The sequence below is a fragment of the Microterricola viridarii genome (assembly GCF_900104895.1).
GTDB classification, from domain to species: domain Bacteria; phylum Actinomycetota; class Actinomycetes; order Actinomycetales; family Microbacteriaceae; genus Microterricola; species Microterricola viridarii.
In genome coordinates, this window is sequence record NZ_LT629742.1 from 3625618 (window position 1) to 3837721 (window position 212104).

180 protein-coding genes, 3 rRNA genes and 5 pseudogenes (1 of these 188 cut by a window edge) are annotated in these 212104 nt (G+C 68.5%); 70 read left to right on the forward strand and 118 right to left on the reverse strand.

Annotation, left to right across the window (positions count from 1 at the left end):
* The 3 genes in view from BLT62_RS16645 to BLT62_RS16655 are tightly spaced (at most 9 nt apart) and all read left to right on the forward strand, a layout consistent with a single transcriptional unit that may run on beyond the window.
* A protein-coding gene (locus BLT62_RS16645) for an MMPL family transporter (protein ID WP_083365069.1) crosses the window boundary here: on the forward strand, positions 1–2028 show its 3' portion. 804 nt of this gene lie to the left of the window's left edge; the window shows 2028 of its 2832 coding nt (coding positions 805–2832); its start codon lies beyond the left edge, outside the window; the stop codon is at positions 2026–2028.
* Position 2029: 1 nt separating this feature from the next.
* The gene (locus BLT62_RS16650; protein WP_083365070.1) at positions 2030–4000 is read left to right on the forward strand and encodes a YhgE/Pip family protein; all 1971 of its coding nucleotides are present in this window, start codon (positions 2030–2032) and stop codon (positions 3998–4000) included.
* A gap of 9 nt (positions 4001–4009) precedes the next feature.
* Positions 4010–4762 (forward strand): EI24 domain-containing protein, encoded by a 753-nt coding sequence (locus BLT62_RS16655; RefSeq protein ID WP_231919273.1) that lies wholly within the window; start codon positions 4010–4012, stop codon positions 4760–4762.
* Here the strand turns inward: BLT62_RS16655 and BLT62_RS16660 are convergent.
* Together BLT62_RS16660 and BLT62_RS17910 are read right to left on the reverse strand one after the other, a co-directional pair.
* Positions 4759–5199 (reverse strand): VOC family protein, encoded by a 441-nt coding sequence (locus BLT62_RS16660; protein WP_083365071.1) that lies wholly within the window; start codon positions 5197–5199, stop codon positions 4759–4761. The two genes, BLT62_RS16655 and BLT62_RS16660, sit on opposite strands and share 4 nt — an antisense overlap.
* Before the next feature lie 50 nt (positions 5200–5249).
* On the reverse strand, positions 5250–5537 hold the full coding sequence (locus tag BLT62_RS17910) for a hypothetical protein (protein ID WP_172829737.1): 288 nt from the start codon (positions 5535–5537) through the stop codon (positions 5250–5252).
* A 162-nt stretch (positions 5538–5699) separates the two neighbouring features.
* Here BLT62_RS17910 and BLT62_RS17915 point away from each other — a divergent pair, with 162 nt between their 5' ends.
* Positions 5700–6344: a class I SAM-dependent methyltransferase gene (locus tag BLT62_RS17915; protein WP_172829738.1), complete on the forward strand. Its 645-nt coding sequence runs from the start codon at positions 5700–5702 to the stop codon at positions 6342–6344.
* A gap of 13 nt (positions 6345–6357) precedes the next feature.
* Complete coding sequence (locus BLT62_RS16670; protein WP_331710503.1) at positions 6358–6927, forward strand: GNAT family N-acetyltransferase; 570 nt, start codon at positions 6358–6360, stop codon at positions 6925–6927.
* 42 nt (positions 6928–6969) lie between these two features.
* Here the strand turns inward: BLT62_RS16670 and BLT62_RS16675 are convergent, their stop codons facing one another.
* Positions 6970–7983: an SDR family NAD(P)-dependent oxidoreductase gene (locus tag BLT62_RS16675; protein WP_083365073.1), complete on the reverse strand. Its 1014-nt coding sequence runs from the start codon at positions 7981–7983 to the stop codon at positions 6970–6972.
* Positions 7984–8123: 140 nt separating this feature from the next.
* On the opposite strand from BLT62_RS16675, the gene BLT62_RS16680 reads away from it, so the two are divergent.
* Entirely contained in the window at positions 8124–8681 is a 558-nt protein-coding gene (locus tag BLT62_RS16680; protein ID WP_083365074.1) for a TetR/AcrR family transcriptional regulator, read from the forward strand.
* Positions 8682–8866: 185 nt separating this feature from the next.
* Entirely contained in the window at positions 8867–10132 is a 1266-nt protein-coding gene (gene ectB, locus BLT62_RS16685; RefSeq protein ID WP_083365075.1) for a diaminobutyrate--2-oxoglutarate transaminase, read from the forward strand.
* Between the two features lie 226 nt (positions 10133–10358).
* Here ectB and BLT62_RS16690 read toward each other — a convergent pair whose 3' ends face one another.
* The 3 genes from BLT62_RS16690 to BLT62_RS16700 form a co-directional block, all read right to left on the reverse strand.
* On the reverse strand, positions 10359–10673 hold the full coding sequence (locus BLT62_RS16690) for a DMT family transporter (RefSeq protein ID WP_083365076.1): 315 nt from the start codon (positions 10671–10673) through the stop codon (positions 10359–10361).
* Positions 10673–11041 (reverse strand): DMT family transporter, encoded by a 369-nt coding sequence (locus tag BLT62_RS16695; protein ID WP_083365077.1) that lies wholly within the window; start codon positions 11039–11041, stop codon positions 10673–10675. Before BLT62_RS16695 ends, BLT62_RS16690 begins: the two co-directional genes overlap by 1 nt.
* Positions 11042–11147: 106 nt before the next feature.
* Complete coding sequence (locus BLT62_RS16700) at positions 11148–11480, reverse strand: hypothetical protein (protein WP_083365078.1); 333 nt, start codon at positions 11478–11480, stop codon at positions 11148–11150.
* 285 nt (positions 11481–11765) lie between these two features.
* Here BLT62_RS16700 and BLT62_RS16705 point away from each other — a divergent pair, with 285 nt between their 5' ends.
* Together BLT62_RS16705 and BLT62_RS17920 are read left to right on the forward strand one after the other, a co-directional pair.
* On the forward strand, positions 11766–11945 hold the full coding sequence (locus BLT62_RS16705) for a CsbD family protein (protein ID WP_083365079.1): 180 nt from the start codon (positions 11766–11768) through the stop codon (positions 11943–11945).
* Positions 11946–11947: 2 nt separating this feature from the next.
* A complete protein-coding gene (locus tag BLT62_RS17920) occupies positions 11948–12115 on the forward strand; it encodes a hypothetical protein (protein WP_172829739.1) in 168 nt (55 codons plus the stop codon).
* 55 nt (positions 12116–12170) lie between these two features.
* Here the strand turns inward: BLT62_RS17920 and BLT62_RS17785 are convergent, their stop codons facing one another.
* From BLT62_RS17785 to BLT62_RS16715, 3 genes are read right to left on the reverse strand one after another with little or no spacing between them, the layout of a single operon-like run.
* The gene (locus BLT62_RS17785; protein ID WP_156786405.1) at positions 12171–12344 is read right to left on the reverse strand and encodes a hypothetical protein; all 174 of its coding nucleotides are present in this window, start codon (positions 12342–12344) and stop codon (positions 12171–12173) included.
* A gap of 16 nt (positions 12345–12360) precedes the next feature.
* Entirely contained in the window at positions 12361–12888 is a 528-nt protein-coding gene (locus BLT62_RS16710; protein WP_083365080.1) for a Dps family protein, read from the reverse strand.
* 53 nt (positions 12889–12941) lie between these two features.
* Positions 12942–13838, reverse strand: a complete 897-nt coding sequence (locus BLT62_RS16715) for an SDR family oxidoreductase (protein WP_083365081.1) — start codon at positions 13836–13838, stop codon at positions 12942–12944.
* A gap of 254 nt (positions 13839–14092) precedes the next feature.
* Here BLT62_RS16715 and BLT62_RS16720 point away from each other — a divergent pair, with 254 nt between their 5' ends.
* From BLT62_RS16720 to BLT62_RS16730, 3 genes are all read left to right on the forward strand, one after another.
* Positions 14093–15151 carry a YihY/virulence factor BrkB family protein gene (locus BLT62_RS16720; protein ID WP_083365082.1) on the forward strand — a complete coding sequence of 353 codons (1059 nt, stop codon included), beginning with the start codon at positions 14093–14095 and terminating at the stop codon, positions 15149–15151.
* A 48-nt stretch (positions 15152–15199) separates the two neighbouring features.
* The gene (locus tag BLT62_RS16725) at positions 15200–15658 is read left to right on the forward strand and encodes an SRPBCC family protein (RefSeq protein ID WP_172829740.1); all 459 of its coding nucleotides are present in this window, start codon (positions 15200–15202) and stop codon (positions 15656–15658) included.
* Positions 15659–15720: 62 nt separating this feature from the next.
* Positions 15721–16050: a DUF7882 family protein gene (locus BLT62_RS16730; RefSeq protein ID WP_083365545.1), complete on the forward strand. Its 330-nt coding sequence runs from the start codon at positions 15721–15723 to the stop codon at positions 16048–16050.
* A gap of 20 nt (positions 16051–16070) precedes the next feature.
* Here BLT62_RS16730 and BLT62_RS16735 read toward each other — a convergent pair whose 3' ends face one another.
* On the reverse strand, positions 16071–16397 hold the full coding sequence (locus BLT62_RS16735; RefSeq protein WP_231919274.1) for a DUF7882 family protein: 327 nt from the start codon (positions 16395–16397) through the stop codon (positions 16071–16073).
* A gap of 177 nt (positions 16398–16574) precedes the next feature.
* Between BLT62_RS16735 and BLT62_RS16740 the strand changes: the two genes are divergently transcribed.
* Positions 16575–16790, forward strand: a complete 216-nt coding sequence (locus BLT62_RS16740) for a hypothetical protein (RefSeq protein ID WP_083365085.1) — start codon at positions 16575–16577, stop codon at positions 16788–16790.
* Between the two features lie 46 nt (positions 16791–16836).
* A complete protein-coding gene (locus BLT62_RS16745) occupies positions 16837–17508 on the forward strand; it encodes a YdeI/OmpD-associated family protein (protein WP_083365086.1) in 672 nt (223 codons plus the stop codon).
* Between the two features lie 3 nt (positions 17509–17511).
* On the opposite strand, the gene BLT62_RS16750 is transcribed toward BLT62_RS16745, so the two are convergent.
* From BLT62_RS16750 to BLT62_RS16775, 6 genes are all read right to left on the reverse strand, one after another.
* Positions 17512–18312, reverse strand: a complete 801-nt coding sequence (locus BLT62_RS16750; RefSeq protein ID WP_083365087.1) for an alpha/beta fold hydrolase — start codon at positions 18310–18312, stop codon at positions 17512–17514.
* A gap of 81 nt (positions 18313–18393) precedes the next feature.
* Positions 18394–19023: a TetR/AcrR family transcriptional regulator gene (locus BLT62_RS16755; RefSeq protein WP_083365088.1), complete on the reverse strand. Its 630-nt coding sequence runs from the start codon at positions 19021–19023 to the stop codon at positions 18394–18396.
* A gap of 115 nt (positions 19024–19138) precedes the next feature.
* Entirely contained in the window at positions 19139–20857 is a 1719-nt protein-coding gene (locus tag BLT62_RS16760; protein WP_083365089.1) for a long-chain-fatty-acid--CoA ligase, read from the reverse strand.
* 56 nt (positions 20858–20913) lie between these two features.
* On the reverse strand, positions 20914–22266 hold the full coding sequence (locus tag BLT62_RS16765) for a class I SAM-dependent methyltransferase (protein ID WP_083365090.1): 1353 nt from the start codon (positions 22264–22266) through the stop codon (positions 20914–20916).
* Complete coding sequence (locus BLT62_RS16770) at positions 22263–23654, reverse strand: FAD-binding oxidoreductase (RefSeq protein WP_083365091.1); 1392 nt, start codon at positions 23652–23654, stop codon at positions 22263–22265. Before BLT62_RS16770 ends, BLT62_RS16765 begins: the two co-directional genes overlap by 4 nt.
* A 110-nt stretch (positions 23655–23764) precedes the next feature.
* Positions 23765–24262 (reverse strand): bifunctional nuclease family protein, encoded by a 498-nt coding sequence (locus BLT62_RS16775; RefSeq protein ID WP_083365092.1) that lies wholly within the window; start codon positions 24260–24262, stop codon positions 23765–23767.
* Positions 24263–24550: 288 nt separating this feature from the next.
* On the opposite strand from BLT62_RS16775, the gene phnD reads away from it, so the two are divergent.
* Genes phnD through BLT62_RS16800 form a run of 5 tightly spaced genes read left to right on the forward strand, consistent with a single transcriptional unit; the run spans position 24551 to position 28586 of the window.
* Entirely contained in the window at positions 24551–25450 is a 900-nt protein-coding gene (gene phnD, locus BLT62_RS16780) for a phosphate/phosphite/phosphonate ABC transporter substrate-binding protein (RefSeq protein WP_083365093.1), read from the forward strand.
* Positions 25451–25503: 53 nt separating this feature from the next.
* The gene (locus BLT62_RS16785; RefSeq protein ID WP_083365094.1) at positions 25504–26313 is read left to right on the forward strand and encodes a phosphonate ABC transporter ATP-binding protein; all 810 of its coding nucleotides are present in this window, start codon (positions 25504–25506) and stop codon (positions 26311–26313) included.
* Positions 26297–27154, forward strand: a complete 858-nt coding sequence (phnE, locus tag BLT62_RS16790) for a phosphonate ABC transporter, permease protein PhnE (RefSeq protein ID WP_083365095.1) — start codon at positions 26297–26299, stop codon at positions 27152–27154. The genes BLT62_RS16785 and phnE overlap by 17 nt, the downstream gene beginning before the upstream one ends.
* Positions 27151–27954 carry a tyrosine-protein phosphatase gene (locus BLT62_RS16795; RefSeq protein WP_083365096.1) on the forward strand — a complete coding sequence of 268 codons (804 nt, stop codon included), beginning with the start codon at positions 27151–27153 and terminating at the stop codon, positions 27952–27954. Before phnE ends, BLT62_RS16795 begins: the two co-directional genes overlap by 4 nt.
* Positions 27951–28586, forward strand: coding sequence for a TetR/AcrR family transcriptional regulator C-terminal ligand-binding domain-containing protein (locus BLT62_RS16800; protein WP_083365097.1), 636 nt, complete (start codon positions 27951–27953; stop codon positions 28584–28586). Before BLT62_RS16795 ends, BLT62_RS16800 begins: the two co-directional genes overlap by 4 nt.
* Positions 28587–28605: 19 nt before the next feature.
* Here the strand turns inward: BLT62_RS16800 and BLT62_RS16805 are convergent, their stop codons facing one another.
* Entirely contained in the window at positions 28606–29637 is a 1032-nt protein-coding gene (locus tag BLT62_RS16805) for an oxygenase MpaB family protein (protein ID WP_083365098.1), read from the reverse strand.
* A 24-nt stretch (positions 29638–29661) separates the two neighbouring features.
* Positions 29662–30123 (reverse strand): hypothetical protein, encoded by a 462-nt coding sequence (locus BLT62_RS16810; protein ID WP_083365099.1) that lies wholly within the window; start codon positions 30121–30123, stop codon positions 29662–29664.
* Positions 30124–30263: 140 nt separating this feature from the next.
* Here BLT62_RS16810 and BLT62_RS16815 point away from each other — a divergent pair, with 140 nt between their 5' ends.
* Together BLT62_RS16815 and BLT62_RS16820 are read left to right on the forward strand one after the other, a co-directional pair.
* A complete protein-coding gene (locus BLT62_RS16815; protein WP_083365100.1) occupies positions 30264–31025 on the forward strand; it encodes an IclR family transcriptional regulator in 762 nt (253 codons plus the stop codon).
* Between the two features lie 85 nt (positions 31026–31110).
* Positions 31111–32298: a 4-hydroxybenzoate 3-monooxygenase gene (locus BLT62_RS16820; RefSeq protein ID WP_083365101.1), complete on the forward strand. Its 1188-nt coding sequence runs from the start codon at positions 31111–31113 to the stop codon at positions 32296–32298.
* A gap of 47 nt (positions 32299–32345) precedes the next feature.
* Here the strand turns inward: BLT62_RS16820 and BLT62_RS16825 are convergent, their stop codons facing one another.
* Positions 32346–32759: a hypothetical protein gene (locus BLT62_RS16825; protein WP_083365102.1), complete on the reverse strand. Its 414-nt coding sequence runs from the start codon at positions 32757–32759 to the stop codon at positions 32346–32348.
* Positions 32760–32995: 236 nt separating this feature from the next.
* On the opposite strand from BLT62_RS16825, the gene BLT62_RS16830 reads away from it, so the two are divergent.
* The 3 genes from BLT62_RS16830 (at position 32996) to BLT62_RS16840 (ending at position 35767) form a co-directional block, all read left to right on the forward strand.
* On the forward strand, positions 32996–33877 hold the full coding sequence (locus BLT62_RS16830) for a leucine-rich repeat domain-containing protein (protein WP_156786406.1): 882 nt from the start codon (positions 32996–32998) through the stop codon (positions 33875–33877).
* A 33-nt stretch (positions 33878–33910) separates the two neighbouring features.
* Positions 33911–34282 carry a nucleoside triphosphate pyrophosphohydrolase family protein gene (locus BLT62_RS16835; protein WP_231919275.1) on the forward strand — a complete coding sequence of 124 codons (372 nt, stop codon included), beginning with the start codon at positions 33911–33913 and terminating at the stop codon, positions 34280–34282.
* Between the two features lie 186 nt (positions 34283–34468).
* Positions 34469–35767: a cytochrome P450 gene (locus BLT62_RS16840; protein WP_083365105.1), complete on the forward strand. Its 1299-nt coding sequence runs from the start codon at positions 34469–34471 to the stop codon at positions 35765–35767.
* Positions 35768–35852: 85 nt separating this feature from the next.
* On the opposite strand, the gene poxB is transcribed toward BLT62_RS16840, so the two are convergent.
* Entirely contained in the window at positions 35853–37577 is a 1725-nt protein-coding gene (poxB, locus tag BLT62_RS16845) for a ubiquinone-dependent pyruvate dehydrogenase (RefSeq protein ID WP_083365106.1), read from the reverse strand.
* A gap of 201 nt (positions 37578–37778) precedes the next feature.
* Between poxB and BLT62_RS16850 the strand changes: the two genes are divergently transcribed.
* From BLT62_RS16850 to BLT62_RS16865, 3 genes are all read left to right on the forward strand, one after another.
* Positions 37779–40586 carry a purple acid phosphatase family protein gene (locus BLT62_RS16850; protein WP_197675150.1) on the forward strand — a complete coding sequence of 936 codons (2808 nt, stop codon included), beginning with the start codon at positions 37779–37781 and terminating at the stop codon, positions 40584–40586.
* 234 nt (positions 40587–40820) lie between these two features.
* On the forward strand, positions 40821–42539 hold the full coding sequence (locus tag BLT62_RS16860; RefSeq protein WP_083365107.1) for an IlvD/Edd family dehydratase: 1719 nt from the start codon (positions 40821–40823) through the stop codon (positions 42537–42539).
* A gap of 24 nt (positions 42540–42563) precedes the next feature.
* Complete coding sequence (locus BLT62_RS16865) at positions 42564–43589, forward strand: zinc-dependent alcohol dehydrogenase (protein WP_083365108.1); 1026 nt, start codon at positions 42564–42566, stop codon at positions 43587–43589.
* A 27-nt stretch (positions 43590–43616) separates the two neighbouring features.
* Here BLT62_RS16865 and BLT62_RS16870 read toward each other — a convergent pair whose 3' ends face one another.
* From BLT62_RS16870 to nrdH, 6 genes are all read right to left on the reverse strand, one after another.
* Entirely contained in the window at positions 43617–44750 is a 1134-nt protein-coding gene (locus BLT62_RS16870) for a serine hydrolase domain-containing protein (RefSeq protein WP_083365109.1), read from the reverse strand.
* Positions 44751–45008: 258 nt separating this feature from the next.
* On the reverse strand, positions 45009–45668 hold the full coding sequence (locus BLT62_RS16875) for a ScbR family autoregulator-binding transcription factor (RefSeq protein WP_083365110.1): 660 nt from the start codon (positions 45666–45668) through the stop codon (positions 45009–45011).
* 127 nt (positions 45669–45795) lie between these two features.
* A complete protein-coding gene (gene nrdF / locus BLT62_RS16880; protein WP_083365111.1) occupies positions 45796–46815 on the reverse strand; it encodes a class 1b ribonucleoside-diphosphate reductase subunit beta in 1020 nt (339 codons plus the stop codon).
* Positions 46816–46866: 51 nt separating this feature from the next.
* Positions 46867–48993, reverse strand: coding sequence for a class 1b ribonucleoside-diphosphate reductase subunit alpha (gene nrdE / locus BLT62_RS16885; RefSeq protein WP_083365112.1), 2127 nt, complete (start codon positions 48991–48993; stop codon positions 46867–46869).
* Positions 48993–49412: a class Ib ribonucleoside-diphosphate reductase assembly flavoprotein NrdI gene (gene nrdI / locus BLT62_RS16890; RefSeq protein WP_083365113.1), complete on the reverse strand. Its 420-nt coding sequence runs from the start codon at positions 49410–49412 to the stop codon at positions 48993–48995. The genes nrdE and nrdI overlap by 1 nt, the downstream gene beginning before the upstream one ends.
* Before the next feature lie 141 nt (positions 49413–49553).
* Positions 49554–49787, reverse strand: coding sequence for a glutaredoxin-like protein NrdH (nrdH, locus tag BLT62_RS16895; RefSeq protein WP_083365114.1), 234 nt, complete (start codon positions 49785–49787; stop codon positions 49554–49556).
* 510 nt (positions 49788–50297) lie between these two features.
* Here nrdH and BLT62_RS17790 point away from each other — a divergent pair.
* Together BLT62_RS17790 and BLT62_RS16900 are read left to right on the forward strand one after the other, a co-directional pair.
* Entirely contained in the window at positions 50298–50558 is a 261-nt protein-coding gene (locus tag BLT62_RS17790; protein ID WP_156786407.1) for a hypothetical protein, read from the forward strand.
* Positions 50555–50905 (forward strand): hypothetical protein, encoded by a 351-nt coding sequence (locus BLT62_RS16900; RefSeq protein WP_083365115.1) that lies wholly within the window; start codon positions 50555–50557, stop codon positions 50903–50905. The genes BLT62_RS17790 and BLT62_RS16900 overlap by 4 nt, the downstream gene beginning before the upstream one ends.
* 284 nt (positions 50906–51189) lie before the next feature.
* Here BLT62_RS16900 and BLT62_RS16905 read toward each other — a convergent pair whose 3' ends face one another.
* From BLT62_RS16905 to BLT62_RS16960, 12 genes are all read right to left on the reverse strand, one after another.
* Positions 51190–52209: a LacI family DNA-binding transcriptional regulator gene (locus BLT62_RS16905; RefSeq protein ID WP_083365116.1), complete on the reverse strand. Its 1020-nt coding sequence runs from the start codon at positions 52207–52209 to the stop codon at positions 51190–51192.
* 141 nt (positions 52210–52350) lie between these two features.
* Positions 52351–53466 carry a galactofuranose ABC transporter, permease protein YjfF gene (gene yjfF / locus BLT62_RS16910; protein ID WP_083365117.1) on the reverse strand — a complete coding sequence of 372 codons (1116 nt, stop codon included), beginning with the start codon at positions 53464–53466 and terminating at the stop codon, positions 52351–52353.
* Complete coding sequence (locus tag BLT62_RS16915; protein ID WP_231919276.1) at positions 53463–54509, reverse strand: ABC transporter permease; 1047 nt, start codon at positions 54507–54509, stop codon at positions 53463–53465. Before BLT62_RS16915 ends, yjfF begins: the two co-directional genes overlap by 4 nt.
* Positions 54506–56173, reverse strand: coding sequence for a sugar ABC transporter ATP-binding protein (locus tag BLT62_RS16920; protein ID WP_083365118.1), 1668 nt, complete (start codon positions 56171–56173; stop codon positions 54506–54508). Before BLT62_RS16920 ends, BLT62_RS16915 begins: the two co-directional genes overlap by 4 nt.
* 254 nt (positions 56174–56427) lie before the next feature.
* On the reverse strand, positions 56428–57420 hold the full coding sequence (locus BLT62_RS16925; protein ID WP_083365119.1) for an ABC transporter substrate-binding protein: 993 nt from the start codon (positions 57418–57420) through the stop codon (positions 56428–56430).
* A gap of 409 nt (positions 57421–57829) precedes the next feature.
* Complete coding sequence (locus tag BLT62_RS16930; protein WP_083365120.1) at positions 57830–58912, reverse strand: type IV toxin-antitoxin system AbiEi family antitoxin domain-containing protein; 1083 nt, start codon at positions 58910–58912, stop codon at positions 57830–57832.
* A 384-nt stretch (positions 58913–59296) separates the two neighbouring features.
* A complete protein-coding gene (gene mmsB, locus BLT62_RS16935; RefSeq protein ID WP_083365121.1) occupies positions 59297–60541 on the reverse strand; it encodes a multiple monosaccharide ABC transporter permease in 1245 nt (414 codons plus the stop codon).
* Between the two features lie 34 nt (positions 60542–60575).
* Positions 60576–62105 (reverse strand): multiple monosaccharide ABC transporter ATP-binding protein, encoded by a 1530-nt coding sequence (gene mmsA, locus BLT62_RS16940; protein ID WP_083365122.1) that lies wholly within the window; start codon positions 62103–62105, stop codon positions 60576–60578.
* Positions 62106–62225: 120 nt separating this feature from the next.
* Positions 62226–63359 (reverse strand): multiple monosaccharide ABC transporter substrate-binding protein, encoded by a 1134-nt coding sequence (chvE, locus tag BLT62_RS16945; protein ID WP_083365123.1) that lies wholly within the window; start codon positions 63357–63359, stop codon positions 62226–62228.
* Between the two features lie 97 nt (positions 63360–63456).
* Positions 63457–64209 carry an L-ribulose-5-phosphate 4-epimerase gene (locus tag BLT62_RS16950; RefSeq protein ID WP_083365124.1) on the reverse strand — a complete coding sequence of 251 codons (753 nt, stop codon included), beginning with the start codon at positions 64207–64209 and terminating at the stop codon, positions 63457–63459.
* A gap of 377 nt (positions 64210–64586) precedes the next feature.
* A complete protein-coding gene (locus BLT62_RS16955) occupies positions 64587–65750 on the reverse strand; it encodes a LacI family DNA-binding transcriptional regulator (protein ID WP_083365125.1) in 1164 nt (387 codons plus the stop codon).
* A 207-nt stretch (positions 65751–65957) separates the two neighbouring features.
* Positions 65958–67427 carry an MFS transporter gene (locus BLT62_RS16960; protein ID WP_231919277.1) on the reverse strand — a complete coding sequence of 490 codons (1470 nt, stop codon included), beginning with the start codon at positions 67425–67427 and terminating at the stop codon, positions 65958–65960.
* A 66-nt stretch (positions 67428–67493) separates the two neighbouring features.
* On the opposite strand from BLT62_RS16960, the gene soxR reads away from it, so the two are divergent.
* On the forward strand, positions 67494–68036 hold the full coding sequence (gene soxR, locus BLT62_RS16965) for a redox-sensitive transcriptional activator SoxR (protein WP_083365126.1): 543 nt from the start codon (positions 67494–67496) through the stop codon (positions 68034–68036).
* A gap of 23 nt (positions 68037–68059) precedes the next feature.
* Here soxR and BLT62_RS16970 read toward each other — a convergent pair whose 3' ends face one another.
* The 6 genes from BLT62_RS16970 to BLT62_RS16995 all read right to left on the reverse strand — a co-directional run bounded on the left by BLT62_RS16970 (position 68060) and on the right by BLT62_RS16995 (position 75169).
* Complete coding sequence (locus tag BLT62_RS16970) at positions 68060–69394, reverse strand: heparan-alpha-glucosaminide N-acetyltransferase domain-containing protein (RefSeq protein WP_083365127.1); 1335 nt, start codon at positions 69392–69394, stop codon at positions 68060–68062.
* Between the two features lie 25 nt (positions 69395–69419).
* On the reverse strand, positions 69420–70424 hold the full coding sequence (locus tag BLT62_RS16975; protein WP_083365128.1) for a cyclase family protein: 1005 nt from the start codon (positions 70422–70424) through the stop codon (positions 69420–69422).
* Entirely contained in the window at positions 70421–71911 is a 1491-nt protein-coding gene (locus tag BLT62_RS16980) for an APC family permease (RefSeq protein WP_231919278.1), read from the reverse strand. Before BLT62_RS16980 ends, BLT62_RS16975 begins: the two co-directional genes overlap by 4 nt.
* Positions 71912–72017: 106 nt before the next feature.
* On the reverse strand, positions 72018–72401 hold the full coding sequence (locus BLT62_RS16985) for a nuclear transport factor 2 family protein (RefSeq protein ID WP_083365130.1): 384 nt from the start codon (positions 72399–72401) through the stop codon (positions 72018–72020).
* A gap of 132 nt (positions 72402–72533) precedes the next feature.
* Positions 72534–73709 (reverse strand): cystathionine gamma-synthase, encoded by a 1176-nt coding sequence (locus BLT62_RS16990; protein WP_083365131.1) that lies wholly within the window; start codon positions 73707–73709, stop codon positions 72534–72536.
* Positions 73710–73774: 65 nt separating this feature from the next.
* Positions 73775–75169 (reverse strand): cystathionine beta-synthase, encoded by a 1395-nt coding sequence (locus BLT62_RS16995; protein WP_083365548.1) that lies wholly within the window; start codon positions 75167–75169, stop codon positions 73775–73777.
* A 424-nt stretch (positions 75170–75593) separates the two neighbouring features.
* Here BLT62_RS16995 and BLT62_RS17000 point away from each other — a divergent pair, with 424 nt between their 5' ends.
* Both BLT62_RS17000 and BLT62_RS17005 read left to right on the forward strand, forming a co-directional pair.
* Positions 75594–76292, forward strand: a complete 699-nt coding sequence (locus BLT62_RS17000) for a DUF3105 domain-containing protein (protein ID WP_083365132.1) — start codon at positions 75594–75596, stop codon at positions 76290–76292.
* A complete protein-coding gene (locus tag BLT62_RS17005) occupies positions 76293–77009 on the forward strand; it encodes a DUF305 domain-containing protein (RefSeq protein ID WP_231919279.1) in 717 nt (238 codons plus the stop codon).
* A gap of 392 nt (positions 77010–77401) precedes the next feature.
* Here BLT62_RS17005 and BLT62_RS17010 read toward each other — a convergent pair whose 3' ends face one another.
* The 6 genes from BLT62_RS17010 to BLT62_RS17035 all read right to left on the reverse strand — a co-directional run bounded on the left by BLT62_RS17010 (position 77402) and on the right by BLT62_RS17035 (position 84942).
* Complete coding sequence (locus BLT62_RS17010; protein WP_231919280.1) at positions 77402–79351, reverse strand: ABC transporter ATP-binding protein; 1950 nt, start codon at positions 79349–79351, stop codon at positions 77402–77404.
* A gap of 120 nt (positions 79352–79471) precedes the next feature.
* A complete protein-coding gene (locus BLT62_RS17015; protein ID WP_083365134.1) occupies positions 79472–80452 on the reverse strand; it encodes a carbohydrate ABC transporter permease in 981 nt (326 codons plus the stop codon).
* Positions 80449–81582 (reverse strand): carbohydrate ABC transporter permease, encoded by a 1134-nt coding sequence (locus tag BLT62_RS17020; protein ID WP_083365135.1) that lies wholly within the window; start codon positions 81580–81582, stop codon positions 80449–80451. Before BLT62_RS17020 ends, BLT62_RS17015 begins: the two co-directional genes overlap by 4 nt.
* A gap of 87 nt (positions 81583–81669) precedes the next feature.
* On the reverse strand, positions 81670–83013 hold the full coding sequence (locus BLT62_RS17025; RefSeq protein WP_083365136.1) for an ABC transporter substrate-binding protein: 1344 nt from the start codon (positions 83011–83013) through the stop codon (positions 81670–81672).
* Positions 83014–83231: 218 nt separating this feature from the next.
* Entirely contained in the window at positions 83232–84485 is a 1254-nt protein-coding gene (locus BLT62_RS17030; RefSeq protein WP_083365137.1) for an MFS transporter, read from the reverse strand.
* Between the two features lies 1 nt (position 84486).
* Complete coding sequence (locus BLT62_RS17035; RefSeq protein ID WP_083365138.1) at positions 84487–84942, reverse strand: MarR family winged helix-turn-helix transcriptional regulator; 456 nt, start codon at positions 84940–84942, stop codon at positions 84487–84489.
* Between the two features lie 115 nt (positions 84943–85057).
* On the opposite strand from BLT62_RS17035, the gene BLT62_RS17040 reads away from it, so the two are divergent.
* Positions 85058–85723, forward strand: coding sequence for a GntR family transcriptional regulator (locus BLT62_RS17040; RefSeq protein ID WP_083365139.1), 666 nt, complete (start codon positions 85058–85060; stop codon positions 85721–85723).
* 58 nt (positions 85724–85781) lie between these two features.
* On the opposite strand, the gene BLT62_RS17045 is transcribed toward BLT62_RS17040, so the two are convergent.
* From BLT62_RS17045 to rplJ, 9 genes are all read right to left on the reverse strand, one after another.
* Complete coding sequence (locus BLT62_RS17045) at positions 85782–86756, reverse strand: ABC transporter ATP-binding protein (protein WP_083365140.1); 975 nt, start codon at positions 86754–86756, stop codon at positions 85782–85784.
* Complete coding sequence (locus tag BLT62_RS17050) at positions 86753–87811, reverse strand: ABC transporter ATP-binding protein (protein WP_083365141.1); 1059 nt, start codon at positions 87809–87811, stop codon at positions 86753–86755. The genes BLT62_RS17045 and BLT62_RS17050 overlap by 4 nt, the downstream gene beginning before the upstream one ends.
* Position 87812: 1 nt before the next feature.
* Complete coding sequence (locus BLT62_RS17055) at positions 87813–88706, reverse strand: ABC transporter permease (RefSeq protein ID WP_083365142.1); 894 nt, start codon at positions 88704–88706, stop codon at positions 87813–87815.
* Positions 88703–89623, reverse strand: coding sequence for an ABC transporter permease (locus tag BLT62_RS17060; protein ID WP_083365143.1), 921 nt, complete (start codon positions 89621–89623; stop codon positions 88703–88705). The genes BLT62_RS17055 and BLT62_RS17060 overlap by 4 nt, the downstream gene beginning before the upstream one ends.
* Before the next feature lie 72 nt (positions 89624–89695).
* On the reverse strand, positions 89696–91225 hold the full coding sequence (locus BLT62_RS17065; protein WP_156786408.1) for an ABC transporter substrate-binding protein: 1530 nt from the start codon (positions 91223–91225) through the stop codon (positions 89696–89698).
* A gap of 125 nt (positions 91226–91350) precedes the next feature.
* Positions 91351–92409 carry a YncE family protein gene (locus tag BLT62_RS17070; protein WP_156786409.1) on the reverse strand — a complete coding sequence of 353 codons (1059 nt, stop codon included), beginning with the start codon at positions 92407–92409 and terminating at the stop codon, positions 91351–91353.
* A gap of 160 nt (positions 92410–92569) precedes the next feature.
* Complete coding sequence (locus tag BLT62_RS17795; protein ID WP_156786410.1) at positions 92570–92725, reverse strand: hypothetical protein; 156 nt, start codon at positions 92723–92725, stop codon at positions 92570–92572.
* Positions 92726–93112: 387 nt separating this feature from the next.
* Positions 93113–93490 (reverse strand): 50S ribosomal protein L7/L12, encoded by a 378-nt coding sequence (gene rplL / locus BLT62_RS17075; RefSeq protein WP_083365146.1) that lies wholly within the window; start codon positions 93488–93490, stop codon positions 93113–93115.
* Between the two features lie 49 nt (positions 93491–93539).
* Positions 93540–94025, reverse strand: a complete 486-nt coding sequence (gene rplJ / locus BLT62_RS17080) for a 50S ribosomal protein L10 (protein WP_083365147.1) — start codon at positions 94023–94025, stop codon at positions 93540–93542.
* 392 nt (positions 94026–94417) lie between these two features.
* Between rplJ and BLT62_RS17085 the strand changes: the two genes are divergently transcribed.
* From BLT62_RS17085 to BLT62_RS17095, 3 genes are all read left to right on the forward strand, one after another.
* Entirely contained in the window at positions 94418–95029 is a 612-nt protein-coding gene (locus BLT62_RS17085; RefSeq protein WP_083365148.1) for a TetR/AcrR family transcriptional regulator, read from the forward strand.
* A 191-nt stretch (positions 95030–95220) separates the two neighbouring features.
* Positions 95221–96930, forward strand: coding sequence for an MDR family MFS transporter (locus BLT62_RS17090; protein WP_083365550.1), 1710 nt, complete (start codon positions 95221–95223; stop codon positions 96928–96930).
* A gap of 11 nt (positions 96931–96941) precedes the next feature.
* Positions 96942–97400 (forward strand): MarR family winged helix-turn-helix transcriptional regulator, encoded by a 459-nt coding sequence (locus BLT62_RS17095; RefSeq protein ID WP_172829743.1) that lies wholly within the window; start codon positions 96942–96944, stop codon positions 97398–97400.
* Between the two features lie 56 nt (positions 97401–97456).
* Here the strand turns inward: BLT62_RS17095 and BLT62_RS18020 are convergent, their stop codons facing one another.
* The 3 genes from BLT62_RS18020 to BLT62_RS17120 form a co-directional block, all read right to left on the reverse strand.
* Positions 97457–98296 carry a hypothetical protein gene (locus tag BLT62_RS18020; RefSeq protein ID WP_156786411.1) on the reverse strand — a complete coding sequence of 280 codons (840 nt, stop codon included), beginning with the start codon at positions 98294–98296 and terminating at the stop codon, positions 97457–97459.
* 178 nt (positions 98297–98474) lie between these two features.
* Entirely contained in the window at positions 98475–100022 is a 1548-nt protein-coding gene (locus BLT62_RS17115) for a sensor histidine kinase (protein WP_083365153.1), read from the reverse strand.
* Positions 100019–100771, reverse strand: a complete 753-nt coding sequence (locus BLT62_RS17120; RefSeq protein ID WP_083365154.1) for a response regulator transcription factor — start codon at positions 100769–100771, stop codon at positions 100019–100021. Before BLT62_RS17120 ends, BLT62_RS17115 begins: the two co-directional genes overlap by 4 nt.
* A 184-nt stretch (positions 100772–100955) precedes the next feature.
* Here BLT62_RS17120 and BLT62_RS17125 point away from each other — a divergent pair, with 184 nt between their 5' ends.
* Together BLT62_RS17125 and BLT62_RS17130 are read left to right on the forward strand one after the other, a co-directional pair.
* Positions 100956–102452 (forward strand): ABC transporter permease, encoded by a 1497-nt coding sequence (locus BLT62_RS17125; RefSeq protein ID WP_083365155.1) that lies wholly within the window; start codon positions 100956–100958, stop codon positions 102450–102452.
* 84 nt (positions 102453–102536) lie between these two features.
* Positions 102537–103205, forward strand: coding sequence for an ABC transporter ATP-binding protein (locus BLT62_RS17130; protein ID WP_083365156.1), 669 nt, complete (start codon positions 102537–102539; stop codon positions 103203–103205).
* 6 nt (positions 103206–103211) lie between these two features.
* Here the strand turns inward: BLT62_RS17130 and BLT62_RS17135 are convergent, their stop codons facing one another.
* Together BLT62_RS17135 and BLT62_RS17140 are read right to left on the reverse strand one after the other, a co-directional pair.
* On the reverse strand, positions 103212–105254 hold the full coding sequence (locus tag BLT62_RS17135) for a DUF7657 domain-containing protein (RefSeq protein WP_156786412.1): 2043 nt from the start codon (positions 105252–105254) through the stop codon (positions 103212–103214).
* 724 nt (positions 105255–105978) lie between these two features.
* Positions 105979–106230 carry a hypothetical protein gene (locus BLT62_RS17140; RefSeq protein ID WP_156786413.1) on the reverse strand — a complete coding sequence of 84 codons (252 nt, stop codon included), beginning with the start codon at positions 106228–106230 and terminating at the stop codon, positions 105979–105981.
* 1123 nt (positions 106231–107353) lie between these two features.
* Between BLT62_RS17140 and BLT62_RS17145 the strand changes: the two genes are divergently transcribed.
* The 5 genes from BLT62_RS17145 (at position 107354) to BLT62_RS17165 (ending at position 113831) form a co-directional block, all read left to right on the forward strand.
* The gene (locus BLT62_RS17145) at positions 107354–109237 is read left to right on the forward strand and encodes a DUF4012 domain-containing protein (RefSeq protein WP_172829744.1); all 1884 of its coding nucleotides are present in this window, start codon (positions 107354–107356) and stop codon (positions 109235–109237) included.
* 149 nt (positions 109238–109386) lie between these two features.
* On the forward strand, positions 109387–110793 hold the full coding sequence (locus BLT62_RS17150) for an O-antigen ligase family protein (RefSeq protein ID WP_083365160.1): 1407 nt from the start codon (positions 109387–109389) through the stop codon (positions 110791–110793).
* A 9-nt stretch (positions 110794–110802) separates the two neighbouring features.
* The gene (locus tag BLT62_RS17155) at positions 110803–111711 is read left to right on the forward strand and encodes a glycosyltransferase family 2 protein (RefSeq protein WP_083365161.1); all 909 of its coding nucleotides are present in this window, start codon (positions 110803–110805) and stop codon (positions 111709–111711) included.
* A complete protein-coding gene (locus tag BLT62_RS17160) occupies positions 111708–112829 on the forward strand; it encodes a glycosyltransferase (protein ID WP_172829745.1) in 1122 nt (373 codons plus the stop codon). The genes BLT62_RS17155 and BLT62_RS17160 overlap by 4 nt, the downstream gene beginning before the upstream one ends.
* A gap of 84 nt (positions 112830–112913) precedes the next feature.
* The gene (locus tag BLT62_RS17165; RefSeq protein WP_172829746.1) at positions 112914–113831 is read left to right on the forward strand and encodes a glycosyltransferase family A protein; all 918 of its coding nucleotides are present in this window, start codon (positions 112914–112916) and stop codon (positions 113829–113831) included.
* 54 nt (positions 113832–113885) lie between these two features.
* On the opposite strand, the gene BLT62_RS17805 is transcribed toward BLT62_RS17165, so the two are convergent.
* Positions 113886–114887: a glycosyltransferase family protein gene (locus BLT62_RS17805; protein WP_156786414.1), complete on the reverse strand. Its 1002-nt coding sequence runs from the start codon at positions 114885–114887 to the stop codon at positions 113886–113888.
* A gap of 70 nt (positions 114888–114957) precedes the next feature.
* The gene (locus tag BLT62_RS17170) at positions 114958–115674 is read right to left on the reverse strand and encodes a polysaccharide pyruvyl transferase family protein (RefSeq protein WP_156786415.1); all 717 of its coding nucleotides are present in this window, start codon (positions 115672–115674) and stop codon (positions 114958–114960) included.
* A gap of 489 nt (positions 115675–116163) precedes the next feature.
* On the opposite strand from BLT62_RS17170, the gene BLT62_RS17175 reads away from it, so the two are divergent.
* Genes BLT62_RS17175 through BLT62_RS17180 form a run of 3 tightly spaced genes read left to right on the forward strand, consistent with a single transcriptional unit; the run spans position 116164 to position 119634 of the window.
* Positions 116164–117216, forward strand: a complete 1053-nt coding sequence (locus BLT62_RS17175; RefSeq protein WP_083365164.1) for a polysaccharide pyruvyl transferase family protein — start codon at positions 116164–116166, stop codon at positions 117214–117216.
* Entirely contained in the window at positions 117216–118094 is an 879-nt protein-coding gene (locus BLT62_RS17810) for a glycosyltransferase family 2 protein (RefSeq protein ID WP_156786416.1), read from the forward strand. Before BLT62_RS17175 ends, BLT62_RS17810 begins: the two co-directional genes overlap by 1 nt.
* 34 nt (positions 118095–118128) lie before the next feature.
* Positions 118129–119634 carry a lipopolysaccharide biosynthesis protein gene (locus tag BLT62_RS17180; RefSeq protein ID WP_083365165.1) on the forward strand — a complete coding sequence of 502 codons (1506 nt, stop codon included), beginning with the start codon at positions 118129–118131 and terminating at the stop codon, positions 119632–119634.
* A 491-nt stretch (positions 119635–120125) separates the two neighbouring features.
* On the opposite strand, the gene BLT62_RS17185 is transcribed toward BLT62_RS17180, so the two are convergent.
* Entirely contained in the window at positions 120126–121097 is a 972-nt protein-coding gene (locus tag BLT62_RS17185; RefSeq protein ID WP_172829747.1) for a glycosyltransferase family 4 protein, read from the reverse strand.
* 219 nt (positions 121098–121316) lie between these two features.
* Here BLT62_RS17185 and BLT62_RS17935 point away from each other — a divergent pair, with 219 nt between their 5' ends.
* Positions 121317–123422, forward strand: coding sequence for a glycoside hydrolase family protein (locus BLT62_RS17935; RefSeq protein ID WP_172829748.1), 2106 nt, complete (start codon positions 121317–121319; stop codon positions 123420–123422).
* 217 nt (positions 123423–123639) lie between these two features.
* The gene (locus BLT62_RS17190; RefSeq protein WP_083365167.1) at positions 123640–125103 is read left to right on the forward strand and encodes a sugar transferase; all 1464 of its coding nucleotides are present in this window, start codon (positions 123640–123642) and stop codon (positions 125101–125103) included.
* On the opposite strand, the pseudogene BLT62_RS18210 reads toward BLT62_RS17190, so the two are convergent.
* The 4 genes and pseudogenes from BLT62_RS18210 to BLT62_RS17215 form a co-directional block, all read right to left on the reverse strand.
* Positions 125100–126084: pseudogene (locus BLT62_RS18210) on the reverse strand (IS481 family transposase). The gene BLT62_RS17190 and the pseudogene BLT62_RS18210 sit on opposite strands and share 4 nt — an antisense overlap.
* Positions 126085–126181: 97 nt before the next feature.
* Positions 126182–127411 carry a glycosyltransferase gene (locus BLT62_RS17205; RefSeq protein ID WP_083365170.1) on the reverse strand — a complete coding sequence of 410 codons (1230 nt, stop codon included), beginning with the start codon at positions 127409–127411 and terminating at the stop codon, positions 126182–126184.
* A 1853-nt stretch (positions 127412–129264) separates the two neighbouring features.
* Positions 129265–130098 carry an oligosaccharide flippase family protein gene (locus BLT62_RS17210; RefSeq protein ID WP_172829749.1) on the reverse strand — a complete coding sequence of 278 codons (834 nt, stop codon included), beginning with the start codon at positions 130096–130098 and terminating at the stop codon, positions 129265–129267.
* Between the two features lie 384 nt (positions 130099–130482).
* Entirely contained in the window at positions 130483–131784 is a 1302-nt protein-coding gene (locus tag BLT62_RS17215; protein ID WP_083365172.1) for a UDP-glucose dehydrogenase family protein, read from the reverse strand.
* Between the two features lie 325 nt (positions 131785–132109).
* Here BLT62_RS17215 and BLT62_RS17220 point away from each other — a divergent pair, with 325 nt between their 5' ends.
* Entirely contained in the window at positions 132110–133504 is a 1395-nt protein-coding gene (locus BLT62_RS17220; protein ID WP_172829750.1) for an HNH endonuclease signature motif containing protein, read from the forward strand.
* A gap of 33 nt (positions 133505–133537) precedes the next feature.
* Here the strand turns inward: BLT62_RS17220 and BLT62_RS17225 are convergent, their stop codons facing one another.
* From BLT62_RS17225 to BLT62_RS17260, 8 genes are all read right to left on the reverse strand, one after another.
* Positions 133538–134047, reverse strand: a complete 510-nt coding sequence (locus tag BLT62_RS17225; RefSeq protein WP_083365174.1) for a VanZ family protein — start codon at positions 134045–134047, stop codon at positions 133538–133540.
* Positions 134048–134186: 139 nt separating this feature from the next.
* Positions 134187–135266, reverse strand: coding sequence for a sugar phosphate isomerase/epimerase family protein (locus tag BLT62_RS17230; protein ID WP_083365175.1), 1080 nt, complete (start codon positions 135264–135266; stop codon positions 134187–134189).
* A complete protein-coding gene (locus BLT62_RS17235) occupies positions 135263–136132 on the reverse strand; it encodes a sugar phosphate isomerase/epimerase family protein (protein WP_083365176.1) in 870 nt (289 codons plus the stop codon). The genes BLT62_RS17230 and BLT62_RS17235 overlap by 4 nt, the downstream gene beginning before the upstream one ends.
* A gap of 103 nt (positions 136133–136235) precedes the next feature.
* Positions 136236–137420, reverse strand: coding sequence for a substrate-binding domain-containing protein (locus BLT62_RS17240; RefSeq protein ID WP_231919281.1), 1185 nt, complete (start codon positions 137418–137420; stop codon positions 136236–136238).
* 26 nt (positions 137421–137446) lie between these two features.
* Positions 137447–138547 (reverse strand): ABC transporter permease, encoded by a 1101-nt coding sequence (locus BLT62_RS17245; protein WP_083365178.1) that lies wholly within the window; start codon positions 138545–138547, stop codon positions 137447–137449.
* Positions 138544–139704, reverse strand: coding sequence for an ABC transporter permease (locus BLT62_RS17250; protein WP_083365179.1), 1161 nt, complete (start codon positions 139702–139704; stop codon positions 138544–138546). The genes BLT62_RS17245 and BLT62_RS17250 overlap by 4 nt, the downstream gene beginning before the upstream one ends.
* Positions 139701–141236 (reverse strand): sugar ABC transporter ATP-binding protein, encoded by a 1536-nt coding sequence (locus BLT62_RS17255; RefSeq protein WP_083365180.1) that lies wholly within the window; start codon positions 141234–141236, stop codon positions 139701–139703. Before BLT62_RS17255 ends, BLT62_RS17250 begins: the two co-directional genes overlap by 4 nt.
* Positions 141233–142411, reverse strand: coding sequence for a Gfo/Idh/MocA family protein (locus tag BLT62_RS17260; RefSeq protein ID WP_083365181.1), 1179 nt, complete (start codon positions 142409–142411; stop codon positions 141233–141235). The genes BLT62_RS17255 and BLT62_RS17260 overlap by 4 nt, the downstream gene beginning before the upstream one ends.
* 115 nt (positions 142412–142526) lie before the next feature.
* Here BLT62_RS17260 and BLT62_RS17265 point away from each other — a divergent pair, with 115 nt between their 5' ends.
* The 3 genes from BLT62_RS17265 (at position 142527) to BLT62_RS17275 (ending at position 145325) form a co-directional block, all read left to right on the forward strand.
* The gene (locus tag BLT62_RS17265) at positions 142527–143717 is read left to right on the forward strand and encodes an ROK family transcriptional regulator (RefSeq protein WP_083365182.1); all 1191 of its coding nucleotides are present in this window, start codon (positions 142527–142529) and stop codon (positions 143715–143717) included.
* Positions 143718–143940: 223 nt separating this feature from the next.
* Entirely contained in the window at positions 143941–144558 is a 618-nt protein-coding gene (locus tag BLT62_RS17270; RefSeq protein WP_156786500.1) for a YqaJ viral recombinase family protein, read from the forward strand.
* Positions 144558–145325 (forward strand): alpha/beta fold hydrolase, encoded by a 768-nt coding sequence (locus tag BLT62_RS17275; protein ID WP_083365183.1) that lies wholly within the window; start codon positions 144558–144560, stop codon positions 145323–145325. The genes BLT62_RS17270 and BLT62_RS17275 overlap by 1 nt, the downstream gene beginning before the upstream one ends.
* Before the next feature lie 115 nt (positions 145326–145440).
* Here BLT62_RS17275 and BLT62_RS17280 read toward each other — a convergent pair whose 3' ends face one another.
* Positions 145441–147117: a M20/M25/M40 family metallo-hydrolase gene (locus tag BLT62_RS17280; protein ID WP_197675151.1), complete on the reverse strand. Its 1677-nt coding sequence runs from the start codon at positions 147115–147117 to the stop codon at positions 145441–145443.
* A gap of 219 nt (positions 147118–147336) precedes the next feature.
* Here BLT62_RS17280 and BLT62_RS17285 point away from each other — a divergent pair, with 219 nt between their 5' ends.
* Both BLT62_RS17285 and BLT62_RS17290 read left to right on the forward strand, forming a co-directional pair.
* A complete protein-coding gene (locus tag BLT62_RS17285; RefSeq protein WP_231919282.1) occupies positions 147337–148317 on the forward strand; it encodes an NADP-dependent oxidoreductase in 981 nt (326 codons plus the stop codon).
* Positions 148318–148319: 2 nt separating this feature from the next.
* The gene (locus tag BLT62_RS17290; protein WP_083365184.1) at positions 148320–149741 is read left to right on the forward strand and encodes a cryptochrome/photolyase family protein; all 1422 of its coding nucleotides are present in this window, start codon (positions 148320–148322) and stop codon (positions 149739–149741) included.
* A gap of 34 nt (positions 149742–149775) precedes the next feature.
* Here the strand turns inward: BLT62_RS17290 and BLT62_RS17295 are convergent, their stop codons facing one another.
* Positions 149776–150732: an ArsR/SmtB family transcription factor gene (locus tag BLT62_RS17295; protein WP_083365185.1), complete on the reverse strand. Its 957-nt coding sequence runs from the start codon at positions 150730–150732 to the stop codon at positions 149776–149778.
* Positions 150733–150788: 56 nt separating this feature from the next.
* Here BLT62_RS17295 and BLT62_RS17300 point away from each other — a divergent pair, with 56 nt between their 5' ends.
* Complete coding sequence (locus BLT62_RS17300; protein ID WP_083365186.1) at positions 150789–152201, forward strand: MFS transporter; 1413 nt, start codon at positions 150789–150791, stop codon at positions 152199–152201.
* Positions 152202–152341: 140 nt separating this feature from the next.
* Here the strand turns inward: BLT62_RS17300 and BLT62_RS17305 are convergent, their stop codons facing one another.
* The 3 genes from BLT62_RS17305 to aceA form a co-directional block, all read right to left on the reverse strand.
* Positions 152342–152875 (reverse strand): GNAT family N-acetyltransferase, encoded by a 534-nt coding sequence (locus BLT62_RS17305; protein ID WP_083365187.1) that lies wholly within the window; start codon positions 152873–152875, stop codon positions 152342–152344.
* Positions 152876–152974: 99 nt separating this feature from the next.
* The gene (gene aceB, locus BLT62_RS17310; RefSeq protein ID WP_083365188.1) at positions 152975–154648 is read right to left on the reverse strand and encodes a malate synthase A; all 1674 of its coding nucleotides are present in this window, start codon (positions 154646–154648) and stop codon (positions 152975–152977) included.
* A 25-nt stretch (positions 154649–154673) separates the two neighbouring features.
* Complete coding sequence (gene aceA, locus BLT62_RS17315) at positions 154674–156044, reverse strand: isocitrate lyase (RefSeq protein WP_083365189.1); 1371 nt, start codon at positions 156042–156044, stop codon at positions 154674–154676.
* A 246-nt stretch (positions 156045–156290) separates the two neighbouring features.
* Here aceA and BLT62_RS17320 point away from each other — a divergent pair, with 246 nt between their 5' ends.
* The 6 genes from BLT62_RS17320 to BLT62_RS17345 all read left to right on the forward strand — a co-directional run bounded on the left by BLT62_RS17320 (position 156291) and on the right by BLT62_RS17345 (position 164096).
* Positions 156291–157619 carry an ABC transporter ATP-binding protein gene (locus BLT62_RS17320; protein WP_231919283.1) on the forward strand — a complete coding sequence of 443 codons (1329 nt, stop codon included), beginning with the start codon at positions 156291–156293 and terminating at the stop codon, positions 157617–157619.
* Positions 157616–158803: an extracellular solute-binding protein gene (locus BLT62_RS17325; protein WP_083365191.1), complete on the forward strand. Its 1188-nt coding sequence runs from the start codon at positions 157616–157618 to the stop codon at positions 158801–158803. Before BLT62_RS17320 ends, BLT62_RS17325 begins: the two co-directional genes overlap by 4 nt.
* Positions 158803–159708 (forward strand): ABC transporter permease, encoded by a 906-nt coding sequence (locus BLT62_RS17330; protein WP_083365192.1) that lies wholly within the window; start codon positions 158803–158805, stop codon positions 159706–159708. Before BLT62_RS17325 ends, BLT62_RS17330 begins: the two co-directional genes overlap by 1 nt.
* Positions 159705–160613 (forward strand): ABC transporter permease, encoded by a 909-nt coding sequence (locus BLT62_RS17335; RefSeq protein ID WP_083365193.1) that lies wholly within the window; start codon positions 159705–159707, stop codon positions 160611–160613. The genes BLT62_RS17330 and BLT62_RS17335 overlap by 4 nt, the downstream gene beginning before the upstream one ends.
* Before the next feature lie 57 nt (positions 160614–160670).
* Positions 160671–162323, forward strand: coding sequence for an amidohydrolase (locus BLT62_RS17340; protein WP_083365194.1), 1653 nt, complete (start codon positions 160671–160673; stop codon positions 162321–162323).
* 243 nt (positions 162324–162566) lie between these two features.
* Positions 162567–164096 carry a helix-turn-helix domain-containing protein gene (locus BLT62_RS17345; RefSeq protein WP_083365195.1) on the forward strand — a complete coding sequence of 510 codons (1530 nt, stop codon included), beginning with the start codon at positions 162567–162569 and terminating at the stop codon, positions 164094–164096.
* A gap of 102 nt (positions 164097–164198) precedes the next feature.
* Here the strand turns inward: BLT62_RS17345 and BLT62_RS17350 are convergent, their stop codons facing one another.
* Entirely contained in the window at positions 164199–166751 is a 2553-nt protein-coding gene (locus BLT62_RS17350; protein WP_407937570.1) for a DEAD/DEAH box helicase, read from the reverse strand.
* A 197-nt stretch (positions 166752–166948) separates the two neighbouring features.
* On the opposite strand from BLT62_RS17350, the gene BLT62_RS17355 reads away from it, so the two are divergent.
* Positions 166949–167686 carry an RNase H family protein gene (locus BLT62_RS17355; protein WP_083365197.1) on the forward strand — a complete coding sequence of 246 codons (738 nt, stop codon included), beginning with the start codon at positions 166949–166951 and terminating at the stop codon, positions 167684–167686.
* A gap of 81 nt (positions 167687–167767) precedes the next feature.
* Here the strand turns inward: BLT62_RS17355 and BLT62_RS17360 are convergent, their stop codons facing one another.
* The 7 genes from BLT62_RS17360 to BLT62_RS17390 form a co-directional block, all read right to left on the reverse strand.
* On the reverse strand, positions 167768–168508 hold the full coding sequence (locus BLT62_RS17360) for a FadR/GntR family transcriptional regulator (RefSeq protein ID WP_083365198.1): 741 nt from the start codon (positions 168506–168508) through the stop codon (positions 167768–167770).
* A gap of 147 nt (positions 168509–168655) precedes the next feature.
* Positions 168656–169438 (reverse strand): HpcH/HpaI aldolase family protein, encoded by a 783-nt coding sequence (locus BLT62_RS17365; RefSeq protein WP_083365199.1) that lies wholly within the window; start codon positions 169436–169438, stop codon positions 168656–168658.
* Positions 169439–169491: 53 nt separating this feature from the next.
* Positions 169492–170616 (reverse strand): 2-keto-3-deoxygluconate permease, encoded by a 1125-nt coding sequence (locus BLT62_RS17370; RefSeq protein WP_083365200.1) that lies wholly within the window; start codon positions 170614–170616, stop codon positions 169492–169494.
* A 47-nt stretch (positions 170617–170663) separates the two neighbouring features.
* On the reverse strand, positions 170664–172007 hold the full coding sequence (locus tag BLT62_RS17375) for an NAD(P)H-dependent oxidoreductase (RefSeq protein WP_083365201.1): 1344 nt from the start codon (positions 172005–172007) through the stop codon (positions 170664–170666).
* Positions 172008–172102: 95 nt separating this feature from the next.
* Positions 172103–172477 carry an NIPSNAP family protein gene (locus tag BLT62_RS17380; RefSeq protein ID WP_083365202.1) on the reverse strand — a complete coding sequence of 125 codons (375 nt, stop codon included), beginning with the start codon at positions 172475–172477 and terminating at the stop codon, positions 172103–172105.
* Positions 172478–172608: 131 nt separating this feature from the next.
* Positions 172609–173292 (reverse strand): nicotinamide riboside transporter PnuC, encoded by a 684-nt coding sequence (gene pnuC, locus BLT62_RS17385; RefSeq protein ID WP_083365203.1) that lies wholly within the window; start codon positions 173290–173292, stop codon positions 172609–172611.
* A 5-nt stretch (positions 173293–173297) separates the two neighbouring features.
* Positions 173298–173795, reverse strand: coding sequence for a DUF3054 domain-containing protein (locus BLT62_RS17390; protein ID WP_083365204.1), 498 nt, complete (start codon positions 173793–173795; stop codon positions 173298–173300).
* Between the two features lie 211 nt (positions 173796–174006).
* Between BLT62_RS17390 and BLT62_RS17395 the strand changes: the two genes are divergently transcribed.
* Complete coding sequence (locus BLT62_RS17395) at positions 174007–174393, forward strand: hypothetical protein (protein ID WP_083365205.1); 387 nt, start codon at positions 174007–174009, stop codon at positions 174391–174393.
* On the opposite strand, the gene BLT62_RS17400 is transcribed toward BLT62_RS17395, so the two are convergent.
* From BLT62_RS17400 to BLT62_RS17425, 6 genes are all read right to left on the reverse strand, one after another.
* On the reverse strand, positions 174390–176354 hold the full coding sequence (locus BLT62_RS17400; protein WP_083365206.1) for a thioredoxin domain-containing protein: 1965 nt from the start codon (positions 176352–176354) through the stop codon (positions 174390–174392). The two genes, BLT62_RS17395 and BLT62_RS17400, sit on opposite strands and share 4 nt — an antisense overlap.
* 31 nt (positions 176355–176385) lie before the next feature.
* Positions 176386–177144: a cysteate racemase gene (gene cuyB / locus BLT62_RS17405; protein WP_231919284.1), complete on the reverse strand. Its 759-nt coding sequence runs from the start codon at positions 177142–177144 to the stop codon at positions 176386–176388.
* 5 nt (positions 177145–177149) lie between these two features.
* Positions 177150–177914 (reverse strand): amino acid ABC transporter ATP-binding protein, encoded by a 765-nt coding sequence (locus BLT62_RS17410; protein ID WP_083365207.1) that lies wholly within the window; start codon positions 177912–177914, stop codon positions 177150–177152.
* A complete protein-coding gene (locus BLT62_RS17415) occupies positions 177911–178888 on the reverse strand; it encodes an amino acid ABC transporter permease (RefSeq protein ID WP_083365208.1) in 978 nt (325 codons plus the stop codon). Before BLT62_RS17415 ends, BLT62_RS17410 begins: the two co-directional genes overlap by 4 nt.
* Before the next feature lie 8 nt (positions 178889–178896).
* Positions 178897–179871 carry an ABC transporter substrate-binding protein gene (locus BLT62_RS17420; protein ID WP_156786417.1) on the reverse strand — a complete coding sequence of 325 codons (975 nt, stop codon included), beginning with the start codon at positions 179869–179871 and terminating at the stop codon, positions 178897–178899.
* A 65-nt stretch (positions 179872–179936) separates the two neighbouring features.
* Complete coding sequence (locus tag BLT62_RS17425) at positions 179937–181520, reverse strand: amidohydrolase (protein ID WP_083365210.1); 1584 nt, start codon at positions 181518–181520, stop codon at positions 179937–179939.
* A 119-nt stretch (positions 181521–181639) separates the two neighbouring features.
* Here BLT62_RS17425 and BLT62_RS17430 point away from each other — a divergent pair, with 119 nt between their 5' ends.
* A complete protein-coding gene (locus BLT62_RS17430; RefSeq protein WP_083365211.1) occupies positions 181640–182566 on the forward strand; it encodes a LysR family transcriptional regulator in 927 nt (308 codons plus the stop codon).
* 27 nt (positions 182567–182593) lie between these two features.
* Here the strand turns inward: BLT62_RS17430 and BLT62_RS17435 are convergent, their stop codons facing one another.
* The 10 genes from BLT62_RS17435 to BLT62_RS17480 all read right to left on the reverse strand — a co-directional run bounded on the left by BLT62_RS17435 (position 182594) and on the right by BLT62_RS17480 (position 194534).
* Complete coding sequence (locus tag BLT62_RS17435) at positions 182594–183844, reverse strand: amidase (protein WP_156786418.1); 1251 nt, start codon at positions 183842–183844, stop codon at positions 182594–182596.
* A gap of 84 nt (positions 183845–183928) precedes the next feature.
* Entirely contained in the window at positions 183929–184729 is an 801-nt protein-coding gene (locus tag BLT62_RS17440; protein WP_156786419.1) for a hypothetical protein, read from the reverse strand.
* A gap of 266 nt (positions 184730–184995) precedes the next feature.
* Positions 184996–185112, reverse strand: a 5S ribosomal RNA gene (gene rrf, locus BLT62_RS17445).
* A 185-nt stretch (positions 185113–185297) separates the two neighbouring features.
* Positions 185298–188415: ribosomal RNA gene (locus BLT62_RS17450) — 23S ribosomal RNA — on the reverse strand.
* 446 nt (positions 188416–188861) lie between these two features.
* Positions 188862–190389 (reverse strand): 16S ribosomal RNA (locus BLT62_RS17455).
* Together the 16S, 23S and 5S rRNA genes form the textbook arrangement of a ribosomal RNA operon.
* A gap of 568 nt (positions 190390–190957) precedes the next feature.
* A complete protein-coding gene (locus tag BLT62_RS17460; RefSeq protein WP_083365214.1) occupies positions 190958–191806 on the reverse strand; it encodes an aldo/keto reductase in 849 nt (282 codons plus the stop codon).
* Positions 191807–191861: 55 nt separating this feature from the next.
* Positions 191862–192614 carry an ABC transporter permease gene (locus BLT62_RS17465; protein WP_083365215.1) on the reverse strand — a complete coding sequence of 251 codons (753 nt, stop codon included), beginning with the start codon at positions 192612–192614 and terminating at the stop codon, positions 191862–191864.
* Positions 192611–193579: an ABC transporter ATP-binding protein gene (locus tag BLT62_RS17470; RefSeq protein ID WP_083365216.1), complete on the reverse strand. Its 969-nt coding sequence runs from the start codon at positions 193577–193579 to the stop codon at positions 192611–192613. Before BLT62_RS17470 ends, BLT62_RS17465 begins: the two co-directional genes overlap by 4 nt.
* A complete protein-coding gene (locus tag BLT62_RS17475; RefSeq protein ID WP_083365555.1) occupies positions 193576–193887 on the reverse strand; it encodes a winged helix-turn-helix domain-containing protein in 312 nt (103 codons plus the stop codon). Before BLT62_RS17475 ends, BLT62_RS17470 begins: the two co-directional genes overlap by 4 nt.
* A 5-nt stretch (positions 193888–193892) precedes the next feature.
* Positions 193893–194534: a hypothetical protein gene (locus BLT62_RS17480; protein WP_083365217.1), complete on the reverse strand. Its 642-nt coding sequence runs from the start codon at positions 194532–194534 to the stop codon at positions 193893–193895.
* 169 nt (positions 194535–194703) lie between these two features.
* Here BLT62_RS17480 and hrpA point away from each other — a divergent pair, with 169 nt between their 5' ends.
* Positions 194704–198831 carry an ATP-dependent RNA helicase HrpA gene (gene hrpA, locus BLT62_RS17485; RefSeq protein WP_083365218.1) on the forward strand — a complete coding sequence of 1376 codons (4128 nt, stop codon included), beginning with the start codon at positions 194704–194706 and terminating at the stop codon, positions 198829–198831.
* Positions 198832–198982: 151 nt separating this feature from the next.
* Here the strand turns inward: hrpA and BLT62_RS17490 are convergent, their stop codons facing one another.
* From BLT62_RS17490 to BLT62_RS17815, 5 genes are read right to left on the reverse strand one after another with little or no spacing between them, the layout of a single operon-like run.
* Entirely contained in the window at positions 198983–199927 is a 945-nt protein-coding gene (locus tag BLT62_RS17490; RefSeq protein WP_083365219.1) for a carbohydrate kinase family protein, read from the reverse strand.
* The gene (locus tag BLT62_RS17495; RefSeq protein WP_083362209.1) at positions 199924–200955 is read right to left on the reverse strand and encodes an NAD(P)-dependent alcohol dehydrogenase; all 1032 of its coding nucleotides are present in this window, start codon (positions 200953–200955) and stop codon (positions 199924–199926) included. The genes BLT62_RS17490 and BLT62_RS17495 overlap by 4 nt, the downstream gene beginning before the upstream one ends.
* 32 nt (positions 200956–200987) lie before the next feature.
* Positions 200988–202430 carry a sulfatase family protein gene (locus BLT62_RS17500; RefSeq protein WP_083362215.1) on the reverse strand — a complete coding sequence of 481 codons (1443 nt, stop codon included), beginning with the start codon at positions 202428–202430 and terminating at the stop codon, positions 200988–200990.
* Between the two features lie 43 nt (positions 202431–202473).
* Positions 202474–203649: an MFS transporter gene (locus tag BLT62_RS17505; protein WP_083365220.1), complete on the reverse strand. Its 1176-nt coding sequence runs from the start codon at positions 203647–203649 to the stop codon at positions 202474–202476.
* Positions 203649–203843, reverse strand: a complete 195-nt coding sequence (locus BLT62_RS17815) for a hypothetical protein (protein ID WP_156786420.1) — start codon at positions 203841–203843, stop codon at positions 203649–203651. The genes BLT62_RS17505 and BLT62_RS17815 overlap by 1 nt, the downstream gene beginning before the upstream one ends.
* 147 nt (positions 203844–203990) lie before the next feature.
* On the opposite strand from BLT62_RS17815, the pseudogene BLT62_RS18215 reads away from it, so the two are divergent.
* Positions 203991–204970: pseudogene (locus BLT62_RS18215) on the forward strand (sugar-binding transcriptional regulator).
* A pseudogene (locus BLT62_RS17520) lies at positions 204970–205924 on the forward strand (formylglycine-generating enzyme family protein); the annotation flags it as partial. The pseudogenes BLT62_RS18215 and BLT62_RS17520, both read left to right, overlap by 1 nt.
* A gap of 396 nt (positions 205925–206320) precedes the next feature.
* Here the strand turns inward: BLT62_RS17520 and BLT62_RS17525 are convergent.
* Positions 206321–206982 (reverse strand): annotated as a pseudogene (locus tag BLT62_RS17525) (amino acid ABC transporter ATP-binding protein); the annotation flags it as partial.
* Entirely contained in the window at positions 206933–207133 is a 201-nt protein-coding gene (locus tag BLT62_RS18220; protein WP_231919285.1) for a hypothetical protein, read from the reverse strand. The pseudogene BLT62_RS17525 and the gene BLT62_RS18220, both read right to left, overlap by 50 nt.
* Positions 207134–207172: 39 nt before the next feature.
* Between BLT62_RS18220 and BLT62_RS18225 the strand changes: the two genes are divergently transcribed.
* A complete protein-coding gene (locus BLT62_RS18225; protein ID WP_231919286.1) occupies positions 207173–207310 on the forward strand; it encodes a hypothetical protein in 138 nt (45 codons plus the stop codon).
* A gap of 24 nt (positions 207311–207334) precedes the next feature.
* On the opposite strand, the gene BLT62_RS18230 is transcribed toward BLT62_RS18225, so the two are convergent.
* The 3 genes from BLT62_RS18230 to BLT62_RS17540 all read right to left on the reverse strand — a co-directional run bounded on the left by BLT62_RS18230 (position 207335) and on the right by BLT62_RS17540 (position 209992).
* Entirely contained in the window at positions 207335–207709 is a 375-nt protein-coding gene (locus BLT62_RS18230; protein ID WP_231919456.1) for an ABC transporter permease subunit, read from the reverse strand.
* Positions 207710–207983: 274 nt separating this feature from the next.
* Positions 207984–208871, reverse strand: coding sequence for an ABC transporter substrate-binding protein (locus BLT62_RS17535; protein ID WP_083362221.1), 888 nt, complete (start codon positions 208869–208871; stop codon positions 207984–207986).
* A 260-nt stretch (positions 208872–209131) separates the two neighbouring features.
* Complete coding sequence (locus BLT62_RS17540; RefSeq protein ID WP_083362222.1) at positions 209132–209992, reverse strand: sulfurtransferase; 861 nt, start codon at positions 209990–209992, stop codon at positions 209132–209134.
* A 131-nt stretch (positions 209993–210123) separates the two neighbouring features.
* Here BLT62_RS17540 and BLT62_RS17545 point away from each other — a divergent pair.
* Together BLT62_RS17545 and BLT62_RS17940 are read left to right on the forward strand one after the other, a co-directional pair.
* Positions 210124–211346 (forward strand): annotated as a pseudogene (locus BLT62_RS17545) (MFS transporter).
* A 149-nt stretch (positions 211347–211495) separates the two neighbouring features.
* A partial coding sequence (locus BLT62_RS17940) for an NAD(P)/FAD-dependent oxidoreductase (protein WP_172829753.1) occupies positions 211496–212104 on the forward strand: 609 nt, incomplete at its 3' end.

A 212104-nucleotide genomic window follows, 5' to 3' on the forward strand; every position in this document is an offset into this window, starting at 1 on the left:
GAGGAGTCGGCGGCGCGCGCCGTCGCCACCTCGGGCTCGGCCGTGGTGTTCGCGGCGATCACCGTGATCATCGCGCTGCTCGGGCTGGCCGTCGCCGGCATCCCGTTCCTCAGCATCATGGGCGTCGCCGCCGCGCTGGCCGTCGCGATCGCGGTGCTGATCTCAGTCACCCTGACGCCGGCGCTGCTCGGCTTCGCGAGGTGGCGCGTCGTCGCCAAACGGTACCGGCCCGCGGTCGCGGCGCCCGAGGCGCCCGGTGAAGCGACTGCCGACGCGCCTGCCGACGTTCCGGCCGAGGTTCCTACAGACGTTCCGGCCGACGCGGCGGAGCGGCCCGGCCGCTTCTTCCCGGCGTGGGCGCGCGCGGTCACCCGCTGGCCCCTCGTCACCGTGGTCGCCGTTGTGGTGCTGCTCGGCCTCGCCGCGGTGCCGGCCCTCTCGCTGCGGCTGGCGCTGCCCGACGCCGGCTCGCTGGACGAGGGCACACCGGGCCGCGTGACCTACGACCTCGTGGCCGAACACTTCGGGCCGGGCTTCAACGGCCCGCTGATCGTCACCGGCTCCGTCATCCAGAGCACCGACCCCGTCGGGCTGATGGACAATCTGGGCGCCGAGATCGCGGCCGTGCCCGGGGTGGCATCCGTGCCGCTGTCGACCCCCAACGAGGCGGGCGACACGGGCATCGTGCAGGTGATCCCGGACGGCGCCCCCGACTCGGAGGCGACGGCCGAGCTGGTCGCCACGCTGCGCTCGATGCACGCGCAGTTCGAGCAGGAGTACGGCGTCTCCCTCTCCGTCACCGGGTACACCGCAGCGGGCATCGACATCTCCGCCCGCCTGGCCGGCGCCCTGCTGCCGTTCGGCCTGCTCGTCGTCGGCCTCTCGCTCGTGCTGCTGGCCATGGTGTTCCGCTCGATCGTCGTCCCCGTCACGGCCGCGCTCGGCTACGCCCTCTCCATCGGCGCCGCGTTCGGGCTCACCGCGCTCGTCTTCATCGACGGCTTCCTCGCCGAGCCGCTGAACGTGGCCGGGCTGGGCTCGGTGATCAGCTTCATGCCGATCATCGTGATGGGCGTCCTGTTCGGCCTCGCCATGGACTACGAGGTTTTCCTGGTGAGCCGGATGCGGGAGGAATACGTGCAGAGCCACGACCCGGGCGGGGCCGTGCACGGTGGCTTCGTCGCCTCGGCCCGGGTCGTCACCGCCGCCGCGATCATCATGTTCGCCGTCTTCGCCGCGTTCGTGCCGGAGGGCGAGGCCAACATCCAACCCATCGCATTCGGCCTCGCGGTCGGCGTCGCGATTGACGCCTTCCTGGTGCGGATGACGCTCATCCCCGCCGTTCTCGTGCTGTTCGGCCACCGCGCCTGGTGGTTCCCGGCCTGGCTGGACCGCGCCCTGCCCAGCTTCGACATTGAGGGCGAGGGGCTGGCGGCCGAGTTCGCGCTCGCCGACTGGCCAGCGCCGGGCGACCGGCTCGCCATCGCCGCGGAGGGCGTGCGCACGGCCGAGACGCCGCCAGCCGGAACGGGCTTCGACGCGCGGCTCGCCGCGGGCGGGGCGCTGCTCGTCGAGGGCGGAACTCCCGCGGAGCGGAGCGCCCTGCTGCTGGCGCTCGGCGGGCGGGCCCCGGTGCTCGCCGGGCGCCTGAAGGTGTGCGGTTTTGTGCAGCCCACCCGGGCCGCCGCCGCGCGCGCCTGCACGGCCTATGTGCGGCTGGATCGCTCTGCCGACGCGGTCGACGTGATCCGCGATGCCCTGCACGGCGACCCCGCACTCGTGATGATCGACGTCGCAGACACCTTGCTCGCGGCCGCCACGCGGGAGCAGATTCGGCAGCTGCTGACCGAACGCCTGTGGGGGGCCGCCCGCCACGGCCGGCCGCTTCCCAGCATCGTGCTGGCGGAGGGCGCCGGCACGCGGGCCGGTCTGATGCTGCCAGAGGGGACCGCACTGCAGGTGGCGCGGCTCGCCGCAGCGCCGCCGGCCGTGCCGTCGCCGCCCACCGCCCCCGAGTTGGTGGGCTGACATGGCCGCGCGCGACTCCCGCCCGCGCACCGGGGCCACCGCGCCATCCCGGCTCGCCGCGACATCCGGCTCTGAGCGCATCGGCCGGCTCACCCTGATCGGCCTGCTCCTCGTGCCGCTGCTCATCGGAGGCGTGTTGAGCTGGGCGCTGGCCGCCCCGACCACGCACCTGGACCGGGTGACCGCGGCGATCGTCAACAACGACGAGCCGGTCACCGTGAACGGCAACACGGTGCCGCTCGGCCGGCAGTTCTCCGCCGGGCTGATCGCCGGCCAGGCCGCGGGCACCGACGGGGGCACCGACACAGTCCCCCAGGCGGGCGCCGCGCCGAACAACTTCAGCTGGGTGCTCACGAACGGCGACGAGGCCGCGGCCGGCCTCCGCTCCGGCCGCTATGCGGCGGTCGTCACCATCCCGTCCTCCTTCTCGGCTACCGCGATGTCGATCGGAGGCCCCGCCTCGGCGGCGACGCAGGCCGCGCTCCAGGTTCAGACGACCCCCGCGACGGCGTTCCTCGACCCGGCGCTGACCCAGGCAATCACCCGGACGGCGGCCGCCTCGCTCAACCAGCAACTCATCGAGCAGTACCTCGACAATGTGTACGCCGGGTTCAACACGTTGAACCAGCAGATCGGGCAGGCCTCGTCCGGCGCGGACAGCCTCGCCTCCGGGGCCAGCTCACTCGACAGCGGGGCGCAGTCGCTCGCGAGCGGCGCCGGGCAGCTGAATGCGGGTGCCAGCTCGCTCGACACGGGCGCGGCCGCCCTCGCAGACGGCCTGTCCGAACTGGACAGCGCGGCGCAGCCGCTGCCCGGGCAGACCGCCCAGCTTGCAGCCGGCGCCGCCCAGGTCGCCGCGGCCGCCGACGCGCTGAGCGCGGCGGTGGTGGATGCCACCAGCCAGTTCACCGCCACCGTCGCCCAACTCTGCCTGACCCCCGGCGTGCTCTGCGACCGGGCAACGGCCGCCCTCACCCGGTTGCAGAGCGCGAACCAGGGTGCGGCGCAGCTCGCCGGCGGCGCCGATCAGGTGGCATCCGGCAACGCCCAGCTGGCCGCCGGCATGGGCCCGCTCGTCGACGGCATCGACTCCTCCGCCAGCGGCGCCGAGCAGCTGGCCGACGGGGCGGCGCAGCTGAGCGACGGCGCCGCCTCGCTCTCCGTCGGCGCGCAGAGCGTAGCGGCCGGGGCGGCGCAGGTGGACTCTGGGGCAGCGCAGCTCTCCAGCGGGCTGCAGCAGGCGGTCGCCCAGATTCCGACGTACTCCGACAGCGACATCAGCACCCTCTCCGCCGTGGTCTCGGCCCCGGTGCTCGTCGAGCAGGCGGCGCTGCCGACCGGGTTCCAGTCCGTGCCCTTGTTCGCGGTGGTCGCCCTCTGGCTGGGCGGCCTCGTGCTGGCCATCGCCCGCCGGGCAGTGCCGACGCGCCTGCTGCTCACCGCGGCACCGACCACCGGGATCGCGCTGCGCTCGCTCGGGCTGACGGCGGCGTTCGGCGCCGCGCAGGGCGTCGTCGTGGGCGTCGTCGTGCTCACCGCCGTCGCCGCCAGCCCGCTGCAGTGGCTCAGCTTCGCCGGCGCCTGTCTGGCCATTGGCGCCGTCTTCGCCGTGCTCAACCAGGGGCTCGCTGCGGCGTTCGGCGCGGTGGGACGGCTGCTGGCCGCCGCGGTGGCGGTGGTGGCGTTGGCGGCCGGGCTGAGCGGCACCGTTCCCCCCGCGATCGCCGGCATCGCCGGGGCACTGCCGACGGCCCCGGCGCTCCAGCTGCTGCTGGCCGCCCTCACCCGGGATGCGGGCTCGGCCCTGGCCGGGCTCCTCGGCCTGCTGCTCTGGGCGCTGCTCGGGGCGGCGCTCGTCTACGCCGGCGTGGCCGTGCGGCGGCGCACTGCCGGCGACGGCGACAGCATCAGCAGCGGGGCCGCGGCGGATTCGGCGCCCGGCGAGGGCGAGGGCGCAGAGCGCTCCGCATAGGCTGGGCCCGTGCTCAGCGACTTCTTCTCCGGCGTCGGCCTGTTGCTGCGCGGATTCGGGTTCTGGCGCCGCCGCCCGGGCGTCATGCTGCTCGGGCTGGTGCCGGCCGCGATCGTGTTCGCGCTGATGCTCGCCGCGCTCATCGCCCTCGGCGCCAACCTGCCGTCACTCGTGGTGTGGCTGACTCCCTTCGACGACGCCTGGCCGGAGCCCTGGCCGACGATCATCGCCTCCGCGCTCGGGGCCGTGCTGCTCGGTGGCGCGATCGTCCTGGCCGCCGTCACCTTCACGGCGCTCACCCTCGCCGTCGGCGACCCGTTCTACGAGCGCATCTGGCGCGCGGCCGAGCAAGAACTGGGCGAGGTGCCCGAGGCCGGCGCCGGATTCTGGCGGGCCGTGCGCAGCTCGCTCGCCCTCCTCGGCATGGGCGTTCTCACCGCCCTGCTCGTGGTGCTCGCCGGCTTCGTCCCGCTGCTCGGTGCTGCGCTCGCGCCGACGCTCGGCATCGTGCTCTCCGGCCGGCTGCTCGCCGTCGAGTTGAGCTCGCGGGCCTTCGAGGCGCGCGGCATCCCGGGTGCCGGGCAACGCGCGCTCCGCCGCGGCATCCGCTGGGAGCTGCTCGGCTTCGGCGTGGCCACCCAGCTGCTGTTCATGGTTCCGCTGGGGGCCGTCTTCACGATGCCGGCGGCCGTTGCCGGCTCCACCTTCTTGGCCGGCAGGGCGCTGGACGCCGCCCGCCCGGCCGGGCGCAACACTCCCTAGCTGGGGCCCATCGGGATGGTGACGTCGGTGCCGTCGGAGAGCACAGGTGAGATCATGCCGAACACGTTGTGGTCGGGGTCGAGCAGGTAGCCAACACGGCCGATTCCCGGCATGTCGTCGAGCGGCAGCGCCTCGATCGCGCCGAGTGCGATCCCCTTCGCGAACAGGGCGTCGATGTCGTCAACACCGACGACGAAGTCGCAGCCGTTCACGGGCGCGCCGACTTCGGGCCCCGCGCCCATCCGCTTGGTCATGCCGCCGTTGATGCCCAGGCCCGGCGACCTGTCCATCCCGATCGACCCCTCGCCGGTCGAGATCGACCAGTACTCCATCTCGCCGAACCTGGTGAATGTCCAGCCGAACAGGCTCGAGTAGAAGTCGATGAGCCGCTGGGGCTCCGATGCGTGGATCTCAAAGTGCACGACGAGGTTCGCCATTGCTCCTCCTTGCTCGTGGGCGTCATGCTACGCCGACGCTCCGGCGCCTGCTAGTAGTGCGTGATGGTGCGCGGGTGTGCGGCCTCGAACTCGTTGAGCAGGGTGCGGGTGATGCCGATCCAGTCCGAGCCGAAGTGCGAGAGATGCTCCTGCCCGGGTTCGTAGCCGTTGTAGACCGGGTCCTCGTCGGCGCCGTGGCGGGCGATCATCTCGATCGAGCCGTAGACGACGCCGGCGTCATCCGTGATCTGCCAATGGCCGGACTCGATCTTCTGGACGGTGTATTCCCGGCCCTTGTGCTCAAGCTTCTGGTGTTTCTGCGGCTTGTCCTTCGACATGGCCCGCCCCTTTCCTGGCTCGGAGTGCGTCGTCGTTCCAGAATCCTCCCGCGCGGGCGCGCGCGCAATCCCCCGCCCCACCTCTCTTGCTCGTGCGGCATCGCCGCGGGTTGCCAGTCGGGCCGGGCGGTGAGACGCTGGGGGCGTGGAGCGAGAGTGGCGATGAGCGGCGGTGCGGGCGCCGCGGGCGGTCCGGCCGGCGACGCGCTGGCCCAGCCGATCAGCGACGACGATCTGGACGATCTCGAGCGCGACTTCGTGGCGCGGCTGCGCGGCCGGGTGCTCGAGGTCGGGGCCGGCTCTGGCGAGAACTTCGGCGCGCTGCACCCGGATGTCGTCTGGGCGGGCCTCGAGCCGGATGCCGCACGACGCGGCGAGCTTGCCACCCGCGCCAAGGAGTGGGGGCACGGCGCTGCGCCGTTGGACGCGCGCTGCGAGGCGATCCCGCTGCCCGACGGCTCCCTCGACGCGGTGTTCGGCAGCTACGTGCTCTGCTCGGTGGACGACCCGGCCGCCGCCCTGGCCGAGGTGCGGCGCGTGCTCGTGCCCGGCGGGCGGGTGGTGTTCATCGACCACGTCGTCGCCCCGCCCGGCACGCTGAAGCGCGCGGTGCAGCGGGTCGCCACCCCGTTCTCCGCCCGGTTCTGCCACGGCTGCCATTGGGACAGGGACACCGCACAGCTGCTCGCCGCCGCCGGATTCGTCGCCGATGACAGCCGCCGGATCCGCGTGCGCTCTGCCCCGTTCGGGCCGGTGCCGGTCGTGCTCTTCGACGGGCATGCGCCGGCGGAGGGCACCCGACCGTGAGCCAGGTGCGGCCGTGATCGAGGTGCGGCCGGCAGCCGTGTTCGACGACGTCGCAGCCGTGCTCGGCCTCCGGCGCGCCGACGCGAACGTCTGCTGGTGTCTGAGCTACCGCATCCCGTCGAAGGAGAACGTGGTTCTGCGGGGGCCGGCCCGCGGCGAGCGGGTGCGCGAGCTCTGCGCGGAGGACGTGCCGCCCGGCGTGCTCGCCTATGACGGCGAGGAGGTGGTCGGCTGGGCGGCCGTGCACCCGCGCGCCGACACCGGCTTCGCCCGTACCCGCACCATTCCGCACGTCGACGAGCTGGCGGTCTGGTCGGTCTGGTGCGTCCGAGTGCGGCCGGGGCACCGCGGCAACGGGATCTCGCATGCGTTGCTCGCCGGAGCCGTCGAGTTCGCACGGGCGAACGGGGCGCCGGCGATCGAGGGGTACCCGGTCGAGAACGGCGGCCGGAAGGTCGACCTGACGATGGCCTACGTCGGCACGCGGGCGCTGTTCGAGCGGGCCGGATTCGTGAAGGCCGCAGACACCGGCTCGGTGCTCAACGGCTTCCCGCGTGTGCTGATGCGGCTGCCGCTGCGCTGAGTCGGGGCGGATGCCGTGGCATCCGCCCCGTCCCGGCGGGTGTTACTGAACCGACCAGCCGCCGTCGGAGGGCAGCGTGGCACCGTTGATGTTCACGCCGTCGTCGCTGAGCAGGAAGGTGATCGAGGCGGCCAGCTGCTCGGCCGTGGCCAGCGACGGGATCATCGACTGGAACGGCTGCAGGCGTGCGCTGCCTGCCTCGGAGACGTTCGCGGGGAACGGGATGCCGGTCGCCACGCCGCCCGGCGCGACGGCGTTCACACGGATGCCGTGCGGGCCGTACTGGAATGCCGCGCTGCGGGTCATGCCGATGACGGCGTGCTTGGAGGTCGTGTAGGCGTTGCCGGAGGCGTTACCGCGGAGGCCGGCCTCGCTGGCCACGTTGACGATTGAGCCGGAGCCGGCCGCGACCATCGCGGGCAGCACGCCGCGCGAGAGCTTGAACGCACCCGTGACGTTGACGCCCATCACGCGATCCCACATGGCGTCGCTGGTCTCGTGCAGCGGCGAGAAGTCGTCGTTGATGCCGGCCACGTTGGCCAGGCCGTCGATCTTCTCCCCGGCGGCGGCGATGATGGCGTCGACCGACTCCTGCTTCGTGATGTCGCCGGCGACGGTGACGATCTCGGTGCCGGGCAGCGCGGCGACGAGCTCGTCCAGCTTCTCGGCGGAGATGTCGACGGCGATCACGCGGCCGCCCTCGCGGGCGATGCGGCTCGCGGTCGCCCGGCCGATGCCGGAGGCGGCACCGGTCACCACGACGGTCTTGCCAGAGAACCGGCCGCCGGTGATCTTCTCCTGCCAGCCACCCGCCTCGCTCTCGGGGATCACTCCCCCGTTGACGGCCTTGACGAGGTCGTCGATGACCGACTGCGGCATCTGGCCCTGGCTCAGGGCCACGAGCTGCTGCAGCGGCAGGCCGAGCACGGGGGCGAGCGACTCCTCTGTCGCGCCGGATGCCGCGAGCAGGCCCTTCACGGCCGGGCCGCCCTCGGGGTGGGCGAGCCATTCGCCGATCGTGCTGTTGCCGGTGAGCGGCGTCGATTCCGTTGCCATGTGCGCTTCCTTTCGTACCGCCCCGACCGGAGTGATCAGAGCTCGGCTCCACATCGGCAGCTTATCCGACTCTTGTCGGATTTCCGACAAATGTCGGCCAAGTAGCCACGAGACCGCCTAAACCCTGCAACACTGGACCGATGGACATCCGAGTCGAGCGCACCCGCACGAGCCTGCAGCAGGCCCTGCTCGCGCTCGCCCAGGAGCGTCCGCTCGACGACATCACGATCGCCTCGATCGTCGAGCGCGCCGGCGTCAACCGCAGCAGCTTCTACCAGCACTACTCCGACAAGGACACCCTGCTGGCCGACGCCCTCGACGCGGCCGAGGCGGATGCCGGGGCCAGCGTGCCGACCCTGGACGGGCCGCTCCCCCTCGAGCCGCCGTCCGACCTCGTCGCCTACCTGCGGCACTTCGAGACGAACGCCGCGCTGTACCGGCTCGTGCTCGGCCAGCGCGGCTCCTCGGTGGCGGCGGCCCGACTCCGCTCGCGCCTGGAGATCGCCGCCCGCGACGGCGTCGTCGCCTCGGGCTCGACCGCCTTCGACGGCCTGCCGCTCGACGTCGTCGGGGCGGGCATCGCCGGCTCCGCCATCGCCGTGATCGAGACCTGGCTGGCCCGCGAGCCGCGCCCCTCGGTGGAGACCGCCGCCGGCTGGGTGTGGCGCGTGCTGATCGGCCCCGGCCTCCGCAGCTGAGCGCGCGACAGGCTGGCCTCCGGCCACACCGGAAGTCCAGCCTGCACTCGGTAGGCTGGACGGGCAGCCCCGCACGCACATCTTGCGGGGCCATCTTCTACCGGATGACGCGGCGCACCGCACCCACAACGTGCTCGCGCCGGCATCCGCCCCAGGCAGTACACCGAACCACAGGAAGTGAAGATATGGGCGACCTCGAGATTTTCGACCGCATCGAGTCGGAGGTGCGCGGATACATCCGCTCCTTCCCCGTGGTCTTCGATTCGGCACGAGGCTCGACACTCACCACGGCCGACGGCCGCGATTACCTCGACTTCTTCGCCGGCGCCGGCGTGCTGAACTACGGGCACAACAACCCGCTGTTCACCCAGGCGCTCATCGAGTACCTGCAGCGCGACGGCATCATCCACGGCCTGGACATGGCCACCAGCGCCAAGCGCGCCTTCCTCGAGGCCTTCGAAGCCCGGATCCTGAAGCCCCGCGGCCTCGACTACAAGGTGCAGTTCGCCGGCCCGACCGGCGCCAACGCCGTCGAGGCCGCCCTCAAGGTGGCCCGCCAGGCGACCGGCCGCAGCAACGTCGTCGCCTTCACCAACGGCTTCCACGGCCTGAGCCTCGGCGCCCTCGCCGCCACCAGCAACAAGAAGTACCGCGACGCCGCCGGCGCCTCGCTCGACAACGTCACCCGGCTGCCGTACGACGGCTACCTCGGCGCGGGCATCGACACGCTCGACCTGTTCGAGAAGATGCTCGACGACACCGGCAGCGGCCTCGACCTGCCCGCCGCCGTGATCGTGGAGACCGTGCAGGGCGAGGGCGGCATCAACGTCGCCAGCGCGCCCTGGCTGCAGCGCCTACGCGCCATCACCGAGGCGCGCGGCATCCTGCTCATCGTCGACGACATCCAGGCCGGCGTCGGCCGCACCGGCGGCTTCTTCAGCTTCGAGGACTCCGGCATCGTGCCGGACATCGTCACGGTGTCCAAGTCGATCTCGGCCTCTGGCCTGCCCATGGCGATTGTGCTCATGCGCCGTGAGGTCGACGTCTGGAAGCCGGGCGCCCACACCGGCACGTTCCGCGGCAACAACCTCGCCTTCATCACGGCGCGCGCCGCCCTGGACGCGTACTGGGCTGACACGACGTTCATGGACGAGGTCGCCCGCAAGTCCGAGCTGCTCCGCGCCGAGCTGGAGAAGATCGCCGCCGAGTACTCCGCGATCGAGTTCACCGTGCGCGGCCGCGGCCTGATGTACGGCATCGCCTCGACGAAGCGCCCAGAGCTGGCCGGCAACGTCTCGGCCGCCGCCTTCGAGCGCGGGCTCGTGATCGAGACCTCCGGCGCCCGCGACGAGGTGCTGAAGTTCCTTCCGGCCCTCACCATCACGGATGACGAGCTGTTGGCCGGCCTCGCCATCGTGCGCGAGAGCCTCGCCGCAGTCCTCGCCGTCTAGGCACGCACACGCGACAACACACGAACCCCCGCAGCCCTCGGCTGCGGGGGTTCTCGCGTGAGTGCGTGTAGCGAGCCCGGCCTAGCGGGTCTGCGCGATCATCGCCTCGGCCACACTCTGCGCGCCGTCGGAGTGCACCGCGTACAGCGCGCTCCCGACCGTGAAGTAGAGCGGCCAGCGCGGCGAACGCCGCCGTGTCCGGCCCGTCGTTCATCGCGGGCCGGACTCAGTGCCCGAACTCGATCAGGATGACGCCGCCGGCGATGAGGGCGACGCCGAGCGCCATCACCCAGCTGAGCGGGTCCTTGAAGAGCAGCCGGCCGAGCACTGCGGTGAGCGCGACACCGCAGGCGGTCCAGATGCCGTAGGCGACGCCGATCGGCATCCCCTCGCCCAGTGCCAGCGCCAGCATGCTGAACGCCGTGGCGTAGCCGGCGACGACCGGGATGAACCAGCGCTTTCTGCCCTCGGAGGCCAGTTTGAGCGACAGCGTCGCGGCGACCTCGGTGAGGATCGCGATCACGAGGAACAGCCAGGCCATCAGGCGCCCGCCGCCGCGTGGGCGTCGGCCCGCGCCTTGCGGGCGTGCGCGCGCTGCGAGCCCATCTCGACGCAGAGCACCCCGGCCACGACCAGGGCGATGCCGCCGATCATCGAGGGAGTCAGCGTCTGGCCGAAGAGCACCGCGGCGAGCGCCGCGGTCAACACCACGCCACAGGCGCCCCAGATGCCGTAGACGACGCCGATGGCGGCGCCACTCCTCAGCAGCACGAACAGCAGCGTGAATGCCGTGACGTAGCCGATGACGACCACGATGTACCAGAGCGGCTGATCAATGGCGGCCTGCAGCGACAGGGATGCCGCCACCTCGCAGACGATCGCACCGGCCAGCAGCAGCCACTTCGTCATCGGCTGGCCCCCGGCGCGGCCGCGCGCCAGAGCTGGTCACGGTATCCGGGCATGGAGTCAAAGATAGTGAGCGGCGGCCGGGCAGGTGCGCTGCGACACCGACATTTCAGCGGCCGTTGGCACCCTGTGCAGCGGCAGCGAGCAGGGCGTCGCGCAGTTGCTCGACCGTCGGGGCACCGGCGAGGCCGGCATCCGTCGGGTACACCCGGCAGGCCAGGTCGCTCGTGCGCTCGGCACCGGGGAAGAGGTCGGCGCCGTCCACGAGGAAGGTTGGCGATCCGGCGAAGTACACGGCGGCTGCGTCGTCGCGGTTGCCGAGCAGGCGGAGGCACACGTCGGCGACGCCGTCGAGCCCGGCGGATGCCACGGCCTCCCGCAGCCGAGAACCGGCGGGCCCAGTGTTCGGGCAGCCCTCGATGTGCAGCAGTTCGATTCTCACCCTCTCATTGTCGCAGCACCGCTGCCCCGGCAGCGCTGTCACACCGCTGCGCGGGCCCGCTGTGGCGGCCTGCTGTGCGCGCACGCGCGGAAAGTAGCGGGTTCGCTCCGCGCCTGTCAAGCCCCTTCTTCGCGGCGCTCCCCGGTGCCATTCTGAATACGAGCACGCAGCTCCGGCAGGGCGCGACAACTCCACAGTCTCGAGAGAGATGGTCGCGGCGACACCTGCGCGAGCCCCGCGTGTAAGCCCAGGAAATCCAAACTTGAGCGAAGAAAAGAGTGTGTCATGAGCGAGAGCAACAAGATCAAGAACGCCGCGGAAGAAGCGGTCGGCAAGGTCAAAGAAAGCGTCGGAAAAGCGACCAACAACGACTCCCTGAAGAACGAGGGACGAATCGACCAGGCCAAGGCGAACGTGAAGCAGGCCGGCGAGAACGTAAAAGACGCTCTGACGGAGGACAAGTAATCATGAATATTCTTCTCATCATCGTCATCGTTGTCGCCGTGGTCCTCGCGATCACCGGTGGCCTCGTCCAGTCACTCAACTTCCTGTTGTGGGTCGGTCTGGTGCTGGCGGCTATCGCCATCATCGCTTGGTTGATTCGCATGATCTCCGGACGCAATTCCAACGTCTAGCGAGACACACAAATACCGCCCCACCATTCGGTGGGGCGGTATTTGCGTGTGCGGCCTACGGTTGGTCGTCGCCGATGGGGTCCAGCCGAATGGACTCCTTATTCTCCTCGTCGGGCTTCGGGTCCTCCGGCTGCTCGACGCTGGGCTTGGTCATGGGATCCGCCGGTGGCTCGGGAACGCCCTCGGCCGGATCGTTGACGCTGGTGTCAGGTGCCTGTGGATCGCTCATCGATTCGTCTCCTTCTCTACTTCTTCGACGCCGAAGCGGACTTCTTCTTGCGCGGGGCCGAGCCCGGTTCGGCCGGGCGCTGCTGCTTGACCGACCCCGGTGTGCGGTTCTCGGCACTGATCATCCACGCGAACTGTTCAAGCTTCTCGATGATCGCGTGCAGAATGTCGGCGGTCGTCGGCTCCTCCTCATCGATCTCGTCATGCACCCCGCGCATCGTCTGCGAGGTGGCCTCCAGTCGCGCGGAGATCAGGTCGATGGCGTCATGCGTCGAGACCTCACCGAGCGGGAACTCCTCCAGGCTCGTCGACGCCGCGACGGTCCTGGACCTGCCATCGGGCTCGGCGTTGAGTGCACGCATCCGTTCGGCCACTTCGTCTGAGAAGTCGCGCGCGCTGAGCACCACCTCGTCGAGTTGGCGGTGGAGATCGCGGAAGTTGGTCCCGACGATGTTCCAGTGCGCCTGCTTGCCCTGCAGATGCAGCTCGATCAAGTCGACGAGCACGGACTGGAGGTTCTGGGTCAGAGTTGCGGAGGCTTTCACGGTGTTCCTTTCGTTGGCCAGGTTGACTGGCAGTGGTTCGGGTGACGGACTTCTTAGGGCGTTGGCATCCCGCCGTTGGCGTTCAGCGTTTCCCCGATGACATAGCTGGACTCCGAGGAGGCCAAGAACACGTACGCCGGGGCCATTTCCGCTGGCTGGCCTGCGCGCCCGAGGGGCGTGTCATGACCAAACGCGGCGATCTTCTCTGGCGGCTGGCCGTCGGTGACTTGAAGCACTGTCCAGACCGGGCCCGGCGCCACTGCGTTCACTCGGATGCCGCGCTCGGCAAGCTGGGCGCCGAGGGCCTTGGTGAAGGCGTTGATCGCCGCTTTCGTCGTCGCGTAGTCGACGAGGATCGGCGAGGGCTTGTATGCCTGAACAGAGGTGGTGTTGATGATGGAGGATCCTGCCGGCAGGTGCTTCAGCGCGGCCTTCGTGATCCAGAACATGGCGTAGACGTTCGTGCGCAGTGTCGCGTCGAATGCGTCGTCGGCCAGATCCTCGAGCTTCTCGCAGTAGACCTGCTTGCCGGCGTTGTTGACGAGGATGTCCAGTCCGCCGAGCGCATTCGCTGCGTCGTCGACCAGACGGGTGCACTCCTCGTTCACGGAGATGTCGCAGGGCAGGAGGACCGCCTCTCTGCCCGCGGAGCGGACGAGCTCCGCGATCCGCGCGGCGTCGCTCTGCTCACTGGGCAGATACGCCAGCGCCACATCGGCACCCTCTCGGGCGAACGCGATTGCGACCGCCGCTCCGATTCCGGAATCCGCTCCCGTGATGAGCGCTCTTCTGCCCGTCAGCCGGCCCGTTCCCCGATAACTCTGTTCACCGAGATCGGGGCGGGGCCTGAGTCGACTATCGAGGCCGGGCTCCGGCTGATGCTGCCCGGGCGGTGAGAGGGCGTCGTAGCGCGTCTTCGGATTGTCGAACGTGTATTGGTCGTTGGTCATCGGTGCTCCCTTCGATCGCGTCTTCAGACCACGCTAGGCAGGCGCCCAATCCGACGCCAACGGGTTGACAACCGACGCCACTCCGCCTAGATGGGCGGCTCTTCGCGACGGTCGAGGCAGCGGTCGGTGGGCGGGAAGATGTTGCCGATTGCGCACTTGTCAACCCCCTGTTCACTCCCGTGCGCCGCTGACAGCCTTGAAGAAGCCCCAGGAGGGCGGACCCTCTCTATTACGGAACGCAGCGCGGAGACAGCATGGCCGACACCAGCATGAGCAGCAGCACCCAGAAGACGCCCCTGCCGGATGACGCGCGCAAGCCGGCCTGGCCGTGGCACCTGGAGCCCCGCTCCTGGCGCTACGCGCTCCGCAAGACAGTGCGCGAGTTCAACAGCGACAATTGCCCGGACTCTGCCGCCGCGCTCACCTACTACGCCGTGCTGGCCGTCATCCCGGCATTGATCGCCCTCGTCTCGATCCTCGGACTGCTCGGCAACGGGCAGAAGTTCTCGGACATGCTCACGTCGATTGCGGAGCAGGTCGCGCCGGAATCCGCGGTCGCGCTCCTCAACACGATCCTGGACCAGGCCAGCTCTCGACAATTCGCGGGCACCGCACTCATCGTGAGCATTGTCGTCGGAATCTGGTCGGCGTCGGCCTACACCGGTGCGTTCAGTCGCGCGATGAACCGCGTCTATGGGGTGGCAGAGGGGCGCACCTTCATCAAGCTGAAGTTCATCCAGCTGGTCGTGACGCTGATCGGCATGCTGCTCGTCGTCGTGATGACGGTGTTGGTGGCCATCGGCGACACGACGGCCGCGGCGATCAGCCAGTACCTCGGGCTGGGTGAGCAGGCTGTGCTGATCTGGTCGATCGTGAAGTGGCCGTTGTTCCTGGTCACCATCATTCTCGCGATCGCACTCCTCTACTACGCCACCCCGAACATCAAGCAACCGAAGTTCCGGTGGATCAGCATGGGCGCCCTGGTGGCAGTGGTCGCGATCGTGGTGATGACCGCCGGATTCTCCTTCTACGTGGCGAACTTCTCCAGTTACGACCGCACCTACGGCGCACTGGCCGGCGCGGTGATCTTCCTCGTCTGGGTGTGGCTCTCGAATCTCGCCCTCCTGTTCGGGGCGGAGTTCGACGCCGAGCTCGAGCGGGCGCGCCAATTGCAGGCCGGGATCCCGGCCGAGGCGGGCATCCAGCTGCCCCTGCGCTCGAGGAAGAAGTTCGTCAAGTCCAATGCGAAAGAGGCCAAGGACATCGCCGAGGGGGCCGGCATCCGCGTCGAGCAGAACGGGGGCAAGAGATGAGGATTCGTTGATGCCGGCCACACACACTCAGGGGTTGGGAGAAGCACGATGAGAAACAGGGTGACAGCAGTCATCGAGGTCGACGCCACCGTCGAAGAGGCCTATGCACATTGGCAGCGCACCAACGGTGCCGCGCCTCAACAAACGGAGACCGGCACCGCGGCGGCGCGGGTGCAGTGGGCGGTGCGGGTGAATGGCGTTCCACCGGACAGCGCGCACGCCCTCGTCGAACCGGACGGCACCGGCCGCTCGATCACGTGGGCGAGCCCGGAGGAACGCGCGCCAGACGGCGAGGTGACTTTCGACCCGATTGACGGTGGGGGCACACGGGTGATGATCGCGCTGGAATGGCAGCGGCCGGACTCCCAGGAGAGCTACATCCCACTGATGTTCCTCGATGGGGTGCAGATCAATGCCGACCTGCGCGGATTCAAGCGCGAACTCGAGAGCGGCACACGCGCGCCCATCGGCTGGGAGCAGACACTCCAGCGGTTCGAAGCCCTCTAACCCGGCGCGCCCAATCGCAAGTCGGACTTGCTTTCGCTAGTCCGCTGCATCATCCTGTGACAATGGGCGAACTTATCTACGGTGCAGAGACTTCTTACGAGATGGAAGACCGCACGCTCGCCCACGTCAAGGTTGCGGTGGGCGCAAAACTCCGACGTCAGGAATCGTTCTACCTGAGCTGGGTCGTGCCGGCGTCGAGCGGATCGGGGCGGATCAGCATTTGGCTGTCTCCAGCCATCCCGCTGCAGTTCCACTTTCGGGGAAACACCGCCCCGAAGCTCAGCCCCATCTGGGTTCAGGCCTTGGAGCTGACGGCCGTCAGCGATCGGGGCATGGTCGTGCTGCCCGAGAAAGAGGCCGAGGCCTACGTGCGGGAGCACCCGCACGTCTAGGCGTCACGGGCGGGGCCGACTCACGCCGCAGTGACCCCTGGTTCCGCATCCGGTTCTGGATCGACCCAGAGGTCGCCGGAGCCATTGGTGCTCACCATCAGGGCGTTGAGCCAAGCCCGGTTGAGTTCAGGTCGATCGGGATCCGTGAACTCGAACTCGAGCGGGATCGATGGGTGAATCCAGAGCGAGCTCCGGTGACTGTCGTCGCCGAGGCCCTCGATGCACGAGAGCGTGAAGGACTCCTGACGCCGGAGTTTGGTGACGACAACCGACTTCACGTGCGCCAGGGTGCGATCGTCCAGTTCGACGCGGCGCTCCCCGCCACCATAGATAATTGCGCCCATCATGCACCCCGTGTTCTGGTTCGAAGCCAGAGGGATCCCTCCGGCAATCTCAGCCCACCCTACCGCCTGACGCCCATTCGGGGGTCATTTCGGCTCCGAGCACGGCCGCTTGTCAAGCCCACGCGGTTCTCAAGCTTCGGAACTATCGTGGGAGCATCCGAGCCTGAGGAGCTGATTCACATGAGCGACCAGAACGACGACCGACTGAACGACAACCGGCTGAACGACCCGCAACAGATGGAGGATGACCTCCTGATGGAGGACGAGATCACGGTGCCGGCCGACGAGGGCGTGTTCGAGAACGAGGACGCCGCGGAACCCGAGCACAAACGAACCGGGGTGTTGGGCGACCCCCTCGACGTCAACATCGGCGAGGACACCGGCCTCCTCGAGTGAGGGCGTCGCGGATGCCGCGGCGCCGGTGTTCTGGCAGACTCGTGCCATGAAAACGTCGATCGGCAACCCGGGCGGCTCGGCGGAGCGGCCAGCGATCTTCTTCGACTCCCCCGAGGAGTTCCGGGCCTGGCTGGTGGCCAACCACGAGACCGAGACCGAGCTCTGGATGGGGCTCTACAAGAAGCACGTGCCAGAGCGCGGCCTCACCTGGGAGCAGGCCGTTCCCGAGGCGCTCTGCTTCGGCTGGATCGACTCCGTGGCCCAACGCATCGACGACGACGCCCGGCGCCAGCGGTGGACCCCGCGCAAGGGCGCGAGCACCTGGTCGAGCGTGAACATCGCCCTGGTCGAGCAGCTCACCGCCGCCGGCAAGATGCACCCGGCCGGCCTCGCCGCCTTCGAGCGCCGCCGCGCCGACCGCTCCGGGGTGTACTCACACGAGAACCCCGAGCAGGAGTTCTCACCCGAGGCGTCGGCCCGGCTGGCTGCGAACCCGGCGGCATCCGCATTCTGGGCGGCCGCAACGCCGACGTACCGCCGCCAGGCCACCCATTGGGTGCTCTCGGCGAAGCAGGAGGCCACCCGGGAGCGCCGGCTGGCCCAGCTCATCGACGACAGCGCCGCCGGGGTCTTGGTGCCGTTCCAGCGCTACGGCGAGGTGCCCAAGTGGGCGGCGCGGGCCGCCGAGGCGGCGCGCGCGGCCTCCTCGAACAGCTGAGCGCTAGCCGCGCTCCTCGAAGAAGGCGAGCGCGGCCTCCCGGAACACGCGGGAGCCGGGGGCGTTGAAGTGGTGCCGCCCGGGCAGCTCGACGAAGGAACCGTGCGGGGTGGCATCCGCCAACTGCTTCGAGCCCTCCAGGATGGCGTCCTCGCTGCCCGTCGCGAAGAGGATCGGCTGCAGCGGCGGGTGCGTGACATCGGGGTCGGCGTCGCCGAAGCGCATGCCCTCGGCGAGCGCGATGAGGGCGCGCAGGTCGTTGCCGGCGACGCGCTCGGCGAGCGTCACGTAGTTGAGGGTGGTCTTGTCCTCGAGCGGGGTGCCCTGCTCGGCGTAGGCGCGCGCCTGCTCGATCTGCAGCCGGGCGAGCGGCACGCCGTCGGGGATGCCGCCGAGCACCGCGCGCCGCACCAACTCCGGGTGCGCCACGGCGAGCTGCCAGCCGACGCGGGCGCCGAGCGAGTAGCCGGCGTAGAGCACCGAGTCGAGCATGTAGGTGTCGAGCACGGTGACCAGGTCGGCCACGAAGGCGTCCATGCTGAAGTCGGCCGCGTCGTGCGGCTTGTCGCTCGCGCCGTGCCCGCGCTGGTCGACGCCGAGCACCCGGAATCCGGCCCGCGTCAGGTCGCGCACCCAGCCGGTGTTGACCCAGTTGTCGCGGCAGCTCGACGCGAAGCCGTGCACGCAGAGCACGGTCGGCGCGTCGTCGTCGCCCCAGAGGTAGGTGGCGATGCGGCGCCCGTCGTCCGACATCACGAATTGCGGATGCGGCATCTCGGTGAGGGCCGGAAAGGCAGGAGTCATGGCAACCATTCTCTCGCGCAGGATGCACGGTCGCGCGACGCGCGCGGCACCGGGCACGAGCAGAGAGAGCGCCTCACAGCGCTAGATCACCGCGCGGAGCTGCGCCATCGCCCGTTCGAAATCGGCTTCACTGGCCTCCACGTCGCCGACCGACGACAGCCACCCTCCCGCCATCACCGTGAGTGCGGCGTACACGGCGTTGGTGGCGAGCGATGCCTCGCGCTCCGGCTCCCCTGGCAGCTTGGCCAGCTCGGGGTGCGCGCGCAGCCAGCTCGCGGCCGCCTCCATCAAACGCTCCCCCGTCTCGACGAGCAGAATGGTTCCCACCCTGCGGGCGGCCGGCTGCTCGGCCGCGAGACGGGCCCGCATCCGCGCGACGTCACTGTTGACGTGGGCGTGGCCGATCGAGGCGAAGATCAGCTTGTACAGGCCGCGCGTCAGATCGTCGGGTGCCTGGTCGAGCACCGCGGCCGCCTCCTCGCCGCCGAGCACCGGGATAGGGCGCCCCACGATGGCGGCGTCGCGCGACGGGAAGTAGTTGAACAGGGTGCTGCGCGAGACATCCGCGCGCTCACAGATCGCCTCGACGGTCACGTGGTCGAAGCCCAGCTCGAGCGCGAGCTCGACGGAGGCCATCTCGATGGCGTTCTCGGTGGCGCGACGCTTGCGGGCGCGCAGCCCCTCGGGGGCGGGGGTCGCAGTGTGAGGCATGATTCTCCGGTCCGTGGCGTGCGCCGCGCGGAATTCGGGGCTTCGAGGTCGTTCGCCCCACTCTACCGTTGGGCATTCGGGATTCAGCTTTGACAGGCGGCGGGGCGGGGTGTCGCTACTCACCCTCTGGCGCGGCGCGCACAGCGTTGCGGTCGGCGACGAGGGTATCGCGCACCCGGCGGCGCAGGATCTTGCCGATCAGCGACTTCGGCAGCTCCTCCCAGACCAGGTACGTCGACGGCCGCTTGTACTCGGCCAGCTGCTCGCGGGCCAGCGCGCGCGCGGCATCCGCGTCGAAGGTGGCGCCGGGCTCGAGGACGACCGCGGCCGTCACGACCTCGACGCCGCCGCCGCGCGGCACGCCGACGACCACGGACTCCACCACGCCGGGCAGCTGGTTCAGCACCGCCTCGACCTCGCTCGGCGAGACGTTGAAGCCGCCGGTGATGATGATCTCCTTCTTGCGGTCGACGACGGTGACGAAGCCGTCTTCGTCCTGCACCACGAGGTCTCCGGTGCGCAGCCAGCCGCCGGGCAACAGGGTCGCGGCGGTGTCCTCCGGCCGGTTCCAGTAGCCCTGGAACACCTGCGGGCCGGCGATCAGCAGCTCGCCCGTCTCACCGAGGGCAACCTCGACGTCTGGGTTGTTCGGGTCGACGACGCGCATGTCGATGGAGGGGAAGGGGATGCCGATGGTGCCCAGCTTGCGGGTGTCGCTGAACGGGTTCGCCAGGGCGACCGGGCTCGACTCGGTCAACCCATAGCCTTCGTTGAGCATGCTGCCGGCGAGATCCTCCCAGCGCTTCACGACGGCCGGGGTCAGCGTCATCGCGCCGGAGATGGCGTAGACGACGCCGCTCAGGTCGAGTTTGCCGTCGCGGGCGACGCGGGCCAGGCGGTCGAACATCGGCGGCACCGCCGGAACGAAGGTGGGCGGGAACCGCTTCGCCGCCTGCGAGACGAGCTCCGGGTCGAACGTCGGGAACAGCACGGCACGCGACCCGGTCTCCACCGAGTAGATCACCGAGAGCAGCAGGCCGAAGGAGTGGAACATGGGCAGCAGGCCGTAGATGCTGCCCTCTCCGCGGGTGAACTCCGGCATCCACGCGGCCCCCTGGCGGGCGTTCGACCACAGGTTGGCGTGCGTGATCATGGCGCCCTTGGGTGCCCCCGTCGTTCCCGAGGTGTACTGCAGGCAGGCGACGTCGGATGCCGCGGGGCGCGGGTGGTTCGCCGGCAGCGGCGCCGAGCGCTCCAGCGCGGCGAACGCCACGGTGCCCGTGGTGGGCCCGGTGAGCTTCGCGCGCGACTCCTTGGCCTTCGCCACCGGCAGGCGCAGCGCGAGGCGCGTCAGGAACGGCATCGCGCGGGTCACGTCGACCGCGATGACGGTGTTGATGCCGAGCTCGGCGGGCAGCGACTGGATGGTGGGCGCGACCTTGTCCCAGCTGACGACGACGGTGGCGCCGTGGTCGCGGAACTGCGTCTCGAGCTCGTCGCGGGTGTACAGCGGGTTGTGCTCGACGACGATCGCGCCGAGGCGCAGCACCGCGTAGAAGGCGATGACGTGCTGCGGCGCGTTCGGCATGATGAGGGCGACCCGGTCGCCGGCCTTCACCCCGAGCGTGGCCAGCCCGTTCGCGACCCGCGCGACCCGGTCGGCGAGCTCACGGTAGGTCACCGTCTCGCCGAAGAAGCTGATGGCGTCCTGCCCGGGCCAGCGGGCCACGCTCCCGTCCAGCAGGTCGACGAGCGACCCGGTGACCGGCTCGATGTCGACGGGGGTTCCGGGCGCGTAGAAGCGGTTCCAGGCGCGGGTCTCGTTCAGATTCACCGCTCCAGCATAGTTTCCCTGATTCCCGCTCACTTTCACCCCCGGTGCCGCGGCGCTCAGGGCGTCCACCACGGGCGCAGCGGCAGGTCGCCAATGCCGCCCTTCGCATCCGGTTTGACGGCGAGCACCTGGTGCAGCTGGATGCCGTTGCTCTCGAAGGCGAGCCGGGAGCCCGCCATGTACAGGCCCCACACCTTGGCGGTCGGCAGCCCCACCTCGGCGACCGCCTCGTCCCAGTGGGCGACGAGGTTGGCGCACCAATCGCGCAGCGTCAACGCGTAGTGCCGGCGCAGGTTCTCCTCGTGCAGCACCTCGAGGCCGACATCCTGCGCTGCGGTGATGATGCGGCCCGAGCCGGTCAGCTCGCCGTCGGGGAAGACGTAGCGGTCGATGAAGCCGCCGGCCGCTGCTTTGTGCGTGTTCTCCGGCCGGGTGATGCAGTGGTTGAGCAGCAGGCCGCCCGGGCGCAGCCGCGACTGCAGGAACGCGAAGTACGCCGCGTAGTTGCGCACGCCGATGTGCTCGAGCAGCCCGATCGACGAGACGGCGTCGAAGCGGGTCTCGCCGATGTCGCGGTAGTCGCCGTAGCGCACCTCCGCCAGCCCGGCGAGGCCCTCGTCGGCGATGGCCTGCTGGGCCCACGCGGTCTGCTCCCTCGACAGGGTCACCCCGGTGGCGCGGATGCCGCGACGGGCGGCGTAGCGCACCATGCCGCCCCAGCCGCAGCCGACGTCCAGCAGCCGGTCGCCGGGCTTCAGCCGCAGCTTCTCGAACACCAGCCGGTACTTGTTCTCCTGTGCCTCGTCGAGCGTGGCGCCCGCGTCCGGGTAGCACGCGCAGGTGTAGGTCATGGAGGGGCCGAGCACCCACTCGTAGAAGGTGTTGGACACGTCGTAGTGGTGGTGGATCGCATCGGCGTCGCGGCCCTTGCTGTGCCGCAGGCCCGAGGCGGCGCGGCGCCAGCGGGCGGGCGCCTCCTCGGGCGGCGGGGCGACCGGCAGCAGGTGCGAGACGCCGATGGAGCGGACGATGTCGGCGATCACGCGCGGCTGCGGCAGCGTGAAGACGAGGTCCCCGGCGAGCGCCTTGAGCAGCTCGTACGGGTCGCCGGGGTGCACCCCGTGGACCTCGAGGTCGCCGGCGATGTAGGCGCGGGCGAGGCCGAGGTCGCCGCGGGCGGTGGCCAGGTAGCTGGTGCCGCGCGGCGATTTCAGCTCGATGCCGAGGGTTGCATCCGGCGGCCCGGCGGAGCTGCCGTCGTAGGCGGTGAAGCGCAGCGGGAGCCGGCCGCCGGCCAGAATCTCCAGGACCTGCGCCAGGGTCAGCTTGGGCGCTGGCGCGCCCGATTCACCGTGTTCTTCCCTGCCGTGTTCTGCGTTGTCCGGCATCCGCTCTTTGAACGTCGTCATCGTCGTTGCACCGCCTTCGCGTAGAGGTCGAGGAGTCGTGAGTCTGGGTCGTACCGCCGCTTCACCGCGCGGTAGGCCTCGCCGCCGTAGAGCGCGTCGAACTCGGCCGGCGTATAGAAGGAGTCGGAGTACAGCGACTTGTGGCCGTCCAGCGCGCTCACCTTGCGCTCGATCATCCGGTTCGTCTGGCCGGTCAGCCGCCCGACGGGCACCGTCGACCAGAAGCCGACGTTGACGTAGCCGCGGTTCGGCTGCAACGGGTAGAGCGGCCAACCGGCAGCCGTCTCGCCCACCTCGCGCAATCGCAGCGGGCACAGCCAGATCGGGGTGATCGGCACCCGGGCCAGGAACCAGTCCAGGAACTCGACGCAGCGCTCGATCGGGATCTCGACGTCTTGCACGACCCGCTCCCGCCGCGGCTTGCCCTTGACCCGTTCGAGGCGGTCACCGATGTGGAAGCGCTGCTCATACTTCATCAGCGTCCCGTAGAAGCTGCTGCGCCGGTAGCGTTTCGGCCAGAGCCGGCGGAGGCGCGGGTTCTGCGCGCCGAACGCCTCAGAGCACCAGAACCAGTCGGTGTCCCAGCGCCACAGGTAGTCGTGGATGGTGAGCCGGTCGGTCTTGACGCCGGCCTCGTGCTGGATGGAGCGGTAGTAGATGGCCTGGTCGGTGTAGTCGCTGACCGGGCCGGGCGCATCGCTCTGCGTGCCCAGGCAGAGATAGCCCTCCTCCTCGCTGAACACGACGCCGTCGAGGTAGTCGACGCGGATGCCGTCCAGCTGCCGGGTCTCGGTGATGCGGCTCATCTCCGCGACCAGCTCGGTGAGGGAGTGGAAGCGCACATGCCGGAGCTCGACGAACGGCTTCACCTCCTCCAGCTCGATGCGGAGGCGCACCGCGTAGCCAAGGGTGCCGTAGGAGTTGGGGAACGCGCGGAACAGGTCGGGGTTCTCCTCCGGCGACGCGGTGAGCAGCTCTCCCGCGCCGGTCAGGATGTCCATCTCGAGCACCGACTCGTGCGGCAGGCCGTTGCGGAATGACGTCGACTCGATGCCGAGGCCGGTGACCGCCCCGCCGAGGGTGATGGTCTTCAGCTGCGGCACCACCAGCGGAGCCAGCCCGTGCGGCAGCGTCGCGGCGACCAGGTCCTCGTAGGTGCACATGCCGGCGACATCCGCGGTGCGCGCCTCGGGGTCGACAGCGATGACGTCGGTCAGCCCGGTGGTGTCCAGGCCCGGCGCGCGCGCCTGGGTGCGCGTGCGGAACAGGTTGGAGGTCGGCTTGGCCAGCCGCACCGGCGCGCCGTCCGGCAGCGCCCGATAGCTCGCCAGTAGGCGCTGCACGCCATCGGCGTGAGCGACCCGTGCATCAACCGGAGCGACGGACACGCTCCCACGCTAGTCCGCAACGCCGCGGGCCGCGACCTCCAATCCGGCGGGAGGTCTCCGCCGTTCCGCAGACGCATTGCGGGGCGTGGCCATCGGCTGGGGCCGCCCGTTCAGCCTTGGAAGTCCTCCGGGTCCACGTCGTCCAGGAACCTTTTGAATTCGTCGAGCGCCTCGTCCTCGTCGGCGACCGTCTCCACCATGGCGGCGGGGATCCCCGCCGCCTCCAACACCGCGTCGGCGACGAAGAGCGGCGTCTGGGTCCGCACCGCGAGGGCGACGGAATCCGAGGGCCGGGCATCCAGCACCAGCCGGCCGGCAGCCGTGGCGAGCGTGATCTCGGAGTAGAAGGTGCCCTCGTCGATGCGGGTCACCTCCACCCGTTCGACGCGGGCGCCGACGCTGTCGACCAGCGTCTTCATCAGGTCGTGGGTCAGCGGCCGCGGGGGCGGGTCGCCGCCCAGGGCGAAGAGCGTCGAGGTCGCCTCCTGCTCGCCGACCCAAATCGGCAGCACCTGCCCGACGCCGGGCGCATCGGAGAGCGACTTCAGCAGGATGACGTGCTGACCCTCGACGTCCAGGGCGACCCCGAGTACGCGAACCTCTACCATGTGTCGACTCCCGTCGAACCGTCGGGCATGACACCGCCATAGTACGTCCGGCGCCCGCGTGACGGCCCTGCGAGTCTTCGCCCAGCAGCCGTTCCGGACCGATGCGCCCGCCCACCGCCGGCTCGGCGCCGCTGGCACCCGGCGGCCGAGGCGGGTCCGGCCCGTGCCCGCACTGTTCACCCTCCGTTTGATTCGCAGTACGGCGTTCTCGTAATTGCCGCTCACCTTCTGCCGTTTGGATACCGGTGTTCTCGCAATTCGCGAGGGACCACACTCCGAAAGGTCGCCATGCGTCGCTACACCCTGCCCGCGATGGGCATGCTCGCCCTCTCCGCCCTCGCACTGACGGGATGCCAGGCATCCGACGTCGGCGCCTCGCCGGCCCAGGACGCCCCCATCACGATCGCGACGATCCCCGTCTCGGACGACCCGACGGTCGAGAACCCCGTCGACGCCCTGGCCCGCCTGCTCGAGGAGGAGACCGGGCGCACCGTCGAGATCACCGACGTGCCCGACTACCTGAGCGTCGTCGAGGCCATCCGCTCCAACCACGTCGACATCGGCATCATGAGCGGCTTCCCCTCCGCGCTCGCCGTCAACACCGGCGAGGTCGACGCACTGCTTGCCTGGAAGGGCAGCGGCGACCCGGTCTCCACCTGCGTCGTACTGGAGGACTCCCCCATCCAGGCCGTCGAGGACTTCGCCGGGAAGACCGTCGCCTTCGCCGACCAGGCCTCCAGCTCTGGCTACTTCATGCCCGTCTACATGTTGCACGAGGCGGGCCTGGAGCAGGGCACCGACTACGAGTCGATCTTCGCCGGCGGGCACGAGGGCAGCTTCGCCGCGCTGGCGCAGGGCCAGGTGGATGCCGCCTGCACCGCGTTCGTGCTGACCGAGATGGGCGCGCCCATGTTCCCGTTCGCCGACGGCGAGTGGCGGGCCGTGGGCGAGAGCCCGGCGATGGACGTGATGGGCACCGTGCTCGCCCGCCAGTCCCTCGACCAGGAGACCCGCGAGCTGCTGCAGACCGCGCTGCCGAAGGTCTTCTCCGAGGCCAACGCCGAGGCTCTCGCCGGCTACAGCTCCTTCATCGGGCTCGACGTCGAGATCGCGCCGAAGCCGAGCGTCTTCTCCTCCTTCGCCGAGATCGCGGCCGTCGCCGGTGTGAAGCTCGAGGACTTGAAGTGAGGACGGCGGTCCGCCCCGTCGCCCCACCGCCAGATGCCCTGACATCCGCCACGATGCCCGCCGTACAGCTGCCCACCACCGCCCAGCTGCGCCAGGCGCTGCCCCTCGTCTCGGTGCGCGGCCTCCGGGTCGCCTACGACGAGCAGCTCGTGCTGAACGGCGTCGACCTCGACCTGCTGCCGGGCGAGATGGTCGCCCTGCTCGGCGCCTCCGGCTCCGGCAAGTCCACCCTGATGAAGAGCCTCACCGGCTTCGCCCCCATCTCGGGCGGCAGCGTGCGGGTCGCCGGGCACGACGTCACCAACCTGGCGCGGGGCGAGCTGCGGACCCTCCGCTCCGAGGTGGGCCAGGTGTTCCAGCAGTTCAACCTGATCCCGCGCCTGAGCGTGCTCTCCAACGTGCTCACCGGCGCGCTGCACGGCGCCGGCCCGATCAACGTGGTCGGTGGATTCTCCAGCGCGCACCGCGCCCGGGCCATGCACCTGCTGGACAGGGTCGGCATCGCCCACAAGGCGAAGGATGCCGCCCGCTCGCTGAGCGGCGGCCAGCAGCAGCGGGTCGCCATCGCCCGGGCGCTCATGCAGCAGCCGCGGGCCATCCTCGCCGACGAGCCGGTCGCCTCCCTCGACCCGAAGCTCGCCGACTCGGTGCTCGAGCTGCTGCGCGAGATCGCGACCGAGGACGGCATCCCCGTCCTGGTCAGCCTGCACGTGCTGCCGCTGGCCCTCGCGCACAGCGACCGCATCGTCGGGCTCCGGCACGGCGAGATGGTGCTCTCCGGGCGCACGGCGCAGCTCGACGCCGCCCAGCTCGCGGTGCTCTACCAGGACGAGGAGGGCGCCGGCGATGAGCGCGACCACTGAGACTCTCCCCGCTCCGGCTGTGCGCCGCGAGACGACGCCCACCCCGCTCAGCGCGGCCGAGCGGGCCCGGCTGGAGCGCGCCTTCTCGGCGCCGCGCACCCGGTTCCTGATCGGTATCCCGGTCGCGATCCTGCTCCTGCTCTGGTCGTTCAACGGCGCGGAGTTCAACTTCGCGAAGCTCGGCCAGGGCACCGTCAACATGGGCGAGTTCCTCTCCCGGTTGTTCCCGCCCGACTTCAGCAAATTCGGCACCATCGCCGCGCTGCTCGTCGAGACCTTCCAGATGGCCATCGTCGGCACCGTTCTGGGCGCCGTGCTGTCGCTGTTCGTCGCGTTCGCGGCGGCCTCGAACATCGCGCCGAAGTGGCTGTACTACCCGGCCCGCTGGGTGATGAACGTCATCCGCTCGGTGCCCGACCTGGTCTTCGCGCTGATGTTCGTCTCCGCGGTGGGCCTCGGCCCGTTCGCCGGAATCCTCGCCATGACGCTCGGCTCCCTCGGCTCGATCGGCAAGATCTTCGCCGAGGCGATGGAGTCGGTCGACCGCGGCCCGATCACCGCCATGCAGGCCGTCGGCGCCTCCAAGCGGCAGGTGATCCAGTACGGCGTGCTCCCCCAGGCCGCGCCGCTGCTCGTCTCGTACACGCTGCTGTTGTTCGAGGGCAATGTGCGCGGGGCGACGATCCTCGGGCTCGTCGGCGCCGGCGGCATCGGCCTCGAGCTCACCACCGCCATGCGCATGTACGACTACGGCCACCTCAGCGCCATCATCATCTGCATCATCGTGCTCGTCACGGCCATCGACCAGGGCAGCGCCCTCATCAGAAAGAGAATCACATGAGCTCCTCCACCCTCCTCCGCCCCGGTATCGACGACGGCATCGACACCGGCATCGACATCGTGCTGAGCGCGCCGGTCAACCTGCGCGACCTCGGCGGCATCCCGGTCGGCGACGGAAGCGTGCGCCCCGGCGTCGCCATCCGGGCCGACGACCTCTCCACCATCACCGCGGATGCCGCGGCCGAGCTGGTCGAGAACGGCCTCGCCGCGGTCATCGACCTCCGCACCCCGCTCGAGGTCTCCCTCACCGGCCGCGGCCCGCTCGCCGGCCACGCCGTCGCCTACCACCACCTTCCGTTGATGGCGAGCGTGGCCGACGGCATGCCGAAGGAGGTGCCGAGCTTCACGCCGGAGGCCATGGGGCAGATGTACCTGGCCATGGTCGAACGGGCCGCCCCGCAGCTCGTCACGGCGCTGGGCATCATCGCATTCGCCCCGGGGTCGACCGCGTTCCACTGCGCGGCCGGCCGCGACCGCACGGGCGTGCTGGCCGCCCTGTTGCTGCTCATCCTGGGTGCAGACGACGAGGACATCGTCGCCGACTACGCCAGCACCGGCCCCAACATGCCCGCGATCCTGGAGCGCACCCGCCCGGTGATGGGGGCAATGATGGCCCGCCTCGGCATCGACTTCAACGGGGCGAGCGCCGCCTCTCTCACCGAGCAGCCGATGCACCCGTCGATGCGGGTGCTGCTGGCCGGGCTCCGCGAGCGGCACGGCGACCCCTTGGCGCCGCTGCGCGCGGCCGGGCTCGGCGACGACACCGTCGCCCGGCTGCGCTCCCGCGCCCTCGGCGCATGACCCTGCCCACCGCTCCGGATGCCGGGGCCGCGGTTCGCCGCGGCCCCGGTCGCCCGCGCGACGAGGAGCTCGACGGGCAGATTCTTGCGGCGGCCCTCGCCCTGATCGACGCCGAGCAGGAGGTCACGGTCGCCCGGGTGGTCGCCGGCAGCGGTGTGAGCCGCGCCGCGCTCTACCGCCGCTGGCCCTCGATGACCACGCTGATCGCCGCGGCGCTCGACGTCGGGCGCAGCGTGCCGGCCGAGATCCCCACAGACGGAGACGGCGCCGGCGCGCTGCGCGAGGCGGTGTTCGCCGCGCTGCTCGGCGACCCGAGCTTCGGCGGCACCTCGCAGTTCACCGAGACCCGCTTCCGCCAGCGCATCCGGCTCGTGATGGCCGACCGGCAGCTGCAGAAGGCGTACTGGTCGTCGCACGTCGCCCGCCGGCGCGGCCCGATGGAGCGGGCGTTCCTGGTCGGCCGTGAGCGCGGCATCCTGCGCCCCGACCTCGACGTGGAGGCCAGCTTCGACGCCATCGCCGGCGCCTGTTACTACCAGCTCATCGTGCGCGGCGACAGCTTCGACGACCCGGCCACCCGCGCCCGCGTGCGCGCCGCGCTGGAGATCGTCTGGCGCGGCATGCTGGCCTGAGCGCCGCGAGGGCGGGGTCTCATCCCTCCAGGGCCGGCTCCGGGCCGCCCGCCTGCCCGCCCGCCGGTTCCCTGCTCGACGGGCTCGCCTCGTCGCGGGCGGGGGCCTCCGCCTCCAGCCGCGCGATCCGGGCCCGCGCGTTCTGCTCGCTGGGCGACATCCGGCCGAGCACCCGCACCCCGAACACGAGGAACGCCCGGGTCAACGTCACCGCCGGCCACCACGGCCGGCGCAGGCCGAGCAGCTCGCGCTGGCGCCGGTCGAGCGAGGCGACCGCCCCGCCGAACAGGATCGGGTACACCCGGCCGGTCATGCCCGGCAGGCCGGGCTTCCGCAGGAACCGCACCGCCTCGGCGACCCGGGCGTCGGGCTTGGCCTCCTGCAGGAAGGCGTCCATCTCGGCGTGCAGCTCGGCGACGCTCCGCGGCGGGTGGGCGACGCCCATCAGCACGCCGGCCTGCGCCCATTCCCGCACGTAGGCGTCCGGCCCGCCGGGGATCGGCCCGCCCCAGGTGGCGTGCGCGCCGAGGAACGCCTCCGTGAAGGCGTCGTGCACCCAGCGCAGCAGCTCCTCGTCGTTCGCCGCGTACGCGCGTTCCTCTCCGCGGGCGTCGACGTAGGTCCCGGTCACGTGCTCGTGCAGCCGGGAGACGTGGGCGGATGCCGCCGTCGCACTGGCCCGGTCGCCGAACGTCGTCGTGGCCACCCAGCGCACGGTGCCGTCCAGCCGCCCGAGCGGGTCCTCGTGGTAGCGCGACCAGTCGTGCACGCCGGCCATCGCGCCGGGGTGCAGGGTCTGCAGAAGCAGCGCGCGGATGCCGGCGACGAGTGTCGGCAGTGCGCCGTTGACCGCCCAGACGGCGCTGCCGGGGCCGAAGAAGCCGGCATCCGTGCCGCCTGCGAGCGCGTGCGTCCAGGGCGGCGGCCGGCGGCGACCCGAGCGGCCGGGCCGCCAGCGCGCGGTGGCGTCGTGCGCGATGCCGTCGTGCGCGCTGCCGTGCGGCGCCCCGTTCGGCGGGGCGCCGGCGTCGGCCGCGCGGCGATCGCTCATGAGACGACGCTAGCCCGGTTCGGCCTAGCTGCGGCTGCGGATCTGCTGCGAAGCGGGTGAATCCGGCCCCGCCGCCTCCGCCGCATCCGCACCGCGCCCGGCGACCACCCACGGGATGAAGCCGAGCAGCACGAAGAACGGGAAGAGCAAGACCTGGTTCGGCATGGCCGGGGCCGCCGTCGCCGCATTCGCGCCGAGGAGGCAGAACCAGACCCAGAGCGCGGCGGATGCCGAGCCGAAGCAAAACAGGTAGGCGATGCGGCGCCCGCGGCCGCCGCCGTCGTAGGCGGTCGCGAGCAGGCCCGTGAGAAAGCTCACGGACGCCGGCAACAACAGGGCGGTCCAGGCCGGTGCCTGCGTGGAGGCGGCCCCGGCCTGCCATTGCGTCGTGATCGTGCCGGTGACGGCCTCCCACGTGGCGGGGAGGGACAGGAGGAGCACCAGCAGCGGGAGCCAGCAGAGGCTCACGGCGATGATCTGCCTCACTCGGTCTTCTCGCGGCGACATGGGCCTACTCTCGCATGCACCCGGCGCACCGCGCCGCCGCCCCGGGCGCTGTTCCCGCAGGTCCGCTCACGGTTGCCCGTTCAACGGCACGGATCGACGCTCTGTGGCACGATCAGTCCATGGCCAACTCCCCCTCCGGCGACTCCCTCACCGGCCGCATCGCCCGGGTGCTGGAATCGTTCACGCCCAGCCGCACCGCGCAGACCGTCTCCGAGATCGGGCGGCGGGCCGGACTGCCACCGTCGACCGCGCATCGGCTGGTGAGCGAGATGATCGCCGAGGGGCTGCTCGAGCGCGGCGACGACAAGCGGGTGCGGGTCGGGCTGCGCCTGTGGGAGCTCTCCACCCGCAGCGCGGGGGCCATGCGGTTGCGCCAGCTGGCCATGCCGTTCATGGAGCGGGTGCAGGCCCGCATCCGCGAGCACACCCAGCTCGCCGTGTTGGAGAACGACGAGGCGCTCTTCCTCGAACGGCTCTCCTCACCGACATCCGGCGCCAATGTCACGCGGATCGCCGGTCGGCTGCCGCTGCACGCCTCCTCGTCGGGGGTGATCCTGGCCGCCTACGCGGGCGAGGAGGTGCAGGGCCGCCTGCTCGCCGGCCCGCTGGCTGCCCTCACGAGCGAGACGCCGGCCGACCCGGCCACGCTCCGCCGGGTGATGGATGACGCGCGCCGCCGCGGCCACGTCGTCGCGCCCGGCTGGATCGAGCTCGTCTCGACCGGGGTCGCCGTGCCCGTGCGCGACGAGGCCGGAGGAATCACGGCGGCGCTCTCGGTCGTGCTGCCGCGCGACTCGGGGCGGGAGGCGGCCGCGCTCGAGGAGCTGCTCGCCGCGGCGGCCGGCATCTCGCGCGCACTGGCGGGTGCACGGCGCACCTGATTGCCGTTCAACGGGCAGGGCCGTTCGCCCGGCGCGGGCGCCGGGGAGACTGGTCGCTCCGCATCCCGCCGTCGAAGGAGACGACTTGACCCAGCCTGTGAGCACCCGCGTCGCGATCATCGGGGCCGGCCCAGCTGGCCTGCTGCTCAGCCACCTGCTGAGCGAGGCCGGCATTGACTCGATCGTCATCGACTCCCGCAGTCGCGCCGAGATCGAGGGCACGGTGCGTGCCGGCATCCTGGAGCAGGGCACCGTCGAGGTGCTGGCCAGCATGGGCGCCGCCTCCCGCGTGCTGACAACGGGCAAACGGCACGACGGCGTCGAGTTCCACTTCGACGGCGAGCGCCACCGCATCGACTTCGCCGCCCTCGTCGGCCGCAGCGTCTGGCTCTACCCGCAACACGAGGCGCTGAAAGACCTGATCGCCGCCCGCCTCGCCGCCGGCCAAGACCTGCGTTTCGGCGTGACCGCCCAGGGCGTCGAGGACGCGTCATCCGACCGGCCCCGCGTTATCGCCACAGACGCCGACGGCCGGCAGCTCGAGATCCAGGCCGAGTTCGTGGTCGGCGCCGACGGCTCCCGCAGCGTCGCCCGCACCGCCGTCACCGGCTCCCCAACCGGCGGCTACTTCCGTGAGTACCCGTTCGCCTGGTTCGGCATCCTCACCGAGGCTCCGCCGAGCGCCGAGGAGCTGATCTACAGCAGCTCACCGGCCGGCTTCGCACTCATCAGCCAGCGCAGCCCCGAGGTGCAGCGCATGTACTTCCAGTGCGATCCAGACGCCGACCCGAACGCACTGACGGATGCCGAGATCTGGGCCACCCTGCAGGAGCGGGTGCCCGGCACAGAACTGGCCGAGGGCCCCATCTTCCAGCGCGACGTGCTGCGCTTCCGCAGCTTCGTCGCCCACGAGCTGCGCCACGGCCGGGTCGCCCTCGTCGGCGACGCCGCGCACACCGTGCCGCCCACCGGAGCCAAGGGCATGAACCTCGCCGTGGCCGACGTGCTCCTCCTCAACCGCGCCCTCCAGGCCCTGCTGCTCGAGCGCGACGAGCGGCCGCTCGACGGCTACGCCGAGACCGCGCTGCGCCGCATCTGGAAGGCCCAGCACTTCTCCTGGTGGATGACGAGCATGCTGCACACGGCACCCGACGCCAGCGACTTCGACCAGCGGCGCCAGCTCGGTGAGCTGCGCGGCGTCGTCGAGTCGGAGGCCGGCAGCGCCTATCTTGCCGAGGCGTACACCGGCTGGCCGCTGGAGGTCGGCGTTTAGGGGCAGGCCAACCAGCCTCGGGTGCCGTGGCGCGGCTCGACTCGCAATCAGGGCGTGGGGTCGGGGCGCGGTCGTTCCGGCGCGGCGTCCCCGCCGCGGCGCACGTCGTCGCGGCGCACGTCGTTGACATCCGGGTCAACGGCATCCGCCTCGCGAAACTGTTCCTCGGATTTCGCTTGGAAGGTGGCGGCCTCCGACTGCCGCAACTCGGCCTCCCGCTGCAAGCGGTCCGCCTCGATGCGGCCCAGTTCGGCTTCGGCCGCGGCACGCTGGGCTTCGGCGTCGTTCTTGCGGGCGTCCTCCGCTCCCTCCTGTGCCTGGGCGCGGATGTCCTCCGCCTTGCGCCGGTCGGCGGCGGCAGTCGCCTCCCGGCGCTGCTTCGAGAAGTAGTACACGACGCCAATCACGACGATCACCACGATGACGCCGACGACGATCCACAGGACAATGCTCGTATCCATGAACTTTCCGCCTCTCTGCGGAGCTGGGTCGCCCCAGTCAACGCCTTTTCCGGCGAGATGGCAACGACTCCCCTGAGCCCGGATGCCGGCCTCGCTCGCCGGGCGCGGCTCCACAATCCCGATCGCGCACGAGCTACGCTTCACACCAACGGTCGCCCCGCCTGCCCCGCACACCCACTGCGCGGCACCACTCCTCCGGCTGCTCCGGCTGCTCCGGGGCGGAGAGCGAGAGGTTGATGCGCAGAGATTTTCGAATCGAAGAGACACCAGAGGGCCGCTCGCTCGTGGTCACCGGAGCGTGGAGCGCGGCGGCCGAACGAGCGATGCACACCAAGGGTGCCGACGGCCTTGTGCTCAACCACGCGCACGGATTCAACGAGCGAGACCTCGGCTTTCTCCGTGGACTCCGCATTCGCAGGCTCGACATTCTGGATCGCTCACTCGAAGATCTGACACCGATACACGCCCTCGGAGCGTCGCTGGAGTTCTTGGCGGTTGAGGCGGGCGCCACGGCCACCCTCGACCTGAACGAGCTGCCGAATCTGACCTCCCTGTGGTCCTCCTGGCGGCACGTGTCGAGCACGATCGACGCTGCGACAGAGCTCACCGAGTTCGGCTCGCTTGGCTACGCCGCCGCCGATCTCCTCCCGCTGTCGAGACTCACCAAGCTGACCACGTTGCGCATGAAGCACTGGCCGAGCATCCAGAGCCTGGACGGGCTGGGCAGCTTTCCGTTGCTCGCCCAACTCGAGATCGTCCTCGCCCGGCGCCTTCGCGACTTCTCGGCACTTCGAACGCAGGCCAACTCCTCCGCGCTGAGGGTGCTGACCCTCGACTCCTGCGGTCGCCTCGACCGGTTGGACGATCTCGTCGGCCTTACAGAGCTGACATCGCTGAACATCGGCAACTGCCAAGACATCGAGTCGTTGCATCCGCTCCTGCGCCTCACGAAGCTGGAGCAGCTGTTTGCGTACGAATCGACGGTCGTCCTCGACGGCGATCTCTCGCCGCTCCTCGCCCTGCCTGCGTTGACCAGAGTGAGGATGGCGAGCCGCAAGAGGTATCAGCCGTCCACGCAGCACGTCGATGCGGCGCTGGCGGCACGGTCGCCGCGGTAGCGCGAGAATGCCGAACCCGAGGGCGGCCGCACATTGACGCCGCGACGATACGTCGCCGCGTCCGGAGGGCACCACCTCTCCGAGAAGATGACGAGCATGCTGCACATGGCCCCGGCCCCCAGCGGCAACGGCCGGGTGTGGGATGCGCAGCAAGTCCTGCTCGGACTGATCGGCGATGTCGGCGACTTGGCGAAGGCTGTGCAAGGCGCGGAGGGCTGGCGTGCCCCGGACGATGTGAGCGGGCGACTCTCCCATGAGCTCTCGGATTGCCTGTGGTCGCTGTTGACGTTGGCCGACAAGCTCGGGGTCGACTTGGAGGCGAGTTTCCTTGCCACCATGGGCGAGCTGGAGCAGCGGCTCAAGGCGTCTCCCGCTGGCGATACTGCGGAGGCGTCCGGGACGTAACCGCTCGGTCCGCGGCCGCCGCTGCCGCGCAGCGCCCTCGGCCGGGCTGGTCGACCTAGCACAGGGACAGCCCGACGGCTATCCCCTAGAACCGCGCCGCTCTCGCTGGAACCATGGAGGGATGTCTCCCACGAACGTCCGCGCCGCCTCTGCGGCCGCCACCCCACCCCGTGAGCAGGTGACCCGATGACTGGCCTGCTCCACGACGACTCCCTGTCATTCCTCACCCGCGGCTACGACTTCGGCGCGCAGATCTGGCGCCGCACCCGCCAGGGCGCCCGGGCCGTGCCGCTGCGCCTGCTCGGGGGCGACGCGCTTCTCGTGCGCGGCAGCGACGGCGTCGCCCTCTTCTATGACGACACCCGCATCGCGCGCCACGGAGCGATGCCCGCATTCGTGCAGGACACGCTCTTCGGGCGCGGCTCGGTGCACAGCCTCGACGGCGCGGCGCACCATCATCGCAAGGCGACGTTCGTGGATGTCGCCTACGAGGACGCGCAGGTCGAACGGCTGCGTCCAGTGCTTCAGACGGAGTGGCAGTCTGAGCTCGACGCCTGGCTCGGCGGCGGCGAGCGCAGCGCCTACGACGCCGCGGTCGGCGCGTTCGGGCGGGCGATCATGCGGTGGGCCGGCCTGCCCGGCACGCGCGAGGCCCAGACCCGCTGGGCGGCTCGGCTGGCACAGATCGTCGACGGATTCGGTGTGCCCTATTCCCCCGAGTATCTGCTCGCCTACGGCAACAGGCTGTGGTCGGATCGTCATGCGCAACGGCTGATCGAGGCCGTGCGCGCCGGAACGCTCGACGCGGAGGCGGGCACCGCCCTCGCCGAGTGGGCGAGCCACCGCGATCCGAGCGGTGACCTTCTTCCTGCGCGGCTGGCCGGAATCGAGCTGCAGAACAGCATCCGCCCGATGATCGCGGTCGCCCGCTTCGTCGCCTTCGCCGCGAAAGAACTGCGCGACCGACCGGAGTGGCGCTCTCGCATCGCGGCCGAGGCGGCCGAGCGTGGGTCCCTCGTCGACGGCCCGCTCGCGACGGCCTTCGCGCAGGAGATCCGACGCACGGCCCCGTTCGTGCCGATGCTGCCGGGGCGGGCGCTCGCCGACATCGAGCTGGACGGCGAACGTCTGCGCGCCGGCGGGCGGGTGGTGCTCGACATCCTGGGCACCGACACGGACCCGCGGTCGTGGCCGCACGCCGAGAGTTTCGACCCCGAGCGCTTCGAGGGTGTCGAGGACTACGAGGCGCTCACGGCCTTCGTTCCGCAGGGTGGGGCCGATGTGGCAAGCGGGCACCGCTGCCCCGGCGAGAAGCTCGCGATCGCGGGGCTGGCGGCCGCCGTCTCAGCGCTCAGCGATCCGGGCGTGACGATCCTCGGCTCCGGTCTCGACGTCAATCGCCGCCGCCTTCCCACCAAGCCCGCCTCGGGCGGCCGCGTGCGCGCCGAGGCAACCACATCGCGCTGCCCGGTGCACCGAGGCTGACCAAGCGCGGCATCGTGGCCTGAGCCCCGCGCTGCATGCCGCCGCCCGGTTTCAGAACGGGCCCGACATCAGAATGAACCCGGCGTCAGAACAGCTGGCGCCAGTTCGCGCGCGCCAGATCGAGCAGCTCGTCGCCGCGCCCGGACATCACGGTGCGCAGCGCGTAGAGGGTGAACCCCTTCACCTGCTCGGCCGTGATCGCCGGCGGCATCGACAGCTCCTGTGGCTCGGTCACCACATCGAGCAGCGCGGGGCCGTCGACGGCGAGAAACTCGGTGACCGCCTGCTCCAGATCCTCCGAGCGCTCGACGCGTCGGCCGTGGATGCCCATCGCCTCGGCGAGGCTCGCGAAGTCGGGGTTGCGCAGCTCGGTGCCGAAGGTGATGAACCCGGCGGCCTTCATTTCGAGCTCGACGAAGTTCAGCGACGAGTTGTTGTACACGACGACCTTCACCGGGAGCCGGTTCTGCGTGAGCGTGATCAGCTCGCCGAGCATCATGCTCAGGCCGCCGTCACCGGCCAGGGCGACGACCTGGCGCTCCGGCTGCGCGGCCTGGGCGCCGATCGCGTGGAGCAGGGCGTTCGCCATCGAGCCGTGGCTGAACGAGCCGACCAGCCGGCGCGCGCCGTTCATGTGCAGGTAGCGCGCCGCCCAGACGACGGGCGAACCCACGTCTGCGGTGAACACGGCATCCGCCCCGGCGTGCGAATCGAGCAGCTTGGTGAGGTACTGCGGGTGGATCGGCCGGCCGGCGGCCGCGGGCACGGCGAGCTCGTCGAGCTTCGCCCGGGTCGCGGCGAAGTGGCTGAGCGCGTCGTCGAGGTGGCGGCGCGACTCCTTGCGCTCGATCAGCGGCAGCAGGCTCCGGGCGGTGTCGCCCACATCGCCGACGAGGCCGAGGTCGACCGGATGCCGGCGGCCCAACTGCGCACCCCGGATGTCGACCTGCACCGTCGTTGCCCGGCTCGGGTAGAACTGTTGATACGGGAAGTCGCTGCCGAGGACCAGCACGAGGTCGGCCGCCTCCATCGCCCGGTAGCCGGACGCGAACCCGAGCAGCCCCGTCATCCCGACGTCGAAGGGGTTGTCGTACTCGATGAACTCCTTGCCGCGCAGCGCGTGCACGATGGGCGCGGCGAGCAGCTCGGCCAACGCGATGACATCGTCGTGCGCGCCCTCCACGCCCGCGCCGGCGAGGATGGTGACCTTCTTCGCGCCGTTCAGCAGCGCGGCCGCCTCGGCGAGCTCGGGTCGGCTCGGCGTGACCACCGGGTTGGCGCGGCGAATCCGCACGGCCCGCTGCTCGGTCGCACGGGCCAACGCCACGTCGCCCGGGATCACGACGACGGCCACTCCGCGCAGCTCGATCGCCGAGCGCATGGCGATCTCGAGCACGCGCGGCATCTGGCTGGGGTCGGCCACGTACTCGACGTAGACGGAGGCCTCCCGGAACAGCTCCTGCGGGTGCGTCTCTTGGAAGTAGCCGCTGCCGATCTCCGCCGTGGGGATGTGCGCCGCGATCGCGAGCACCGGCACCCTCGACCTGTTCGCATCGAACAGGCCGTTGATGAGGTGGAGGTTGCCTGGCCCGCAGGAGCCGGCCACGACGGCCAGCTCGCCGGTGAGCGCGGCATCGGCGGCCGCGGCGAATGCGGCCGTCTCCTCGTGTCGAACATGCACCCACCGGATCGTGCCGTCCTTGCGCAGGGCGTCGGTGAAGCCGTTCAAGGAGTCGCCGGGGAGGCCGTACACCCGCCGCACCTCGTTGACCTTCAACACCTCGACGATGTTCTCTGCGACGGTTCCCATTGCCTTCTCCTCCGAGTAGCCCTGCGGGTGGTGCGCGTGCGGGCCACCCTACGCCGGGTTCCCGGGAAGCGGCACCGCGCGTTCGCCTGTGCGCCACCTGCGCGCCAGCCGGGAGACATCCGGTGCCGCTTCGATGGCGGGGGCTCGCCGCACGCTCGTGCGCCGCCGTGCCCACCCACTCCCATATGAAGGAATGAATTGATGACGACCAAGGACACAGTCCGCTGGCACAGACGGGGCGTGGTCTCGACCGCCCTCCTCGCTGTACTCGGCGGGGTGCTCGCTGCGCCGATGCCGGCGCTGGCCGCCCCCGACGTACCGACGGAACCGGTGGTGACGACCGCGAGCACCTCGTGGAAGTACCTCGACGATGGAACGGACCCGGTGAACGGCTCCGGCGCCCTGCGGGCGTGGACCGCCCCGGGCTTCGATGACTCCACCTGGAAGAGCGCCACGGGCAGCTTCGGCGCCAAGTCCGGAAAGCTCGCCGCGGTGGGTCCGCACACGCCGGCCACCCTGCTCAACCACTACCTCAACGGCACCGCCGCCCCCACGGTGCCCACCTACTTCTTCCGCACGAGCTTCGACCTCCAGCCCGGCGTCGCCGATGCCGTCGGCTCGGTGCTCGGCGACGTCGTCTACGACGACGCCCTCGTCGTCTGGGTCAACGGCACGAAGGTCGCCGGCTTCGTCGACGACCGGGTCACCGGGACCAGCAACCAGGAGTACGCGGGCAACAGCGGCGGCGATCCCGTCGCCAGCAGCTTCACCGTGGACCCCGAGCTGCTCGTCGACGGCACCAACACCGTGGCGATCGCCCTCTACCAGGACCGCGCCACGAGCTCGGACATCTACCTCGATGTGCCGTCGATCCGCCTCCTCCCCGTGCAGGACCCCGGAACGCCCGTCGTGGCTCCGCCGACCCGCGTCATCCTCACCCCGACGACCACCCCGGAGACCTCGCAGTCCTTCTCCTGGCTGGCTGGCGATGCCGGCCACGCGAGCGGGCAGGTGCAGCTCCGGCCCGCGGCCGGAGGCGATGTGCGCACCGTCGACGCCTACCGGGCCGGTTTGGTGAACAACAACCCGAAGCCGCACTACTCCGCCACGGTGACCGGCCTCGCACCCGCGACCGCCTACAGCTACCGCGTCGGCCTGGAGGGCAGCTGGAGCGAGTGGAAGACCTTCTCCACCGCCGACCCCGCCGCCACCGACTTCCAGTTCGTCTACTACGGCGACGCCCAGATCGGCCTGGACAGCACGTGGCCCGAGGTCGTGCGCCAGGCGGAGGCGACCGCGACCCGGTCCGTCGGCTCCGTGCACGCCGGCGACCTCATCGACACCGGCAGCAACGAGACGCAGTGGAACAACTGGTTCACCGGGATGACCAACTCGGCGGCGAGCTCCAACGTCATGGCCGCCCCCGGCAACCACGAGTACTCCGGCGACAAGAAGCTGGCGGCGTGGAAGGCGAACTTCGAGTACCCGCACAACAACCCCTCCACCGCGACCATCGGCGCTCTGGCCGATCTCGCGGTCGGCGACACCGACGTGGCGCGCCAGTACGCCGCCTACTTCGCGCACTGGGAGGAGTTCGCCGCGGAGACGGTCTACTACACCGACTACCAGGGCGTGCGCTTCATCACGCTGAACGCGACGCGCGACAGCGCCTTCCTGACCCCCGCCACCCTGCCATCCTGCACGGGTGCCGAGTGCCCCTCCGGCAAGGTCTCCCGCCTCTGGACCGAGTTCCAGGGCGCCTGGCTCGACCAGGTGCTCACCGAGAGCGACTCGAAGTGGAACGTCGTCACCTTCCACCAGCCGGTCTTCTCGACATCCGCAGGCCGCGACGAGCCGGTGCTGCGCGAGATCTGGGTTCCCATCTTCCAGAAGCACAGCATCGACCTCGTTCTGATGGGCCACGACCACACCTACGCCCGCGGCTACATCAACGACGACCGCACCGAGACCGCCGGCATCACCGACGGCCCCGTCTACGCCGTCTCGAACTCCGGCGCCAAGCACTACAGCCTCGAGACCGAGGCCAAGAACGTGTGGACGAACAACAACGCCACCCAGGTGCTGCGGGGCGAGGGCGTGACCACCTACCAGGTCATCGACGTCTCGCAGGGCCAGCTGGTCTACCGCTCCTACCTCGCCGAGAAGACCGCCAACGCGACGACGGCCCTGCCCATCGGCGCCGTGTACGACGAGTTCACCATCACCAAGACGGATGCCGGAAAGAAGTGGGTCACCGAGGCCGGGATCACCCCGCCCGTTGACCCGGTGGACCCCGTCGACCCCGTCGACCCCGTTGACCCTGTTGACCCCGTTGACCCTGTTGACCCGGTCGACCCGGTCGACCCCGTTGACCCGGTCGACCCCGTCGACCCCGTCGACCCGGTGGACCCCGTCGACCCGGTCGACCCCGGAACCCTGCCGGCTCCGGTCGACCCGGCCACGCTCACCGAGCAGAACCGCGGCGGCATCACCGTGCCGGCGACCGCCAACCCCGGCCAGACCATTCCGGTTGAGCTCGGTGCGGCCAACGCGAACGCCCCGGTGTGGCCGTGGATCTACTCGACGCCGACCTCCCTCGGCAAGGCCACGGCCAACGCCAGCGGGCAGATCAGCGCGGTGGTTCCGGCGGCTACCGCAACGGGCGAGCACCGCATCGTCGTCCAGGCGGCCGACGGCACCCTGCTCGGCTGGGCACCCGTGCAGGTCGTCGCGGTGACCCCCGGCGGCGACGGAACCGACAACGGGAACGGCAACGGGAACGGCGCCGGCAACGGGAACGGCGCCGGATCCGGTGGTTCGACCACGGGCGGCACCACCGGTTCCGCCACGTCGAACACGGGCGCACTCGCCAGCACGGGCGCCGAGATCAGCACCGCGCTGATCGCCGCCCTCGCGCTGCTGCTCATCGGTGGCGCCACGGCGGTCGTGGCTGCGCGCCGCCGCCGTGCTGCCGCCGTCACGGTGAGCGAGCGCGACGCGCTGAGCTAGCGGCATCCGCTCAGAGAGGGGGCTCGGTCACACTGTGGCCGGGCCCCTTTTCGCGTCGCCTCCCGCGCCGGGCCCAGAGGATGCTCGCGACCGACCCGCCGACCGCAACTGCGAGTGCGAGTGCGAGACCACCGATCACGAAGTCGACACGGGCTACGCTGCAGGGAAGCTCTCGTTTCCTGCTGAACCTCACCGCCGCGGTCAGCGCACCGGAGAACGAGCGGAGAGGTCACCGTGGACCATTTGCGCAGTGCCGCCTGGTATCAGGGCGCGGATCGCAACGCCTATATCCACCGCGCCTGGATGCGGCGCGGGCTCCCCGACGACGCACTCGACGCTACGAAGCCGCAGATCGCGATCGCCAACACCGCGTCCGACCTCACCCCGTGCAACATGCACCTCAACGAGGTCGCCGAGAGCGTCAAGCAGGGCGTCTGGGCGGCCGGCGGCGTGCCGTACAACCTCCCCGTCGTCTCGCTCGGCGAGACCCAGGTGAAGCCGACCGCGATGCTGTGGCGCAACATGGCGGCGATGGCGATGGAGGAGATGTTCCGCGCCAACCCCATCGACGGGCTCGTGCTGCTCGGCGGCTGCGACAAGACGATCCCGGCGCTGCTGATGGCGGCGGCATCCGTCAACCTCCCGGCGATCGTCGTGCCGGGCGGGCCGATGCTCACCGGCTACTTCCGCGGCGAGGCCCTCGGCTGCGGCACCGACGTGTGGCGGCTGAGCGAGGAGGTGCGGGCCGGCACCATCACCAACGCCCAGTTCCAGGAGTCGGAGCAGTCCACCATCCGCAGCAAGGGCCACTGCAACACCATGGGCACCGCCTCCACGATGGCCGTCGTCGCCGAGGCGCTCGGCATGACGATCCCCGGCTTCGCGGGCACCCCCGCGGCGGACGCCCGGCTGCTGAAGAAGTCGCACGAGACCGGGCGGCTGATCGTCGACATGGTGGCCGCGGGGCGCCGGCCGAGCGACATCATGACCAGGGAGTCGTTCCTCAACGCCATCATCGCCGTCGCCGCGGTCGGCGGCTCCACGAACGCGGTCGTCCACCTCCTCGCCATCGCGGGCCGGCTCGGCATCGAGCTGAGCCTGGCGGACTTCGACGCGGCCGGGGCCGGCATCCCGGTCATGGCGAACCTGCAGCCGAGCGGCGCGTTCCTGATGGACGACCTGCACCGCGCCGGCGGGCTGCTCGCCCTGCTCGCGCAGATCACCGACCTGCTGCACCCGGAGCCGATCACCGTCACCGGCGCGCCCCTCGTCGACGCCCTCGGCGGCCACCCCGTCTACGACGACACCGTCATCCTGCCGCGCGAGGCGCCGCTCATGGCGGATGCCGGCATCGCCGTGCTGCGCGGCAACCTCGCGCCCCGCGGCGCGATCATCAAGCCCTCGGCGGCCAGCCCCGAACTCCTCCAGCACGTCGGCCCCGCCGTCGTCTTCGACAGCGTCGAGGACATGCGCGCCCGCATCGACGACCCGGAGCTCGACGTCACGGCCGACTCGGTGCTCGTGCTCCGCGGCTGCGGGCCCCGGGGCTACCCGGGCATGCCCGAGGTCGGCAACATGCCGCTGCCGCGGAAGCTCCTGGAGGCCGGCGTGCGCGACATGGTGCGCATCAGCGACGCCCGGATGAGCGGCACCGCGTACGGCACCGTCATCCTGCACGTCGCCCCGGAGGCCGCGGCCGGCGGGCCGCTCGGGCTGGTGCGCACCGGCGACATCATCCGAGTGGACGTCGCCGGGCGCTCGCTCAGCGTGGACGTCAGCGAGGAGGAGCTGCGCTCGCGCGGCCAGAGCCCGGCAAGCGAGGCGGCGTACGCGAAACCCAGCCGCGGCTGGGCGAAGCTCTACGTCGACCACGTCATGCAGGCCGACACCGGGGCCGACCTCGACTTCCTGGTCGGCTCCAGCGGAGATGAGGTCAGCCGTGAATCGCACTGACCGCGAAAACTGGGAGGAACCCTGATGCGCGCACTCGTTGTGACGGCCCCGCGGAAGGCGGAGGTCCGGGATGTCCCGGCGCCGATCGCGGCGCCGGGACATCTGCTCGTCGACGTGGAACGGGTCGGCATCTGCGGAACGGATGTCGAGCTGTACACCGGTCAGATGGCCTACATCCAGCACGGGCGCACCCACTTTCCGCTTCGCCTCGGCCACGAATGGGCCGGCCGGGTCGTCGCGGTCGGCTCCCCCGCCGATGAGAGCTGGCTCGGGCTGCGCGTCACCGGCGACACCATGCTCGGCTGCGGGCACTGCCAGTTCTGCCAGGGCGGCCACCACCACGTCTGCCCCGACCGCTTCGAGGTCGGCATCCTCGACGGCTGGGCCGGTGCCCTCGCCGAGCAGGTGCTCATCCCGACGCGCTACGCACACCCGATCCCGGAGAGTGTCAGCGTCACGGCCGCCGCACTCGTCGAACCCGGCGGCAACTCGCTGCGGGCCGTGCGCGCGGCGGCGATCGAGCCGGGCCACAGCGTGCTCGTGCTCGGCTCCGGAACCATCGGCCTGCTCGCCGCCCAGTTCGCACTGGCCGAGGGCGCCGAGGTGCACGTCGGCGGCGTGCGCGAAGACTCACTGGAACTGGCGCGGTCGCTCGGCGTGCAGCACACCTGGCAGCTGGACGAGCTCGCCGGCGGGCACGGCAACGAGCTCGACGCCGTGATCGAGGCCACCAGCGACGAGCGGATGCCGGCCCTCTCCGTCATGCTGGCGAAGCCGGCGGGCCGCGTCGTCTACATCGGCCTGGCATCCACCCCCAGCCTCGTCGACACGCGGCGCATCGTCTTCAGAGACATCACCGCCGTCGGCATCCTCTCCGCCTCCCCCGGCCTGACCGGGGCGATCGAGGGCTTCGCGAGCGGCGCCGTCGTGCCCGACTCGCTCGTCAGCGAGGTCATCTCGCTCGACGAGGTGCCGAGCCGGCTGGAGGGGGCGCGCGGCGCGTCCGCGGGCCCCGGGCCGAAGGTGCACGTCGACCCGCGCCTGCCCTGACGCAGCCGCAGCCGCAGCCGCGAACGATCAGCGCGGCTCGCCGGCTACGTCCCAGCCGTACGCTTCCGCGATCCGGCGTTGGATCTCGGTTGTGACGGACTGGCCGGCGTCGCCGTTGGTCATGATGACGGCGCCGTGTCCAGCGGAAATGTGCCCAATGAGCTGCGCCTTGAAGCCCCAGTTGTCGCCATCATGCTCGAAGTACCGGCCTCCGCCCTGCTCGGAGACGACGAAGCCGATCGCGAAGGGGCCCACGCCGACGGGTGTGACCATGTTGCGCATCATCGCTTGGTCCAGCACCAGCGAAGACCGTCCGGCGAGCGCCCGCTGAACCTCGACCACGAATCTGGCGAGGTCGCCGGGTGTCGTCCACAGTCCGGCCGCCGCCTGCTCCGGATACACGTGCCAGGGGGCATTCAGCCTGGTGCCCGCCTGGTCGTGGGCCCGCGCGGCTCGAGGTTCGAGCTCGGCCGGCAGCGGCTGCTCGTAGGTGCTCGCGGTCATGCCGATCGGCTGCAGCACCCAGTCGTGCATGATCTGCGCGAAGGCTGCCCCGACGGTGTCGGTGAGCGCGAGCTGCTGGATCTCGACGCCGCCACCCGAGTACTCATATGCCGTCAGCGCCGGGCGCACCAGCCGCACGGCCGGCAGTGGCGACGGCGGCAGGCCATCGAGGATCTGCGGCACGGTCGGCAGCGGTTCGCCCGGTTCGTAGCCGGGGAAGCCGAACCCGTCGCCGAGCCCGGACGTGTGGCTCATGAGCATCCGTGGCGTCACGGCGGGTCCCCCGCCGAACGGAGAGGCCGGAAGCTTCCAGCTTGTGAGAATCGCGTTGATGTCCTGGTCGAGGTCGAACAGCCCGAGCTGGGCGGCCTTCAGCGATGCGACCGCCGCCAGCGGCTTGCTGATCGAGGCTGCTTGGTACAGCGTCTGGTCGGTGGCGCGCTCGCCGGTTTGCGCGTCTGCCAGTCCCCAGGATTTCGTCCACGCGACGTCAAAGCCGTCAATGACAGCGACGCCGACACCGGGCACGCGGTAGTGGTCGAGCAGCTGCGGGATGCTCAGGGAACCGACCCCGTGGCGGTCAACCGACGTCGTTCCCTCGATCTGGGCGATCTTCGCGGCATGAGCCCGCGGCGGCGCCAACTCGCTCCTAGACATTCCACCGAACGTAGCAGAGCGCCCCGTTGTCGCCCGAGCGGCTCGCATCAGGTGTGGGGTAGTCGGCCGTCGCATCCACGATCACTGTGCCGCCGGCGCAACGATGTTCGTTGCCGCGGCACAGAATCGCCCACATTCCCCCGTGGACCCCGTCGAACTCCCCCGAATTCGCGGAGGTTGGATACAGGCCGACCACCCGAGGAAAAGATACCATACGTTTGGTTTCAGCAGAAGGCCCTCGTCAGCGCTCCCACCAGGCTAGCGCTGGACCCCGGCGCCGCCCCTCCTGACGAAGACCTCGGGGAGCAGCGCAGACAACGTGTCCAAGCGGTCGGGTGCGGCGACCGACGGAAGGAGGAATTCCCACATTTCACGCACACGGTCCATCAGGTCGTCCATGCCCGTGAGCACGTCCGAGAGCAGCTGGATACCCGTGAACGACGGGATGATGAAATGCGCAAGCTTCGCAGGGTCGGTTGCCGGCGCGAGCTCGCCGGCCTCGACCGCGCGCCTGACGAGGTGCTCAAAGGTCTGCAGCCAGTCGTCGTAGGGCGCACGCGTGGGCGGGTCGAAGATGGGGCCACCCGTGGTCAGCCGGATCCCGGCACGCACCAGGGGATCGTTGACGAGGCCGTTCGCCAGGTCGGCACACATGAGCATCATGGTCTCAACGGGGCTGTCCGTCGTCTCCAGGATCTGTTGCGCCCCCAGACTGGAGACGCGGTGCCCCTGGTCGATCACGGCACGCGCGAGCTCTTCCTTCGAGCTGAAGTGAAAGTAGAGCGCGCCCTTGGTCGCTCCCGCAGACTCCGCGATGGCGGCGATCGAGGCGGCGTCGTAGCCGACCTTGAAGAAGACGTCGGCGGCACCGGAGATGATCTTGTCCAGCGTCACGATCGCACGCTTCTGCATCGCCATCCGTCTCCCCCACTGTCCCCGTCAGGGAAATTCTACCGAGGGGCCAGAGGGAACCGCCGCGAAATCGCCCCGCGCAAAGCACAAGAGGGCGGATGCCGCAGCATCCGCCCTCTTGAAGAAACAATGACTAGAAGTCCCAGTCCTCGTCTTCCGTGACAACGGCCTTGCCGATGACGTAGCTCGAGCCGGAGCCCGAGAAGAAGTCGTGGTTCTCGTCCGCGTTCGGCGAGAGCGCCGAGAGGATCGCCGGGTTCACGTCGGTGACCGTCTTCGGGAACATCGGCTCGTAGCCCAGATTCATCAGCGCCTTGTTGGCGTTGTAGTGCAGGAACTTCTTGACGTCCTCGGTCAGGCCGACGCCGTCGTAGAGGTCCTGCGTGTACTGCACCTCGTTCTCGTAGAGCTCGTACATGAGGTTGAAGGTGTAGTCCTTCAGCTCCTGGCGGCGCTCCTCGGTCTCGTTCTCGAGGCCCTTCTGGAACTTGTAGCCGATGTAGTAGCCGTGCACGGCCTCGTCACGGATGATGAGGCGGATCATGTCGGCCGTGTTGGTGAGCTTCGCGCGGCTCGACCAGTACATCGGCAGGTAGAAGCCGGAGTAGAACAGGAACGACTCGAGCAGCGTGGAGGCCACCTTGCGCTTCAGGGGGTCATCGCCCTGGTAGTAGTTCATGATGATCTGAGCCTTCTTCTGAAGGTTCTGATTCTCGGTCGACCAGCGGAACGCCTCGTCGATCTCCTTGGTGGAGCAGAGCGTCGAGAAGATCGACGAGTAGCTCTTCGCGTGCACCGACTCCATGAACGCGATGTTCGTGTAGACGGCCTCCTCGTGGGGAGTGATGGCATCCGGAATCAACGACACGGCACCGACGGTGCCCTGGATCGTGTCGAGCAGGGTCAGACCCGTAAACACGCGCATCGTCATCAGCTGCTCTTCGGCGGTGAGCGTCGCCCACGACTGGATGTCGTTGGAGAGCGGCACCTTCTCGGGCAGCCAGAAGTTGTTGACGAGTCGGTTCCAGACCTCGACGTCCTTCTCATCCTGGATCTTGTTCCAGTTGATGGCGTTGACGTGGCTGACCAGCTTGATCTTGCCCTGGTGGGCGGGATCGTTCTGGGCCGAGTTGACCTTGTCGGTGAGAGTCATTGTGATTCCTTTGAGATTCGAGGGATGCCGGTCAGACCGCGTTCGTCGCGCCTAGAGGGCGCAGCTCACGCAGCCCTCCACCTCGGTGCCCTCCAGCGCCATCTGGCGCAGGCGGATGTAGTAGATCGTCTTGATGCCCTTGCGCCAGGCGTAGATCTGGGTCTTGTTGATGTCGCGCGTGGTGGCGGTGTCCTTGAAGAACAGCGTCAGCGACAGGCCCTGGTCGACGTGCTGGGTGGCGGCGGCGTACGTGTCGATGACCTTCTCGGCACCGATCTCGTAGGCGTCCTGGTAGTAGTCCAGGTTGTCATTCGTCATGAACGGCGCCGGGAAGTACACGCGGCCGAGCTTGCCTTCCTTGCGGATCTCGATCTTCGCGGCGATCGGGTGAATGGATGCCGTCGAGTTGTTGATGTAGCTGATCGAGCCCGTCGGCGGCACGGCCTGCAGGTTCTGGTTGTAGATGCCGTGCTCCATGATGGAGGCCTTGAGCTCGCGCCAGTCGTCCTGCGTCGGGATGTGCACGGCCGAGTTGGCGAACAGCTCGGCGACGCGCTCCGTGGCGGGCAGCCACTCGGCATCCGTGTACTTGTCGAAGAACTCACCCGAGGCGTACTTCGAGTCGGCGAACCCGTCGAAGGTCTCGCCGCGCTCGATCGCGATCGCGTTGGAGGACTTCAGCGCGTTGTAGACGACCGTGTAGAAGTAGATGTTCGTGAAGTCGATGCCCTCTTCGCTGCCGTAGTAGATGCGCTCGCGGGCGAGGTAACCGTGCAGGTTCATCTGGCCGAGGCCGATGGCGTGCGACTTGTCGTTGCCGTCCTCGATCGAGCGCACCGAGCTGATGTGGCTCTGGTTCGAGACCGAGGTGAGGCCGCGGATGGCGGTGTCGATGGTCTTGCCGAAGTCGGGCGAGTCCATCGCCAGGGCGATGTTCAGCGAACCGAGGTTGCAGCTGATGTCCTTGCCGATCTTGTCGTACGAGAGGTCCTCGTTGTACGTGGTCGGCGTGTTGACCTGGAGGATCTCGGAGCACAGGTTCGACATGTTGATGCGGCCCTTGATGGGGTTCGCAGCGTTGACGGTGTCCTCGTACATGATGTACGGGTAGCCGGACTCGAACTGGATCTCGGCGAGGGTCTGGAAGAACTCGCGGGCCTTGATCTTGGACTTCTTGATCGCCGGGTTGTCGACCATCTCGCGGTACTTCTCGGTGACCGAGATGTCGGCGAAGGGCACGCCGTAGACGCGCTCGACGTCGTACGGGGAGAACAGGTACATGTCCTCGTCGTTCTTGGCCAGCTCGAAGGTGATGTCGGGCACGACGACGCCGAGGCTCAGCGTCTTGATGCGCACCTTCTCGTCGGCGTTCTCACGCTTGGTGTCGAGGAAGCGCATGATGTCGGGGTGGTGCGCCTGCAGGTAGACGGCACCGGCGCCCTGGCGGGCACCGAGCTGGTTGGCGTAGCTGAAGGAGTCCTCGAGGAGCTTCATCACGGGGATGATGCCGGAGGACTGGTTCTCGATCTGCTTGATCGGGGCGCCGGCCTCGCGGATGTTGGAAAGCAGCAGGGCCACGCCGCCGCCGCGCTTGGAGAGCTGCAGCGAGGAGTTGATGCCGCGCGAGATCGACTCCATGTTGTCCTCGATGCGCAGCAGGAAGCAGGAGACGAGCTCGCCGCGCTGTGCCTTGCCCGAGTTCAGGAAGGTGGGGGTGGCCGGCTGGAAGCGGCCGGCGAGGATCTCCTCGACGAGGTTGGTGGCGAGCTTCTCGTCACCGGCGGCGAGGCCGAGGGCGGTCATCACGACGCGGTCCTCGAAGCGCTCCAGGTAGCGCTTGCCGTCGAAGGTCTTCAGCGTGTAGCTGGTGTAGTACTTGAACGCGCCGAGGAAGGTGTCGAAGCGGAACTTCTTCGAGTAGGCGAGGTCGTTGAGCTGGGTGATGAACTCGAACGAGTACATCTCGAGCACGGCGGGCTCGTAGTACTCCTTCTCGACCAGGTAGTCGAGGCGCTCGCGCAGCGAGTGGAAGAAGACGGTGTTCTGGTTCACGTGCTGCAGGAAGTACTCCCGCGCAGCCTCGCGGTCCTTCTCGAACTGGATCTCTCCGTTCGGGCCGTACAGGTTCAGCATCGCGTTCAGGGAGTGATAGTCCATCCCGGTGCGCGGCGCTTCCATCAGTGAGACGCTGTCGCCAGTTGTTCCGACCAAAACGAGTCCAATCCTTCGTGGACGATATTCACATCGTCCGGTGTTCCGAATACTTCAAATCTGTAGAGCTGCGGCACATTGCATTTGGCCGCGATGATGTCTCCGGCCAGGCCGTAGGCCGAACCGAAATTGGTGTTTCCTGCTGCGATCACTCCGCGCAGCAGCGCCCGGTTGTTCGCATCGTTGAGAAACCGGATCACCTGCTTGGGCACGGCCCCGTTCCCGTCGCCGCCCCCGTAGGTGGGAACGACGAGAACATAGGGTTCCGTTGCGTGCAGCGGTGCGTCTTTGGCATAGAGCGGGATCCGCTCTGCCGGCTGGCCGAGCTTCTGCATGAATCGGTGCGTGTTGCCCGAGACACTCGAGAAATAGACCAAATTGGCCATGGGTTCGACCCCCTCTCGGTACGCCGAATGGGTTGTTGCGTTGGTGTTCGTGTGCTCCGGCGCTTGCGCAGCCGGGTGCGGATGCCGCGTGCGCGGCGTTTCGGGCGGGCTCGCGAGTGCGCGGCATCCGCCCGATTCTCGCTAGGCGAGGCGCGCTGCGAGCTCCGAGATCTTGTCGGGACGGAAGCCGGACCAGTGGTCCTCGTCCGTGATCACAACGGGGGCCTGCAGGTAACCCAATTCCTTGACGGCTTCCAGTGCCTTTTCGTCGACAGAGAGGTCGAGAACTTCGTACTCAATACCCTGGTTATCGAGGGCACGATACGTCGCCGTGCACTGCACGCACGAAGGCTTGGTGTAGACCGTTACAGTCATCGATTTCCCCTTTTTGTGTACGAAGTCTGGGCTTATCCCCCGACTCCTCAATACTACATCTAGTGCCAGCCGATAGGAACAGCCACTAGATGATGTAGTTACATTTATGTAGTTATCCACCGGTTACTCACCGGTTCTCAACAGGCCCGGCGACTGAGTTCGGCCTGTTTCCGCGCCTCTCGCGAGGCTTATCCACAGCCCCCCATTCGGGGAGCAGTTTGCCTGTGGAAAGTCCGTCGGCGTGTCGCCGGCGGATGTCGTTGACCACAAGATCCTGTGCTGCTATAGCCACTCTGCCAGCCCCCTCTGACACCCGTTTTCGGCGCCCAGAATCACCGTTTTCGGCGGCGCCTCACGCCGCCCGCGCCCTCCCGTCACGCTGATTCATGACAGGCCACCCCTTCTCGGGGGATACTTTCGGAGGGGGCAATCGATTTCACCGTGACCTGCCCGACACGGCCGGCCCAGCAGGGCGCGCCCGGTAGCGAGTGACATCGAGAGGACGCTGACATGACGGCATGGTCGGTAGACCTTCCTGCGGCGAAGGCCACCGTCACCTCAGGCTCGGAGCAAGCCGCCGAGTTCGAGACGCACGCGCAGACGAGCATGAGGCGCAGGCGGCGCCTGGGCGGAGCTCTGGCGGGCGCGGCCATCGGCAGTTTTTCCCCTGGCCCCGGAACCCTGATCGGCGGCATCCTCGGTGGCGTCGGCGGGGTGCTTGGGCAGACCACAAGTCAAGCGACAACCGACAAAGTAAGAGGTGACGCGTGATGTTCGGCGTCTACGTGGGCGGCTTTCTGTTCATTCTTGCGGGAACGCTGGCTTACACCGGCCGCTGGAAGGGGTGGGCGTTTGCCCGACCCGTCCTCAGCTACGGGATCGGCTTCGGCTGCCTCTACATGGGTATCGCCGTGGTGCTGGGCTGGACGGCCGCAACCGTGTTGCCCGATTCGATGAACATCCTCTTCATCATCCTGGTCAGCATCTCTGGCGCTCTCGTATTGCTCACACTGATTTCGCAGTGGTGGCTGCCCCGATTCCTGCAGCCCCGGTGGTTTCGCGAACTTCGTGCCGAGCAGCACCGCACCTACGGCCCGGGATGGGGCCGCAAGGCATAAGCGCCGCAGAGGCTCAACCCGCGCAGATCGAGAAACACGAGTCTGCTCCTGAGCGCGGCGGCAGCGGTTCCGGCATCCGCCGCCGCCCGCACAGCCCTCGCGGCCCCCGTTGTGTCTCGCGGCCCCCGACATAACGAGGGCCGCGAGGCACAACGGGGGCCGCGAGCGACACGACACGTGCGACACGAGCGCACCGCGCCAACGCTCCGGGCCGGCTCGCTACGCCAGGGCGCCAGGCCGGTGCGCGAGGCCGCGGCGCCACGCAGGCACGCCGGGCCGGCGCGCTACGCCAGGGCGCGCGGCGGCGCCGTGCTCTCGCGCTCGATCAGCTCGGGCACCCGCTGCAGCTGCGACGGCGACTCGTCGTCGCGCAGCGCGGCGAGCACCGCGGCCATCGTGTCGCGACCGAGGGACTCGAAGTCCTGCCGGATCGTGGTGAGCGGCGGCGCGAAGTACCCGGACTCGGGGATGTCGTCGAAGCCGATCACGCTGACGTCGGCCGGCACGCTGAGGCCCGCGGCCGAAAGCGCGTGGTACAGGCCCAGCGCCATCTGGTCATTGCCGACGAACACGGCCGTGAAGCCGCCCTGCGCCGCCAGCTCGGCGCCGATGCGGTAGCCGCTGGCGGGGCTCCAGTCCCCCGAGGGCAGCTCGTGCACCCTCAACTGGTTCTCGGCCAGCACGTCGCGCCAGGCACGGTGCCGCTCGACGGCATCCAGCGCCGCCATGGGCCCGGCGATGTGCCGGATCTCGCGGTGGCCGAGCGCGATGAGCCGCTCGACGGCGATGCGCGCGCCCCGGTACTGGTCCAGCGAGACGCGGTGGAAGCCGCCGCTGCCCTGCGCGGCGATGGCGATGAGCGGAACCCCGAGCTCGAGCTCGTTCACCGACTCCACGGCGGCCCGGTCGGTGGCGATGAGCACGATCGCCTCGACGTTTTGCCGCAGCAGCATCTCGACGGCGGCGCGCATGGTGGCGGCATCCGTCGTGAGCATGCTCGCCATGCTCACCGCGTAGCGCGCCTCTCTGGCGGCCTCGTTGAAGTGCAGCGCGGTGCTCGACGGGCCGTAGTCGGGCGTGCCGACGGTGATCAGCCCGAGGGTGCGCGAGCGCCGCGTGACCAGGGCGCGCGCCGCCGGCGACGGCACGTAGCGCAGCTGCTTGATCGCCTGCTCGACCCGCAGCCGGGTCGCCGGGCGCACGTTCGGCAGGTCGTTGAGCACGCGCGACACCGTCTGGTGCGAAACACCGGCCAGGCGCGCCACATCGAAGATGTTGGCGGCGCGCGCCTTCTCGTCGTCCATGCTCACCGGCTTGGGTGCTCCTGCTTCACGTGCGTCGTGCACATCATTGTCGCTCTCATTATGTCGTCACCGGCCAGTGCCGCCGCACACAGCGCTCGCCGCACGGTCGCCCGCCCGGGCGGAACGACCGTGCCGCGGGGGCTATCGCCGTTTCGCCGTGAGCACCTTCTGCAGAATGATGAACACCAGCAGCAGCCCGCCGATGAAGATCTTGGTCCACCAGGAGCTCAACGTGCCCTCGAAGGTGATGATCGTCTGGATGATGCCGAGCACCAGCACGCCGAGCACCGAGCCGAGCACGAAGCCGTAGCCGCCGGTCAGCAGCGTGCCGCCGATCACCACCGCGGCGATGGCGTCGAGCTCGGTGCCGACGGCCGTCAGGCTGTAGCCCGAGAGCGTGTAGAAGGTGAACAGCACGCCGGCGATGCCGGAGCAGAGGCCGCTGATCACGTAGACGAGCACCTTGGTGCGCGCCGTCGGCAGGCCCATCAGCATGCCCGATTGCTCGCTGCCGCCGAGGGCGTACACGGTGCGCCCGAAGCGGGTGTACTGCAGCACCCAGACGGCGGCCAGCACGACGACGAGCGCGATGATCACGCTGGGCGTGATGCTCAGCCCGCCGCCGAGCGGGATCCGGGTCTGCGCGAAGCTGACGAAGAAGGGGTCGACGATCGAGATCGAGTCCTTGCTGATCACGTAGCAGAGGCCGCGTGCCAGGAACATGGCGGCCAGCGTCGCGATGAACGGCTGCACCTCGAACACGTGGATCATCAGCCCGACGAGCAGCCCGAGCAGCGAGGTGAGCACCAGGATCAGCGGGATCACGACGCCGGGCGGCCATCCGCCCTGCAGCAGGCTGGCGGCGATCATGGTCGACATCGCCACCACGGCCCCGACCGAGAGGTCGATGCCGCCCGTGATGATCACGAACGTCATCCCCACGGCGAGCACGATCAGATAGGCGTTGTCGACAAACAGGTTGAGCAGCACCTGGCCAGAGAAGAAGCCGTTGTAGCGCAGCCCGCCGGCCACGAAGACCGCGATGAACAGCAGCAGCGTCACCAGCACGGGGCCGTACTTCGGGCTGCTGAAGGTGTGTCGGATGCCGGAGAGCACCCGCGTCAGCGTGCTCGGCGCGTCCACGCCCGAGCCGGCCGGCGACGGCCGGAAGCCGGGCCCGGTCGCCCGCCGCGGCGCACGCCGGTTCGGAGGCTGAACCGCGGGCTCTGCGGTCTTCTCTGGAGCGAGGCCGGTCATGCCGCCATCTCCTTTCCGGCCGTGCGCAGCGCGGCCGTTCGTCGCCAGGAGGCGAATGCCGCCGTGGTGGCCGGCGACTGCAGCAGGCAGACCACGGTGACCACGGCCGCCTTGAACACCATGGTGGCGATCGGCGGGATGCCGACCGTGTAGACGGTGGTGACGAGGGTCTGGATCACGAGCGCCCCGACGAGCGTCCCGGTGAGCGAGTAGCGCCCGCCCATCAGCGACGTGCCGCCGATGACGACGGCGAGGATCGCGTCCAGCTCGATGAAGAGGCCGGTGTTGTTGGCATCCGCCGCCGTCTGGTTGGCGGTGAGGATGATTCCGGCGATCGCCGCGCAGAAGGCGCAGAAGGTGTAGACCGCGAACAGCAGCCCGCGCGCCCGCACGCCCGCCTGGCGGCTGGCCTCCGGGTTGATGCCGACCGACTCGATCATCAGCCCGAGCGCGGTGCGCCGGGTGATCAGGGCGGCCACCGCGAAGACGACGGCGGCGATGACGACCGCGATCGGCACCCCGACCCAGAAGCCCGAGCCGATCGCCTTGAACGGCGGGCTGTTCACCGTGAGGATCTGCCCCTCGGTGATGAGCATCGCCACCCCGCGCCCCGCCGTCATCAGGATGAGGGTCGCGATGATCGGCTGGATGCCGAGCACCGCCACCAGGAAGCCGTTCCACACGCCGAGCAGCAGCGAGATGCCCACGGCGACGGCAATCGCCACGGCCACGGTCGCCGGGTTGGACGGGTCGGAGGAGCCGAGCAGGATGGAGCAGGCCACCGCGCCGGCGATGGCGCAGATCGCGCCGACCGAGAGGTCGATGCCCCGGGTGGCGATGACGAGCGTCATGCCGATGGCGATGATCAGCATGGGGGCGCCGTTGCGCAGGATGTCGATCAGGCTGCCGAAGAGGTGGCCGTCTTTGATCGTGATCGCGAAGAAGCCGGGGAAGGCGACCAGGTTGATCGCGAACAGCGCGAGCAGCATGACGACCGGCCAGAACAGCCGGTTGGCGGCAAGCTTGCCGATGGTGGCGTTCACGGGGTACCTCCGGGGGTGTTCTGGTCTGGTGCAGTCGGGGCGGGGGCGTTCGGGGAAGGGACGCTCTGGGCCGGTGCGCTCTGGGCCGGGCCGGCGTCCACGAGCACCGCCTCGACGGAGGAGTTGGCGGACGCGGAGTCCGAGCCGTCGGCGATGAGCGCGAGCAGCGACTCGACGGTGAGGTCGTCGTTCTCGATGTCGGCGACGAGCTGGCGGTCGCGCATCACGGCGACCCGGTTGCTGAGCCGCAGCACCTCCTCCAGCTCGGCCGAGATGAACACGACGCTCATGCCGTTCTCGGCCAGGGAGTAGACGAGTTTCTGGATCTCGGCCTTGGCCCCGATGTCGATGCCGCGGGTGGGCTCGTCGAGGATCAGCAGCCGGGGCGCGATCGCCAGCCAGCGGGCCAACAGCACCTTCTGCTGGTTTCCGCCGGAGAGGTTGCGCACGAGGGCGTCCGGGTTGGCCGGCCGGATGTTGAGCGCCTTGATGTAGCTCTCGGCGAGCTCGTCCTGGCGCTTGCGCGGGATCGGGCGGAACCAGCCGCGATCCGCCTGCAGCGCCAACACGATGTTGTCGCGCACGGTGAGGTCGGCGACGATGCCCTCCTCGCGGCGATTCTCCGAGGAGTAGGCGATGCCATGGCTGAGCGCCTGGCGGGGTGTGCGCAGTTTGACGGGCTTGCCCGAGATCGTGAGCTCGCCGGCATCCGCCCGGTCAATGCCGCCGAGCAGGCGGGCGATCTCGGTGCGCCCGGAGCCGAGCAGGCCGGCCAGGCCCACGACCTCGCCCTCGCCGATCGGCAGGCTGAGCGGCTCGACCGAGCCGGCGCGGCCCAGCTGCGAGGCGCGCACGAAGACGACCTCGTCGTTGTCGACGCTGCTCGCGGTGCTGGCGGTGTGCGTGCGCTTGTCGAGGTCGTCGAGGGCGGTGAGCTCCTTGCCGATCATCTTCTGCACGAGGTCGATGCGCAGGATCTCCTCGGTGAGGTACTCGCCGACGAGTGCGCCGTTGCGCAGCACCGTGAGGCGGTCGGAGATGCCGTAGACCTGGTCGAGGAAGTGCGAGACGAAGAGGATGGCGACGCCGTCGGCCTTGAGCGAGCGGATGACGCGGAACAGCTCGGCCACCTCGTCGGCGTCGAGGCTCGAGGTCGGCTCGTCGAGGATCAGCACCTTGGCCTGGACGTCGACGGCGCGCGCGATGGCGACGAGCTGCTGCACGGCGAGCGAGTGCTCGTTGAGCAGGGAGTTGGGGTCGATGTCGAGGTGCAGGCCGGCGAGCAGCTCGGTGGAGCGTGCCCGCATCGCCTTCCAGTCGATGCCGCGCCAGGTGCGCGGCTCGCGTCCGAGCATGATGTTCTCGGCGACGGTGAGATTGCCGAGCAGGTTCACCTCTTGGTAGACCGTGCTGATGCCGGCGGCCTGCGCGGCGGCGGGGCCGGAGAACGAGACCTGCTCGCCGGCCAGCGTGATCACGCCGCTGTCGATGCCGTAGACGCCGGTGAGCGCCTTGATCAGCGTGGACTTGCCCGCGCCGTTCTCCCCCATCAGCGAGTGGACCTCGCCGGGGAACATCCGGAAACTCACCTTGTCGAGGGCTTTGACTCCGGGGAATGAGATCGAGATGTCGGTCATGTCGACCACGGGCGCTGCGCCTGTCATGCTCGGTCCTCTCTTCATTGAGGGTGGCCACTCTTCATTGAGGGTGGTGGGTGCGGATGCCGCTGCGGCGGGGTTCGGGTGCGCGGCTGCTTCGCCGCGCACCCGCTCCGCGTGGGTGCTGCCAGTGGTGCTGGTGCTGGTGGTGCTGGCGTGTGCGGTGCTTCAGCTTGGCAGGCGCTGGGCCTGCGGCATCCGCAGCGACATGCCGGTTTGTGCGTGCCGCCACGAATCCCTGGCGGCACGCACCCAGCCGGCTAGTACTGGCGCGTCGGCAGGGCCTCGATGGCCTGCTCCTGGGTGAAGGTCGTCTCCTCGGTGACGATGCGCTTCTCCGGGGTCTCGCCGTTGTTGATCTGCTTCACAACCTCGATGAGCTGCTTGCCGAGCAGCGGCGAGCACTCCACGATGAAGTTGATCTTGCCGTCGGCGAGTGCCTGCATGCCGTCCTTGACCGCGTCGACCGTGACGATCTTGATGTCCTTGCCCGGGACGAGACCGGCGGCCTCAATCGCCTCGATCGCGCCGAGACCCATGTCGTCGTTGTGCGCGTAGATCAGGTTGACGCCGGGGTTGGCCTTGAGCAGCGCCTCGGTCACCTGCTTGCCGCCGGCACGCGTGAAGTCACCGGTCTGCGAGGCGACGACCTCGAACTTGGGGTCGGACTTGATGGCCTCGGCGAAGCCCTCTGCGCGGTCGATGGCGGGCGCGGCGCCCGTCGTGCCCTCGAGCTGGATGATCTTGACCGGCTCGGTCTGGTCCTTGTACTCCTCGAGCACCCACTCGCCGGCCTTCTGGCCCTCGAGCACGAAGTCGGAGCCGAGGAAGGTGACGTAGAGCGAGTCGTCCGAGGAGTCGACCGCGCGGTCGGTCAGCACGACGGGGATGCCGGCATCCTTCGCCTCGTTGAGCACGGCGTCCCAGCCGGTCTCGACGACGGGCGAGAAGGCGATGACGTCGACCTTCTGCTGGATGTACGAGCGGATCGCCTTGATCTGGTTCTCCTGCTTCTGCTGGGCGTCGGAGAACTTGAGCTGGATTCCGGCTTCCTTGAACGAGTCCTGGATGTCCTTGGTGTTGGCGGTGCGCCATCCGCTCTCGGCGCCGACCTGGGCGAAGCCGACCACGAGGTCGCTCTCGGCCTTGGGGCCCGCGGCTGCGGCGTCGCCGCTGCCGGTCGCCGCCGGCGCGCATCCGGCGAGTGCGAGCAGCATGGCTCCTGCTGCGAATGCTCCGATGAGTTTCTTCATCTGACTAAACCTCCTTGTTCAGTGCCGGCGGGAATGTGCTGCGTTCTCGGTGCCGGATCGCCAGTCCGTTCTGGCGATGTCACGATGTTAGCGCTCACATGTGAGCCTTCACAATAGGCAGTTTTCGTTTCGTTACCTCCTAGTTATGCGGATGTCGCGCCGTCAGCCACCGCAGTGCGCTACGAATTGTGAGCGCTCACTGTTTCTCCGCGTGGCGTGCGCAGCATGCGCGGCCTGCGCGTTCGTGGCGCCCGACTCCCGCCGCCCCAGGCGCACGCGTCCGCTCGTGGCCCTCGTTGTGTCTCGCGGCCCTCGGTATACCCAGGGCCGCGAGACACAACGAGGGCCGCGACGCGCATCGCCGCGGCATCACCGCCCGCATCGCCACCGCGCCAGCGCCGGCCTGCGACTACCCGGCAGCGCGCTCCCCCGGCCGCTGCGCGCTCCGCCGGTGGCGCACCGGCTGAGCGAGCGGCACGCCCGCCTCCCGCGTGAATCGCAGGAACGCCAGCGGCGGGAGCACGAGGTCCCAGACCCACCTCGTCATCGAACGCAGTTGCGGCCGCAGCGCGTCCTCGCGCAGTTTCTCTTGGTACACGATCTCGCCCGGGTCCTGCCCGGGCCCGACGACGGCACCGCGGGTGTACTTGAACCTGCCGTCGAACTCGCCGGCCTTGCGCACGCCGCGCCAGTAGAAGTCGACGTCGGCCTCGCCCCCATCGGAGCGCTCGAACGTCACCTGCAGCTCCGGGATCTCGAAGCCGTGCTCCTGGAAGCGCACCCGGGTGAGGCTCTCCCCCACGCTGCCGGCGAGCCCGCTCGCGAACGCGATGGCGAACTCCGCCCGCCGGTACCCCCGCCGTGGCGCCACGCGTTCCAGCTCGGCGTTCACCCGGTCGCGTACCACCACCTCCGCAGCATCCTGAACCGCTCGCAGCTCGGCGCTCCGCCACGGCACGCCGCGGGCGGCTGCCACCTCGCCCGCGTCGAGTCGGGCCGCGCGGAACGCGGCGTCGAGCACGGCGAGCGACCGGTCCAACGGCTCCGTCGCGGCGACATCCGCGAGTGTGCGCTCCAGCGACGTCACGAGGATGCCGCCAATCACAACGATCTCGGCCCACGGTGCGCCGCGGTGCACCGTGACGTGCCGCGAGGACGCCCCACCCAACGCGTCTGCGTCGCTCACGTGCACGGTCGACGGCCACTCGCCGATCGTCGGCAGGCCGTGCATCGCCGCCGCGGAGAGGTGCGAGACCACCCAGTCCCGCTCGGCCAACAGCAGCGTCGCGCGCACAAGCAGGCGGTGCCGCTGCTCGGGCCACAGCGTCGCCCAGACCGCCTCCGTGACGTACACGCTCGGCCTCACCCGGCGCAGCAGCCCCTGGCGCACACACTGGTTGATCCGGTCGGAGTTCAGGCCGGCCTCGCGCAGTGCGCGCCCGGTGATCAGGCCGTCGCCGAGCGCACTGAGCAGCTCCAGGGTTTCCGTCATGCTGCCACGCTTCCGGATTCCGAAGCCGGCGGCATCCGCCCGCTGCCCGCCTGTGCACAACAGCTCCCGAAGCACCCCTGTGCAGAACTCGCGCCCCACCGACTCGATGCGCCGGCCGCGCTGCTCGCGGCCCGCGTTTTGCCTCGCGGCACTCGTTATGTCGCGGGCCGCGAGACAGAACGCGGGCCGCGAGCGCGCAAGACGGGCGGATGCCGCGATGCCGCCGCCGCGGGCGCGGGCGGGTGCCGCGGCGGGCGGACCGATGCCGCGACGCCGCCGCGGGCGCCGGTGAGCGTCCCCGCACGCACGAGGGCCCCGGCATCCGCGAACGGATGCCGGGGCCCTGCCCGCACGCGGCGAGCGAGTGCGCGGGTGCGCGGGCGGCTAGCGCCCGGCGCCGGCGCGGCGCTTGTTGTAGACGTCGAAGGCGACGGCGAGCAGCAGCACGAGGCCCTTGACGGCCTGCTGCCACTCGATGCCAATACCCATGATCGACATACCGTTGTTCAGCACACCGATGATGAGGCCACCGATGATGGCGCCGGCGATGGTGCCGACACCGCCCTGCACGGCCGCGCCACCGATGAAGGCCGCGGAGATGGCCTCGAGCTCGAAGCCGTCACCGGCCTTCGGCCCGGCCAGGTTCAGGCGGGCGGTGAAGATGAGGCCGGCGAGGGCCGCGAGCACGCCCATGTTGACGAACAGCAGGAAGTCGACGCGACGCGCCTTGACACCGGAGAGCTCCGCCGCGTGGCGGTTGCCGCCGATGGCGTAGATGTGGCGGCCGAACACGCTGCGGTTCATGATGATGCCGTAGATCATGACGAGCACGGCGAGGACGATCAGCGTGACGGGGATGCCCTTGTAGGAGGCGAGCGCGTAGGCGAAGGCGCCGATCACGACGGTGATGAGCACCAGCTTGGTGATGAACCAGGCGAGCGGCTCGACCTCCTGGCCGTACTTCTGGCGGCCGGCACGGGTGCGCACCTGCTGGATGATCAGCGCCGCGATGGCGATCACGCCGACGCCGACGGTGAGCGGGTCGATCGGGAACGTGCCGAACAGGTCAGTCAGGAAGCCGTTGCCGAGCGCGCGGTACTCCGCCGGGAAGGAGCCGATGTTGGCGTTGCCGAGCACCACGAGCGCGAGCCCTCGGAAGATCAGCATGCCGGCCAGCGTCACGATGAACGCGGGGATCCCGACATAGGCGATCCAGAAGCCCTGCCAGACGCCGACCAGGGCGCCGATGGCGAGCGACAGCACGATCGCGAGCCACCAGGGCAGGCCCCAGTTCACCGCGAACACGCCGGAGCAGGCCCCGACGAAGGCGGCGACGGAACCGACCGAGAGGTCGATGTGGCCGGCGATGATGACCATCACCATGCCGATCGCGAGAACGAGGATGTAGCCGTTCTGCACGATCAGGTTGGAGATGTTCTGCGGGCGCAGCAGGATGCCGTCGGTCAGCACCGTGAACAGCACGACCACGGCGATTAGCGCCAGGAAGATGCCGTTCTTGCCGAGGTCGGCCAGCACGTGGCTGAGCCAGTTGGTGAACTTGTTCGAAGCCGGGTGAACCTGGCTGGCCGCCGCCGCGTTGTCCGTCGGCCGGTTTTCAAGTTTTGTCATGTCTGTTTCTCCTTGAGATTCCCGAGCGCCGACGCTAGCGGGGCTTTTCCATGGTCATGAGTTTGAGGACGGATTCCGGTGTGGCCTCCGCGATGGGCAGCTCGCCCGTGATGCGGCCCTCGGAGATCGCGTAGACGCGGTCAGAGATGCCGAGCAGCTCCGGCAGCTCGGAGGAGATCACGATGATGCCCTTGCCCTCCGCCGCGAGCTTGTTGATGATCGCGTAGATCTCGTACTTGGCGCCCACGTCGATGCCGCGGGTGGGCTCGTCGAGGATGAGGACGTCGGGGTCGGAGTAGATCCACTTCGACAGCACGACCTTCTGCTGGTTGCCGCCGGAGAGCTTGCCGGTCTTGGCCAGCACCGACGGCGCCTTGATGTTCATGCTCGTGCGGAACTCGTTCGCGACGCGGTACTCCTCGTTGTCGTGAACGAGGCCCCACTTCTCGAGCTTGCCGAGGGAGGCCATCGAGATGTTGCGCTTGATGTCCTCGATCAGGTTGAGCCCGTAGGTCTTGCGGTCCTCGGTGGCGTACGCGATGCCGTTGGCGATCGCCTCCGACACGGTGCGCGTCTTGATCTCCTGCCCGCGCTTGAACACGCGGCCGGAGATCTTGGTGCCGTAGCTGCGTCCGAACAGGCTCATCGCGAACTCGGTGCGGCCGGCGCCCATCAGCCCGGCGATGCCGACGATCTCGCCGGCGTGCACGGTGAGGTTCACGTTGTCGACGACGACGCGGCTCTGGTCCTGCGGGTGGTGCGCGGTCCAGTCCTCGACGCGCAGCAGCTCCTCGCCGATGTTCGGCGTGTGGTCCGGGTAGCGGCTCTCGAGGTCGCGGCCGACCATGTCCTTGATGATGCGCTCTTCTGTGACATCCGTCTTCGCGATCGTCTCGATCGTCTTGCCGTCACGGATGACGGTGACCGAGTCGGCGATCTTCTTGATCTCGTTCAGCTTGTGGCTGATGATGATCGACGTGATGCCCTGGCCCTTGAGGTGCAGGATCAGATTGAGCAGGTGGTTGGAGTCCTCGTCGTTGAGGGCAGCCGTCGGCTCGTCGAGGATGAGCAGCTTGACGCGCTTGGAGAGCGCCTTGGCGATCTCGACCAGCTGCTGCTTGCCGACGCCGATGTCCATGATGCGCGTGGTCGGGTTGTCGCTCAGGCCAACCCGGGCGAGCAGCTTCTGCGCCTCGTGGTTGGTCTTGTTCCAGTCGATCAGCCCGAAGGAGTTCTTCAACTCGTTGTTGAGGAAGATGTTCTCTGCAATAGAGAGGTAGGGGCTGAGCGCCAGCTCCTGGTGGATGATGACGATGCCCTTGGCCTCGCTATCGGTGATGTCCTTGAACTCGACGATCTCGTCTTCGAAGACGATGTCGCCGGTGTAGCTGCCGTGCGGGTAGACGCCACTCAGCACCTTCATGAGGGTGGACTTGCCCGCGCCGTTCTCGCCGCAGATCGCGAGCACCTCGCCGCGCTCGGCAGAGAGCGTGACGTTGGAGAGTGCTTTGACACCGGGGAACGTCTTGGTGATGCCGCGCATCTCCAGAATGTTGGTGGTCACGAACGTGCCTTCCTCATTCGACTTCCAATTTCTTGACTGTGGGGGCGGATGCCGGGAACCGCTGAGCCGGTGGGGATACCGTAGTACCCCCACCGGCCTCTCGCGGGGAGAGCGCGGGTGTTAGCCCTTGATCTCTTCTGCGGTCCAGTAGCCGCTGTCAACGAGGACAGAGGTGATGTTGTCCTTCACGACGACCTGCGAGGAGAGCAGGAACGACGGCACGACGAAGTTGCCGTTGTCGTAGGTCTCGGTGTCGTTGACCTGGACGTCGGTGCCGTTGAGGAGGGCGGATGCCATCTCAACTGCGACCTTGGCCAGCTCGCGGGTGTCCTTGAAGATGGTGGCGAACTGCTCGCCCGAGTTGATGGCCTTGACCGAGTCGAGCTCGGCGTCCTGGCCGGAGATGATCGGCCACTCGGCGCCCACGCTGTAGCCAGCGTCGGTCAGAGCGGAGATGATTCCACGGGAGAGTCCGTCGTAGGGCGAGAGAACGCCGTTGACCTTGGAGCCGTCGGAGTAGGTCGACGTCAGCAGGTTCTCCATGCGCTTCTGGGCAACTTCGCCGTCCCAGCGGAGGATGGCGGCCTGCTCGAAGTTGGTCTGGCCGCTCTTGACGACGACGGTGCCGGCGTCAATGAAGGGCTGGAGCTCGTCGATGGCACCCTGCCAGAAGAAGGTGGCGTTGTTGTCGTCGGGCGAACCGGCGAACAGCTCCACGTTGAAGGGGCCTGCCGGTGCGTCGGCGATGGCGGTGCCGTCGAGCTCGACGAGGCCGAGTCCGTTCAGAACCGACCAGGCCTGCTGCTGGCCGACGATGTAGTTGTTGAACGTGACGTAGTAGTCGATGTTGTCGGTGTCACGGATGAGGCGGTCGTAGGCGATGACCGGGATCTCGTTCTCGGCGGCCTGCTCGAGCACGCTGCTCAGCGTGGTGCCGTCGATGGAGGCGATGATCAGGGCCTCTGCGCCCTTGGTGATCATGTTCTCGATCTGCGAGACCTGGGTGGGGATGTCGTCCTCTGCGTACTGCAGGTCGACCTTGAAGCCCTGGGCCTCGAGCTGCTCCTTGACGGCGTTGCCGTCCTGGATCCAGCGCTCGGAGCTCTTGGTGGGCATTGCCACGCCAATGAGGCCGCCGTTGCCTGCGCCCTCGCCGCTGCCGCCATCGGTGCCCGCCGGCGAGCTGGCGCATGCCGCCAGTGCCAGCATGGCCCCGGCGGTGAACATCGCGAGAAGAACCTTCTTCGTCTTCACTGTGTTTCCTTTCATTGTGACGCGGACGTCGTTGTCTGGTGCTGCATGTCGAGCTCGGCGCAAAGGAGGCGCGCCGGGCCCGGGTTTCTGCGAGGGGCTATGCGCCACTCGCCGTTCGGGCCCGCACACGGGGTGCTGGCTTCTGGCGACGAACCTCCGTCGCCTGTCCGTAGACGTTTTGATAGCGATCGAAGAGTGCGTCGATCGCGGGTTGGGGAATCTCGATGATCTCGCCGGCCTGCCGGGCCAGGTGCACGGTGCGGGCGGCGTCCTCCACCATGACGGCGGCCTTGACGGCTGCCCGCGCGCTGGGGCCGATCGTGAACGGGCCGTGGTTCGCCATCAGCACGGCCTTGGAGCGGTGGCCGGTAAGCGTCTCGACGATGCCGCGGCCGATCGAGTCGTCGCCGATGACGGCGAATGGGCCGACCGGGATCGGGCCGCCGAACTCGTCGGCGATGGCCGTGAGCACGCAGGGGATCTCCTCGCCGCGGGCGGCCCAGGCCGTCGCGTAGGGCGAGTGGGTGTGCACGACGCCGCCGACCTCCGGCATATTCCGGTAGACGTATGCGTGGGCGGCGGTGTCGCTGGACGGTGCCCGGCCGCTGCCGGGGGTGCCGTCGATGACGGCGCCGTCGAGGTCGCAGAGGATCATGTTCTCGGGTGCGAGGTCGTCGTAGGCGACGCCGGACGGCTTGATCACGAAGAGGTCGGCGCCGGGGACCCGGGCGGAGACATTGCCGCCCGTCCACACGACGAGCTCGTTGCGGGTCAGTTCGGAGTGCAGCTGGGCCACGTCGGCACGGACGCGGGCGATGGCCACCTCGATGGTCGGACCGTAGCCGCTCATGCGTGCACCGCCCGGGCTGTGGCGCGGGTGCCGCCGCCACGCGTTGTCTGCGAAACGGATGCCGGGGCGCCGGCGAATGCCGTCCTGCTCCGGTGCATCGACTGCTTTGTCACGTTTCGCTATTCCTTCATCACATCGTCGTGGGCGTTCCAACGCCCGCCGCGATTCGGTGATCGCTCAGCGGGCGAGTTTCCAATGTGAACGGTCACATTGGATGTCCTCATGGTAGCCGCATCGGCGGATGGATTGTCAAGTTTGAGTTGTCTCAGAACGATAACGGCGCTGTGTTCCCAGTAATCAGGACGAAGTTGAGCGTGAAAGAGCGGGCGCAGGCACCGCGCCGCGGCCGTGCGCAGCCCGAAATCCGGCCCGTGTGGTCAGAACGCGGGGGCCCCCGTTGATCGCCGCACGATGAGCTCGGGAACGAGCAGTCGGCTGCTCGTCGAGGGCGCGTCCCCCTCTCCGCTCGCGCCGGCCGGATCGGCCCCGCTCGGGTACCCGGATGCCGGCAGGCCACCGCCCGCTGCGCCGTCCGGCGCCCCGCCGGTGTCGTCACCGTCGCGGTCGCCGTTGCCGTGCTCGCCCGCCGCCTCGCGCCGCCCGATCTCGGCGATCAGCTGTTCGATGCTGCGCCGGCCGAGCTCGGCGAAGTCCTGGCGCACGGTCGTCAGCGGCGGCGCGAAGTGGGCCGCCTCCGGGATGTCGTCGAAGCCGACGATGCTCACATCGCCGGGCACGTCGAGGCCGGCATCCCGCACCGCGTGCATGAGCCCGAGCGCCATCTGGTCGTTGGAGGAGAAGATCGCCGTGAAGTCGCGCACGCTGAGCAGCTCGCGGCCGGCGTAGTAGCCGAAGTCGGCCGTCCAGTCGCCCAGGATCGGCGCGGTGGTGGGCACGTCGCTGTCCGACATCTCGCGGAGGAACCCCGTCATGCGGGCCTCGGCCTCGATCCAGTCCTGTGGGCCGGCGAGGTGGTAGATGTGCCGGTGGCCGAGTTCGATCAGGTGCCGTGTCGCCAGCCGGGCACCCGTGATCTGGTCGACGGCGAGCGTGTTGTCGCCGAACTTGCCGGTGGGCTGGAGTGTCACGAGGGGCACGTCGATCGCCCGCTCGGCGAGGATGTCGAACACCCGCACCTGCGGCGCGATCACGACGAGGCCCTCGACGGCCTGCGCCATCAGGTGCTCGATCGCGCCGGTGATGGCCTCGGGGTCGGAGCCGACGATGTTCGCGGTGTTGATGTAGTAGCCGTGGGCGCGGGCCGCCACCTCGATCGCGGCGATGCTGGAGGCGGGCCCGTACTGCGCGCTGGAGGCGGCGAGCACCCCGATGACGCGGGAGCGGCTGGTGACGAGGGCCCGGGCCGCGCGGTTCGGCCGGTACTGCAGCTCGTCCATGACGGCGAGCACGCGCGCCTTGGTCTCGGGGCGGATGCTCGGGTGGTGGTTGAGCACGCGGGACACGGTCTGGTGCGACACCCCGGCGAGCCGTGCGACGTCGCGGATGCTCGGCGCTCTGCCCCGCCCTGCCTCGTCCGTCACGACTGCCCCATCTGTGCGTACTCCCCCGCTATGTGTACGTTCACATGCGCGTGCAGGTCAATTATGCCGACATTGGACGATGTGACTGACACATTTGTGACAGTCACACGAATCCATGTGACAGGAACATGCCCCCGCGCCCCTGCGTGCGCCTGTCGAGATCCGCTGATCGAGCCTGTCGAGATTCCCTGATCGAGCCTGCCGGGATCAGGGCGCGGGCGGGCTGACCGCCGCCCGCGGCCGCACCAGCACCGCGGCCAGCCAGAACAGCGCGGCGAGGCCGAAGGATCCGACGAACGGCCACACCCCGCCGACCGGGGCCAGCACCGCGAAGGCGATGCCGGCGACGGCGACCGCGACCGCGGCGCCGATCGCGTCAGAGATGGCGATGGCCGAGCTGTTGAAGCCCTGGTCGACCTCGGTGGAGGACTGCAGCGCCATCACCGAGGTGCGCGGGTACATGATGCCCATGCCGGCACCGGCGAACGCCCACGCCACGATCAGCACGAGTGCCGGCAGCGCGAGGGCGGCCGTCGCGATCGTGACTGCGAGGGCGGCGCCGAGCAGCACGAGGCCGATCCGGAGGCAGCGGGCGTGCGTGAGCGTCGCCGAGTAGCGCCCCTGGATCTGCGCGGTCACGGCCCAGGCCAGGCCGCCGAACGTCAGCGCCAGGCCCGCCATCGACGGCGTGAGCGCATAGCGGTCGGTAAGGATCAGCGGCACGTAGACCTGGGCGCCGAAGAAGGCACCGGCGATCAGACCGCGCACGAGCACCGTCGCGGGCAGGCCGCGCGCCGCGCGCAGTGCTCCGGTCGGCAGCAGTGGGCGCAGCGCGAGGGCGAGCACGACGACCGCCGCCACCGGCAGCAGCCAGAGCACCCAGCCGGCCGCCTCTGCGCTGAGGTTCAACACGAGCACCGCCGCGGCGGCGAGCGCCGCCCAGAGGATGCGGGCGACGTCCCAGCGGGGAACGGCCGCGTCGGCATCCGCCTCGTGCACCATTCCCCTCAGGGCGGGCACCACCATGATCAGGGCCGGGATGACGAGGGCGACGACGCCGAGGAACACCCAGTGCCAGCTGGCGGCCTCGGCGATGGCGCCGGCGACGAAGGGGCCGACGAGGGAGGGGATCACCCAGGCCGCCGAGAAGCCGGCGAAGATGCGCGGCTGCAGGAGGTGGGGGTAGACGCGCGCGACGATGACGTAGAGGGCGACGGTGAGACCGCCGCCGCCGAGGCCGTGGATGAGGCGGCCGACGACGAGCATCTCCATGGTGGTGGCTGTTCCGGCCAGCACCAGGCCGACCGCGAACAGCGCGACGGCGGAGTACAGCGGCGCCTTCGGTCCGCGGCGGTCGGCCCAGTTGCCGGCGAGAACCATGCCGACGACGCTGACGGCCAGCGGCCCGGCGAAGGCGACGGCGTAGAGCGAGCGGCCGGCGAGCTCGTCGGCGATGAGCGGCATCACCGTGGTGACGGCGAGCGACTCGAAGGCGGCGAGCAGGATGAGCACGCACATCCCGATGCTGATCCAGCGGTATTTCGGCCCGAGCACGCTCTCTTCTGCGCCGGTCTCCCGCACGCCGACCTCCCGCGGGCCGGCGGATGCCGCGGCGCCCGTCGTCCCGACTCCGGGGGTGTTCTGGGGCTCGCTGGGGTCTGACTCTACGAAGGGCACGACTCTGAGCCTAGGACCTCAACTATGGTTGAGGTCAACCGCTTCGGCGCACCAGGAAGGACCGGCATGCCATCACTCGGCGGCGACCCCGCACGCCAGCTCAGCGTCGGCGAGTTGGCGGCGCGCAGCGGGGTGAGCGTGTCCGCCCTGCACTTCTACGAGCGCGAGGGGCTGCTGCAGAGCGAGCGCAACGATGGCAACCAGCGCCGCTACCGGCGGGACGCCCTGCGCCGGGTGTCGTTCATCAAGGTGTCGCAGCGCGTGGGGGTGTCGCTGGCCGACATCCGCGCGGCCCTGGACTCCCTGCCCGGCGACCGGGCGCCGAGCCCGCGGGACTGGGCGCGGATCTCGGAGCGCTGGCGCGCCCAGTTGGACGCCCGCATCGCCGAGCTGCAGCACCTCCGCACCGACTTGGACGGCTGCATGGGCTGCGGCTGCCTGAGCCTCGGCACCTGCTCGCTGCGAAACCCCGGCGACGAGCTCGGCGCCTCCGGAAGCGGGCCGCGCCGCTGGCTCGAGCCCGGCGTCGGCGAGGCCGGTGCGGACGTCGCGAGCACAGGAGTCGCGAGCGCAGGAGACGCGCACACAGGAGACGCGACCGCGGGGTGACCCCGCCCCGCAGTCGGCGGGTGTCAGCGCGCGCTCTGGGCGTTCCGCGCCGGAGGCGTGCCGCGTCGGGCCGAGCCAGAGCCGAGCCGCGCGGCCGCCGTCGACACGGTGCTGACGAGCGCCTCGAGCGGCCCGCGCCGGCCGAGCACGGCCAGCACGGCGCCGATGACGAGCGCGACGGCGAGGTGGACCCCGAGAATCTGGGCGCTCAGATACCACCACGGAACGCTGTTGAACGCCAGCGGGCCGAGCAGCAGCACCAGGCTCGTCGCGAGGGTGACGCCCAGCACGTGCACGGTGTAGACCGTGAGCGGTGCGGCCCCCGCCGCCGAGACCGGGCGCAGTGCGCTGAGCAGCCAGCGCGGCGCCCACCGTGCGAAGCCGAGCATGAGGGCGATCACGAACAGGGCGACGCCGACGCCGCGCAGCATGTCGAGGAGGGTGCCGGTGTGCGGGGCTGCGCCTAACAGCCACCACCAGTCCGCCGCCGCCGGGGCGCCGTGCCCCTGCAGTCTGGCCAGCTCGTCGATCAGCGCCGCGTCCAGGCCGGGCGCGGCCTGCAGGGCGGCGGCCCGACCCCAGATCTCGAAGATCAGCCGGGAGCTCACGATGCTCAGCACGGCCAGCCCGAGCCCGAGCAGGCCGGCGCCGAAGAGGAAGCGCCGCGAAGCGCGATCGTCGTGCCGCACGGCGAGCAGGAGACGCGCGACCGCCATGCCGACGAGCAGGTAGACCAACCAGGTAATGACGGGGTAGGTGCCGGTCACGAGGGCGCCGCGGAGCGCGCGCAGCGGGTCGGCGAACTCGGTCCAGGCCAGCCCGCCACCCTCGCCGCCCACGTCGAGCGCGGCCCGGAGCGGCGCGTTGACCAGCTGGCCGAGCACGGCGAGCAGCGCCGCGCTGCCGAGCAGCCAGCGCACCGGCATCCGCAGGAACGGGAGCGTTCCGAGCATCGCGACCCCGAAGTAGACGAGCACGATCACGACGCTGATCGGCGCCATCGCGAGGGTGGCGCCGAGCAGGATGACGAGCACGCCGCGCGCCGCCATCGCCCACGCCGCGGCCGCATACGCCCCGACCTCCAGGTAGCGGCGGGTGGCGAGCACGACGCTGATGCCGCCGATCACGGCGAAAAGAGTTGAGGCGTTGCCGTCGACGAGCCCGTCGAGCCAGACCTCGTGGCCGGGCATCCCCGGCCGGGGCATGAGATGCGCGCACATCATGCCCAGGATCGCGAGGAAGCGCGCGAAGTCGATTCCGACGAGACGCGCGATCGGGTCTGCGCTCCCCGCCGCCTGGGCGGCCCGCATCGCCCCGCCCTCCGCGGAGAGCTCGGGAACGGGTGGCGGCGCGGTCATGGGTCTGCGGCGGTCCGGGGCGCGGCTAGGCCGGGAGGGTGGCGAAGGCGCGCACCGGGAACGTGCCGAAGCCCTCGACCTTGGGCGGGGCCGCGGTGAAGCGCGCGCCGCGCGCCGGCAGCTCCTCCAGGCGGGTGAGGTGCTCGACGACGTGGATGCCGGCCTCGAGCAGCAGCGAGTGGGCCGGACGCTCCCCGCCGCTCTCGACGTCGTCGATGTTCAGCGCGTCGATGCCGACCAGCGCCACCCCCTGCTCGACGAGGTGGCGGGCGCCGGCCTCGGTGAGGAACGGCGAGTCGACGGCGTACTCCGGCTGGCCGAACAGGCGGTCGGAGCCGGTGTGCAGCAGCACGGCGGCGCCGGCGAGCTGGCGATCGTAGAACACCTCGGCGCCGATGCCGCGGCTGCCGGCATCCGTCAGGTGGAACACCTCGGCGGGCAGGTCGACGAGGGTCTCCAGGTCGAGACCGGCCAGGTCGCTGCCGCCCTCGTAGCGGTGGTAGGGGCTGTCGAGGTAGGTACCGGTGTTGCCGATCATGGTGATGGTGTCCATGGTGAACTCGGTTCCCGGCGCGTACTTGGCACGCGAGTCTTCCCGGGTGAGGTGCGGGGTGATGACGGGGGCGGGGAGCCCCGGGTAGGTCACCAGGCCCGCCCGGATGACGTGGCTCAGGTCGACGACGCGGCGGGCGGCGAGCGGCGAGCCGGGCTCCGTCTCGGCGCCCGCTTCGGCGCCCGCTGCCTGCTGCTCGGCCAGCTCCGCGCCGAGCGCGCTGCCGTCGAGGGCTTGGCTGAGCATCTCGGCGAACGGGATGCCGCGGCTGCCGCGGTGCTGCTCCCGGACGATCTCGATGTTCGTCAGCGTGACGTCCTCGACGAGGGTGAGCCCGAGGTGGCGCACGAACAGCTCCGCGAGCTTCTGCTTGGACACCTCGGCGGTGGGCAGATCGAGCCGGAAGCCGCGGGTGACGAGGTCGCCGCCGTTGACGAAGGTGACGACGGCGTCGAAGCGGGCGCGGTACTCGGTCATGTGGGCTCCAATTCGGTGGCGGGGCGGGGCGCCGGTGCGGGGAGTTCGACGGGCTCACTCACCGGGACCCCCGGCTGAACGAGCGGGGCCCCGGCCTGAACCAGAGGGGTCCCAGTCTCAACCAGCGGAGCCGCGGGCGCAACGGGCGCAACAGGCGACGCGGCCTGGCGACGGGCGCGAGCCCGCTTGCCCAGGGCGACGACGAGGGCCGCGCCGGCGAGTGCGGCGGGGATCAGCAGGTTCGGCCCGGCCAGCACGAGCATGCCGGCGGTGAGCACGCTGGCGACCACCGCCATCCACCAGCCGATGCTCCAGCGGTCCAGGATCCGCACGGCCGCGACCATGCCGAACGCGTAGATCGCGGCCGTGCAGCTGGTGTGCACGAGGATGAACGCGGTCAGGTTGAAGCCGACCGCGGCCATCACCACGTAGTAGATCGCGGTCAGCACGGCGGTCACGGCGAGCGCCCGGCGCGGCACCGCCCCGTCTTCGACGCCCTTGGCCAGCCAGCGCGGCAGGTCGCCGTCGCGGCCCAGCGAGGCGCCCAGCTTGCCGAATGCCCCGATGTAGACGTTGATGACTCCGAGCACGACGACGCCGGCGACGATCGCGACGGCGATGGGGCCGATGCCGGGGGCCACGGCGGAGACGAGGGTGATCAGCGGCACGGGGCCCTCGCCGGCATCCGCCCCCAGCACCGCGACGGTCACGATCTGCAGCAACAGGTAGGCGACGCCGACCACGACCACGGCGATGCCCGTCGCCCAGGGGATGACGCGGCGCGGATTGGTGAACTCGCCGGCGATGTGGGTGCCGGCCTCCCAGCCGGCGAAGGCCCAGAGGAACAGGCTGATCGCGGTGCCGACGCCGGCGAGTCCGTGCGGCAGGAACGGCTCGAAGTTTGCCGGGTCTGCGGCGGGGAAGGAGACGGCGACCACGCCGATGACGACGGCGAGGAGCAGCACGGTGAGGCCGAGCTGCACGGTGCCGGAGACGCGCAGGCCGAACAGGTTCGCGATGAACGGCGGCACCAGGATGGCCAGGCCGACGATGCCGACGGCGGAGCGGTCGACGCCGAGCACGGCGACGATGTACTCGGCGCCCAGCACGCCGACGACGGGCGCGCCGACGCAGACGCCGAAGTAGAACCAATAGCCGGTGATGCGTGCCGGGGTGTTGCCCAGGGCGCGGCGCACGTAGCTGGCGACGCCGCCCGGGTCGGGGTAGCGTGCGGCGAGCGCCGCGAAGGTGCCGGCCAGCGGAATCGAGAGCAGGAAGACGGCGGCGACGGCGAGGATCGAGCCGGGGCCGGCGACGGATGCCGTGAGCCCGGGCAGCACGAGGATGCCGGTTCCGAGCACGGCGGCGATGTACAGCGCCGTCCCGCGGACGAGGCCGAGCGAGCCCTGGTGCGCCGTGGCTGGCTGCTCCGTCGGAGACCCCGCCACGTCGGTGGGAGTCGCTGCAGTCAGTCTCGTCGGATTCACCTCCCCATCATGCCGCGCCGTGCCGCCTCGGCGCACTGGCAGAGAGGACACTGTTCATCGAGAAACTGCCAATCGCGGCGCGCGGACTACCGCACGGGGTTCCGGGTCACTCGCCGCTGCCCCCGGTCGCCTGCGACTCCTCCATCCACCACTCGGTGAAGGAGGTGGCCCGCCCGTCCGGGCTCAGCTGCACCACCCAGAGGTTGTGGTAGATCTCGTTGTCGCCCGGGTAGCGGGTCACCCCGCGCACCACCGCGGTCTCCGGGCTGGCCAGCACCGGCTGCCACTCGAAGGTGCTGCCACCAGGGCCGTCCGCGTTCTCGATCCAGCGGGTGACGATCTCCTCGTGGCCGCGCCAGGGCTCGCGATGCGGCCGGGTGTAGTACTCGGCATCCTCGGTGAACAGGGCGCGGATGTCGTCGGGGTCGTTGCTCAGCCAGGCCTTGCGGTAGCCGTCGACCCAGCGGGTGATTGCCTCATTCTCACTCATGGCTCAGTTCTACTCCGGGCCACCGACGGCCGCCACCCCGGCGCCCGGGCCGGTGTCGGTGGTGTCGGCTTCGGTCGCAGGCTCCCTCGAGCCGCCGGGAGAGAGGCGCCAGCCACCCCGGGCGCCCGGCGGCTACAGGGCGGCGAGCGCCTGCTCGAGGTCGGCGAGCAGGTCGGCGACGTCTTCGATGCCGACGGAGAGCCGCACGATGTTCGGCGCCACCTCGAGCTCGGTGCCGCGCACGGACGCGTGCGTCATCGCGCTCGGGTAGTTCACCAGCGACTCGACGCCGCCGAGCGACTCCGCCAGTTGGAACAGCCGCATCGACTCGGCGAAGCGGCGGGCCGCCGCCTCTCCCCCGCGGAGCGCCAGCGCGATCATGCCGCCGAAAGCCGACATCTGCCGGGCGGCCAGCTCGTGGCCGGGGTGCGTGGGCAGCCCCGGGTAGTAGACCCGTTCCACGGCGGGGTGGGCGTGCAGCCGCTCGGCGATGGCCTGGGCGTTGGCGCTGTGCCGCTGCATCCGCACGTCGAGGGTCTTGATGCCGCGGGCGGTGAGGAAGGCGTCCATCGGGGCGGAGACCGCGCCGGCCGCGAACTGCAGGAAGCGAACCTTCTCGTGCAGCTCGTCGTCGTTCAGGATCAGGGCGCCGCCGATCACGTCGGAGTGCCCGCCCAGGTATTTGGTGGTCGAGTGCACGACGACGTCCGCCCCCAGCGCCAGCGGCTGCTGCAGCGCCGGCGAGGCGAAGGTGTTGTCGACGACGACGAGCAGGCCGCGCCGGTGGCCGAGCTCGGCGAGCGCCGCGATGTCGCTGACCGCCATCAGCGGGTTGCTCGGCGTCTCGATCCACAGCACCCGGGTGGCGGGCAGGAGCGCCGCCTCGACCGCGGCGAGGTCGCCGAGGTCGACGGGGGTGTTGCGGATGCCCCAGTCCCCGTGCACCCGGTTGATCAGGCGGTAGGTTCCGCCGTACGCGTCGTTGCCGAGCACGACGTGGTCGCCGGGGCTCAGCACGGCGCGCAGCAGGGCGTCCTCGGCGGCGAGGCCGCTCGCGAAGGAGAGCCCGTGGGCGCCGCCCTCGAGCGCGGCGAGCTGGGTCTCCAGCGCGGTGCGCGTCGGGTTGCCGCTGCGGGAGTACTCGTAGCCGCCGCGTAGCCCGCCGATGCCGTCTTGCACGAAGGTCGAGCTCTGGTAGATCGGCGGGATCACGGCGCCCGTCGTCGGGTCGAAGTGCTGACCGGCGTGGATGGCGCGGGTGGCGAAGCCGTCGGCGGGGGCGCCAGCGGGGGTCTCGGAGTTGGTCATCAGTGCTTCTCTCTGTGTGCGTCGTGTGTGGGGTGCGGATGCCGCGGGGCGGGGTTTCGGCGGGCTCAGCCGGCGGGGCTGTCGCCGCCGAGGTGGTGCAACAGGTCGTGCAGCGTGATCACGCCGCGCGGCTTGCCGCCGTCGGTCACCAACAGCGCGGGCGCGCTGCCGAGCGCCGCCTGCGCCGCCGCGATGGGCTCGTTCACGCCGATCAGCGGCAGCCGCGCGCCGGCGAGCGGCCCGACGGGATCGCCCGGCTGCGCCAGCCCGGAGGAGAGCCGCTCGAACAGCTGTTCCTCGTCGACCGTGCCGAGCACCTCGCCCAGCGCGACGGGCGGTTCGGCGCCGAGCACCAGCAGCTGCGACACCCCGAATGCCGTCATCGTCTCGATGGCGGCTCGAACGGTGTCGCTCGGGCGCGCGTGCAGCAGCGCCGGCATCCGCTCGCCCTTGGCGGCCAGCAGCTCCGCGACGGTGGTTCCGGCCCCGGCGCTCCCGGCCGCGGCCTGGCTGAACCCGTGGTGCTGCATCCAGTCGTCGTTGAAGATCTTGCCGAGGTAGCCGCGCCCGCCGTCCGGCAGCAGCACCACCACGACGGCGTCCGGCCCGAGCGTCGCTGCGGCGCGCAGCGCGGCGACGACGGCCATGCCGCTGGAGCCGCCGACCAGGATCCCCTCCTCCCTGGCCAGCCGCCTGGTCATCGCGAAGGCGTCGGCGTCGCTGACGGCGAGCACCTCGTGCGGCACGGTGGGGTCGTAGACGCCCGGCCAGAAGTCCTCGCCGACGCCCTCCACCAGGTAGGGCCGCCCGGTGCCGCCGGAGTAGACCGAGCCCTCCGGGTCGGCGCCGATGATGCGCACCGTGTCGCCGGAGACCTCGCGCAGGTAGCGCCCGGCGCCGGTGATGGTGCCGCCCGTGCCGACCCCGGCGACGAAGTGCGTGACGCGGCCGGCGGTGTCGCGCCAGATCTCGGGCCCGGTCGTCTCGTAGTGGCTGCGCGGGCCGTTCTGGTTCGAGAACTGGTCCGGTTTGTATGCCCCCGGCGTCTCGCGCACCAGCCGGTCGGCGACGCCGTAATAGGACTCCGGGCTGTCCGGCGCGACGGCGGTGGGTGTCACGACGACCTCGGCGCCGTAGGCGGTGAGCACGTCGATCTTGTCCTGGCCGACTTTGTCCGGAACGACGAAGATGCTGCGGTAGCCGCGCTGCAAGGCGACGAGGGCGAGGCCGACGCCGGTGTTGCCGCTGGTCGGCTCGATGATCGTGCCGCCCGGCTCCAGCTGGCCGGAGCGCTCGGCGGCGTCGATGATGCGCTCGGCGATGCGGTCCTTCGCCGAGCCGCCCGGGTTCAGGTACTCGAGCTTGACCAGAACGGTGACGGCGAGCCCGTCGGTCACGTGGTTGAGCCTGACCAGCGGGGTGTCGCCGATCAGCTCGACGACGGAATCCGCGTACGTCATGTCTGCGTGGGTGCGTGTGGGGTGCGTCATGGCTGTGTCCTTCACGAGCTGTCATCGAATGACGGATGTCGCGGCACCACTGCGCGCGGGCCTCACCACGAGGTCTCAGGCTGTGGGAGTGCTGCCGCGCACGAGGGTGAGTCTGGTTGTGGGCGCGTCGATCAGCGACAACGACAACAGGACTTCACAGTGGACACGGCATCACTGTAGGCCAGCGTTCGCCCGCTGTCACGCTTTCGGCGTCACGTGACGTCGCGGATTCGGTGCGGATTCGGCGCGGCCCGGTCGTGCCGTGCTGCGGCATCCGCCCGCCCATTCAGCGCCTGTCCAGCGATTCCCGATACATTCGTATGGTTCGGGGCAGAGGCTGCGCCCCGCTCAGGTCCCATGCACCCACCCGCACTCAGCTTTCGAGAGGCCGAGAATGTCTTCTTCCCCGACCCCGCCCGTTCCCCCTGCCGCCAAGGCGCAGGCGAAAGCGCTCAGCGTCAAGGAACAGCGTGCAGCGGCACGTGCCTTGAAGCTCGAGGAGTACCGCAAGCGCGAGGCCCGCGCCCGCCGCAACCGCATGATCGGCATCTGGTCGGCCGTCGCCGGCGCCGTCGTCGTGGTGGCCCTCGTGGTCTCCGCCGTGGTGTTGACGCCGCAGCGCGCCAGCTACACCGCCGGCAGCGACGGCGTGAAGATCAGCGGCGTCGAGACGTTCAAGAACGGTGCCGGCCACGTCGAGGGAACCGTCGACTACCCGCAGAACCCGCCGGCCGGTGGCGAGCACAACCCGATGTGGCTCAACTGCGGCGTCTACGAGAAGCCCGTCCCCAACGAGAACGCGGTGCACTCGCTCGAGCACGGCGCCGTCTGGGTCACCTACGACCCCTCCCTCTCCGAGGACCAGCTCAAGGAGCTGAAGCTCAAGCTGCCCGGCAGCTACATCGTGCTCTCCCCCAAGGAAGACCTGCCCTCGCAGGTCGTGCTCAGCGCCTGGAACGCCCAGCTGCAGGTCGACTCGGTCGATGACGAGCGCATCGGCGAGTTCCTCGAGGAGTACTGGAAGAGCCAGTTCGTTCCCGAGCCCGGCGCCCTGTGCTCCGGCGCCCTCGACGCTGACGGCAAGGTGTCCTAGTTGACGGATGTCCTGACTGACGTTTCGCTCGAGACCGGCGAGCCCGCGGCATCCGCCCGCCCCCGCCTGGCCGGCCGCGCCGTTGTCGCCATCATCGCGGTGGTGGCGCTGGTCGTCGTCGCTCTCGTGTCGTTCTCGATCGGCCGCCTGAGCACCATCGGGGCGACCCCGGGAGACACCAGCGCGGAGGCCGGCTTCGCCCGTGACATGCAGGCGCACCACGTGCAGGGCGTCGAGATGGCGATGATCATCCGCGACCGCACCGACGACCCCGCGACGCGACTGCTCGGCTACGACATCGCGACGACGCAGGGGCAGCAGTCCGGCCAGCTGTACGGCTGGCTGAGCGAGTGGGGCCTCGGCCAGTTCGGCTCGGAGCCGTCGATGACGTGGATGACGCGCCCCGCGCTGAACGGCACCGCCGGGCACGTGCACGGCGGCACGGAAGCCGCGAGCACCGACCACGTTCCGGGCGGGCCGATGCCCGGCATGGCGACGCCAGAGCAACTCGCCGAGCTGCAGGCGGCCAGCGGCGTCGAGGCCGAGCGCCTGTTCCTCACCCTGATGATCGCGCACCACAAGGGCGCGCTGGAGATGGCGGAGTCGGTGCTGGAGCGCAGCACCAACTCGGTGATCGTGCCGTTCGCGAACTCGGTGCTGGCCAGCCAGCAGTCCGAGATCGAGCTGATGGAGTCGATGCTGGCCCAGCGCCAGTAGCCGGTGCCCGCCTGCCCCGGCATCCGCTCGGGAGGCAAACGGCAGAACGGGAGGCCACTTTCACGCGAAAGTGGCCTCCCGAGCTCGTTTCTGCCTCCCCCACCGGCGCGGCAGCTGGCTTCGGTCGCACGCCGCCGGTCGAGTAGGCCCGCCAGGGCCGTATCGAGACCCCGAATCCAGCGGGCAACTGAGCCCCGTGCGAGGTCTCGATACGCTCGTTCCTCGCTACTCGACCAGCGGGGAGAGGCACGTTGGCTCGAGCGAGGAACGAGCGAAGCCAGCGGGAAGAAGCACGTTGGCTCGAGCGAGGAACGAGCGAAGCCAGCGGGAAGAAGCACGTTGGCTCGAGCGAGGAACGAGCGAAGCCAACGGGTCGGGCGCACGCGCGGCGGCTAGTCCGGCAGCGCCTCCACCGGCAGCTCGATGCCGATCGCCGAGAGGGCGCTCTGCTCGGCGAACAGTCGCGCGTACACGCCGCCGGAGACCAGCAGTTCTGCGTGCGTGCCGCGCTCGACCAGCCGCCCGGCTTCGATCACGAAGATGACGTCGGCGTTGACCACCGTCGAGAGCCGGTGCGCGATCGCGATCGTGGTGCGCCCGCGGGCGGCGTCGTCCAGCGCCGACTGCACGATCCGCTCCGAGATCACGTCGAGCGCGCTCGTCGCCTCGTCCAGCACGAGCACGGCCGGGTCCTTCAGCAGCACCCGCGCGATCGCGATCCGCTGCTTCTCTCCGCCGGAGAGCCGGTAGCCGCGCTCCCCCACCTGGGTGTCGTAGCCGGCCGGGAACGCCGCGATCGTGTCGTGGATGTTCGCGGCGCGGGTGGCCCGCTCCAGCTCCTCGTCGGTGGCGTCCGGTTTCGCGTAGCGCAGGTTCTCAGCGATGCTCGCGTGAAACAGGTAGGTCTCCTGGCTGACGATGCCGATGTTGCCGACCAGCGACTGCTGGGTGAGCTCGCGCACGTCGTGCCCGGCGAAGCGCACCGCCCCCTCCGTGGCCTCGTACAGCCGCGGCACCAGGTAGGACACCGTCGTCTTGCCCGCCCCGCTCGGCCCGACGAAGGCCGCGTACTGCCCGGGCTCGACGACGAAGGAGACCTCGTCGAGGGTGGGCCGCTCGCCCGCGTCCTGGTCTGGGTAGCGGAAGCTGACCCGGTCGAACTCGACGCGGCCGAGCTCTGCGGATGCCGCGGGGCCCGCCGACTCAAGTGAGACGGCATCCGGGGCATCCACGATCGCCGGCGTGAGGTCGAGGTACTCGAAGATGCGCGCGAACAGGGCAGAGGAGGTCTGCAGGTCGAGCGCGACCCGCATCAGCCCCATCAGCGGGAACATGAGCCGGGCCTGCACCGTGGTGAAGGCGACGATGGTGCCGGCCGTCACGTCGGTGGCGCCGCCGGCGACCAGGTAGCCGGCCGCCAGGTAGACGATGGCGGGGATGCTGGAGAGGAATATGTTGACGAGGGCGAAGAACCACTGGCCGCTCATCTGCTGGCGCACCTGCAGCGACACCTGGTTGGCGTTCTCGTCGGCGTAGCGGGAGATCTCGGCGCCCTGCCTGGTGAAGCTCTTGGAGAGCAGGATGCCGCTGACCGAGAGCGTCTCCTGGGTGATGGCCGTCATCTCCGAGAGCGACTCCTGCGTCTTGGCGGCGATGCGCGCGCGCACCTGGCCGACCCGGCGCTGGGCGATCACCATGAACGGCATCAGCACGACCGCGATGAGGGTGAGCTGCCAGTTCAGCAGGAGCATCGCGATGAAGGCCGCGATCACGGTGACGGTGTTGCCGAGCACGCTCGAAATGGTGTTGGTGAGCACGCTGGCGACGCCGCCGACGTCGTTCTGCAGGCGGGATTGGATGACGCCGGTCTTGGTGCGGGTGAAGAAGCTCAGCTCCATCGCCTGCAGGTGGGTGAACAGCCGCACGCGCAGGGCGCCCATCACCGTGTTGCCGACGGTGGCGGTGAGCCAGGTCTGCCAGACGCCGAGCAGCGCGCTGGCGACGAAGACGACGACCATGGCGCCGACCAGCCAGCCGAGCAGGGCGAGGTCGGGCCCGCCGGATGCCGGGAACAGCGCGTGGTCGAAGACGCGCTGCGTGATCAGCGGCGGGATGACGCTGAGCGCCGCCCCGACCAGCACCAGCACGACCGTGACGACGAGGGCGGCCTTGTGCGGGGCGAACAGTGCCGCGATGCGGCTGAGCAGGTGCGGAACTCTGGGGGCCTCCGCGTTGATCGCGCGCTGCGCCCGCTCGTCGGCGGCGCTGACGCGGCCACCGCCCCGGCCGCCTCCGCCGCCTCCCCCGGCGCCGCGGCCCCCGCCGCCCATCGATCCACTCATAGCTTCACCCTAGGACCTCCCCCCGACCGCGGGCCCAGCTGCGCCGCCAGCCGGGGAGGTGGGCCGGGCTGCGAGGCGCGGGGCAGCGCCCACGCCTCGCGCCTAGCCCGCGCCCCGCGCCTAGCCCTTGGTCGAGCCGGCCAGCAGCCCGCGCACGAAGTAGCGCTGCAGCGCGAAGAACACGATCAGCGGCACGATGATCGCCACGAAGGCGCCCGCCGTCAACAGGTTCCAGTCCTGCCCGCGGCTTCCCGAGATCTCGGCCAGCAGCTTGGTGATCGGCGCGACCTTGCCGTCGGCGAAGACGAGGGCGACCAGGAGGTCGTTCCAGACCCAGAGGAACTGGAAGATCGCGAACGACGCGATCGCCGGCATGGTCAGCGGCAGCACGATCCGGAAGAAGATCTGCCCGTGGCCGGCTCCGTCCACCCGTGCGGCCTCGATCACCTCGCCCGGAATCTCGGTGATGAAGTTGTACAACAGGTAGATCGCCAACGGCAGAGCGAAGATCGAGTGCGCGATCCACACCTGGGTGTAGCCGACGCCGGCGTCCAGGTTGCCAAACAGCTCCACGTTGCCGATCTTGATTCCGCGCGAGAACAGGCTGAGCAGCGGCACCAGCGCCATCTGGATGGGCACGATCTGCAGCGCGAACACCCCGATGAACAGGGCGTTGCGCCCCTTGAAGTCGATCCACGCGAAGGCGTAGGCGGCGAGCGTGGCGATGCACAGCGGGATGAGGGTGGCGGGGATCGTGATGGCGATGGAGTTGAGAAAGGAGTCGGCCATCGTCAGCTGGCTGTTGCCCGCCGCGAGGACGTCCCGGTAGTTGTCCAGCGTCACCGCGGGGTTGGCGAACCAGGTCCACCAGCCGGAGCGGGTGATGTCGGCGGCGGGGCGGATCGACGAGATGAACAGGCCGAGGGTCGGCACTGTCCAGAACACGGCGATCAGCAGTGCGGCGAGCGTCGCCCAGCGGTTGGTGAGCCGGTTCTTGACCCGGCCCTGCGCGGTGTCGTTCCCGCTGCGCCCGAACGCCGCACCGCGGCGGGCGCGGCCGGAGCCTGCGGTGGTGACCAGCTCGGTCTCTGTGCGGCTCATCGGATTTCCCTCTGCTTGGCGAGCTGTCTGGCGTTGTACACGATGATCGGCACGACCAACAGGAACAGCACCAGCGCGAGCGCCGCCGAGCGACCGAGCTCGAAGCCCTTCCACTGGCTGTACATCTCATTGGCCAGCACGCTCGTGCCGTTGGCGCCGGCTGTCATGGTGCGCACGATGTCGAAGACCTTCAGCGACACAATGGAGATGGTGGTGAGCACGACGATGAGCGACGGCTTGATCGCCTGCACGGTGACGTTGCGGAAGCGCTGCCAGCCGTTCGCCCCGTCGATCTCGGCGGCCTCCAGCTGCTCGACCGGCACACCCTTGATGGCCGCGGAGAGCACGACCATGGCGAAGCCGGTCTGGATCCAGATCATCACGACGATCAGGAAGAACGTGTTCCAGGGCTGATGCGCCAGCCAGGCGACGGGCTCGCCGCCGAACATGACCACAATCTGGTTGAGCAGGCCGATCTGCGGCTGGTCGGCCGGGCGCGCCGTGTACATGAAGCCCCAGATGATGCTCGCCCCGACGAAGGAGATCGCCATCGGCATGAAGACGAGGGCCTTGAAGTACTTCTCACCGCGCGACTTGTCGATGAACACCGCGTAGGCCAGGCCGATGACCGTCGCGAGGATCGGCACGAAGATGACCCAGATGATCGTGTTGACGACGGTGCGGATGCCGGTCTCCTGGGTGAAGATCCAGACGAAGTTCTCGAAGCCGACGAAGCGGTTGCCGCGGCTGTTCATGAAGGCCTGCCCCGTCGTGATGATCGTGGGGTAGATCAGGCCGATCGCGATCAGCAGGAAGGCGGGGGTGAGGAAGCCGACCAGTTGGAACAGGTAGCCGGCGCCCTGCCTGGAGCGGTAGTCGAGCCAGAAGAAGACTCCGCCGAGCACGGCGGCCACGGCCGCGGCCCAGAGCACGGAGCCGAGGAACAGGAACGCCAGCAGCGGCACCAGCACGCATGCGGCGAGCCGGATCACCGTGTACTTGCGCCCGCTGCGGGGTGCGACCTCGAGCAAGAAGATCAGCAGCGCGATCACGGCGCCGAAGGCAATCACCACGACGACGACTTGCAGCAACGCCGGCAAGCTCGCTATCCAACTGAAGAACGCGGACATGGGCCCTCTCTCGTGTTCGCTGGTACCTGTGTTGAGGTGAGCGGATGCCGGTGGCCAGAGCCACCGGCATCCGCTCCTGTGAGGGTGCTACTCAGACGGCCAGGAGGCGTCGATCGTCTTCAGCACCTCTTCGGTGGACTTGCCGTTGATCCAGTCGACCATCCCCGTCCAGAACGAGCCGGCGCCCACGATGCTGGGCATCAGGTCGGAGGCGTCGAACCGGAACGTGGTGCTCGGGTCCTGCAGGATCGTGATCGCTTCCTGCAGGATCGGGCTGGAGGCGTTGGCCGGGTCGAGGCCCTTGTTGGCGCTCAGCACGCCGCCCAGGGCGACGCGGCTGTTGGCCCAGTCGGCGCTCGAGAGGTACTCCTGCACCTTGATGGTGTCGGCGTCGTTGGAGAATGCGCCAACGATCTCGCCACCACCGGTCACGGCGTTGCCGCCAGCCTCAACAGAGGGGGTGATGAAGGCCCAGATGTCGGCGTCGGGGCCCACCGTGGCGTTGCCGTTCTTCGGGTCTTGCAGGAAGCCGTCGAAGAAGCTGGCCTGGTGGGTCATCGCGCAGGTTCCGTCGCCCATGACACGGGCGACATCGCCGAACGGGGTGGCGTTGATCGTGCGCACGTCGCCGTAGCCGGCGTTGACGTAGTCCGGGTTGAGCAGGATCTCACCGAGCGAGTCGAATGCGTCCGAGATCGCCGGGTCGGTGAACGGGATCTCGTGGCTGACCCACTTGTCGTAGGTCTCCGGTCCGGACTGGCGCAGCACGATGTCTTCGATCCAGTCGGTTCCGGGCCAGCCCGTTGCGGCGTCGGAGCCGAACCCAGCGCACCACGGCGGCTTGCCCGTTGCCGTCTGGATGGTCTTGGTGAGCGTCATCATCTCGTCCCAGGTGGTGGGAACCTCGACGCCCCACTCGGCGAACTGTGCCGGCGAGTACCAGACGAAGCCCTTGAGGCTGGCCATCAGCGGAGCCCCGAAGAGAGTGCCGTCCACGCTGGCGTAACCGGCCCAGTCCTCCGACCAGCCGTCCTTGACGTTCGTGGCGACGCCATCCGGCGCGAGCTGGATGTAGTCACGCGAGACCATGTCCGAGAAGAGCCCTGGCTGCGGGAAGATGGCGAGGTCCGGGGCGTTGCCGCCCTGCGCACGAATGGCGATCTGGGTCTCGAACTCCTTGCTGCCCTCGTACTGGATGTCAATGTTGTTGGCCTTCTCCCAGTCGGCCCACGACTGCTCCAGAAGCTCGGCCTCGGTGTCGACGATCGTGCCGTAGATCGTCACAACGCCATCCGCCTCGCCCGCGTCGCCTGGCCCGGCCGGGGCGCTGCCCCCACCGCCCGAATCAGACGCGCACCCTGAGAGCAGAAGCCCCAGGGCCGCGAGGGCTGCCACCGGCAGAAGTACCCGGCGAGAATTCTTCAACTGCATGATTCCTCCTCATTGAGTGCGTGAGAGCGCTCCCACGTCGGCCAGTCAAGCGAGTGTGCGCAGGATGCGCAAGGCCGACGAGGGGATCGTCACGACAACGTTAAGCAGTGAGTGCCGCTCAACTCAATGATTCCGGAGCGCGGCGGTGCCGCTGACAGTCGAATCGTTATCCGGCTCGGCGGCCCCATCCGGGCGCCAGAGCGCGGTGCGAAGGCGCGCTAGGCGTCGCCGAGGCTGATGGCCTGCGCCTCCTCGAGCGGGGATTCCTGCAGGCCGTCGGCCGCGCGCAGCCAGCGTCGGCCGAGGATCACGATGGCCACGGAGACGAGCACGGCGAGCGCCCCGGCCACGAACGGCGCCGAGGGGGAGAGTGCCTCGGCCAGCAGCGTCGCGACGGGCGGCGCGACCGCGCCGCCGAGGAAGCGCACGCCGGAGTAGGCGCTGGAGGCGACGGAACGGGGCAGGTCGGTGGCCTCCATGACGCACTCGGTGAGCACCGTGTTGAGGATGCCGAGCAGCATTCCGCCGACCACGACGCCGACGATCACGGCCGCGAGCGAGTGCACGAACAGGGCCATGGCGAGCAGGTCGAGGGCCAGGAGCGGCATCACCAGCCAGAGCACCCGGGTGCGCGGCATCCGCCTGGTGAGGATCGGCGCGACCCAGACCGAGGTGATCGCGACCGAGACGCCCCAGCCGAAGAAGACCAGGCCGAGGCTGATGGCGTCACCGACGCCGAGCGGCACGAGCGCGAACGGGGTGTAGGCGAGCAGCACGAAGAAGGCGAAGTTGTAGAACACGGCGGCGGCCGCGAGGATGCCGAGTGCCGGCCGGGCGAGGGCCCGGAACGGCGCGGAGAGGCGCGTCGGGGCCGGCCGGGCGGCGCCGTCGACCGCGCCGGGCTTCAGCAGCACGAGGATCGCGATGAACCCGACGGCCATGAGCGCCGCCGTGCCGAAGAACGGCCCGCGCCAGCTGATGCTGCCGAGCAGGCCGCCGAGCAGCGGGCCGATGGCGAGGCCGAGGCCGAGGGCGGCCTCGTAGAGGATGATCGCCGCGGAGGTGCCGCCGGACGCCGCGCCGACGATGGTCGCCAGCGCGGTCGAGATGAACAGCGCGTTGCCGAGGCCCCAACCGGCGCGGAAGCCGATGATGGTCTCGATGTCGCCGGCGAGGCCGGCCGCCAGCGCGAAGACCACGATGAGGGCGAGACCCGCCAGCAGCGTCTTCTTCGGGCCGATCCTGCTCGAGATCCAGCTCGTGAAGAACATCGCGACCCCGGTGATCACCAGGTAGCTGGTGAAGAGCATGACCGTCTCGGTGGGCGTTGCGCTGAGCTCATCGGCGATGGCCGGCAGGATCGGGTCGACCAGGCCGATGCCCATGAACGCGACGACGCTGGCGAAGGCGACAGCCCACACCGCCTTCGGCTGGTGCAGGATGCTGCTGCGGGCTTCGAGAACGTCTGTCATCTCATGCTTCTTTCGTTGTCGCGATGGGCGCATCGAGGCGCTGCTGCACAATGCCGACGGCACGGGCGATCGCAGCGATCTCGTCGGGGTCGAGCCCCTCGAACTGCGGCAGGATCGCGGCGATGAGCTCGGTCCGCCAGGCCTCCAGCGCGGCCTCGCCGCTCTCGGTCGCGGCCAGCAGCGTGGCCCGGGCATCCGCCGGGTCGGCAACCCGCTGCACCCAGCCGCGCTCCACCAGGGTGTGCACCAGCTTGGTCATGGTGGGCTGCGCCACTCGGCTGAGCGCGGCGAGCCCGCCCAGGCGCACGGGTCCGGCGTGCCGGAGCGCGCTCAGGGTGCGCCACACGGCCGGGGATTCGGTGCCGTCGGTGAGTTGCGCCGCCATGCGCGTGAGCTTGTTGCTCACCACGATGAGTTCGCCGAGAACCGCGGGAAGCTGATCGACCGAGTGTGCCATCCTCCCATTTTACATAGCTTGACTATGCAAAAGACCGCTCCCGCCATTTCTCGGTGGAAGTGGGCACCGCCCGCACCCCCGAAGTGGGCCTGAGCCCCGTCAGTATGATGGCGACATGACAGGCGTGCCACACAGCGAGGGGGAATCGGCTCGCGTCACTCGGATTCTGCGCGAGGAGATCATCGGAGGCGCGCGGGGGCCGGGCTCGCGCCTGGTCGAACGCGAGATCGCCGCGGCCCTCGGCGTCAGTCGTGTGCCGGTGCGTGAGGCGCTGCGCGTCCTGCTTGCGGAGGGCCTCGTCTCGCCGCGGCCGAACAGCTGGATGACGGTGCGCCAGTTCTCCGAACGCGACATCGAGGAGCTCTTCGAGATGCGTGCCGCGATCGACTCCCTCGCGTTCGCCCTCGCCGCCCGCAACGCGAGCGCGAGCGAGCTCGCGCGGCTCGCCCTGGCTTTGTCAGACGAATCGAAGTCCGCGGCGAATGGCGACGCGGCCGCCTCGCGGGCCGGATCCGCGGCCTTCCACGAGATTGTGATTGAGATCTCGGGCAACTCGCTGCTCGCCGAGATCTGGCGAACCCTGAGTGGGCGGATGCGCTGGCTGCTCGGCCAGCACGACCACCCCATCGAGATGCACGAGGAACACGCGCGGCTGTACGCCGCACTCGCCAGCCACGACGAGGAGGCCGCGGCCGCGCTCGCACTGGCACACCTGGAGACGAGCCGACGCGCTTTCGAACGCCACCTTGCGCTCGAGCCGGACGACGCGGCTCAGGCCTGAGCCCGCGCGGCCCCACGCCGGCGCCCGCCGCCAGTCGGCGGCCGGGCCCCTGGCCCCGTTAGACCGTCGCCATCTCGCGCGCCGCGACGTCGGGGAAGAAGCAGGCGGCGGAGTGCGCGGTGTCGGTGCTGAGAGCGGGGCTCTCGGCGGCGCACCGATCGCGCGGGATCGGGCAGCGCGTGCGGAAGGTGCAGCCGCTCGGCGGGTTGGCCGCGTCCGGCGGCTCCCCGGCGAGTGCGTGCTTCGTGCGCGCGGCGCCCGGCCGGGCAACCGGCGCGGAGGCCAGCAGCGAGCGGGTGTACGGGTGGCGGGGAGCGGTGAAGAGATCGTTCTTCGGGCCGCGCTCGACGATCCGCCCGAGGTACATCACCGCGACCTCGTCCGCGATGTGGCGCACGACGGCGAGGTCGTGCGAGACGAAGAGGTAGGCGAGCTGCAGCTCGTTCTGCAGCTCGGCGAGCAGGTTGAGAATCTGCGCCTGGATCGAGACGTCGAGCGCGGAGACGGGCTCGTCGAGCACCAGCACCTCGGGCTTGAGCGCGAGGGCGCGGGCGATGCCGACCCGCTGGCGCTGGCCGCCGGAGAACTCCGAGGGCTTGCGCTGTGCCATCTCGGCGCTCACGCCGACGCGGTCGAGCAGCTCCGCGACGGCCTTCGCGTCGTAGCGCCCGGCGATCCTGAGCGGCTCTGCGACAATCTCGTGCACCGTCATCCGCGGGTCGAGGGCGGAGTACGGGTCTTGGAAGACCATCTGCATCTGCGTGCCGAGACGCTTGCGCTCGGAGCGGCTGCTGGCGGTGATGTCCTTCCCGAACACCTCGATCGAGCCGCGGGTCACGGGCGTGAGGCCGAACAGCGAGCGGATGAGCGTCGACTTTCCGCAACCGGACTCCCCGACGAGCCCCAGCGTCTGACCGCGCTTCAACTCGAGGCTCACGCCGTCGACGGCCTTCACGACGCGACCGGAGCCGAACCGGCCCGCGCGACCGAAATGCACGGCGAGGTCCTTGACCTCGACGACGAACTCGCTCATACCTTCTCCTCGATCGTGGCGGATGACGGCCGGATCCCGATCTCGATCGGGATCGGCCCGCTCGCGAAGTGGCAGGCGGAACGCACGCCGTTGTCGCGATCGGTGAGCATCGGGCGCACCTCGCTGCAGCTGGCCCGACCCCGCGCAACCTCGCAGCGCGGCTCGAAGGCACAGCCGTTCGGGCGGTTGCGGGGCGACGGCGGATTGCCGGGGATCGCGTACGCCCGCTCGCTGTCTTCACGCAGCAGGCTGGCCAGCAGCCCTTGGGTATAGGGGTGTGTTGGTCGCTCGAACACCTCGACAACGTCGCCGGACTCGACGATGCGGCCGCTGTACATGATGAGCATGCGCGAGGCGTTCTCCGCGGCGAGCCCCAGGTCGTGCGTGATCAGCACGAGGGCGGATCCGAGCTCCTCCCTGGCCGCCTCGAGCGTGCTCATGACCTGCGCCTGAATCGTCACGTCGAGCGCGGTCGTCGGCTCGTCGGCGATCAGCAGATCCGGGTCGTTGGCCATCGCCATCGCGATGATGGCGCGCTGCCGCATCCCGCCGGACCACTGGTGCGGGTAGGCCCGCGCCCGCGTCTCCGGCTGCGGCACCCCGACTCTGCGCAGCAGGGCGTGCACCCGCGCGAGCGCCTGCTTCCGGTCGACCTTGTTGTGCAGGCGCACGGCCTCGGCCAGCTGGTTGCCCACACGGCGGAGCGGGTTGAGCGATGTCATCGGGTCTTGGAAGATCATGCCGATCTCCTTGCCGCGGATGGCGCGCATGGCGCGATCACGCAGGCCGAGGAGCTCGCGGCCGCGCCACTGGATCGAGCCCCGCGTGACGCGCAGGCCGACGGGGAGCAGCCCCATCACGGCGAGCATCGTGAGGCTCTTGCCCGATCCGGACTCACCGACGATGCAGAGCACCTCCCCGGTCCGCACCTCGAAGGACACACCGTCGACGAGTGTGACCTCGCCGCTCGGCGTGTCTGTGACGATCACCAGATCGGTGACCCGGAGCAGGACGGGCTCGGAATCGGGCAGAGACTGCGTCGGCGCAATAGCCATCTCAGCGCACCTTTCGAAGGGGAAGGGATCCCTCTGCCGTGAACTTCTGGCTGAGGAATTGGATGCCGACGACGACGAGGAAGATCGCGAGACCGGGAAGCACGGCCGGCCACGGGTCGATTCGAAGCGTCTTCTGCCCCTCGAGGATGAGGCCGCCCCACGTGGGCGACGGTGGCTGGACGCCGAGCCCGAGGTAGTCGAGGCCGGCCTGGATCAGCATGACGACTCCGATATCCGTGACGGCCAGGATCAGCATCTGCGGCACGACGTGCGGAAGGATGTGCTTGCGAATCGTCCATCCGGCGCCGGCGCCGAGCATCTGCGGCGCGAGCACGAAGTCTCGGTCGCGGAGCGACATCGCGGTCGCCCGCGCCACCCTCGCGTACCCCATCCAGAAGGTGCAGCCGAGCACGATCACCATGAGGAGCGCGCTCGGGCCCACGATCGAGGCGATCGCGATGAGCAGCAGGACGACCGGCATCGCCAGGTTCACCTCGCTGACCAGGGTGATGAAGCTGTCCATCCAGCCGCCGAAGAAGCCGGCACACAGCCCCATCGTGACCCCGAGGACCAGGTTGATCGCGACGATTGCGAGCGCGATCAGCATGGTCGTGCGGCCTCCCTCGGCCAACCGGCTCAGGGAGTCACGCCCGATGGCGTCCGTCCCGAGCGGATGGGCCGGGTCGGCGAACGGGAGCAGCCGGGCCCGCGAGAGATCCTGCGCGAGCGGGTCAAAGCCGGGAAGCAGCGGCACGATGAGAACGAACAGCAGCATGCTTGCGATGAGGGCCACACCCACGAAGGGGAGCACGGAACCGCGGGTGCGGGTGCGGGCGCGCCGCCGTCCGGCACGCGGGGTCTCGACCGCCATGGCGATGGTAACGGTGGGAATCACGAGGGCCTCACACGGGGATCGATGACCGAATAGAGCACGTCGACTGCGATGTTGACGATGACGAAGATCATGGCGACGACGAGGAGCCCGGCTTGGACGACGGCGAAGTCGCGCTGGCTCACCGCCGTGATGAGCACTTCGCCCAGGCCGGGCCAGGCGAACACCTGCTCGACGATGACGGCGCCGCCCAGCAGGCCGGCGAGGTTCAGCCCGGCGACAGTGAGCACGGGCAGCAAGGCGTTCGGCAGCATCTCGGTCACGACGACGGCGGGGTGGCTCTTGCCGCGGGCGTACGCCGTGCGGACGTATTCCTGCCCAGCCTGTTCGCTGAGACTGGAATCGAGCAGGCGCACGTAGAGCACGAACTGCGCGGTCGCGATCGTCGCAACGGGCAGGACGAACGAGGACGGCCCCGTGTAGCCGAGGCTCGGCAGCGCCCCGAGGCCGACCGAGAAGATGAGCACGAGCAGCACACCGAAGAAGAAGTCGGGGATGGACTGCCGCATCGATCCGCCCCAGATGAAGAGCGAGCGCAGCAGTGTGCTTCCGCGGATGTGGATTGCCAGCGCGGCGATCAGAGCGAGCGCGAGGCCGACCGCGAAGGCCGTCAACGCGAGCGTCATCGTCGCGGGCAGGCGCTCGGCGATCAGCGTGATCGCCGGCACCCCGGGGTTGCGGTACGAGTTCCCGAAGTCGCCGCTGAGCACCCCGGTGGCGAAGTCGAGGTACTGCTCGAGGAGGGGGCGGTTGAACCCGAGCGTCTCGTTCAGGTCGTGGATCTGTTGCTCGGTCGCGCCCTCGGTGAGCATGAGAGCCGCGGGCTTCCCGCTCGCCCGCCCGAGCACGAATGCGATCGTGAGGACGCAGAACACGGTCAGGGCCGCTTGGAGCAGCCGCCGCGCCACATATTTGGTCATGAGGAGTCCGGACTTCCTGGAGTGGGGGTGGGTGAGGGCTCCCCCGGCCGCAGCCCGGGGAGCCCAATTCCGCTACTGCGTGAGCGCGACGTCGCTCGCCCGGAAGATGCCGTCGGCGGCGGGCTTCCAGCTCAGCGAGGGATTGACAGCGAAGTTGTTCGACGGGCTGAACAGCGGCACGTGCGAGACCACTTCGGCGTTCCGCTGCCAGATCTCCTCGAACACGGAGGCGCGCTCCGACTCGGCGGCTGACTGCTGCTTGAGGTAGAGCTCGGCGAAGGCGGGGTCCCGCGCGTAGTCCTCCGGGCCACCGGCCAGCAGCTGGCTGACGACGACATCGCCATCCATGCTCGAGGGCGACCAGTAGCTCAGGTAGAGCCCGCTGATCTGGTGGTTCGCGATGGCCAGGCTCTGGCTCGCCTGCTCGGCGCCGACCAGCTTGATGTTCAGGCCGGCGGTCGTGAGGTAGCCCTCGATCGCCTGGGCGATCTCGACACTCATGGCGAGGCCCCCGACCGTGGCGTAGTTGAGCGTGATCTCCTCGCCGTCGTAGCCGGCCTTCTTGAGCAGGGCCTTCGCCTCGGCGGCGTCGTAGGCGGGAACGGGGAAGTCCGCGACGTGACCGGTGACGCCTTCCGCGACGAGCTGTCCGGTCGCCTCGCCGTAGCCGCCGAGCAGCTGCTTGATCAGCGCTTCGCGGTCGATTGCCACCGAGATCGCCTGACGCACCAGCTCGTTGCTGAGCGCTCCCGCCGTGGTGTTCACTCCCAGGAAGATGACCTGGTTCGACGGGGCGGCGATGACGGATGCCTGGGTCGAGCCCTCGAGCACGGGAACCTGGTTCGGCGGGATCACCGCGGCATCCAGGGTGCCGGACTCGACACCCGTGACCCGAGCGTCCTCTGCTCCGACGAAAGCGAACGTGACGCTGTCGAGGGCCGCTGGCTCACCCCAGTAGCCGTCGAACCGCTCGACGACGTAGTTCACGCCGTGGTTCCAGGAGACGAAGGAGAACGGGCCGGTTCCGACGGGGCTGTCGACGAACTTCTCGAGCTCGACGGAGTAGACCGCCTCGGGAACGATGCCGATCGTCGCGACCTGGTTGAGCCAGGCACTGAACGGGTTGTTGAGGGTGAAGCGCACAACGCCGGGCTCCACCTCCTCGATGCTCTTCACCATCGCGACCGCTGGCCGGTTGGTGGAGGTGTCCGAGCCGAGAATCGTCTCGTACGTGTAGATGACGTCTGCGGCGGTCAGCTCCTCGCCGTTGTGGAACTGCACCCCCGTGCGGATCGTGAAGTCCCACACGCTGAGGTCGTCGTTGTGCTCCCAGGACTCGGCCAGGCCCGGCTCGATCTCGCCGCTCGCCGTGATGCGCGTGAGCCCGTCGTAGATCGCGTAGTACATGTTCCACGCCGCGATCGAGCGGGTCATGATCGGGTCTGTGTTGCTCGGCTCGGCCGCCATGGCGAGGGTGACGTCGCCGCCGGCCTCAGCGCCGTCGTTGCCCCCGCCCGCGTCGGCGGCCGTGGGCATGCAGCCCGACAGCAGGCCGGCGGTCAGCAGCGCAGCGGCCAACGCGCCTATGGTCTTGAACTTCATTGTTTCCTCCATTGGAACTGCGTGCATGGGATGTCGAATCCACACGGAACCTGTCCGACCCCGACTCGGTAGTTTGGTATACCAAAACTACTTCCTCGTCATCTTGAACGATCGCTCGCCCCCTGTCAAGAGAATTGGGGGATCGAAGTTCCGGAGAGCAGGACGCCCATTTGCGGCCGCCCGGCAACCTCGACCTCGTAGCGCTCCAGGGTCTCCAGATCGACGATCGTGAGGCCGTCCCACGGCCCACGGCTGGTCGAGCCGCCCATCATGATCGCCTTGCTGCGCCCATCCGCCGGGCTCAGCCACTCGATCACGTTCTCGTGCCCCTTCTCGAGCGGGAGCACGGTCTCCCGATCATTCGCGAGGTCGCGGATCGTCAGGCTGGGGCCGCACGTCGCTCCCCCGACGGCCCCGACCCCGACGACGAGCAGCCGGCCGTCGACGGTGAGCCCGACGCCGTGCTGGTGGGTGTCGCCGGTCATCTCCCGGGTCTCGTACTCCTGCGTCGCGGGGTCGAAGATGACGAGCCCCTTGCCCTGATAGGGCATGTAGAGCCGGCCGTCTGCCGACACGGCGGCGTAGTGCGGCTTCTGGTGCGAGAGCAGCCCGCCCTCGACGCCGTACGGCGCGACCACGGCCCGCACCACTTCGTGATCGGCCAGGCGAATCGTGTGCACGGTGAAGGAGTCGTGGTCGATCGTGTAGACCTCGTGCCCGCTCGGGGAGATCTGCACGTCGAACGGGCGGAGGCCGACGTCGAGCGACCGCACGAAGGCGCCGCTGGCCGTGTCGAACACCTCAACGGAGGACTCCCGGCCCTCGCGGCTCACCCCGACGTACACGGTCAGCCCGTCCGGGGTCACGACGACCCCTGTGCCGCCCGGGCGCTCCTCGCCGTACTCGAAACGCTCGGCCTGGTCGAGGAACGGGACGAGCGCAATGCGGACGCGCCCGTCGAGGTCCACCACCGCGAGGCCCTCTGCCGTCGAGACGTATGCGCGGGCACTCGGCTCGTGGACCGCGACCGCCCAGGGGGCGATCCCGACCTCGATCCTGGCGACGACGCCCACGCCACCCTCGCTCGGGTCCACGAGGGCGAGCCCGTTCGACCACCCCTCGGTCACGGCCAAAATCGCGCCATCGCGCCCAACGGTACTCGTCGCCTGCTTGGTCACAACCATCTCCAGTTCGTCATCGAATGTGTTGGAGCCCACCGCGAGCGGAGCTCTGATGGCGACGGTAGCAGATTTGGTATACAGAAATTCGCCTATGACGTTTCTGCGGGCTGCCGGAGAAGGCGAATGCCCCGACTGGCGTGTCGGGGCATTCCTAGTGGGTGGACTACCGGATCCAGGTGGCTGACTGCGCCAGGTGGCTCCGGTACATATCCGGCGGGTGGCTCTCGGCCAGGCTTCCGTCACCGGAGAGGTATGCCTCGGCGAGGAGTCCGCCGAGCGCTGCGGCGAATGCTCGCCAGGTGGTGTTTCGTGTATTCACGGGGTGGTGCTTTCTGTGTGCGCGTCCACCACGATGTGGGTGCAGAGCACAGCCGCGCGGGCTCGCCGAGGCGAGCGGGCGCGTCAGATTGGACGCGGGGTTGCCGACACTGCCGAGTGGCAGGGCGGATGCCTCAGGCATCCATCGACGGCTCCTCACGCGTCGTGCACCGGGCCGCGAGAACGCGACCCAGAGAAACGCAAAAGGGCGCCGCCCCGTTTCGGGGGCGACGCCCTCGGAACGCGGAATACCTGGGTAATGAGGTCAGAGACCTCGTACTGGCAGGAGACCGCGTCCGAAATTGCGGGAGCGTGACTCGATGGAGTTCGAAAACTCCGCGAGACGGCGCGTCACGCAGCAGTTTGTGCCCGGCGAGCCGGGCGCAAATTACTTGAGGGTGACGGTTGCGCCGGCCTCTTCGAGGGCAGCCTTTGCCTTCTCGGCGGTCTCCTTGTTGGCGCCTTCGAGGACAGCCTTGGGGGCGCCATCGACGACAGCCTTGGCCTCGCCAAGGCCGAGCGAGGTGAGCTCGCGGACGGTCTTGATGACCTGGATCTTCTTGTCGCCAGCAGCCTCGAGGATGACGTCGAAGGAGTCCTTCTCCTCAACCTCTTCAGCAGCAGCGCCAGCGCCACCGGCAGCAGCGACGGGAGCGGCCGCGGTGACCTCGAACTTCTCTTCGAACGCCTTCACGAACTCGCTGAGCTCGACAAGCGTCAGGCCGGAAAACTGCTCGAGCAGTTCGTCAGTGGTGAGCTTCGCCATGATGTATCTCCTAAATTTCTTGGTGTTGTGGAACGAGAACGTCGGGCGCTTACGCGGCCGAGGTCTCCAGCTTTTCGCGAAGCGCGTCGATGGTGGCGGCAGCCTTGCCCATCGTCGCCTTCATCATTCCCGCTGCCTTCGCAAGCAGAACCTCGCGGCTCTCGAGCGAGGCGTACTTGTTGACCTCGTCGGCGTTGAGGGCCTTGCCCTCGAAGACGCCGGCCTTGATCACAAGATTCGGGTTTACCTTGGCGAAGTCACGGACTGCCTTGGCAGCGGCGACGAAGTCGCCGTGCACGAAGGCGACGGCGGACGGGCCGACGAGGTCGGCATCCAGCGTCGTGATCCCCGCGTTGTTCGCGGCGATCTTGGTCAGCGTGTTCTTCACCACGGCGTAGTTCGCGTCCTGACGGATGTTGCCGCGCAGCTGCTTGAGCTGGGCAACCGTCAGGCCGCGGTATTCGGTCAGCAGAACGGCGGTCGAGGTCTCGAACAGGTTCGTGAGCTCGGCAACCGTGGCTTCCTTGTTCGCCATGGCCTACTCCTATATGTCTACGTCACACACCGCGGAAGCGATGTGCACCCAGACCGCCCGGATTGGGGCAACAAAAAAGCTCCGGCGCAAGCGCACGGAGCTGGAGACAATCTCAACGATTGAAAACTACTTCACACACCTGCGCGGGCCCTTGTTCTCACAAGCCTTCGGCCACTCTGCATTTCTGCGGAGCGACAACCAGCGGTCTTTGGCTTCGTAGAGACTAACGGATGCCGCGGGCCCCCGCAAATCGGCCGACACCGCATCGTTGACCCGAAGATCCCTCAGCTTCTCCGAATAGCCCCCATACTGGGGTGGAACCCACTGCGTGCGCGCGGAGTCCTCTGCGCACCCGGGCGCACCAGCAGGCACCCAGCAGGGAGGACATCGCCATGGCAGCCGAACTCACCCCCGCACCGGAGAAGCGCCGACGGGGCCGCCCCGTTGACACGGCACTCGGCCAGCGCATCCTGAGCGTCACGCTGCAGCAGCTCTCCGCACTCGGCTACACCAAGCTCGAGATCGAGTCCGTGGCGGCCGCCGCCGCCTGCTCGAAGACCACGATCTACCGCCGCTGGGGCTCCAAGGGCCAGCTGGTGGCCGCGGCCATCGCAAGCGGGTACCAGGATGGCCCAGCCATCGACACCGGCAACCTGCTCGACGACCTCGTCGAGCACACCTCCGGCGGGCACTCCCTGCTCGCACTCGGCAATCTCCCCGCGGTGGCGTGGGCGGCCACGTTCGAGCCAGAGGTGGCCGGCGTTCTGCGGGAGAGCGTGCTGAAGGCCCAGGACACGGCGGCCGACGCCCTGATCGCGCGCGCCGTCGCGCGCGGCGAACTCCCGGCGGATGCCGACGGTCGCGCGATCCTGCACGCGGCGCTCGGACTCGGTCTCTACCGCCGGTACGTCTCAGAGGATGAGGGCCTGCCGGAGCAGACGCTGCGCCAGGTGCTGGCCGCGCTGATCGAGTCGCCGCCCCGCGTCGTCCCGGCGGGACCCTAGCCGCCGCGGCATCCGCGACCCGGGCGGTAGTTGACAACGGTCAACTAGAATTATATAGTTGACCGTTGTCAATTAGATCATGGAGCCCGATGTCACAGAGCACCACCGGCGTAGCGAAGAAAGCGTCGAAGAAAGCACGTCCCCCCAAGCAGAGCAAGCAGGAGCGAAACGCTGAGCTCAGCGAGAACGGCATGACCCACCGCGAGGTGATGCAGGCACTGAGCGGCCTCCTCCTCGGCATGTTCGTCTCGATGATCGCCAGCACCGTCGTCGGCACCTCGATGCCCCTCATCATCGGTGAGCTCAAGGGCGACCAGGCCGCATTCACCTGGGTCATCACCGCCACCCTGCTCGCCACCACCGTGTCGACGCCCATCTGGGGCAAGTTCGCCGACCTGTTCAACCGCAAGCTGCTGCTGCAGCTCTCCATGGTCATCTTCGTGCTGGCCTCGGCGATCGCCGGGTTCTCGCAGGACCCCAGCATGCTCATCACGATGCGCGTGTTCCAGGGCCTCGGCGCCGGCGGCATGGCGGCACTCAGCCAGATCGTCATGGCCGACATCATCAGCCCGCGTGAGCGCGGCAAGTACGCCGGCCTGTTCGGCGCGGTGATGGCCATCGGCACCATCGGCGGCCCGCTGCTCGGCGGCGTGATCACCGACACCCTCGGCTGGCGCTGGAACTTCTTCGTCGCCCTGCCGTTCGCGTTTGTGGCGATCATCCTGCTGCAGCGCACCCTGCACCTGCCCAAGCGCCCCGCGCGCAAGGTGTCGATCGACTACCTCGGCATGGTCCTGATCTCCGGCGGCGTCTCGCTCCTGCTGGTCTGGGTGAGCCTCGGCGGCTCGCAGTTCGAGTGGGACTCGTTCACCAGCATCGCCCTCGTCGCGGCATCCGTGCTGCTGCTCATCATCGCCGTGTTCGTCGAGCTCAAGGCCAAGGAGCCGATGATCCCGCTGGACCTCTTCAAGAGCCGCACCTTCACGCTCTCGGTCGTCGCCAGCATCTCCGTCGGCGTCGCGATGTTCGGCACCTCGGTGTTCCTCAGCCAGTACATGCAGCTGGCCCGCGGCGCGACCCCGACCGAGTCGGGCCTGCTCACGATCCCCATGATGGGTGGACTGCTCATCTCCTCGACCGTGGTCGGTGGCCTCATCAGCCGCCACGGCAAGTGGAAGGGCTTCATGATCGCCGGCAGCGCGCTCAGCGTCATCGGCAGCTACATGCTCACCTTCCTGCACTACGACACCAACTTCTGGTACGTCGGCGTCTCGATGTTCCTGCTGGGTGCCGGCGTCGGCATGGTCATGCAGAACCTGGTGCTCGTCGTGCAGAACCAGACCGCGGCCAAGAACATGGGTGTCGCGACCAGCGCGGTCACCTTCTTCCGCAGCCTCGGCGGCACCATCGGCGTCACGGTGATGGGCTCGCTGCTCGGCACCGTGGTGGCCAGCAACATCAAGGACCACGTGATGAAGCTCTCGCCCGCGAAGCAGGCTGAGGCGATGCAGGCGCTCGGTGATGGCCGCATCCCGCAGGTGAACCTGCTGCCCGACTTCCTGCGCGAGATCGTGGAGAGCGCGTACGGCACCGGTGTCGGCACGATCTTCATGCTCGCCGTGCCGCTCGCGATCGTCACGCTGATCGCCGTGATCTTCCTGCCGAACGCGCAGCTCAGCACGCTGACCTCGATTCAGCGCGCCAAGGCCGAGTCGAAGGGCCAGCCGGATGCCCCCGGTACGCTGAAGCGCGAGATCGAGGATGCCGAAGACGCACTCATCGATGCGGGCGCGGCGACCGCGGCACTGCCGGCGGTCGGACTCGCCCACCCGGCGGACGTGGAGTCCGAGCGGGTGGATGCGGGAGCCGTCGGCTCCGGTCAGAGCAAGACAACCGAATAGGAATGCAGCAGATGAGCCCCGACCACTCCCCGGACACCGACGCGGCGATCGCCGAGGTGGAGGCGCAATTGGGCGTGCTGTTCACGCGCGTTCGCACGATGTGGAAGGTCGGGGCTCAGCGCGTGCATCCCGAGCTGCAGCCGGTGGGCTACAAGCTGTTGGCGTCTCTGGTGCGGTCGGGCCCGTGCCACGCCGGCGCCCTCGCCGAGCAGCTCATGACCGACAAGAGCGTCATCAGCCGTCAGGTGAAGCTGATGGAGGAGCTCGGCCTCCTCGTGAGCGCCCCTGACCCGGCCGACGGCCGGGCCCGCATCCTCACGGCGACGCCGGAGGCCGTGCTGAAGATCAACGCCGTCCGCGACAGCAACAAGGCGCTGCTGCGCTCGCGCCTGGCCGACTGGACCGGCGAGGACCTCGACCGCTTCGCCTCGCTGCTCAGCCGCCTCGCCGAGGTGCCGCTCGGAGAGTAGGCGTCTCGCCGATTACACGCCGCACAGACTGAGCGTCTCGCCGATGGGCGGGGCGCTCAGTTCTCGTTGCGGCCGAACACCAGGAGCCCTGCCATCACGGCGAGCGCCCCGAGCCCGCCGATCAGCAACACGTCGTCGGAGACGTTGATGTTGACGACGGGGCCGGATGCCGCGGCCGGCGCCTCGGCAACGAGCTGCTCCTCCGGCTCCTGCACGTCGGCCTCCTGCTGCCCGGCCCAGCCGTCTGTCCCGTCGTCTGTGAGGGCCGCCGTGGGTGGCTCCGGCAACGGCACCAACGGCACCAGCGGCGGCACGAGGGGCGGGGTGACCCCGCCCTGATCGGGCGCTCCCCCGGCGAGGACGATTGCGCTTGGCGCGCTCAGGCAGCCGAGTGCGGGGGCGGCGTCATCCGGGCCCCTGGTGAGGGCCAGCACCCGGATCGTCTGGCCGAGGTCTGCGCCGCGCACGATGTACTCGCCGCGCGGCGGAGCAGGGGGCGAGGTCGGGGCTGGGGTCGCGGTCGGAGCCGGGGACGGGGTCGCGGACGGCGATGCGGTCGGGGACGGCGACGGAGTCGGCGTCGCGTCCGGCTCCCCCGCGCCCGGCGCGGCCGGCTGAACGATCCACTCGAAGCGCACCCGCGCGCCGTCGAACAGCCCGCCGACGGCCGTCGCGGTGAGCGTCGAGGCGACAACCGGCTCCCCGCTCACCTGCACGTCGACGAGCGCGCAGCGCGGATCCGGGTCCTGCGGCGAGATCGCGGCGGGCTCGGCGCCGCCCGGGGTCGCGGATGTCGCCAGCGCCGGCACGGGAGCCGTGAGCGCGAGGGCCGACGCCACGACGAACGCGCCGGCGGCGAGCGCGCAGAACGCTCGTCGACTGCGCGGCTTCTGCACCTGAATCTCCTGGTTGACCCGGGGAGGCACACCGGTCCGGCGCCCGCGAGTGCGGGCCCAACCCCGCGACAAGGCTAATAGACAGCCGCCGGGTCGCTCGCCGGGACACGGCCCGGCCGGCATCCGCCCCACAGGGCGTCGGCAGATCGGTCCGCGAGCAGATCGGCACGTCGGCGAATCAGGGCGCGAGCGGCACCGTCACGGTGAACACGGTGCGGCCCGGCTCGCTCTGCAGCGCCACCGTGCCGCCGTGCGCCGCGACCACGGCGCGCACCGTCGCCAGGCCCAGCCCGGTGCCGGGCGCCGCGACGGCCTCCGGGCCGTCCTGCCCCGCCCGGAACCGGGACGGGTCGCCGCGCACGAAGCGCTCGAACACACTGCCCTGCACCTCGGGGTCGATGCCCGGGCCGTCATCGCTCACGGTGAGCACAGCCTTGTCGCCGACCCGGTGCAGGCCGAGCTCCACCGTCGTGCCCGGCGGCGTGTGCACGCGGGCGTTGGCGAGCAGGTTCACCACGACCATCTGCAGCCGGCTGGCGTCGCCCTGCACGACGACGGGCTCCTCGTCGAGGTCTGCGCCCCACTCGTGGTCTGGTCCCGTCACCTGGGCGTCACCGAGGGCATCGACCGCAAGCTCGGTCAAGTCAACGGGCAGCGACTCGAGCGCGCGGCCCTCGTCGAGCCGGGCGAGCAGCAGCAGGTCCTCGACGAGCGCGCCCATCCGCCGCGACTCGGACTCGATCCGGGCCAGGGCGTGCGCGGCATCCGGCGGCAGCGCCTCTGGGCTGCGACGGGTGAGCTCGGCGTAGCCCCGGATGGCGGCGAGGGGCGTGCGCAGCTCATGGCTGGCGTCGGCGACGAAGTGGCGCACCTTGCGCTCGCTGGCCTCGCGGGCGGTGAGGGCGGATGCCACGTGCCCGAGCATCCGGTTGAATGCGGCGCCCAGCTGCCCGACCTCTGTGCGCTCGTCGGCGTCCCCGCTCGGCACGCGCTCGGCCAGAGCCACCTCGCCGCGGTCCAGTGGCAGCTCGGAGACGCGGCTGGCCAGCTGCGTCACCCGCTCGAGTGGGGCGAGTGCGGAGTCGATGAGGCGCCGGCCGGCGAGCACGGCGATCGCGACGCCGAAGAGGGCGACGATCGCGATGATCAGCCCGAGCTGGGCCGAGGTGCCCTCCACCGTGGCGAGCGGCAGGGCGATGACGAAGCCGATCGCTGGGCCCTGCGGGCTGACGATGGCGCGGTAGTCGCCGAGCCCGGGCAGGTCGACTGTGTGCGGTGTGCCGTCGGCGGCGACGGTGAGCAGCGCGGCCCGCTGGTCGTCGCTGACGTCGAGCACGCCGCCGGTCTCTGAGATGCGGCCGGCCGACTGCACCGAGTCGCCGAGCAGCACGGCGCCGATCGTGCCGACCGGCTGGCCGGGCACGCTCAACACGAGGCTGGCGTCGTTGCGGCCGGGCAGCGTTCCGCCGGGCGGCGGCCCACCGCTGATACCGATGCGGCCGCGGTCGGCCGCCGAGAACAGCTGGGCGTCCAGGCGGTCCAGCAGGGAGCCGTGCAGGGCAGCGACGCTCACGAGCCCGACGATCATGGTGATCAGCACGAACAGTGCGATGACCCCGAGCAGCAGGCGCCGCCGCAGGGTCAGCGGGGCGCGCAGTGCGTCGAGGGGCGAGGGCCCGGCCGCCGGCCGGGCGGGAGCCCCGGCGGTGGCTGGAGCCTGCGTCATCCGGCCGCCTTGATCATGTAGCCCGCCCCGCGCACCGTGTGGATCATGGGCTCGCGGCCGGCGTCGATCTTCTTGCGCAGGTAGGAGATGTAGATCTCGACGACGCTCTGCCGGCCCTCGTAGTCGTAGCTCCACACTCGGTCGAGGATCTGGGACTTGCTGAGCACCCGGCGCGGGTTGCGCATCAGGAAGCGCAGCAGCTCGAACTCGGTGGCGGTGAGCTCGATCGGCTCGCCAGCCCGACTCACCTCGTAGCTGTCCTCATTCAAGACGAGGTCGCCGACCCGGATCACCGGCTCGCTGCTCTGGCCGAGCGTCGAGCGCCGGATCAGCGCGCGCAGGCGCGCGATCACCTCCTCGAGGCTGAACGGCTTGGTCACGTAGTCGTCGCCGCCCGCCGTGAGGCCGGCGATGCGGTCGTCGAGCGAGTCCTTGGCGGTGAGGAAGAGCACGGGCACCTCGCTGCCGTCGGCGCGCACCCGGCGCAACACCTCCAGCCCGTCGAAGTCGGGCAACATGATGTCGAGCACGATCGCGTCGGGGCGGAACTCGCGTGCCGCCGCCACCGCGCCGCGCCCGTCGCCGGCCGTGCGCACGTCCCAGCCCTCATAGCGCAGCGACATCTTCAGCAGGTCGGTGAGCGAGCGCTCGTCGTCGACGACCAACACGCGCACAGGGCTTCCATCGGCGCGCAGCGGGGCTGCGGCCTGGGCGGCGGCGGTTCTGGTGTCGAAGTTGGGGCTGGTCACGGATCGAGTATGTGCCGTCGAGCTATGAGAATTCTATGAACCAGCTCAGTGGATGCCGCATGGACCCGTCATAGGGTTCTGCCAGCTTCGCCATAGCCACCCGATAGTCGCCCTCCCTAACTTCGGAATCGTGCCGAGGCCGCCCCGCGCCCTCGTTCCCCGCACGATCGACTTTAGGAGCCCCATGTTCTTCACACTTCTCCGGCGCGAGCTCGCCGGGCGACGCAAGCAGACGGTGATCATCGCCGTCGGAATGGGCCTCGCGATCGCGCTGGTGATCGTGGTGAATGCCTTCTCCGCCGGCGTCAAAGACGCGCAGGCGTCGGTGCTGTCCTCCATCTACGGCGTCGGCACCGACGTGACCGTGACCCAGTCGCCCACTCCGCCGAGTGCCGGCGATGCCTCCGGCGGCCCCGGACGCTTCGACTTCGGGGCGGGCGCCGGGGCCACCTCCGACGGCACGACGGCGATCAGCACCTCGCGGCTGGAGGCCTCGCGCGGCACGAGCACCTTCGACGCGGCGACGCTGACCACGGTCGCCGGCATCGACAATGTCGCCGCGGCGTCCGGCACCCTCGCGCTGAACAACACCACGTTCAGCGGCGAGCTGCCCGACATGTCGCAGATGCAGCAGGGCGCGGCGCCCGGCGACGGCGTCACCCCGCCGCAGGGCGGGCCGGACGGCGCGGGCGGCAGCTCCTTCGACGTCGACTCGTTCAGCGTGCTCGGCCTCGACCCGAGCGCGGCAGCGGTCGGCCCGCTCTCCTCCGTGACGCTCAGCGACGGCCGCACCCTCACCGCCGCCGACTCCGACGCCTCGGTCGCGGTGCTCGACGCGGACTACGCCACCACCGCCGGCCTCGCCGTCGGCGACACCATCGCGGTCGGCGACAGCAGCCTCGAGGTCGTCGGCATCGTCAGCTCGAACTCGGCGGATGCCGCGACCGCCGCGAACGTCTACATCCCGCTGGCCGTTGCCCAGCAGCTCTCGGGCCTCGACGGCCAGCTGAGCACCGTCTACGTGCAGGCCGCGTCGTCGAACGACATCGCCCAGGTGCAGAGCGAGCTGGAGGCGGCGCTGCCCGACGCGACCGTCAGCACGCAGGCCGAGCTGGCCTCGAGCGTCTCCGGATCGCTCGCCACGGCGTCCAGCCTCGTCACGAGCCTCGGCCTCTGGCTCTCCGTCGCCGTGCTGTTGGCGGCCTTCCTGCTCGCCATCCTCTTCACGATCTCCGGCGTCAACCGCCGCACCCGCGAGTTCGGCACGCTCAAGGCCATCGGCTGGTCGAACCGGCGCATCGTCGGCCAGGTCGCCGGGGAGTCGACGGTGCAGGGCCTGATCGGTGGGGCCGTCGGCGTCGTGGTCGGCCTGATCGGGGTGCTCGTCATCAACCTCGTCTCCCCCACCCTGAGCGGCGGCGTGGGCGGCACCGGCGGCGGCAACAGTCAGCTGGCGGCCGGCCCCGGCGGTGCAGGCGGCCCCGGCGGGATGCCGGGCGGCTTCGGGCAGGCGGCCTCCGCCGCTGCGTCGACCGACATCACCCTGCAGGCCCCGGTCGCCCTCGGCGTCGTGCTCGTGGCCGTCGGGCTCGCGGTGCTCGGCGGGCTCATCGCGGGGGCGTTCGGCGGCTGGCGGGCCGCGCGGCTGCGCCCCGCCGAGGCGCTCCGCAGCATCGGCTGACCGCTCTCGCCGGCAGGCTCCTCCCGCTGGTTGAGCCTGCCGAAACCCCACCCCCTCCATCGCACACCCCTAAAGGACCCCCACATGTACACGCTCCAGAACGTCTCGAAGAGCTACAAACAGGGCAGCCGCACCGTGACCGCCCTCTCCGACGTCAGCCTCACGATCGCCGACGGCGCCCTCGTCGCCATCCAGGGACCGACCGGCGGCGGCAAGTCGACGCTGCTGCAGATGCTCGGCGCCCTCGACCGCCCGAGCGCCGGAACCGTGCAACTCGGCGACAGCGAGCTCTCCACCCTCGGCGACAGCACGCTCGCCGACATCCGCGCGCACCAGATCGGCTTCATCTTCCAGGGCTTCAACCTCCTCCCCACGCTCACCGCCCAGGAGAACGTGGAGACGGCGCTCGCTCCCCTCGGCCTCGCGGCGGACGCCCGGCGCTCCCGGGCCGCGCAGGCACTGGCATCCGTCGGCCTGGCCGAGCGCGCCGCGCACCGCCCCACCGAGCTCTCCGGCGGCCAGCAGCAGCGCGTCGCCATCGCCAGGGCCCTCGTCAAGGAACCGGCCGTGCTGCTCGCCGACGAGCCGACCGGCAACCTCGACGAGCAGACCCGCGACGAGATCATGGACCTGCTCGAGGGTCTCTGGCGCGACCGCGGCCTGACCCTCGTGCTTGTGACGCACGACTCCGCCGTCGCCGCCCGCGCGGAACGCCGCCTGCACATCGCGGGCGGCACGGTGCGCGAGAAGTAGGCCGGCCTATCGCACCGCGTAGATGTGTAGCTCGCGCCCCTCGGAGTCGTGCACGGTGGAGATCGGGCTCAGGCACTCAGCCTCGAGCGGCTGGTCTGCCACCGCCCACGCGGGGTCGACCTGCTCGTCGATCACCGCGTTGCACGGGTCGATGGTCATGCTCATCAGGCTCCCGACGACTCGTTCGATCTCCGTGGCGGCCCCCGCCGGCGCGGGGATCCACGCGTATTGGGCGTAGTTGTTCCACAGCTCCTCCTGCTCCGGAGCAAGCTGCCGCATCAGATCGGCATCCGGGTAGGGCGTGGTTCCCGAGATGCTCTGCAAGCCGGCGGCGCGCACCTTCGCCACGACGGCGAAGTCGCCGAACACCATGACCCGCGGGTTCCGTCCGTCGAGTGTGCTCTCCTGCATCTCCTGCACGAATGGGTCGTTGCTGTACGGGCCGATCCCCTGTTGCAGGGGGTTGATCGCCGCCCAGCTCGCGAAGGCGTAGAGGCCGAGCAGTACGGATGCCGCCGCAGCGCTCCGCCGATCCATCACCGCAGCGAACAGCACTGCAAGCAGCAGCCCGCTGACGAGCACCAGCCGCAGCGACACCAGCGCGGTGTTCCACGGCATCGCCTGCGCAGACCAGAGCGTCGTCGCGGCGGAGGCGAGGACGGCGAGCAGCAGCCACGGCCAGGCCCATGCCCGCGGGCGCGCACGCACCGTGCTCGCGAGCGCGACCAGGATCAGGGCAGCGAACCCGAGCGCGAGCGCCGTCCTCGACGGCTGCACGCGTTGCAGCTGGGTGATCACGCCCACCCAGTCTGGCAGCGGCAACAGCGTCCAGGCCAGCAGGAGCAGCACGGCGGCCGAGACGCAGACGAGCATCCAGACGGGTTCGCGTTGCTCGCGCACGCCGGACTCGGGTGCACCGGGCCCCACCACCGCACCGCGCCGCCGCAGTTGTCGCACCAGCATCATCACGGCGCCAACCACGAGCAGCAGCACCAGCGGCAGGGGGAACCAGCTCGAGGCCGACTCAGACAGGTTGGCGTACGGCCCAACCCTCCCCTCGGTGCCGAGCGTTGCCCCGGCGTCACCGGTCATCCAGAAGTTGAGCGGCGCCCCCAGCAGCACCTCCAGGGATCCGGTCCCCGCGTGCACGCGGCGCTGTCCCGGGTAATAGGTGCCGGCGACGGCCTGGGTGGCGGCCGAGTGCTGAAGCAGCCAGACAACGGAGATCGTTCCCGCGACGGCAAGCGCGAGCCCCGTCGTCGCGATGAAGCGGCGCCACGGAATCCGCCGGTCGAGGGCGAAGCCGGCCCCGAGAGCCACGATCACCCAGATCAACGAGACCTGCCAGGGCGGGTAGAGGGTCAGCGCGAAGGCCGCCCCGATGAGCCCGGCCGCGGCCGCGAGGACGGCGGCAACGCCACGACGCCGCACAATCCACGAGCCGAGCACCGCCGCTGCGGCAAGCGCTGCGTAGCCGAGGGTGAGCGAGGGCGCGAACCACCAGCCGCTGTACGGGGTGAACGTCGCCGCGACCGCGAAGCCCGCGGAGAGAACGGGGCGCCGCGTCAGCACTCCGAAGAGTGCGAAAGCGCCCCAGAGGCTGAACGCGAAGGACGCCCACCAGATCACGGCGAGACCTCGGCTCGCCCCCAAGAGCACATAGCCCCAGTCCTGCGGCTTGAACAGCGTGCCCCAGTCGAGCGTCGGGCCGCCACCGGCCGCGACGGCCTGGTCGATCTCGGCCAGGCCGATCCAGGCGGTCGTGGGGAGCCCCTGCCCGACCGAGGAGATCGCGTTCGGCGTGCGCAGGATGTATTCATCGCTGCGGATCTCACGCGGAGTGCCCGCGATGAGCCCGTCGGCCTGCGGCGTCGGCGACACGACTCCGATCGATGAACCACTGAGATCGAGGCCGACAAGCGTGCAGAACACCACGAGCACGACAACGGGAAAGAGGCCCCAGCGCAGGAGGCGACGCCACGTCGGCCCGACCTCGGGAACCCTCGGTTGTGAAGCAGCGCCGACTGCTGACGTCAGGTCCTGGGGCACTGAAAGATCCTTCGCTCGTGGCCGCCCTGGTGCTGGCGTTCAGCGTTCGGGCCCATGGACGAGATTACCCGTGCCGGTGCTGACGTCGGCCCGGAGGCGCCGGAGTGCAGCGCCTGCGGCCAACCTACGAAGTCAAGAGTGTCACAGGGTCGTTCAGGAAGATCTGAGCAACCGTGCAGTAGCGCCTTACGAGTGACTGACTTCTCTGCTGACCCCTCGCGGCAGCCACGGACGCGCCGCGAGCGTCAAGCATTTGCTCAGGCGGAGGCAGCGCGCCAGGACGCCATCCGTCACGCGTGCCGCAAATCAGGATCGGGCCAGCGCTGCGGACTTCTGATAGTGCACCCACCGTACTGCTCGTCGGCCAACCGAACGGCAACCTTGACGAACGACCTCGCGACGAGATTGTGGAGTTGCTCGAGGAACTCTGGCGTGACCGAGGCGCGACACTCGTGCTCGTGACATACGGCTCCCATGCTCCACCCACACCGAGCGCCGACCGCCGCATCAGGGCGACAGCGTAGGCAAGCAGAAGAGCGCCTACAAACGAACCTCGCAGAGAGTACGGCGCGCAGCCCCAGAGATACGCAGTGCGACCGCGGATGTCGCCGTGATCCTGCCTCCTTCTGGACTGTGCATTGGGTGCCGCCTTATCGCGACCTAGCAGGTTCGAAACAGGCGCGGTGCCGGCCCCGCCCTTTGAGCCAACATTTCGGCCGCCGACCTAGCTGAGTACCGCCAGCCCGACGGCGCAGACCACCCGCTTCTCCCCGGCGATCTTCCGATTCCAGCTTGCCAGCAGCTCGAACAGTACACGCGCGGGAGTTCGCTTGAGCAGACCGTGGAGGAGCACGATCGCGAGCGAGGCGACCCCCGTGCCGAGTATCGGCGCGAACATGGATATGCCCGGCACACTCGTGAGCGCGGCCCAGCCGAGAACGAAAAACAGCACCCAGAACGCAGGGACATGCAGCACATATGTAGGAAGTGTGCGCTGGCCCTTCCCGACCAGTTCGCCCGCTGGCAGAGCAGCATCACGATGGAGACCCCGCGGTCCTCGACAAAGGCATCTATAACCAGAGGGAGCAGCTCATTCACAAGCGACTCCTTCGAACTTGCGAAAGCACGACCCTGACGAGCGCCAGGACGCCGAGGGCGGCCGTCATCCTCCGCCAGAGGACACCGCGAACGAGAGCGTGACAGCCGGTGCACCCTTCTCATTGCAGCACATAGCGGTGTCCAAAATGCCAACGCCAGGATGAGCCAGGGCAACGTCCTGGGCACGATGAGCTGGGCGATATAGCTGTTGAGCGTATACACGCCACCGGGCCCACCGCCTGCCCGGAGCCATGTGGCGAGTGCGTAGACGCTCAACCGGACCAAGTAGAGATAGTCAGAGTTCGCCGTCGAGACGAAATTGCGGCGATCACGCCGCCCCGCCCTGATCCTGCGCGACAGTAGGAAGCCGCTCATCGCGAAAAGCAAAGGCATCCGAATTGGCATGAGCCGGCCGTTGAATTTGTCCCCCATTGTTGACGCCAATCCCGCACCGACGAAGGGGTCCTACATCCACCCGACGAAGTGCGTGATTGCGACCGCGAGGACGCACTGCCCTCTGGCAGCGTCAATCTAAGCGAGGCGGGTGGTGTGGGATTTGGGTTGTAAGAATCGCGGTGACCGGGGAGGCACGACTGTTCCATCCTTCGGGAAGAGGGAAGTCCGCCGGCAAAAGCCTTGGGCAACGAAACGACAGGAACCCTGGGACCTAGTGAAGGAGACGGGGACGCAGCGTTCGAAGCGGCCCGTGCGCGATGACGTGTCGGCCACTCACCCCCGCGGACTATTCTTGCGCCGACGAGACCTTTCACGCGCTGATCGGCGTGGTCAAGTATCTTCACTTGAAACACCTGACCGAGAAGTTCTTGCGGTCGCTGTCCCCGATTTTCGCAGAGGTGCTCTACGAAGCGCTTAGCGTCAGGCGTGCGACCCGCTTCAAGCTTTCACGTGAGCACGGCGCAGCACAGCTCCATGCACCGTATTGGTTCAGAGTCGTGAGGCGTTCAGCCATATCCAAGCCGCCGTGGACTAGCGTTCTCCGAGTGACTGATAATTTTGGTGCCAGTGCGCCGCACCCGCGCACACGCGCCGAGCATCGAGCGATGCAGCAGGCCGGCGAGATTGACCTCGCAGCGGCCCGGCATGCGCAACGGAAGCCGCAAGCGACTCGCAAGCGAGCCTTGTGGACGGTTGGCGGCGTCCTTATCGTCGCGCTCGCTGCCACCGGATGGGTCGGCTACCGTGCCCTCAGCGCGAAGGACTCCCTCGAAGCCGCGCAGTCCCTCATCGGCACCGTCAAGGATCAGGCGGCCTCCGCAGATTTCGCAGGGATCGCGCAGACGGCAGCGCTTCTAGCCACGCATACGTCCGACGCCGTCACGGCCACTCACGATCCGGTATGGCGCGTGGGCGAGTTCGTGCCTATCCTCGGCAAGAACCTCACCGCCGTGCGCGAGATGTCCGAAGTTGTTGACGCGATTGCGAATGACACAGTCACGCCTCTTGCAGCTGTTGCGGGCGGACTCGGACCGGAATCACTCAAGCCCATAGACGGCCGCATCAACATCGACCCCATAGTTCAACTGAGCGCGGCGATGGACCCAGCTGCGGCGGCCTTTCACGAAGCTGCCACCCGCGGAATGGCCATCGATGTGAGCGGAACGATCGGGCCCGTGAGCGAAGCTGGGGCCTTGCTCTCCGGCATGCTCGGCTCTGCCGATGCCCTCGTTGGCGACGCCGCTTCAATTCTCCAGATCGCTCCCGACCTCCTGGGTGCCAACGGGCCTCGAACCTATGTGCTTGTCTTCCAGAACTTGGCAGAGTCGACGGCTCTCGGCGGCACAGCCGCAGCGCTCACCGAGCTCAAGGTCGATGACGGCGCCATCGAGATTGGCCGACAGGCCTCCAGCGGCGACTTCCCCTGGCGCGATGGGAGCCCGGTGGTCGCACCTGATCCCAACGTCGAGGCAATCTTCGAGCCACTCATGTACACGAGACTGAACCTTTCGACTAGCCGTCCGGACTTCCCCACTGCGGCCGAGATCGCACAGGCGTTCTGGCAGGAGCACATCGGCGGTGATGTCGACGCAGTCATCTCAATCGACCCAGTGGCGCTGTCGCATCTCCTCGGCGCAACCGGACCGATCGCCATGAGCACGGGCGACCAGTTGTCCAAGGAGAACGCCGTCCAGCTGCTCCTCAACGAGATTTACTTCCGTTACCCGCTTGAGGAAATTTCGCGCACCGACGACTTCTTCGAGGAGGCTGCCAAGAGCGTGTTCAATGCGCTGATGAGCCCCGCGACGGATGCCCCAAAGCTCGTATCTGCGCTAGCACAAGGTATTTCTGAGCATCGAATCCTGGCGTGGAGCTCCGACCCGGCGCAGCAGGAAGTCCTCGCGAACTCGCCCATGAGTGGAATCTTGCCTGCCAACAACGATGCCGCGACGACGACCGGGGTCTTTTTCCGGGACATGTCTGCTTCAAAGATGGATTTCTACCTGAAGACCGCGGCGAAACTGAATACCGATGTGTGCACGAGCGCGACGCCGACCTTCACCACAACTGTTGACCTGGCGTCGACCATCACACAGGAGAAGGCCGACGCGCTTCCGGCTTACGTCGCCAGCGGGCTCTGGGGATCCGAGCATTTCCGGACCCAGGTCTTCATCTACGGCCCTCCCGGCACGACGTTGGCCTCCACGGAGATCAACTCGCAAGGCCGACTCACGACCTTCGACTTGGGGGCCGAGGATCTCGGCCGCCCGGTGGCTTCGTTCATGGTCTGGCTCGCGCCGGGGCAGACAAGTCAGGTCACTGCCACGTTTGTCGGTGGAGCAGGCGCCTACGCGACGCCCGAGCTGCGCGCTACGCCAATGCTTCATGCGACCAAACTCGCGGTCGAAGCTGGAGGTTGCGCTCCGTAGGCTCGTTCCGTCAGAACGGCGTCGCGGCGAACGCGCGCGTCCCCTCGTATGAGTGCCCGGACGTAGTAGCGTAGGCCCGGGTAACCATGGGGGAAGATGAACATCGGAACGACCGACGCCGCATCGTTGACGAGATCGAATGAGCAAGCATGAATGGTAAGGCGGGCTCGAGTTTCTCGAAGCTTGTTGGCGCTGGCGTATGGGTTGCAGTTGCGGTCGCGGCCCTCGCCCTCAGCGGGATCCTCGATTCCGGCGACTTCTCGATCATTGCCTCTGTGCCTGTCGTGCTGGCGGCTCTCGCCTATGTGCTCAAAAGCAGCCAATCCGTCATGGTCTCGGCACTCATTGCATCGCTAGTTCTGCTTGCCATTTCCCGATCAGTCCTTACCCCCCAATCGTTGACCACTGCCACTCCAGTTCTGGTTGTCGCTCTCCTTGGACTCGCGTTGGCGATGAGCTGGCGTCGATTGTCAATGCCGCGAAGCACAATCTTCGTCATTGGCCTAGTCGTCCTTCTTATCCTGCCGACAGTCGTGGGCGCCGACTTGGCGACCACCGCCAAAGCGCTCGGGATCGGGACAATGTGGTTTCTCGTCTTCGTGACCGCCGCAAACCTTGGGGTCGACGAGCGCCAATACCTACTCCGTGCCTTCATCGGACTCGCGTGCATCACTGCCGTGATCGCACTGTGCGAGACGCTCACCGAATGGCAGTTTGTGCGAGACTTCGTGGCTGGAAGCGCAACAACCGACTCCTACACGGTTCGCAAGAACCGACTTCTGGGAGACTGGACAAACCGGGCACAGGCTACCTTTGGGTACCCGATCCCCTTTGCGGCCTTCCTCTGCGTCGCACTACTGACGGCGCTTCTCTCGAAGGCGATCCAGCGCCCTGCTGCGCGAGCGGCGATTATTGCGCTTCTTGCATCCGCGATCCTCCTTACCGGCACTCGGTCAGCGATTGCAGCTCTCGCGGCGGGCCTCGCTGTCTACTGCATTTCCCAGCTCATTGCCTCACGCTCCACCGGTGAGCCGCTCCGCAAGCTTGCCGTGCCCCTCGCCGGCACGTCCCTCCTCGTCCTGGCGGGGGTCGCTTTCTTGCTGCGGTCGATTGCAACACAGGATTTCTCGCTTCTGCACCGCAGCAGCATCGTTGAGGCCGCGATCGGGTTGTTCGCTCTTCCGCCCCTGCCCCTGCTTTTCGGCTCGGGGTATAACTCGGCAGCAGAGCTATTTGAGGCCGGCATTCTGCACTCCGACGGTTTGCAGACCATTGACAATGCCTTGATTTCCCTTGTCATCGTTTCTGGGCTCGTCGGCTTGGCCGTCTTCGTGGTGCTGGCGCTCTACTCACTGCGCAATTCGGGGCCGACCGGGCGCGCCGTCATCGCTTCGCTCATCGCATGCTTCCTCTTCTTCGATGTTATGAGCTGGCACGCAATCACCTTCTTGCTTTTCGTGGCCTTCGGGTTTGCCACGCCGACCAGCCCAGCTCCTGCGCGGCCGACGGGGTTCAAGCAACTAGCTCGGGATCTCGTGTCGCCGAGAAGCTTTTAGAGAGATTTGATGCAGACCGAGCCTTCCTCTTCCACCGCACAGCTCACTTCAGCCGTCGTCCTCAACTGGCACGACACTGAGCAGACACTGGATTGTGTCCGTTCATTGCTCGCCGAGCCGCTCGTCGACCATGTCTTTGCCGTCGACAACGACGCAGACGGCGATCTCGGCCGCGCCTTGAGTCGGCTCTCAACCGACAAGATCACACTGATCGAGTCGGTCGAGAACCGCGGTTATTCCGCAGGCGTGAACCTCGGCCTCCGGGCCGCCCTGAGCAATGGGTACTCGAATTTCTTGATGCTCAACAACGATGCGCTCTTGCACCCAGACGCCCTGACCCACCTTTTGCGGGTGCTCCATTCCGCGGAGGACATCGCGATCGTCGCCCCGAAGATCGTGAATCCTGACGGGACGACGCAATCATCAGGATCCCGCCTCAACCGCGTCACCTTCTCGATCGACTCCCTCGCTGCGCCCGGCCAGGCGGATTACCTCACCTGGGCATGCGTGCTCGTCCCACGATCGACCCTCGAGCGCGTCGGACTGCTCGATGAGCGTTACTTCATGTACTGGGAAGATGTCGACTACGGCTTCCGGATTCAGGCCCACGGCGGCCGTCAGGTCGTGGTGCCTGAGGCCGTTGTCTCCCACAACGTCTCGTCGTCGCACAGCAGCGCCGGGGACAAGATTCTCGGCTACTCGGCGCTGGGGCTCTCGACGTTCGGCCAGTCTCACGGTGCCGGGATCAAAGCAGCCGCCTTCATTCGTCTTTGCCTTCGTGCGGCGAAACTGGTCGGGCAGGGTAAAGGCCCCCTCGCCCGCAAGGTGCTGGGCACATGGAGGCTCGCGCGGACGAACTCGGCGCCGGCATATCTCCTCTTTACCGGAAGCTCCAGCGTGAGCGGAGAGGCCTCATGACCCTCAAGCACGATCTCCCCACCACAATCGCAAGGTATTACCGCGGTGCGCGGACCGTCCACATCGAACGCCTGGCGCATTTCACCCCCGGAGACTTCCTTTACTACAAGCCGATGTATGACTTTGACGACGAGCTCGCCCGACGCACTCCCGGCGTGCGGCGCGTCACCTTCGCCCATGTATTCAGTTGTGTTCTTCGTCGGCGCTACGAAGTACTGGAGCTGGCTGAGCCGTTTACGCCCAGCGCGCTGCCTCAGAATCTTGCGCTTGCATTGGCTTCCCGCCTCTCAGCCATCGGCGGGAAGACCCCGACTCGATTCGTCACGTATGCAATCGAGAATGCCGATCTGTCTGCGAAGATCGCTCGCAAGTTTCGAGTTCCGGGCTCGCTTATCACCCCCATCGTCAGCAACCTTGTCTATTTCTGCTATTCGCGCTTCGATCGAATCGCCTTTGGCACGGCTGCAGCCGAGCACAACTACAAGGCACTCCTCGGCACGCGTCGCTTCAACCGCAGTCGACCTGCACACACTCTGATTTGGGGGCTTCCCGCCTCGCAATTGACCGCGTCTCGCACTCGGCCCCAACGCCTCCTTTTCCTGGGAGCACTCGACGACCGCAAAGGCATCTTGCAGCTGATGGACGCGTGGGACGCCGTGTCCCGGCTCGTCCCACAGGCGACGCTCACCATTCTTGGCAAGGGCAAATACGCCTCCCGTGTGGAGCAATGGGCTGAACAGCGCGATGAGGTGAGCTTAATCGTCAACCCGAGCCGTGAGACCATAGGCGAGGAGCTTCTCGCGGGTAAAGCGTTGTTCCTGTTGTCGCAACCATCCGCGCTCTGGAAGGAGCAGATTGGGCTTCCGATCCTTGAGGGGCTCGAGACCGGGCTGGAAATCGTGGCCAGCACTGAAACCGGCGTGGCCGGATGGTTGGCCGATAATGGACATCAGGTACTCGACCCGGATTGCGACACGAAAACAGTGGCCTTAGCGATAGAACGCGCTTTGTCCAGCTCGCGAACTCCCGCTGAAGTAGCAGGCGACCTCCCGAATGTCGATGGGCGATTTGCCGCAGACTGTTGGCTCTTCGAATCCCATACCCTTGCAAGAAATTGAGGGCTGACAGTCATGTGATACCCAAGCTGCACCCACGGCAGATCCAAGGATTTGCGCTCGAACCCGACTCGTAGAATCGTGCCAGTGAACTCCGAAATTCGTTACCCGCTGATTGCCATCGCCTCCTACCGGCGTCCAGATGGACTCCGGGCCCTCCTCCGCTCCTTGGAAAGCGCCTCGAAGGGAACGAATTTTTCGGTAGTGGTTGTCGACAACGATCCTGCTGGGTCCGCGTGCGATGTGTCGCAAGATACTTGCCTTGACCTCGTTTATGTGGTTGAACCCGCACCTGGGATCGCGGCTGCACGAAACCGGGCCCTGACGTTGTTCGGCGCACCCGAGTGCACCGCCGACTCCATAGTGTTCGTAGACGACGATGAACATGTCATACAGGGTTGGCTCGACATACTCACCGATCACGCGAACTCCACTGGAGCTGCAGTTGTAACCGGGCCCGTTGAGTCAGTTTTCCCTCCGCACGCCCCCCGGTGGGTCGTGAAGGGCGGCTTCATTCAGCGGCCCGAATGGCCGAACCGCGCGAAGTTGCGCGCGGGAGCGACTAACAACACCCTCGTCAAGAAGGAGAGCTGGCGGAGCGCGGGCTCACCCCGTTTTGACGATTCGTTCTCACTCACAGGGGGGAGCGATGCGAAGTTCTTCTCCGTGTTCCTCAACTCCGGACTCGAGATTGAGTACTCACAAGCGGCGCGAGTATTCGAACCGGTCCCTGATGAACGCATGACCCTTAAATGGTTGTCGCGGCGCGCATTCCGCAACGGCGTAGTTCTGGGCCGCTTGGGAAAGGCGAAACGGGGCGTATTGCTCACGCTCGGCCAAGGCGGATACTACGTGCTTACAGGAACCGTGCGCGCTGCCGCGGACGCGCTCCGAGGTCGTGGGCTCCAATCCTCATCGTTCAACAAGACCATTAATGGAGTGGGCGTTATCTCCTCACTCTTTGGATTTCACGTCCATGAGTACCGCCGCAAGTCGGGCGACTGACCACGCGCATTCGAAGGCCAAACGCCTTGTGCCCACAGTGACCAATCGTGGGCGTCAAGACTTCGATTTGAGGGATTTGTACTGCTCCGAGTAAGCGCCACCAATCAATCGCCAGTCCCGATCCTGGAAAATAGGATATTGACTGCGAGTCCGAGCGCGCAGCTCTGAAACCGCACCCATTAGAGAAGAAGTCGTGAGCTCGCCCTCAAGGCAGTACACCCATTCGGGACCCACCTCCTGCTGAAGCTCGAGCATTGTGGCCGAAGTAGCACAAATGATCGGACGACCCAGCGTCAGCGCAAGAATCGCGGCCCCGGAGTTGTAGATCCTCTTGTAGGAGAGAACAACGAACTCCGACTGCTGGATTTCGCAGACGAGCTCTGCGTCGGAAAGACGTCCGTAGGAGAACTCAATGTTGGGGTGGCCAGAGGCCTGCGCTCGCAGCTCCTCGCCATAGCTCTCAGGCTGGGGCCTGCCTACTACGCGCAATGCAAACGGTTCGATCCCGACTGCAGCTCCCTGTGTTGCGCTGATGAGAGAGCCAATGCCTTTATAGGGACGAAGGAGCCCAAATGCAAGCATCCGGCCCGGGACTACTTCAGAAGGATTGCTTGCGTTCTCTGCAGCGACTTTGGCGTAATCCCCGTGCTTAATGACCACTGAACTCGCCGAGTCGGTGTCGACCTGTGCCGCCTCCGAGAGGAACACACGAAGGTCACAAGATCGGGCCCAAACACGGAGCGCTGCCGCGCGCGCGCGTCCTCCCCTCTCGTGTGGATCTAAATTGTGCACAGTCCAAACGTGCCGTATTCGGCGCACCTTGTTCCAAGCGATCAACATGCGCAATTCCAGGATCTTCAGCGCGCGGCGGCTTGGCGTTGGCGCTAGAAGGAGTGCATCTGGCCAGTGCACGTGAAGCAGATCGTACGAAGACAGGAATGCACGCCTCCACGTGAACTCCCGAACTTCGATATCACCATCGAGATTCTCGATCAGCACCGAAATGAACGGATTCGAGATTCTTGGTCCAGGCGACATGAGCACTCGTACAACCACTTCGCCCTCCTAATGTCAATGAATTACAGCAGTCCGGTCGCCGTACGGGTCGTGGCCCAGCCACACCGAGTCACGCCGTCGTCGTGCCCCAGAGGTCGAAGGGAAACGCATCTCGAAGGGGAGTCGGATCCCACTCGGGCAATGGTTCTCCGCCGAGCTGCAACGCTTCCGCAATCGAGTTTGCTGGCGTGAAAGCGGTGCGGCCTGTTCCCTGGTAGTAGTCCTGGTATTTGAAAAGTGGCTCGGTGTTCGACAAAACGAGTCGAGCAGGAATCCCAAGACTCTCCGCAATCACGATTCCGTGAAGCGATGAGCCCACCACCAGGTCACTAGCGGCGATCTTGCCGATGACGTCCCACAGCTGCCCCCTAGGATCAACCGTTTGAGCATCCTGCGAAGAAAGATGGAAGTCATGGAAGTTGGGTACTACTGAGAACCTGCACTGTCCGTGCGTCGCAGCCAACTCATTCCTGCTCCAGAGCTGGCCGACCAACAGGCCAGGATCGCCGAAGACAGACGGAACGGCGATCCCGCTATCCTCCAAGATGCGTTGCGTGAGCGGGCCCCTGACAGCCCTGACGTCAAGCTTGTCGAAGGAGTACTCGGATGTCAGCTTCTTGCCGTTGACGCCTGCGCCCCAAATGCTGTCGCCCTCGTTCGCTAGGTGCAAGATTGAGCCGACTGCAAGTAGCCGGTGTGATGCACCCGTCTTCTGCTGCGCGACGCCCGCTCTCTTGAGCATTTCCTTGACAATGACGGGACCGAGCAAATCGCCGAAGTTGTTCAATCGCGGCCCAAAGCGCGCCAACCGCCCTCTATAGAGGGGGCGCCGAGGGTTCCAGTGCACTACTTCGACTGACAACGTACTCCCTCAATAAACAGCAATCGCTGCTCTAGCCTAGCGTTGAGGCGGTGCTGACCTGATTGCCCCCGCTTCGTGGCCCACCGCGCACAGCGGTCCTGGCCTCGACGGGAGAGTGATCGCCGCGCTCTGCACGACAGCCGGAGCGTTCCGCGCAAGGGAAGCTTGCGTGTACCGCACCGCCCGAGGGACCCGATCTCGATCTGCACCGGAATGCAGGGTGCCCCAGCAGCGGAGCCTTCAGGAAGCGGGAAGGAAAGCCGGGAGGCCTCAAGCGATAGGATGAATGCTGCGGCCACGCTTCACAGCACGTGGAATGCCCATCTTCGATGAGGCCGCATGGGGCACGCTGGCTCCGGTCGGTGGCGTTGTGGCGAATGACGGTCGACAGCGTTGCGCATATGAGAGGAAAGTGTGCTTCTAAGCGAGAGTGATTCGCAATACCTGCACGGACTGAGGGACGCAACGGAGCAGACGCTGCGCAGGGCAATTGGCAATGCGGTCGACGTCGCCCTCCTCGACGCACCGAACCAGACAAATGTGGGCGATTCTCTCATCTGGGCGGGCGAGATGGCGTACCTGCGCCGTATGGGCTTCCGCCTGCGATACGTCGCCGACATGAGAACCTATGATCCAGCGGAACTTCGTCGGGCGATGCCGTCGGGCGTGGTCTTGCTTCACGGTGGCGGTAATTTCGGAGATCTCTGGCTCGGACACCAGAACCACCGTGAGCGCATTGCCAAGGATCTTCCCGACTATCGGCTGGTTCAGCTTCCCCAGTCCATCTACTTCGGATCCCCGGAACGCGCAGTTCAGGCAGATGCGATCATCGGCGCGCACCCGGACTTTCACCTTCTCCTGCGTGATTCGCTCTCTATTGAACGCGCAAGCAATCTTCTGCCGAGCCTCACACCCATTTTCTGTCATGACATGGCCCTCGGCTATGAGCCGCCCGCAACCACCCGGACTCCTTCACGTCCGTCGCTTCTGATCATCGCCCGCCAGGACAAGGAAGCGATGTCAGGGCTCCATGAAGTAGGCGACGATTGGATTCCTCGCCTATCGGTCACGAGCACGGACTGGCACAGTAAAGGCTGGCTCGCAATCCGATGGCAGATTGCTCGGCGGGCGATGAAGCTTCAGCACCGGCTTGTCCGATATCGTCGGCGGCTGAAGTTCGTTCCGACGCTCCCACAATGGTTCGTGCAGTCCTTGATTGCCTCCCTCAACGACATCAATATCGCGGGGGCGCTGCGGCTCTACTCTTCTGCGCAGGTCGTGGTGGTCGACCGGCTCCACGCCCATGTGCTCGCAGTGCTGCTGGGCATGAATCACGTGGCGCTCGACAACAACTACCGGAAGATCGGGGCAGTGTTCGAGGACTACACCGGTAGGTTCACGACCGCGAGGTACGCGACTGATACTGAATCCGCTCGCCAGTACGTCGAGGAGCTGACGGCAATCTGATGTTGGCTTTTGTTACCACACTTCGACACCCGCAGAATTCCGTGAGTTATGGCCGCGTCGAGGAACTGCTCCAGAACACGCTGAAGTCAGTCGCTCAACAATCATCTGATGATTACGTCATCGTAGTTGTCGGGAATAAGCGCCCCGCTTTTGAGCTGCCCCCACGCACTCATTTCGTCGAGGTGGACTTTCCGCCGCCGGCCCCGCCAACCGGCGCGCAGACCGCCCGAGCACCGTTCGTCTGGGACAAGGGGACAAAACTGGGCATCGGTCTCATTGCTGCTCGACAATTCGCACCGACCCACGTGATGAGTTTTGACGCGGATGATTTCGTCCACCGCGGCCTGGCCGCCACCGTTCGCGACCAACCGGATCATACTGGTTGGGTGGTTCGAGACGGATGGATGTATTCGCGCGCGCGCAACTCGTACGTACCGCAATCTGACTTCAATCGCGCCTGTGGAACCTCGTTCATCGTTCCCTTCGAAGCTTTTGGCGTGCCAGACAACCTCGACACGAGCGCTTCGCAGGAACAGGTGGCGGCAGGTTTCGGCGAGCGTCTCTCGGCGATAATGGGTGCTCATCGGGACGCTGATGCTTGGTATCGCGAGCATGGTCGAACGCTTGAGGCATTCCCGTACCCGGCAGCCGTTTACCACGTCGATACCGGAGAAAATCACTCAGGAAAGTCGCTCGCTGCAGGCATCGCGCGCCCGCTCGATGCTCGCATAGAGCGGGACTTCGGCATCCGCCCGTCCCGCGGACGCATGTCGACGATCTGGGCGGCCACCGGCCCTCGCGCTCTGTGGGAAGAAGTTGTGAAGAAGAGTCGTCCGCTCCGCAAACGGCTGGCTGCGTTTAGATCGAAGGCCGCGTGAGCAGCATAGTTCCCGGCGTACGCAAATTCGAACGATGACTGAGAGCGACAGCCTCCGCAGCAAGGCTACCCACTCCATCGGTTGGATTATTCTCGAGCGCTGGACATCCCGGCTGCTGGCGCTGGTCGTGATCGCCGTTCTCACACGGCTGATCTCACCAGAAGATTTCGGGCTAGTCGCAATGGCGACAGTCGTGATTGCTCTGCTCCAAGTCTTTGTGGAAGCGGGTTTCGTTACCGTCCTGGTCCAGAAAAAGGAGCTCTCTCCCAAGGACTCGTCGACGGCATTCTGGACTTCCGTCTCGCTCAGCATTCTGATCTACGCCGCATTGTTCTTGACCGCACCGCTCCTGGCTGGGCTGTTTGGCGAACCGGATCTGACCGCGGTACTTCAAGTCATGGGGCTCAGCCTTCCGATATCTGCGTTCGCCCAGGTGCCCGCAGCGTTGTTGGAGAGGTCCTTCGGGTTTAGGTCGCTGGCCATTCGGCAAGTCATCGGCGCCATGTGCGGTGCAGCTTTCGCAATTCCGATTGCGTTCAGCGGCGGCGGAGTCTGGGCACTGGTCGTGCAGGCGATTGCAACGAACACCGCGTCCGTTATCGTGCTCTGGGCAGCAACATCGTGGCGTCCCAAATGGGAATACTCGATCTCGTCCCTGAAGTCAATGTGGTCCATGGGCATGCGGATCATGGCGATTGGGCTTCTGGACGCGCTCCAGCAGAACATTGACAAGCTCCTCGTGGGAGCATTTTTCAGTGCTCAGGAACTCGGCTTCTACTACCTTGCACAGCGAATCGGCACTATCCTGATCGAGCTCGTCACCACGGTGATGTCCAAGGTCACACTCACCACATTCTCTAAGGTTCAAGATGACCTGCCCAGGCTGAGTCGCATTTTCCTCCAGATGACATTTGCGTCCGCGGCGATTGGCGTGCCGATTTTTGGCCTTGTTGCGGTGCTTGCCCCTCAACTCGTCCCGTTCGCGTTCGGAGATGGATGGGACCAGACAGTGCCGATACTGTGGATCCTCGCTGGCGGCTGGGCCTTCGGCGCTGTGATGTACTTCGACCGAAACGCATTCATTGCAATTGGTCGAGCGAATGTTGCACTTTGGGTGGCAATTCTTCAGAACATCGTTGGTGTACTCCTCGTATTTGCTCTGTTGCCTTTTGGGGTGTTTGGCGTGGCATTCTCGCGCTGGTCCAGAATCGTGACGTGGCCGGTTCGGATCTGGGCGCTTCACCGACTGATCGAGCTTCCAGTGGCAAAGTATCTGGCGCAGGTGTTCCGCTGCATCTTGGCGATCATCCCTGTGGTCGTCGCGATCGCTTTCCTGCAAACAACAGCATGGGCCGGCTCAGAGCATGCATTCTGGACCTTTGCCGTGCCGCTCGCAGTCGCGGGTCTTGCGAGCTACGGCGCGTTGTTGTGGGTTGTCGCTGGGCGCGAGAATCGACTTGTCCTTCGTCAGATTTCCACAGATGTCCGCACGCGAATCGCTCGGAAGAAGAGTGCTGCTGCAGCTTCGATTGACGCTTGAACGGCGAAGTTGCCATGTCGAGATCGAGTGCTCGAACTGTGCGCCACCCGGCGGCGCATCGACCGGGCTCATGTCACGACCGCAATCGCGCATTTAGGCGTGTCGGCATTGGGACTCGCACGTATCCCGGCGGGACCCCGGAATGCGCCCATAGTTTCGATGCGAGTCATCGGTGCTCTCGCAGTCTCGCCACCCATCGACGGAGTCGAATTTTTTGCGCCTTTCCTCTAGCTAGGCGTTGATTCGATGGAGTTCTACCTTTAGCACTGGCCAGCGATAGTCCTCGGCACAAAGGTGCTCGCTGACGAAACCGCACTCGGTCTCTCAGAGCAGCTCGTTGCGGCGATTGCGGCTAGAACGGTCGTTCCTCTTATTCGTGCTTCTTGCCAACAGATGTGCAGCGGTGGACGCGCTCTTCTCCTGGCCCGCACAGCGTAAGAGGCGAGTTCATGCGGAGACGCTGCAACGGAGATGAGATCAGACTCCTAAGTTCAAAGCGCAGTACGCAGGGCTGACTCAACTGAACTCGCAACTGCGTCCCACCCAAAGCGCGTGCGCCATTGTTCCGCAGGCGCGAGCATGAGCGTGGAGTGGTTGTTGACCGCATTGTCCATGGCGGACGCCCACGCCTCAGCGTCGGAGTCACTCTCCACAGCCACACCACTGCCGTCGCTAATACCGGCGATGGAGCGGCATCCCTCCCAATAGACGACGGGGGTCCCGCACAGATAAGACTCAAGTGCCGGGAACCCGAAGCCCTCCAATTTGGAGGGGAATAGTGTCGCCGTGGCCGCGCGATAAAGAGCAGCGAGACCCTCATCGTCAACGTGCTCTACCACTTCGATCTGCCCGGCAACCTCGAATTTTTTCGCGAGCTGACGGGCCTCCACGCTGTCCTTTACAACGAGGGTCAGCCTGTATTCGGGCCTCAGCGCGAGGGCCTGCATCAACACGGGGACGTTCTTGTGTGGTCGTAGATTGCCCACGTACAAGAAGTGCGGCGCGGCTGACGTTTCTCGTGGAGGACCGGGGCGAAAAGCCTCCGAGCTGCCATTGCCCACAACGCGAACTTGCACGGAGTCATCATCGATCCACTCTTCGATGCGTTCCCGAGCAGCCTCGGAGACAGTGAGCGCCAGTCCGGCTCGCCGCACCACAGGCTTGACCACCAGCTCGTAATAGAGCCGTTTGGCAGCGGAGGCCTGTGCTGGGTCATCAAGGTGGATCAGGTCGTGGATTGTGACGATCGTCGTAGCCCGGCTTGGACCGCAGTTGTATCCGGGTGAGTAGATCACGTCGTTGGTGCCGAGTTTCAGCCGTGCTCTAGTGACAGCGTCGAGCGGGGAGCTCGGACGTCCACGTTCGGTGAGCGTCTCATAAGGGAGCGTGAGTCGTGCGGATACCTCGCGAGCGAACCGCCCGATTCCATGGTCGCCGCGCCAACGCGTATCGACAAAAAGCACTCGAGTGAACCCCAATTCAACACCGCCAGGGACGGCAATGTCGCCCTCTGCACAGCCAGCAACACGCCGGCTCCCGACGATTCTCCCATGGCCCCAAGTGCTCCCCGAATCCGCCGCGCGCTCCCGGTAGTGCGAGCGAGGCGAAGTTGAGAGGTAGCCTAAGGTGATCTTCGCACCGAGCGATCGTCGTGTGGACCCTCGCCCAGGAGAATGATGAGCTTGCCTTCCAAGATCCGCGCCATGCCCCGTTGGCAGACCATTGTGATCGGTTCCTCGATCGCCTCCGTCCTCATTGCCGGAGCAGTCACCACCACAATGGTGCTCACCGCTAAGCCCGATCCAGCCGTCGGCACCGGGCCCGCTATCGCGGCTGTGCCAGAGACTCCCAAGGTGTCGCCACCGGAGACTATGAGCGTTGCCGCGACTTTCGCCGGCTGGACCCTCGAGTCCGCGATTGGCGTTCAGCCGGCTGCAGAGACGGGCAAGATCGAAGACGGCAACATCGCGCTCCTACTCAATGCTGACATTGCCGGCGCGGCGGATGCCTCCGCCGTGCTTTCTCAGCTGGTACCCGTCATCGGCGGTCTCGAGTACGAGTTCCGGGCATTGGTGCGCCTCGATTCAGCCAGCTCCGGCACGGGCTCCGTCGCGATAATGCTCGGTGAACAACAGCTGGATCTGCCCGCTCCTGCGCCGGCGTGGACCGAAGTGACCGGGATGTACACCGCTGAGCCTGGGCAGACTGAAATGCGGTTGGCCATCGCGGCCTCTGGCGATGTCGCGGGATTCCGCATTGACGCGATCACCCTAGCGCCAATCGGCGAGACAACAAACGCCGTGCTGAACGGCTCCTTCGAGGATTTCGCAGCTCCGACCCAAATCACCAACCCAGAGCTGATCATGCGAACGGGCGAAGCCTACATCGGCGTCTCCTGGCGCGCCGCCACGTTGAGCTGGGAAGTACTTAGCGAGACCGGAGCTGCGCTGCTCGACGGCACGCTACCCGCGAACTCCTCACTCAACCTGATTCCGCTCGGCGATTTGGAGCAAGGCTACTATTCGGTGTCCGTGGCCCCAGAAGATGGTTCCGCCGAGCCCATCACCGCGACATTCATGGTGCTGGACCAGACTACAATCCCTGCTGGTGAACGCGATTCGCGTTTCGGTGTCGGAACACACATTGGCGAGCCCTACTACGTGGGTTCGGAGACCGTCGGGGCCCAGATCGGTTTCGCACATGCCCGCACCGACGCACGATGGAGCCACATCGAGAAGGTGAAGGGCGTCTACGACTACCCGCAGATCCTCACCGATGGAGTTCGCGATTTCGAGGCAGCGGGAATGGACATGCTTCCCATCGTTGGCTATGGCAACAAGCTCTACGACGCCGGCGCACCGAGCACTCCTGACGGCATCGCCGCATACGTCAGCCTAGCCAGCAACGTCGTCTCGACCTTCGACGCCCACGCACTCGAGGTATTTAACGAATTCAACAACCCGCTGCTTAACACGGGTGCCTGCGGCACAACTCCTGCCTGCTATTTGCCGATCTTGCAGGCAACGGCTGATCGCATCCGTGCGGAGTACCCCGGCATCCCGATCGTGGGCCCGGCAAACGCCCGCACAGACGACGCTTTCCTCACCGGTTTGTACCAGCTTGGCGGCCTGGACTATCTCGATGCGGTCAGCTTCCACCCCTACGACTACGACTACGGAGACAACAAGGGCGCCGAGTTCCTAGTTGACAGCCTGAAGCAGGTCGAGGATCGCATCAAGGAGTACAACGACGGCGAGGCCAAGCCGATTTGGATCACGGAACTCGGATGGACCTCGACCCTAGTCGAATCAGACAACCAACAGGCCGACTACCTGGTCCGATCCGAAGTCATCGCCTTCGCGTCTGGAGTCGAGCGCTTCTACTGGTACGACCTCGTAAACGACCACCTGCACCCGCTCGACCATGAGGGCAACTTTGGGATGGTGCGCCAGCAAACGGAGCAGATCCCCGCGTTCGAGCCGAAACGTTCCGCGATGGCTCAGAGCATGCTGATCCGCAAGATTGGCGGCAAGGACTTCGCTGTGAGGGACAACTTGAACGAAACGACGTATTCCTATGCGTTCGGCAGTAGCGACGACACAACGCGTGTTGCCTGGTCAACCAAGCCTGTATCGGTGAGCTTCGCCACCAAAGTACCGGTGAAGGTGACTTCGCAGTACGGCGAAGTGACAGTCGTCAAACCTATCAATGGAACGATCACCATCGAGCTGGGCGAGCAGACCATCTACATCGACGGAGATCTGAGTGTGGCGCGATTGATCGGATAGTGCGCTGAGGTTCTCCTAGCGGCTCGGATCACGAGCGGCTGGAGCGAGAATGAACTGGCACGGTCGTCCTCACGGGCTCAGTCTCAGGCCCGTGTAATGTTGATCGCGATGACCTGCCCTGTTCAGCTGGCAAGTTCGCACCAAGTTAGACGGCCTAAAGGGGATCCGCGTGTTGACCACTTGCAACGTTGAGCGCGTGTGGCGGGTATTGCAATAGATGACGCGAACAGAATCAGCAGTATCGACACCGGTCCGGACATGGAAGCGCTCGTATGCCGTCCGACTCTTTTTCACTGATGCACTGAGCATTGTCGTAGCAGTCGCATTTTCGCAGCTCGTGTGGCTCAAAGACGGTCAATCGCTTGCGATCTCGCGCAGCCTGGGAAGCAACTTCACTCCGACCTACACACTCGTGTCGATTCTCATCGCCCTGCTGTGGCTTTTCTTCCTCGACTTCTTTGGCGCCCGCGAACACAAGAACATTGGCGCGGGCACGATTGAATACCGCCGCGTCGCCGACGCAACTCTTCGGCTGTTCGGGCTTCTCGCGATCGTAGCCTTTCTCCTCGGGGTGGAGCTAGGCCGGGGATATTTCCTCACGGCGCTCCCACTCGGACTGTTTCTGCTCTTGGTCAGCCGATGGCTCTGGCGTCAATGGCTGCGCAACCAACAGCGTGAAGGTAACTATCTTTCCCGAGCGCTCCTAATCGGCCAGCGCCTAAAGTCCGAACACGTCGCCCGCACCGTGAGCGAGCGACGTGAATCCGGCATCATAGCCATCGGCGCTCTCACGAAGCTTGGTCACACCGAGGACGACATCATGCCCGGCGTACCCGTGCTCGGAACATACAAGGAGCTGCTCCCCGTGATCGACCGGTTGTGTGTCGACATGGTGATGATCACCGGAGCGGATGACCTCGGCCCGAAGCACATGAGGCAACTCGGTTGGGACCTCGAGGCCCGCAATGTTGAACTCATTGTCGCTCCAGCCCTAACCGATGTCGCCGGTCCTCGCATTCACGCGCGCCCCGTCGCCGGTTTGCCGCTGATCCACGTGGAGTTCCCTCAGTTCGAGGGACGCAAACAGTGGACCAAACGGCTCTTCGACATCGTGGGATCTTCCATTCTCCTGCTTCTCACCTCGCCATTGCTGCTCGGTGTCGCGATCGCCGTGCGGGCTTCCAGCCCCGGACCGATCTTCTACACCCAGGAGCGTGTCGGGTTGCGCGGGCGGCGATTCGGGATGCTGAAGTTCCGCTCTATGGTGCAAGGAGCGGACGACCAGTTGGCGAGTCTGCTCGACGCGCAGGGCACCTCAGACACACCGCTCTTCAAAGTCATCAATGATCCCCGCATCACTCCGGTCGGTCGCTTCATCCGCAAGTACTCGCTCGACGAGTTCCCGCAACTTCTCAATGTGCTTCTGGGGCAGATGAGTCTGGTGGGCCCCCGTCCACAGCGTGAAGCTGAGGTCGCACTCTACGACGACGCCGCGCACCGCCGACTCTTCATGAAACCGGGGATGAGCGGGCTCTGGCAAGTGAGCGGCCGCTCAAAGCTCTCGTGGGAGGACGCGATCCGGCTCGACCTCTACTACGTTGAGAATTGGTCGATCACAGGCGACATGATCATTCTGTGGCGAACTATCTCAGCCGTAGCTGCCGCCGACGGGGCGCACTAGCTGTTTTTCCCGTGGACGTTGTGTACACGTTCGATCGGTGACTTGCCCTCGATGCCGGTGTGGGGCCCGTCGTGTTGCAGTGATGGATCCACGTAGGAAGGCTGCCGGCGCGGGCGTCGTCAAAGTTGTAGCGGTGGGCTCAGCCCCCACTCCGCGGCAAAGACGTGCTGTAAGCGCTCGATCTTGCCATTGGTTTGCTGCCGGCCGGAAGGGGCGGGTGAAGCGGTGTCGGACTTCGCCGAGCGACTTGTGGAACAGGCCGAGCGGTAGCAGGAGCCATTCCCGGTCATGACCCGGGTCACGGTGATGCCGTGGCTGGCGCAGAACGCGTTCGCTCGGGCCCAGGCCCCGGCCGCCATCTCTTTCTTCACATCCGTGAGGATCTCGGAGTAGGCGGGTCGGGAGCGGTCGTCGATCGTGGAGTGCAGGAAGCTATGCCCGACGCCCGACCTGCTGTTGCGTTTGCCGTTTTACCGGCCCAGGGCGCGGCGCCCGCAACAGTCCGGGATGCGGCCGAGTTTCTTCCCGTCCACGTGTACCAGCTCGGCCGGGCTCTCCCATTCGACCGGCAGCCCGGTGTTCAAGTCCAGGTGCCCTCGTAGGGGCCTCCGGTACCGGTTCAGCACCTTGCTCACCCAGGACTGTTGCAGGCCGAAGTGGTCGCCGATGCGAGGTGAGCCCATCGGCGGGTGAAGAGCAACACGATGAGGCGCCGCTCTGTGCGCCGCGGCAGCCGGATCCGCGAGGAGCGCGGCCGGACCGACTGATCGGCCGGCCCGGCACCCATTCCGAATCCGTGGCGAGCCACCCATTTGGCGATGGTGGCCCGGTGAATTGAAAGCGTTCCGCGACCCGGGACTGCGCCCGACCGCCCTGCACAACGAGCAGAATAAGCTGCAGACGGCCCGACGGGGTGAGCTTGGCGTCGGCATCGGTAGCGCAGGAAGCGAGAACCTCCGCGGATCGTTTTGAGTGTGGTATCCCCTATTGATACCGGAGGTTCTCGCTTGAGGCCCTCCTGCAACGCTGCTCACAACCTGTGTTGAAAGAGCAACTAGCCACGACCACGACCACGGTTTCACCCTCCCGCGTGCGACCGCTGGACTGATCCGAACTGCGTCTTGGGTCGCATCGAAGCAGTTGGATCAGGGTTGGGTCGAAGTTGCACCCGCGCCTCGACAAGGGTTGTCCTAGCTAGGGATGCATCGACCCAGCTCGTGAAGCGAGCGTTGAACGCCTCGCGTGAGAACTTGGCGCTCTCCGCCCGGCAGGCTTCGGTGTCCAGCGCGGCTGCCGCAGCAATGGCACGAGCGAGACTGTCAGCATCCGGCGCTTCAAAATGAACCCCGGAGACGCCCTCGGTGATCGTCTCCGCGGATCCGCCTATCCAGCTGCCCACGACCGGGGTGCCGACGGCGATCGCCTCAATTGGCATGATCCCGAAGTCTTCGACCGGTGGAAAAACGTAGACCGTCGCGGCCTGGTAGAGCGCGTAGAGCAGCGCGCTCGATGGACTGTCGACGAAGTGGACGGGAACCGCGGCCTCGGCTGCGAGCGCCCGGAGCCGCGCATTCTCGGGCCCGCCGCCAGCCAAAACCACCGGAAGTCCCGCCTTGGAACCGGCCGCAATCACGAGATCAAGCCGCTTGTAGGGGATGAATCGGGAAGCGCCGAGAACGAACTCGCGTGGCAAGCCTGCGAGCATTCCCTGTTCTTCTGGCGTTGTCAGCGCAGCCCATTCCAGTACCGACTGGAGCTTGGCGACCTCGACAGGCGGGTGGATCACTGTGGCCTCCACACCCCATGCATCACGAATTCGATCGGCAACATAGGCACTGTTGCCGGCGATAGCGGTCGCCTCAGCGGCGCGATGTCGGTCGATCCTGCGGAGAGCGGGCGAAAGCAGGCGGGCCGGGAGACTATTGCCCCGTTCGTCGAGCTCAGGAGTCCAGATGTAGCGGGCCGGGGTATGCGCGTAGACCAGCTTGGGCACACCCTCGCTGCGCCCGCGCGGGAGCACATGATGAGAGAAGAGATGGGAACTTGAGATCACCCAGTCGTAGTCGAGGTGTTTGGGGACAGCGCTGCGCCATGCCATCGTGAGGAACGGCACGGAATGCGCTTTCTTCCCTCGCAGCGGCGATTTTGCCAGCCACAGCTCGTGCACGTCCCGGTCGGGAAAGCGGTGTGGCGCGTTGTTCCACGGAGTGACAATGTCGGCGTCCGGGTAAAGGGAGGCAATCGCCTCGAGAACATTCTCAGAGCCGCCGTGCGCCTCGATCCATTCGTGCGCGATCAAGCCTGCCACGTGTCGTTCCCCCTAGCGGATTTCGGCCGCGTCGCCGTGCTCTCAAGCCACGGCACAACTTCGCTCCGGAGCGAAGGCACCGTCACCATTCTAATCATTCAAGACGCCGCCCCAACCGCCCGGAGCATGACTCGAAGTCGTTTGGGGCTGAAGCGCGTGCTCACTACCGGCTGGCGGTCCACCAACGACCTCCTTGCCGACGTCGATGACGATCGACGCCCATGGCCAGTGACAGCAACAGGCCTTCCCCCACTGACCGATGCGCAACATCGGCCGTCTCACCGCTTGGGTGGGCCAGATGAGCACATACGGTTAGCGAGCGACTACCGAGTGGACTACCTCACTGCTCGCAGCTCGTTCGGCATCAGGTGAGCTGGTTCGCCGACATCGCAATTCCTCCCGTCGGCACTGGTGTGGCCCCGTCGCACCATGGATGCTAAGTAGTTCTCCAAAAGAACCGCCAACTGATGCGGAGTCAAGTCATCGCCGCGAACGCCGGTCCAGCACCCTTCGAACCGCAAACGGCCGCGCCAGTTCCTGTCGCGGTTAGCGTCGCCAGAGCGCAGAAGGCAGCGGCCGAAAGGACATAGCGGTCACGGTTTTGTGTTTGGAGTACCGGCACAATGAGCGGCGCAACCCGGGCCGATGGAAAACTTAGTAGCAGCCAAGGAAACACGCCTGCGCCCGCGCCCGCGCCCGCGCCCGCGCCCGCGCCCGCGCCCGAATTATCACCGAACAGAAGCCCCGCCGGTTAACTGAAGATCCTGAGCGAAATCAAGAGGGCTGCCAGCACACCCTCCAACAGTGCGGTCCGCATTTTGTCCGGCTGACATGCGTTCCGGCTACTTCTCACACAGTCGGCATCAGTACAGTGCCGAGCGCAGTCGCGAGCATACCGAATGGAGCGAGCGCCTTTGACTTGGGGGCACATAGTGCGCTCGTGACGGAATTCGTTACCGCTGCCCGGCATTAGCACCCTCCGCCAACAGCAGTCCATCTCAAAGCACCGCCCCTAGGTTCCAAGACGTCAGCGGCGCGAGCTTTGCAATGAAGCCTTCGAGCGCCGAAGCTCCGAAACTCCGAGCTTGAAGGCGCGCGCGTTGCCGTAGCGCCCGCACGAGGATCCACGCAGGCCCCCCGATGTGATTCCGAGGCTGGCAATGTTCAGCAGTTCAGCAGCACCACTCGGACGGCAAACACGGGGGTAATCACACCAAAACTCGCCACCGTTCGGAGACGCGTAGGGAGAGATAGGGCCCGCGGACGCTGCGGCGAGCGCGAGTGCACTCAGCTGCCGTCACAGTGGCGCGCTCAAGAGCAGAACCCATCAAGATTCGCGAATGTGCAGTTCCCTTAGGCTCCCACCCGTGTCATTAGTGATGCAACGCGGCCATGCTCGCACCGTGGGAGTAGCACAACGAATCCAGAACTTCAGACTGCGGCGAACATTCCGGCGGACACTCTCCACCAGGCGGGCTGCTGCGAAACGCAGAACCGCCCCCCGCTCAGCTACGAACCAGCCCGCCCGTCCCGCCAAGAAGGCGAATCGCGCGGAGCCAGGTCATAGTGGCGAAGCTCAGTCCGGCCCCGGTAGCTCCAAATGCAATCGCACCAATGGCCGTCGCGAGCAGGGCCGCCGGGGTGATTGTCGCGGAGTTCACAAAGACGAAGCGGTCAGGATTCTGTGATTGAAGCACCGTCGAGATCAAGGGCGAGGCTCCCGCTGCAGGAATGCTCATTTATATCCAGGCAAACGCGCCAGCACCGTCAGCAAACGCACTGCCGAAAAGCAGCGACATCGCCGGCTCGCTGAAGAAGGTAAAGGGGATCAAACTCACGGTCGCGATACCGGCCTACTTTGCGATCTTCCATGCTCGGCGTCGGGCTTCTGGGCCGGACATCACTGCCGAGGTGGGCATCAGGACCGCACTCAATGCGCTGGCCGCGAAGCCGAACGGCGCAAGACTCTTCGACGCGGCTGCGTAGAGCCCGGCCGCCGTCGCGCCACTGACCGCTGTCACGATGACGGTATCCAGAGAACGGAGTGCCGCGAGCGAGTTATTGGCGGCCAACGGCCACAACACCCTCATGAGTTCGATCTGGCTCACGCGCGAGCCCGTTTGAGGAACGAAAGTGACGTCGAGGAAATGCACCAAACCGATCATCGCAGCCGCTGCTTTTCCAATGCTGAAGGCGAGGACCGGGTTCGTGTCTGTGGGGACGAGCCCCAAAAAGATAGCGAGAGCCGCAACCGCTCGCAGGAGGATTGACGTTCCCGGGGTTCGGCTGATGCCGCATGCGATGGAAATTCCGACCTGCGCCTCAACGTTCTTGTCCACGCTCACAACAAATGCCAAGAGCACAGCTGTCAGCGTCTTCATCGGATGGTCCCCAATGACCAGCAAAGGCAAGGTCGCGGCCAGCACACCACCGACGACTGAGGAACTGATACTCAGTTTGAGCGCGGCTCGCACAGCAGCGTAGTTCTCTCGTGAGTACTCGCACAGGATGAGCGTTGTGATGCCAAGACTCGCGATGCCCAACAGAGTCGTCTGCAATGAGATGGTCGTTAGGGTCAGGCCGAGGTCAGCGCCTGCAACAAGGCGCGCCAACAGCACAATTCCGAGCGCCTCTATCGTTGTTGCGGTGAGTCGAGCAAGGGCAAGTGTGCCGAATTGACGGCGCACTATGTGGTCTCAACGCAGAACTCATCGCAGCGCACGACAGTGTTGTTCCTCTTGAGTAGCTCCAACGACTCACACAGGGCTTCACATCAAGTGGCTTGCGTACCCGGGCACCCGGAACCACGGACTGCAAACACGGTTTGAGGCTGCCGAGCCTCACAAGCGTAAGCAGCTCACGATAGTGAACCCGCCCACAGCGAGCTACCCCGAGTTTGGGGGCGCGACCGTGCAGTGTGGGGTCGTGCGCTGCGCCCCGCGCTGTTGAGGCGCAGCCAGCTCAAGCGTCGACCCGCGGGCTCGGCGAAGGCCAACTTGAGAACAACTCCTTGAAAAGCGAAGCGGCGGCCGTCCAAGGGAGGAAGCCCGACGCGATCTGCTGCGTGAGATTCAGGGACGCCCCATGCCCCGGTACGTCCATCCCGCGGCGCGCCAAACGGCGGCGTCCAGGGCGTTGCGGCCGTCGATCACGCTCGCGCCCGCGACCAGGGTCGCAGAGCGCACCGGGTCGAGCTCGCGGAACTGCTTCCACTCGGTGGCGAGCACCACCAGGTCGGCTCCGGCGAGCGCTTCGTCGGCCGTGCCCGCGTAGTCCAGCTGCGGGTGGCGGATCCGGGCATTCTCGATGCCCTGCGGGTCGGTGGAGACGACCCGGGCGCCGAGACCCTTCAGCTGCACGGCGACGTCAAGGGCCGGGGAGTCGCGCACGTCGTCGGAGTCCGGTTTGAAGGTGACCCCGAGCACGGCGATGCGCTTGTCGTAGACCGATCCGCCGAGGGCCTCGACGGCGAGGTCAACGACACGCTGCCGGCGGCGCAGGTTGATGGCGTCGACCTCCTTGAGGAAGGCGACGGACTCGCCGCGGCCGAGCTCCTCGGCGCGTGCCGTGAAGGCGCGGATGTCCTTGGGCAGGCAACCGCCGCCGAAGCCGACGCCGGCGTTGAGGAAGCGTCGCCCGATGCGCGCGTCGTGGCCGATGGCATCGGCGAGCTGGCCGACATCCGCCCCGGTCACCTCGGCGATCTCGGCCATCGCGTTGATGAACGAGATCTTGGTGGCCAGGAAGGCGTTGGCCGCCACCTTGACCAGCTCGGCGGTGGCGTAGTCGGTGATGATGCGCGGGGTGCCGGTGCCCAGTGCGGTGGCGTAGACCTCGTCCAGCACGGATGCCGCGCGCTCGTCGGCCACGCCGTAGACCAGGCGGTCCGGCTCGATCGTGTCTTTCACAGCGAAGCCCTCGCGCAGGAACTCCGGGTTCCAGGCCAACGTCGCACCGCTGCCGCTCTCGGCGAGCTTCTGGGCCAGCCGGGCGGCCGTGCCCACCGGCACCGTGCTCTTTCCAACGACGAGGTCGCCCGCCTTCAGGTACGGGATCAAGGCGTCGATCGCGGCGTCGACGTAACGCATGTCGGCGGCATAGCTACCCTGCATCTGCGGGGTGCCGACGGCGACGAAGTGCACCGTCGCCTCGGAGACTTCGGCCATGTCGGTGCTGAAGCGCAGGCGACCACTCGCGCCGGCCGAGGTGAGGATCTCGGGCAGGCCAGGCTCGAAGAACGGAGGGCGGCCGGCGGCCAACTGCTCGATCTTGGCCTGGTCGACGTCGATGCCGACGACCTCGTGGCCGAGTTCGGCCATCGCCGAGGCGTGCACGGCACCCAGGTAGCCACAGCCGATAACGGATAGCTTCACGAAGCCACTCTCCCAAGTTCATGTCTGGGTAGACGAGCCACCCGTTGTGCCGTCACTCCGACAAAGTCGGTTCAATCATCCCCTGCCGTGGGCGACGGAGTGAAATCCTGCAGTGCCGCTCACCGGTTCGCGCGCAAATCAGTCGAGTTTTGACACCAAGACCATTGATTCCATCGCGCGGGCACCGCCGCACAACTGAATGCATTGCGGCGCTCGTTTTGCGCTCTCATCTGCAGAAATGAGTGTCAGAGGGTGGTGGGAGTCTGGTTTCAGGCCGGAACGCCAGACGATTGCCGGCCTCGAAGATGCACGAGGAGGTGCAGCGATGAACGAAGCTTTGGAAACCCTTGCCGACTCGGTCGATGCTCTGGCATCCGCGTGGGAGCAGGCATCACCCGCATCCTTTGCCGGCCCGCTCTCCGAGGCCCTTGGCCGGCAGGTCGAGGCGGACTTCGAGGGCATGACGGATTCCACGCTGATCAGCACCGTCGAGCGGCTGCAGAATGTCGTGCGCGCCGCCGACGCCCTGCGAATGCGGGCCGCAGCCGAGGTCGGGCGCCGCTCCCGCCCCGAGCTCGGGCCGGAGCGCTTGTGCACCCGGCAAGGGAGCAACTCCGCTCCCGGGTTTCTCTCCGAGGTGATGCGTGTGCCGATCGGCGAGGCCGCGAAACTGCAGCGGCTCGGCGAGCGCACCGCCAGCGGGCTGAGCTTCAGCGGGGCCGTCATCCCTCCCCCGTTCCCCGCCGTCGCCGCCGCACTGACGGCAGGCACGATCGGCACGGATGCCGCGGCCCACATTGTGCGGATGCTCGAGTCCGTTGCACCCCGCGCCGACCGCGAGCATATGGCCAGAGCCGAGGAGTCCTTGGTCCACGCCGCTGAAACGCTGACCGTCGCCACCATCCTGCAGCTCTGTCAGGCTTGGCGGGATCGCCTCGATCAAGACGGCGTGCGCCCGCGCGAGGACGAGTTGCGCAGCCGGCGCGCCTTGACTCGGCGCACAACGGCCGACGGGATGACGGAATTGCACGTCGTGCTGGACCCCGAGAGCGCCGCCATCGTCGTGACGGCAGTCGACGGCATCGTCAGCGCCCAGTTGCACGCCAACCGTGAGAACGACGACCCGGCCCTCGCCGACGGGCGCGAACTGCCCGCGCTGCGCCTGGACGCGCTGGTCGACATCGCCCGCCACGCGCTCGGCTGCGAGAAGACCATGCCGGCGCTGCGCAGCACCACCGTCGTGGTGCGCACGACGCTCGAGGAGCTCACCAGCGGGCTGGGCACCGCCGAGATCGACGGCGTCGCAGACGGCCTGTCCGCTGCCAGCGCCCGTCGGTTGGCGGCGAGCGCAGAGATCATCCCGATCGTCCTCGGCGGCAGGAGCGAGGTGCTGGACCTCGGCAGGGCCCGCCGCAGCTTCACCCGGGCCCAGCGGATCGCCCTGGCCGAACGCGACGGCGGCTGCGCCTGGCCCGGCTGCCCGCATCCACCGGGCTATACCGAGGCCCACCATCTCGAATGGTGGGAGCGGGACGACGGGCCCACCGACCTCTGCAACGGGATCCTGCTCTGCAGCGGCTGCCACCACCGAATACACGACAATGGCTGGCAGGTGGAGATCATCGACAACGTGCCGTGGTTCATCCCGCCGGCCAGCGTGGACCCCGACCGGACGCCCCGACGCGGAGGCCGGATCAGCATCGACACCATCGCCTGCTGAGGCGCGCGAGCAACGTGGTGCTCGCCTCGCCCGCTATCGGCTGCGGGCTGGCAGAGCGGTCTGATTCTGCGCTTGCCAGAGGGCTCGGGCGATCACCTTCTCGTCGCGGGCGTTCACGATGGCGCGCAGGATGATCGCCAGCAGCGTGCCGATCAGGCCGCCGATGGTGTTGGCGAAGACATCGCTCATCGTGGCGAAGCGTGCGGTGAGCAGACCGGCCTGGGTGAGTTCAATGGCCACGGAGAGCGCCGGCGAGACCAGAACGGCGACCCACCAGATGCGGGCGGGCAGGGCCAGGCCGAGCAGGAAGCCGAGTGGTACGAACATGAGGATGTTCGCCGTGAACTCCAGCTTGTTGTAGCCGAACCACTCAGGCACGCCGTTGCGGTGCAGCACGCCGAGGAACTTGTCGATCGCGGATTCGAAGCCCTGGTCAAGCGGGGTCGGCGAGAGCGTCATGGCGGCAACGACGCCGATGTAGGCCAGAAGCAGCAACAGGGAGGCGTTGCGGCGGGCATGGCTCGGTGGTGGCTGTTGGCTCATTCGCTGGTGCCCCTCGGTTGCCGGTCACGTGAAAGAGCCAGCGTAGGTGACGCGCTGGGTGTTTCGCGCATCGGCGGGCGCCGCCCGCGCGTCGGCCACGCGTCGGCCGCGCCCGCCAATGCCGTCGTTGCCGCCGGCGCTACTGCGTGGAGAAGGCCGCGTCGAAGCTCGTCGCCGGCTGCTTCCAGAGCAGCGAGCGAATGTAGGCGAGTGCCTGCGGGCCGCCGTGCAGGCGGTCCATGCCCGCGTCCTCCCACTCGACCGAGATCGGGCCGGTGTAGCCGACCGCGTTGAGCGCCCGGAAGGCGTCCTCCCACGGCACATCACCGTGGCCGGTCGACACGAAGTCCCAGCCGCGGCGCGGGTCGCCCCACGGCAGGTGCGAGCCGAGCACCCCGGCCCGGCCGTTCTGCGGCCGCATCCGCGTGTCCTTGCAGTCGACGTGGTAGATCCGGTCCTGGAAGTCCCAGATGAAGCCGACGGGGTCGATGTTCTGCCACATCATGTGGCTGGGGTCCCAGTTGAACCCGAACGCGGGGCGGTGCCCGATGGCGTCGAGGGTGCGCACACTCGACCAGTAGTCGTAGGCGATCTCGCTCGGGTGCACCTCGTGGGCGAAACGCACGCCCTCGTCGTCGAAGACGTCGAGGATCGGGTGCCAGCGGGTGGCGAAGTCCTCGAAGCCGGCGTCGATCACGCTGGCCGGCACGGGCGGGAACATGGCGACGTACGGCCAGATCTTGGAGCCGGTGAACCCGACGACGGTGTCGACGCCGAGCTTGCGCGCCACCCGCGCCGCCCGCTTCATGTCGTCGGCCGCGCGCTGGCGGACCCCCTCCGCATCGCCGTCTCCCCAGGTGTAGTCGCGCACGATGGCCTGGTGGCGAAAGTCGATCGGGTCGTCGCAGACGGCCTGCCCGGTGAGGTGGTTGGAGATGGCGTAGACGCTCAGGCCGTGCCTGTCGAGGGTCTCCAGCCGCGAGCGCAGGTACGCGTCGTCCTCGTCGGCGCGCTTGAGGTCGAGGTGGTCGCCGGATGCCGCGATCTCCAGCCCGTCGTAGCCCCACTCGGCCGCCAGCCGCGCCACCTCCTCGAACGGGAGGTCGGCCCACTGCCCGGTGAAGAGCGTGACCGGATGCGTCGGGGTTTCGACAGGCTCAACCGACGGGGTCGGCGAAACCGAAGGGGTCGGCTCCTGTGGCGCGTGCTGCTCGGTCATCGGTGTTCCCTCTCGTTCTGCAAGGCGGTGAGGTAGGCAAAGGAGTCTGCGGCGAGCGCATCCTGGCTCTCGGCGAGGGGCCGCCAGACGGAGGCCGCGACGGCGATGGTGGCGTTGTCGCCGGTGAAGCTCTCCAGGCCGAGCGGACCGCGGTAGTCGACGTCGTCGAGCGCGTCCAGGAACGCCGCCCAGTCGATGTGGTCGTCGCCGACGGCGCCACGGTCGTTGCCGCAGACCTGCACATAGGCGAGGTGCCGGCCGGCCCGGCGGATGGCGTCGCCGATGCTCTTCTCCTCGATGTTGAGGTGGTAGCTGTCCAGCGCGAGCCCCAGGCCGCGGCCGAGCAGCGGGCCGAGGGCGGAGAGCGCCTGCTCGACGGTGTTGATGAGGCTCGTCTCATAGCGGTTGAGGGGCTCAACGGCCAGGCGGATGCCGCTACGCTCGGCCCGGTTCACGACGGGGGCCAGCGCGGCGCGCAGTTCCTCGTGGTGCGCGGCCCTGTCGGCATCCGACATGCGCCAGGTGCGCCCGGTTGCCGCGTAGAACGGGCCGGCGACGATGCGGGAGCCGATGCGCTCGGCCACGTCGATGCAGTGCCCGAGGTAGTTCTGGGTGGCGACGATCTCGCTCGCCGGGGCGGCGACCAGGTTGCGGCCGGGGCCCATCGCGCCAACCACGATCGGCAGCAGGCGGTGCTCGGCCAGCACGTCGCGGGCGCGCTCCGGCGACCAGTCCCCCGGCGTCTCGACCGGCAGCTCGATCGCGCCGAACCCGAGGGCCGCGGCCTTGGCGGCGAGCGTCTCGAGGGTGGAGTCGGTGAGCGGGCTCGTCCACACCCACGTGTTCACGCCGAGCGTGCGTCTCATACTGCCTCCTTGCAGTTGTGGTGACGGCGTCACCGGGGAGAACCAGATGAGCCTGTCGAAACCACCGTAGAGGTTTCGACAGGCCCACCGCTGGTCAGGCTCCTTACGGAATCTGGCGCTCCTGCCAGATCGTCGGGTAGCCGGGCAGGTCTTCTCCGCCGAACTTGGCGTAGTGACCGTCGGGCATGCCGTCGTTGGCGGCGAGGTACTGGTCAACCTCTTCGGCCGTGATCGGGCTCTGCGGCAGCACCCACTCCTGGGGGACCTGCTCGCCAGCGAAGATCATCTGGGCGGCGAGCAGCGGCGTCCGCCACTGGAAATTGGAGTAGACGGGGGCGAGGCCGGTCAGACCGGTTTCCTTCCACTTGCGCAGGAAGCTCATCTCGTCTTCACCGGTCATGACCGGGTAGTCCACTCCGGCATCCTCGAAGGCCTCGATAGCGGCGACGGCGCCGTCACCGGCGTCCATCCAGATGCCCTTGACGTCACCCTTGGCGAGCTCATCGGAGATGATCTTCTTGATCTCGACCGGGTCGGCACCCGTGAAGTAGTCGACGGCCTCGATGCCGGCCTCATCGAAGAGCTTCTCGGCCGCTGCCCAGCGCTGCTCGAGCACGTCGACGCCCGGCAGGATGCGCAGGGCCACGACCTTGTCACCCTCCTGGAGGTTGTCGATCAGGAACTCGGCGGTGTCGATGCCCCACGCGAATCCACCGATCGGGTGGATGAACGTGACGGGGCAGTCGGTCTGCACGCCGCGGTCGAAGACGATCACCGGCAGGCCGGTGTCGCAGGCCCGCTCGACAGCCGGAGTCATGGCCGCCGTGCTGTTCGGCGAGATGACGAAGAAGTCGCAGTTGCCCTCGTTGATGAAGTAGTCGATGTCGGCGATCTGCGTGTCATCGCTGTCCTGCGCGTCACGGGTCTCGAGCTCGCTGATCGCACCGGATTCCTGCAGCGCCTTCAGCTGCTCGTTCATGGTGATCCAGCCGGTCTGGCGCCAGGGGTTGGAGATCGAGGCGTTCGCGAAGCAGCCCTTCTTGGCCCCCTCCGCCTTGTACTGGCTGGTGTCGACCATCTCTGCGTTGATGTACTGCAGGTACGGCTTGCCGTCCGGCCCCTCTGGCACGACGGAGCGCTCGGCGTCCTGCTTGTCGAAGAGTGCCTGGTCAAACCACTCCACCGATGGCGCGGCGGTCTCTTCGCTGCCGGTGGTCTCGGTCGGGGCGGTCACGCCCGGGTCGGTCGTGCAGCCGGCCAGGGTCAGCAGCGCAAAAGCTCCGACCATGGCGGACACTACGTGCATTCGTCGCATCACAAACCTCCTTGGTTGTGTGTCTTGTCGCCCTCGGGGTGCGCTGAACCAGCGTTCAGAGGGGTGTGAGTTGCAGTGCGAGTCGCGCCCTCCATCGGGCGCTCCTCCTTCTCCGGTGTGGGGGAAGCTTGTGCCGGCCGCGCGCGGCGGCGCGATCGGACGGTCGTGGCCGAGTAGGCCACGGCCGCGATGATGATGACGCCCTGGATGGCATCGCGCCAGGTCGACGGGACGTCGTAGAAGTTCAACAGCGTGAACAGGGCCTCCAGCGCGAAGGCTCCGGCGGCCGCGGCCACGACCCACCCGCGCCCGCCGCCGAGTACTACCCCGCCGAGCACGACGGCCGTGATGGCGATGAACTCGTAGCCGCGGCCGACCGAGGGGTGCACGCCGGCGTAGCCGACCAGCAGGATGCCGGCAACCGTCGCCGAGAGCGAGGAGAGGATGAAGGTGCTCGTCTTGACCCACCAGCTGCGCGCTCCGGCGTACTTCGCGACGGTCGGGTTGTCGCCGAGCGCGATGATGGTGCGGCCGAACGGGCGCTTCATGAACCACACGGCGAGGCCGAGCACGACGGCCAGGATGAGCACCGACCAGGGGATGAAGTCGAGCACGGGCACGTCGCGGATGCCGCCGCGCCCGATCTGGCGGAAGGAGTCGGCCGGGTTGCCCGTCGCCGCGCCGCCCGTCCAATAGAACACGGCGCCGAGCAGCGCGAGCATCATGCCGAGCGTCACGATGAACGACGGCACCTTGAGGAACGAGACGATCACGCCGTTGATCAGTCCGATGACGGCGCCGAAGACGAACATGAAGATGAGCACGGGGATCGACCGGCTCTCGTCCTGGCCGATCAGGTTGCCGGCTATCACGACCTGCGCCGTCACGAGCGACCCCATCGACAGGTCGAACTCGCCGCCGACGATCACGAAGTACTGGCCGATGGCCACGATCGCGACGGGGGCGACTCTCTGGATGAAGCGCATCAGCTGGCCGGGCTCGGCGAAGTCCGGGTTGCGGATCGTGATCGCCACGAGCAGCACGATCAGCAGCAGAAAGACGGCGCCGCGCGGGCTCACCAAGGTCTTCACGGCGTTCATGACCGGTCTCCCACGTTCGTGTCGAGCTGGGCCGAGCTGTGCTGGGCCGCGCTGTGCTTGGTCGAGTCGGGCTGGGTCGATTCGGGCTGGGCCGAGGCGGATGCCGGGGCGGGTGCCTGGGCATCCGGGCCCGCATCGCCTTCCCTCTCCGTGGCCGATCCGCCTGGACCGAAACGTGCCCGCCGGCGCTCCACCTGGCGCCCGGTGTAGACGGCGACGGCCGCGACGATGACGATGCCGCGCACGACGTCCTTCATGAACGGGTTCACCTGCAGCACGCTCATCACGTTGTCGAGCACTGCGAAGATCGCGACGCCGCCGATGGTGCCCCAGATCGAGCCCCGGCCGCCGGCGAGCAGGGTGCCGCCGAGCACGACCGCGGCGATCGAGAGCAGGTCGTAGCCGCCCTGGGTGCCGACGGTCGGGCTCCCGACGCCGAGGCGGCTGGCCAGCAGCAGGCCGGCCATGGCGGCCGACACCGAGCAGAGCACGTGGGCGAGGATCACCGGGTTGGCCGTGCGGATGCCGCTGAGCCTCGCGACCTGCTCGTTGCCGCCGACGGCGTAGATGTGGTTGCCGACCCTGGTCCGGTTGAGGAAGAGCGCGGCCAGCAGCGCGACGGCGAGCATGATGACGGTCGACACCGGCACGGGCCCGATGCCCGTCGCGCCGATCAGCTGGAACTCCCAGGGCACGCTGCCGCTGGTTCCCTTGTAGTTGGTGTCGAGGTAGCCCTTGATGATGAGCCCCATGCCGAGGGTCGCGATGAAGCCGTGCACCTTGAGCTTGGTGACGATCAGGCCGTTGGCCAGGCCGAGCAGCGCCGCGACGCCCAGGGCGACGGCGACCGCTGCGGCGATATTGGCAGGGTTGCCCTTCATGATGTCGGCGGCGAGCAGGCTGGAGAGGCTGATCACGTAGGGGACGGAGAGGTCGAGCGAGCCGCAGAGGATCACCAGGGTCTGCCCGATGGCCACGAAGCCGAGCACGCTCATGCCGGTCAGGATGTCGCGGATGTTGCCCGCGCTGAAGAAGCTGCGCCCGACGGTGGCGACGAGGATCGCCCCGATCGCGATCACACCGATCAGCGCCAGGTAGACGATCACCGTGGAGTCGAGGCGACGCCCAGAGCGGCGCCGTGCGGAGACCGCGTTCATGCCCGTGTCCCTTCGTGTGCGGATGCCGCGGCACCCGTTGCCGCCGAGAGCACCTGCTCCTCGGTGGAGCCCGCGGGCAGCTCGGCCACGATGCGGCCGTCGTGCATGACGAGGATGCGGTCTGACATGCCGATCACCTCCGGCAGCTCGGACGAGATCATCAGGATCGCGACCCCCTCCCGGGCGAGCTGACGCATCAGCTGGTAGACGGCGATCTTCGCGCCGACATCGATGCCGCGGGTCGGCTCGTCGAGCAGGACGACCCTCGGCTTGGTGGCCAGCCACTTGGCGAGCACCACCTTCTGCTGGTTGCCGCCGGAGAGGAACTGCACCTCCTGACCGAGCCCCTGCGAGCTGATCTCGAGCGAGCTGAGCACGCCGGGGATCTCCTTGCGCACGGCCGCGGTGCGCCGGGCGAAGACGCCGCGGATCACCAGCAGCGCATTGTCGAGGACCGACTGGCCGAGCGCGAGGCCCTGGGCCTTGCGGTCTTCGGTAATGAGGGCGACGCCGTGCTTGACGGCGGCCCGCGGGCTGCCGATGCGCACCGGCGAGCCGTCCAGCGTGATGGTTCCCCGGTTGAAGGGTGCCGCCCCGAAGATCGCCTCGACGAGCTCGGTGCGCCCGCTGCCCTGCAGCCCGGACATCCCGACGATCTCGCCGGCGCGCAGCTCGACGTCGATGCCGTCGACGAAGGCGTTGCCGCCGTCGCTGACCGCCAAGCGGAGCTCCCCGACCGTGGTTCCCCCTACAGGGCCGGGGAAGAATGTCTCGATCGAGCGGCCGACCATGCGGCGCACCAGCTCGTTCGTGTCGAGCTCTGCGGCAGGGCCACTGCTGACGAGCGCCCCGTCCTTGAGCACCGTGATGCTGTCGCAGAGCTCGAAGATCTCCTTGAGCCGGTGGCTGACGTAGAGGATCGCGACGCCGCGCGCCTGCAGCCGGCGGATGATGCCGTACAACAGCGCGACCTCGTGATCGGCCAGAGCCGCCGTCGGCTCGTCCATCGAGATCACCCGGGCGTCGTAGCTGAGCGCCTTGGCGATCTCGACGATCTGCTGTTCGGCCACGGTGAGCGAGCCGACGCGGGCGGTCGGGTCGATGAAGTCGATGCCGAGCTCGTCGAGCAGCGCCCGGGTCTGTCGCACCATGGCGCGCTGGCTGACGAAGCCGCGCCGGCGCGGCTCGCGGCCGAGGTACACGTTCTGGGCGACGCTGCGGTCCGGCAGCAGGTTGAACTCCTGGAACACCGTCGCCAGCCCGGCGTTCATCGCCTGCACCGGGTGGCCGAACACCACCGGCTCGCCGCCGAGCGTGACGACACCGGCGTCCCGCTCGTAGACCCCGGCCAGGATCTTCATGAAGGTCGACTTGCCCGCGCCGTTCTCGCCGACGAGGCCGTGCACCTGGCCAGGCATCAGCTCGATGCCGACGTCGTGCAGCACCGTCACGCCGAAAAAGCTCTTGCTCAGGCCGGTGGCGGTGAGGATGGGCACGGCGGCGCCGGGCGCCATGGGGGTCTGCTCGCTCATTCGGTGACCTCCACCCAGCGGCCGGATGCCGCGGACTCCAGCACGGCGGCGGTCACGCGCACGGCGCGCAAGCCGTCCGCGAAGGTCGGCAGGCCCTCCGGCCGCGCCCCGTCCGGCGCGACGGCAGCTGAATAGCTGTCGGCGACGAAGGAGTTGAAGGCGTCTTGATAGCCCATCGGATGCCCGGCGGGCACGACGCTGAGCCTGGCCGCGTCCGGCGACAGCAGGCCGGGATCGCGCACCAGGTGGCGGAAGCCTGATCGGCGGCCGAGCCAGAGCTCGTCCGGCCGCTCCTGATCGAAGCGGATGCTCTCCTCTGTGCCGGAGATCTCCAGGACGAGGCTGTTCTTGCGCCCGAGCGCCACCTGCGAGATGAGCAGCGTGCCGACGGCTCCGCCGCGCATCTCGACGACGAGTGCGACGAGGTCTTCGGTGGCGATGTCGCGATTGCTCGAGCGCTCGCCGTAGACGGTGCGCGTCGTGGCGTTCAACCGGGCGATCCGATCGCCGGTCACGAACTCCAGCAGGTCGACGAGGTGGGAGCCGATGTCGGCGAACGCCCGCGACGGGCCGCCGAGCTCGGCGTTCACCCGCCAATCGTCCGAGAGCGGCTCGGCCAGCCAGTCCTGCAGGTATCCGCCGGTCAGGCTGAGCAGCCGGCCGGTCTCGCCGCTCAGCACGCGGGCGCGGGCCTCGCGCACCATCGGGTGGAAGCGGTAGACGAAGGGCACTGTCGCGCTGAGGCCGCTGGCCTCGGCCCGGCGGGCCAGCTCGGCCGCGTCGCCGACCGAGGTCGCCAGCGGCTTCTCGCAGATGACGTGCTTGCCGGCGTCCAGCGCCGCCAGCGCGAACGGGGCGTGCGTGGTGTTGGGGGTGCAGATGTGCACGACGTCGATGTCGCCGTCGCTGAGCAGCTCGTTCACCGAGGAGTAGGAGCGCTCGAGCCCGAGCAGCGCCGCGGCCTGTTCGGCGCTGGCGCTGGAGGAGGCCGCGGCCCCGGCGAGCGTGGCACGGGCGGCCCTGGCTGCCCGGCTGTGCACGGCGGCCATGAAGCCGGCGCCGATGAATCCGGCCCGGAGTGCGCCGGTGCGGCCAGCGGCGGCCTCGGCGAACGCCGCACGAGCCGGGCTCGTCGCGTCCGCGGTGGCGGCAGAATCGATGACGGTCTTTGTCATGGGGAGAGTGTGACACACGTTGCGCGACTTTTGCTAGTTAAAAATCAAAAGTTGTTTGTCACGATTCAGCTTCGCCTTTATCAACTCCTGTAAGCCGATGTGATTTACTGTGCCCATGGTCGACTTAAACCGCGGTTCCGCGCTCGGGAGCTCCGGCGCCAGCGAGCTCTTTCAGCTGCTGCGCGACGGGCAGCCCCGTACGCGCGCCGAACTCGCCGCGCTCACCGGGCTGGCCCGGTCCACCATCGCGGCCAGGGTCGAGACGTTGATGGCGCTGGAGCTCATCTCCCCCGTCGGCGACGCGGCGTCCACCGGCGGCCGCCCCTCCTCGCAGTTCGCGCTCAACGCCTCGGCACGCATCGTGCTGGCCGCCGACCTCGGCGCCACCCACGCGACGCTGGCGGCGACAGACCTGGCGGGCGTCGTCCTCGGGGAGGTGCACGAGGACATCGACATCGCGAGCGGTCCAGAGGCGGTGCTCGGCTGGATGGTGTCGGCGGCCAGGCAGCTGCTCGACGAGCTCGGCCGGCCGCACCACGACCTCATCGCCATCGGGGTCGGCGTGCCCGGCCCGGTCCAACACTCCACCGGGCGGCCGGTGAACCCGCCGATCATGCCCGGCTGGGACCGCTTCGACGTTCCCGGCTGGGTGCAGCAACACCTCGAGGTGCCGGTGCTCGTCGACAACGACGTGAACATCATGGCCCTCGGCGAGCGCGCGTTCGCCTGGCCCAACACCGAGCACCTCATGTTCGTCAAGGTGGCCACGGGCATCGGCGCCGGCGTCATCTCCGGCGGGCTGCTGCAGCGGGGCGCCCAGGGCATCGCGGGTGACATCGGGCACGTGCAGGTGGCGCGCGGCGCCGGCATCCCCTGCCACTGCGGCAATCGCGGCTGCCTGGAGGCCCTGGCCTCCGGCCCGGCCATCGCCAAGGCGCTGCGCGAGGCGGGGCTCGACGTGGCCTCGAGCCGCGACGTCATCGAGCTGGTCAAGCGCGGCAACATCGAGGCGATCCAGGCCGTGCGGCAGGCCGGCCGCGACATCGGCGAGGTGCTCACCGCCGCGGTGAGCCTCATCAACCCCTCCGTTATCGCCATCGGCGGCTCGATGGCGCGCGCGGGCGAGCACCTGATCGCCGGCGTCCGCGAGATCGTCTACACCCGCTCGATGCCGCTGGCCACCGAGCACCTGTCCATCGTGCAGAGTTCGGCCGCCGAGAACGCGGCGGTGCTGGGCGCCAGCATGCTCGCCATCCACCACGCGCTCTCCCCGGCCGGAGTCGACGCCCTCTCACCCCGCGCCTGAGCTCCGACCGGCAGCGGCACCGCCCGGCGAGCCGACAGATTCTCCGGTCGGGTGCACACAGCGGCGCGCGCCGAGAGACAATGGAGGGGTGAGTGATGCTGTGCTGGGCCTGTTCGACACCGATTCTGACGGTGCTGGCTCGCTGCACGGCGAGGCCCCCGCGGCATCCGTGGCCCCCTGCCTGACGCGCATCGTGGCCGATTCCGGTGACCGCGCCGCGTGGATGTACGCCAGGGCGCGGGGCATCACGGCGACGGATGTCGCCAAGCTCTCGACCCCGCGGTCGATCCAGTCGGCCGCCTTCGAGAAGCTCAACGGCTCGAGCTTCAGCGGAAACTCCTGGACCGACCACGGCCGCGCCCGCGAGCCCGTGATCGCCGAGTGGGTGCGCCGCGAGCACGGAATCGAGCCGAGCTCGAGCCTGTTCCACGCCGCAGAGGAGCGGCTGCACCTGGCCACACCGGACGGCATCGCGGTGCGCACGGGCGGCCGGGTCGAGCTGGCCGAGATCAAGACCACGAGCAAGGCGTGGCGCAGCATCCCCCGCCCGTACATGCGCCAGGTGTGGTGGCAGCAGTACGTGCTCGGCGCGGAGCGCACCCTCGTCGTGTGGGAGCAGCACGACAACTTCGTGCCGATCGGCGAGGAGCCGCTCTCGCGCTGGGTCGACCGCGACGACGAGCAGATCGCGCTGCTGATCGGCCTGGCCGGGCAGCTGGTCGACGAGCTGCGCGACCGCACCGCGCGCAAGCTGGAGGCGCAGGCCGCGGCCTCCGCCCGCGCGGCCCGGGCCGCCGAGGCGCGCGAGCTCTACGGACCCGGCGCCCTCTACGTGCCCTGATGGCCACCCTCCTGCTGCACGGGCTCGGCGCCGACCGGCGTCAGCCGCTCGAGCTGTTCGGGCCGGTGCTGGCCGACTCCCCGGAGTCGGTGGTCGCCCTGGATGTGCGCGCCCACGGCGCCTCGCCGTTGATCGGGTCGGCGGCCGACTTCACACTGCCCGCCCTGGCCGCAGAGCTCGCGGCATCCGCCCGCGCCGCGCTGCCGCCGGGCGAACCCGTCACCCTGATCGGCATCTCGATGGGCGCCGCCCTCGCGCTGCGCATCGCCCTCGACGAGCTGCTGCCGGTGCGCCGGGCCGTGTTCGTGCGGCCGGCGTTCTCGAGCGAGGCGCTGCCCCCGAACCTGCACGCGTTCCCGGTGATCGCCGAGCTGCTCACCCGCCTGGGCCCCGCTGAGGGGGTCGAGTCCTTCCGCGAGAGCTCGCTCTACCAGGAGGTCGCCGCCGCCTCCCCGGCCGGCGGGCGCGGCCTGCTCGGCCAGTTCACCGCCCCGGATGCCGTGGCGCGGGCCGTGCGGCTGACCGAGGTTCCCCGCAATCGCGCCTATCGCGACACCGCCGAGCTCGCGGCGCTGTCTGCCCGCGGCGTGCCGGCACTCGTGGTCGCAGCGCCGCGGGACCCGGTGCACCCCGTGGCCGTGGCTGCCGAGTGGGCAGAGGGGCTCGGGGCCGAGCTGCTGACCGTGCCCGCCCGCGACGACTCGCAGCCCGCGCAGACCGCCGCGCTGCGGGCGGGCCTCGCCGAATGGCTGCGCACGGTCGACTGAGCCGCGCCGCACGCAGCTCCCCCGCCCCGCGATCGACTCCCCCGCCCGCTGCCGGGCAGCCGAGAGGCCCGGGCCCCGCTCGCGCGGAACCCGGGCCTCGTCGTGGTGCCTCGATTTAGCGGCGCAGGTGGCTGCCCGCGTAGTCGAAGCTGTCGGCCGTGATCTGCGCGCGGGCCGCCATGCGGCTGCCGTCCTCGAAGAATCCGGTCTTCATGACGGCCAGCGTCATAGTGGCGTGTGCCGCGGCGTCACCCAGCTCGCTCAGCGCTGCAGTGCTGAGGTTGTTGATGGTGTCACAGGCCTGGTGGTAGCAGGCGTCGTACGGGGCACCGGCCGTGCCTCCGAAGAGGGTGACTTCCTCCTCGGTCTTCAGGCCTTCTGCACCACTGAACAGCCCACCGGCAGGGATACCGGATTCGATGAAGGGCCCGTAGTCAGAGCGCCCGTCAAATGCCGTCGGTGCGCTGGCCAGCCCCTTCGAGGCGAAGTAGTCGGTGAACACCGTCTCGATCTGCGCCGATCCGGGAGGGCCCGAGAGTCCGTCCGGGTCGTCCGAGCCGTCTCCGTCGTACACGAATCGCACGTAGTTCGTGGATCCGAGCATGTCGAAGTTCAGGTTCGCGTAGATGGTCCCGAGCTCCGCGTCGCTGAGGTTGGCGACGTAGTGGGTGGATCCCAGGAGTCCCTCCTCCTCGGCTCCCCAGAACGCGAAGCGCAGCTTCTGCTGCGGCTTGATGTTGAGCTTCGACATCTGGAGGGCGGTCTCGAGAATGGTGGCGGTGCCGCTGCCGTTGTCGTTGATGCCCGGTCCGGCGAGCACCGAGTCGAGGTGCGCACCGACGACGACGACCTTGCCGGCGTCGCCCTTCTTCGAGTCAGCCAGGATGTTCTTGGTCGTGCGGGTCTCGGAGATCGTCGACGTGCTCAGCGAGAGCGTGACAGCACCACCTTGTGCCGCCGTGTAGAGCGCCGCTCCGTCCGCGTAGCTCAGCCCGACAACCGGCACCGCTGCCGGTGCGCCGAGGGTGACGCCGGTCAGAAGGTCGGTGCGCCCGGGGTTGCCCTCGTTGAAGATCGCGGCCGCGTCATAGCCGGCCGCAACAGCGTTGGCCACCTTCACCTCAAAGGTGCAGGTGCCGCGCTGGATGAGTGCAATCTGCGGCTCGGTTGCCGACGCCGGCGCGAAGTCCTCCGGCAGACATCCGGATGCCGAACTCGGCGTCGGGGTAGCCGGGACGACGGTGTTCAACGTCGCCACGAGGGTGCCGGTGACGGAGCCACTGCCCGAGTAGTCCAGCGTGGCGACCTCGTAGTCCGTGGGGCTCGGCGACAGCTGGCTGAGCGCGGCCGGGCCGGTCTCCTCGTAGTAGGGGAAGTCGAACGGCTGCTCGGTGACCGTGTAGCCGGCCTTCCGCAGCTGATCGCTGACATAGGCCGCCGAGGCGTCAAAGCCCGGCGTGCCGGAGGCGCGCGTTCCGCCGTTCTGGTTCGCGATGCGCTGCAGCACCCGCGCATGCGTCAGGATGCCGTTCGCGGTCACGGCCTTGAGCAACTTGTCGGTGCTCTGGCCGCCGTTGCCGTTGCCATTGCCGTTGTTGCCGCCGCCATTCCCGTTGTTGCCGTTGTTCCCGTTATTGCCGTTGTTGCCCTTCGGGCCGTTGTTGCCCTGCTGGCTGTTGCTGTTGCCCTTGCCGTTGTTGCCATTTCCGTTGCCGTTGGCCAGCGCCGGCGCAGCGGGCACCAATAAGGCCGCCACCACCAGACCGGTGAGAACCATTGCTTTCTTGCGCACGATATCTCCTCATCCGCTTGTACCCCCTTTGGGGCACAATGCTCATGGCTAGTAGGGTTGCCCAGCGCGGGCGTCGGCGACCAAAATCACCCCCAAATCGTTATAAACGGAGTCCGACTGCCCCGCGCGCGGGGCGGCCAAGCGGGGCGGGAGCCAGCGAGACCCCGCGATGCGTTGCGTTAGCGTAGTCAGCGGAACAGAGCACACGAGGAGCAGCGGATGTCGAAGCAGAACACCATGCGCGCGGCGGTCATCGACCGCCTCGGCGAGGCAGACGAGCTGCACCTGGCCGAGACCGCGCGGCCCCTGCGCATCAGCGACGAGGTGCTGGTGCGCGTCGTCGCCGCCGGGGTCAACCCGATCGACGTGAAGACCCGCGCCGGCCGCGGCACGTCCGCCGCGATCGAGTCGTTCCCGACCGTGCTCGGCCTGGATTTCGCCGGCGTGGTGGAGCAGGTGCCGTATGCCGCGCACCCGCTGCAGCCCGGCGACGCCGTGTTCGGAATGGGCCGTTACCCGCGCGGCGGAGGCAGCTACGCCGAGTACATCGCGGTGTCGTCGATGAGCGTTCTGTCGAAGCCGGCCGCGCTGAGTTTCGCCGAGGCCGCCGCCCTCCCGGTCGCCGCCCTCACCGCCTGGGGCATGGTCGTCGAGCTGGGCAAGGCCCACCAGGGCCAGCGTGTGCTGGTGCACGCCGGCGCCGGCGGGGTGGGTCACTTCGCGGTGCAGTTCGCCCGCTTCTTCGGCGCCCACGTCACGGCGACCGGCTCGGCCGGCAACGCCGAGTTCCTGCGCGGGCTCGGCGCCCACGAGGTCATCGACTACCGCAGCGAGCGCTTCGAGGAGCGCGTGCGGGACATCGACGTCGTCATCGACCTGATCGGCAATGTGCACGCAGACACCGGCACCCGCTCGCTCGACGTGTTGCGCCCCGGCGGGCTGCTGGTGAACGCCCCGACCGGCAGCTGGCCGAGCATGGCCGCGGATGCCGCGGCCCGCGGCATCCGCGCAACCGGTTACAACATCGCCCCCGACGCCCGCACGCTCGGCGTGATCGGCCGGCTCATCGAGCAGGGCCAGGTGCGCCCGCACATCGAGCGGGTGTTCCCGCTGGCCGAGGCCGCCGAGGCGCACCGGCTGCAGGAGACGGGCCACGTGCGCGGCAAGCTCGTGCTGCGCGTGGACGAGACACTCGAGTGAGCATGACGGCCGTGGTCTGGTTCCGCGACGACCTGCGGGTGGGCGACAACCCCGCGCTCACCGCGGCAATGGCCCGCGGCACCCGCGTCGTCGCGGTCTATGTGCTCGACGAGGTCTCGCCCGGGGTGCGCCCGCTCGGCGGGGCGGCCCGATGGTGGCTGCACCAGAGCCTGCAGTCGCTGCGCGCCAGCCTCGAGCGGATCGGCGTGCCGCTGGTGTTGCGCCGGGGCGCCGCCGAGGCCGTGCTCCCGGCCGTCGCGACCGAGGCCGCGGCAGACGCCGTGTTCTGGAACCGCCGCTACGGCCGCGCGGAGCGCACCGTCGACGCGGCACTGAAACTCGGCCTGCGTGCGGCAGGGCTGCACGTGCAGAGCCATGCGGCCTCGCTGCTCTACGAGCCGTGGACGCTCATGACCGGCGCGGGCCAGCCCTACTCGGTGTTCACGCCGTTCTGGCGCCGGGCCAGCTCGATGCCCGAGCCGCGCCGCCCACTGCCCGCGCCGGAGCGACCGGCCGGCTCACTGCAGAGCGCGGCCGTGCAGAGTCCGCCGGTGCAGAGCGAGCCGCTGGACAGCTGGGGCTTGCAGCCGAGCGCGCCCGATTGGGCGGGCGGGCTGCGCGCCGCCTGGCGGCCGGGCGAGCAGGGGGCCCTCGACCTGCTCGCGGAGTTCCTCGACGAGAAGCTGCCGCTCTACCCCGAGCAGCGCGACGAGCCGGCCGAGGACGTGACCTCGCGCCTGTCGCCGGCGCTGCGCTGGGGCGAGATCAGCCCGCACACGGTGTGGCACGAGACGATGCGGGTGCGCGCCGCCGCGGCATCCGGGCGGATCGGCTCCGAGGGGGCGGCCTCGACGTTCCTACGCCAGCTGGGCTGGCGCGAGTTCGCGGCGCATGTCAGCTTCCACGCGCCGGACCTGCACCGAGTCAATTGGCGCCGAGAGTTCGACGCGTTCGAGTGGCCGCCGCTCGACCAGGGCGCGCTGACCGCCTGGCAGCGCGGCCAGACCGGGGTCCCGCTCGTGGACGCCGGCATGCGCGAGCTCTGGGCGACCGGCACCATGCACAACCGGGTGCGCATGGTCGTGGCGTCCTATCTGAGCAAGAACCTGCTGATCGACTGGCGGCACGGCGAGGAGTGGTTCTGGCAGACGCTCGTCGACGCGGATGCCGCGAGCAACCCGTTCAACTGGCAGTGGGTCGCCGGGTCCGGCGCGGATGCCGCCCCGTACTTCCGCGTCTTCAACCCGGTGCTGCAGCAGCAGAAGTTCGACCCGCACGGAAGCTATGTGCGCAGGCACGTGCCCGAGTGGGGAACGCCGGAGTACCCGGAGCCGCTCGTCGACCTCGGCGAGAGCCGCCGGGCCGCGCTCGCGGCCTACGACCGAGTGAAGCACGCCAAATACTCCGCGCCCGCGCCCGCCTAGTCGCGCCAGCCCGCGCCCGCGGCCCGGGCGACCCCTATCCCCCGGCGACGAGCGCGGAGCCGAGTGCGCTGCGCAGGTAGAGCACGCTGTGCCCGTAGCGCGTGGAGGTGAGCAGACCGGCCTCCCGCAGCACCCGCAGGTGCTGGTTCACGGCCGAGGTCGACACCCCGAAGCGGATGCCCAGCTCGGTCGAGGAGGACGGCTCGCCGAGCGCGATCAACAGCCTGGCCCGCGCCTCTCCGACGATTGCGGCGAGCGCCGCCGGGTTCGCCGCCCGCTCCGCCTGCCACATCGCGCCCTGCCCCCTGGCCGGGTAGAACATCGTCGGCGGCTCGGTGGGGTCGATCGGCGCCGAGGCGCGGTTGGTGAACATGGTGGGCACGAGCGTGAGCCCCGCGCCGCCCGCCACGTCGCGGTCCAGCGGGTCGCGCAGCCGCACGGTGAGCACCCGGCCGTCGAAGTCGGCGGTCGGCGCCAGCCCGTTCAGCATCGTGGACAGGCCGTACTGCACCAGCTGCCGGCCCCGGTAGACGATGTCGGCCTCGAGGATGGTGCGCATCCGCGGCCAGTACTCGGCGAAGCCGGCCGCCCACAGCCCCTCCAGCGCGGTCACCATCCGTGCGATCGCCGCCCGCGGCGGGCCGTCGAGCGCGGCCGGCATCCGGCCTTGGTGCACCAGGAGCAGCTGCTCGGTGAACCGCTGGCTGGGCAGCGCGCGCAGCACGTCGAGCTCGTCGCTGAGGCGGGTCAGCGGCGAGAGTGGCCGGGGGTTCAGGAAGTCCGGGGTCCACAAGCGCTCGTCCACCAACGCCATCAGCGCGTCGAGGTCGAGGCCGGCCCGCGCCTGCTCGGTGCGCCGAAGCCAGGGCAGCTGCAGCGGGTATCTGGCGGGGTCGCGCAGCGCACGCAGCGAGAGGCCGAGCTCGCAGAGCGGGGAGAGCCCGAAGCGCACATTGCCGAGGTCGGCCTCCGTCAACGCGAATCGCAACATGTAGCAAGACGCTACATCAATACATGTGGATGTTCCGCGCGTGGGAGAAATGCAGCATGAGCACCAGCCCCGCCACCGACAGCATCGAGACCGTTCCAGCCCTCGGGGCGGATGCCGCCGGCACCTCCCCCACCCCGGAGCGGCGCCCCGGCGGCATCCGCGCGGCCCTCGCCGACCCGGTGTTGCGCGTGCTCGCCGGCGCCACGCTCGTCTCCACGCTCGGCCGCGGCATCTTTTACACGCTCACCGTTCTCTTCTTCACCCACTTCGTCGGCCTAGACGCCGGCGAGATCGCCCTGATCCTGGCGATCTCCTCCGGCGTCGGCGTCGCCACCTCCTATGCCGGCGGGCACTTCGCCGACGTCTTCTCGGCCCGGCGCATGCTCGTTGTGCTGATCGCCCTCGAGGGACTGGCGATGGCGGCCTACCCCTTCGCGGGCGACTTCGGCATGGCCCTGCTGCTGGCGTGCATCGCCACCGGACTGAACCGCGCCAGCAACTCCACCCGCTCGGCGATAATCGCCCGCGCCTTCGACGCGGAGCACCGGGTGTCCACGCGCGCCATCCTCCGCACGATCACGAACATCGGCATCGCGGCCGGCGGCGCCATCGGCGGCCTCGCCCTGCTCGCCGGCACGATCGACGCCTACCGCGGCCTCATGATCGCGGCCGGCGTCGTCTACCTGCTGAGCGCCGTACAGCTGCTGCGCCTGCCCGCCCGCGTCGATGCGCCCCCACGGGAGCGTCGCGCCCGGCTCGCCGTCGACGCCGACACCGCGGCGATCGCGGCCCACGAGGTCGCGACGGCCCGGCAGGCCGCCGCGACCGCCGCAGCCGCCGCGCGCTCACCGTTCCGCGACCGCCGCTACCTGGCGCTGACCGCGCTGGCCGGGGTGTTCGGAATGCAGTTCGCACTCGGCGAGATCGGCGTTCCGCTCTGGATCGTGCACAACACTGCCGCCCCCGACGTCATGGTGTCCGCGCTGCTGATCGTCAACACGGTCATCGTGATCGCCCTCCAGATTCCGCTCTCCCGCGGCAGCGACGACATCCGCAAGGCCGGCCGGGCCGTGCTCATCGCCGGCGCGTTCATGCTCATCGCCTGCGGGCTGTACGCGCTGGCGGCGGGCCCGGATGCCGCGGCCGCCAGCGCCGGGGTCGGAGCGGGCGTCGCGATCGTGCTGCTCCTCGGCGGCGCGCTGTTCCACGCCTTCGCCGAGATCCTCTCCGCAGCCGGAACCTGGGGGCTGAGCTTCGAGCTGGCCGAGCCGTCGCGAGCCGGCGCCTACCAGGGCATGTTCGGCATGGGGTTCTCGCTCGGCACCATGCTCGCCCCTCTCGTCATCACGGCGACGGCCCTCGAACTCGGGCTGCTGGGTTGGGCGATCCTGGCCGTGCTCTTCGTCGCCTCGGCGATCGGCATCTGGGTGATTGCGCGGCGCGCGGCACCGGTGGCAGCCTCTGCCTAGCCAGGAGCCTCGGGCACGACGGGCGGCAGAAGCACGTTGGCTCGAGGGAGCCCGCGACCGAAGCCAACAACCCGGGCAGTCAGCACCACGTTGGCTCGAGGGAGCCTGCGACCGAAGCCAACAACCCGGGACGTCGGCCGCTAGAGCGCCCGCTCCAGCACGTGGTCGTTCTCGTACACGCCGCCGAGCAGAAACCGCTTGCGGCCGACGGCGGCGAAGCCGCTCTTCTCGTAGAAGCGGATCGCCCGCGCGTTCTGCTCGTTGACGCCGAGCCAGGCGCCGGCAGCCCCGCGCTGCCGGGCGGCGTCGAGGGTGGCCGCCATCAGCGAGGCGGCGACGCCGGCCCCCTGCGCCTCGGCCAACACGTAGCACTTGCTGAGCTCGACGGTGGGGCGGATGCCGACCGCCGCGGCCACGTCGGCGTCGCTCGGGTCCCCGAAGACGAGGAGGGTGTAGCCGACGGGCCGCCCGCCCTGCTCGGCGAGCAGCACGAGCCGGGTCGGATCATCGAGGTACTCCGCGAAGCGCTCGACCGAGAGCACGTCGCGCAGAAACTCGGCGATCGCCTGCTCGGTCGTCTGGGGCGGGCAGGCCAGGCGGAACGTCGCGGCGGCCACCTCGGCGAGCGCCGCGGCATCCGTGGGATCGGCGGGGCGCACGCTCACGGCTGTCATCGCAACAGGATAGTGCGGCCCGCACCGGAATGGGCGGGCACGGCCCGCTGGGTGAGCCTGTCGGAACCGGGTTTCGACAGGCTCACCCAGCGGAGCGGCTCAGAGGAACCGGGCGTACGCCCCGACCGTGAGGAACGTCGGGAACTCCGCCTCCAGCGCCACCGTGGTGAAGATCTCGACGGCGTCGTCGAAGCGGTCGCCGTCGAAGCGGGTGAGCCCGCCTGCGACCTGCGCCAGCACCTCGCCGAGCCAGGCCCGGTCGATGCGGCGACCCTCGGCGGTCACGGTGTTCTCGTGCACCCACTGCCAGACCTGCGAGCGGGAGATCTCGGCGGTCGCCGCGTCCTCCATCAGGTTGTCGATGGCGGCCGCTCCGATGCCGCGCAGCCACGACTCGATGTAGCGCAGCGCGATGGCGACGTTGCCGTAGACGCCCGACTCGGTCACCTGCCCGCCGATGGAGCCGATGTCGAGCAGCTGCGCGGCGGTGACGCTCACCTCGGAACGCGTGCGGTGCAACTGGTTGTTGCGTTCCCCGAAGGCCAGGTCGAACTCGGCGCGCGCCGTCGGGATGAGGTCGGGGTGGGCGACCCAGGTGCCGTCGAAGCCGTCGGTGGCCTCGCGGCGCTTGTCGGCGGCGACCTGCTCCAGGGCGCGCTCGGTGATCTCGGGGTCGCGCCGGTTCGGGATGAACGCGCTCATGCCGCCGATCGCATAGGCGCCGCGCTTGTGGCAGGTGGCGACGAGCAGCTCGGTGTACGCCCGCATGAACGGCACCGTCATCGTGATCTGTTTGCGGTCGGGGAGCACGAAGCGGCGCCCGCGCGAGCGGAACGTCTTGATGATGGAGAAGATGTAGTCCCAGCGGCCGGCGTTCAGCCCGGCGCAGTGCTCGCGCAGCTCGTAGAGGATCTCCTCCATCTCGAACGCGGCCTGGATCGTCTCGATCAGCACCGTCGCCCGGATGGTGCCGCGCTGGATGTGGATGTAGTCCTGCGCGAAGCCGAAGATGTCGTTCCACAGCCGCGCCTCGAGGTGCCCCTCGAGCTTGGGCAGGTAGAAGTACGGACCGCTGCCGAGCTCGATCAGCCGGGTGGCGTTGTGGAAGAAGTACAGCCCGAAGTCGACCAGGCTGCCGGAGGCGCTCATCGAGCGGCCCGCCCGGTCGTGGAAGCGCAGGTGCTTCTCGACCAGGTGCCAGCCGCGCGGCCGCATCACGATCGTCGGGGTGTCCGGCCCGCCGATGTCGTGCGTGACCGTGTATTCCTTGCCCTCCGGGCTGGTGTAGCTGAGCGTGCCGGCGAGCGCATCGAGCAGGCTCAGCTGCCCCTCGATCACGTTCTGCCAGGTGGGACTGGTGGCGTCCTCCTGGTCGGCGAGCCAGACCTTCGCGCCCGAGTTCAGCGCGTTGATCGCCATCTTGCGGTCGGTCGGCCCGGTGATCTCGACCCGGCGGTCTTCGAGGCCGGGGCCGGGGCCGGCGACCCGCCAGCCGGGCTCGGCGCGGATGTGCGCGGTCTCGGGCAGGAACTTCGGGTCACGGCCGTTGGCCGCGTCCACCCGGGTCTGCAGGCGGGCGGCGAGCCGGTCGTGGCGGATGCCGGCGAAGCGGTCGTGCAGCGCGGCGAGGAAGCGCAGCGCCTCCGGGGTCAGGATCTCCGCGTAGCGCGGGCCCATCTCGCCGATGACCTCGATGCGCGGGTCGTGCGCGGGGAAGGTGGGCACGGACGCGGTCGTCGGCCGGGGCTCCGTGAGTGTTGCGGTCGTGTTCATGGTCTGGCTCCTTGCGTGGAAAGTGTTAGAACTGTTCGGCCTCGGTCGATCCGACGAGGGCAAGGGTGGCGCTGTCTGGGTTGAGCGCCGTGGCGATCCGGTCGAAGTAGCCGGTGCCGACCTCCCGCTGGTGGCGGGTTGCGGTGTAGCCGGAGGCTTCCGAGGCGAACTCGGCCTCCTGCAGCTGGACATATGCACTCATGTGCCGCGTGCCGTAGTCCTGGGCGAGCGTGAACATGGAGTGGTTGAGCGAGTGGAACCCGGCCAGCGTGATGAACTGGAAGGCGTAGCCGAGGGCGGCGAGGTCGCGCTGGAAGGTGGCGATCTGCTCGTCGTTCAGGTGGCGCTTCCAGTTGAACGACGGCGAGCAGTTGTAGGCGAGGCGCTTGCCGGGGAACTCGGCGTGGATCGCCTCGGCGAAGCGGCGGGCGAGCTCGAGGTCCGGCTCGGCGCTCTCCACCCAGATGAGGTCGGCGTACGGTGCGTAGGCGAGGCCGCGGGCGATGACCGGCTCGATGCCGTTCTGCACGTGGTAGAAGCCCTCGGCTGTGCGCTCCCCCGTGATGAACGGCTTGTCGCGCTCGTCGTGGTCGCTGGTGATGAGCGTGGCGGCGAGCGAGTCGGTGCGGGCGATGACGATGGACGGCACGCCGGCGACATCCGCGGCCAGGCGGGCCGCGTTGAGGGTGCGGATGTGCTGGCCGGTGGGCACGAGCACCTTGCCGCCCATGTGGCCGCACTTCTTCTCGCTGGCCAGCTGGTCCTCCCAGTGCACGCCGGCCGCCCCGGCCTCGATCATCGACGCCATCAGCTCATAGGCGTTCAGCGGTCCGCCGAAGCCGGCCTCGGCGTCGGCGACGATCGGCGCCATCCAGTCGATGGGCTCCCCGTCGGCTGAGCCTGTCGGCGTCGAGGGGTCCCCCTCGGCGAACTCGATCTGCCCGGCACGCAGCAGCGCGTTGTTGATGCGGCGCACGACCGCCGGAACCGAGTTGGCCGGGTAGAGCGACTGGTCGGGGTAGGTCTGCCCCGAGAGGTTGGCGTCGGCAGCGACCTGCCAGCCGGAGAGGTAGATCGCCTTGAGGCCGGCCCGCACCTGCTGCACCGCCTGGTTGCCGGTCAGCGCGCCGAGGGCGGCCACCCAGCGGGGCTCGTCCGGCGTGCCGTTGTTCTGGATCTCGCCCCAGAGCTTCTCGGCGCCGCGCCGGGCGAGCGTGCGCTCCTCCCGGACCGGGCCGCGCAGCGCGATCACATCGGCGGCGGTATAGTCGCGGCGGATGCCCTCCCAGCGCGGGTCGGCCGCCCACTCGAGTTCGAGCTGTTCGGCGGTCTGCGTCTGATCCCCGGCCCGTGCCGACTGGGGGAACGCCTCGGGGCTGGTGCTGGCGTGCGTCATGGTGTTCTCCTTACGAACGGTGCGGGTGAGACGGGCCGTTCTGGCCGCCTCGGTTCTGGCTTGAACCCACTCTGCGCCGCCGCTGGCAGCCGCACCCGGCGAATCCGGGGGTGAACTTTCGCGATATTTCTGTGCGGCGGAACTCCTCCGCTTTCGACGGCTGAACGGCCCGATTTCGACGGTCTCAGCAAAAATCTGGCCCTCTCGCAACGGAATGCATTGTGCAAAACCACTTTCAACGATTGAATGACCTCTACGACTGCAGCTATGGAGGTGCCGGTGACCGTTCTCGACGACCATGCAAATGCGAGTGCGTCACGCGCGCAGAGCCGCACCGGGGCCATCGAGCTGAGGGGCATCAGCAAGTACTACGGCGACACGGCAGCAGTCAACGATCTGAGCCTCGACATCGCGGCCGGCGAGTTCATCTCGCTGCTCGGGCCCTCCGGCTGCGGCAAGACCACGACGCTGCGCATGATCGCCGGCTTCGAGCACCCGGATGCCGGCGACATCCTCATCTCGGGCCAGAGCGTGCTCGGCGAGCCGCCGTACCGCCGCAACGTCAACACGGTCTTCCAGGCGTACGCGCTGTTCCCGCACATGAGCATCGCCGAGAACGTCGCCTACGGGTTGCAGCAGAAGCGCACCCCGAAGGCCGAGATCCGCGAGCGGGTGGCCGAGGCCCTCGACATGGTGCAGATGCGCCGCTTCGCCGACCGCAAGCCGACGCAGCTCTCTGGCGGCCAGCAGCAGCGCGTCGCGCTGGCCCGCGCCCTCGTCAACCGGCCGGCCGTGCTGCTGCTCGACGAGCCGCTCGGCGCGCTCGACCGGCAGCTGCGCGAGGAGATGCAGCTGGAGCTCAAGCTGCTGCAGTCCCGCCTCGGCATCACCTTCGTCTTCGTCACGCACGACCAGGGTGAGGCGCTCTCGATGAGCGACCGGATCGCGATCATGCGCGACGGGCACATCGAGCAGCTCGCCGACGCCGACACCATCTACGCCGCACCGGCCACGGCCTACGTCGCCGGCTTCGTCGGCCAGCAGAACTTCCTCACCGGCACCATCGTCGGCGACGAGCCGGGCGCCACCATGCTGCAGAGCGCACACGGCCTGCTGCGGGCGGCGAGAATCGCCTCCGGCACGCCCCGGCTCCGGGTCGGTGCCGCCGCGCAGGCGGCCGTGCGCCCCGAGTTCGTGCAGATCAACGCCCGCTCGGGCGGCGCGCATGCCGCATCCACCGGCGAGGGCGTGGGCGGAGCAGACGGCTCCAACCGGGTCGCCGGCACGCTCATCGGCGTCTCCCACCTCGGCGAGACGATGCAGTACCTCGTGCAGCTCGGCGGCACCGGCACCGCGACGCAGAGCCTGCTCGCCCGCCGGCCCACCCCCGAGGCGCCGCGGCTCGCCATCGGCGACGACGTCTGGTGCTCCTGGAGCCCGGACTCCGTCATCCTCTTCGCCGCCGACGAGCTGCCAGACACTGCGCACGTCGAGCCGCCGACTCTTTCCCCCGTACTGGCAACCCCTGCACCGGCAACCCCTGCACCGGCAACCCCCTTGGAGGACCACTCATGACCGCTGAACGTTCCCCCCTGCGCATTCTCGCCAGCTCATCCGCGGCCCCGATCATCGCCCGCGAGCTCAGCCGCCGGCGCTTCCTCAGCTTCGCCGCCGCCGCGGGCGGCACCCTGTTCCTGGCCGCGTGCAGCAGCCCGGGCAGCAACGCGGGCAGCAGCGCCCAGGCCTCCGGCGGCCCGCTCGAGGACAAGCTCTCCATCTACACCTGGGGCGACTACGACGCCCCGAGCGTGCTCGAGGAGTTCACGTCGACGCTCGGCCCGGCCATCACCCTGGACTCCTTCGCCTCCAACGAGGAGATGATCTCCAAGCTCGTCGCGGCCAAGGGCACCAGCGGCTACGACATCATCGTGCCGACCGGCCCGTTCATCCCGCAGATGATCGAGAACGGCCTGCTCACCAAGCTCAACCGCGACCTCATCCCGAACATCCAGTACATGGACCCGGCCTTCCTCGGCCAGGACTGGGATTCCGGCAACGTGTACACCATCTGCAAGGCCTGGGGAACGACCGGCTTCGTCTACGACAAGACCGTCATCACGCGCGAGCTCACCAGCTGGGACGACTTCATTGACGCCGCCCAGAACGAGGCCAGCGGCAAGACCTCGCTGCTGGACGACCCGGCCCCGCTGGCCGGCATCTACTTCTGGTCCAACGGCATCGACTGGATGACGACCGACCCCGCCGAGCTCGACGCCTGCGAGAACTTCCTCGTCAACGAGCTCGCCCCGCACGTCACCGCCTTCGACTCCTACCCCGGCGGCGCCGCGATCCCGCAGGCGACGCACGCCCTCATGCAGGTCTGGAACGGCGACGCCCGCATCGGAATTCAGGAGAGCCCCGACCCGGAGCGCTGGCAGTGGGTGCTCGGAGCCCCCGACACCGAGCTCTGGATGGACAACTGGGCGATCGCCGCCGGCGCGCCGCACCCGGAGGCCGCGCACGCCTTCATCAACTTCGTGCTCACCCCGGAGAACTCACTCGCCGAGCTGGACTACATCGGCTACCACACCGGCGCGCTCGACATCCAGGCGGCGGCTGAGGATGCCGGCATCGAGATGCTCGACCTGGTCTTCTTCTCCCCCGAGCAGATCGCCACGATGCACACCGGCAAGGTCACCGAGGCCCAGCAGCGCATCGTCGACATCTGGAACAACACCAAGGCCGCAGCGGGCGCTTGATGGCAAGCCCCTCCGCCCCGCGCCGGCTGCCGGCGCCGCTCCTGGCATTCCCGGCCTGGGCCTGGCTGCTCTTCTTCTTCGTCGCGCCCGTCGGCATGGTGCTCTGGTTCAGCTTCGGCTACAAGCCGGGCATCTTCGGCACGCACGCCAACGACGTGCTCTCGTTCGACCGCTACATCGAGGCGCTCTCGCCCACGTTCTTCGCCACCTTCGTCAACACGCTCTGGGTGGGGCTGGCCGGCACGGCGCTCTGCCTGGTGATCGGCGGGCCCGTGGCGTACTGGATGGCGGTGAAGGCGCCGATGAACCGGCGCGGGCTGCTGCTGGCGCTCGTCATGGTGCCGTTCTGGACCAACTTCCTGGTGCGCACGATCGGCTGGCAGGTGATCCTCGCGCCCGAGGGCTGGCTGTCGACGCTGCTGCAGGCCGTCGGCCTGCAGGAGGGGCCGCTTGAGCTGCTCTACACCCGCACCGCCGTGCTCATCGGCGTCGTCTACAACTATCTGCCGCTGATGATCCTGCCCCTCTTCGTCGCCTTCGACCGGGTGGGCGGCTCCCTCCGCGAGGCCAGCAAGGACCTGGGCGCGAACCGCATCCGCACCTTCACCCAGGTCACCGTGCCACTGGCCCAGCCCGGCATCATCGCCGGCGTGCTGCTCGTCTTCATCCCGTTGATGGGTGACTACATCACCGCGACGGTGCTCGGCGGCGCGAAGGGCAACATGATCGGCCAGTTGGTGGCCAGCCAGTTCCAGACAGCGCAGAACTGGGCGCTCGGCTCAGCGATGGCCGTGCTGCTGATCCTGGTGATCGCGCTCACCGTCGCCGCCGGGGCGCTGCTGCTCTGGCTGCTGACCTGGCCGGCCCGTTCCCGTCGACGCCTGGTGTTGGGAGACGCATCATGACCGAGTTGCATGCCACCCGCGCCATCGCGGTCGCCGAGGGGTCCCGCTCGCGGAGCCGGTTCCGCACCCGGCGCTCGGCCGCCGACATCGGCCTCACCGTCTGGAGCATCGCGGTCTTCCTGTTCTTGTTCGCGCCGATCATCGTGATCATCGCCTACTCGTTCAACGTGGGCCGGCTGCTCGTCTCCTGGGATCACTTCGGCTTCGACTCGTTCGCCGCGATCGTCACGAAGCCGGCGATCCGGGATGCCGTCCTGGTGTCGATCCGCACGGGCGCCGTCGCCGCGCTGCTCGCGACCGCGCTCGGCACGCTGGCCGGCATCGCCATGGCCCGGCGCCCCGGCAAGTGGGTGTTCTGGTTCATCGGGCTGCTGCTGCTCGTCTCGGTCACCCCGGAGATCGTGGATGCCGTCGCGCTGCTGCCCTGGCTCGTCTTCCTCGGCCAGGACCTCGGCCTCGGCATCTTCAGCGACGGCATTGTGCGCCTCGTCATCGGCCACTCCCTGTTCTCCACGGCGATCGTCGCGTACATCGTGCGGGCCAGGCTCGTCGGCCTGGACGCACAGCTCGAGGAGGCATCCGCTGACCTGTACGCTCCGCCGCTGCGCACCTTCTGGCGGGTCACCCTGCCGCTCGCGCTGCCCGCCGTGCTCGCCGGCGGCCTGCTCTCGTTCACGCTCAGCCTCGACAACACCATCGTCGCGGCCTTCGTGCAGGTGTCCGGAACGACGCCGTGGCCGGTCTACGTGCTGAGCGCTCTGCGCAGCGGGCTCCGGCCCGAGATCGCCGCCGTGTCGACGATCATGCTGCTGCTCACCCTCTTCGCCCTCGCCATGGTGGCCGTCGTGCTGCGGCGTGCCGGCGACTCCGCCACGCAGATCGCCCGCACCATGGCGGGAAGCTAGGAACACTCGAACCCAGGACAAGCTCCGCACCACCACTGCCAGCCCGAAGGAGCAGCAATGACCAGTACCGACGCCGACCTCGTCTTCTCCGGCGGCACGGTCTTCACCGCCAATACCGTGCGCGCCACGGCGAGCGCCGTCGCGGTCCGCGGCGGGCGCATCATCGCCGTTGGGCATGAGGAGGTGCGCGAGCTGATCGGCCCGCACACCGAGCTGGTGAACCTGGCCGGCCGCCTGCTCGTGCCCGGTTTCCAGGACGCGCACGTGCACCCGGTCTGGGGCGGGCTCGACCTCATGCGCTGCAACCTGGCCGACGTCAACACGCGCACCGAGTACCGCTCGCTCATCGCCGAGCACGCCCGCGACAACCCAGACACCGAGTGGATCCTGGGCGGCGGCTGGAGCATGTCGGTGTTCCCGGGCGGCACTCCCCTGGCATCCGACTTGGACGACATCGTCGGCGACCGGCCCGCCTTCCTGACCAACCGCGACGGCCACGGCGCCTGGGTCAGCTCGCGCGCCCTGCAGCTGGCCGGCATCGACCGCGACACCCCGGACCCGGCCGACGGCCGCATCGAGCGGCTCGCCGACGGCACGCCGTCCGGCACACTGCACGAGGGCGCGATGAACCTGGTGAACCGGCTGCTGCCGAAGGTGGGCGCCGCCGGCATGCGCGAGGCGCTGCTCACCGGGCAGGCCTACTTGCACTCGCACGGGGTGACGGCCTGGCAGGATGCCATTGTCGGCAGCTACGGCGATGCCGACGACCCGGCCCCGAGCTACCTCGCGGCGGCCCGCTCCGGCGAGCTGACCGGGCGCGTTGTCGGGGCGCTCTGGTGGGATCGCAGCCGCGGCCTGGAGCAGATCGAGGAGTTGGTGGCGCGGCGGGCCGAGGTGCACTCTGGCCGCTTCGCCGCGACCAGTGTCAAGGTGATGCAGGACGGCGTCGCCGAGAACTTCACCGCGTCGATGCTCGAGCCGTACTCCGACGGGCACGGGCACCCGAGCGACAACTCGGGCATCAGCTTCGTGCCGCCCGAGATCTTGAACGAGGCCGTCCCGCTGCTCGACGAGCTCGGCTTCCAGATGCACTTCCACGCCATCGGCGACCGCGCCGTGCGGGAGTGCCTGGACGCAGTCGCCGTCGCCGTCGCGCGGAACGGACGCAACGACAACCGCCACCACATCGCGCACCTGCAGGTCGTGCACCCCGAGGATGTGCCGCGGTTCCGCGAGCTCGGCGTCGCCGCCAACATGCAGTCGTTCTGGGCGACGCTGGAGCCGCAGATGGTCGACCTCACGCTGCCGTTCCTCGGGCCGACCCGCTCCGCCTGGCAGTACCCCTTCGGCGACCTGCTCCGCTCCGGCGCCGTGCTGGCCGCCGGCAGCGACTGGTCGGTGTCCACGCCGAACCCGCTCGCGGCCATCCACACGGCCGTGAACCGCCAGGCGGCGCCCGGCTATGAGGAGGGCGACTACGAGCCGTTCCTGCCGGAGCAGGCGATCGACCTGGCCAGCTCGCTCACCGCGTACACGGCCGGCTCGGCCTGGGTGAACCACTTGGACGACATCACCGGCACGATCGAGGTGGGCAAGTTCGCCGACCTCGCCGTGCTCAGCCGCGACCCGTTCGCCGGGCCCCAGGAGGAGATCGGCCTCACCACGGTCGAGCAGACCTTCATCGAGGGCGAGCGCGTCTTCGGCGTCTAGCCCCTGCTCCCCGCTGGCGCACGGGCGCGCCCCGTCGAGCCGACGGGCACACCGCCGTCGGCTCCCCGGCTTCGGGCGCTGCGCTGCTCGTTCCTCGCGGCGCGGCCCCCTCGAGCCGACGTGCACACTCCCGTTGGCTCGAGGGAGCGCCAGCGACCGAAGCCAACAGCGACCCGGACTCGAAACAGAAGTTTCGTGTTTGTTCTGTTTGTGCGTTCCGGTGGGGCGTGACAGCATCGGTTCATGATCACCGCCGATCGCACCGCCGACCCGACCCGTCCGACGCCGGGAGCGCCAGAGCGCGGCGTCGATGTGGCGGGCGTCGCGACGCCGGTTGCCGACACCGACGTCGACGCCCTCACGCTCGGCCGCCGCATCCGCCAGCGCCGCACCGCCATCGGCATGACGCTCGAGCAGCTGGCCGCCGCCATCGACCGCGCACCCAGCCAGGTCTCCACCCTCGAGAACGGCAAGCGGGAGCCGCGCCTCTCCATGCTCCGCACCATCGCGCAGGCACTCGACACCAGCGTGGACGAACTGCTCCGCTCCGAGGCGCCGAGCCCGCGCGCCGCGCTGGAGATCGCCGTCGAGCGCGCCCAGCGCGGGCCCGTCTTCGGGGCGCTCGGGCTGCCGTCGTTCCGCGTGGGCAAAGGGCACAGCGACCAGACCCTGCAGACGATCCTGACCCTGCACAACGAGATCGACCGGCTGCACCGCGAGCGCGCGGCCACCCCGGAGGAGGCCCGCCGGGCCAACGCCGAGCTCCGGGCCACGATGCGCGCCCGCGACAACTACTTCGCCGAGCTGGAGAGTGCGGCCGGTGCTCTGCTCAACGCCGTCGGGCACACCGGGGGGCCGGTCTCCCAGCAGATGGTCGCCGACATGGCCAGCCACCTCGGCTACTCGCTGCACTACGTCGGTGATCTGCCGCACTCGACCCGCTCCGTCACAGACAAGCGGAACGGCAGGGTGTACCTGCCGACAGAGCAGTCGGCGTCTCGGGACTCTCGCTCCCCGATCCTGCAGGCCCTCGCCAGTCATGTGCTCGGCCACGAGGAGCCGCGAAATTACGCCGACTTTCTACAGCAGCGCGTCGAGACGAACTACCTGACCGCGGCGATCCTGCTGCCGGAGCAGGCGACGGTGCGCTTCCTCAGCGAGGCCAAGAACCTGCGCCGCATCTCGATGGAGGAGCTGCGCGACGCCTTCGCCGTCTCCTACGAGACGGCCGCGCACCGCTTCACCAACCTCGCCACCGCGCGCCTGGACATCCCGGTGCACTTCATGAAGGTGCACGAGTCCGGCACCATCATCAAGGCGTACGAGAACGACGCGGTGCGCTTCCCGAGCGACGCGCTCGGCGCCGTCGAGGGCACGATCGTCTGCCGCAGTTGGACGGCGCGCACCGTGTTCGACGTCGAGGATCGCTTCAGCCCCTGGTACCAGTACACCGACACCCCGAGCGGAACGTTCTGGTGCACCTCCCGCATCGAGAAGGCCAAGGAGGGCGAGTACTCGGTGAGCGTCGGGGTGCCGTTCGCACACGTCAAGTGGTTCCGCGGCCGGGAGAGCACACACCGCGCCGTCTCCCGTTGCCCAGACGAGTCGTGCTGCCGCCGGGCGCCGTCCGATCTCGCCGAGCGCTGGGCCGAGCAGTCCTGGCCGGCCGCACGCACGCCGACGAGCCTGCTCGCCGCGCTGCCGACGGGCAGCTACCCCGGCGTTGACCAGACCGAGGTGTTCCAGTTCCTCGAGGCGCACGCGCCCCGCTAGCTCTCGGCCGGTTGGGAGGCGAACGGCAGATCGGGAGGCCGGCCGGCCCCCGTTCCCGCCTCCCAATCTTCCTTCGGCCTCCCAAGGGGGGGTGGTGGGTGGCTAGAGCCGGCTCAGGCCGGTCACGCGCACGACGGCTTCTCCCGCCTCGTCGGATGCCGCCAGGTCGACCTCGGCGGTGATGCCCCAGTCGTGGTTGCCCTCCGGGTCGTCCAGGATCTGGCGCACCTTCCAGCTGGTGGCCGACTCCTCAATCAGCAGCAGGGCCGCGCCCCGGGCATCCGCCCCGGTCAGGATCTCGTCGTGCTCGTCGTAGTAGGCGTCGAGCGCCTCGCCCCACTCTGTCTCGCCGAAGCCGTGCTCGCCGTCCAGCTCGCCGAGCGCCACCGCGTCGTCGCGGGCCGCCAGTTGCACGCGGCGGAACAGCTCGTTGCGCACCAGCACGCGGAACGCCCGCGTGTTGCTGGTGAGCCGCTTCGGCGCGGGCGGCACCACCTCGTGCTCGTGCGCGGCGTGCGCGGCGGCATCCGGGTGCACCATCTCGTTCCACTCGTCGATCAGGCTGGAGTCCACCTGCCGCACGAGCTCACCGAGCCACTCGATCAGGTCATGCAGGTCCTCGTTCTTGAACTCGTCGGGAATCGTCTGCCGGGCGGCCCGGTACGCGTCGCTGAGGTAGCGCAGCACGACGCCCTCCGAGCGGGCCAGCTTGTAGAAGGCGATGAACTCCCCGAACGACATCGCCCGCTCGTACATGTCGCGCACGACCGACTTGGGCGACAGCTCGAAGTCGGCGATCCACGGCTGGGCCAACTTGTACGTGTCGAACGCGGCCTCGAGCAGCTCGCCGAGCGGCTTGGGGTGCGTCACCTGCTCGAGCAGCTCCATCCGCTCGTCGTACTCGATGCCCTCCGACTTCATCGCGGCGACGGCCTCGCCGCGGGCGACGAACTGCTGCTGGCTGATCACCGGGCGCGGGTCGTCGAGGGTCGCCTCGAGGATCGAGAGGATGTCGAGGGCGAAGGAGGGCGAGTCCGGGTCGAGCAGCTCGAACGCGGCGAGCGCGAACGGCGACAGCGGCTGGTTGAGCGCGAAGTTCGGCGGCAGGTCGACGGTGAGGCGGATCTGGATCTCACCGGACTCCAGCTGCCACTGCTCGACGATGCCGGCCTGGCGCAGCGTGCGGTAGATACCAAGGGCCCGGCGGGCCAGCACCAGCTGGTTGCGCCACGGCTCGTGGTTGTCGAAGACGAGGTCGTGCAGGTGCTGGTAGACGTCGCCGCCGCGCCCGATGACGTTGATCATCATGGCGCTGGTGATCTGCATGCGCGAGCTGAGCGGCTCCGGCTCGGCGTCGATGAGCTTGCGGAAGGAGGGCTCGCCCCACGAGACGAAGCCGTCCGGCGCCTTCTTGCGGATGATCTTGCGACGCTTCTTCGGGTCGTCGCCGGCCTTCTCGATCGCCTTGATGTTCTCGCTCTCGTGCTCCGGCGCCTGGGCGACGACGGTGCCGGCGGTGTCGAAGCCGGCCCGGCCGGCGCGGCCGGCGATCTGATGGAACTCGCGCGCGGTCAGGTGCCGCATCCGCTGCCCGTCGTACTTGGTGAGCGCGGTGAGCAGCACGGTGCGAATCGGCACGTTGATGCCGACGCCGAGGGTGTCGGTGCCGCAGATGACGCGCAGCATGCCGCGCTGGGCCAGGGTCTCGACGAGGCGGCGGTACTTCGGCAGCATGCCGGCGTGGTGCACGCCGATGCCGGCCCGCAGCAGCCGGGAGAGCGTCTTGCCGAAGCTCGTCGTGAAGCGGAACTCGGCGATGAGCTCGGCGATCTGCTCGCGCTGCTCGCGGCTGGCGATCTTGGCGCTGGAGAGCGACTGTGCCCGTTCCAGGGCGGCGGCCTGCGAGAAGTGCACGACGTAGATCGGTGATTGCCCGGTCGTGAGCAGCTCCTCGACGGTCTCGTGGATCGGCGTTGTCTCGTAGTAGAAGTGCAGCGGCACCGGGCGCTCGACGCCGGTGACCTCGGCCGTCTCCCGGCCGGTGCGGGCGCTCAGGTCGTCGGCGATGGCGCGGGTGTCGCCGAGAGTGGCCGACATCAGCACGAACTGCACGCGCGGCAGCATGAGCAGCGGCACCTGCCAGGCCCAGCCGCGGTCGGGGTCGGCGTAGAAGTGGAACTCGTCCATGACGACCTGGTCGACCTCGGTGTCCTCACCGTGGCGCAGCGCCTGGTTGGCGAGGATCTCGGCGGTGCAGCAGATGATCGGGGCGTCCGGGTTGACCGCGGAGTCGCCCGTCATCATGCCGACGTTGGCCGCGCCGAAGATCTCGACCAGCGCGAAGAACTTCTCGCTGACGAGCGCCTTGATCGGCGCCGTGTAAAAGCTGCGCTTGCCCGCGGCGAGCGCAGCGAAGTGGGCACCGACGGCGACGAGCGACTTGCCGGTTCCGGTGGGCGTGCTGAGGATCAGATTCGAGCCGGAGACGATCTCGAGCAGCGCCTCTTCCTGTGCCGGGTACAGCGTCAGGCCGCGGTCCCGCACCCAGTCCTCGAACACGTCGAAGACGGCGTCGGGCTCGAGCGCGTCGATGTCGTACGTGTCTGCGTCGGGGCCCCCGGATGCCGCACGCGGCAGTCGATCGAGCAGTGGGATCGTCTCGATCGTCATGCCCTCAAGTCTAGGCGGCGCCTCGGTCTCGATACGGCCCTGGCGGGCCTACTCGCCCAGCGGGGTATCGGGCACAACTCGCTGGTCGACCAGCGGGGTATCGGGCACAACTCGCAGGCCGAGTAGCGAGGGACGAGCGTATCGAGACCGGTATCCGCACTGAGCAGTGAAAGACTGTCCCCATGACGATTATCGCCTCGGCCGACGGTTCAGCGCTTGGAAACCCGGGCCCCGCCGGCTGGGCCTGGTACGTCGACGACGACTGCTGGGCGGCCGGCGGCTGGCCGCACGCCACCAACAACCAGGGCGAGCTCACCGCGGTGCTCGAGCTGTTCCGCGCCACCGCGCACCTCGACGAAGACCTGCACGTGCTCTGCGACAGCCAGTACGTGATCAACTCGGTCACCAAGTGGATGCCGGGCTGGAAGAAGAAGGGCTGGCGCAAGGCCGACGGCAAGCCCGTGATGAACGTCGAGATCCTCAAGGAGATCGACGAGGCCCTGGCCGGCCGCCGCTACCGCTTCGAGTGGGTCAAGGGGCACGCCAACCACCCGATGAACGAGGCGGCCGACGCCCGGGCGCGCGCCGCGTCGGAGGCGTTCCAGAACCGCTCCCCCGTGCCGACCGGTCCCGGCTGGACCCGCGACGGAGCACCAGCCCGGGCTGCGGCGCCCACGACGAGTGCGCCCGCGGCGAGCGCTCAGGCGAGCCCGGCGCCGGAGGCATCCGCCCCGGTCGCCACCCAGCCGGACCTGTTCAGCTTCGACGAGCTCGGCGACATCGACGACGGGCTCTCGCCAGAGGGCACCGAGTGGCGCGAGCTCACCCTGACGCTCAGCGTCGACGAGCACGCGCGCCTGCTCGGCCGCGCCCGCGACCACGGGGTCAGCCCGGAGGAGTTCCTGCGCAGCCTGATCTGAGCAGCCTGACCCGCACAGAGCGACCTGAGCAGAGCAGCCTGACCCGCACGGAGCGGCCTGAGCCGAGTGACTTGAGCCGGCTCAGGCCTTTGCAATCTCCTGCAGCAGGCGGCGGGTGACCTCGCCGATGTGTGCGCGCATCATGCTCTCGGCGCCATCGGCGTCGCGGGCGGCGATGCGCTCGGCGATCAGGCGGTGCTGCTCGATGATCGACTCGCGGTCCTCGAGGTCGGCGACGACCTTGAGGATCCACTCGGCAAGCAGTGCCTTGGCGCGCTCGAGCACGGAGCTCAGCACGCCGTTGCGCGCGGCGGCAGCGACGGCGAAGTGGAAGCGGGAGTCGGCGGCCGCGAACACGGCCGGGGTCTCCGCCCGCTCCATGAGCGCCACGCAGCTCCAGATGGTGGCCAGCTCGGCCTCGTCGGCGCGTTCGGCCGCCAGCCGGGCGAGCGCCCCCTCGACGAAGTAGCGGGCGTCGATCAGTTGCTTCGCGTCGGCGGAGTCGAGGAACAGCCCCCAGCCGACCGCCTCGGTGAGCAGGCTGGACGAGGAGGAGGCGAGGTAGGTGCCGTCACCCTGGCGCATCTCGATGAGCCCGAGCAGGTCGAGGCTCTTGAGTGCCTCGCGGAGCGCGGAGCGCCCGACGCCGAGCATCTCGGCGAGCAGTCGCTCCGGCGGCAGCTTCTCGCCGGGGGCGAGGCGCGAGTTGGAGATTCCGTTGACCAGCGCGGTGACGATCGTGCTGGTCGAGGCAGTGCGGGGGTCTTCGATCGTTGCGAAGTCCCAGCTCTTGCCGGTGTCAGTGGTGGAGGCGGCGGGCACCGGTCAGCTCCTCTGCGATTGCGGATTTCGGTCAACACTACCGCGATCGTGCCGCCCGCGAGCGGCGGCGGCTGCTGCCACCGCCGCTCGTGGCGAACACCGTGCGCGCACCGCCGCAAGGGGGGTCGCGGTGCGCGCACGACGGGATCAGAACCAGCGGTGGCCGATGGTGTTCTTGCCGAGCTGCTCGGCCATCATGCGCACCTGGCGGATGATCAGACCGATGTCGGAGCCGAGCGAGACCATGCCAAATCCCTGGTCCCGGCGCACGATCGCCTCGTCGGTGTTCCTGGCGACGATCCCGGAGGAGATGCCGTGCGCGGTGGCGCGGGCGAGGATGTCGAGGTTGATGTCGGCGACGCCGGGGCCCTCCCACTCGCCGACGTAGCCGAGGCTCGCAGACATGTCGCCCGGCCCGAGGAAGACCGTCTCGATGCCGGGGACGGCGAGGATCTGGTCGAGGTTCTCGTAGGAGGTGATCGTCTCGATCATCGGGACGAACATCAGCTCCTTGTTCGCCTGGGTGACGTAGTTCTCCAGGTCGAGGCCCCACTTCACGTTGCGCTCCCCGCCAATGCCGCGACGGCCGAGCGGCGGGTAGTAGAAGTGCTGGTAGGCGGCGTTGATCTCGTCCACCGTGTCAACGAGCGGCAGGATGATGCCGTGCGCGCCGAGGTCGAGCGCGCGCTTGATCGGCTCCAGGTCCTGCGACGGCGGGCGGACGAAGACAGAGAGCTTCGACCCGGCGGCGGCCGAGAGGTGCCCGGCGATGGCCTTGTAGTCGAGGTAGCCGTGCTCCATGTCGATGCAGATCCAGTCCAGATCCAGCAGCGCGGCGACTTCGGTCACGGCGGGCGCTTCCGAGGTCACCCAGAGGCCGTACGCGGTCTCCTTGTTCGCCAGTTTTGCGCGCAGCGCTTCGTTCATCATGTGATTTGTCCTTCATGTGGTGGGTGGTTCAGGAGGCGGGCTGTCCCGCGAGATCAGTGGGCGCGCGTGGTTTCCGCGAGCCGGTCGTGTTCGCCGCCGGGGGTGGCGGATGCCGTCTCGACGTCCCCGTCGACGGCACCGAAGTTCCATTCGTCCTCAGCCTGCGGCGAGACGCCACGGCTCAGCTGCCAGCGGGAGACGAACATGACGACGAACGGGATCAGGATCGCGGTGGTGATCGTGGCCGCGGCGACCTGCGCCGTCGCGATCGACTGGATGGCCTCGAAGCTCGGGTCGATCAGCGCCACCGCGGCTGGCGTGGCGACTGCGTTGCCGGCAGTCGTCGCCTCGGCCGCGCCGGAGATGAGGTTCCTGGCGCGCTTCGGGCGCCGGCGCAGCACATGTGCCAGCCAGAGGCAGCCCATGGCCGCCGGGCCCGACAGCACGACCGTGAGCAGGCCGAGCAGGATGCCCTGTGCGCCGGCCTCACCGAGGGTCGTGAAGTCGATGCCGCGGCCGACGACGAATCCGAGGAACGGGATCAGCAGCGTCTCGCCCGGGGCGAGGAACACACGGGCCTTGGCGCTCAGATTGCCGACCGCGAAGCCGAGGAACAGCGGCGTGAGCAGCCCGGCCAGCATCTCGAGCGGGAAGGCGGCCAGGCCGGCGGCGCCGAGGGCGATCAGGGTGAAGAACGGCCCGTCATTGAGCGCGATCACCGAGACGGCGCCCCGGTCGCTCTTGTTGCCGAACTGCTTGGTCAGCGCGACGAACAGCGCCGAGTTCGAGTTCGTCATCGCCGCGATGATGGCCAGCGGCACGAGCCCGAACAACGTGCCGCCCGGAATCAGGAAGGCCACCCCCAGCCCGATGATGACGCCGATGCCCACCTTGCCGATGAGGATCGCGACGCCCTTCTCGACGGTGACACCCGTGGCCCGGAAGTTGATCTGCGCCCCCATGCAGAAGAAGAACAGGCCGAGCAGAGCCCCGGTGCCGTCGCGGAACAGCGCCGAGGTGAAACTGCCGAGGTCCAGGGCCTGCGGCCACAGGGTGTTGATCGTGGCGCCGAGGAAGAGCGGGAGGATCATGATCGCTCCCGGGATCTTCCCGATCCACGACCCGAGGGTCGCCACATACTGTTGGAGCCCGGTTTTGGGCGCACGTGTCGTGCTCATATCGCTTTCTCCTTTGAAGGCGCGGATGTCGCGTGGTGGTGGTCGGGTCAGGCCGTCGTGGCGTGGCGCCGTTCAAGTTCGCGGCGCAGCTCGAGTGCGGCGCTGGGGGCGGGCGCCTCGACATCCGCCCAGGTGACCGTCTGCCCCTGGGCGACGGCGCGTGTCACCTTCACGCCGCTGGCCAGTCCCATCGGCAGCGCGCCGACGGCTAGGGAGGTCGCGGCCGGTTCGAGGGTGCCGGTCACGCAGAAGCCGCCCTCGCCGTCCAAGGTCTCGCCCGGGGCGAGGTCGCGCTTGGCCACGCTGACGACGTCGCCGCTGAAGCTGTTCGGGGCGCCGGTCGCCTCGTTGCGCAGCACGGCCGAGGCCACCGAGACATTGAGCTCCATTCCGATCATGTGGTACGGGCGGTAGAGCGAGCCGTAGCGGCCGGAGGGGTCGGTGCGCACGCCGTACTCGGCGAAGCAGTCGCGGGCGTAGTCGGTGCGGGCCTCGAAGGTGACGAAGACGCCCCAGCGCAGGTCGCGGGCGATCTCGCTGCCGTCGCGGTCGAGGCTGGAGATGACCTCGACCATGCCCGGCTGGGCGAGCAGGCCGCCGGCGGAGCGCGGGATCATGCGCGCGGAGAGGTCGTCGACGTCGACCGGCGGGAAGAGCAGGCCGCCGGTGGGAGGGGTGAGGCCCGTCGCGTTGGCGACGGCCGCCATCTCAATCGCCGACTTCGTGCCGTCGAGGAAGGAGTTGAACATCTTCGGGTTGAAGTCGCCGCCGGCGAGCTGCTCGTCGGTGAATCCGTAGTAGTCCCAGACGGTGTCGGGGGTCGAGTAGCGGTACTCGGGCAGGTACTTGGTTCCCTTGCCGGCCGAGATGACGTCGTATCCGACGGTGCGGCACCAGTCGACCATCTCGCAGATCAGCGCGGGCTGGTCGCCGTACGCCATCGAGTAGACGACGCCCGCCTTGTCGGCGCGCTCCTTGAGGATGGGGCCGACCAGCGAGTCGGCCTCGACGTTGACCATGATGATGTGCTTGCCGCTGTCGATGGCGGCCAGGGCGTGGTTCACGCCGGCGATCGGGTGCCCCGTGATCTCCAGCACGATCTCGACGTGCGGCGAGTCCAGCAGGGTGGCGGAGTCGACCACGGCGGTGCGGCCCTGCTTCACGGCCTCCTCGATGCTGATCTCGTCGTAGCGCTCCCGAGCCCAGCCCGTGCGCTCAAGGGCGGCGAAGGCGCGCTGCGGGTCGAGCTCGGCGACGGCGACGAGGTGGATCTCGGGCTGGTTGACGATCTGCGTGAAGTACATCGACGCGAACTTGCCCGCGCCGATCACGCCGACGCGGATCGGGCCGGAGGCCTCGGCACGGCGGGCGAGGAGAGAGTGGAGATTCATGGGGATCCTAAAAGGTGAGGGTGGCGGCCCGGTCGTCGGTGACGGGGCCGATGGTGCTGTGGCGAGAAGCGCAGTGGCCGGTGGCGCGCGGCCGTCTAGCTTTCGGCGCCGAAGGTGAATGCGGTCAGCGGCTCGTCGGTCGCAACGGGCAGCGAGCGGATCGGCGAGAACTCGGTGGGGTACATGATCTTGTTGTCCCAGCGGATGATCATCGGCCGCACGACGCCGATGCAGTCCTGCCACTCCGGGTCAGCGGCGAGTTCCGCGCGGCGCCGACGACGCTCCTCGAGGTCGGCGAACGCCCAGAAGTGGTTGACCTGGTTCTGGGTGCCGAACTCCGTGACGAAGTAGCCGAGGAAGCCGCCGAGGATCCGCTTCTGTGCCGGCAGACCCCGGGTGGAGTACTCCCGCAGGAAATCGGCCATGGGGGTGCCCGGGTTGATGTCGTATGTGCGTTGTTCGATGAGCATGCGCTCGGCCTCCTGTATGCGTCGTTGCAAGAACCTGTGTGAGCGTACCAAGAGAAAGCACAATTGGTCAACCGGTCGACCAATTGTGCGAGAACGGATGCCGCCCCGCGGCCGCGTCCGCGCGTGCGGGCTCAGCCGGCCGCGGGAACCGCCGGCGTCTCGCGGCGCTGCACCTTCACCCAGGTGAAGAATCCCCAGAGCGTGAAGGCGCCGTAGAAGATGAACAGGATCGCCGAGGCGTAATAGCCGGCGCTCAGCAGCAGCGGGACGCCGACAATGTCGACGGCCACCCAGATCAACCAGAACTCGGTCCAGCCCTTGGCCATGCCCCAGGTCGCCAGCAGCGAGCCGACGAAGATCCAGGCATCGGCCCAGACCGGCTCGAAGGAGCCCAGCGCCGTGAAGATCGGCGTGAGGATCGCCGTCCCGGCCACCATCGCCACGACGAGCGCCACCCGGATGCGCGCCCCGGCCCAGCGCGGCTGCACGGCCACGCTCATGCCGGTTGCAACGTCGACGCGGCGGCGGGTCTGCGACCAGCGCACCCAGCCGTAGACAGAGACGGCGATGAACATGATCTGCCGACTGGCCTGGCCGAGCAGGTTCACGGGGTTCGGCGTGCCGAAGACGGCGCCGAGGAACACGGTGAACAGGAGCGCGTTGCCGACGATGCCCACCGGCCAGGCCCAGATCTTGCGGCGCATTCCGCCGATCGCACTCGCGATTCCGAAGCCGTTGCCGATCACCTCGCGCCAGAGGATGGTCTGGTCGCCGATGACGAGCTGGGCGTCAAAAAGCCATTCGAGCACGTTCATGCGATTTAGAGCCCGGGGGTGCGGTGGTTGGGGTCCCGCCGGGTCAGGGCGGCCTTCGCCTGGGCCTGGGCGGCCGCGTTGACGACGGCGGCCTCCTCGGCGGCAACCTTCGCGTCCCGACGCTTCTGCAGGATCCGCTCGACCCAGACGCCGAGCAAGCGCCAGCCGACGAGGAACGCGCCGAGCGTGAGCGTCGCGACGATGACGAAGGCGATGTCGGTGCCCTGCCCGGAGAGCGCGCGCAGCGCCATTCCGCCGGCCACGGTGACCAGCCAGATCAGGATGCCCGTCGGCCAGACCCGATCCGGCGAGCGCCAGGCCCGGGTGAGGAGCCAGCCGAGCAGCAGGGCGGCGAAGAACGGCCAGGCCGTCTGCCAGGTGCCGGCGAGGTCGAAGGTCTCATCGTGGCTGCGGCGCCCGATCAGCACGAAGGCGAACACCAAGATCAGGTCGATCAGCAGGTCGGGAAGCACCTTGGGTCGCGCGGCACGGGTTTCAGACATGCCTCCAGTGTATTTCGTGGTGGGCGGATGCCGCGGGCGGACGGACGCGGCCGGGAGGGCATGCGTTACGCCGTGTGGCGCACCGGTCGCCCGTGAAACCGGGCCGCACCCGGTTCGTCATCTGCCGGACATCCGAAGGGCATACGCTCAGCTCAGAAGCAACGCACCGCGGGGGCCGCAGTCGCCGCGGGCGTGCACGGGAGGGGTGCTCATGGGCAAGCAGGGGTCGGGGATCGAACACGAAGTGGCGGCGGAGCCGGAGTCGCCCGGTCTGCACGCGCTCCGCCAACTGGCCATGGCCGAGATCGCCCGCGACATCGAGCTGCACAGCGCCCTCGGCGAGGAGCCGTTGCACTTCCTGCCCACGCTGCCGACCCTCGACGAGCAGGTTGTGCTCGACCTGCGGCGCGAGCGCTGCACGCTGCCGGAGCTGGCCGCGGAGCGGGCCCGCGCCTACCACCCGGCCGCCCGGCCGGGGGCGGCCGAGGAGTTCGAGTTCGGGATGCTCCGGGCGATCGCGCTCGAGTACCCCGCTCTGAGCGGCGCCGTGTGGCGGCTGCTCGGCCGGGCGCCCCGGCAGCTGGGCCGCGCCGGCTAGGGCAGGGGGCGCGCGCCCTCCGCGCCGGGTGCCGCTGCCAGCAGCGCGGTGAGCTCGCCGGCATCCGTCACGGGCAGGCGGCAGACGAACCGCTCGCAGAGGTAGCTCGTCGCCCGACCGCCCTGGGTTCGGCGACCCGCGAAGAGCTCGAAGCCGGCCGCGGCGAAGGCTTCCGCCTGTTCCTCACCGAGCGCGATCTGCACCGAGACGGATGCCGCGTGCCGCCGCGCCTCGGCGAGCAGCGCCGCCGCGGCCCCGTCCGGCGCGCTGCCCACAGGGGCATCGCCTGTAACCACACTGACCAGTTGCACGACCGGGCGCCGGAGCCGCTCCGCCAGTGCGAGCAGCCCGCCGTAGCCGAGCGGGTTCTCCGCCGCCGTGGGCCCGACGAGGGCAACCGCGGCCTCGGCAGCCTCCCGGTACCGCCGGTCGCCGCTGAGCAGCGAGAGCTCGAATGCGGCCGATGCCAGGGCGCTGAGCCCCGACGGGTAGGCCCCCTCCGAGGCGTCGAGCTCCAGCGCCATGCCCTGCGCGGCGAGCACGTCCTCCGCGCCGCCCGGCACCGCGAACGGGAGACTGCTCCCCCGGGCCGCGTCCAGGCAGGCGTCGACGAGGTCGCGCGCGATGACGGCGTAGCGGGCCTCCCCGCTGGCGCCGGCCAGGGCGAGCAGGCCTCCGGCCAGCATCCCGTAGTCCTCAAGAGTGGCCGGCGCGTCCGAGACTCGCTCCCCGAGCGAGGCCCGCGCCAGCCGCCGCGGATCACCCTCGGTCGCGGGGCGCAGGTGCAGCCGGAGCAGTGCCTCGGCGGCGGCGCGGGCGCCGTCGACCCACTCGGGCCGCTGCCGTGCGGCACCGGCGCGCGCGAGCGCCCCGATGGCCAGCCCGTTCCAGCCGCTCAGCACCTTCTGGTCCAGGGCGGGCGGATCCACCTCCGCGCGGTCCTCCTCCTCCAGCGCGTAGTACCCGCCCTCGCTGCGCCGCCCGTCGAGCGTGCTCTCGGAGTCTTGCGCGCTCGCGAAGGCCCCGCCGGGCAGCCGCAGCACGCCGAGCAGGAACCCGGCCAGCGCCTCGCTCAGGGTCTGCGCCCACCGGGCGCCCGGGTCGTTCTGGCCGGCGCGCACCGCGGCATCCAGCAACAGCGCGTTGTCGTAGAGCATCCGCTCGTAGTGCGGATCGCCCCAGTCGCGGCGGGTCGAGTAGCGGAAGAAACCGCCCTCGACGGGGTCGCGCAGCGGGGAGGCGCCCATCAGTTTGAGCGTGCGGGCGCCGAGCGCTGCGCCGTCGGCGCGCTCCACCAGAAAGCCGAGTGCGGGGGCGACGGGGAACTTCGGGCCGGAGAACTGAGGCGGCGTGCCGAAGCCGCCGTAGACGGGGTCCTCCAGCGCGGCCAGCCGCGCGACCGCCTCCGCCAGCTCTGGCTCGTCGGGGATCTGGCCGGTCGGCGCGGCGGCCGACCCCGCCCCCGCCTCGGCCAGTGCCGCCGCCACGGCCGCGCCGGTCTCCTCGACGGCGTCCCGGCGGACGGCCCACGCCTCCGACACCGCGTGCAGCAGCTCGGCGAAGCCGGGCAGCCCGTTCGCGGCGACGGGAGGGAAGTAGCTCCCCGCGTAGAACGGGTGGCCGCCCGGGGTGGCGAAGACGGTGAGCGGCCAGCCCAGGTTGCGGGTGAACGCCCCGGCCGCGGCCATGTAGCTGGCGTCGACGTCCGGGTGCTCCTCCCGGTCGACCTTGATGGCGACGAAGCGCGCGTTGATGAGCTCCGCGGTGGCCGGGTCGCTGAAGCTCTCCCTGGCCATGACGTGGCACCAGTGGCAGCTGGAGTAGCCGATCGAGACCAGCACGGGCACGTCGCGGCGGGCGGCCTCGGCGAAGGCGTCGGCGCCCCACGGCCACCAGTCGACGGGGTTATCGGCGTGGGAGCGCAGGTACGGGCTGATCGCGTCGGCCAGTCGATTCGCCATGCTCACAGCGTAGACCGCGCCCGCGATCAGGTCACGGCTCGCGTTGGATGACGCGCACGACCGCCTCGGCGAGCGCCTGCGTGGGGTCGACGACCGGGGCGCGGAGCCGGGCACCCTCGAGGGCGATCGGCAGCTCCGTGCATCCGGCGATCACCAGCTCAGCGCCCGCGTCCACCAGCTCGTCCGCCGCCCCGGCGATCAACGCGCGCGTCTGGGCGTCGACGATGCCGGCCTTCACCCGCGTGATGCCCGCCATCACGCGGGCTTCCTGCGTCTCGGGCGTGGGTGCCAGCGGCACGAAGCCGTGCCGGCGCAGCGCCTCGTCGTAGAGCAGGCTCGCCTGCGTGCCGGTGGTGGAGAGTAGCCCGATGCGCCGGGCGTGCGGGTGCCGCGCGCGAATGCCGAGCACCGTCTCCTCGATCATGTGCACGAACGGGATCCCGACCTCGCCGGCGATGCGCGGGATGAAGGCGTGCGCGGTGTTGCAGGGCACCGCGATGACCGCCGCCCCGCCCGCGCGCAACAGCAGGGCCCCGGCCAGCAGCAGCGGGGTGGGGTCGACGCCGCCGTGCAGGAGGGCTCCCGTGCGATCGGGGATCGTCGGGTCCGACCAGATCAGCGTGCGCAGGTGCTCCTGGTCGGTGCGGGCCGGCGTGGCCCGCACGAGCTTCGCGTAGAAGTCGGCCGTCGCCGCCGGGCCCATTCCGCCCAGGATGCCGACGATGCGGCCAGGGTCGGCGGCGAGCGGGATGCCGGCACCCTGGCCGGCATCCCGCGTGCGCGTGGCCACGAGGCTCAGAGGACCTTGTCGAGGAACGCGCGGGTGCGCGGGGAGGAGGCGTCGGAGAGCACGCTGGCCGGCGGGCCGGATTCGATGATCGTTCCCGCGTCGAAGAAGCTCAGCGTGTCTCCCACCTCGCGGGCGAACCCGATCTCGTGCGTGACGACGACCATGGTCATGCCGCCGAGCGCGAGTGCCTTCATCGACTCGAGCACCTCTTCGACCAGTTCGGGGTCGAGCGCGCTGGTCGGCTCGTCGAACAGCATCAGCGTGGGGTCCATCGCGAGCGCCCGTGCAATGGCCACGCGCTGCTGCTGCCCGCCGGAGAGCTGGTGCGGGCGCTTGGTGGCGTGGTCGGCGAGGCCGACGCGGTCCAGCTCCTCCATGGCACGCCGACGGGCGGCGGCCTTGTCCATCCGCGCGACGTTGATCAGGCTGGTGGCCACGTTCTCGGCCGCGTCGAGGTGCGCGTAGAGGTTGAAGCGCTGGAAGACCATGCCGATTCCGGCGCGGAACTTGGCGAAGTCGCGGTCGCGCCAGGGGCGATAGCTCTCGCCCTCCAGGGTGTAGCCCACCTGGGCGCCCGCAACCTCGAGCCCTCCGCCGTCGACGGTCTCCAGCGCGTTGATGCAACGCAGGAAGGTGGACTTGCCCGATCCGGATGGGCCGATGATGCAGCTGACCTCACCGGGGCGCACCTCGAAGTCGACGCCGTTGAGCACCTTGTTGTGGCCGAAGCTTTTGGTCACGGCGATCGCCCTGACGAGTGGATCGGTCATCGGGTCGTCGCCTTCTCTGAGATGGTGGCAATGCTCTCTGTCGCGGTCTGCGCCTGCTGGCCGTTCCGCAAGAACTTCTGCACGAAGCCGGGCCCGCGCACGAGGCGCACGGCGTCGGATCCGAAGCGGCGCTCCAGCTTGGATTGGAAGAACGTCGCAACGGCGGTGAGCAGCATGTACCAGAGGCTCGCCACGATCAGCAGCTCGATGATGAGGTTGTTCTGCTTGTAGATCTGGCTCGCGTTGGTCATCAGGTCGCTGCCGGCGACCACGACGACGAGCGACGTCGTCTTGAGCATCGAGATGAACTCGTTGCCCGTCGGCGGGATGATGATGCGCAACGCCTGCGGCAGCACGATGATGCGCATGGTCTGCATGTGCGTCATGCCGCCGGCGAGGGCGGCCTCGGTCTGGCCGCGGTCGACGGCCTGGATGCCGGCACGCACCGTCTCGGCGAAGTAGGCCGCGAGGTTCAGACCGAGACCGAGCAGCGCCGCCATGAAGCTGGTCATCACCTGGTTCGTGTCCCACTGCACGCCGATCTGGGTGAACGGCACCTGCAATGTGAGATACGGGAAGAGGAACGCGAGGTTGTACCAAAAGATGAGCTGCACCAGCACCGGCGTACCGCGGAAGAACCAGATGTACCCGGCAGCGATCCACTGCAGCACGGGGTTCTTGGCGAGCTTCATCACCGCGAGAACGACTCCCAGGCTGAGCCCGATCACCGTGGCCAGGATGCTCATCCAGATCGTGACAACGACTCCGTCGAGAATGCGCGGGGAGAACAGGTAGTCGAAGACCCGGTTCCAGCGGATGTTCTCGTTGAAGATGATCGCGGTCGCCAGCCAGACCACGACCAGCACCGCGAGGGTGCCGACGAGCCAGCGACCAATGTGCCACCGCGGGGTGATGGGGGTCTCCGAGCCGTCCGCGCCGAGGATCGGTGCGGTACGCCGGTGTGATGCAGTCATCCGTGCTCCTACTGGCCGTCGTTGACGACCGCGGAGTCCACGGCCATCTGCGGCACGCCCCACGCATCGAGGATCGCGGCATAGGAGCCGGAATCGATCATGGACTGGAGTGCCTTCTGGATCAGGTCGACGAGCTCGGTGTTCTTCTTGTCGATCGCGATTCCCCAGGGGCTCTCGCCGCCGGAGATGGCGATGGCTTCCAGCCCGGAGTCTGCCTCTGCCGCGCGGTGCACGGCGACGGGGTAGTCACCGATCGTCGCGGCGGCACGGCCGCTCTTGACCGCGAGGATCGCCTCGGAGTCGCCCTCGAACTTGAGGATCTCGATGGCGCCATTGCCGTCGGTGGTGCACTGCGCGTCGAATTCGGCGGCGAGGTCGGCCGAGGAGCCGTTGTCGACGACGGAGACAATCTGGCCGCACAGGTCGGTGGGAACGGCGATGCCGCTCGGGTTGCCCGTCTGCACGAGGAATGCGTTGCCTGCGCTGACGTAGTCAACGAACGACATCGTCTCGCGGCGGGCCTCGTTGTCGGTCATCGACGACATGATCATGTCGAAGCGGCCGGTGAGCACGCCCGGGATCTGGGCGTTGAATTCCTGGTCGGTGATCACGAGGTCGACGCCGAGCGTGCGGGCGATGCCGCGCCCCAGCGACGGGTCGAGTCCGACGATGACCTTGCCGTCCGCGCCCCACATCTCCATCGGCGGGTATCCGACGGAGGTGCTGAGCTTGATGCCGCCGGCGCGCAGCGACTCGGGAACGGTGAGGGAGCTGTCGGGCTCGATGCCCTCGATGACGCTGGCCGCGAGGTCCTCGGCGGGGGCCGAGATGAGGACGACGTCGCTGGCTCCCTCTGCGCCGCCGGCGCCGGCAGCGGAGTCGGACCCCGCGAGGCTCTGCGCGCCACACGCTGTCGTGCCGAGCAGAACCGCGCCGAGCAGGAGCGCGAGTGCGCCGCGGGCGGGGGTGATGGGGATACGCATAGTGTGACTCCTCATTTCTTGTTCCGGATTGCTCCGGGCTGTGTGTGTGACTGGGGACTCGGGGGCTAGCGCTGGAAGCGCACGGCGCCGCCGACCACGGTGCTGAGGACGGTGATGCCGCGCAGCGCCTCCGGCTCGGCGGCGAAGGGGTCGGCGTCGAGCACGATGAAGTCGGCGAACTGGCCGGGGGCGAGCCGCCCGACCGTGTGCTCCTGCCCCGCCGCGTAGGCGCCGCCGTAGGTGTAGGCGGAGATGGCCTCGGCCACGGTGAGACGCTCCTCCGGCTCCCAGCCGCAGGCCGGCTCGCCGGACTCGCTCTGGCGGGTGACCGCCGCGTGGATACCGTGCATCGGCGTCGGGTCTTCGATCGGGGCGTCCGAGCCGAAGACGAGCTGCGCCGAGGACTCCGTCAGCGAACGCCAGGCGTAGTTGCCGAGCTCGCGGCCGGCCAGCAGCGCGTCCGCGATGGGGATGTCGGAGGTGCAGTGGGTCGGCTGCAGTGACGGCAGCACGCCGAGCGCGGCGAAGCGCGGGATGTCGGCGTGCCGGATGTGCTGGGCGTGCTCGATCCGGTTGCGCAGGCCGCGCTCCGCGGAGGTGGCCCGAATCTCCTCGTAGGCGTTCAGAACCAGGTGGTTGGCCTCGTCCCCGATGGCGTGGGTCGCCACAGCGATCCCGGCGGAGGCCGCCTTCTGGGCGAGCGCGACGAGCTCGGGGTAGGCGACGATCTCCACGCCGTGGTTGCCCTCCTGCCCGGCGAAGTCCTCTCCCATGTGCGAGGTGTGCGAACCGAGCGCGCCGTCCGAGAAGATCTTGACGGGGCCGGTGGTGAACCACTCGTCGCCCTGGCCGGTGTAGCGGCCCTCTGCAATGGCGGCGTCGAGGTGCTCCAGCGGGATCATCTTGTGCACGCGCATGTGCAGGTCGCCGTCGGCCTGCATCTGCAGGTAGGCCTCGCGCACGTCCTCGGCATCGATGTCGTGCACGCCGGTGAGCCCGAGCGAGAGCAGGTGCGCCTGTGCGCGCTTCAGCTGGGGCAGCAGCTCCGCGGCGGAGACGTCGTTCTGCAGATCGCGGAGTGGGTAGCGGGCGGACTCGCGCAGGATCCCGGTCGGCTCGCCGTCTGCGTCGCGCACGATCTCACCGCCGACCGGGTCGGGGGTGTCACGGGTGTAGCCCACCGCCTCGAGGGCGAGGGAGTTCGCCCACATGGTGTGGCCGTCGACGCTGGGCAGGGCGATCAGGCAGCCGTTGCTCACCGCGTCCAAAGCGGCGCGGTCGGGCTGAACGGGCACGTCCCAGGCGTTGGAGTCCCAGCGCCCGCCGACGATGAACGTGCCGGGCTCGCGCGTGGCGACGTAGCGGCTCACCCGCTCCAAGGCCTCGGCGAGACTCGTGCAGCCGCGCAGGTTGAGCGCATCGAGCTCGCGGGCGATGGCACCGGTGTGGATGTGGGCGTCGATGAAACCCGGGATGACGGCCGCGCCGTCCAGGTCCACACTCTCCACATCCGCCTGCGCCTCGGCGAGGGTGACGGCCTCCTCCCCCGTGGCGGCGATGACCCCGTCGACGACGAAGATCGCATCGGTGGGCGCAGAATCCCCCACCATGGTGTGGATCCGGGGGTGGCGGAAGAGCGTAGAAACCATCAGTTTTCCTTGCGAGTGCGAGGGCGTACGTGGGAATGTCATGCAAGATTATGGGAAACCACCAGCAATACCCAGCGTCGGGGCTCGACACCTTGCCGCGCTGAGCATAAGGAACGCTAATGATCAATCCGATTCACCTGCGCACTCTGCTCGAGACCGTACGGCTCGGCTCCTTTGCCGCCGCCGCCAACAGGCTCGGCTACACCGCCTCCGCGGTGTCGCAGCAGATGGCGGCGCTCGAGCGTGCCGTCGGCGTTCCGCTGTTCGAGCGCTCGGGGCGCAGCGCGCATCCGACCGAGGCGGCGACGGCGATGGCACGGCATGCGGTTCGCGTCTTGGCCGACATCGACGCCCTGCTGGCGGAGGCGTCGAGCGCGCACGGCGCGACGGTGGTGGACCTCAGGCTGGCCGTGTTCCCGAGCCTGGCGCGACCGCTGCTGGCCAGGCTGCAGGAGCGGCCGGAGTGGGGGCACTCCGACGTCGATCTGCGCTTCTGGGTCGCGGACCCCTCACCGACGATCCGCGAGATCCGGGCCGGGCGGGAGTTCGACGTCGCCCTCGTCTACCAGGTGGGTGACACCGCGCTCAGCTGGCCGCAGGCGATGCGGCAGGAGTGGCTCGGCGACGACGAGTACCGGGTCGTGGTGCCCGCCGGCTGGGGGCTGCACGCGCACGAGCCGGTGACGATCCACCAACTGGCAAACCTGCCGTGGGTGGTGCATCACCCGGGCACCAGCGACGCCGCCATCATCGACCGGCTCTTCCGCGGGCACGACCTCCGCCCGCGCACCGTCGCCCACTCCGATGACTACACCGTGACCCTGCAGCTCGTCGCAGGCGGATTCGCGGCATCCTTCGTCCCGATGCTCGCCCTGCACCAACTGCCGGACGGCGTCAGCGTGCTCGACGTGCCGGAGCTCAGGCTGGCCCGCCGCGTCTTCGCGCTCACACCCACCGAGGGGGCGAGCCCGGCCACGGGGGCGTTCCTCGGCGCGGTCGGCGAGATCCTCACCGAGCTCGGGGTGACGCGCACCGACGCTCCCTGAGGCCTCCGGCCCGGCCGCGCGGCCCCGTCACACTCCGTCTGCGCGCGGAATCGTGCCCACCTCGTGTTCCCAGCCGAGCCCGACGGCGAGCACCTCGGCCTCGGTGCGGCCGACGATCTGCAGGTTCCCGATCGCCAGGGCGGGCAGGTCCAGCGCGGAGAACGGAGCAACGAGGCGGCCCAGGTCGTCGCGGTAGTCCAGCTCGTCGGCGCCGACGGGAGGCGTCGGGCAGCCGAGGGTGTCGCTGGCAAGCACGTCGACGCCCGTCATCCGGCTCAGCAGCTCCTCGCGCATCACGGCGAGTGACGCGAGCGCCGACCGGTGGGCCGCGGCCGTCACCCCGGACGCAGCGGCGAGCTTGGCCCGCACGTTCTCGCTGTACGCCGCCGCGGAACGGGGATAGGTCCCCTCGTGCGTCCTCGTCACCTCGGCGCGGAAGGCCGTCCAGAACACGTCGAGCACCCCGTCCGGCAGCGTGAAGGGGCGCAGCTCGGCACCCGCCTCCCGCAGCGGCTCGGCGGCCACGGAGCCCTCGATCACGCCGACCACGAGGCCGCGCAGCGGGCGGGCGCCGGCGAGGGCCTCCCCGCTCAGCACGGACCAGGCGAGGGCGGTGTCGCTGACGGATGCCGCCATCGGGCCGACGACGTCGAAGGAGGGCGCCAAGGGGGCGACGCCGCGCCCCGCCACGCGTCCGGTGCGCGGGCGCAGGCCCACGACGCCGCAGCAGGCGGCCGGCATCCGGATCGAGCCGGCCGTGTCGGTGCCGAGCCCGATGCGGGCGATGCCTGCCGCCACGGCCGCCGCCGTGCCGCCGCTCGAGCCCCCGGGGATCAGGTGCGGGTAGGTCGGGTTCAGCACGTCACCCCAGTGCGGGTTCTCGTTGCTGACGCCGTACGCGAACTCGTGCAGGTTGACCTTGGCCACGAGCGCGGCACCGGCGGATTCCAGCAGGGTGACGCACTCCGCGCTCTGCAGCGAGTCGAGGCCGCCGTAGAGGGCAGAGCCGCGGCTGGTCGGCAGCCCGGCGATATCGATCATGTCCTTGACGGCGAGCGTGAAGCCGGCCAGAGGCCCGTCGCCCGGCGCCGGGGCGGAGCGGGCCCGTTCGAGGGTGTCGAGGATGACGATGTTCGAGTCCCGGTGCTGCCGCATCGCCTGTTCCGACACAGCGAGGGCCAGGGAGCGGGCGTCCTCTCCCCCGGAGGCGGGAGCGGCCGAGTGCGGGTGCGCGGTGGGGAACATGTCGGCGGTGAGCATCATCACATCATGCACCACCGGCGCTCATCGGCGGGCGGCCTCGGCGCCGGCGTTGACCGGCCGGCCCGTCGATTCGCCCTGCTCACCGCGTGGACCGCGGCGTCACGGCACGGTCGAGTCGTGGGCGCGCACCGGGCGATCCTCGATGTCGAAGGTGCCGTCCGGGCGCCAGCGCACGTGGATGATGCTCGGCGCGTCCGGCATCGACGCCGTTGTCAGCAAGCTGAGGTCGAGCGGGTCCGTCAGGGCATTGGGCAGGTACGCGTCCAGCTGCAGCCCCGTCCGCTCGAGTTCCTCCACCGATCCGCAGCTGACGGCCACCCGCTCGTCCGTCGTGACGAGCACCAGGCAGGCCACGTCCTCACTCCACCGCGTCGCGTAGATCCGCGGGCCGGAGGCCCCGGGCAACGGAAGGTACACGTTGGCGATCGCGTCCGGAGCGAACACGCTGCCGAGCAGCGGCGGGAACGTCTCTTCCCGCCGGTTGGCCTGCGTGAAACGGCGCAGCGCATCGGAGTCGCGTGCGGGCGGCTCCAGGGGCGCCGGCACCGTGGGGATGGCCGCTTCCCCGACGGATCGAGTCTCCAACTCTGTGCTCACCGCTTCGGCGACGAGCGCAATGGCCGTTGCGCCGAGTGCGCCGCCGATCAGTCCGGCGGCAAGCGCACGCCGCGGGGTGCCGAGGAGCAATCCGCGGATGCCGCACGCCCCGCTTTCGCGTTCTGCCCGCAGGGGTTGGCGCTGTGCGGCGAGCAGCGCAGAGGCGCGTGCCTGCTGCCGCTCGAGTTCGCGCCTGTCGTACTCCCGCAGCGCCCACTCCGAGGCCCGCATCCGAAACGTTTCCCCCGTCTCGGCGTCGCGATAGTCCTGGACCGGCTCGGCGGCTCCCTCGCGGGAGTACACCCGTTCGAGCAGCGCCTCACGCTCCGGGGCAGCTGGGCTGGGGCGGCTGCGAGGAAGTGGATCGGTGGAGCGTGGGGCGGGGACTTTCATCGGGAGGCGAAATCAAGGGACGCCCTCACCATACGCCTGACGTCTGGCGCGCGGAACCGCTCTGCACGGCCCCCGTTAACGAGAAAAGGCCGCCCAAGTGGGCGGCCTTCCTCGTGTGGCGCGTTAACGCAAGAAAGCCACCCCGTGGGGTGGCTTCCTTGGTGTTTCTAAGTTAAGTCCGGCGGTGTCCTACTCTCCCACAGGGTCCCCCCTGCAGTACCATCGGCGCTGAGAGTCTTAGCTTCCGGGTTCGGAATGTGACCGGGCGTTTCCCTCTCGCTATGGCCGCCGAAACACTGTTGATGTATCAAAGTGAATCGAACAAGCACAAGCTCAACACCCTGTGCCCGAGGGCACAGTGCTGTTGGTTGTGTGTTCGGTTCTCGACCGTACATCGAGAACCACATAGTGGACGCAAGCTTCTCACGGACTCTCACCGTGCCGCACACACCAGCCTTACAACGGTGTGTGTGTAGTGTTTTTCAAGATATCGGCTTATTAGTACTGGTCAGCTCCACGAGTCTTTAGTCCTCGCTTCCACATCCAGCCTATCAACCCAGTCGTCTACTGGGAGCCTCTCCCCTAAAAGGGATGGAAATCTCATCTCGAGGCCGGCTTCCCGCTTAGATGCTTTCAGCGGTTATCCATTCCGAACGTAGCTAATCAGCGGTGCTCCTGGCGGAACAACTGACACACCAGAGGTTCGTCCAACCCGGTCCTCTCGTACTAGGGTCAGATCCTCTCAAATTTCCTGCGCGCGCAGCGGATAGGGACCGAACTGTCTCACGACGTTCTAAACCCAGCTCGCGTACCGCTTTAATGGGCGAACAGCCCAACCCTTGGGACCTACTCCAGCCCCAGGATGCGACGAGCCGACATCGAGGTGCCAAACCATGCCGTCGATATGGACTCTTGGGCAAGATCAGCCTGTTATCCCCGAGGTACCTTTTATCCGTTGAGCGACAGCGCTTCCACAAGCCACTGCCGGATCACTAGTCCCGACTTTCGTCCCTGCTCGACTTGTCAGTCTCACAGTCAAGCTCCCTTGTGCACTTACACTCGACACCTGATTGCCAACCAGGTTGAGGGAACCTTTGGGCGCCTCCGTTACATTTTAGGAGGCAACCGCCCCAGTTAAACTACCCACCAGGCACTGTCCCTGAACCGGATCACGGTTCGAAGTTAGATGTCCAATATGACCAGAGTGGTATTTCAACAATGACTCCACCCGAACTAGCGTCCGAGCTTCACAGTCTCCCACCTATCCTACACAAGTCACACCGAACACCAATACCAAGCTGTAGTAAAGGTCACGGGGTCTTTCCGTCCTGCTGCGCGTAACGAGCATCTTTACTCGTAGTGCAATTTCGCCGAGTTCGCGGTTGAGACAGCTGGGAAGTCGTTACGCCATTCGTGCAGGTCGGAACTTACCCGACAAGGAATTTCGCTACCTTAGGATGGTTATAGTTACCACCGCCGTTTACTGGGGCTTAAATTCTCAGCTTCGCCTTGCGGCTAACCGTTCCTCTTAACCTTCCAGCACCGGGCAGGCGTCAGTCCGTATACATCGTCTTGCGACTTAGCACGGACCTGTGTTTTTAGTAAACAGTCGCTTCCCACTGGTCTCTGCGGCCGTCAAAAGCTCCAGGAGTAAATCCCTTCACCCATCAGGCCCCCCTTCTCCCGAAGTTACGGGGGCATTTTGCCGAGTTCCTTAACCACGATTCTCTCGATCTCCTTAGTATTCTCTACCTGACCACCTGAGTCGGTTTGGGGTACGGGCACATTGAACCTCGCGTCGATGCTTTTCTTGGCAGCATAGGATCACCGATTTCGACTTACGTCTACCCATCGAGTCTCAGCCTTATATGAGAGACGGATTTGCCTATCTCTCGGCCTACATTCTTAGACCGGGTCAACCATCGCCCGGCTCGGCTACCTTCCTGCGTCACACCTGTTAATACGCTAACCGCACCAGCATAGGGTCGTGTGCTAGGCCCACACGCATCACCCCGAAGGGATCCGTCACGGGGATTCAGACACTTAGCATCACTGGATTAGCTTGGGCGGTTCTTCTGCGGTACGGGAATATCTACCCGTTGTCCATCGACTACGCCTGTCGGCCTCGCCTTAGGTCCCGACTTACCCAGGGAAGATTAGCTTGACCCTGGAAACCTTGGTCTTCCGGAGGACGGGTTTCTCACCCGTCTTTCGCTACTCATGCCTGCATTCTCACTCGTGTGGCCTCCACGGCTGGTTTACACCGCCGCTTCACTGGCCACACGACGCTCTCCTACCCATCAATACGGCTGGACCACGAAGGCCTACCAAAAATATCAATGCCACAACTTCGGTGGCGTGCTTGAGCCCCGTTACATTGTCGGCGCGGAATCACTTGACCAGTGAGCTATTACGCACTCTTTCAAGGGTGGCTGCTTCTAAGCCAACCTCCTGGTTGTCTGTGCAACTCCACATCCTTTCCCACTTAGCACGCGCTTTGGGACCTTAGTTGGTGGTCTGGGTTGTTTCCCTCTCGACAATGAAGCTTATCCCCCACTGTCTCACTGCTGCGCTCTCACTTACCGGCATTCGGAGTTTGGCTAACGTCAGTAACCTTGTAGGGCCCATCGGCTATCCAGTAGCTCTACCTCCGGCAAGAAACACGCAACGCTGCACCTAAATGCATTTCGGAGAGAACCAGCTATCACGAAGTTTGATTGGCCTTTCACCCCTATCCACAGCTCATCCCCTCAGTTTTCAACCTAAGTGGGTTCGGTCCTCCACGCGCTCTTACACGCGCTTCAACCTGGCCATGGATAGATCACTTCGCTTCGGGTCTAGGACCAGCGACTCATTCGCCCTATTAAGACTCGCTTTCGCTACGCATTCCCCTCACGGGTTAAGCTCGCCACTGATCACTAACTCGCAGGCTCATTCTTCAAAAGGCACGCTGTCACCAGAATCAGACTGGCTCCAACGGTTTGTAAGCAAACGGTTTCAGGTACTATTTCACTCCCCTCCCGGGGTACTTTTCACCTTTCCCTCACGGTACTTGTTCACTATCGGTCATGTAGGAGTATTTAGGCTTATCAGGTGGTCCTGACAGATTCACACGGGATTTCTCGGGCCCCGTGCTACTTGGGATACTCTTCGCGCCATTGGAACATTTCGACTACCGGGCTGGCACCGTCTGTGGCCAGGCTTTCAAACCTGTTCGTCTATATTCCTTTGTAACGCTTACTGTTCGGCAGAATCAGCAGAAAAGTCCCGCAACCCCGACCATGCAACGCCTGCCGGCTATCACACATGATCGGTTTAGCCTCTTCCGGGTTCGCTCGCCACTACTAACGGAATCACTGTTGTTTTCTCTTCCTGTGGGTACTGAGATGTTTCACTTCCCCACGTTCCCTCTACCCGCCCTATATATTCAGGCGGGAGTCACCGGGTCACCACAAGGGGCCCGGCGGGGTTTCCCCATTCGGAAATCCTCGGATCAGGGTTCGTTTATCAACTCCCCGAGGCTTATCGCAGATTACTACGTCCTTCTTCGGCTCTACATGCCAAGGCATTCACCGTTTGCTCTTAGAATCTTGAAATCACATGAGTTTGAATCGATCTTTCGTTCAGAAAAATTGACCAATGATTAGTCGAACAACAAGCAAAGCCTGTTGTCCTAAAAATCTTTGTGATTGACACCGAAGTGTCAATCTAAGATGCTCGCGTCCACTGTGTAGTTCTCAAAGTACGGGCGGTACTCCCCCAACACCCGCCGGCTTGCGCCTGTGCCGGTGTCGGCCGAAGTCCAGAAGGTCGTCCACGTCAAAACGTGACCCGGTCCTTCAGGACCCAACAGCGTGCTCCAACAACCCTCCACCCCCCGACTCGTTCCTTCCACCGAAGTGGCGTACTGGAACCAGGGAATCTGATGTTGTTGCAATGTCAATGTTCCACCCATGAGCGCCACCGGGAAACATGTGTTCCCGTAATGGCTGGCAGTGTCTGATCGCCCTGTATACAGAGGCGGACTGCACGTGCTCCTTAGAAAGGAGGTGATCCAGCCGCACCTTCCGGTACGGCTACCTTGTTACGACTTAGTCCTAATCACCGATCCCACCTTCGACAGCTCCCTCCCACAAGGGGTTGGGCCACCGGCTTCGGGTGTTACCGACTTTCATGACTTGACGGGCGGTGTGTACAAGGCCCGGGAACGTATTCACCGCAGCGTTGCTGATCTGCGATTACTAGCGACTCCGACTTCATGAGGTCGAGTTGCAGACCTCAATCCGAACTGAGACCGGCTTTTTGGGATTCGCTCCACCTTGCGGTATCGCAGCCCTTTGTACCGGCCATTGTAGCATGCGTGAAGCCCAAGACATAAGGGGCATGATGATTTGACGTCATCCCCACCTTCCTCCGAGTTGACCCCGGCAGTATCCCATGAGTTCCCACCATTACGTGCTGGCAACATAGGACGAGGGTTGCGCTCGTTGCGGGACTTAACCCAACATCTCACGACACGAGCTGACGACAACCATGCACCACCTGTTTACGAGTGTCCAAAGAGTTGACCATTTCTGGCCCGTTCTCGTATATGTCAAGTCTTGGTAAGGTTCTTCGCGTTGCATCGAATTAATCCGCATGCTCCGCCGCTTGTGCGGGCCCCCGTCAATTCCTTTGAGTTTTAGCCTTGCGGCCGTACTCCCCAGGCGGGGAACTTAATGCGTTAGCTGCGACACGGAGACCGTGGAATGGCCCCCACATCTAGTTCCCAACGTTTACGGCATGGACTACCAGGGTATCTAATCCTGTTCGCTCCCCATGCTTTCGCTCCTCAGCGTCAGTTACGGCCCAGAGATCTGCCTTCGCCATCGGTGTTCCTCCTGATATCTGCGCATTCCACCGCTACACCAGGAATTCCAATCTCCCCTACCGCACTCTAGTCTGCCCGTACCCACTGCAGGCTGGGGGTTGAGCCCCCAGATTTCACAGCAGACGCGACAAACCGCCTACGAGCTCTTTACGCCCAATAATTCCGGACAACGCTTGCACCCTACGTATTACCGCGGCTGCTGGCACGTAGTTAGCCGGTGCTTTTTCTGCAGGTACCGTCACTTTCGCTTCTTCCCTACTAAAAGAGGTTTACAACCCGAAGGCCGTCATCCCTCACGCGGCGTTGCTGCATCAGGCTTTCGCCCATTGTGCAATATTCCCCACTGCTGCCTCCCGTAGGAGTCTGGGCCGTGTCTCAGTCCCAGTGTGGCCGGTCACCCTCTCAGGCCGGCTACCCGTCGTCGCCTTGGTGAGCCATTACCTCACCAACTAGCTGATAGGCCGCGAGTCCATCCTTGACCGAAATTCTTTCCACCCCCAGGAGATGCCTCCGAGGGTCGTATCCGGTATTAGACGTCGTTTCCAACGCTTATCCCAGAGTCAAGGGCAGGTTACTCACGTGTTACTCACCCGTTCGCCACTAATCCACCAGGTGCAAGCACCCGGCTTCATCGTTCGACTTGCATGTGTTAAGCACGCCGCCAGCGTTCGTCCTGAGCCAGGATCAAACTCTCCGTAAATGTTTATACGACTAACCAGCAAGCTGGCGTCACATTTTGCGCTTCGACGCCACCGGAAAAAGGCGGACATCTCAGCAAGTTTGAAACTGACAGAACAAATCATTACTGACTTGCTTTGTTGTTTAAATGTTTTCCAAAGGAATCCCGATCACCGAGGTGATCCGGGTTTTTTGGCATTTGACATTGTGCACGCTGTTGAGTTCTCAAGGATCGGATGCACCCGGATTCTCCCGCTTTCTCGCGGGTGTCGCTCCGAGGCAACTTGTCTAACTTACCAGATCACCGCCCCGTGTCAAACCGAGCGAATCAGACACTCATGGCATGAAAACCAGAGCCGACTCAAACTCGAACACGAGGAGAAGAAGAGGAGAGTTATAATCTTAGGCGTGAAACCCGGGCTTCGCAAATGCGGGAACCCGAAGATTTGTGGCTAAGATCTTGTCCCGCTTGAGGCCGGCAGCTGAACCAGCTGGCCGCACCTGTGGGGTGACAAGAGACAACAATACGTGCGCCCCCGACACCGCGCAAAGCGGCGCCACCACCGGGCGTGTCGGGCTGTGGCGTCGCTCTAGTTGACGTCGTCGGGGCTGGCCGAGACTCGGCCCTCGCGCTCCAGCCCAGTGATCGCCCGCTGCTCGGCATCCGTCAGCTCGAAGTCGAAGACATCGAAGTTCTCGGCCATGCGCGCGCGCCGGGTGGACTTGGGGAAGACGATGTTGCCTTGCTGCAGGTGCCAGCGGATGACGACCTGGGCGGGCGTCTTGTCGTGCGCCTCGGCGGGCGCCGTCACCTCAGGCAGCTCGAAGAGGTTGTACTTGCCCTGGCCGAGCGGCCCCCACGCCTCGAGCTTGATGCCGTTGGCCGCGCTGAGCGCGGCGGTCGCCGGCTGCTGGTGCGCCGGGTGCAGTTCGATCTGGTTGACGGCCGGAACGACATCCGTCTCGGCGAGCAGGCGTGTCAGGTAGGCAACGGTGAAGTTGGAGACTCCGATGGAGCGGGCGCGGCCGGTCTCGCGGATCTTCTCGAGCGCCTTCCACGCCTCGACGAAGCGGTCGTTCGCCGGGGCGGGCCAGTGGATCAGGTAGAGGTCGACCTCATCGAGGCCGAGCTGCTCGAGGCTGCGTTCGAAGGCGTCGAAGGCGGACTGGGTGCCCTGGTCGTCGTTCCACAGCTTGGTGGTGATGAAGAGGTCGTCGCGGGCGATGCCCGAATCGGCGATGGCCCGGCCGACGCCGGCCTCGTTGCCGTAGATGCGGGCCGTGTCGATGTGCCGGTATCCGACCTCGAGGGCGTCAGTGACGATGCGCTCGGTCTCGGCCGGCTCCACCTTGAAGACGCCGAACCCCAGCTGCGGGATCGTGTGGCCGTCGTTCAGGGTGATCGTGGGGACTGCGCTCGTGCCGGCTTCGTTGCTCATGGATCCATTCCATCATGGATGCCGCCACCGTGACGTTGAGTGGCAGCGGCGACGCTCAGTGGTAGCGGCGGCCCTCGTCGCGGCGGAAGAGGAGCAGTGCGGCGGCGAAGCCGACCACGGTCCAGGCGAGGATGCCGACCCACACCCACCATTCCAGCTGCCCGCCCTGCACCGCCCAGATCACGAGCTCGCGGGCCTGCCGGGACGGCATGAACTTGGAGAGCGTGTTGAGCCAGTCGGCGAACAGCATCGGCGGCAGGAACAGCCCGCCGGCGAACGCCATGCCGAACATGACGATCTGCACGACGGCGATCGCGGCCTTGGACGGCATCGAATAGCCGATGCAGATGCCGATGAGCATGAACGGCAGCGAGGAGACCGCCAGCGCGACGAAGCCGGCCAGCACACGCAGCGGCGAGGCCTCTGCGGCGGTGAACAGCCCGCCGACAACGATGACGGGGATGATCGCCGCCAGGCCGAGTGTGCCGGTGGCGAAGATCTGCGCCAGCACGCGGGCGATGCCGGGCGCCGGCAGGGTGCGCAGGTACGGGTCCCACGGCTTCTCCCTGTTCTCGGAGATGGTCAGCCCGAAGCTGAACAGCGCGTTCGACATCACCGCGAACACCGCGAGCGAGATCACGGCCTGGGTCGCGTACAGCGCGTTGCCGGCGACGACCTGCTGAGGCACGACGAAGAACAGCAGGGCGAGTGTCGGGAACGCGAGCGCGCTGATGATCGCGATCGGCACGCGGGCGGTCTCGATCAGGTTGTACTTGGTGTGCAGCACGGTGAGGGACAGGGTGCTCATCGCGAGACCTCCGTTGCGTAGGGTGCGGATGCCGCAGCGGCCTCGGCGGACGCCGCCCGGTTGGAGTGCGCCCGCCCGGAGTCGGTGAGCGTGAGGAAGGCCTCCTCGAGCGTCGCCCCGCGCACGGCGAGATCGGCGAAGGGGAGGCCGGAGCGCACCAGCTCGCGGATCAGCTGGTCGCAGTCGGCCGCGTAGAGCACGACGCCCGCGGCATCCGCGCCCTCGCCCTCGGCCTCGGCGCGCGCAACGCCGGGGAGCGCGCTGACCGCGGCGACCTCGGGGGTGCGCAAGCGAATCTGCCGCACGCCGACCTGGCCGACGATGGCCTGCAGGCTGTCGTCGGCGATGACCCGCCCGCCCTCCATGACGACGACGCGCTCGGCGAGCGCCTCGATCTCCTCGAGGTAGTGACTGGTGACGACGACGGTGGCGCCCGCCTCGTGCTGGCGGCGCACCGCCGCCCAGAGCGCGTGCCGGCCGTCGATGTCGAGCCCGGTGGTCGGCTCGTCGAGCAGCACGAGCTTAGGGCGGCCGACGAAGGCGAGCGCGACGCTGAGCCGGCGCTTCTGGCCGCCGGAGAGCGCGCCGGTCTGCCGGCCCAGCAGGGAGGTGAGGCCGAACTCCTCGGCGAGCGCCTCGGTGGGCTGGCGGTCCTCGAAGTGCCTGCCGACGAAGTCGATCACCTCGCCGACCTTGAGCGTCGGCGGCAGCGCCGTCTCCTGCGGCGTGCTGCCGAGGCTCTGCCGGGAGCGCACGTCCTGCGGCGAGCGGCCGAGCAGGGTCACCGTTCCGGATGTCGGCCGGCGCAGCCCGTTGATGAGCGAGATCAGGCTGGTCTTGCCGGCCCCGTTCGGGCCGAGCAGGCCGACCATGCTGCCGGCCTCGATGGTGAGGGTGACGTCGTCGACGGCGACGACGTCGCCGAAGCGGCGGGTCACGCGGTGGAGCTGGGCGAGGGTGCTCATGCTGTTCCTCCCAAGAGTTGCCTGAGTGCGTCGGTGTAATCCTCGAAGGCGCGGCGGCCGGCCTTCGTGAGGGCGATGTAGGTGACGGGGGTTCGCCCCTGGTGCTCTTTGTCGACGAGGACGTACTCGGCGTCCTCGAGCTTGCGCAGGTGGGTCGAGAGGTTGCCCGGCGTCATGTCGAGCAGCTCCTGCAGCCGGGGGAACGTGATGCGGTCCCCGACCGGGAGCGTGGCGAGCGTCGCGGTGATCTTCAGGCGGGCCGCGGCGTGGATGACCGGGTCGAGCTCGCCCTGCTGGGTGGGTGACATGCCGGTCACCGCCCCTGGCGCAGTCGCACCGCGAAGATGATGGCGGCGATGAGCAGCGCGCCGCCGCCGAAGACGGCCATCACGATGTTGTTGGTGGGCGCACCGAAGAACGGGGCGATGGCGCCGACGACGAGCATGATGATGCCGAGCACCAGCATGCTCACCTGGCGCCAGAGTGCGGCGCCGGCCAGGTAGAGAGTGCCGCACATCAGGGCGAAGCCGGAGGGAAAGTAGATGCTGGCCAGCTCGGAGGAGAGTCCGTTGGCTATGAGGCCCATGCCGAGCGCCGCGAAGGCCATGCCGCAGAGAGACCAAGACACCCCGTAGACAGCGCCGGCGAAGGTGGAGACGCCCTTGACCCCGCGGCCGAGGCGGATGCCGATGATGATCGACGCGACGACTGCCCCGGCGATCAGGATGCCGAAGATGGGTGCGGCCACGGACATCGGAATGCTGAACCAGGGGTTGCCGCCCTCGTAGGCCGACCAGAGCAGCGTGAAGCCGACGAGCCACGCGACGCCCCAGAGGCCGAGCATCCAGGGGATCGGCCGCAGCATCATCCGGTCGACCCGGAGCTGCTGCGCCGCGATCACGGCCAGCATCTCGGCGGCGTCGTCGGTGCGCTGGGGCTCGGTGTTGTAGGTCATGTGTACTTTGTAATGCAAAGTGCTTTGCCTTGTCAATGGCTTTGCGCAACTCTTTCGCCCTGCGCCACTTCGTCGCCCTCTGCGCCACTTCAAGTGGCGCAGAGGGCAACGAAATGGCGCTGGCCGCCGATGCCGGGCGAGCAAGGTGACCGCGTACGATTGAGGGCTGATGACTGACACCGCGATCCCCGAGATTACGTACCCGCCCGAGCTGCCGGTGAGTGCGATGCGCGACGAGATCGCCGACGCCATCCGCGACAACCAGGTTGTGATCGTGGCCGGCGCGACCGGTTCCGGCAAGACGACGCAGATCCCCAAGATCTGCCTCGAGCTCGGCCGCACCAGCATCGGCCACACCCAGCCGCGCCGGCTGGCCGCCCGCACCATTGCGGAGCGCATCGCCGAGGAGCTCGGCCAGGAGGTCGGCGGGCTCGTCGGCTACCAGGTGCGCTTCACCGACAAGGCCACGGCGAGCACCCGCGTGAAGCTGATGACCGACGGCATCCTGCTCAACGAGATGCACCGCGACCGCCTGCTGCGCCGTTACGACACGATCATCATCGACGAGGCGCACGAGCGCAGCCTCAACATCGACTTCCTGCTCGGCTACCTCAAGGAGCTGTTGCCCAAGCGGCCAGACCTCAAGGTGATCGTCACCTCGGCAACTATCGACCCGGAGAGCTTCGCCAAGCACTTCGCGGATGCCGACGGCACCCCGGCGAAGATCATCGAGGTCTCCGGTCGCACCTACCCGGTCGAGATCCGCTACCGGCCCCTGGTGGCCGAGGAATCGCTGGATGAGGACGACGAGGAGCAGACCGGCGCGGCCAACCCCGCCGACGACAAGGACTACCTGCAGGGGATCCTCGAGGCCCTCGACGAGCTGAACCGTGAGTCCAGCGGCGACGTGCTCGTGTTCCTCTCCGGTGAGAACGAGATCCGGGATGCCGAGGAGGCCGTGCGCGGTCACTACGGGGCCTCGGCAGGCGGTCGCGCCGGCGTCACCGAGGTGCTCCCCCTCTATGGCCGGCTCTCCGCCGCCGACCAGCACCGGGTGTTCCAGCCCTCGACGGTCGCCGGTGTGCGCCGTCGCGTGGTCCTCGCCACCAACGTGGCAGAGACCAGCCTCACCGTGCCCGGCATCAAGTATGTGATCGACGCGGGCACCGCCCGCATCAGCCGGTACAGCGTGCGCTCCAAGGTGCAGCGGCTGCCCATCGAGGCCATCTCGCAGGCCAGCGCCAACCAGCGCTCCGGCCGTTCCGGCCGCACCAGCAACGGCATCGCCATCCGGCTGTACTCGGAGGAGGACTTCAACCGCCGCCCCGAGTTCACCGAGCCGGAGGTGCTGCGCACCAACCTGGCCGCCGTCATCCTGCAGATGATCGCGCTCGACCTCGGCGACATCGCCAAGTTCCCCTTCCTGACTCCGCCGGATTCCCGCGGCGTGAAGGACGGCCTCGACCTGCTTACTGAACTTGGCGCGATTCGCGCGGGCAAGACGGCCGCGGCATCCGCCGCCCCCAGGCTCACCCGCATCGGCCAGCAGCTGGCCAAGCTGCCCATCGACCCGCGCTTCGGCCGCATGGTGATTGAGTCGAAGACGCAGAACGTCAGCCGCGACGTGCTGGCGATCGTGGCCGGCCTCACCATCCAGGATCCGCGCGAGCGCCCGCTCGAGCGCCGCCAGCAGGCCGACGAGAAGCATGCGCGCTTCGCCGACCCGACGAGCGACTTCCTCAGTCTGCTGAACCTCTGGAACTACCTCGAGAAGCAACAGCGCGAGCTCGGCTCCAGCGCGTTCCGCCGGCTGTGCAAGGCCGAGCACCTCAACTACCTGCGTGTGCGCGAGTGGAACGACGTCTACCGGCAGCTCCGCCAGCTGGCCAAGCCGCTGGGGCTGACGGTGCATGAGACCTCCCGCGATGGCGAGGCGAGTGCGCCGAACCCCGACGGCATCCACCGCGCCCTGCTCAGCGGCCTGCTCAGCCACATCGGCTTGAAGGACCAGGCGCAGGCGGCGAAGGCGAGCGGCCCGCGCGGATCGAAGGAGGCGGCGGGCGCCCGCCGCGGCAAGGGCGAGTACATCGGCGCCCGGCAGGCCCGGTTCACGCTGTTCCCCGGCTCGGCCCTGGCGAAGAAGCAGCCGGATGCCGTGATGAGCGCCGAGCTGGTCGAGACCAGCCGCCTGTTCGCCCGCACCAACGCCGCCATCGACCCGGCCTGGGCCGAGCCGCTGGCCGGCGACCTCTGCAAGCGCAGCTACTCCGAGCCGCACTGGTCCAAGAGCCAGGGCTCGGTCATCGCCTACGAGAAGGTGACGCTGTACGGCGTGCCGATCGTGCCGAAGCGCCGGGTGCAGTTCGGCAACATCGACCCGCACTACGCGCGCGAGCTGTTCATCCGGCATGCGCTCGTCGAGGGCGAGTGGGACGTCTCGCGGCTGAACGCCGGCCTGACGGCCTTCGACCGCGCCAACAAGCGGCTGCGCGCCGAGCTCGAGCAGCTCGAGGAGCGCACCCGGCGCCGCGACATCCTGGTCGACGACGAGGCCGTCTTCGAGTTCTACAACCGGCGGATCCCGCCCGAGGTGGCCTCGACCCGCAGCTTCGAGACCTGGTGGCGCACCGCGCACAAGGAGACGCCGGAACTGCTGACCATGACGGCCGAGGCCCTCGTGCCCGAGGACGTCAGCAGCGAGGCCGACAGTACGCTGTTCCCGCCGAGCTGGCGCCAGGACGACCAGGTCTTCACGCTGCGCTACAAGTTCGAGCCGGGCGCGGTCGACGACGGCGTGAGCGTCGTCGTGCCGCTGACCCTGCTGGCCCGGCTGCGGCCGGAGGGCTTCGACTGGCAGGTGGACGGCCTGCGCGGCGAGCTCATCACCGCGCTGCTGAAGAGCCTGCCCAAGGTGATCCGGCGCAACGTCGTCCCGGCGGCCGACTGGGCGGCCAAGATCGCCGCCGAGCTGCCGGAGCGCCCGGAGGGCGGCGCGGCCGGCTCGCGCAGCACCGCCCCCGTCACCGTGACGCCGTTCACCGAGGCCATCGCCGCCGTGATCAAGAAGCTCGTCCACATCCCCGTCACCGGCGCAGACTTCGACCTGGACCGGGTGCCGCCGCACCTGCGGGTCACCTTCCGCGTCGTCGACGGGAAGGGCCGCGAGATCGACAGCGACAAGGACCTGCGCGCACTGCAGGGCCGGCTCAGCGAGCGGGCCCGCGACGCCGTGGCGAGCAGCTTCGCCGACCCGGATGCCGGCGGCCGTGGCCGACGCGGCGGGCGGCCGGGCTCCGACGACCCCCAGACCGGCGACTTCAGCGTGCAGCCGCGCGGCGGGCGCCCTGGTCGGCCCGGCGGCCCCGGAGCCCCGGCGGCCTCCGCGTTCGTCGAGCGCAGCGGCCTCACAACCTTCCCCACCGGGCTGCCGAGCATTCCGGGCAACGGACCGGACCAGCAGGGCACCGAGATCCCCCGCTTCGTCGACCTGCAGCAGGGCGGCAACACGATCCGCGCCTACCCGGCGCTGGTCGACGAGGGCCAGAGCGTCGCGCTGCGACTGCTGACGACCGCAGAGGAGCAGGCGCGGGCGATGCCCGGCGGCATCCGGCGCCTGCTTCTGCTGGCCGTGCCGTCGCCGTCGAGCTACGTGCAGAAGCACCTGACCGGCAACGAGAAGCTCACGCTGGCGGCCAGCCCGTACCGCACCACCCAGGCGCTCTTCGATGACTGCCTGGCCGCCTGCGTCGACGATGTGCTGTTCCGGGTGAAGCCGGACGGGCTCGTGTTCAGCAAGGCCGAGTTCGAGACGGTGCGCGACCGGGTGTCGTCCGTGGTGATGGACACCATGTTCGAGACGGTGAAGATGGTGACCAGCGCCCTCACCGCTGCACGCAAGGCCGACAAGGCACTCAAGGCGGCGAGCAGCATCACGATCATGTCGGCGCTGGCGGATGCCCGGCAGCAGCTGGATGGGCTGGTCTACCCCGGCTTCGTCTCGCAGACCGGGCTGGAGCGGCTGCGGCACCTGCCGCGCTACCTCGGCGGCATCAGCGTGCGCGTTGAGAAGCTCGTGGCGAACCCGGGTCGCGACCGGGTCGGGCTCACCGAGATCGAGGCCGCGCAGACCGCGTTCCGCAATGCCGGCGGCACGATCCCGCTGGCGCCGCACGCGCCGGCGAACCTCGTGAAGGCCCGCTGGATGTTGGAGGAGTTGCGCATCAGCCTGTTCGCGCAGGAGCTGCGCACCGCGGAGAGCGTCTCCCTGCAGCGCATCAACAAGGTGCTCGCGGGATAACTGCGACCCGGGCCGGTTGGTTTCGGTCGCTGGCGCCTCCTCGAGCCAACGGGAGTGCGGCCCGCCGGTGGAAACGCAGACACGCCGTGCCCCGGGCGGGGGCACGGCGTGTCACACGGAGGCTCCGGCTGGGCGCTCAAGCGCCGGCGCGTCAGAGCAGGCGGGCGACCTCTGTGCGGGTGGGCGGGTTGGCCCCGGCCCGCGAGCAGGTGATCGCCGCGGCCGCGCTCGCGTAGCGCAGCACCGAGCGCAGCGTCTCCTCGTCGAGGCGGCCGCGCCGCTCCGGCCCGATGGCCGCCGCGTCGTCGATCGCGGCGACGAGCGCCGCCATGTACGAGTCGCCGGCCCCGACGGTGTCGACCAGGCCGAGGCTGCGCACGGCATCCACCACGATGGCCTCGGCGCCGCCCGGCGTCAGCGCGACGGATCCGTCGCCGCCCCGGGTCACGACCACGAGTTCCGGCCCCATCTCGGCCCACCGCCGTGCCGACTCCACCGGGCTCTGCCCGGGGTAGAGCCAGCCGAGGTCCTCCTCGCTGGCCTTCACGATGTCGCTGCTCCGCACGAAGCGCTCGGCCGCGACGCGCGCCTCGGCCGGCGTGATGCCGAGCAGGGGGCGGCAGTTCGGGTCGAAGCTCACGCTGGCGCTCGCGCGCAGGCCCTGCGCCCACGCGAAGACCGCGTCGGCGCCCGGCGCCAGCACGGCACCGAGCGAACCGACGTGCACGTGCTGCACGGGGGCGTCGAGCGCAACCCCGCCCGGTTCCACGGCCCAGTTGACGGCGAACTCGTAGCTCGCATCGCCCGTCGCGCTGACCTGGGCGATCGCGGTGCTCGTCGCCGCTCCCTGCACATCGGCGTTGTGCAGGGTCACGCCGTTCTCGGCCAGGTAGCCGCGGATGCGCTCGCCGTGCTCGTCGTCACCGACGGCGCTGATGAGGGCACTGGGGACGCCCAGCCGCGCCAGGCCGACGGCGATGTTGAGCGGCCCGCCACCCGTGTGCTCCTCGACGCCGCCCGCGCGGTGGATCACATCGATGAGCGCCTCGCCGACGACGGCGACGGACGTCGCCGTCGCGGCTGCGCCGGCGCTCATGATGCGGGCGTCACGATCGTCTTCATGCTGGCGCCGTCCCTCGATGCGGTCAGCGCCGCCTCGACCTCGTCGAGGCCGAAGCTGCCGGTGACGAGGGCGTCGAGGTTGACGCTGCCGTTGGCCAGCAGTGCGATCGCCGTCGGCCAGGTGTTCGCGTAGCGGAACACGCCCGTCACCCAGAGCTCGTTGTTCTGGATCAGGTTGACCGGCATCTCGAGGCTGTCGGCGCCGAGGCCGACGAGGATCACGCGGCCGGCCGGGCGCACGGCGGGGATACCGGCCCGGATGGCCGGTGCGGCTCCGGAGGCGTCGATGAAGGCGTCAACCGCGAGGTGCTCCAGCGGGGCCCCCGCGAGGTGGGCATGGGTGGCCCCGTGTTGCAGCGCGAACGCCAGGCGCGGCTCGGAGACATCGCTGATGTGCACCTCGACCGCGCCGAATGCGCGGGCGACCTGCGCGGTGATGACGCCGATCGGGCCGGCCCCGGCGATGAGCACCCGCGAGCCCGCGGTGACCTCGGCTTTGTGGCAGGCGGCGATTCCGACGGAGAGCGGCTCGACCAGCGCCGCGGAGGCGTCGCTGATCGAGTCGGGCACGTCGTGCGCGAAATCCTGCTCGATGAGCACGTACTCGGCGAATGCGCCGTCGATCGGCGGCGTTGCGAAGAACTCCATGGCGGCGCAGAGGTTGTAGCGGCCCGCCTTGCACTGCTCGCAGGCGCGGCACGGCTTCTGCGGCTCGATCGACACCCGGGATCCGATGCGTGCCGCATCCACCCCGCTGCCGACGGCCACGATCGTTCCCGAGGCCTCATGGCCGAGCACGAGCGGGGCGGTGACCACGAAGGGCCCGATCCGTCCGTGCTCGTAGTAGTGGGTGTCGCTGCCGCACACGCCAACGGCGGCGACGCGCACGAGCACCTCGCTGGCGCCGGGCGTCGGCACGGGGCGTTCGGTCAGGCGCACGCTGTGCGCGGCGTCCAGCTGCGAGACGCGCATCGTCTCTGGCAGCACGGGTGTGGTGGTCATCTCGTCTCCTCTGGTGGTGCTGGGGCGGCCGGCTAGCGCCATTCCTTGCCCCACGTTGCAGTGTGCATCGAGCTGGTGGCGCGCCAGTGCGAGATCGCCTTCTCCAGGCGGGTGCGCACCTCGGCGTGCTCCGGCTCGCTCCACAGGTTGGTCTCCTCGTGCGGGTCGGCGGCGAGGTCGAAGAGCTGGCCCTCGTCGTAGTCGATGAACTCGACGAGCTTGAACTGCTCGTCGCGCACCATCGTCATGAGCGCCGTCTCGGTGAGGATGAAGTCGCGGGCGTGCTCGGAGAACACGTAGCGGCGCCCGCTCCACTCCTCGCCGCGCAGCGCGGGCAGCAGCGACTCGGCTTCCATCCAGACCGGCGGGGTGATGCCGGCCAGCTCCAGCAGCGTCGGCGCGACATCCATCAGCGACACCAGGCCGCTCAGCTGCTGGTCGCCCTTCACCCGGCCGGGGCCCCAGATGATGCCGGGCACGTGCACGCTCGGCTCGTACATCGTCCACTTCTGGGAGTGGCCGTGGTCGTTCAGGGCGTCACCGTGGTCGGAGGTGAAGACCACGATGGTGTTCTCGAGCACGCCGCGCTCGTCGAGGGCATCGAGGATGCCGCCGACCTGCTCGTCGATCAGCGAGACGTTGGCGAAGTAGTGCCGGCGCTGGCGCTCGAGCTGCTCGGCCGTGGGGTTCTCCAGCTGCACGATCGCGTCGTGGTCGTTGGCCTGGTGGTGCTTGCGCAACTCCTTGAGCGGCGTGGGCTGCGAGTCCAAGTCGGCCTGGGTGCGCTTGGCCTCCGGCATCGCCCGGCCCAGGTACGGCTCGAGGTGCTTCGCGGTGGGGTCGTAGGGCGGGTGTGGCCCGGGGAACCCGATCTGCAGGAAGAACGGCGCGTTCTTGTCCGGGTAGGTGTCCAGCCAGTGCCGGGCCAGGTTGCCGACGAAGTTGTCGGCGTGCAGGTCGTCCGGCAGCTCCCACTCGAATGCGCCGAGGCGCTCCGAGTAGTCCTCCCGCGTGCGGTACGTCACGCGGGAGGGCTTCTCGTGGCCCCGGATCCAGATGGCCTTGTCCCACTGGTCGAGGAAGTACGGCAGATTCGGGTGTGCACGGTCCTTGTTCTCGATGACGTGCCGCTCGTGGAATCCGACCGACGCCTCATACGGGTAGGTGTGCATCTTGCCCACGCTGGTGCAGCGGTACCCCTCCGCCGCCAACAGCTCCACCCAGGAGTGCGACCACTTGTCGTCATTCCGCAAGACACCGGAACTGTGCGGGTACAGCCCCGTGAACAGGCTCGCCCGCGACGGTGCGCAGGAGGGCGAGGCCACGTAGGTGTTGGTGAATGCGGTGCCCTCGCGCACGAGGCGGTCGAGGTGCGGCGTGTCGACGTGGTCGTGGCCGAGGGCCGCGATCGAGTCGAAGCGCTGCTGATCGGTCATGATGAGCACGATGTTGGGGCGCGCGTCGTTGGTGGTCATGGGTATCTGCCTGCCTTCCGCTGGCTTGTCGCTCTGCCGCTGCCTAGCGGGCTGCGCGCGCGAGCTTGCGCGCGCTGTTGTTCGTGACGATGGCCGAGGTGTCGCTGAGGTCGAGCTTGGAGTTCTCGGATGCCAGCAGCACACAGATCGCGCTGATCACACAGGCGGCGATCAGGTAGATCACGGCGGGCCAGTACGAGCCGAGGAAGACCGAGGTCAGCGCGACGGCGATCGCGGGGGTCGGGGCGCCACCGATCAGGGCGGAGCTCTGGTAGACGACGCCGAGGCCGGTGTAGCGCATGCGGGTGCCGAACATCTCGGCGAAGAATGCTCCCTGGATGGAGAACATCATGCCGGTTCCGACCGCGTGCAGGGCCACGATGATCAACCAGGTGCTGAGCGGCTGGTTGAGTTGGAGGATCGGGAAGTAGAACAGCGCTCCGACGCCGCAGATGGCGATGCCGGCCAGGTAGATCGGGCGACGACCGATGCGGTCGGACCAGCTGCCGAAGAACGGCAGCAGCACCATCTGCACGCCGGCCGAGATCGTGAAGCCGACCAGGATCAGGGTGCTCGGCAGGCCGAGGTAGGTGGTCGTGAAGGAGATCGCGAAGACGTTGATGATGTTGTAGGTCACGGCGTCGGCCATGCGGGCGCCGATGCCGAGGAGCAGGTTCTTCCAGCCCTCGCGGATCAGCGCGAAGAACGGAACAGAACGCACCTCGTCCTTGTCGGCCTCGAAGGCCGGCGTCTCCGGCAGCGAACGACGGATGACGAAGGCGAGCAGGACGAAGACACCGCTGAGCAGGAACGGCACGCGCCAGCCCCACGAGAAGAAGTCGTCCTCGGGGAGCAGCTGCATCAGGCTGAAGATACCCGTCGAGACCAGGAGTCCGGCCGGGGTACCCATCTGGTGGAAGCTGCCCATGAGGCCGCGCTTGCCCGTTGGTGCGTTCTCGAGGGCAACGAGCGAGCCGCCGCCGAACTCACCGCCGATGCCGAAGCCCTGCAGCAGGCGTGCGAGCAGAAGCAGCACGACCGACAACACACCGAGCTGCTCGTAACCGGGCAGCAGGCCAATGACGAAGGTGCAGATACCGATGATCAGCACCGTCATGATCAGCATCTTCTTGCGGCCAAGCTTGTCGCCGAAGTGGCCGAACACGATGGCGCCGAGCGGGCGCATCAGGAAGCCGGCGGCGAAGCTGCCGAACGACATCAGCAGTGCAACGGTCGGGTCTGACTCGGGAAGAAGATGCGGGGGAACACGAGCGCGGCAGCGATGCCGTACAGGTAGAAGTCGTACCACTCGATGAATGCGCCGGCGAATGCTGCGGCGACGGCCTTCTTGGGCGAGGCGGGGGTGGCGACCGCAGGTGCAGCTGCGGTTGCCACGGACGTGGGGGAAGTCATGGGGGCCCTTCTTTGGACGTGTTGCGCTCAAATGAGCGCAGCCATTTGCACATTAGTGATCGGTTCACTGTAGCCACCGGGAAAGCCTCGCGCAAACGTGAGGCGCAATTCGCACATATGAGCGGTAGAATGGCAGCTCGAAGAGGAATGAGGCTCGACGTGGCAACTCGCACACCCCCGAAGCACCCCACCCATGATCCGTCACAGGTGCTGAGAGTTGCCCGCTCCTACTACCTCGACGACGAGTCGAAGGTGGCGATCGCCGAGCGCGAGCTGCTCAGCCGCTGGCAGGTCGCCCGGATCCTCGAAGACGCCCGCGCCTCCGGGCTGGTGCGCATCTCTGTTGGCGACCCGGCCGAGATCGACTCGGTCGCCGGCGCGAAGATCACGAGCGCCCTCGGCCTGGCCGAGACCATCGTGGTCGGCCGCTCGCGCAAGCTCGGCCTGGAGCCGTCGCTCGACAGCGTCGGCGAGGCGCTGGCGCGCTACCTCACCGCGACCGTGCTCGAGGGGGATGCCGTCGGGCTCACCTGGAGTCGCGCGATCGAGGCAATGGCCGCCCACCTCGACCACCTCGCGCCGTGCGACGTCGTGCAGCTGGCCGGAGCGCTCACCCTGACGGGGAACCGCATGGGCTCCGTCGAGATCATCCGCCACGTCGCCCGTCTCGCCCACGGCACGGCGTACCCGATCTACGCCCCCTGGTGGTGGAGAGCCCCGACATCCGGCGCGCGCTGGAGCAGCAGGCCGAGATCGCGGCCTGCCTGAAGCGGGCCGCGGACCTCAGCATCGCCGTCGTCTCGGTCGGCACCTGGTCGGAGGAGGGCTCCTCGCTCTACCCGCTCGTCCCGGCGAAGCTGGCGCAGCAGGCCGCGGCGGCCGGCGCCGTCGGCGAGATCAGCGGCCGCGTCTTCACGGCCGACGGCACGCTCGCACTCGCCGCCCTCGATGACCGGGTGCTGGGCATCTCGGCCGAACAGCTGCGCGCCGTCCCGCACATCGTGGCCACCAGCTACGGCGCCCACCGCGTCGACGCGACCATCGCGGCCGCCCGCGCCGGTTACGCACACACGCTGATCATCGACAGCGCCCTCGCCGACGCCATCACCCTGAAGCTGGGGCTCTGATGAGCGCGGGCGACCCGCACGGCAGCTCGTGCTGCGCCCCGCAGGGCCGGCACGGCCTGACCCTCTCCCCCAGCGCCGCCTCCCCCGCCACCGGTGCGGAGCGGCAGGCAGGCCGGGGCACACGATCGAGCAGGCGCTCGTTCCCGCCCAGACGTTCGCCATGGGAGACCACCAGGGCGTCGGCTACCGCGCCGACGGCGAGCAGCCGGTGCACGCCGTGACCCTCGACGCCTTCAGCATCGACGCCACCTCCGTGACGAATGACGCGTTCCGCGCCTTCGTCGAGGCCACCGGCTACCGCACGGAGGCCGAGACGTTCGGCTACTCCGCCGTCTTCCACCTCGCGCTGGCCGCACCGCAGAAGGACATCGTCGGGCAGCCGCCCGCGACCCCGTGGTGGCTCGGCGTGCGCGGCGCCGATTGGCAGCACCCGGGCGGCAGCGACTCCGACCTGAGCGGCCTCGGCGACCACCCCGTCGTGCACGTGAGCTGGAACGACGCCGCGGCCTACTGCCGCTGGGCCGGCCGCGCGCTGCCCAGCGAGGCGCAGTGGGAGGCGGCGTCCCGGGGCGGCCTCGACGGGGCGCGCTACCCGTGGGGCACCGAGCGCGAGGACTGGCGGATGAACATCTGGCAGGGCACCTTCCCCACGGTGAACACGCTGGACGACGGCTGGCTCACCACCGCGCCGGTGCGCAGTTTCACCCCCAACGCCTACGGGCTCTGGCAGACCGTCGGCAACGTCTGGGAGTGGTGCGCGGACTGGTTCGACCCCGGGTACTACGCCGCCTCGCCGAGCGAGAACCCGCGGGGCCCGGATTCTGGCGCGCTGCGCGTCATGCGCGGTGGGTCGTTCCTCTGCCACGACTCGTACTGCAATCGGTACCGCAATGCGGCCCGCTCGTCGAACACACCGGACTCGTCGATGTCCAACGCGGATTCCGCACCGTCGCCCGTGTCGCCCGCCGGTCGACGAGTAGGCACGGCTCGTCTGGTTGGCTTCGGTCGCACGCTGCCCGAGCCAACGGGGAATGCGAAAACCGCCGGTTGAGCGAACCCCGGCGGGATGCAACGAGGCCCGCTTCCCGCGGGAAGCCGGGCCTCGTGCGAGGTCTCGATACGCTCGTTCTCGTCACTCGACCAGCGAGTTCGGCTAGAGCACCTTGGAGAGGAACGCCTTCGTGCGCTGGTGCTGCGGGTTGGCGAGCACCTCGCGCGGGTCGCCGGCCTCGACGACGACGCCGCCGTCCATGAACACCAGGGTGTCGGCCACCTCGCGGGCGAAGCCATCTCGTGGGTGACGACGATCATCGTCATTCCCGACTTGGCGAGCTCCTTCATGACGTCGAGCACCTCGCCGACGAGCTCGGGGTCGAGCGCGCTGGTCGGCTCATCGAACAGCATGAGCTTGGGGTCCATGGCGAGTGCGCGCGCGATGGCCACGCGCTGCTGCTGGCCGCCCGAGAGGTGCGCCGGGTAATAGTCGGCCCGGTCGGCGAGACCGACGCGGTCCAGCAGCTCGCGTGCGCGCTTCTTCGACCACCGCCTTCTTCTGGCCCTTGACCCGGATCGGCGCCTCCATGATGTTCTCGATCGCCCGTCATGTGCGGGAACAGGTTGAAGCGCTGGAACACCATGCCGATGTCGCGGCGCTGCTTGGCGGCCTCCTTGGGGTGCAGCTCGTAGAGCTTGTCACCCGACTCGCGGAAGCCGACGAGCTGGCCGTCGACGCTGAGCCGCCCGGAGGAGAGCACCTCGAGGTGGTTGATGCAGCGCAGGAAGGTGGACTTGCCGGACCGCTGGGCCCGACGAGGCAGAGCACCTCGCCGTGCTTGACCTCGAGGGAGATCGACTTGAGCACCTCGTTGGAGCCGAAGCTCTTCGAGACGGCCTCGGCAACGACCATCGGCGCCGCGGGGGTGGCGGGTGCAGCAGACGTGTTGCTGCCGCTCAGGGTGTCGCTCATGAGCGGGTTCCTCCGTGTCCGGGGTCGATCGGCTGGTCGCCGGCATCCGCGCCCTGGACAGGGGCAGCGCCGGTGATGACGGTGGGCTGGTTGCCGCCGATGACGGGCAGGGTTCCGGTGGCCGTCGTGCCGCGGTCGGGGCGGCGGTCGCCGACGCCGCGGGCGAAGTAGCGCTCGAGGAAGTACTGGCCGACCATGAGCACCGAGGTGAAGGCGAGGTACAGATGGATGCCACAATGAGCAGCGGGATCGGGTTGAACGTCTCGGCCGAGATGTCGCGGGTGCGGCTGTACAACTCGGTGGAGAGCGGCACGGCCGTGACCAGCGAGGTGGTCTTCAGCATCGAGATGACCTCGTTGCCGGTCGGCGGATGATCACGCGCATGGCCTGGGGCAGGATCACCCGGCGCATGGTCTGGAACCAGCCATGCCGAGCGCGGTGGCCGCCTCCTCCTGACCCTTGTCGACGGAGAGCAGGCCGGCGCGCACGATCTCGGCCATGTACGCGGCCTCGTTGAGGGCGAGTCCGATCACGGCGAGCCAGAAGGCGCCGATCAGGTCGTTGGTGCTGAAGGTCACCCACGGCTCGCTGAACGGGAGGCCGATGTCGATCGTCTTGTAGATGATCGCGATGAGGCCCCAGAACACGAGCTGCACGTAGACCGGGGTGCCGCGGAAGATCCAGAGGTAGAAACCAGGCGACGCCCTTGACCACCGGGTTCGCGAGAGGCGCATGATCGCCAGCGACACACCGAGGATGATCGCGAAGAACATCGCGAGCACGGTGAGCTCGAGGGTGACGAGCGCCGCCGCCGAGACGCGGCTGTCGAAGAGGTACTTGCCACGGAGGGCCAGTCATAGGCCGGGCGCTGTGCCGCGTCGATGACGAAGAGCGCGAAGATCACCACGAGCACCACGGCGAAGGTGTTGCGCCAGGGGTGCTTCAGGCGGATGGCTTTGAGGGCGGAGGCGCCGCCAACGCCGTTCGGCGGCAGGGAATCCCCTGCCGCCGAACGGTGTGGTTCAGATGTTGTCATGAGTTATTTCTTTAGGAGGTTGCGACGTTGATGGTGATCGTGCTGATGCCGCCGTCCGAGACGCCCCAGCCGTCGAGGATCTTCTTGTAGCTGCCGTCGTCGACCATCGACTGGAGGGCGGCCTGCACGGCTTCGGCCATGCCGGAGTCCTTCGCGACGACGACACCGTACGGGGCGACGTCGAAGGTCTCGCCGGCGAGCTGGAGGGCGTCGCCGGTCTGGGAGATCGCGTAGAGGGTGACGGGCGAGTCGGCGCTCATCGCGTCAACCTGGCCGAGCTTGACGGCGTTCGTCGCGGCATCCTGCGTGTCGAACTGCTTCTTGTCGATGGGCGCCTTGCCGGCGGCGACACAGGCCTCGCTCTTGGCGGGAACCTCATCGGTGTCCTCGTAGGTGGTGGCCTGCACGGCGACCTTGAGGCCACAGGCGTTGTCGGGGTCGACGTCATTGCCCTTGGCCGAGGCCCACTGGATGCCGGCGTTGAAGTAGTTGACAAAGTCGACCTGCTTCATCCGCTCCTCGGTGATGGTGAAGCTGGACATGCCGATGTCGGCCTTGCCTCCGGTGACGCTCGGGATGATGTTGTCGAACTTCGAAACCTGGAACTCGGGGGTCAGCCCAAGCTTGCCGGCGATGCCCTCTGCCAGCTCTGCACCCCAGCCGATCGGGTTGCCGTCGGCGTCCTTGAACTCGTTGGGCGCGTAGGTCGGGTCGATGCCGATGATGAGCTTGCCATTGGCGCCAACGCCCTCGGGCAGCAGCGCCGCCGCTGCGTCGTCCTTGGCGATGGCCGGAGCGCTCTCGTTGCCACCCGTGCTCGGGCTGGAGTTGTCTACACAGCCAGAGAGCAGAAGCACGGCGGCTGCTGCGAGGGCGGGAACGGCGTAACGAAGTCTCATTGCGGAATCCTCTACTCTAGGGTCGGTCCCCACATCGTTGTGGACGTGACCTTTTCTCGGGTGAGTTTGAGCATAGTGCACGAGGAACTCAGCGATTCGCTGCGGGGATAACGTTTTGGGCGCACATAAGAAGGCGCGATATGTGCAGTTTCGCGCAATTTACGTGCGAATGAGCCCGGGCCAGCGGAGTTTTGTTGCGTATCGGCGCGAATGCCAGCACCGATCGCGATGCGCCCTCGGCGCTGGATTCGTGCCGCCCGCTATGCGGACGCCGGACCGGTCGCCACCGGCAGCTCGGCGCGGTTCGCCCATGCCGACCACGAGCCGGGGAACAGTGCGGGCGCGAATCCGGCAAGGGTGAGCGCCAGTGCGTCATGGGCGGCGGTGATGCCGGAGCCGCAGTACACGCCGACGGGCGCGGCGTCCGTCACCCCGAGCGCCTCGTAGCGCTCGCGCAGCGCCGCGGCCTCGAGGAATCTGCCCTCAGCGTCGAGGTTGCCGGCGGTCGGCGCGCTCAGCGCACCCGGGATGTGCCCGGCGCGGGGGTCGATGGGCTCGACGTCGCCGCGGTAGCGCTCGGCGGCGCGGGCGTCCAACAGCACGCCGGAATCCGGCAGCGCCCCCGCCTGCTCGGTCGTGAGCACGGGCAGGCCGCCGGGCACCACGGTGAGGGTGCCCGGCGCCGGCGCAGTCGTGGCGTCCGCGGACGTCGCGAGCGGCCGGCCGGCGGCCAGCCAGGCGGGCAGGGCGCCGTCGAGCACGCGCACGTCGGCGACGCCGGCGTAGCGCAGCAGCCACCAGGCGCGCACGGCGGCGTGGCTGCGCCAATCGTCGTAGACGACGACGGTGTCGCCGTCGTTCAGCCCCCAGCCGCGCGCCGCGGCCTGGAAGTCGGCCATGTCCGGCAGCGGGTGCCGCCCGTCGCGGGGCTCGCCGTGGCCGGCCAGCTCGGTGTCGAGGTCGACGTAGACGGCTCCGGGGATGTGGCCAGCGTCGAACAGCGGCCGGCCGGCCGGGCCGCCGAGGCTCCAGCGCACATCGAGCACCCGCACGCGGGCGCCTGCTGCGGCGTCCTGCAGCAGGGCGGCGAGCTCGTCGGCGGTCACGAGGGGGTGCGGCATCCGTCATTCTCCAATCGGGGCGGCTCCATCGACCTGGCCGACTAGCGGCCGAAGCACACCCTCTGACACGCTATATCCTGCGACGACGATTGGCCGCCGCCTCCAACCGGGCTCGGTAGAATTGGGGAATCGTGAGCACCTACTCTGACCTCCTCAAAACGGCTGGCGTTGCGCGCATCATCACGGCCCAACTCGTGGCCCGCTTCCCGTTCGGGATGCTCTCGCTCGCGTTCCTGCTGCACGTGGAGCAGCAGACCGGCAGCTACGGAGCCGCCTGCTCGCTGCCACCAGCGTCGGCCAGGCCATTGCCGGCCCGCTGACCAGCCGCCTGATGGGCCGCTGGGGCATGCGCCCGTGCTCACGATCACCCTGGCGATCTGCGCGGCATGGTCAGCACGATCGCTCTCGTGCCGATGTCGGTACCCCTCTACATGGTGGTCGGCGCACTGGCCGGACTCAGCATGCCCCCGATCCAGCCGGCCGTGCGCACCATCTACCCGAAGATGGTCAACTCCCGACAGCTCACTCCCTGTTCTCGCTGGACGCGACCGCGCAGGAGATCATCTGGGTGGTCGGCCCCGTCGTCACCACCTTCGTCGCGACCCAGATCAGCACGGTGTGGGGCATCATGCTCGCCGTGATCTTCATGGTCGGCGGCGGCATCTGGTTCATCGTGCTGCCGGAACTCGGCCGGGTGCGCATCCCGCGCAGCAAGCGCAAGCTGGGTGCGGTGCTGCGCCGCCCGCCGGTACTGCTGGCGACGGGCGTCGGGTTCCTGCTCGTCGGGGCCTGCGCCGCCGTGGAGGCCGCGGTCGTCGCGACCTTCGGCCACGGCGGGGCCGAGGCCGGCATCGTGCTCGCGATCTTCTCCGTCGGCTCGATCGCCGGCGGCCTGGGGCTCGGCCACGTTCCGATCGGCCCGTGGTCGACGGCCCGCCGCATGCTCATCGTCTTCGTAGGCATGGGCCTCGCGGCCGTGGTGATGGTGCTCGTCAGCAGCGACATGGTCTTCTGGTGGCTCTCGGCGGCCCTCTTCGTGGCCGGCATCGGCATCGCCCCGGCCCTGGCCGTGCTGTTCGCCATGGTCTCGGCCAGCGTCAAGTTCAGCGACACCGCCGAGGCGTACGGCTGGGTCGGCACCGGCCAGCTCATCGGCGCGGCCCTCGGCTCGGCGGCGGCCGGCTTCCTGATCGACAGCAACGGCGCGGTCGGCGGATTCTGGGCCGCCGCGCTCTTCGCCCTGGTCGGCTTCATCGTGCCGGTGCTCGCCAAGCGCTACCACCCGGACCTCCGCGGCCGCGATGCCAGCCCACTGCCCGACACCGAGGCGATCCCGGTCCAGCCGACCTCGTAGTCGCTCCCCGCGACGACGGCGCGCTGCCACGGCGCGCTGGCGGCTCGCTGGCGGCTTGCTGGCGGCGGATGCCGCGGGGCGGGCATGATGGACGGGAGCGCGCGGCGAGGATGCCGTGCGGCGAACGCCGAGACGGAGCGATGATACGCGTGGGCACGACTGTTTTCGAGAGACGACGACCGGCGGCATCCGTGGTCGAGCACGCGCTGACCGGCACCCGGCAGGCCGCGTTCTGGCTGGATGACGTGCAGCGGCCGCGCCACCCGGAGCTGCGCGGGGCGGTGACCGCCGACCTCGCCATCGTCGGCGGCGGCTACACCGGGCTGTGGACGGCGGTGCTCGCCAAGCAGCGCAACCCGGACGCCCGCGTCGTGCTGCTGGAGGGCCAGCGGATCGGCTGGGCGGCATCCGGCCGCAACGGCGGGTTCTGCGAGGCCAGCCTGACCCACGGCCGCGAGAACGGCGAGAACCGCTGGCCGGAGGAGCTCGATGAGCTCGACCGGCTCGGCCTGGAGAACCTCGACGAGATCGAGGCGGCCAGCGCAGAGCTCGGCATGGACTTCGAGTTCGAGCGCAACGGCGCACTCGACATCGCCGTCGAGCCGCACCAGGTGGAGTGGCTGCGCGAGGCGGCGGCGGATGCCGCGGCGCGAGGCGACGACAGCGTCGAGCTGCTCGTGGGAGACGCGGCCAGGGCCGAGGTCAACTCCCCCACCTACCTGGCCGCGCTCTGGAACAAGCGCACCTCTGCCCTGCTG

Bases quoted from the DNA above. Each gene is read 5' to 3' on its own strand.
- BLT62_RS16650 (WP_083365070.1), top strand. From the start codon at position 2,030: ATGGCCGCGCGCGACTCCCGCCCGCGCACCGGGGCCACCGCGCCATCC.
- BLT62_RS16660 (WP_083365071.1), bottom strand. From the start codon at position 5,199: ATGGCGAACCTCGTCGTGCACTTTGAGATCCACGCATCGGAGCCCCAG.
- BLT62_RS17910 (WP_172829737.1), bottom strand. From the start codon at position 5,537: ATGTCGAAGGACAAGCCGCAGAAACACCAGAAGCTTGAGCACAAGGGC.
- BLT62_RS17915 (WP_172829738.1), top strand. From the start codon at position 5,700: ATGAGCGGCGGTGCGGGCGCCGCGGGCGGTCCGGCCGGCGACGCGCTG.
- BLT62_RS16675 (WP_083365073.1), bottom strand. From the start codon at position 7,983: ATGGCAACGGAATCGACGCCGCTCACCGGCAACAGCACGATCGGCGAA.
- BLT62_RS16680 (WP_083365074.1), top strand. From the start codon at position 8,124: ATGGACATCCGAGTCGAGCGCACCCGCACGAGCCTGCAGCAGGCCCTG.
- ectB (WP_083365075.1), top strand. From the start codon at position 8,867: ATGGGCGACCTCGAGATTTTCGACCGCATCGAGTCGGAGGTGCGCGGA.
- BLT62_RS16690 (WP_083365076.1), bottom strand. From the start codon at position 10,673: ATGGCCTGGCTGTTCCTCGTGATCGCGATCCTCACCGAGGTCGCCGCG.
- BLT62_RS16695 (WP_083365077.1), bottom strand. From the start codon at position 11,041: ATGACGAAGTGGCTGCTGCTGGCCGGTGCGATCGTCTGCGAGGTGGCG.
- BLT62_RS16705 (WP_083365079.1), top strand. From the start codon at position 11,766: ATGAGCGAGAGCAACAAGATCAAGAACGCCGCGGAAGAAGCGGTCGGC.
- BLT62_RS17920 (WP_172829739.1), top strand. From the start codon at position 11,948: ATGAATATTCTTCTCATCATCGTCATCGTTGTCGCCGTGGTCCTCGCG.
- BLT62_RS17785 (WP_156786405.1), bottom strand. From the start codon at position 12,344: ATGAGCGATCCACAGGCACCTGACACCAGCGTCAACGATCCGGCCGAG.
- BLT62_RS16715 (WP_083365081.1), bottom strand. From the start codon at position 13,838: ATGACCAACGACCAATACACGTTCGACAATCCGAAGACGCGCTACGAC.
- BLT62_RS16720 (WP_083365082.1), top strand. From the start codon at position 14,093: ATGGCCGACACCAGCATGAGCAGCAGCACCCAGAAGACGCCCCTGCCG.
- BLT62_RS16725 (WP_172829740.1), top strand. From the start codon at position 15,200: ATGAGAAACAGGGTGACAGCAGTCATCGAGGTCGACGCCACCGTCGAA.
- BLT62_RS16730 (WP_083365545.1), top strand. From the start codon at position 15,721: ATGGGCGAACTTATCTACGGTGCAGAGACTTCTTACGAGATGGAAGAC.
- BLT62_RS16735 (WP_231919274.1), bottom strand. From the start codon at position 16,397: ATGATGGGCGCAATTATCTATGGTGGCGGGGAGCGCCGCGTCGAACTG.
- BLT62_RS16740 (WP_083365085.1), top strand. From the start codon at position 16,575: ATGAGCGACCAGAACGACGACCGACTGAACGACAACCGGCTGAACGAC.
- BLT62_RS16745 (WP_083365086.1), top strand. From the start codon at position 16,837: ATGAAAACGTCGATCGGCAACCCGGGCGGCTCGGCGGAGCGGCCAGCG.
- BLT62_RS16750 (WP_083365087.1), bottom strand. From the start codon at position 18,312: ATGACTCCTGCCTTTCCGGCCCTCACCGAGATGCCGCATCCGCAATTC.
- BLT62_RS16755 (WP_083365088.1), bottom strand. From the start codon at position 19,023: ATGCCTCACACTGCGACCCCCGCCCCCGAGGGGCTGCGCGCCCGCAAG.
- BLT62_RS16765 (WP_083365090.1), bottom strand. From the start codon at position 22,266: ATGACGACGTTCAAAGAGCGGATGCCGGACAACGCAGAACACGGCAGG.
- BLT62_RS16775 (WP_083365092.1), bottom strand. From the start codon at position 24,262: ATGGTAGAGGTTCGCGTACTCGGGGTCGCCCTGGACGTCGAGGGTCAG.
- phnD (WP_083365093.1), top strand. From the start codon at position 24,551: ATGCGTCGCTACACCCTGCCCGCGATGGGCATGCTCGCCCTCTCCGCC.
- BLT62_RS16785 (WP_083365094.1), top strand. From the start codon at position 25,504: ATGCCCGCCGTACAGCTGCCCACCACCGCCCAGCTGCGCCAGGCGCTG.
- phnE (WP_083365095.1), top strand. From the start codon at position 26,297: ATGAGCGCGACCACTGAGACTCTCCCCGCTCCGGCTGTGCGCCGCGAG.
- BLT62_RS16795 (WP_083365096.1), top strand. From the start codon at position 27,151: ATGAGCTCCTCCACCCTCCTCCGCCCCGGTATCGACGACGGCATCGAC.
- BLT62_RS16800 (WP_083365097.1), top strand. From the start codon at position 27,951: ATGACCCTGCCCACCGCTCCGGATGCCGGGGCCGCGGTTCGCCGCGGC.
- BLT62_RS16805 (WP_083365098.1), bottom strand. From the start codon at position 29,637: ATGAGCGATCGCCGCGCGGCCGACGCCGGCGCCCCGCCGAACGGGGCG.
- BLT62_RS16815 (WP_083365100.1), top strand. From the start codon at position 30,264: ATGGCCAACTCCCCCTCCGGCGACTCCCTCACCGGCCGCATCGCCCGG.
- BLT62_RS16825 (WP_083365102.1), bottom strand. From the start codon at position 32,759: ATGGATACGAGCATTGTCCTGTGGATCGTCGTCGGCGTCATCGTGGTG.
- BLT62_RS16830 (WP_156786406.1), top strand. From the start codon at position 32,996: ATGCGCAGAGATTTTCGAATCGAAGAGACACCAGAGGGCCGCTCGCTC.
- BLT62_RS16840 (WP_083365105.1), top strand. From the start codon at position 34,469: ATGACTGGCCTGCTCCACGACGACTCCCTGTCATTCCTCACCCGCGGC.
- poxB (WP_083365106.1), bottom strand. From the start codon at position 37,577: ATGGGAACCGTCGCAGAGAACATCGTCGAGGTGTTGAAGGTCAACGAG.
- BLT62_RS16850 (WP_197675150.1), top strand. From the start codon at position 37,779: ATGACGACCAAGGACACAGTCCGCTGGCACAGACGGGGCGTGGTCTCG.
- BLT62_RS16865 (WP_083365108.1), top strand. From the start codon at position 42,564: ATGCGCGCACTCGTTGTGACGGCCCCGCGGAAGGCGGAGGTCCGGGAT.
- BLT62_RS16870 (WP_083365109.1), bottom strand. From the start codon at position 44,750: ATGTCTAGGAGCGAGTTGGCGCCGCCGCGGGCTCATGCCGCGAAGATC.
- BLT62_RS16875 (WP_083365110.1), bottom strand. From the start codon at position 45,668: ATGGCGATGCAGAAGCGTGCGATCGTGACGCTGGACAAGATCATCTCC.
- nrdF (WP_083365111.1), bottom strand. From the start codon at position 46,815: ATGACTCTCACCGACAAGGTCAACTCGGCCCAGAACGATCCCGCCCAC.
- nrdE (WP_083365112.1), bottom strand. From the start codon at position 48,993: ATGGAAGCGCCGCGCACCGGGATGGACTATCACTCCCTGAACGCGATG.
- nrdI (WP_083365113.1), bottom strand. From the start codon at position 49,412: ATGGCCAATTTGGTCTATTTCTCGAGTGTCTCGGGCAACACGCACCGA.
- nrdH (WP_083365114.1), bottom strand. From the start codon at position 49,787: ATGACTGTAACGGTCTACACCAAGCCTTCGTGCGTGCAGTGCACGGCG.
- BLT62_RS17790 (WP_156786407.1), top strand. From the start codon at position 50,298: ATGACGGCATGGTCGGTAGACCTTCCTGCGGCGAAGGCCACCGTCACC.
- BLT62_RS16905 (WP_083365116.1), bottom strand. From the start codon at position 52,209: ATGGACGACGAGAAGGCGCGCGCCGCCAACATCTTCGATGTGGCGCGC.
- yjfF (WP_083365117.1), bottom strand. From the start codon at position 53,466: ATGACCGGCCTCGCTCCAGAGAAGACCGCAGAGCCCGCGGTTCAGCCT.
- BLT62_RS16920 (WP_083365118.1), bottom strand. From the start codon at position 56,173: ATGACAGGCGCAGCGCCCGTGGTCGACATGACCGACATCTCGATCTCA.
- BLT62_RS16925 (WP_083365119.1), bottom strand. From the start codon at position 57,420: ATGAAGAAACTCATCGGAGCATTCGCAGCAGGAGCCATGCTGCTCGCA.
- BLT62_RS16930 (WP_083365120.1), bottom strand. From the start codon at position 58,912: ATGACGGAAACCCTGGAGCTGCTCAGTGCGCTCGGCGACGGCCTGATC.
- mmsB (WP_083365121.1), bottom strand. From the start codon at position 60,541: ATGACAAAACTTGAAAACCGGCCGACGGACAACGCGGCGGCGGCCAGC.
- BLT62_RS16950 (WP_083365124.1), bottom strand. From the start codon at position 64,209: ATGAGCGGCTACGGTCCGACCATCGAGGTGGCCATCGCCCGCGTCCGT.
- soxR (WP_083365126.1), top strand. From the start codon at position 67,494: ATGCCATCACTCGGCGGCGACCCCGCACGCCAGCTCAGCGTCGGCGAG.
- BLT62_RS16970 (WP_083365127.1), bottom strand. From the start codon at position 69,394: ATGACCGCGCCGCCACCCGTTCCCGAGCTCTCCGCGGAGGGCGGGGCG.
- BLT62_RS16975 (WP_083365128.1), bottom strand. From the start codon at position 70,424: ATGACCGAGTACCGCGCCCGCTTCGACGCCGTCGTCACCTTCGTCAAC.
- BLT62_RS16985 (WP_083365130.1), bottom strand. From the start codon at position 72,401: ATGAGTGAGAATGAGGCAATCACCCGCTGGGTCGACGGCTACCGCAAG.
- BLT62_RS16990 (WP_083365131.1), bottom strand. From the start codon at position 73,709: ATGACCAACTCCGAGACCCCCGCTGGCGCCCCCGCCGACGGCTTCGCC.
- BLT62_RS16995 (WP_083365548.1), bottom strand. From the start codon at position 75,169: ATGACGTACGCGGATTCCGTCGTCGAGCTGATCGGCGACACCCCGCTG.
- BLT62_RS17000 (WP_083365132.1), top strand. From the start codon at position 75,594: ATGTCTTCTTCCCCGACCCCGCCCGTTCCCCCTGCCGCCAAGGCGCAG.
- BLT62_RS17010 (WP_231919280.1), bottom strand. From the start codon at position 79,351: ATGAGTGGATCGATGGGCGGCGGGGGCCGCGGCGCCGGGGGAGGCGGC.
- BLT62_RS17015 (WP_083365134.1), bottom strand. From the start codon at position 80,452: ATGAGCCGCACAGAGACCGAGCTGGTCACCACCGCAGGCTCCGGCCGC.
- BLT62_RS17020 (WP_083365135.1), bottom strand. From the start codon at position 81,582: ATGTCCGCGTTCTTCAGTTGGATAGCGAGCTTGCCGGCGTTGCTGCAA.
- BLT62_RS17025 (WP_083365136.1), bottom strand. From the start codon at position 83,013: ATGCAGTTGAAGAATTCTCGCCGGGTACTTCTGCCGGTGGCAGCCCTC.
- BLT62_RS17030 (WP_083365137.1), bottom strand. From the start codon at position 84,485: ATGACAGACGTTCTCGAAGCCCGCAGCAGCATCCTGCACCAGCCGAAG.
- BLT62_RS17035 (WP_083365138.1), bottom strand. From the start codon at position 84,942: ATGGCACACTCGGTCGATCAGCTTCCCGCGGTTCTCGGCGAACTCATC.
- BLT62_RS17040 (WP_083365139.1), top strand. From the start codon at position 85,058: ATGACAGGCGTGCCACACAGCGAGGGGGAATCGGCTCGCGTCACTCGG.
- BLT62_RS17045 (WP_083365140.1), bottom strand. From the start codon at position 86,756: ATGAGCGAGTTCGTCGTCGAGGTCAAGGACCTCGCCGTGCATTTCGGT.
- BLT62_RS17050 (WP_083365141.1), bottom strand. From the start codon at position 87,811: ATGGCTATTGCGCCGACGCAGTCTCTGCCCGATTCCGAGCCCGTCCTG.
- BLT62_RS17060 (WP_083365143.1), bottom strand. From the start codon at position 89,623: ATGACCAAATATGTGGCGCGGCGGCTGCTCCAAGCGGCCCTGACCGTG.
- BLT62_RS17065 (WP_156786408.1), bottom strand. From the start codon at position 91,225: ATGAAGTTCAAGACCATAGGCGCGTTGGCCGCTGCGCTGCTGACCGCC.
- BLT62_RS17070 (WP_156786409.1), bottom strand. From the start codon at position 92,409: ATGGTTGTGACCAAGCAGGCGACGAGTACCGTTGGGCGCGATGGCGCG.
- rplL (WP_083365146.1), bottom strand. From the start codon at position 93,490: ATGGCGAAGCTCACCACTGACGAACTGCTCGAGCAGTTTTCCGGCCTG.
- rplJ (WP_083365147.1), bottom strand. From the start codon at position 94,025: ATGGCGAACAAGGAAGCCACGGTTGCCGAGCTCACGAACCTGTTCGAG.
- BLT62_RS17085 (WP_083365148.1), top strand. From the start codon at position 94,418: ATGGCAGCCGAACTCACCCCCGCACCGGAGAAGCGCCGACGGGGCCGC.
- BLT62_RS17090 (WP_083365550.1), top strand. From the start codon at position 95,221: ATGACCCACCGCGAGGTGATGCAGGCACTGAGCGGCCTCCTCCTCGGC.
- BLT62_RS17095 (WP_172829743.1), top strand. From the start codon at position 96,942: ATGAGCCCCGACCACTCCCCGGACACCGACGCGGCGATCGCCGAGGTG.
- BLT62_RS17115 (WP_083365153.1), bottom strand. From the start codon at position 100,022: ATGACGCAGGCTCCAGCCACCGCCGGGGCTCCCGCCCGGCCGGCGGCC.
- BLT62_RS17125 (WP_083365155.1), top strand. From the start codon at position 100,956: ATGTTCTTCACACTTCTCCGGCGCGAGCTCGCCGGGCGACGCAAGCAG.
- BLT62_RS17130 (WP_083365156.1), top strand. From the start codon at position 102,537: ATGTACACGCTCCAGAACGTCTCGAAGAGCTACAAACAGGGCAGCCGC.
- BLT62_RS17150 (WP_083365160.1), top strand. From the start codon at position 109,387: ATGAATGGTAAGGCGGGCTCGAGTTTCTCGAAGCTTGTTGGCGCTGGC.
- BLT62_RS17155 (WP_083365161.1), top strand. From the start codon at position 110,803: ATGCAGACCGAGCCTTCCTCTTCCACCGCACAGCTCACTTCAGCCGTC.
- BLT62_RS17160 (WP_172829745.1), top strand. From the start codon at position 111,708: ATGACCCTCAAGCACGATCTCCCCACCACAATCGCAAGGTATTACCGC.
- BLT62_RS17810 (WP_156786416.1), top strand. From the start codon at position 117,216: ATGTTGGCTTTTGTTACCACACTTCGACACCCGCAGAATTCCGTGAGT.
- BLT62_RS17180 (WP_083365165.1), top strand. From the start codon at position 118,129: ATGACTGAGAGCGACAGCCTCCGCAGCAAGGCTACCCACTCCATCGGT.
- BLT62_RS17190 (WP_083365167.1), top strand. From the start codon at position 123,640: ATGACGCGAACAGAATCAGCAGTATCGACACCGGTCCGGACATGGAAG.
- BLT62_RS17220 (WP_172829750.1), top strand. From the start codon at position 132,110: ATGAACGAAGCTTTGGAAACCCTTGCCGACTCGGTCGATGCTCTGGCA.
- BLT62_RS17225 (WP_083365174.1), bottom strand. From the start codon at position 134,047: ATGAGCCAACAGCCACCACCGAGCCATGCCCGCCGCAACGCCTCCCTG.
- BLT62_RS17230 (WP_083365175.1), bottom strand. From the start codon at position 135,266: ATGACCGAGCAGCACGCGCCACAGGAGCCGACCCCTTCGGTTTCGCCG.
- BLT62_RS17235 (WP_083365176.1), bottom strand. From the start codon at position 136,132: ATGAGACGCACGCTCGGCGTGAACACGTGGGTGTGGACGAGCCCGCTC.
- BLT62_RS17240 (WP_231919281.1), bottom strand. From the start codon at position 137,420: ATGGTCGGAGCTTTTGCGCTGCTGACCCTGGCCGGCTGCACGACCGAC.
- BLT62_RS17245 (WP_083365178.1), bottom strand. From the start codon at position 138,547: ATGAACGCCGTGAAGACCTTGGTGAGCCCGCGCGGCGCCGTCTTTCTG.
- BLT62_RS17250 (WP_083365179.1), bottom strand. From the start codon at position 139,704: ATGAACGCGGTCTCCGCACGGCGCCGCTCTGGGCGTCGCCTCGACTCC.
- BLT62_RS17255 (WP_083365180.1), bottom strand. From the start codon at position 141,236: ATGAGCGAGCAGACCCCCATGGCGCCCGGCGCCGCCGTGCCCATCCTC.
- BLT62_RS17260 (WP_083365181.1), bottom strand. From the start codon at position 142,411: ATGACAAAGACCGTCATCGATTCTGCCGCCACCGCGGACGCGACGAGC.
- BLT62_RS17265 (WP_083365182.1), top strand. From the start codon at position 142,527: ATGGTCGACTTAAACCGCGGTTCCGCGCTCGGGAGCTCCGGCGCCAGC.
- BLT62_RS17270 (WP_156786500.1), top strand. From the start codon at position 143,941: ATGTACGCCAGGGCGCGGGGCATCACGGCGACGGATGTCGCCAAGCTC.
- BLT62_RS17275 (WP_083365183.1), top strand. From the start codon at position 144,558: ATGGCCACCCTCCTGCTGCACGGGCTCGGCGCCGACCGGCGTCAGCCG.
- BLT62_RS17285 (WP_231919282.1), top strand. From the start codon at position 147,337: ATGTCGAAGCAGAACACCATGCGCGCGGCGGTCATCGACCGCCTCGGC.
- BLT62_RS17290 (WP_083365184.1), top strand. From the start codon at position 148,320: ATGACGGCCGTGGTCTGGTTCCGCGACGACCTGCGGGTGGGCGACAAC.
- BLT62_RS17295 (WP_083365185.1), bottom strand. From the start codon at position 150,732: ATGTTGCGATTCGCGTTGACGGAGGCCGACCTCGGCAATGTGCGCTTC.
- BLT62_RS17300 (WP_083365186.1), top strand. From the start codon at position 150,789: ATGAGCACCAGCCCCGCCACCGACAGCATCGAGACCGTTCCAGCCCTC.
- BLT62_RS17305 (WP_083365187.1), bottom strand. From the start codon at position 152,875: ATGACAGCCGTGAGCGTGCGCCCCGCCGATCCCACGGATGCCGCGGCG.
- aceB (WP_083365188.1), bottom strand. From the start codon at position 154,648: ATGAACACGACCGCAACACTCACGGAGCCCCGGCCGACGACCGCGTCC.
- aceA (WP_083365189.1), bottom strand. From the start codon at position 156,044: ATGACGCACGCCAGCACCAGCCCCGAGGCGTTCCCCCAGTCGGCACGG.
- BLT62_RS17320 (WP_231919283.1), top strand. From the start codon at position 156,291: ATGACCTCTACGACTGCAGCTATGGAGGTGCCGGTGACCGTTCTCGAC.
- BLT62_RS17325 (WP_083365191.1), top strand. From the start codon at position 157,616: ATGACCGCTGAACGTTCCCCCCTGCGCATTCTCGCCAGCTCATCCGCG.
- BLT62_RS17330 (WP_083365192.1), top strand. From the start codon at position 158,803: ATGGCAAGCCCCTCCGCCCCGCGCCGGCTGCCGGCGCCGCTCCTGGCA.
- BLT62_RS17335 (WP_083365193.1), top strand. From the start codon at position 159,705: ATGACCGAGTTGCATGCCACCCGCGCCATCGCGGTCGCCGAGGGGTCC.
- BLT62_RS17340 (WP_083365194.1), top strand. From the start codon at position 160,671: ATGACCAGTACCGACGCCGACCTCGTCTTCTCCGGCGGCACGGTCTTC.
- BLT62_RS17345 (WP_083365195.1), top strand. From the start codon at position 162,567: ATGATCACCGCCGATCGCACCGCCGACCCGACCCGTCCGACGCCGGGA.
- BLT62_RS17355 (WP_083365197.1), top strand. From the start codon at position 166,949: ATGACGATTATCGCCTCGGCCGACGGTTCAGCGCTTGGAAACCCGGGC.
- BLT62_RS17365 (WP_083365199.1), bottom strand. From the start codon at position 169,438: ATGATGAACGAAGCGCTGCGCGCAAAACTGGCGAACAAGGAGACCGCG.
- BLT62_RS17370 (WP_083365200.1), bottom strand. From the start codon at position 170,616: ATGAGCACGACACGTGCGCCCAAAACCGGGCTCCAACAGTATGTGGCG.
- BLT62_RS17375 (WP_083365201.1), bottom strand. From the start codon at position 172,007: ATGAATCTCCACTCTCTCCTCGCCCGCCGTGCCGAGGCCTCCGGCCCG.
- BLT62_RS17380 (WP_083365202.1), bottom strand. From the start codon at position 172,477: ATGCTCATCGAACAACGCACATACGACATCAACCCGGGCACCCCCATG.
- pnuC (WP_083365203.1), bottom strand. From the start codon at position 173,292: ATGAACGTGCTCGAATGGCTTTTTGACGCCCAGCTCGTCATCGGCGAC.
- BLT62_RS17390 (WP_083365204.1), bottom strand. From the start codon at position 173,795: ATGTCTGAAACCCGTGCCGCGCGACCCAAGGTGCTTCCCGACCTGCTG.
- BLT62_RS17395 (WP_083365205.1), top strand. From the start codon at position 174,007: ATGGGCAAGCAGGGGTCGGGGATCGAACACGAAGTGGCGGCGGAGCCG.
- BLT62_RS17400 (WP_083365206.1), bottom strand. From the start codon at position 176,354: ATGGCGAATCGACTGGCCGACGCGATCAGCCCGTACCTGCGCTCCCAC.
- BLT62_RS17410 (WP_083365207.1), bottom strand. From the start codon at position 177,914: ATGACCGATCCACTCGTCAGGGCGATCGCCGTGACCAAAAGCTTCGGC.
- BLT62_RS17415 (WP_083365208.1), bottom strand. From the start codon at position 178,888: ATGACTGCATCACACCGGCGTACCGCACCGATCCTCGGCGCGGACGGC.
- BLT62_RS17420 (WP_156786417.1), bottom strand. From the start codon at position 179,871: ATGCGTATCCCCATCACCCCCGCCCGCGGCGCACTCGCGCTCCTGCTC.
- BLT62_RS17425 (WP_083365210.1), bottom strand. From the start codon at position 181,520: ATGGTTTCTACGCTCTTCCGCCACCCCCGGATCCACACCATGGTGGGG.
- BLT62_RS17430 (WP_083365211.1), top strand. From the start codon at position 181,640: ATGATCAATCCGATTCACCTGCGCACTCTGCTCGAGACCGTACGGCTC.
- BLT62_RS17460 (WP_083365214.1), bottom strand. From the start codon at position 191,806: ATGAGCAACGAAGCCGGCACGAGCGCAGTCCCCACGATCACCCTGAAC.
- BLT62_RS17465 (WP_083365215.1), bottom strand. From the start codon at position 192,614: ATGAGCACCCTGTCCCTCACCGTGCTGCACACCAAGTACAACCTGATC.
- BLT62_RS17470 (WP_083365216.1), bottom strand. From the start codon at position 193,579: ATGAGCACCCTCGCCCAGCTCCACCGCGTGACCCGCCGCTTCGGCGAC.
- BLT62_RS17475 (WP_083365555.1), bottom strand. From the start codon at position 193,887: ATGTCACCCACCCAGCAGGGCGAGCTCGACCCGGTCATCCACGCCGCG.
- BLT62_RS17480 (WP_083365217.1), bottom strand. From the start codon at position 194,534: ATGACCTACAACACCGAGCCCCAGCGCACCGACGACGCCGCCGAGATG.
- hrpA (WP_083365218.1), top strand. From the start codon at position 194,704: ATGACTGACACCGCGATCCCCGAGATTACGTACCCGCCCGAGCTGCCG.
- BLT62_RS17490 (WP_083365219.1), bottom strand. From the start codon at position 199,927: ATGAGCGCCGGCGCAGCCGCGACGGCGACGTCCGTCGCCGTCGTCGGC.
- BLT62_RS17495 (WP_083362209.1), bottom strand. From the start codon at position 200,955: ATGACCACCACACCCGTGCTGCCAGAGACGATGCGCGTCTCGCAGCTG.
- BLT62_RS17500 (WP_083362215.1), bottom strand. From the start codon at position 202,430: ATGACCACCAACGACGCGCGCCCCAACATCGTGCTCATCATGACCGAT.
- BLT62_RS17505 (WP_083365220.1), bottom strand. From the start codon at position 203,649: ATGTCGTTCGGCAGCTTCGCCGCCGGCTTCCTGATGCGCCCGCTCGGC.
- BLT62_RS17815 (WP_156786420.1), bottom strand. From the start codon at position 203,843: ATGACTTCCCCCACGTCCGTGGCAACCGCAGCTGCACCTGCGGTCGCC.
- BLT62_RS18220 (WP_231919285.1), bottom strand. From the start codon at position 207,133: ATGGTCGGCCAGTACTTCCTCGAGCGCTACTTCGCCCGCGGCGTCGGC.
- BLT62_RS18225 (WP_231919286.1), top strand. From the start codon at position 207,173: ATGAGCAGCGGGATCGGGTTGAACGTCTCGGCCGAGATGTCGCGGGTG.
- BLT62_RS18230 (WP_231919456.1), bottom strand. From the start codon at position 207,709: ATGTTCTTCGCGATCATCCTCGGTGTGTCGCTGGCGATCATGCGCCTC.
- BLT62_RS17535 (WP_083362221.1), bottom strand. From the start codon at position 208,871: ATGAGACTTCGTTACGCCGTTCCCGCCCTCGCAGCAGCCGCCGTGCTT.
- BLT62_RS17540 (WP_083362222.1), bottom strand. From the start codon at position 209,992: ATGCCGCACCCCCTCGTGACCGCCGACGAGCTCGCCGCCCTGCTGCAG.